Below are 230,686 nucleotides of genomic sequence, written 5' to 3' on the forward strand. Positions count from 1 at the left end.
GATGATCGCAGAGAACTCGCTCGGTATTCGTTTGTGCACTCGGAGATAGTAAGTTCTCTCTCGCGTCAGAGAGTCGTCCTCGGGGATGATTTCGTAGGGACCGGGTGGATCGAAAAATCGCTGGACCTTAAGCTGCAGATCGATGAGATGTTGGCTTGCTCTATCGACTTTGACTAATAGATCAAGAATCTTTTTCGAGGGTGACATGCTTTAGCATACCGCGTTACTTGACGTGATGAGATAGACGCCTGTCAGTCTCGATCTCGCTACCTTTCGAGAGGTTTGCCGAAACCGTCTCTAGCAATACACCGTGCACATTCCTCACGGAGAAAAGGAGCCATTCCCTCTCATACGTCACACTCACCTCACGGCTCGAACGAAGGCGGAGCATCACCCACCCCAGTTCCCCACTCCTTATTCGCCGCAGTCCCAAGCTCAAACTCAATCCGCCCGCCATGCTCCACAAAGCTCTCCGGCAGCCACGTCTTCGAGGTCGCCGCACCATTCACCTTCACACCCTGCACATAGGGCGCATCCGTTCCCGCTCCCTGCGCCGTGATCGTAATATCCCCCTGCGCGCGCCGGATATGAATCCGCGAAAACAGCGGACTCCCCAGCACCAGCTCCGCCCGCCCCGGAATCTCCGGATACATCCCGATCGCTGACCACACATACCACGACGACATCTCGCCTAGATCGTCATTGCCTGGCATGCCCTTCGGCGAATTCGTCCAGATGGTATTCAGCACCTTGCGCACCGCCTCCTGCGTCCTCCACGGCTGCCCCATAAAATCAAACAGCCACGGCGTCTCAATCGAGGGCTCGTTGTTCAACTCAGCATGCAACCCGCCTGACTCCGTAACCGCAAGACTCCCATCCGGCTTGTAGAAGAAAGCATTCAACCGCTGGCTAGCCTTCTCCATGCCGCCCATCATCGTAAACAGACCCTTCGCATTGAACGGCACCATCCACACATACTGCGCCGCGCTGCCCTCGACAAACCCATCATCCGAAGCCGGATCGAACTTCGGCCACGACCCATCCGCATTGCGATTTTGAGCATACCCACCATCCGCCGTAGCCTGCGGATTGAAGATGTTCTTCCAGTACTGCGCCCGCTCCAGGAATTGCTTGCGCGTCGCATCATCGCCCATCCGCCGCGCTAGTTCGGAGACAGCAAAATCCGCAGTCGAATCCTCCAGCGTATCCGCCGCAGGACCCCACGCTGGAGCGCCCACCGGTATGTAATGCAGCTTCAGCCATTGATCCAGGCCCGGCCGCTGCCCCACACACTCGACCTCGCATCCCTCGCTGCTCAAGTCATGCGCTGTTGGAACCGTAGCCGCCGCCAGCAGTGATTTATAAGCTGCCTTGGCATCAAAGTTACGACCACCAAACGCGAGAATATCCGCAATCGCCGGAACCGCCGGATCGCCGTTCATCACATGCGTAATGCCCGAGTTATGCGTCCAGCGATCCCACTCGCCGCCATTCTGATCCGCCTGGTTCAGCAGCGAGTGCGCAAAGTCTCCAGCAATCTCCGGCTCCAGCAGCGCCAGCAACTGCAACTGTGAGCGGTAAACATCCCAGCCAGAAAACGTCGCATACTGCGCCTTCTGCGGAGCGGCCACCGCATGCACCTTGCCATCCATCCCCAGATAGCGCCCATCCACATCGCTATACAGGTTCTCGCCCATCAGCGAGTGATAGAGCGCCGTGTAAAACACCACGCGCTCATCCGGCGTGCCACCTTCAATCGCAATGCGACCCAGCAGATGATTCCATGCCGCATGAGCCTTCTCACGCACTTGATCAAAACCCGTTCCCTGCGCATTCTCCGCACGCAGATTAGCCTCCGCGTTCTGGGTACTCACATACGAGATGCCAACGCGCACACCAACGCTCGGCGACTTGGCCGTATCGAGCACCACCCATCCGCCCGAGCCTTTACCCGCAGGCACAAACCCCTTCTCGCCATACGTCGTGCCGCCCTGCGCCTCCGTCGTCCCCGCACGCACAGCTGAGTCCTGCCACGTTCCCGTGCTCACGAACGGCGCGTCGAAGTGCGCCACAAAGTACAGCGTGTAATAGCTTCGCCGATCCGTCGTCCCGATATATCCGCAGAAGTTCCCACTCGTCACCGACCCGGAAATCGTCCGCGTAGCCACGTCGATCTTCACCGTCGCGTCCGAGCTTCCCGGCTCCGAGTTAGCCGTCTTCACCAGCATTACCGCCGGCTTTCCCGCGGGATACGTAAATCGTCCCGCGCCTGTCCGAAGCGTCGCGGTCAACTCCGCCGTCACACCGTCATCCAGCTTCACGCTGTAGTAGCCAGCCTTCGCCGTCTCATTGTCATGCGAAAACGTGCTGCCGTAGACCTCCGCATGCGCATCATCCGCAGGCGAAGTCGCCACCTCTCCCACATACGGCATGAATGGAATATCACCGCTCGCGCCCGCGCAGCCAGTGCCCATCAGATGCGTCAGCGAAAACCCGCTGATGCGGTTCGACGTGTACTCATAACCGCCCGGAGCGGCAGGCCGCCCGGCATCGTCGCGCATCGACCCAGGCACACCCTGCACCTGTTTCCGTGGCCGGTTGCGCGGCTCTTCCGGACTCCATGCCACCATGCCCAGCGGCAACGTGGCACCGGGATAATCGTTACCCCCGTTCGTCGTCCCAATCAGCGGATTCACCAGCCCCGCCGGATCGCCTGCCGCATCATCCTTCGCCTGCGACCACGCACAAGCAGTACCCACTGCCAGCACCACCAGCAACCCAGCCGACCACCCAATCCATCGCTCACGCCATTCCAGCTTACGCATCGCCACTCCCGCAGAATTTCTATGGAACCGTTACCACAGCCCTCTCGATTGTAGACGCCGAGCCCGCCGAACGATGTTGTGTCATCACAGCAAAGATTCAGATGAGAGAAGATCTATACGCAGCGGAGGTAAGCAGAATTTCTGCCTTGGATTATTTCGGGAAAACGATGCTGAACGTCGATCCTTTGCGAGGTCCTGTCGTAGCAGATCGCATCTGAATCAAACCTTTGTGTTTCTCTATGATCTGTTTCGATACCCAAAGACCCAGGCCAGTGCCAACATCTCCCTTAGTCGTATAAAGCGGCTCGAAGATGCGATGCAGTGCGGCAGCTTCAATTCCCTTGCCGTTATCCGCAAACGTAACACGCACGCCCGGTTTGCCTGAACGCAGAATGCAATTGGAAATCCGCATCGCAATCACGCCTTCGTCAGAGACGGCGTCCACACAGTTTGCCAGCAGGTTGGAAAAAACCTGACGCAACTCGCCCGCGACACCATTGATTTCACAGGTTGCTTTCCATTCTTTCTTAATCACTATCTTCTTTGCCGCGATTTTTGCCTTCAGTAAATCGATGGTCGACTCCAGCAACGAGTTGACATTGATGGCCGAAGGAACTGTGGATTCGCGGTAGAATCCGAGTGCCTGACGCGCAATATGAGCAATCCTTTGCAACTCCGCCTCTGCTTCGTCAAGCCGATCACGGGCAGTCTGCGGAAGACCCTCCGTCATGCCCGCAAGAAACAAAAGATTCGTCAGCGCTTCAAGAGGATTGTTGATCTCGTGAGAGATCGTCGCCGCCATCCTTCCTAACGATGAAAGCCGCTCGCTGCGCAGCAAAGCCTCTTCGGCCAATTTGCGCGTCGTAATATCCGTTGCCATGCCGAACCATTCTTTAATCGTCCCTGCTTCATCCATTAATGGAACGGCACGAGAAAACGTCCAACCGATCGAGCCATCAGTGCGCAACACCTTATGTTCCAGCTCAAAAGAGCTTTTCGTCACGATCGCATGTTCGACGGCAGCTAATACACCCGGTTGATCGTTCGGATGGATATATCGCTCCAGCCAGCTTTGATCAGGAGATTCCGTACTCGAGATGAATTGACGCCCTTCCAGATGCCGCATTACCTTCCAGTCAGGGCTCATCTGATACACCACATCAGAACTTGCTGCCACGAATGCTCTGAACCGTTCCTCGCTTTGGCGAATCTCGTTTTCAGATTGCCGTCGCAATCGCGCCAGCGCGAGATGGCTCTCCACTCGAACCAGAAGTTCACGCGCGGAGAACGGCTTCACCATGTAGTCGTCCGCGCCCTTTTGGAGGCCTTCGACACGGGACTCCTCTCCCGCGCGTGCAGAGAGCAAAATGATCGGTGTACTGTTCACGTCAGGATTACTTCGGATTGCTCTTACCGCAGCAAAGCCATCCAGAACAGGCATCATCACATCGAGCAGCGCAAGCGCTGGCTTCAATCTGTTGATTGCCTCTATCGCCTGTGCTCCATCACTGACTGCTTCAATCCGGTAGTGCGGTTCAAGCATGCGCGAGATATAGGTGCGCATATCGGCGTTGTCGTCGGCAATGAGAATTAACTCCTGATTCGCTGCCGTTTTCAGATCTTTAACTACCGCAACAGATGGACCGCTGACCGCCAGCTTGTCATAGTCAATAACCCATCTCTCTGCCTCTTGAATATAGGTCTTCGCCGAAAAACCTGTTGAGATGGAAGAGTGTTGTAGCTTCATGTTTCCTGCGGATAGATGGGATGCTTCCAGCGGTATGGATACAACAAAGCTGCTGCCTCGATCCGGCTCGCTTTCGACACGAATTGTGCCCCCATGCAGCCTCACAAGTTCCTGCACCAGCGCCAGGCCAATTCCGCTTCCTTCATACGAACGGCCACGCGCCCCCCGCACTCGATGGAATCGATTGAATAACTGAGGAATTTCTTCAGATGGAATACCTGTTCCTGTATCACTCACCACCATTTCCGCGTGGTCATCAACCACACGCAGGGTCACCCTGATTTCGCCTTGAAAAGTGAACTTGAATGCATTGGAAAGCAGATTGAATACGATTGCCTCCCACATCTCGCGATCAACATAGACAGGAACAGACAAAGGCTCGCAATCAATAATGAGTCGGATTTTGGCTCGCTCAATAATCGAACGGAACATACTGGCCAGATCCGCGGTGAATTCTGAAAGATTCACTGCTTCAAAAGAAACCTGGACCCGCCCTGCTTCGATTCTCGAAAAGTCGAGCAGCGAGTTGACCAGCTTAAGTAGACGCAAAGCATTGCGCTGAGCAAGTTCCAACCGTTCCCGGTCAGCCTCTGTTTGACCTTCAGTCTTTGCGAGAATGTCATCCAGCGGGCCCAGAAGCAGCGTCAACGGTGTACGGAACTCATGGCTGATATTGCTGAAAAACGCAATCTTTGCCCGATCGATTTCCGCGAGCGCCTCATTGCGCCTGCGTTCCGCCTCAATTGCACGCGCGCTCGCAATCGCGGTTGCGATCTGGGCAGATGCCAGCTCCAGAAAAACACGGTATGAATCATCAAACTTCAGACGTGAACTGATTCCTGCGACAAAAAATCCTGCGAGTTGATGGGCAAAATTAGATTTGATAGGAACAACCGCTGCCATTGACGGCGGATCAGCCCACGGACCATCTGGGATTCGATCAAAGCGTTGAGGAAGATCGTCCACGACGACGATGTTTTCACTCCGCATGCAGCGTGCAAGAGGCCATCCTTGCGACTCATGCCGCAAATCAATCTGTTCTGGGCAGAGAGCGAGACAATCTTCTGTTCCAATCTTGCCCGCGAGCCACGCAGATTCACCATTCTCCTCCATCAGATAAATGAGACAGAACGGAATATCTTTGCTGTAGGGAGCAAGTATCCTCGCAGCAGCATTGCAGGCATCCTCTGCTCGCTCCGGATCTGCAGTTCGCGCACCAAGATCGCTAAGCGCCAGAATCCTGCGATCGGCTACGATCTTGGTGCTGATTTCGTGAACGATCGCGAGCACGCCCCCAATTCCATTGGGCACTGTCGCATCCGGCACAGGACTATACGAAATCGTGAAGTGAGCCTCTTCCTGATATCCGTGCCGATTCAGTTCAACAGGTATGTCTTCGATCCAGGTAGGCGGCCCGCCATGAAAGGGTTTCTCTGCCAACGGTCCAAGAACGTGATAGACCTCGGACCAGCATTCTCGAAACGGCTTTCCGAGAGACTGATGTGGATGCTTGCTGCCTAGAACAGGTATATATGCATCGTTGTACAACTGAATGAAATCCGGACCCCACCAGAGCAGCATCTGGAAGCTGTTCGCCAGCAGCATGCGGGTCATCATCTGTAGTGTTGGTGGCCACTGTTCCGGAGGCCCGAGTGGAGTGGAGGACCAGTCGAACGCGCACATCAGCGCGCCCATTTCTCCACCGCCTGCAAAGATTTCACTTCTGCTGACCGTAGATGACGACAATTTCCTTCCTCAGATACAGGGAATCGAGAAAATTGTGACCGCCAGACTTGTACCTTTCGCTCAAAAGCCTGAGGTCATTGCACGATGAATTTTACATACGATTTTTTGGGATAGCTGCACAGCAAAGAACAAAAATTTTCAAAAGCGATGGGGAGGCCGCGCTTCACAACAGAGTTTGCAATTGCTCCACACCGAACGTGGAATATACCTGTTGTGATATGGACAAAAATGTCGCATATCGCCAATACACAAATCAGGCAAATTCAGCGCAAACGCAACACGCGCTCCGCGCACCACTTCCAACAAACTCGCTTGACATGCGTCCAAGATCGGCTAGCCCAGCAAGTTGCTCCTCGTGGAACATTCTGCTGCGCGTGGAACAAAATTGCTCCACGTGGAACATTTTTGCCCGTTTATCTATCGACGGTAGTACACATCGTATCCGTCGAGCTTCCGGACAAGCTGAAACTGCTGCTCGATCTGCTGCATGATTTGCGCTCGCTCCAGCAACGGATCTTCATTCGACTGCAGCCGTGTTTTCATCACCACCCAGCGGACTCCCAACCGCTTTACTTCGGCAAAGAGTTCTTCCGGCGTATACGGATCTGTGGTGTGATCGAACAGCACCACCGGAAACCGTGGCACCCGGCCCGTCACATAGAAAAACGGCTCCTCGCCGGGCAAAAGAAGAATGCCGTCACTGGCCGGAATCTCTGCATCTGCGAACCTCACCAACTGCTCGAAATCCGGCAAGTATGTTCCACGTGCAGCCATGCCATGAAGCACAGGTAGCGTGGCCCTTACCAATGGTTCGTCTGCAGAGTTGTAGATATAGTCCAGACGTTCCAGACTTGCTGCGTAGAACCCTCCACACACCAGCAAAGTCACTCCCATCGCTGCCGCCAGCGCAGGCACAGCCCGGGACGCCCGCGCCGGTAATGCCATCAGCAGGTTTCCCGCCAGCAAAATCAATAACGACCAAATCGCGTAAGTCGAACCCCACACCTCTTGCGAGAGGAACGTTCCATGGATCGCCGCAAGAATCACGAATGGAATCAGACGTGGAAACGTGACGCCTTTTCGGAGTTCTAGCAGAGAGATTGCCATTGCAGCTATCAGCAGCAATGGCCACAAAGCAAGCAGGCGATCTGCACGATCTTCCGCATTCGGCTCCAGGAGCAAGCAGACGAGGGTGGCTGCGAATGGGATTGTAGCCAGACACACGCCAATCGCATGTATCCACGCACGCCTCAAAGGACGACAAAAGAGCAGAGCAATTCCCGCAGCGAACGAGGGTAGAGCCCAGACGAGTGAGGGCTCGCCGTAGAGGGACAGCAATGTATTGGCCGCTGGCAGACGCCGTTGCGCTGCGAATTGTACTGTCCAATGAATGTAGTTACGCAGACCACAGGTAATAGCAAGGCAAGCAGTCACTACTGCCAAGGCGGCGAGAGCGCCACCAGCGATCTGTAAAATCGCGGCGCTGCTGAGATGATGGCTGGGTTCCGTTTTTCTACCCCGCTGCGTTCTACGGACAGCAAGGAGAAGCATGGCTGCAACAAGGACCGCAAGCAGAAAAGGGAGACCTATATTCTGCTTAACGAAAAGTGGAAGCGCGCAGCTTGCACCCGCAACTGTGCGGGTTTTCCATGAAGCATCCGGTTTGGCTGCGCGATAAAGAAGCAGAATGGCTGCAAGAATTGCCAGAACGGAGTCGGCATCATAGATGGGATGCGGATAGATGCTGTAAATACCAAGAACTGGAAGCGGCAGGGTGAGGAGAAGTGATATGAGCCAGGCGTGAGATTGACCGCAGACAATTTCGCGAATGATCCACCAGGTAAGAAGCGAGGCAACTCCGCCAGCAAAGGCCGCGTAAGCAACGACGTATTCATAGTGGCGACCAAAGATGTGCTCGATGACGGCCTGGACAAAGAAAGTGATGGGAGGGTGGACTAGAGAGAAGTCCCGGTACGGGATCTGTCCAACAGCGATGCGATGGCTGGTGTTGAGCAGGTAGCCGAGATCCCAGAGGACGGCGACGCGAGAGTTTTGCCAGAGTGTCCAGAGGGCTGTGGCTGCGAAAAGAAATATCGCGATACATAAATCGCGAATTTTGAATCGGTTTATCGGCGGGACGTCGAGCATCTATTCCGGGTCTCGACTTCGATTCTCTATCAAAAGACGGGCGTGAGTGAGACGAGTGAACGACTGGTAGTGCTGGCGGTGAAAAGCAGATCCCCTTCGGGGATGACAGACAGAAAAGTAACAGCAAGAACTAAGCAAAAGCCCCCCGGTTGGGAGGGCTTTTGGTGTTTGAAGTCCAAGTGTGTTTAGGCTACGACTTCGATGCCCATGGAGCGCGCTGTGCCCTTGATGCTCTTTACGGCAGCATCGACGGATGCTGCGTTCAGATCGGGCATCTTGAGCTCGGCGATCTCGCGGACCTGCTTTTCCGTGACCTTGCCGACCTTGTCCTTGTTAGGAGTGCCAGCGCCCTTGGCAACGCCTGCGGCCTTGAGCAGCAGGTTCGAGGCCGGAGGGGTCTTGGTAACGAAGGTGAAGCTACGGTCACCGTAAACGGTGATGACGACCGGCACGGTCATGCCGGTGAGTTCCTTGGTCTGGGTGCGAGCGTTGAACTGCTTGCAGAACTCCATGATGTTGACCTGAGCCTGACCGAGCGCGGGGCCGACCGGAGGCGCCGGCGTTGCTTTGCCGGCTTCAATCTGGAGCTTTACGTATCCTGTGATCTTCTTTGGAGGCGCCATTTCGGGTTCCTTTGGAACCCAGCTATTAGCTCCTAGCTTCTAGCTACTAGCTGGTTTTTCTTTTCCATCAATTTTGGTAGAGGAGATCTAGCGTTCGCTCACAACCAGAGGCCGCTAGGAGGCGATCTGGCTAGAAGCTGGAAGCTAGTAGCTAGAAGCTGCTCTACTCAATCTTTTCGACTTTGCCGAACTCAAGCTCGACAGGCGTGGAGCGGCCGAAGATCGTAACCATGACCTTGAGGGTCTCGCGATCTTCGTTGACTTCGTCCACGATGCCGTTGAAGTTGGCAAATGGGCCGTCGGTGATACGGACGGACTCGTTCTTCTCAAACTTGATCTTCTGCCGCGGCTTCTCTCTGGCTTCGTCGGAACGGTTCAGAAGCGAGGAAATCTCGGCGTCGCTGAGGGCAACGGGCTTATCGCCGGTGCCGAGGAAGCCCGTGACGCGGGGCGTTTCCTTGATGATGTGCCAGATCTGATTGTCGAGCTCCATCTCGATGAGTACGTAACCGGGCAGAAAAACACGCTCGACGGTACGCTTTTTGCCGTTGACCGTCTCGGTGACCGCTTCGGTGGGGATCACGATCTGAGCGATCTTAGATTCGAGACCAAAGGCCTGAATGCGGCTCTCGATGGACTCCTTAACCTTGCGCTCGAAACCCGAGTAGGCGTGAAGGATGTACCAGTGGAGATTCGGGTTTTTCGCAGGCGGCTCTGGCGCCGGTATCTGTTCGATTTCTTCCGTCATTACGCGTGTCTCATTTTCCACGATTAGGAACCAACCAGCTTGTCCATCAGTTTCGTCAAGCCATAGTTGAAGACCGTGTCGACAACCCAGAAGTAGAGGGCAAAGACGAAGACCGTGACCAGAACTACAGTCGTGGTCGCCTGCACTTCCTTGCGGTTGGGAACCACCACCTTGCGCATTTCAGCGCGAACGTCGGTGAGGAAGTTGCGGGCCTGATCATAGTAACCCGTAACACGCTCGGCCAATTGATTGGGCTTGGCGTTGCCGGACTGCTCACCTGCAACCAATGCTGTCTTAGCCATACTGCTACTTCCTTTGTTGCTCCGGACGAGGTCCGGAAGAAATCTTTGGCAGGGGCGGAGGGATTCGAACCCCCAAGTTCGGTTTTGGAGACCGACAGTTTAACCGTTGAGCTTACGCCCCTGTTTAGCTGCTAGCTTCTAGCTACCAGCTACTAGCCGAATCTGTTGCAAACCGGAACGTCAGTTCCCGTGCAGAACAAGCTAGAAGCTGAAGGCTAGCAGCTAGAGGCTGCTTTTACTTCGTTTCCCGGTGCGGCTTGTGGCAGCGGCAGCGCTTGCAGAACTTCGAGAACTCGAGGCGGCCGGTGGTCGTCTTCTTGTTCTTCGTCGTCGTGTAGTTGCGCTCCTTGCACTCGGTGCACTGCAATGTCACGATTTCTCGCATCTTTTTATCCTAACCGATTTGCGAATCGGGCGCTTTTTCAGGCAACCGACGCAGATCTGAAATTACCTTAGAGATCAGTTGTCAGAGATCAGAGATCAATCTTGTTTCCGCCTGATCCCGTTTTTGATCTCTGACCCCTGTTCTCCGATCTCTCTTACGCGATGATCTCGCTGATGGCGCCGGCGCCTACGGTGCGGCCGCCTTCGCGAATGGCGAAGCGCAGGCCCTTTTCCATGGCTACTGGCGTGTGCAGCTCGATCTCCAGCTGGATGTTGTCGCCCGGCATCACCATCTCCGTGCCCGCCGGAAGCTTCGCCGTGCCCGTGACGTCTGTCGTGCGGAAATAGAACTGGGGACGGTAGCCGTTGAAGAACGGCGTATGACGGCCGCCCTCTTCCTTCGACAACACGTAAACTTCGCCCTTGAACTTGGTGTGCGGCGTGATTGAGCCGGTCTTCGCCAGCACCATGCCGCGCTCCACGTCTTCCTTCGGAATGCCGCGCAGCAAGAGACCCGCGTTGTCCCCAGCCAGGCCTTCGTCCAGCTGCTTCTTGAACATTTCAACGCCCGTCACTACCGTCTTGCGCGTCTCGCGGAAGCCCACGATCTCGACTTCCTCGCCTACCTTGACCTTGCCGCGCTCGATACGGCCGGTCACCACGGTGCCGCGGCCGGAGATCGAGAAGATATCTTCGATCGGCATCAGGAACGGCAGATCCACCATGCGGTCAGGCTGCGGCACGTTCTTGTCCACCGCATCCATCAGCTCGTCGATCTTCGCCTCCCACTGCGCTTCGCCATTCAGCGCGCCCAGGGCCGATCCGCGGATTACCGGAACGTCGTCGCCGGGGAACTGGTACTTCGACAGAAGCTCGCGCACTTCCATCTCCACCAGGTCGATCAGCTCCGCATCCTCTACCGCGTCGCACTTGTTCAGGAACACCACGATGTACGGCACACCCACCTGACGGGCCAGGAGCACGTGCTCCTTGGTCTGGGGCATCGGGCCATCGGTCGCCGCTACGACGAGAATTGCGCCATCCATCTGCGCCGCGCCGGTGATCATGTTCTTGATGTAGTCGGCGTGGCCGGGGCAGTCGACGTGGGCATAGTGGCGGTTCGCCGTCTCGTACTCCACGTGCGCCGTCGCGATCGTGATACCGCGCTCGCGCTCTTCCGGTGCGTTGTCGATCGTGTCAAACGAACGGAACTGGATCTTCGGGTTGTGCTTCGACAACACCTTCGTGATCGCCGCCGTCAACGTCGTCTTGCCGTGATCGATATGCCCAATCGTCCCCACATTCACATGCGGCTTCGAACGATCAAATTTCTCCTTCGCCATGACTCACTCCAGTCCTTATTCATCAGCCCTTACGGGTGTGCAATCTAAAACCTGAAAACTCAGTAGTACGCGTACACCTTGAGGAAGCGCTGCCGAAGCTCGACCGGCACCTTTTCGATGCGTGCCAGGTAGTGCTCGCGGACCAGGGCCTGATCGCTGGTGGGCAGGCTCTTGTAAAGCTCAGCCGAATCCTTGCCCAGCAGTCCTTTCGTGAGCACTTCTTCAAACTGCCGAACGCGCAGTTTCTTACCGGCTACCGATCCGAGGAAAAGGTCGGCTCGATTGGGAGCCAGGGCTGCCTCGATCCGCGAGGTCATCTCTTTGTAGCCCTGCTCATTCTGTACGGGAAAGACTGCCTGCTCGAACATTCCGCTCAACTCTCGTTCTGCCAAAAACCGATGCCTTAAAAATTGGAGCGGGAGACGAGGATCGAACTCGCGACCAACAGCTTGGAAGGCTGTGACTCTACCACTGAGTTACTCCCGCGCAAAACAGCTTTTAGCTTCCAGCCGTCAGCTTTTTAGCTTCTTCCCGTCAGTATGAGCCTACAGGCTCAATTCGCCACTGCCCAGGCTAGAAGCTTAGAGGCAACAAGCTAGTAGCTGATTTCTGGAGCTGATGACCGGGATTGAACCGGTGACCTCTCCCTTACCAAGGGAGTGCTCTACCAACTGAGCTACATCAGCCCTTCGTACAAACTTACCCGACCTGGCTGGGCCTTACTCGGTCTGGCTGCGCCGCCGGACTTTATCCGCTTCGCGGGCCAGCCAGGTCCGGAAGGCGAAGAGTCCGATGATAAGCAGCGGGACCGCTCGAATCTCAACCCGCCTGCCGTAGGCGAGGAAAGTTCCCTCACCTACGGTAAACCAAATTAAAGCTGCCAGGATGAGGTACACCACCATGGCCATCCGGAATTTCCTGCTCCGGATTTCCACCCCGGCATCTTCCACTTCCAGGGCTTGCTCCGAAGTCCGCTCCGGCAAGTTCTCCAGAACGGGTTCCGGTAATTCCTGCATCCTGATGCTTCCTTCAAACTGCTGGTGCACAGGGAAGGATTCGAACCTTCGTAGTCCCAAAGGACGGCAGATTTACAGTCTGCTGCCATTAACCACTCGGCCACCTGTGCCCATCTTCAAAAACCCCGACGGCTTACCCGTTTTGGCGCATCCCTACCCATCCGGAGGCTTCCGGCGATTGCTACGGTTAGGGCAACGCCTCTGGGGATTTACCGCGGAGGGCTGGACTGCGGATTCTGTCGGCGGATCGGGAAACTTCCTGCCCCGATCGGCTTACCCCGGCAATCCGGATATTGCTAATGCCTTGCCTTGCTTCTACTTCGGCGACACGGTAGCCGCTCACTGCTACTACAAACTCTTCAGAAACTGGAGCTGGCGAAGGGATTTGAACCCCCGACCCTCTGATTACAAATCAGATGCTCTACCAGCTGAGCTACGCCAGCAAACTTTTACCGCAACCTGCGGCTTTTCCGGACCCCAAACGTATGGGCGCACTACCCCTCCCGCGTTTGCGGCACAGAACTCAAGATTAGCACACACGGATGGGTGGGGCAAACGCGCGAGAAGCGCGGAATTGATCGAATTCTTCAACGCGAAACTGTAACGAAATAGCGCAGAAAAACACGATGGAAACACGGGGTTGATTCGCGATTGCTACAGGGCGCTGCAGATAAAAGCAAACAATATCGTGAATTAGAAATCACCCTTGCAATCGCATTGGACCGGCAATACACTTGGGTGGCTCAATTCGCGGTTACCGGTTCCCCCGATCTACCAGCTCAATTTCAAGGGAGACTCCTTCGGTGCGCAAACTTGTTGTAGTTGCTACGCTCGCTCTTCTCTCCGCTGCCTCTTCACTTATGGCCCAAGACACTGCCGGGCAAGCTGCTCCGGCCCATAAACCGCGCATCGCGGTGATGGATTTTGACTATGCCACGGTGCGTACCTCTACCTCTGCACTGTTTGGCACAGATGTGGATGTAGGCAACGGCATTGCGCGGCTGCTGGAAGAAAACCTGGTGAAGGATGGACGCTATACGCTGATCGACCGCAAGATGATCGATAAGGTGATGGCAGAGCAGAACTTTTCGAATTCGGATCGCGCCGATCCAATGACAGCGGCCAAGATCGGCAAGCTGCTTTCGGTGGATGCGATTCTGGTGGGCAGCATTACTGAGTTTGGCAACGAGACGAAGAAGACCAACATCGGCGGCGGCATGTGGAAGTGGGGCGGCAACGGTGGGGGGGGATTCGGGAAGTCGAATACCAAGGCGCATGTGGGGATTACGGCGAAGCTGGTGAATATCGACACGGGCGAGATTATTGCGGTTGAGGATGGAAGTGGTGCTTCGCAACGGGGCGGGCTTTCGATGGGGGGCAATGGCAACTCATGGTGGCATGGCGGCGGGGGCGGCAATATCGACATGGGCGCCAGTGACTTTCAGGAAACCATCATTGGCGAGGCGACGAAGGCGGCGGTGACAGACCTGTCTACGAAGCTGGACCCTGACTCCGGAAAGATTGGGGTGCGGACGGTGGTGGTGGAAGGGATCATTGCCGGGATCTCCGGGTCGCAGATTGTGCTGAATATCGGTACGCGGGCTGGGATCAAGGTAGGGGACCAGTTCAACGTGCTGCGGGTGACAAGCGAGATCAAGGATCCGACGACGGGGCAGGTGATTCGCCGGCTGACGAATACGGTGGGCGTGATCAAGGCTACGGATGTGGATGAGGTCTCGGCGGTTTGCACGCCGGTAAGTGGGACGGATTTTAAGACTGGGGATCGGATTAAGACGGTGGTGCAGTAGGCGCTGCCGGAACTGTTTTGAACGCTCGGCCTCGCTTCTTGGCGGGGCCGATTTTGTTTCAACGAAACGGTGCGCTGAATCCGGGATGCTACCGTGGTGCTGACGGTATTTCATGCTTCGACGAACCCGCAGGACACTTTGGATTGTCGCCGTGGTGGTGCTGGTATTGGCGGCTGCTGTTTATTTGCGCTTTAAGGCTCCGCCGGAGGCGGCGCGGCTGCTACCGGAGTCGGACGGCATTCTTTACATGAATGTGGGGCTGGCGCGGACGGTGATGCAGTTAATGCATACGCCGCTTAAGCCGATCACGAAAGATCCTGAGTACCAGAAGTTTGTGGATGCGGTGGGGTTCGACGCGGAGCGGGATCTGGATGAGGCCGCGATCGCGATGCATCGCATGGATAATCCCAATGGGCCGAATGGACCGGTGGCTTACTCGATGGTGCTGGAAGGCAAGATCGACGGTAAGAAGCTGGCGGCATGGCTGGCGGCGCATGCGACGAGCCAGGAATCGTATGAGGGGCACACAGTTTACGGTATTCCCAGTGAGGGAAGGACGGTGCGGGTGGCGCAGATTGCGTATGACACCGTAGCGGTTTCGAACTTCCCTTCAACGGAACCGATTCACTCCATACTGGATAGGCACAGGACAGCGGCGCTGCCGTTTTCTGGATCGACGCTGCTGGCGGAGCACTACTCGGAGATGCCGTTGCTTTCGGTGGCGTGGGGTATGGGGCAGATTGGTTTGCCACTGGGCGAGAATGGGCAGATTCACATCTTCGGCATGGGACTGCCGATTCCGGCTAGCTCTACGTTCCTGGCTTCGGTGCACTGGGCAGGCGGGCTGAAGGTGCGGGTGGAGGAGATTGCCGACAGTGATGCGACGGCTTCGCAGCAGGCTGCGGACTTGAGCTTGCTGCTGACGCTGGCGCGTGGTGCGACGGCGGGGTTGGGAGCGAATCCGGCGAATAACGGACTGAAGGAACTGCTTAAAACCGCGACGGTAACGCAGAAGCGCAATCGCGTTGTGATCAATGCTGTGTTGCCGAAGACGTTGCCTGCGGAGCTGGCGAATGGGGATGGGGCTGGTAGCCAATTCTGAGAGAAGCGCGCGGCGAGTGAGCGGGTCTGAAAAGACGGGCTTCGAGCAGTTCGCTCTGACTGACGTCAGGATGGAAAACTCGCCTCAGGGGCTGAAGCCTCGATGATTGCGGTAGCTTGATGCCGGGGATGAATCCCCGGCCTACCTTGGGTTCGCGCTTCGCGCGAAGGTGAAGCAGATTCCCCTGAGGGAATGACAGACAAGAAAAACAAAGGCAGCTACAACAGCAAAGGCAAAGCAACGGTCACTTGGTAACGCACGACAAGTCAACTCGTGCGCCTTCAAAGCAGCAGGTTTGTCAGCAAGCAAAAGGGACAGGTTTAAACCTGTCCCTTTTGTGTTTTCAGGTCACGGAACCTATTCGCCGGTAGCTATTTACCGGTCTTGGCCACCGGGGATGGCGGGGGTGGAACGTTGTTGGCCATCAACTGGGCAAAGGTCTCGTGCAGATACTTATGCGGATTGACTGGAACGCGGTTGATGCGAACCTCATAGTGCAGGTGCGGGCCGGTGGAGCGGCCGGTGTGGCCGACGTAGCCGATGACCTGACCGCAGGTAACTTTTTGACCGGGCGTGACGGCGATCGACTTGAGATGGCCGTAGACGGTCATAAGGTTATGGCCGTGATCGAGAACGATCTGTTTGCCGTAGCCGCTGCCCATGTCGAGATCCGTGACAAGGCCGTCGCCAGTCGCGCGGACCGGAGTTCCATCGGGAGCGGAGATATCCACGCCAGCGTGGAATGCACCCTCACCATTAAACGGATCTTCGCGTTCGCCGAAACTGGAAGTAATGGGACCTTCGACTGGCCAAAGCGAAGGCGCATCCGCGATTTGTGTCCAGTCAGTGAGTGAAGAGGTTGAACCGGGAGCAAAGCCGCCCTCAAGAGCACGGGAAACGCGGCCTGAGAGCGCCTGATTGCGCAGCGCGTAGAACTGGTCCAACGAGACCTTGACGGACTGCTGATTTACGTCGTCGGAAACTGCCAGGGTTGAGGGCGTGGGAGCTGAAGCGGCGGCAGCGATGGTTGAGGCGTGTTTGCCGCCGAGAGTCTTGTTCTGCTTGAGGCCGTAAATTGCGGTGACTTCACTGGCGAGAGCGCCTAACGATGCGACCTGAACATCGCGCTCGTGAGCAACGGCTGCCATCTGCTGATATTTATTGCGGAGAGTTTCGCGCTCCTGGCGGATTTGATTAAAACTTTCCGTCTTCAGCAGCATCCTAGTGTATGAGCCGGCGAGACCGACGATGGTGAAAGCGCCGACCAGAGCGGCGGCTACGAATCCGTAAGCATAGTGCACCGGAAGAGAGATCTTGCGGCATTTACCGTCTTCGTCAGCGGCTACAAAAAGAATGTAATAGCGTTTACGTAACATTAAAAATCCTCAGCAATCCGCGTGCGTTGCCTCTTTCAGTTCGAAAGGGCAGGGCAGAAAAGATGCCCGCTCTGAAGGAGAACCGCCAGCCTCGCTCAGAACCTTACAACTGAACAGACGTAACCGGAACTGGTTTCGGCAATTGTAGTGGAAGCCAGCCGGAAGTCTATCGGTTTCTCTCCCTAATAGTTTAATTCATCGGCATAAGAAAGCCGTAAATCGAGCGGATTGCCGATTATGCTGCATATATGGTGCAAAAGCGGCGAGCTGGCGCGATTTTTTCCCCTGGGAGCGAAGGTGGAGGCGAGCTGGCCCTGCTGGAGGCGATCCGCCGGAGAGCCGGACAGATTAGCTCCAGCAAGAGCGGCTCCCGCATCCGGCTGGGAATCGGGGATGATTGCGCGTTGCTGCGGCCGGCAAAGGATGAGGAGATTGCGATCACGACGGACCTCTCGATCGAGAGCCGGCATTTCAGGCTGGACTGGCACCCGCCGGAGTCAGTGGGACACAGGACGCTTGCTCGGGGATTGAGCGACCTTGCGGCGATGGGTGCGAGACCGGTGGCAGCATTTCTTTCGCTTGGCATTCCTGCACGGCTTGCGACGGCGGGCAGCGATGGCAAGCGATGGGTGGATCGGTTTTTGGATGGCCTGATGGCGCTGGCGGAAGAACACCAAGTGCCTCTCGCGGGCGGTGATCTTGCCGAATCTCCTGTGGCGCTGGCGGATATTGTGTTGATGGGCGCGGTGCCACGAGGTAAGGCGCTGCTACGTTCGGGAGCGAAGCCGGGTGACCGGATTTTTGTTACCGGCAAGCTTGGTGGATCGGCTGCGGAACTCGCCGCATTAAGCGCCGAACCTGAGGCATTTGCGTCGAAAACCGCGGCTTCGGCTGATTCGCCTCATTTATATCCGCAGCCGCGCGTGGCGCAAGGGATGTGGCTTTGCAAGAAGAGAACTGCCAGTGCAGCGATGGATTTGAGCGACGGCTTATCGACTGATCTCAGACATATTTGCGACGAATCGCATGTGGCTGCGGAGATTGATGCTGCGAAGATTCCACTGGCAAAAGACGCGACGCTGCCGATGGCTTTGCATGGTGGCGAGGACTATGAACTGTTGTTTACGGCGAGGCCCTCAACAAAAGTGCCTCGCCGTATTGCAGGGGTTGCGGTGACGGAAATTGGGCGGATTGTGCGCATACGTAAGGGGCGGCCGGTGGTGACATTGTTGACGGATGGCAGTGTGGTGGCCCTTGAGGCGAAGGGGTGGGAGCATTTCGCGGGGCGATGAAGTGGATTTTGTGAGTGTGAGTGCTCCGGCTCTCTCTGGTTCGCGCTACGCGCGAATTGGGTCCAACGGAACTATGAAAGGATAGATCGGGCTTTCAGCCCTTCAGAATCATTACGGCCTCTAACCCAGGGCGTTGCCCTGGGCTGGGATAATATCGCGCCTTTGGCGCTAAGTAGATGGCATACGCATACTTTTCGGACTTTGCTTTAGTTGACGGAGAAGTCTTCCTCGTCTTCGCCGATGGGCTGGCCGGGAGGGGTGGCAAGCTCTTTGGGAGCTTCAAATTTCGAAGGGTCTTTCCAGAAGCGCTCAATGTCATCGACGGCTGCGGACCAGTGGGCCTGACGCCCTTCCGGCACTTCCATATCAAGCTGATCGTTGAGCCATGCTTCGAGATCGGAGAGCTCTTGCGTGGCGATGGCGCGGGCCTGCGGCGATGCCTGCTGTGAGGCTGCCAACTGCATGAGGTGATTAAGAACAACGCGCTCGACGACGTATTGCGTTTGTCCGGAGAGACCGGGCAGGCGCGGGGTCTGCCAGGTGTTCTGGATGATCTCCTGAATTACCTCCTGGAGACTGGGCGCGGTGGGATTGATGGCATGGAACTCTACGAGGCGGCTGGCCCGGGTGGGCTCGAAGAGCAGGGATGCGGTCAGGTTCGCTGCGGCTTCGACGGCTCCGTTGGGGTCGAAGGTGAGGCCGGTGTAGCCCTCGAAGGACTCGCGCGTGCGCGGGTAGCCGGGAGGGTTGGGGGGCAGGATGACGAGGAACTCGGGCGAGAGCGTAAGGGTGGTTGGCTCCAGCGTATGCAGCACGGCTTCAAGGGCTTTGCGCTGCTCGGCGGGTGCGATCATGCGCGTGACCATGCCATGGTCTCCTCGAACGGCGTAGCGATAGTCGAGGCCGCCGATGAGCTTGGACGCTGCCTCGGTCTGATAGCGGTGAAGGAGGTAGAGCGGCACGAGCGTGTCTTCGAGATTAGACATCGGCTCGCCGATGCGGATGGCGTCTTCTCCGAAGCGATCGAGAGCGGCGCGGCGCACTTTGAGGATGCGCTCCAGCTCCAATGCGGCGTCGGGGCCGTTATCCCAGAGATGGCCGTAAGGATTGGCGCTGCCGAGCGGGCGCGAGTCGGCATCGGAGATGAAGCGCAGGCCCTGGGCGTCCTCGTCTTCGAGGAGCTTGTTGAGCGCGGCTTTCTCATCGGTGCCGGGCGCGAATTGCGAGTAGCCGTAGGTGATGGCGGCCTTGTCCCATGCTCCGACGCCGGTGGTGTATGCGTTGGCGAGAGTGGGCCTGCCTTCGGCGTCGAGGGTGATCCATGGATGCGGATAGTCCATGACTGAAGTGCCGGGAGCAACGGAGGATGCGGCGAAGTTGTGTTCGAGGCCGAGGGTGTGGCCGACCTCATGCGCTGCGAGCTGACGGGTGCGGGCGAGGACCATCTGCTCCATATCGGGCGGAATGGGCTTGCCCTCCATATAAGGAGCGAGCAGGGCCTCGGCGATCTTGTAGTCCTGGCGGGAGCGCAGGCTGCCGAGAGTGACCTGGCCTTTGATGATTTCGCCGGTGCGGGGATCGGCGACGGCTTCGCCGTAGCTCCAGCCACGGGTGGCGCGATGCACCCACTGGATCATGTTGTAGCGGATGTCCATGGGATCGGCGCCTTCGGGAAGGACTTCGACCTTAAAGGCATTTTTGAAACCGGTGGCTTCGAAGGCGGCGCTCCACCAGTTTGCGCCCTCGACTAATGCGGAGCGGATAGGCTCAGGCGCGCCACGGTCAACGTAATAGACGATAGGCTGCACTGGCTCACTGACGGCGGCGTTGGGATCACGCTTGATTAAGCGATGGCGAACGAGCAGATGTTTTTCCAACGGCTCGCCGAGGGGCGCGGAGTAATCACGATATTCGACGGAGAAAAAACCGGAGCGCGGATCGTTGTAGCGAGGGGTGTAGCCGGGGCCTGGTAATTCGATGAGTGAGGTGTGCTCGCGGACGGTGATAGCGTGCGGATCGGGCGTGACGGAGGCTACATATTCGCCGTGAGGCTGACCTTCGGAGACGAAGGTCAGGATGGCTTCGATTTCGGTGTTCTTGGGGAAGTTTTTGGTGTTATCGAGAGTGATGGCGCTGCGGCTGGCGTCAAGCCGATAGGAACCCTGCTTGGCCTGCGCGACGCGCTCGGTTACGCCGTGGGCGTCACGCAGGAAGAAGTCGGTGGCGTCGACGAGAAGACGGCCGTTGTCTTCAGCTTCGACTTTGAAGCCCCAGAGGACGGATTCTGGAAAGGACTCCTTGACGTCGAGACGCTGGTCTGCGTCGGACGAACTGGAGCGGTATTCGAGATTAGGCTGAATGAGGAGGACTTTGTTGCCAACGCGGGTGAAATGAACGACGCGGCCCTGGCCTAGCTGGCCACGATCGAGGCCGATGTCATTGGAGCCCATGCCGTAGGGAAGCTGGTCGAGCAGGAGGACGTCTTCGTCGGTCTTGGGGATTTCGAGATAGAGCTTGCCGTTTTTGGCGTCCCAGTCAAAGGGGAATAGACCATCTTTGTGATCCATTCCGGCGATCTTCTGCGCGAAGGTTTGCGGGCTTTCGCTGAAAGTAAGTGATGGAAGCGTGAAAACGGCCAACGCAACGACAACAACGCAGCTTCTTGAGCAAAGGGAACGGCTCAGCATGGGAAACCTCGAAGAGTCCGACGTAGTGACAGGGTAACGCACGGGGTTGGGTAAGGCACCATTGAAATGGTTTCCTCTGCTCTTGCTCTATTAGCGATGTTGATCTAGCTCGAAGGGTTTCAGCTTAATGACCGATACTTAGAGACAAGATTGATGGATGTTGAACTACAGAGCAGGGATATGACAGATCGCGCGGTGCACGAGTCGTTTGAACATAGCTGGACTGCGGAGATATTGCCGGGCAGGCCGTTGATTTTGCCGAGGCGGCAGTATGTGTATCCGAATGCGGCGGAGGAGGTGGAACGCGGGGCGCTTGAGGTGATGGTGAGGCCGCGTGCGGATTCAGGGCATGAGCCGTTTCTTGCTACGTTTGCGCTTGGTTTCCGCGATCCTTTGGCTCCAACTGGAGTTTGGGCGATGCCCAATCCGGAATGGCTGTGCGCGGTGTCGGGTGGATACGCCTATTGTGTGCATGTGATGGAGCCGGAGCGGTTTGTCTTTCTGAGATACAGACCCGTGTTGCAGGTGCTGACATATGCTCCCGAGAATGGTGCGGCGCCGGAGGGGCTGATTCTCTTTGTGGGTCATTATTCAGTGCTGGCGTGGGGACGCGATGGCGAAGCATGGGAATCGGACCGGCTCTCGTGGGAGGGCGTGACGGAGTTGAAGATTGAGGCGGAGAGCACCGATGCAGGGACGCGCAATGTGCTGCGCGGCATGGGGTGGGATCTGATACAGGATCGTGAAATTCCGTTTACGGTGGACCTGGCTACGGGCCAGAGAGTCTAAGGTGGAGTGAAATGAGATGCAACTCCGAGTGGAAGTGCGCATCTTAGGCGAAGGAGAACCTACCATGCCTAGTATTACCGGTCGCGCCGTACAGGTCACAGACAAAGGTGGCCCGTTTGCTGTGGTTCAACGTGAGTTTCCATCGCCGGGTCCTGGGCAGGTGCGCATTCGCGTGCAGGCTTGCGGGGTTTGCCATAGCGATGCGGTGACAAAGTTTGGGTTATTTCCGGGAATTGTCTTTCCGCGGGTGCCGGGACACGAGGTGGCTGGATACATCGACGAGATTGCGCCGGATGTGAAGGGGTTCAATGCAGGCCAGCGGGTCGGTCTGGGATGGCATGGCGGGCACTGCACCTATTGCAGGCAATGCAGGCAGGGCAACTTTGTCCTTTGCGAGAATCAGTTGATTTCGGGCATCAGCTATGACGGCGGCTATGCCGACTATGTGATTGCTCCGGCGAACGCTCTGGCGCTGATTCCGGACGATCTTGGCCATGTGGATGCCGCGCCGCTGATGTGTGCGGGAGTGACGACATTCAACAGTCTGCGCAACTCTGGTGCGCGGCTGGGTGACACGGTGGCTGTGCTGGGCATTGGCGGCCTTGGGCATCTTGGCGTGCAGTTTGCGGCCAAGGGCGGATTCAATACGGTTGCGGTTGCTCGTGGCGCGGATAAGGGCGTGCTGGCGAAGGAGCTGGGAGCGCATCACTACATCGACTCGACCACGCAGGATGTTGCGGCAGAGTTGCAAAAGCTGGGTGGGGCGGACGTGGTGTTGTCAACCGTTACCGACGCAGGAGCGATGGAGATTGCGGTGAACGGATTGGCTCCTCAGGGCAGGTTGATCCTTCTCGGGGTTCCGGAGAAGCCCCTTACATTGAACACGATGCCTATGATTCTGGGTGAGAGGGCGGTGAAGGGATGGCCGTCAGGAACAGGCTTTGATTCGCAGGATACGCTGGAGTTCAGCGTGCTGACGGGCGTGAAGCCGCGTATCGAAGAGTATCCGCTGGAAGAAGCCTCAGCCGCGTTTGACCGCATGATGAGCGGCAGAGCAAGATTCCGCGTGGTGCTGACCACAGGAGCGTGAAGCGCGTAGCGGTAGAGAATTTGGATCTTGCAAAAGCGGTGCATGCGCACTTCTCCACGCGCCGCTTTTTGATCGTTGGAATTTGCACGGGAACAACGAGGATCTACTTTTTTCCAGCGTCGCTCTCGCCGATGATTTCCAGGCTCCCGTACCAGCACATGATCTCTCCGTTATCATCCCGGCGCGCTGAGCCTCGCGACCGCAACAACTGCCAGGGATGATCCTTGGATCGGCGCACGCGATAGTAGATATCAATCGGCTCGCCGCTCTGAAAGGAGCGGTGCATAGCATCGATGGTGGGCTGACGATCGTCGGGATGGAGAGAATCGAGCCAGGCGAATCCCCGCCACTGGTCATCGTTGACTCCGGTCAGCTCCAGCCAGCGCTGGCTCACGTCGAGCGCGCGTCCTTCGGGATCGATGATCCACGGTATCTGCGGAATGAGCTCGATCATGTGGCGGAAGTGCGCTTCGCTTTCCCTCTGTGCCTCTTCGGCGCGCTTGATGGGAGTTATATCCAGCAAGACAACCGACACGCCGATGACTTCTCCTGACTCATCGAAGGCCGGTTCGTAGGAAAGAAGAATTGTCCTCAATTCTTTGGGATTCTGCGTAGGCTTGGTTAATTCCACCCCGGCAACCACCTCGCCGGCAAGTGCGCGCTCGATCAAAGGGCGAACCGTCGGAAAGAATTCCGGAATCATCTCGGCGACGGTGCGGCCTAGGTGTTCTTCCATCGGACTGCCATTGATTGCGGCCAATCTGCGATTGATGCTGAGGTAGCGCATCTCACGGTCTAGAAACGCAAGACCAACGGGAGCGCCATCATAGATGGCTCGAAGCTGGGCGAAGCGCTGCATTGGGGGAATTTCGAGCGCAGTTGCAGACTGGCGGCCGGTCATGCCGTTGAGGATTGCATTGGAGGCATGCGGTTGCCTTCGCTTCATCATCTCGTCAAGCTGTTCCGCAGGCACTGGCTTACCGTAGAGCCATCCCTGTCCCAACTCGCAGCCGAGCCACAACAAAATCTCCGCCTGCTCTTCCGTCTCAACGCCCTCGGCAACCGTAGTAAGTGAAAGGCTCTGTCCCAATCCGACGACCGCGGCGACGATCTGACGGCTATCGTGCTTTTGGGTCATGGAGCTTACAAAGCTCCGGTCTACTTTTAATTCATCGAAGGGAAGCGATTGCAGGTGCAGGAGACTGGAGTATCCGGTTCCGAAATCATCAAGGGCTAGCCGGCAGCCGGCGATCTTAAGGCTCTGAACTGTTTTAGACACCGAGACAATATCTTCCGCGAGAGCACTTTCTGTAATTTCGAGGATGAGTCTATTCAAAGGAAAGTTTGCTTCAGCCGCAGCCTCATGTACCTGGTCAACAAAAGATGTGCCATGAAGCTGCGGCGGCGAGATATTGACAGATAGAGTGGGTTCACCTGGCAGTGGCGCGATCTCTTTAAGACCCTTGCGAAGCAACTGATAAGTAAGCTCGGATATCCAGCCATCGCGCTCTGCCTGCTCAATAAAATCACCCGGAAAAATCAGGCCTAATTCTGGATGCGCCCATCGCGCGAGCATCTCGAATCCATAGAGCTGGCCGGTTCGCAGCCGGATAATCGGCTGAAAGTGAGGCACAAACTCTCCACGCTCGAGTGCCTGATGCACGTCTTGTTGAGAAATCTGCATCTTAAACTCGCGGGTAAGCTCTGATGTTGCGGATTATACGCCGGATACTAATTAACCTAACTGTCCTTCGATTTCATTTTGAGTAAGGATTTCCGTTTTGGATTAAACTTTTCGCGGTTGACCTATGGACAACGAAAAAGTACGGGAAATTTGTCTTGGATTGCCTAATGTGACCGAAAGTGTGAATTGGGGACATCACCTGGTTTTCTGGGTCGGAGATAAGGCAATCGGTGGAAAGATGTTCGCATTGATCCACCTGGATGGCGAGGGTACCGGAGTACTCTGGTTCCACTGTGGTGCCGAGCGTTATGCGGAACTGCTGGAGATCGATGGAATCATTCCCGCACCCTACATGGCGAAAGCATACTGGGTAACGGTAGAGCGGTGGGATGTGCTCCGTCAGCGGGAATTGGAAGACGAATTGCGCCGCGCGTATGAGCTGATCTACGCGAAGCTGCCAAAGCGGACCAAAACTCTTTTGGATATGCCGGAAAAGGAACGCGGCAAGATCATCCGCGAACGCCGGAAGGCTCTGGCAGCGAAGGAAAAGAAAAAGCAATAACCTGACTTGTCTGGCGCTATACTTTTCGCCATGAAGCGACATGCCACACATCTTAGTGAATCTGGCACTGCTTCGCGTTTTCAGAAAAGCATATATCGCGGTGTATTTCACCCCTTTGTTGGAGCATTATGGCTCGGATTGGCCGCCCATCGATGGAGGGATGCTTTTTTTGCGGGCGGCTACCTTATTCTAGGAATCTATTACATTGGCGTTGCATTCTGGCGCCAACCGGACCTTCCGGGGCTTGCACGAAATGAAAGTCGATTGTTCGATTCAAGATCGCGGACACTCATGGTTTGCGCCGGACTCGCTGGATTCTGCGCCGGTGGAAGTATTGATGGGCTTGTCTATAGTCTGAGTGACTCGCCTCATCACAACGCTATTTCCGGCCCGTTTGTAACCGCTGTTTCGACAGCTCTATTGATCAGTAGCTGCCTCTCGGCAGGTCTATTAATTCGCAGAATCATCAGTCGATCCTTCATCGAACCAAACGCCGTAAATTGACAAAACCGACAGTGAACGCATCCGTGAGCCAATCTAAGTCTTTGCATAGACGGAAAAGCGCTGCGTAAACACCTTTGAGAGGAGTATGCGGAACTGACCTGTATTTTCGTTCGTACTTCTAATTGCCGGTCTAAACCGGCTTGGGACTTCATTTTATGATTAAGTTTCTGCTGTGGTGCCTATTGTTTGTTTTCTGCTGGCCGCTGGCGCTGGCAGCGCTCATTCTGTATCCGCTGGTGTGGCTGTTTCTGCTGCCCTTCCGCGTTGTGGGCATTGCAGTCGAGGGTGTTCTGGAACTGGTGGGAGCGATCATCACGTTCCCTGCCCGGCTGTTGCGAGCGGTATAGGGGATGAGGATATTCGCGGCGGCATGCCTGCTTGTCACTGGATTGTCGTCCACGATTTGCAGTGCGCAGACGACCACATTTCACTCGGAAACCCGGCTGGTTACGCTGACCTTTAGCGCGCGCGATGCGGATGGGCGAGCGGTTGGCAGTCTCAATGCCGATGACTTCTCGGTTTATGAGGATGGCGTCGAGCAGAAGATCGGCATGTTTTCCAGGCAGTCTGAACTGCCGCTGACGCTGGGGCTGCTGGTGGACTCATCCGAGAGCCAGGACAAGTTCTTGAAGGAACATCTTCGCGATATCCGGCTCTTTCTGGCTAGTGTGCTGCGTCCGCAGGATCAGGCGTTTGCCGTTTGTTTTGGAAACCACCTGCGATTGGTGAGCGATTTCTCGTCGGACGCTGCCAAGATTACGGACGGGCTGGCTCGATTCAATAAGGGCGATAGAGATTTTCCGGAGATGGAGCCCGATGACTCGCGCGAAGGCGGAAGTGCGGTTTACGATTCGATATTTGCGAGCGTAGCGGAGAAACTGAACAGCACGGGAGCGCGGCGCAAGGCGCTGATTCTCTTTAGCGATGGCGAGGAGAACGCGAGCGCCCACGACGAGATCGACACCATCGCTGCAGCGCAATCGGCGGATACGCTGGTTTACGCCATTCGGTACACGAAGATATCGCATCACAAGCTCACGGCGGATAACCGTCACGGAATAGCGGGGCTAAAACACATCGCGGAACAGACCGGCGGACGCGATTTCGACGCGCTACATGTGGACGTGAATGAGGCTTTTCGGCAGATTGGCGATGAGCTGCGGACCATGTATTTCGTTGGGTACTACTCCACCAACAAGGCTCAGGATCACAGCTTTCGCAAAATCGTGATAGAACCGCATACCGAGGGCATAACCCTGCGGGCGAAGACGGGATACTACGCACAGTAGTGAAAGGCGCTGCTCCGTTGCATTGCAATAGCCCGTTCCGCTAGCGTGTTCGTATGCATGGAGTTTCGTTGCGGTTGGATGAGAAGGTTGCGCTCGTTACGGGCGGTTCACGAGGCATTGGGGCCGAGATCGTTCGACTGTTCACGCTGGCGGGTGCGCGGGTTGCCTTCAGTTATGTAAAGGCTACGGATCGCGCTGAGGCTCTGGCGGCATCGTGCGGCGGGCCTGATTATTGCCGGGCGATTCAACAGGATCTACGCACGCCAGGAGATGGACGCGCACTGGTGGATGCGGCTGTAAAAGCTTTTGGCCGACTCGACATATTAGTGGTCAATCACGGAATCTGGCCGCCGGTGGATGCGCCAATTGCGTCGATGGCCGATTCGCAATGGCGCGAGACGCTGGGCATCAATCTTGACTCAGTCTTTGGACTGATCCAGGGCGCGACGGCGCGGATGCTGGAGCAGCAGCCGATCGCGGATGGAGCAGCTCGTGGACATATCGTATTGATCAGTTCGACGGCCGGGCAGCGAGGCGAGGCCTACCACGCAGACTACGCAGCAACGAAAGGTGCGCTGATCAGTCTTACCAAGAGCCTGTCATCGGAGCTAGCTCCGAAGGGGATTCTGGTGAACTGCGTCGCTCCGGGGTGGGTTAAGACAGAAATGTCGGCTGCGGCGCTGGATCATCCGGAGGTTGGGCCGAGAATTTCTGCGGGAATTCCAGTTGGGCGGCCGGGAGATCCGCGGGAGATTGCGGGGCCTGTACTGTTTTTGTGTACGCCGCTGGCGGGGTTTATCAGCGGGGAGATCCTTAATGTGAACGGTGGAGCTGTGCTGGTGGGCTGACGTCAGCTTCCTCTGGCGGGAGAAACAAAATACATGCGGATTGTTCAGGCCTCCATCCTGATTCTTTCTTTGTTGACAGCATTGCCGGGCGCGCGAGCCGTGCAGCAGGATGACGCTGCCGCTAACGCGAAGCAGGCTCGGGCAGTGCTGGATGCGATGGTTAAAGCGCTAGGCGGGGATGCGTGGCTCAACATGAAGAACCGGGAATACCACGCGCGGAGCGCCGGCTTTTACCATGGCAAGCCATCGGGCGCGACAGTGGAGTATTGGGAGATAGATGAATGGCCCGACAATGACCGTTTGGAATTTACCAAGCATCGGGATGTGGTGCAGATCTACAACGGCCATGAGGGATGGGAAATCATCTACTCCGGAAAGAAAGAACTGCCGAAAGATCAGGAGCAAGATTATCTGCGGCGACGGGATCACTCGATCGAAACAGTTGTAAAGAAATGGCTGAAAGATCCGAATACGATTCTTGTCTATGAAGGCCAGCATATGTCGGAGAGTCACATGGCTGACCAGGTAACGGTGATCTCAGCGCAGAACGATGCGGTGACAATACAGACAGACGTCGGCACTCATCTACCGCTACGCCGAAGTTTTCAGTGGCGCGATGAGACTTACAAAGATAAAGACGAAGACGCCGAGGAATATGACAATTACAGGCCCGTCGATGGCATTATGACTCCCTATAACATCACCCGCTTCCGCAACGGAGACATGGTGAATCAGCGATTCCTGTTCGGCGCCCGCTATAACCAACAGCTTCCAGCGGATGAGTTTGATATTGACTCTACTGCAAGAAAAATCGTGAAAAAGTAGTCGCGCAAGTTAGCGATCGCCGAAAAACAGGCTCAATTTGCTCTTGACCGAAGCCCACCGCAGACACATGTGCCTTCTTTTACAACTTTCGTGACCAAATTTTCCACCCAGTGGTATGTCTTTGGTTACGTTTCCACCCTAGACTTAGTAACTGTTACGTTGTGCGGTATTGGCAAAGCTGCACCAAACGATGCTGTCGGGTTCGATGGGACTGTCACCTGCCCTCAAAACTCTGCTGCGTGGTCCAGGGATGTCGGCCGATAACGATGTAACAGGGTAAGAAATAGTCAAAACGGCCTTACGGAGTCACAAGACACCGGAGAGCCAGCACTTCAGTCTTTGCAGTTTGTTGCGGAATTTGGTTTGCCTCGGATTTTTCTCGCACTGTGGAACCACAGTATGTGGCAATCCGCCAACTTGCGCCGACGAACTCCGCGCGGAAAGGGATGCCTGATGAAGACCGGAATGCGAGAGACGCTGGACGAAGATTTTCGCATCCGGCTGCAGGACTACGGGTTGCAATTTGACCCGACGACGGGCATGGCAAACCAGGCATCCTTCCGGCGATCTCTGCGAGAGGTGCTCGAAACTGCCGGCCAGTTTGGGCAGGAGCTTTCACTGCTATGGATCGATGTGCTAAATCTCCGGCGCGAGTATTCGATAGGCGGCGATGAAGCAGCGGAGCGTCTGATCCAGAAGGTTGCGGATGGATTGCGCCCATGGATCGATCCCGGGGAGCTGATCTGCCGGTTCAGCGAACAGAGCTTTGTGCTGGTTCTTCGTCGCGATGAGCGTACGATGATGCGGTTGAATCTCATTCTGGACGCAGGGTCGCATAACCACGGATTCAGCGCGGAAGGCAAACCGGAACTTGCCGGCGGAGTGGCCTTCTTCCCAGAACATACAACCGAGCTGGACGATCTGATTCGCTTTGCGAGTCTGGCGGCAGTCGGGGGGGCGAGGACTCGGAGCCACGCGCCGGTGACGTTTGCGCCGGTGATGAACTCGGCCATCCTGCTGGAACGCGAGCTTGAGACGGATTTACGAAACGCCTTGCGTGGCAATCAGCTGAGCCTGGTGTATCAGCCTCAGATCGATCTCGTGACAGGCAACATTCTGGGCGTGGAAGGGCTGACACGCTGGAATCACCCCGTGCGGGGGGCGGTATCGCCCGCACAGTTTATTGCGATTGCCGAGCAGTCCAATCTGATTGATGAGATATTCACGCATTCGCTACGACGGTTGCTGGTGGATGCGGCACGATGGCGGCAACTCGGCGTCATTATGCCGGTGCTGGCGGTGAATGCTTCCGCGGCGAATGTTCGGAACGAAAACTTTGTGTCGATGGTGCAGCGTGAGATTGAGGCCAATCCGCCGATCGGATCGCAGCTTGATATCGAAGTTACCGAGTCGCTAATGATGGACGATGAAACGCTGTTTGTCGAACGGCTTACGGCGCTGCGCAACATCGGCGTAAAGGTCACGCTCGATGATTTTGGGACACGCTATACCGGTTTCAACGCGCTGAAGGGGCTGCCGTTGAATACGATGAAGATCGACAAATGCTTTGTACATGGAATCGATCGCTCTACGCAGGCGCAATCGTTATGCCGGACAATCGTAACAATGGCTCGGCATCTGAATCTGGCGACCATTGCCGAAGGAGTTGAAACAGCCGGAGAGCTGCGCGCATTGCGCAAGATTGGTTGCCTGGGCGGTCAAGGCTATCTGTTTCAAAGACCTGTCGCTTCCCAGAAATTTCTGGAGTTTGTGAAATCGTGGCCACGCCAGAAACTGGTGTTTGAGATGGGAACATACGGCGACGGGGACGAAGCGGCGGTGGAAGTCGAAGCCGATCCGCTTTTCGGCGTGGTCTAACCGCACATCCGTTGCTTTTCTACTCTTGCAGCGATCCGCAACTGGTTCTGCATCTCCGGAAGCTGAGTGCCCGCCATATATAATTCCCATTTGCGCCGGAGTGCGCAGCAATCAGCCGCCGGAGCCTTAGCGTAATGGAGTTGCAATCAATGGATATCGGGCAGATTATGGATTTTCTGCCCCATCGCTATCCTTTTCTTTTGATCGACCGTGTGGTCGAGATCGAGCGCGCCAAGCGCATCGTGGCTATTAAAAATGTCACCATTAATGAGCCCTTTTTTATGGGACATTTCCCTGGCTATCCGGTGATGCCCGGTGTTCTGGTGGTGGAAGCGATGGCGCAGGCAGGCTGCATTCTGCTGCTGTCGGAGATACCGAATCGCGAGGACAAGCTGGTTCTCTTCACTGGAATCGAGAATGCAAAATTCCGCCGGCAGGTAACGCCGGGCGACCAGCTCAGGCTGGAAGTGGATGTATTGTCGTTCCGTCCACGGCAGGGGCGCATGGAAGGGCGCGCATACCTCGGCGACAAGCTCGCCTGCGAAGCGACGTTGACGTGTGCGATGGTGCCGCGCAGCGCGAAAAAAGCTGAGTCCTCAAGTGACTCTGGGCCGGCGGCTGGAGTTCCGGAGTGAGCATTCATCCGAGCGCGATCGTAGCAGACGGCGCTGTTGTACCCGAATCCTGCACAGTTGGCCCGTTCTGCACCATCGGCCCGGAGGTCATCCTGGGCGAAGAATGCCGTCTGGTCTCGCATGTGGTGCTGGATGGGCGTACGCGTATCGGATCGCGAAATACGATCTATCCCTTCAGCTCATTGGGCATTGCACCACAGGATTTGAAATATCACGGTGAGCCAACCGAAACGGAGATTGGTGACGACAACACCATCCGCGAATGCGTGACGGTTTCACGGGGCACAACCAAAGGCGGAGGCATTACGCGCATCGGCTCGGGAAATCTGATCATGGCGTATGCGCATATCGGGCATGACAGCCAGGTGGGCAGCCACTGCATTCTGGCAAATGCAGCCACGCTGGCGGGGCATGTGACGATCGAGGACTATGCCACGGTTGGAGCATTCAGCCCCGTGCATCAGTTCTGCACAGTGGGCGCGCATGCGTATATAGGTGGCGGAACGATTGTGACGCAGGATGTGCTGCCCTATTCGCTCACATCGTCGCGACGCGAAAACAAAGCCTTTGGAATCAATAAAGTTGGTTTGTCGCGCAAGGGATTTTCGCCAGAGCGGCTGCAAATGCTGCAAAAGGCGTACCGGCTGCTGCTGGCGGCGAAGCTTAATACCGGTGAAGCGGTTGAAAAGCTAAAGCTGCTGAAAGGTCCGGAAGATGCGCTGGCCGATATACGGCACTTGATCGAGTTCATCGAACGCAGCCAACGTGGGGTTATCAAGTAGCCGTGCCTGACAGATCTGGACCGGAAAAGCTTGGCCTGATTGCCGGCAACGGACGCTTCCCTTTTCTGTTGCTGGATGCGGCCCGCGCTGAGGGCGTCGAGGTTGTCGTGGCCGCGATCAAGGAAGAAACCGATCCAGAGATAGATCGACGTGCGCAGGCAGACTCGGGCATTCAGGTTCACTGGCTCTCGCTTGGCGAGCTATCGAAACTGATTGAAACCTATCAGCGCGCAGGCGTGACGCGGGCGGTAATGGCTGGGCAGGTCAAGCACAAGCAGATTTTTTCGAGCATTCGTCCGGACTGGCGGCTCGCGAAGCTGCTGCTTAACCTGCGCACACGCAACACGGATATCTTGCTGGGCGCGGTAGCGAAGGTGCTCGGCGATGAAGGCATCGAGCTTATCTCATCGACAGCTTTTCTAGAGCCGCTGCTGGCTCAGGAAGGCGTGTTAACAAAACGAGAACCCGACGAAGATGAACGGAAGAACATCGAGTACGGACTGAGCGTTGCGAAAGGCATCGCCAGCTTCGATATTGGACAGACCGTGGTCGTCGCGGCACAGGCGTGCGTAGCTGTGGAAGCGATGGAGGGCACCGATGCCACGATTGAACGCGCCGGTGAGCTGATGCGCACGCTGGACGAGGAGGCGTCGACCTTGCAACGCCGGCTCACGGTGGTAAAGGTCGCCAAGCCGAAGCAGGATATGCGGTTCGACGTGCCGGTGATCGGCATGCGGACGATCGAGACGATGATCAGCGCAGGAGCAAGCTGTCTTTCGGTGGAAGCCGGCAGGACCTTGCTCTTCGATCGCGATACGATGCTGCAAAAAGCGGAAGAGTCGGGAATTGCTATTGTAGGCGTGCCAAGAGGATACTGAGTGCGGATTGCGGGACGATCGCGAGGCAGCCTGTAACTTCGATTCATTCCAATCGCTCTCACTTTTGCCGGATGCACAAGCCAGGGCTGATTCGGTGTGTTCCGAAAATCGTTGCATCCGCTTCCCCAGGAGGACTCCGTTCATGACGAAACGTACTCTGCTTTCTCTGGCAGCTGCGATAGTGCTGTCGCTTACCGCGTCGTACGCAGTTGCTATCGACATGCTTGCGCCGGGAACCACCGCTCCAGACTTTACACTGCCCTCTCAGGACAACACGCCCATCCACCTGGATCAATACAAGGGCAAGTGGGTTGTTCTGTACTTTTATCCGAAGGACATGACCAAGGGCTGCACCATTGAGGCGCACAACTTCCAGCGTGACCTGGAAAAGTTCAAAGCCGCGAACGCTGTCGTGCTAGGCGTGAGCCTGGATACCACGCAGAGTCACGAGACGTTTTGCACCAAGGAAAGCCTGAGCTTTAAGCTTCTGGCGGACCCTGAGCATAAGGTTGTGGATATGTATGGCGTGCCGTTGAAGACCTTCCAGACGCCCAATGGTCCGATGACCATTGCAATGCGTAAGACATTCCTGATCGATCCGTCGGGCAAGATCGTGAAGACCTGGCCAGATGTCGACCAGGACTTGAACAACCACAGCGCCAATGTGCTGGCGGCGATTGAAGCCGGGGGTAAATAAACCGCTCCGGTTGGGTTCGACGCTCCTCTCATCCAAAGTGGATTGAAACAATCCGTTGCAACATTCTGGCCACGACTCGGGCTTCTTCTCTGAGGAAAACCCGAGCGTGGCCAAGACTGTTCAGCACGGTCCACGCCCCTCATGGCAGCCTGAATCAACGGATGCTGTGAGCCGCACACTTTGCGGCACGCGAAACCTCATCCCCGGAGACTCGCGAGTGGATAAGCTGATTCACTACTGGCATGGCTGGTTTCTGATCCTGTTCCTCTTCTGCACGGCGATGGTCTTTTCCAACTCTATCCACTGGGTGGTGTTTGCGCTGGTGCGGCGAAAGAAAACTACCGGAACATCGCACGCACTCGGTTTTGGTATTCAACGCTATCTCGGTGCGCCCTCGCGGGTGATCTTCATTCTCACCTGCATTCTGTTGATCATTCCGTTTGCTCCACAGCAACTCAATCCCTATTTAGGCATGCTTCATCAAGGGCTGGCGATTGCGATGGTGGTGGCTCTGGGGTGGTTTGTGATGGGCTCGGTTTATGTGGCCGAGGCCGTGTTCCTGCGCAAATACGATGTCACAGCCGAGGACAACGTTCGTGCCCGTCAGGTGCACACGCAGATGTTGATGTTCCGGCGCGTAGTCATCTCGTTCGTCGCAATCCTGACTCTCGGCGGGGTGCTCTGGACGTTTCACGATGAGCGGTTATGGAAGGCAGGCACCGGATTGGTGGCATCGGCAGGCATAGCTTCACTGCTGCTGGCCGCGGCTGCGAAGTCTACTGTGGCAAACTTTCTCGCCGGGCTTCAGATCGCCATTACTTCTCCGATCCGTATCGATGACGTGGTGGTGGTGCAGGGCGAATGGGGTCGCATCGAAGAGATCAACTCAGCATACGTGGTGGTGCGGATATGGGATGAGCGCCGGCTAGTGGTGCCTCTCTCCTGGTTTATCGAGAACTCGTTTGCGAATTGGACGAGGCGCTCGGCTGAGATTCTCGGCACGGCGTTTCTTTATGTCGATTACGCCGTGCCAGTGGACGACTTGCGCGCGCAGTTGCAACGCATCGTGTCGGCCGCGCCGCAATGGGACAAACGCGTTTGCGGACTGCAGGTGACGGATCTCAGAGAGCACACGATGGAGATACGCTGCCTGGTCAGTTCGCGCAACTCTGGCGATAACTTCGATCTGCGCTGCATCGTACGGGAGCGGATGATTGCCTACATCCGCGATCACTACCCTGAGGCATTTCCGCGAGTGCGGCTCGATGGACCGATTGGAGCGAGAGAGGAAACTCCCAACAGACCATTCCATCAGACTGCGCTACCGCAATAGACGCAATCCGCGAAGGGGATGGCCAGTGTATAGACGCAAAAAAGCCCGGCGGTGGGAATGACTCCCGGCCGGGCTCTTTTGCTTGCCTGGGTTACTGCTAGTTAAGGGTTAAGGTTAGGCCTTCTTGGGGGCTGCCTTCTTCGCTGCGGCTTTCTTTGCAGGAGCTTTCTTCGCTGCCGCCTTCTTGGCCGGAGCCTTCTTCGCTGCCTTCTTCGCCGGAGCCTTCTTGGCGGCCTTCTTTACCGCTGCCTTCTTCGCAGGGGCCTTCTTAGCTGCTTTCTTTGCTGTTGCCAAAGGTTTACCTCTCTTGGTTGATTTGGGGTTGCTCTTGGGGGCCGCAGCTTTCTTCGCTGCACCCTTCTTTGCCGCCGCTTTCTTAGCCGGAGCTTTTTTCGCGGCAGACTTCTTTGCGGCCTTCTTCGCTGGAGCCTTTTTCGCTGCAGCTTTCTTGGCCGGAGATTTCTTGGCCGGAGCCTTCTTCGCCGCTGCCTTCTTGGCAGCGCGCTTCTTCGCAGCCTTAGCCGGCGCAGGTGCCGATTCAGCGACTACGATGACTTCCACAACCTCGGCATCGACCACCGCGGGGACAACGATCACATCATCGTCCTCTTCGAGTTCGATCTCCTGGGCGGGACTGCCTTCGGACGGGGTGATGTCGTCGCCGAAGTCGCTGCTTGCGTACATCCGAATTTCTTCTGCCATGCCTCTTTGCCTCCAGCGCCTCGGCGCTGCCTCTCAGTCTGTGCGGTGCTACACGCAAGCAGTTACAGAATCTCTTGCTTGAGCGCGTTCGCCTTCGGCGCACATTTTAGCAATAGCTTGCACGTATTTTCCACTCATGACAAGTGTGTAACTAGCTACTTTTGAAGTTTTTTATGACTTGCCTTCTCATGATGGGCTTTGTCACTGGCTTTTGCACTCGCAGACTTCGAAGAAGAGCTCGTGTGCGCGCTATGTGACTTCGATGAAGGCTTGGTCTTGGCAGGCGGATCACCCGCGGCCTGCGCATGTGATCCGTGTTTGCTTGATTGGCTCTTGTGTTCGCTACTGGGGGTTTGTTTCTCGTCCTTCGCTCGCTTGTTGCTTCCGTTTTCGCTCGTACGAGGCGCTGCGTGCGAAGGCTCGCTGACTCGAATACGCGCGCCCGCCTTTACTGAGTTGCCAATCAGATGGTTCCAGTGACGCAGCGATTCAAGCGAGACACCAAAACGGTCGGCGATCGTCACCAGCGTATCGCCACGGCGCGCGCGATAGGTTTCGGCGCGCCTGGGTGCGGAGACTACGGGCGCAACGGGAACTACAAGGGCATCGACATCGCTGATTGTGTCGGAGGCGCTCAGATCGTTGACCTCCGCCAGTGAAGCCACGGATACGTGATAGCTGCGCGCCACGCTGGCGAGCGTGTCGTCCGGCGTAACACGATGGTAGCGCCACTGATTGCGGCGGTCTGCCGGGATATCCGCGATGCGCTGCTGGAACAGCGTTGCTGTTCCAGGCGGAAGATGCAACTGAAATGGGCCGTTGAGCAGATCGGATGGCGGAGTGGTGAGTCGCAGGAGGGATGGATTCAGTTCCATGATCTGCTGCGGTTCTACATCGGTGACGTCTGCGACAAGACGAATGTCTACCGAATAATCGATAGGAACGGTATCGAAGACAACTGGCGGATCAAGCGTAATGTCGTCGAATCCGTACTGCTTGAGATTGCGCGAGATGATGATGGCTGCAAGGATCTCCGGCACATAGTTCTTTGTCTGCGCAGGAAGATTGTTGCGTTTATACAGTTCCCAGAAATCGGCATAGCCGGTCTTCTGCACCGCGCGCTGCACCATGCCGGCGCCCCAGTTATATGCAGCCATCGCCAGGTACCAGTCGCCGAGCTGGTCATAGAGAAACTTCATGTACTTGGCGTACGCGCGTGTCGACTTCTCCGGGTCAAAGCGCTCGTCGACATAGCCATTCGCCGCGAGACCGTAGTACGGATCGTGCGGCATGAACTGCCACATGCCTCCGGCCCCCGAACCGCGATTGACCACCTGCGGCTGAAATGCGGACTCAGCCACAGCCAGATAGATCAGATCTTGCGGCACGCCCTCTTCTTTCAGCACGCGCTCGATCATGTCTTTGTATTTGCCGCTGCGCTCCAGCGAATGTTTCAGCGTATTGTGCCCGCGCTGGGTATTGGCAAAGGAATTAATATAGGCGGCCACGTAGTCGTTGATAACCAGCGGAAGATCGGACTTGGTGGTCGCCAGTTCGGCCTTGGCTTTAGCGACTACGTTCGGATCGACGACGAAGGTGACTTCATTTGCGGCTTCCGCAGGGGTCAATTCCGGCGCCGGTGTGAAGCCGTTGCCCTGCTTGAGCGCTTCCATCTCCAGAGCATTCACGGCATCCAAAATGCGGTTGAACTCATCGTCGAGCTGAGGGTCGGCTTTGATATCGAGGCCGCTGGCTAGCATCATGTCGACCGCTTTGTCGAAGTCTGCCTTGGCCTTTCCGAGTTCCCCTTTGCTGTAGTGACCTTCTCCACTGGTGAATACACGCTCCACATCCGCAATCAGTTTTTGCGACTTGTGCTGCTCGGGAGAAGAAGGTACGGCTGGTTGCTGAGCCACGGGATTTTTTGCCGCCTGCACCGGAGGAGCCGTGACAGCTGGAATTGGTGCAGGAGAGGCGGCTACAGGATTCTGCGAAGAGCAGCCATTCAGGAGAAAAGCCGCGCTGGAAAGAAGCGCAGAGATGAGCAGAAGAGGTGCCCGCGGACGACCGGATTTGGCAGGGAATTCAATCAGCATGCAAAAGAGGGCAAATGGAGGCGCGGCGCGCGAGCCGGTGTAGAAATCTTCTACTACTCCCCCGATGATAAGCTATGAACTTGAGGGCAGCGCGCAGAGTGCGCCAGAGGCCCGCATGATAGCTCTCCGATGGATTCAAGCCTCCTCCGTAACTTCGCAATCATCGCCCACATCGACCATGGCAAGTCGACTCTCTCCGACCGTTTGCTGGAGATGACCGGCTCTCTCACGGCCCGCGAAATGCAGGCTCAAGTGTTGGACGCAATGGATCTGGAACGGGAGCGCGGCATCACGATCAAAGCGCATGCCGTTCGCATGATGTATAAGGCGAAGGACGGAATCACCTACCAGCTCAACCTGATCGACACGCCCGGCCACGTGGACTTCAGCTATGAGGTTTCGCGCTCGCTGGCTTCGTGCGAGGGCGCGCTGCTGGTGGTTGACGCAAGCCAGGGTGTGGAAGCGCAGACGCTGGCTAACGCCTATCTTGCGATCAATAATGGGCTTGAGATCATTCCCGTCATCAACAAGATCGATCTGCCATCCGCGGACATTACGCGGACTCAGGAGGCGATCGAACAGGCGGTTGGACTGGATGCGACAGACGCGATTCCGGTAAGCGCCAAGACTGGTCTGGGCGTAGGAGACGTGCTGGAAGCGATTGTGCATCGGCTACCACCACCAGCGGGCGACATAGAAAAGCCACTGCAGGCGCTGATTTTTGATTCGTGGTTCGATCCCTACCGCGGCGTGGTGGTGCTGGCGCGCGTGGTCAATGGGCGCATGTACCGGGGCCAGAAGATCCGTTTTCTCTCAAATGGACGAACCTTCCAGATCGACGCGATGGGCGTGCTGACGCCGAAACCTGTCGCGATTGAAGAGCTGACTGCGGGTGAAGTTGGATTCTTTACGGCGACGATCAAGAATGTAGCCGATACAAAAATTGGCGATACGGTCACGGATGATGAGTTTCCGGCAGCCGAAGCATTGCCTGGCTTCATGGAAATTTTGCCGATGGTGTTCGCGGGGCTTTACACGGTGGATTCGCACGAGCATACGCTGCTGCGTGATGCGCTGGAGAAGCTGCGATTGAACGATTCCTCGTTCTTCTTTGAGCCGGAAAGCTCGGTCGCGCTTGGCTTTGGTTTCCGCTGTGGTTTCCTGGGTCTGCTGCACATGGAAATCATTCAGGAGCGCATTGAGCGCGAGTACAATCTGGACCTGATCACGACGGCTCCGGGCGTGCGCTATCGCATTACCCTGACGAGTGGCGAGGTGATTGAGGTCGAGAACCCGTCGCGCTGGCCTGAGCCCACCAACATCGAAAAGATCGAAGAGCCGATCATCAAGGCGATGATTCTGACCAACGAAGAGTATGTTGGCGGCATTCTGAAGCTGGTGGAAGAGAAGCGCGGCAAGCAGTTGAACTTTGAATACGTCACGCCAACGCGCGTGATGCTGACCTACGAACTGCCGCTGAATGAGATCGTGCTGGACTTCTATGACCGGTTGAAGTCGGTCTCCCGCGGCTATGCTTCGCTCGACTATCAGCTTGCGGGTATGTGGACTTCGCCCATGGTGAAGATGGATATTCTCGTGTCCGGCGAACCGGTGGATGCGCTTTCCATCATCGTGCACCGCGATCATGCTTACGAGCGCGGCAAGGCGCTGGTAGCAAAGATGCGCGAACTGATTCCGCGCCAGCAGTTCGAAGTGGCCATTCAGGCGGCTATCGGATCCAAGATCGTGGCGCGCGAAACCGTCTCTCCGTTGCGTAAGAACGTCATCGCCAAGTGCTACGGCGGAGACATCAGCCGAAAGCGGAAGCTGCTGGAAAAGCAGAAAGAAGGCAAGAAGCGGATGAAACGCATTGGCAAAGTTGATATTCCGCAAGAGGCGTTTCTCGCAGTACTTCGAGTTGGAGAAGACGCACAGTCGTAATGCCTGTAAGCGTTACCTACGTGCGGGGACGCGAAGAGCTTGTCACCCTTCATTCATCGTGAATTGTGGAAAGCTTATCGGGAACCAAATCAGGCATCAGAGCGCTAGAATTTGTCAAACCCCTCACGATTATTCTCTGCAAATGATTGATAAATAGAGAATTAATATTCCTACCAAACCCAAAAGCGGATTGGCAAGCAAAATATCTGCCTAATCCATGGAACCTTCGATAAAGATTTTCACAAAATTTTCCACAGCTGCAGCATGGTCATCAGCCCTAGGTCCGAAGCAGGAAATTACGACCTGTAAAAGGCTTGAAAGAGATTGCCAGAAGATTTACCTGGCGGCGATCAGCACAAGCAGAAGCGGCCGAGCTGATGAGCCCGGCCGCAGAAAGTGGTTATGCGGTTAGTTCTTTGGAGCCGCGGAGCCAGGAGTCCTGGTTGCCGGACGTGGGGCTGCCGGCAGGCCCGACTGCGCTCCCGCCGGAGGCGCAGGCACACCCGACTTCGCGTTGTAGGCAGCGATGATCGGCTTTGTGATGTCGGTGGCCTCTGCTGCCCACAGGATCGGGCTTTGCTGCTGACTGCCGTCGAGCACCAGCGTATAACCGTTCTCCTTGGCATAGCTCTGGACTACTTCGAAAACCTTGCCGGCAAGCTGGTTATACATATCGCCGACAGCCTGCTGATAGTCGTTGCGAGTGTCTTCGAAGTTGCGTTGCAGCTGCTTCGTCTTGTCGTCGATATCCTTGGTCTTGGCAGCCTGCTCAGCCGGGCTGAGCTTATCGCCCTGAGTCTGAAGCTCTTTTTTCAATGCGTCGATCGCATCGTTTTGCTGCTTGAGCTGAGTCTGCTTCGGTTCGAACTTCTTTGTAATATCAGCGTAGTCGCGCTGGCCTTCGTTGGTTTGCGCAACAGCAACCTGGAAGGCGATAACTGCAACCTTCGCCGGAATCGCGGCGGAAGAGGTGGATGGAGCAGCAGGTGTTTGGGCAGCGGCGTTCAGCACAAGGCCAGAAGCCAGCAGGGCAGCTAGGGCGGTGATACGCTTCATCTGAGTTTGAAACTCCTTCAATATTCCTGATGTTTGCCCGCATTCCGTTGGGAAGCAAGACGACGCTTCCTGTTAAACCTCTGGACTCTTGTACTGGGTTCATCGCGGCAGGAGGGCCGGGGTGAAACTGATGTACGGCGCGGACAGAGACGTCAGCAGGAACCATTTCGATTATAGAAGCAGAAACAAACACGTATCTGCCGGAAAACGGCTGACCTGCTCCATTCTAACTCTCCCAATCTTATTGATTGGGAGAACTCGGCGTTTTGGCGGCAGGGCGTGGTGCTGCTGGTAGCCCTGATTGCGCACCAGCCGGAGGCGCCGGCACACCCGACTTCGTATTGTAGGCGGCAATGATGGGCTTGGTGATGTCGGTCGTTTCAGAGGCCCAGAGGATCGGGGTCTGCTGCTGGCTGCCGTCGAGCACCAGGGTATAACCATTCTCCTTGGCGTAGCTCTGGACTACTTCAAAGACCTTTCCTGCAAGCTGGTTACCCAATTCGCCTACAGCCTGTTGATAGTCGTTGCGGGTGTCTTCGAAGTTGCGCTGCAGCTGCTTAGACTTGTCATCGATTTCCTTCGTCTTCGCCGCCTGTTCAGCAGGGCTCAGCTTATCGCCCTGGGTCTGAAGCGTCTTTTTCAGGGCATCGATTTCATCGTTCTGCTGCTTGAGCTGGGCCTGTTTTGGTTCAAACTTCTTCGCGATGTCCGCATAATCACGCTGAAATTCATTGGTTTGGGCCACGGCTGCCTGAAAAGCGATTACCGCAACTTTGGCCGGAATGGCTGTAGCGGAGGTGGATGAGGCAGGCGTTTGGGCGGGCGCATTCAGCGCGAAGCCTGAAGCCAGCAGGGCAGCTAAGGCGATAGTACGCTTCATTGAGTTGGAACTCCTTCAATATTCCTGTGTTTGCCCGCATTCCGTTGGAAGCAAATGATGCTTCCTGTCAAACCTCTGGACTCTTGTACGGGATTCATTCCTGTGAGAGGGCCTGGAACGAAACTGATGTACGACGCGGACAGAGACGTCAGCAGGAACTACTTGGATTATAGGAGCGGGCATAGGTGTGGTCAAACCGCAGAATGGCGAATTTTTGCCCCTTTTTACTGGATTTCCGCGATTCGAGGAACAGGCAAAGCTCGCTCCTGCCTTCACCTTGATAACAGCCCCGCATAATTCAGTTGAGCGCCAATTGAGTAGTTGCGGGACGTTGGATGCAGCGATAGACGCAATGAGGGGCTGCCCGTGAGCAGCCCCTCGTTGGAAGTTCGTTTGAATTGAAATTTAGAAGGTTGTCGAGACCGTCAGACGAAATGTCTTGGCCGGTTCTCGAAGCTGATAACGCGATCCATAAAGCTGAATTGCCTGGGCGTAGGAATAATCGCCTGCACCACCCGGCGGAAACATATCGCGGGTGATCAGGTTTTCGCCATCGACCTGCTCATTCAACTTGAGCGGGTTAATAGCGTAGTACAGGCGAACTGGAGCATTGATGATCGGCATCATGGAGACGATCTCAGCTCCGAGTGACATACGCGGCTGCAAGTTGGTTCCAGGCAGCGGACGGATGCGCGGATCGAAGGTGACATGCGTACCACCTTCGCAGGCGCCATTGTTATAGACCGGGCAGCCATAGAGCGGTGCATTCAGAGCGGCTGCGCCTTCAGGGCTCTCTCTGAGCTGTCCACCGTTCAACGACGTATCGACGCTGAAGTCATCGAAGAACGCAAATGTAACGGGCCCGGCGATCGGGATACGATATTCGAGGTTGTTGGTCAGGTTGAAGTCACCGCCAACTGAAACCACGCTATACACGGGTAACAGAACCTGGATGCATTGATTGAGCTGCGGATTGTTGGGATCGCGCGGTACGCAGGTGCCATCCGGATTGGTCAGATTGAAGTTGATCTTGTTGGGAATGTACGCGTAAGGCGTTGCCGTACGGATGTCGAAGCCGCGAATATCCGCTTCGCCGCCGGCATAGAAGCGGTTGTTCGGCGGGGCTACGTCGCCACCCCAGCCCTGGATATATTTCGCTTCGAGGCGCCATCCAAGGATGTTACGTCCTTCCGGATCGAACTTCAGATTGTGCATCGGGAAGAACTGCTTGTAAGCGATGGCTGGAAAGATATAACGAACATTGCCGCCGATACCCGCAATTTGGAAGACAGCAGAGATTTCCTTTCCATTGCGTGGGCGAATCGGGTTGCTGACGGTATTGAAGGTATAGCTGAAAGACGCGTTGCTGTTTACGATGCCGTTCAGCGCGTTCTGCCCCTGAATTCCGGAACGGAAAGCGATGTTCTGGAAAAGGTTTTGCGATGCTGTGCTGAAGGCCGTGATGTCGGAGTCGGTAAGCGAATAGGTAAAGCCGACGCGCTGGAAGTTATGCCGCGGCAGCGGATAGCTTAGCGAGAAGTTCATGCCGACGGTGGAGTTGTTGTAGTTCTGCAGCAAAGACTGTTGCTGCGTTGTCAGGTTGGCGGACTGGCCGCTCGTTGCCTGTAATGCCTTGGCCGAGTTGTAGTCGGACTTGGTGTTGAACAGCTGGATACCAAGATTGATCGGCTTGTTCTTGAAGTAGGGCTGGGTAAAGCCAAACAGGAACTGGCGGTTGATATTGCCGATGTTAGCCTGCAGGCTCAGCGTTTCACCCAAGCCAAGGAAGTTGTTGGTCTGGTAGTTCAGGCCGAGGAAGGCACCGGAAAGGCCGGATACGCCGCCATTCAGGCCGATGGAGTTCTTGCCCTTTTCCTTGACCTTGAGCAGCAGATCAACAGTGCCGTTCTCCGTATCCTGATGCGCTTCGGAGTCCTGATCGACCTTGAGCGGATCGAAGTAATCGAGCTGATTGAGACGCAGGAGGCTCATTTCCCAGAGGTTGGAGTTGTAGACCTGGCCTTCCTGCAGCAGCAGCTCACGACGGATGACGCGATCACGGGTCAGGGTATTGCCCTGGATCTCGATTCTGCCCACGTAGAAGGGCTTGCCTTCATCAATATCCATGGTCATCGTAACTGTCTTCTTTGCTTCATCGATATCGGCTTTGGGAATTAAGCCGAAGTTGATGTAGCCAAGCTGGCCGTAGGCCTTCTTGAGGTTGTCCATACCTTTCTGCGTTAGAGTGGCGCTAAACCAATCGCCATCCTTTAGCGGAAAGCTCGCACGTAAAGCCCGGACATTCGTGACTGCCTTGTTGCCGGTGAAATGGATCCCAGCCAGGCGATAGCGTTCGCCTTCTTCAACCGGCATCAAAATATCGATGCGCTTGCCCTTATTGGGCCGGAAGGTGAAGAAGTTCAAGCCGCCCTGGTCGCGAATCTGAGTGCGCGGGCTTTCGACGGCGGCGTTGTAGTAGCCCTTGTCGCGATAGGCCTGCCGTACACGCTCAGCGTCTTCTTCAAGCCTAGAGCTGTCGAAGGTCTTGGCGAAGAGATTCTCAAAGACGATTGAGTACGGAATGCCGATCGGTTTCAGATTCTTCATCGAGCGGCGCAATACAAGGCTGCTGATGTGCTGGTTGCCGACGAAACGGATATTGCCGACCTTGACCGTCGGGCCTTCCTTGATATTGAAGATGATCTGCACTGAGGCCGGAGGAATATTCTTCACTTCGGTCTTGATAGTGGCAAACTGATGTCCGTGCTCCGCCAAAAGCTCCTTGATGACCGTCTCGGCCTGTTTCACCTTGGTGGCGTCATACTGGCTCTCCTGCGACAGTGACACCTTTTCTTTCTTGTACCGGTCAAGGACGTCGGATTCGGTAACGGAATTCAGGCCGTTGTACTTGATCTCGCGGATATTGGGCTTTTCCTTGAGGTAAATAACAAGGACAACGCCCTTCTCAGTGTCTTCGCGCTCAATGCGGAGATCTTCGAAATATCCGGTATTCCAGAGCGAATTGAAGTCGCGCTCGACAGAGCTCGGATCGTAGGTATCGCCGACATGGGTGAACAACCGGGCGAGAATGGTTTCCTTCGGAATACGGCGATTGCCGATGACGCGAATCTGATCGATCGTCAACGATTGGGCTAACGCCGCAGCGCTGGCCGCAGTCAGCAACAGAACCGCACACAGCCGAAAAAGAATGGGAGAGATGCCGCCCTTCCGCTGAAAAAACGACGTGGAGGTGCCCCCGCCGGTGTAACGGATCGAGTCCCCGTCCCGAACTTGGGTATGCCTGGACTTCACCGAAGCGAGTCCTTGCGGTGAGCAGTTGTTGCGTTGCAGTGCATGGATCGACTTGACGGGAAAGATAAGCACACCCTCACGACTCAAAAAATGTTCCGGACACGGGCTTCTAAACCCTCTCCGATCGGGGAAAGCCTGATTATATTGGACCGCACCAACGCAACCCAAATGCGCCGGCGGAGATGCCGGGCGAATGCTCCCTGCTTGTTTCCTGCTCATGTCTCCAGCTCGTACTTGATTTCAACCGGCTGCCTGCCGCCGGTTCCGCGCTTTGCGGGTCCTTTGGCGATGAGCCGGCCGGGCACTACTTCGTTCGCCTGGCCGCCCGATCTCGGCCGGGAGGGTGTATTTCGCCCACCGGCTTCGTTCCACTCCCGCAACCTGCACACGAAGAAACCGCTCTTGCTGGATGCATGGATTCTGTTTGCTTGCCGCATTCAGTTTATCGGACGCGGCCCGGAATTGTTCTACGTTTGCTGCGTCTAAAGGCAGTTCTCCTTCTGGTGCACGTCTCGATAGATTGCGACGGGCGGTTTTTCTTCATGAAAAACCGCAATGACTTCTGTGGCTTTGATATACATCCGAAGGAGAACTGCTTTTAGCGATCGGGAACTGCATCCTTTAGACGCAGCGCATCTGATCTCGTGAGGTCAACATAATGACAGTAGCTTCGAATCCTGGTGTCTACGATTTTTCCGCTCGTTCCATCGACGGCCACGACGCGCCGCTGGCTCAGTACAAAGACAAAGTCCTATTGATCGTCAATACAGCCAGCCAGTGCGGATTTACCCCGCAATATGCCGGTCTGGAGCAGCTTTATCAGCAATACAAGGATCGCGGTCTTGTGATTCTGGGCTTCCCATGCAACCAGTTTGGCGCGCAGGAACCGGGGACGGAGCAGGATATCGCCCAATTTTGCGACCTGAATTATGGCGTCACTTTTCCTATGTTTGCCAAAATCGATGTCAACGGAGCCGACGCGCATCCCCTCTATAAATTTCTCAAAGAACAAAAAGGCGGCCTGCTCGGCGGAATCGGGCTGGACGCAATCAAGTGGAACTTCACGAAATTTCTCATAAGCCGCAAAGGCGAGGTCGTGGGACGCTATGCTCCGGCAACCACTCCAGCAGACCTGTCTGAGAAGATCGAGCCGCTGCTGACGGCTTGAAGCGCTCAACAATCCTGAATGAGGCTACCCCTTCCCCAGGGCAATCGAAAGACCTGTAGCAATTTGCGCTGCTGTTTTCTGGCGTTGCTGGCCTATACTGCTAGGCAGGTCGCCCCGACAACCGGCGGGGTGAGCGGGATGTGCAGGCATAACTGCCTCTCGTATTGCGTGATAGCTTCCGCAGTGTGCCGGTTTCGGAGGTTGGAATGGCGGGTCGTTCCGCATCCAGGTCTGCATCGAAATCAGCACCAGGATCTTCCACGAAGGCGAGTTCCGGCTCCGTACCGACGATGACCACCACGGTGGAAATTCCAGATCGTCTTTACTTCAAGATTGGCGATGTTGCCCGTATTTGCGGCGTTGAGCCTTATGTTCTGCGATTTTGGGAGACCCAATTTCCAGCATTGAAGCCCAACAAAGGCGGGACCGGTCAGCGCCTCTATCGCCGTCGTGAAGTTGAACTGGCACTACGTATCAAACAGCTTGTACATGGCGAAGGATATACCCTGGCCGGAGCCCGTCAGGCCATCGAGGCTGCTCCGCGCTCGCGACCCAAGCAGCAACCCGTTTTGCCTCTGGCCGGCGAGCAGGCGCAGAAAAAACTAGACCTCGCGGCAACAGTAATTGGCCGCGCTCGCGCAGAACTTCGCGATCTTGTGCGGCAATTAACAGTTGAAACTCCGACCATCCAGGAGCGAAAACCCCGCATCTCATCTTCAAGACAGCGCGGGGAACCCCTCTTCCCTGTTTGATGACCGAGCCGTGATTTAAATCGTTATTTTGAAGCTGAAACGAGCTCAGCAGTTGTGCTGCCTGAACCATACTGAGCACTTAGGTAACCCGCGATCCCGTTTCGAGAAGCACATGTTCGCAGGGAGGTCACACTTTTGTGTTACGTTGAATAGCTCAGGCTCCCAAAATACCGCATTTCTATTTATTTTTGCCAGCGGTGATTCATCTTCGATCGAGGAACACATTTATGAACTGCCCTTATTGCGGAACTCCTAAATTTCGCACCTCCCGGGTCCGGATTTCGGACATTCCAAGGCTGGCATTATTGCAGTTCCCCGTTCGTTGCCGTCTTTGCCGGGAAAGATTTTATGTGGGACTTTCGCTTGCACTCAACCTGCTGCAATCTCAAAAAGTTCGCGAGCGGGAAGAAGAGGCACTTCGCAGAGATAAATACAAAAATGAGAAGAGCGGCGAGACGATCGCCTGATTTGCGGCATATAGCGGGTCAAGCATTCGCGCTGGACGAATGTTCCTCAAGGACATAATGCTCATCCGCAGATTCCAAAATTTTCAGAAATTCTTTTGATTTGATTGGTCGGGACGGGCAGATTTGAACTGCCGACCCCTCGCACCCCAAGCGAGTGCTCTACCAGGCTGAGCCACGTCCCGACACAGTGCAGCCGACCCAGGGATGAGCCAGCGTGGGGTTCCTGATTAGTTTACATGAAGATGCGGTTCGAAGTTCCTGCGCGGCCTTGCGCATAGCAACTCGATCGATCGCATGTGCTGCGTATCTAGCTCTTGGGCGGAACGTATTCCGCTGGAAGCGCTGCTCCGTCCCCGAAGAAGAATTCCTGCATCTGCTCCACCAGGAATTGCTGCGCCTGCGGCGTCCAGGGCTGGAGCCGATACTCGTTGAGCAGCATCTTCTGGCGCTCGCTCCATTCGAGCCAGGCAGCCTTGGAGACATTTTTGTAGATCTTCTGGCCGAAATCGGAATCGAAGGGAGGCTCATCAAGGCCTTCCATCTCTTTCTTGTAACGAACGCAATAAACCATATGTGCCATCGTGCGACGCTCCCTCAATCATTGTATTGGATGAACATCTCACAATTGCGGTATCGTCATAGCTCAGTCCAGGGCTGGAACCGACTCGGACCAAGCTCGATTCGAGCCATACGTCCGGTTCAGCGCCGCTCCTTCTTCGGAAACCTTCGCTTCCCTGCTCCTTTGGGCGCGGGAATCTTTGACTTTGCAGCTTTAGCCTGCTTGCGTGCCTTCTTACTCTTTGCGCCAGCTTGCGTCTTCGGCTTTCTAGCAGGTGGAGCAGCGAGTATGCTCTCTTCGACAATAGAAAATTGCAGTTTGCGTTCGAAAGCCAGTACTCGGTCGAGAATGACGTTCACTGAAAGTCCCGCGCGGTAGGCTTTGCCGCTGTTCACGCCGACAATTTCGCGGGTGTTTTCGCGATAGGTATAGCGGTCATCCATCAGGGACTCAATCGGCACCAGCCCCTCGACAAACAAATCCTTGAGCTCGACAAAGAGACCAAATTTAGCGGGGTTGAGGACCACCGCTTCAAACTCCTCACCCACGCGATCCTGCATGAACTTGACCTTCTTCCACTCGACCAGCTCGCGCTCCGCTTCGGCTGCTCGACGCTCGGTGAGACTGGTTTCAGCGGCTATCGCGGCCAGCTCGGGCTCGGGGATTGGTGGCTCTACGGATGGAGAGCCGATGCCGTGCGCCTGAGAGTCATTCTTCGGCTTGCGTAGATCGCGCACCCCAAACTTTGCTCCAAGCCCTTCATTGGTGTGGGACCAGGGCGATGCGTGACGTTCTTCATGAACAATGCCTCTGCCCGATACACCTGCGCGCAGCAATGCTTTCGCAATACGGTGAACGATTAGGTCGGGATAACGCCGGATTGGAGAGGTGAAATGCGTGTAGGTCGGCGCGGCGAGGGCGAAATGCCCCTCGTTCACCTCGGAATACTTCGCTTGCCGCAAGCTGCGAAGCATAAGGTAACTCAGAATTCGCTCCTCAGGCTTGCCCGCTATGCGCGCGGTCAGCTTCTGGTACATGCGTGGGGTGACGGCTATATCTTCTGGAATCTCAAACGACCGCGCATCGCGTTCATTGCGGCCGCGGCGCTGCTGTTCACGGCGCTCGCCACGCGGTTGAAACCGCTTTACCGGCAGGCTGCCGATGCCGAGCGAATAACCGAAGGCGGCAGCCGCATCTTCAAAATCGACAACCCGGCGCGGGTCGGGCTTTTCGTGAATGCGATAGAGCGACGGCACGCTCAGGTCTTCGAGCCACGTCGCAACGCATTCATTCGCAGCGAGCATGAACTCTTCGATGAGACGATTGGCCCAGGTGCGCTGTGCACGCGATACACCCTGCATCGCGCCTAACTCGTCGAACTCGATCACCGGCTCTGGCAGATCGAAGTCGATGCTACCGCGGTCGCTGCGCCGTTTGTTCAGCAGCCCAGCAAGCTTGCGCATGCGTTCGATCTCCGGCACCAATGCTGCTCGCCGTTCACGAGCTAACTCGGATTCGGGGCCAGTCCACTCAAGAACGTTGTGTACCTCGGTGTACGTGAGCCTTGCCGCAGAGCGGATGACCCCCTCGACAACTTCATAACTTGAGATGTGCAGGTTTCCATGCTTGTCCGGCGTGAGGTGCATGAGACAGCTCAGTACCAGGCGATCCTCTTCCGGCTTCAGCGAACAGATATCGGTGGAGAGCTCGTGCGGCAGCATCGGAATGGCGCGATCGGGAAAGTAGACGCTGGTGCCACGCAGGCGCGCTTCGAGATCAAGGTCCGTGCTGTCGCGAACATATTGCGCTACATCGGCAATATGCACCTGGAGGTCCCACTCGTCGTTTGGATACTCACGCGCGTAAACAGCGTCGTCGAAGTCGCGCGCCGTTTCACCGTCTATGGTGACGATCGGCAAATGGCGGAAGTCATGGCCGAGAGCGACGCGACGCGCAACTTCCTCGTAATCGAGATGGGCAACTGAGCGTGCTTCCGCTAAGACTTTCTCAGGAAAGATGCGCGGCAACTGGTGCTTGCGGATAATCATCTCGACATCGACGCCGAAGTCATCTGGCGCACCAAGAATTTCGATTACGCGGCCAAAAGCCGGTTTTGTTGGTGTAGGCCAGCTTGTGATCTCGACATCGACAACAATGCCTTCCAGATCGTCGAAAGCGGACGCATTCTGTGCCTCTGTGCCAAGCACTCGATGACGGCCCGGATCACCCGCCTGCGGTGCCTCGGCACCCTCTGGAATGACAATTGGCTGCGCCATCCGCGAGTCGAAAGGAGTAACGAAATTGCCGCGATATTCGCCAGGCACGAACTGCCCCCGCCGACCGCTCCGCGCGTAGTGAAAGATGCCTACGACGGTTGCGTTATACCGCTCCAGCACGCGCGCGATGCGGCCTGAACGCCTGCCATCGCGGCCTGGTGGATCAAGCTCCACCAGCACCTGATCGCCCTGCATGGCTCCGTTGATTTCATGCGGTGGAATGAAGATGTCGTCTTCGCCCGATCGTGTTCCGAGGCCTGATCGCGTTCCGGGCTGCACATTGGGACGGACAAATCCGAAGCCATCCCGATGTAAATCAAGTTTGCCGGCCACGAGATTATCGCGTGTGCCTCTGCCGGCTGATTTCGCTCCAGCCGCATTCGCCGTGGGTGCCGGAATCTTCCAGTGTTCGCGATCAACTTTTACCAGTTCGCCGCCCTGCGTCAGCCGATCAAGCTGCTCTCGCAATTGGCGTCTCTCAGCCCCGCCACCGAGGCCCAGTTCGCGGATGAGCTGTTTGTAGCCGGCTTTCTCCCCGGCAGAACGGCGTATGTGACGCAAAAGATCACGGTCGGTCATGTTTTCAAAGTATGGCAGATTCGCATCTAACACCAATGTACCCGCGGAGTGCCTGGGCCAATCTTGTACAGATTCGCGCCTGGTACCGGGCATAAAATCCCAGCGTGGAGACCGGTATGATCGGACACCGGCCGAGAGGGGGCTTTATGGATGCTGTACGATCAGAGGCCGAAATACCGGCACATCACGCAGAAACCATTCGCGAGCAAGCGCAACACCTGCTCAATGATTTTTCCAGCGAAATGAAACTGGAATTCGGTGAGATTCGCAATCATGAAGCGCCGACACACGGCGGTCAAGCGGACATGTTCGTTCGGAACCACGTCATGGGATTGATTCTCATCCTCTTCGGGCTGGTTGCATTGATCCTGCTGATCGGAGTTGCCGTGGTCGCATTCTACGGACACCATGGCACGCATATGCCTGGAATGTTTCTAGACCTCGCAGGCCAGCAACGGGCTTACTTCACCACGTAACCCTCGCCGCGCAGCACTTTACCCGGCAAATTGCCGGTCATCTGTGTGTGCGCGATGACTGGCACGCCATTCACCAGGACGAAATCCATTCCGCTAGCGAGCTGATTGGGATTTTCGTAGGTCGATCGGTCCGTGATGATTGCCGGATCGAAGATCACGATATCGGCCCACATTCCCTGCTTTAGCACGCCTCGATCAGTGAATCGCATGCGCTGCGCGGGCAAGGATGTGAATTTACGGATTGCATCCTCCAGCGTAAGCACGTGCTCTTCGCGCACATACTTGCGGAGAACTCGCGGAAAGGTTCCGTAAGCACGAGGATGCGGATGTTCGCGGCCCAGGACACCCTCAGGTGATGCACCGGAAGAATCATTGTCGAGAGAAACCCACGGCTGCTTGAGCGCCAGCGTCACATCCGGCTCGGACATGCCGAAGACTGCGACATTGGTGAATGCCTTGTCTTTGATGAGAATGTCGCAGAGTGCGTCGATGGGGTCTTCATGCCACATAGCGGCGACCTCTGATAGCCGCTTCCCCTGCAGCGGCACCAGTTCCGGATTCTGGACGACCGCTATCAGAATGTCCTGAGGACCGGAAATCTCCTGCCATTCGTTATCCCAGTCGCCATGCGGGTTGAGCATGTCGGCGCGGATGCGAGCGCGAGTCGCCGGGTCTTTTAACCTCTCGATGAGCTTTGCGTCGCCACCGTCATGCGCCCATGGCGGAATGAATGCCGAAAAGGTATTGAACCACGCGGTGTAAGCATAGGTGTCGGCAGTGATATCCACGCCGACTGAACGCGCTGCGTTGATGCGCTCGACAATCTGTGGCATGCGGCCCCAGTTGGCCTTGCCTGCAGCCTTCAGGTGCCAGATTTCGACGGGCAGATGGCCCTCTTTACCGATGCGCACTGCTTCATCAATCGAATCGAGCACTGCATCGCCCTCGCTACGCATGTGCGTGGCGTAGATGCCGCCGTATTTGCCCACTTCCGTCGCAAGCGCAATCAGCTCAGGTGTCTTCGCATACGGTGCGGGAGCATATTGCAGTGCAGTGGAAACGCCAACCGCGCCGTCCTGCATCGCCTGGTCCACCAGCGATTCCATCTTCTTCAGTTGCTCCGGTGTGGGCTGCACGTCCGCATCTCCAAGCACCATGCGCCGCACGGAGGTTGCTCCGACATAACTGGCTAGATTGATACCCATGCCCTGCTTTTCAAGCCGCGCGAAGTAGCCACGGAAATCCGCCCAGTCCGGCTTGATGCCCAGATGGTCATAGCTGGCCTTGTCGTCTGCAATCATCGCCGCATTCAACGGAGCAGCCGAATCGCCCTCCCCTGTGACCTCGGTCGTAATGCCCTGGTAGATCTTCGATTGCACGCGTGGATCGACCAGCATTGTCATCTCAGACTGGCCGAGCATGTCGATAAATCCCGGCGCAACCACTTGGCCATGCGCGTCGATTGTCTGTTTACGCGGCGCCGCGTCGAGCACGCCAATGGCGGCAATGCGTCCATCGCGAATGCCAATCTGGCCGGAGTACCAGGGAGAGCCGGTGCCGTCGATGATGTGACCGTTCACGACGACGATATCGAAGGGTTTTTGCGACGGAGAAGCGGTCTGTGCAATAGCAAATATCGGAACGAGAGCCAGACCTGCAAGAGCAAGAGAAGAAATCAGCTTCGACGGCATGGAGTCTCCGGGAGAGAGTCAACTCATGATTGCACGGTGATTTGATCTTTAGGGCAATTTGCCGCAATTCCTGTGCAACGAAGCCGCTTTTCCACAAGGGGATTGCCTGCTTTGAGTCTTCTTCCGCAGGTGTTCCCGGTGAAAAATCCCCAACATGGCCCATGAAGCTACAATGCCTACAGTCAGATGTGCGATGCGGTGGAGCGCTTTTCCGGCTTTTTTCGTTGCCTTACCGTCATACCCGGGAAAAACACGCTCTGATAGGCAATTCCAGGATTTGCAGTTGGGTTGCGTCGCACCTGCTTCATCGGTCTTATTCCGAAGTTGAGGAAAGGAAGTTAGCAGAATTATGTGGAAACCGAGTCAACCAGGCGGATCGTCGTCTCCTACCCCGGCGCCGGAGCCGGTGCGTCCCACTCCTACCCCCGCGCCCTCGTACGAACCCCCGGCGCGTACGGCCGCTCCTACCGGCGATCAGGCCACGATCGGCAAGGGCTTGGTGATCAAGGGTGAGATCAACGGCAGCGAATCGCTGTTCATCGACGGCAAGGTCGAGGGCACCATCAACCTGCCCGGCAACCGCGTCACCGTAGGCCGCAACGGCCAGGTGGCGGCCAGCATCAACTCCCGCGAAGTCGTAGTGTTGGGCAAGGTGCGCGGCAACATCACGGCCACTGATCGCGTGGATATCCGCAGCGAAGGCGCGCTCACCGGCGATGTTACCGCGGCACGCATCTCGATCGAAGACGGCGCCTTCTTCAAGGGCGGCATCGATATCCGCAAGGCCGATGCCAAGACGGAAGCTAAGCCGGCTGCAGCCCCGGAGCCGGTAAAGGCGTAAGTAATACAGCGAAACAACAAAAACTCCCATCCACGACCGTGGAAGGGAGTTTTTGCTTTATAGGCAGTAGAACCGTTACGAATTGAGCTTCAAAAAAAGCGGCGGCAGCTCCGATGCTGGCTGCCGCCGTGCTATGGCCGGGTCATTCAGCGATTGCTGAGGCCACGGCAAGGTGATTGGTGACATTGAACACTCCGGGAACAGAGTTCGCCTGCATATAAGCGATCTGCCGGTCCATGTCGTTCAGCACCACTCCGGTCAACTCGACATTGCCGTTGTCCACAATGATCCGAATGGGGGCTTGCGGATCGATTGCGTACTTTTGCAGGGCAGAGTTGCCGTAGATGGCACGCGCCAGACGAATGCGCAGTCCGTCGTCAAAGCGCGACACCGGAGCGACAGCAATCTCGTCCACCACATCCTTAACACCCGCCGTTGTGGCAACGATGGCAAGCGCCGAATCGCGATCCGGATAATCGCGTACATTACCCGACACCGTGACTACGCCATCGTTCACGCTCACCGCAAGGCTATTGAAGACGATACCGTAGCCGATGCGGTCATAGCGCAGCTTGTTCCCGAGGTTCTCTTGCACTTCCTTATCGGTCGTCGCAGCGCCGGCAACCGTGATATGGTTGCGAACGCCGTCGATGCCCTTGACCTTATGAACACGCTTCTCTGCGTTGACCTTGTCGATGTAGAGCGGCACGTTGCCCGAGAGCGTGACGACGCCTTGATCCACCGACGCCGTCACGCCGCGAAGATTGGACTTTTTGTCCAGTTGTTCAGCGATCTGCCGGGTGATCTTGCTGTCCTGCTGCGCCTGGCGCATGCCAGGAGTTGTCGTGGTTTGCGCGATAGCCAGAGCAGGCAGCGCCATTCCGGCCAGTAGCACGAGTGAATACAGTTTGCGGTTCATTGTTATTCTCCTTTACACCTCGACATGCAGCGTGGCTGCATCGAGTGCATGGCGGTTGATGGACGATCATCCGTTGGCTCGCTGGATCGTCTGTGTTGTTGCGTGCTGCGTTATTGCTCGCTGCCAACTCGCAGCGATTGGGTTTATGTTCTGGGCAGCGGACCAATGAAGATCTGCCGCCCGGAGTGTCTGGTTGAGGAGTTACTTGGCTTAGTCGTGAGCAGTGATCGCTAGGCCCGTACCGGATCCCTTAAGCTGAGCTGCGCCGTAGTCACCGGTGGCATCGGCTAGCTGAACGAGAGTGCCTGCCTGATTACCGATCTTGTCGACCAGCACTGCATAGTTACGGTCCATCGTCACCGGCTTCACATGACCAGCCTCATTCCGGTTGAGAATTGCGGAATTGGTGCTCGAAGCCAGCGAAGCGGCTGAAGTACGCATCTGGTCGATTGCATCCTGATTCCACTTCGGAAGATCAGGCTTGAGCTCTGCCAGCCGATCGAACGCCGGGTTGAGCTGCTCGTTGACCTGAACTGCGATACGATTCAGCTTCTGCTGGTGCGAGCGGCTTGAGATATGGCTATTCCGCTGCATCGCATCCAGATGGTCCGCCTCGGTCTGTATCTTGCGCGCCGTCGCTTCAATGTGCTTCGTGATCTGGGCAGCTTCCTTTCTGGTTTTGGTTTGCTCGCTTGTCTCCGCCACCAGAAATGTGGCAGGCAGCATCAGCGCGAGGGTGAGAGCGGCAATGGTTTTCTTTAAAGACTTGTGCATGATGTTTCTCCTTTCTGCCCCACGATCCTGTGTGGCATGCCATATCTATTGCAGCGCGTATGCCAAACTCAAATAATTGAAAATAAGATACTTAAACTTTCGATCTCGTTTGAATTCTTGAACATGCCTCCATTCTGTTCAAACTTTTGTACAAACGCATGGTGTGGCAACGATGTTTTGGGGCAAACTTTGAGGATGCTGCATGCGCGATTCGCGAAGTCTCGAGCTAAAAACAGGAGGTCGATGTGGCTGAGGTTTTGATCCCTGCCGAGATATCAGCCGCGTCTGACTTTCAGTCGTATCGCCGTCAGGAAACGATCTTTGGCGTTCTCAGCCTGTTGCTTCTGGCGCTGCTGTTTGCCGCGCAGTTTCTCTGGAAGCAATATCTCGGCAGCCCGGACGTGCAGGTGCTCGTCATCCTCAGCGCGGGCATCGGCGCAAATGGGCTGGAGCTGCTCTGGCTGCACCGCCGCGATGATCTCGATACGGCAAGCATCGCACGACTTACCTGGACAATGATCGCGATCAACCTGGCAATAGCTTTTGGTCTTGCAACCTATTCGTATAAGCCAGATGTACAGTTCTTCGCGCTGATGATTCCGCCTATCCTGCAGGCGGCTTCCCGCTTCTCATTGGCGGCGACGGTGCTTACGGTTGGCGTCAGCGATGGTCTCATCTTCTTCTGGGTGTGGAACTACTTCCGCTTACATCCCCCTATCGATCCGAATGAGTTTGTTGAAGCCGGAACCATCGCTCTCATCTTTGCCGTCATGGGTTTGCTTGCGTCAACGCTGGTGCGTCAATTGCACTCCAAACAGATGGCCTTGGCAGCCAGCATGACGGAGCTTGAGCGAACCGAGGCAAAGCTTCGCGTGGAAGAGAAACTTGCTGCCGTTGGCCGCCTCTCGAGCGCCATTGCACATGAGATTCGCAACCCTGTCGCGATGATCTCCAGTGCGCTCTCCACCGCGCAGAACTACCCCGCAGAAACCACCGAACGCCATGAGATGTATGACATTGCGACCAAAGAGTCGGCACGGCTGGAACAGTTGACTTCGGATTTCCTCGCCTATGCACGCCCTCGGCAGCCGTCGAAGACACTGCATAACGTAGCTGATTCCATCGGCTATATCGCCGATGTTGCAAAGCCGCGCGCCGCAGGCAACAACATCGCCATCATCGCGGAATGCGAAGACAATCTGCGAGCTGAAATTGATGATGGACAACTGCAGCAGGCTCTTCTCAATCTCGTCATGAATGCAGTAGAAGCATCAGAGCCGCAATCTACCGTGCTTTTGCGAGGAGAACGTAAGAACCACCAGATCCTGATCGGAATCGAGAACGGCAATGGCCCTATACCCGCAGCCACAGCAACCTGCATCTTCGAGCCTTTCTTTACCACGAAGGCCAGCGGCACCGGACTCGGGCTCTCCATCGCACGCAACATCGCCCTGGCCATCGGCGGCGATCTCGCATTGACGCGCAATGATGAGCGCATCCAATTTACGCTGTCGCTGCCCGCGAGCGAGACTTCGAAGGAGGCCGTGTGAGCAAGATTCTTATCGTTGATGACGAAGCCAATATGCGCAGGATCCTTGCATCGAATCTGGCCTTCGATCGTCACACCGTAACGCAGGCAGCTTCGGTTTCTGAAGCAGTGGGCCTGCTCGCGATCAACCGCTACGACGCCATCATCACCGACCAGAAAATGCCCGATGGCGAAGGCCTGGATGTGTTGGCCCGCGCTCATGAAGTCGATCCGACGGTGGCCGTGGTCATGCTCACCGCCTTCGCTACCGTAGAGCTTGCAGTGGAAAGCATGCGGCAAGGCGCATTCGACTTTATCACCAAGCCATTTCAGCCAGACGTGGTGCGGGCGGCAGCGCGCCGCGCCTGTGAACACACGCAACTACTGCGCGAAAACGGCCTGCTGCGCATGACCATCGATCGCCTTGAAGGCAGCGATGAGATATTCGGCAACAGCGCAGCAATGCAGGCTGTACGCGAACGCATCGCGCGAGTCGCTCCAACGCACGCCACGGTGCTGATCACAGGAGAAACCGGCACCGGCAAGGAGCTTGTCGCCCGAGCCGTGCATAAGGGCAGTAACCGCGCTCGCAATCCCTTTGTCGCTGTGAATTGTGCCGCTTTCACTGAGACACTCCTCGAAAGCGAACTGTTTGGCCATGAGAAAGGCGCATTTACGGGTGCTGACCGCATGCGGCAAGGCCTCTTCGAAGCCGCGCACGAGGGTACCTTATTCCTCGATGAAGCCGGAGAGATGTCGGCATCGACGCAGGCCAAGCTCCTGCGTGTGCTCGCCGAAGGAAAGATCTTGCGCGTAGGCTCGACAAAGCCGCGCGACGTAGATGTGCGTGTCGTCGCCGCTACACATCGCAATCTTGAAGAGCTCGTGAAACAAGGCGATTTTCGCCAGGATCTCTACTACCGCCTCGCTGTTGTTCCAATTCACCTGCCTCCACTGCGCGAGCGTACGGAAGATATTCCCGGCCTGTGTACACTCTTCTGCCGGATGGCTGCACAGGATCTCAAGGTACCTTTACGCGCCATTCGCAGAGACGCCATCGAGAAGCTGCAGCAATATGCCTTTCCCGGCAACATCCGCGAACTGCGCAACCTCATCGAACGCGCTTTGATTCTCGCTTCTGGCTCCGAGATCGGTCCGGAAGATTTTCCATTTGGACCGGAAACCAGTTCCGGAAGCAGCCAGACAGGCTCTCTGCCGGAGTGGATCGAATCGCTTCCGGAGAGTATCTCACTGCGCAAACTGCTTGAGGATGTCGAGCGGGGACTCATCGTGCGCGCTCTCAAAACCAGCGATTCTGTACAGGCAGAGGCGGCACGACGGCTAGAGCTCTCGCGCAGTGATCTCTCCTACAAGCTCACGAAATTTGAAATCAAGCCGTGAGACTGGGCGAAATTCGTAGAAACACGTTACGCGCGGCGCAAGCCTAATTTCTTCATCATTACCTGTGGCAGCGCCGACCCTAGGCGGCTTAGCGTAAAACCTGCAATCGCGAACCACGCCGCAGAACCAAGGAGCAGCTCGGCAAGATCCATCCAGCGGGTAGTGGGCACGTGCAGCCGATGAAGGCCATGCATCGCCAGCCAGATAAGACCGGCTGCTGCCACGCTCGCAACAAGGCATCGGACGAGTTCACGGTAGTCCACACTCGCCAGCGACACCATGCGTCGTCTGTGCAGCAGCACAGCTAGCGTCAACGTAAGCAGCGTTATCCCGAAGTCTGAAGCAATCGCTAACCCGGCATCGCCGTGCCAGCGATACAGTACCGCGTAAACCGGCAGCGAAACCAATGTGACGATCGTTCCCGCGATCATCGGCGTGAGCGTATTGCCCGCCGCGTAGAAAGCGCGCGCATAAATAGCCTGTGCAGACCAGAGAAAGAGTGCGATGGAGAAGATGGCGAAGTACGCAGCGGTCAACGCTGCATCCGCTGACGTGTACTTGCCGCCCCGCATGACCAGGTCCACCAGCGGCCCACTGAGCGCGATCATGCCCGAAGAAGCCAGAAGTCCAAGTGCGGCTACTCGTGAAACCGAGTTGGCAACACCAACTGCAAAATCGTAGCGGCGATTCTGTGACCAGAGATTTGCGAAAAATGGCATTGAAGCAGCGCCAGCAGCCTGCGCCAGTACAGCAATCGGCGCGCTGAAGAGTTGCTTGGCGTATGTCATCACCGAAACGCCGCCACCTGTTGCGGAAGCAAAGTGCGAAATGATCCAGTTGTCCGCCGCGACGAGCGAAACGCCCACCATGAGCGGAATCGACATGCGCACCCACTCGTGTAACCCCGAGTCCCGCCAATCCAAAATGAAGCGATAACGGGTGCCGAGACGCCATGCACCTGCCGCATTGATCAGGAATGGCCCGAACAATGCGCCCACCACCGTACCGTATGCCAGCGAAGAGACTCCGATGCGATGCGCAAGAAATAGGCCGCCAACAATTGTTCCTGCGTTATAGATAAGCGGCGTCACTGCCTGCGCATAAAACCGCTTCTGTACCAGCAAAACCGCACCGAAAACGCCGCCGGCAAAGAAACAAAGTTGCGCCGGAAGCAAGATGCGTGTCAACTCCACACAGAGCGCGGCTTTGGCGCCTTGATAACCCGGAAACATCCAGGCAATAAACCATGGTGCGACGATCTCTGCGATCACAATCGCGCTACCCAACACAAGCGCCATGGTCGAGAGGATGATGGAGAGAGAGCGCTCACCTTCCGCTTCCCTGCCCGTATCTCGATACTTTGTAAGAATCGTGACGAAGGTGATGGATGCGGCACCGCCGACAAGAAAGTACGAGATCATGTCAGGCAGTACGAAGGCAGCGTTGAGCGCATCTGCCTCCATGCCGCGGCCAAAGACCAGCGCGATGTACTTGACTCGGACCAGGCCCATGAACCGCGAGAGAATCGCTGAAACCATCAGCAAGATCGTCGCCGTATAAGCGGTATGGCTGTGGGAAGGGCGCAGCAGACGAAGAGCGCGCGCCAACCGCGAACGGGACGGCTCCGCCTCCGGCGGCAGTGCAGGCGCAGGCGTCACGGGCTGTCCCGGTCCATCATGCGGCCCGATGCCGGGCAGATAATTCTCTTGCGCGTGCTTTGCCACTCAGATGATTCTACAAAGCCCGGTGTTTGCCCGTGTGCAAATAGAAGCCCCGCCTGCTGCAACACAGACGGGACTTGATGGGGTGCCGAACGAAATCATGCTGCCGGGTTCTGGAGAATCACCGCCAGCGCATGCATTCGCGCTGCGTCAGCAGGCGTTTTTGCGCTATTTGCACTTGCTTCCAGAGAGCCAGTCATCGACTTCAGCTTTGCGACTTTGTTTGCTGCTAGATGCGACTTCTCGGCGTTGCGAATAGCCTTCTGCAGATCCGAAATCTGCGAAGCAGAAAGGGCCTGCGACCGGCTCAGTTGATCGAGATAGGCCTTGGCGACAATCAGCTTCGACGGCCACTCGATCTTCTGCTGATTCTGCACATTCTCTTCTTCGACCTGAACAGCCTTGGCGGCATCGATCTCATTCTGCGTCAGGAACTTCGTCGGCGTCAGCTCAAATACATCAATTCCGCGCGCAATCTCCGAACCATAGATGTTGCCGTTGTACCAGTACGCCGACCAGTCACCACCAAGTACCAACATCTTGGGGTCGATCGGTCCGCGATCGAAGTAGGCAATCTCAAACGGATGCTGCGGATCGGTAAAGTCCATCACCGAGATACCGCCCTGATACCACGATTGCACTTCGATATCGCGGCCCGGCACCGGAACCAGCGATCCGTTATGCGCGACGCAGTTTTCCGTGTCGCCCTGCGCGGCAGGCAGCTTGTAGTAGGACTGCAGGCTCAGCTTGTCGTCTTTCAGGTCAAAGATTGCATCGGCACCCCACTTGTTCGGATCAGTAGGGCGGCAACGCGCACCCATGCCGCCGCCCCACTCATCGGTGAAGACGACCTTGCTGCCATCATTCGAAAACGACGCCGAATGCCAGTACGAGTAATTCGGATCGTTGACTGCATCGACGCGCTTCGGATGCACAGGGTCCTTGATATCGAGCAATATGCCATTGCCCGAGCAAGCCCCCGCGGCAAGCCCGATCGCCGAATAGACCGTGATGTCATGGCATTGGTTGGTGTCCACGGGCTTCTCTTCGCCCTTGCCGTGGCTGCCGCCATTGCTCAGGCCGTTGAGCGCGCCAGTACGCGCATCGATAAACACGCGCGGGCTGGAGACGATCTTTGCCTCTTGCGGAGCAGCAAGAGGTACCTTGATAACCTCGATGCGGAAGAGCGCCGTGTTCGGATCCTTATCCGGCGCCTCGTTAGAACAACCTGCAAGCTCCTCTGGCTGACGCACAAACGATGTGCCGGAAACATAGATGTAGACGTTGTCCTTGTCGTTCGGATCGAGCACCAGCGTGTGCGTATGCGAGCCGCGGCAGGTCTGCACGGCAGCAACCTGCTTCGGATTCTTGATGTCGGAGATATCGAAGATGCGCACGCCGCGGAAGCGATCTTTCTGCGCGGCTGGAATATGGCGCTCGTGCTCGTGACCGGCCGCCGGCGGCGGCTCTGGAGGAAAGCCTTCTGAGCCACAATCAAGGCGGCCGTTGGGCATCTCAACCGACATAAAGAGAAGATTCTTGTAGACCGAAACATCGCCTTGACCTCCGGGGCACACCAGCGATGTCAGCAGCGATGGTTTTGCCGGATTGGCTATGTCATAGACATTGATGCCGTAAAAATTGCCCTGGAAGAGATGCGTTCCCTGGAAGGCAAAGTCGGAGTTCGCAAAAGCGAGCTGCGCGATCACCATCTGCATCGACTTGGACATCTTCGCCGGGTTGCCTACGCCTAGCTGGTCCAGTGTCTTTTGCACTTGCGGGTCATCTGGAGTCGTCGCAGTGATTTGGAAAGCATCTGGTTTGCGCAGAAATGCCAGATGCTTCATGCCCATGGCAGCTTCTCCGGCATCATAAAGACCCGGCTTGAGCGTGTATCGCGGATCGTTGGTATTGGAGCCAGTCATGCCCGGTGGCAGCGGAGGCGCGGGTTGCGGCGCAAACGGATCTTTTTCGGCCTCGGCCTGAGGCTTTGCAGGAGCTTTGGAATCCTGCGCCGAAGAAGAAGACTGCGCGTAACCAACGCAGATGTGGCCTGCGAATCCGAATAGCGCAATTGCAGCTAGAGAAGCGAAGAGCTTGCTGGATCGAGTCAACGTTGGTCCTCCGAAAGTTCTTTCAGCATGTTTTGCATGATCCTGATCTCCGCTTGCTGTGAATTATCCACATCCGTCGCGAAGTTGAAGATGTCGGCGTCCTGGCCTGCGCCTGCTGTACTGAAGAGATCTTTCACCATGATCAGTGCGCCATTGTGGTGCTGAATCATGCCAGTCAGAAAGAGATGATCGAATTCAGTTCCTCTGGCATTGCGCAGCGCTTCCATCTGCGCTGGCGTCAGCATTCCCGGCATCGGAGCCATCGGCTTGCCCGACATATCCATATCCGGCATCGTCATCGATGTAGGCTGCCCGCGCACTGCAAGCCATCGCTCCATCATGTGAATCTCGTCCGCCTGTGAGCGGCTGATCTTCGCGCCAAGCGCACGCACGTCCTTGTTCTGCGTATGCGACGGAATCAGCGCTGTCATCTCCACCGCCTGCGAGTGGTGCATGATCATGCCCTGCATAAATGAGATATCCGCTGCGGAGAGCGGCGGCAGACTGGGACGAGTCGTTGAAGGCAGCGTCTTGCTCGGTTCTCCGGGTGCACCTGGCTGCACCACAACCGGCGCAGACGGCTTATCGGCCTGCTGCGCATAGGCACCTGCAGTAGGCATGAGGAACGTGGTTCCCAGCCATCCGCAACGGAGAACAATCTTCGCTATTTCCAGTCTCTTACTGGCGCCCCGCAAGCTTTTAAGGAGCATTTCGTTTGTGAGTACCGACATTTTTGATGTCTCCTAAGCTAGCACGAGCGAACGTGACACGAAAGGTAATTTGCAGGCTTTTGCCAACCTTCTTCAGACGGTAGGCTGCAAAGGTTGGATTCTCATGCTGGATAGCTACCGGGCACAGGTTTTCCGCGCGGTTGCCGAGCAGGCGAGCTTTCGCCATGTCTCCGCTACGGCCTCACTCTTCGCTATTCATCAAGGATGGAATGTGCCCTATCGCCGATAACTCAACATGCAGCAACGGGAGGCCAACTCAGCGGTGTATGTTGGTGAGACGGAGCCTTTGATGAGATTCTCTGCCACCGCTGCTCAAGCGCTTCTCTTCCCTGCCCTGGTAATGATGACCATGTCCTCGCACATGCAGGCCCAGACACCGCAAGCCTCAGCCGATACTATCCATGGCCGCGATCACATTCGGCTGCCGCTGCCGCCCGAGGCCGAGAAAACACCGGTCGTCGATGACTACTTCGGAACAAAGATCACCGACGATTATCGTTGGCTTGAAGACGCCAAAAGCCCAGAGACGCGCGAGTGGCTCGATCAGGAGATTGCCTACACCGATCGTTATCTCAAGCAAGCCAAGGTGCGCCCGGAGATCGCCGACAAACTCGACTCTCTGATTCACGTAACAAGCTGGTCCACTCCGATCCAGCGTGGCGACAGCTATTTCTTTATGAAGCGCCTCTCCGACGAGGAACAGCCTTCCATCTATATGCGGCACGGATGGACGCCACCAGCCCATCCAAAAGCCAAAGAAACAAACGCAGATCTCGGTCGCGATGTTCGCCTGATTGATCCCGCCAAACTGAGCCGCGATCCCAACACGTCCGTTTCTCTGCTCAATGTGACAGAAGACGGTACCATGATGGTCTACGGCATCCGCCAGGGCGGCGCAGATGAGGAAGAGATTCACTTCCTCACCATTGCCTCGCGTAAGACTCTTGACGACACGTTACCTGCGGCCCGTTACAACAGCGTCGAGATCTCCCCAGACAAAAGCGGGGTCTACTACGCACGATTCACGCCGCATAAGGGCTCGCTGCTCTACTTCCACAAATTCAATACACGCAATTCGGAAGATGTACTCCTCTTTGGCCGCGAGTTTCGCGGCGAACCACTCGGCGAAATGGATCAGATCGGCGCACGCGTCACCGACGACGGCCGGTATCTCGTCGTGATCGTCAGCCGCGGAGTTCCTGCCAAAAGAGTCGATATCGTCTATCGCGACCTGCATCAGCCGGAGTCACCATTCAACATCCTTGTCTGGGGCATCGACTCGCGCTTCTCTGCCATGTACGCCAGCGGCGACTGGTATGTCCGCACCGATTATCAGGCTCCAAACGGAAAGATCCTCAAAGCCATGCCCGGCGGTGTTGCGCCCGAAGCGTGGACCACAATCGTTCCTGAAGGCTCTGACGTAATTGATGGCTCAAGTATTGTCGGCAACAAGTTGTTCGTCCATCGTCTCAAAGACGTGAAGTCTGAAAGCACCGTTTATACCCTCGCCGGCAAAGCCATCGGAGAGCTTCCATACGCCGGCATCGGTGATGCCTCTGGCATGAGCGGCAACAGCAAAGACCGCTATGGCTTTTACAGCTTCCAGTCGCTCATCCAGCCTCCAACGATCTATCGCTACGACACGCAAACGGGCAAGCAGGAAGTCTTTGCACAACCGAAGACACCGTTCGATACGAGTGAATATGAGCTGAAGCAGGTCTTCTACAAGTCGAAAGATGGCACGCACGTGCCTATGTTCATCGCCGGACGCAAGGGATTGAAGATAGATGGAAGTGAGCGCCTTCTGATGACGGGCTACGGCGGCTTCAACTCGAGCGAAACTCCCGCATGGAGCCCACTATGGGCGGCGTGGATGGAACAAGGCGGATGGTTTGCCCTGCCCAACCTGCGTGGCGGCGGCGAATACGGCGAAAACTGGCACAAGCAGGCGATGTTCGAAAAAAAGCAGAATGTCTTCGACGACTTCTTCGCCGCTGGTGAATACCTGATTGCGAACAAATACACTTCGCCCATGCATTTCGCGCTTAGCGGCCGCTCCAACGGTGGCTTGCTGATGGGGGCGTCGATCACGCAGCGTCCCGATCTCTTCGGAGCAATCTGGTGTGGGTTTCCACTGCTCGACATGCTGCGCTATCAGAAGTTCCTGATCGGCCGCCTCTGGACCTCGGAATATGGCTCGGCGGAAAATGAAAAGGGCTTCGATTACATCCGCAAATACTCGCCCTACCAGAACGTGAAACCAGGCACACCGTATCCGGCCATCATGTTTTTCACCGGCGATAGCGACACACGCGTCGATCCATTGCACGCACGCAAAATGGCCGCGCTGATGCAGAATCTGCAGCAGCCAGGACAACCCGATTCAGGTGCGAAAGCGAGGCCGATCCTGCTGCACTACAGTCTTAAGAGCGGCCACAGTGCCGGCGTCTCCGCGGCACAGTTGATCGACGACTACGCAGACCAACTCTCGTTCCTCTGGACCGAAACCGGCTCGAAGTAGAGCCGGTGTGCGGGTCACATCTAGCACACGTACTGAACCGGAGGTAGCTGGTTCCGCGCAGCTCACATCATTCGCGCCCCCGCGAACCTGCTCGCTGAATCTGAATTGGAATCCGTACGTAATGCGGTTCGTCTTCGGGAATCAATTGTCATGGAGATATCGGATTGTATGAAGTAAACCGTCATGGCCACGATAATCTGCGCCCATGCCCCGCAATGCCGCCATCACTCGATCGCACGACGACTCCTTCGCCGACACACTTGAAAGCGTCTACAGCCCTTCTACAGGAGTTGCTACCACGAACAGAGAGAATACAGATGCAGCCACAGATAGCCGATGGAACCAGGAGGCGCTGAGAACAGCAGTGCGCAAACTCCAGTCCCAGGCAGCTCCGAACAAAGATGCTGTCATCTCCTCCTCGCGTGCTTCTCGGCAAGGCCGGGACCAACAACCAAGTGAGGGAACTCTGAGCTACGAGAGAGCGCTGCGGTTGCTCGCACGCGTAGACCTTCATGCCTACGACGATCTGGAATTGACGCCCGCGCGTCTCCCAGCTAACCCAGATCTGCCGTACGCGCAATCCGATAAATCCAACATAAAAAATCGGCACTCCTCAAAAGCCGATTTTCGATCCAATCGAGATGAGAATAGACCTGGTTTCCAGGCTGGCAATTCACCACTCAAACGAAGCAAGTCTCAGGGCGCTGAGACGCCGTCGGCCGATCTTCCTAAGAAACCAGAGCGTGGAAATGCACGAATCAGAAAAACAACGCGCACTACCGGGCATTCGAAAAAATCGCCTCATCCACCCCGAGCAAAAGCAGTTGCAAATGAAGACTCTCTCATCAGCGAAGTATCTATTACAGTAAGCCCTCGAAAAGCTGCAACCACCTCGGCCAAAGTCAGAAAAGCTGTCCCGATCGAAGCAGAAAACCTGACAGCCATCGCAAAATCAGGCTTGACACAACAACGGCGAACGATCGTCTCTCTGCGCTTGACCGATGAAGAGATGGAACAGCTACGTCTGCGTGCAGAAGAGTCTGGAATCAACGTTTCCGCCTACGTTCGTTCCTGCGTGATGGAGGCAGAAAATCTGCGCTCCCAGGTGAGACATGTGATGGCGGAGATACGCGCTTTAGGCGCGGCATCTCTCATGCAAAGACACGCCCTTCCTTTGACTCCACAAGAGCCAGCGAGCACAAGAAAGAGTTGGCTTCAGGCTCTCAAGAGCGCTGCAACCCGTTTTGGCCTGATTCCGTTCACGCTCTTTCGGCGCACCGCATAACGATCGGTTAAGAAGACAATAAACATCCAGCATCGAGATCAGAGCAGATCACGAGACTGTGAAGCGCTCACTTCTTTGCCGATGAAATGTAGGCACCCGAGCCGGAACCATAGTAGCTGCCAGCTCCATATCCTTTACCGTAGTAGCTCCGATAGTTTCCGTAGCCGCCATAGTACGTTTCAGAGTGAGGCAAAGCATTTACAACGACACCGATCTGCTTGCCTGGGTATTTCGCGAGATCCTGACGTATACGCCGCAGCGCCCGCTTCTGCGCCACCCCAACACGTGCCACTACGAGCAGAGTGTCGCAATGGCTCGCAATGATAAGCGCATCGGTTACAAGGAGAACGGGCGGCGTATCAATCAGCACATAATCGTAGTGATCTCTCGCCCAGATGAGTAACTGCTCCAATCGTCCCTGCCCAAGCAGCTCAGACGGAAAAGGCGGAATCTCCTGTACGGGAATAACATCCAGGCCAGCAACCTCGGCAACTCTCTGAACGCAGTCTTCTTCAATAACAGAGGAATCGCTCAGATAGCGGCTCAACCCCGGCTGGTCTGATGCGGGCATCTTGAGGCGTTGCGCAATCGTCGGCTTGCGCAGGTCGGCATCGATCAGCAGCACGCGCTTCGATTGCGTCGCCAATACTACTGCAAGATTTAATGCAGTCGTCGATTTGCCCTCACCCGGACCGCAACTAGTTAGCGAAATAACGCGATGAGACTGATTCACCGGCATCAGCGTGATCGCAGTGCGCAATAATCGATATGCTTCTGTTCCCGCAGATCGTGGCGCCAGCAAAGTGACAAGCGGCAGCACTTCATCTGAGAGACGCATCGCCGCGAGGTCGTCTTTGTACTCAGGTACTGACGCGAGAACAGGAAGTCCAATCGCTTCTTCAACCTGTTCTACTGTTTGGACAGTGTCGCTATTGAGAATGATAATCCCGACAAAAACCAGACCGATCAGAAAGCCCGCAGCAGAACCCGCCATTGCGTCCGCACGCACATTGGGATAAGACTTGATTCCAGGAATCTCGGCGGCGGTGAATCGATTCAACTCCTGCGATTGCATACCAGCCTGAATCGATCCGGTGCCCATCGCAGTAAGCAGAACATTGTAAAGTGTCTGATCACTCGTATATTGCGATTTTAGAATCTCGTACCGAACTGTATCCGGAGTACGTCCCTCCGCCTCATGTTGCAATGCGCCGAGACGATCGTTGATGCTTTGCTCCGCCTTGCGGCTCCGTTCCAGATTCAACTGAGCGCTTCGCAGCACCACCTGGCGAAGGTCGTCTAAGCTCTTCTGTAAACTCGCCTCTTGCGCTTCTGCCTGCTTCAGCGGAGGATAGTTCGGCCCATAGCGATCCTTCAAAGCAGCCGTCTGCGACTGCGACTGTGCCAATTGAGTCTGCAGCGCCGAAAGCCCACTGGCTGCCGGGATATCAGATGGAGGCGCGCTATCAGGGTGATTGAGAAGATTCTGATACTCCGCTTCAGCAAGATATTCGTCAGCCTGCACTCTGACGCGCTCAGTGAGCAACTGGGTCGCTTCATCGACAAGCATGCTCGAACCTGTCGAGGGTCCTTGCGAAAGAATGCCCAGTTTGGCTTCCATCGACAGAACCTCGTTCTGCTCTCCCTGGATCTTCTGCCGCAGATCGTCCATCTGGCGCGTTAGATAGCTGGTTATGTCCTGGGTGCTTCTGTACCTTTGCGCGAAGTTCTGCTCGAAATAGACATCAACGATGGTATTTGCGACAAGGGCAGCTAACGCCGGACTCGTACTGCGGAAGCGAATCGAGAGGAGTTCGGTTTTGGGAACCTGCGTGACCTGAAGGTTTCCAAGAAACTGATGAACGAGCTGATCCCGCTGTTGAGGATCCTTCATCGGATCCAACCCACGGTAATCCAGCTTGGTGCCGAAGAGCGGGTGCTTGGTGAGATCCAGCCTTTCAATTGTCAATTCCGCGATATACGGGCTTTGGAATCCTGTAATCTCGGTCTGCATCTTAAGGGAGTACTCATCGCTCACAGCCGCGCCCGCACTACCGAGACTGATGGAATTATGTTGATCCAGATGAACAAGGGCCACGGCATCATATTCCGGAGTTTGAAAATGGGCCCAAATCCCCGCAAGCAAACCGCCGATGATCATCAAGCCTAGAAGGTATAAGCCATACTTGCGCAGAATGCGAGTAATGTCCGTGATGCGAATCGCACTCTCGGCAAATTTGTTTGTTGCATTTGTCAAATCAGTGGTCACGCATACCTCACAAGCTGGGGATCGATCGCAGCGTCTGTGACTGCTGCGTGGTCAGGGTGAAAGTAGGCGCTGAGAATAAAGCAACAACCAATCATCACCTGTGTAGCGGTCATCGTTGCAGAGCGGGTGAGATCTCCAATGTATCCGTCTGTCGCAATGAAAATTGCCAATGGCAACACATGCGGACTCGATCCGGAACGAACAATCCGAAAAGCTAAAAAGACGATCCCAAACAGGAAACCTATGCGCACCGCGATGTACAGGAGGCCGACTACAGTTCCCAACTCCATAACGTTTCGTATCGTATCCTCTTCAGAGAGTTGATACGTATAGTTATATGCATCGACACTTCCGACGTGCGCCGCATCGACGCCAACACCAATCCCAGCGCCTATCAGGCTCAACGGCGGCTCCGTCAAGAACCCGTCCAACGTCTGTTCGACTCGGCTCAGACCTTCCTGCTGATAACCCTTGCCGGTAAAACGCTCGACAATAATGTTGGCTTCATTGGGAGAAATCAAATAAGTTACGCCGGCTACTAACGGCAGCATGAGCAGAATGCCCAAGATGACGGCAATCGCGCGAACTGAACGAACCGCCACGGCGCAAATCACGCCTCCCAGAATAGCAACAGCCGCATTCGAGATAGCCAGTCTCGATGCACTTACCAGATGACAAAGATTGATCGAGACAGTGCAAACAATGAGCAACCATCGGCGCTGAATAACTCTGCGCTCCCGCGGCATGAGCCACTCGCCAAGATTCAGCGCGACGCCAATGCCCACCCAGAGCGCATAGAAAAGGACAAAGTTGAATGTTCCTGAAACCCGCGCCACATCCGCTCCGGGCACGCCAAATGCGTCTCCTTCCGTTGTGTGATTAATAAAAGCCGTCAACGGGGATTCAGCTTGTGCAATCGCCAGAACACACATCGGAATACTTGACAAAAGGTACCAGCGGACAAAATTGCGGCGATGCTTCTCGGTAAGACAGACGGGAAAGACAACTAACATTGGAAGATAGAAGAGATAATTATGTAAGCCAACCGCAAATACAAACGGATTCAATCCGGAAACAATGATCTGCAGCAGCCCCTGTAACGTAAGAATGACGCTGAGCAGGAGGATCCCAGCCAGCAGCATGCCCCGATCAAAAATGCCCTTCGAGAACGCATAGGCATAAGCCATCGCGATCGGAATGTCCTGCAAAATATATAGGATCGTTGCGTTGGGAAACATCCACTTACGAATCGCCCCGGTAAATATCACGAGCCAGAAGGTCGCAAAAAAGAGTCTTGCTAACGTGCGTGCAGGAGCGTATTCCCGGGGAATATCGAGAGTATGCTCTTCTCCGTATTGGAGCGATGTTGCCAAAATACTAATCCGATGCCTCCGCGTATCCCTAGAAGTTTGCCGTTTTGATTTGGGTGACAGCGTATAAGCTGCTCAGCGCGGTCGAAAACAGATTATTTGTCTGCTGCCGAAGGTAACTTGGGGGAATATATACAATGTCGTTCGGCTGTAAAACAGGATCAGCCACCTCGCCGTTCGACAGCTTGACTTGATCGACATTGATATCCACACGTTTCCCGTTTTCGGTCCTTAAGATATGCAAACGCGACCGTTTTGCAATTGCGGTAATTCCGCCGGCCTGTGCAAGCGCCTCAAGCAGAGTGACGTGGTCAACCAATCCATATCCCAAAAGTGCTGAGCTTTGACCAGCCGACAGCGCACCTCCTATGGGGAAAATGCCCGGATGGTTCACTTCACCACCGACGAAATAGACACCTTCATATGTGACATTGATGATGTCTCCCGGAACGATAAGAGTGTTCATGGCTGCACTGTTCGGCGAACGGGTGTCGTAGTCCACCAAGGTGGGCATTTCATCTCCACGATGAACAATTGTGAGCTTGTGGCTCGCCAGTCCGGTCAATCCCCCAACTTGGCTCAAAACATAGGAGAGTGGCGCTGGGGCTGTTATTGCCACTGAGCGGGGATTGACAACCTGCCCCTGAACCAACACGTTCAATGCCATAGAAGCAGTAACATCTACGGTCACATTAGGCTGCTTCACAATGCCCTGATCACGAAGGGCTGCAACAATAGCTTGCTGAAGTGCACCAGGGGTGAGACCCGCAGCGTGAATCTTCCCAGCATATGGGAGTATGAGCGTGCCGTCCCCCTCAAGGCGAAGTGATATGCCAGCTGCTGCCTCCGGAAAATCGTACATCCGGACCAGGACCTGATCGCCCGGTGCAAGCCCGGGCTCCGAGTATCCACTCTGCTGGGGAGCTGAAGTCTGGCCCAGCATAAAAGCTGGACACGCTAGGACTATGAATAAAATAGGTTTTGTCAGTCTCACTCGGTATTCGTCACCTGGGGCACGTGGGTGGCGCCCGCGCAAGTTTGTGGCGCGTGGATGTCGATTTGAGAACGTTCGTGCTAAGGATGCACTAGCAAAGCTGCACTCCACGACTCACTTACAAGATAACACGCGGTACTGTCTTCGATTACGAAAGATTCGCAACAATGGTCTCTTTTGGGCCATCAAATGTTTCCGAGATATTAATCCAAAGTCAAACGCTGGATTCTGATAGAGAACCGATCATCCAGAGCTTTCCAACTTATGGAAGCCCGAGCGCGGCATAAAGCGCCTCTGCGGCATTGTTGAGTGCAAAACGCCGTCGGTAGCAATCAAGAGCACAGCTTCGCATTCGTTTTAACTCTTCGGACGACATGTTCTGAAAACTCGCGATTAGACGAACTGTTCCTTCGACAGTGTCCGCCTCCACCCATCCGGCCCCGTCAGTGGCTATATCCGCAGCGATATTGACTTTGTCAGAGATCAGAGGAACCACTCCACATGCCAACGCATCAGCCACGGCGATGCCGAAGTTTTCCTGGTGCGATGGCAAAATGAATGCCTGCGATCCATAAAACGCTCCCCACTTAACCGCCCCGCGCAGCATCCCGGTCCACGTAATGCGATTTTCGATCCCCAGGCGTAACGCCCGGCTGCGCAGTTCCGCACCCCAGCCAGATTCTTCTTCCGGCCCAGCCATGACCAGATGCAGATCAGGCCTCGCCACCTGCGCAAAAGCGTCCAGCAACAAGTCACAGCCTTTCTTCTGATGGATTCGCCCCAGGAACAACAGATATTTCTTTCCCTTCAGCATGGGCCACTGATCCCAAAAGGCTTGCTTAAGAGCCTCAGGATCTCCCTCCGGCCCCATCGTTCCGTACGGAATGATCTCCCGTCGAAAATTCAGGAATGGGAATCCTTCTGCTGCTACGCGCTTTTCTTCTTCACTTGTAAAGCAAACGGCCGTGGCAGCATTGAGCGTGCGGTGTTCCTGAAAGATCCAGTAAGCCAGCTTCTTCAAATGCTTTAGCGGAAAACGGCGTTTGAAATAAGGGTCAAGCATGCCGTGTGCAAAGACAACATAGGGCTTTCGACCAGCGAAAGCATGTCGCGCTGCAACACCGTGATACTGCCAGACGCCGTTGACGATGACACCGTCAAATCGATCGCGATTCTCAATCAACCAGGAATCTAAACGAGGGCAATAAAAATAATTCGGACGAGCCGGACCACAAGCATGCACCGGACACGGCATCAGGCTTTGATACGCATCTCCGGCAGGTCCTTCCCCAGGTGCGTCTGTAGTGGCGATTTCAACTTCGTTGCCGGCACGCTGGTGGGCACGAACAAACATACGGACTGATTCGCTGGGCCCCCCAAACTCAGGATTCAATGTACGAACCACGTGTAGCAAGCGCATTCGGACTCAGTATATCGTTTGGTGCACTCTGAACCTGCGACTTAGGAAAGTACTAAAGGCATCAGGCAAGGTATTCAACGCACCAAGCTAACCGTCCCCTAGAAAGAACTTGATATTCTCAGCACGGCGATGCCCATTGATCTCGAACAATATCCTCACTAGGCGCCGCCGAAGAAACAGTTCTGTGTGATAGGCGGCGGAATTGCCGGACTGTTGCTATCCCGGCGACTCGCATAACACGGCTTCGAAGTAAATCAGCTTGAAGCCGGAGGAACAGAGCTGGAGCAGATAAGCCAGATCCTTTACGACGCCGAGATGGCGGGCACCCGTCATCTTGGGACAACTGAAGGTCGGTTTCGAACACTTGGAGGCTCCTCGACACGATGGGGTGGGCAGTTGCTGCCCTACACCGACGAGGTATTTCAACCGCCAGCAGGATTGCTTTCCGAGCGATGGCCGATCACATCAGCCGACATCGGCGGGTACTACCAGGAAATCCAGGATATCTTTGGCGTGGGTTCGTTGCCATTCACAGAAGCTCTGCTGACGGCGTTAGGGCACTCCCCATCCCCATTTTCGAGTGACATTCGCGTGCGCTATTCGAAGTGGCGCCGTTCTCGAAACGCAGGATTAGCGCAAAGCCCAAGCGACGCCAGTTCTACACCATCATGATCGTTCAGGAACGGTTGAGGCGGGTCACGCCGCGCTTCTGCGTCTGGTCAGTTCCACACGAATCAGATCGAGCTCCTCATCTGTAAACCGGCAATGATCCAGTGCGCGCACGTTGCCGGACAAGCTGGCGGATCGCATCATCGATGGCAGCACAACTGAAATACCAGTTCCGCGAAGGATCGCATTCAACAGCAATTCCGGCATCAGTTGAGGATCGTTTATATCGAACTTATCGCGCAGTTGCACAGTCACACCAGGCGCATTTCGCAACGATGCGAGCGTATCCGCCCACGTTGCAGCACCGGCAGGTCCGCCGTAAGGATGATTTGCGATCAACAGCAACCGTTGCGCCTCCGGGGTCTGCGTAGCCGCAACAAAGTCGAAACAAGCTCGATTCAACGCGAATTGAGCAAGGGTAATGGCTTTCGGCTGACGGCGAAAGGTTTCGCGAATCACTGGATGATCTCCCGAAATGCCTGCCATGCGAACTTTGCCGGACTCAACAAGCCGCCCCAGAGCGTCGAGTAAATCATCCTGATCGAGAACCGACACTGGAGCTGCATGAAAGATGAGCATATCCACGTAGTCTGTTTTTAACTCGCGCAGACTGGTCTCAAATGATTCGCGCAAGACAGCTACGGAGAACTGATTTCCCGTGCTTTCTCCGCTTGCCTGACGACGGGCGAACTGGCGCATGCCGGGAAAGACGCGAATAGCCGCCTGTGCCAGCGGCTTTACCTTTTGCTTCCACCCTCCTTTAGGAGGGAGAATTCCAAATTTGGTGCAGACTACCATCGAGGCGCGGCGGCCTCGCAGGAAGTCGCCCAGCAGCCCCTCGCTTTCCCCATAGCCATAAGAACGTGCGGTGTCAAAGAAGTTGACGCCAGCCTGCTCGGCAGAGTGAAGCGCTTTGAGTGAATCGCCACGTCCGACTCTTCCCATAAGCGGAGCACAACCAAAACCAAGCTCCGAGATTTTAGTAGCGCCTCCATTGTCAGAAACAGGGAAGTTGATGTAGCGCATGTCTCTATTTATACGATACCGATGTTGCAATTCTTCGCTGTTACAAGATGAAGACGCTCGAATGCAGACTGAGAAAAAGGAATGAGCCTGCTCCTTTTTACGAAGCAGGCTCAGCGGTAATCCATAGATACAGATAAGAGACTTCCGACTCGGCCCTGACGCGTTTTGAGACCTGTTGATAAGTTCGCTCTTCGCGAAACTTCCAGATTCTTAGAGCGCCCAGACCGGTGCGTTGCCCAGAATCGCGGCGCCGGAGAAAGCAATCGGACCGTCCCACTCGGGAACCAGGAATCCTTTGACCGGGTGCACATGCGGTCCGTCACCGGCATGGTGATGATGACGGAGAGTTGCTTCAATCTCGCGCATCGCTTCGTTGCGCTCATTGCGGGTCTGGCGCTCCCAGAACATCACAAATCCTTGTCCACATACACTGCAACGGGTTTCAACGGCGGTTTCTGAACTCTTCAACAGAACTTGCATTGGGCTCTCTCCTCAACGTCTTTGCCGGTATCTCCCGGCCACACTCTGAAAGTAGCCCGGTGAGCGAAATTGCAACATTCCCCGAGCGGGTCCAAACCACATGTCTTCAGCGTCACCTGACTGTTACCATCTGGGTTGGCATGCATACCACCCCTGGGTCATTCATTCGGCTTTAACTTGCCGAATACATGAAGAATGTGAACTGAGGCTGAATAGCGTTTCTTCTGTCGTTTTTTGCGTCTGACAGCATGCATCTGCTGCCGTACCAACTACGATGCAGGTTCCGCTGTGGGAATTGCCTCGACCGTACCGCATTTCGAGGCGCCAGTAACCTGCCGCGAAAACAGGTATGCTGAAAGGTTGGCGCCCTCCTGATAAGGCCCCTTCTAAATTCACACCAATGTCAACTGCCATGAGTACGATCGTTGTCCACCTGCCCGACGGAGCCATCCGCGAAGTGCCCGCCGGGACCACGCCGCTAGAGATTGCCAACTCCATTTCGCCTCGCCTCGCTGCAGCCTCGGTAGTTGCGCGCATCACGCCGCTGACTACCGCATCGGATACAACCGCTGGCGATACGGCCGAGAAAGACAGCGACGCCGTAATGTACGGCACAGAAGACCCGAATGCCCCGCGTCTTGTGGATCTCAGTACGCCATTGACCGAAGACGTGAAGCTTGCGCTGATCCGCGAAAACGACCCGGAAGCCCTCAAGGTCGTGCGGCACTCAGCGGCGCATGTCATGGCGACGGCGGTTCTTGAGCTGTTTCCGGAAACCAAGCTTGGCCACGGTCCGGCAACGGATCAAGGCTTTTTCTACGACTTCTATCGCGAAAAGCCCTTTACGCCGGAAGACCTCGAGGCCATCCAGAAGAAAATGGCGGAAGTGATCGCGCGTGACGACAAGTTCGTGCGCGAATATGAGCCTCGCGAAGAAGCGCTCGCTGAATTTGAACGCGAAGGCGAGTTCATGAAGGCCCACTTCGTTACGAAATTCACGCACCCCGGCGACAACGTCTCTTTCTATCGCAACGGTGGGTTCATCGACTTCTGCCGCGGCCCTCATGTGCCATCCACTGGCCGCGTAAAGGCCGTAAAAGTCACCAATCTCGCCGGTGCCTACTGGCTCGGCGATGAAAAAAATCCACAGCTCCAGCGCATCTACGGCACCGCCTTCTTTTCACAGAAAGAGATGGATGAGCACTTCGCGCGACTCGAAGAGGCAGCTCGCCGCGATCATCGCGTGATCGGCAAACAGCTCGACCTCTTTAGCATTCAGGAAGTTGCCGGCGCAGGCCTCATCTTCTGGCATCCCAAGGGCGGCATCATCCGCAAGATCATGGAAGACTGGATGCGCGAAGAGTGCCTCCGGCGCGGCTATTCGCTCGTCTTCACCCCGCACGTAATGCGGCGCGAGCTCTGGAAGATCAGCGGCCACGAAGGCTTCTACTCCGGCAACATGTACACGCCGATGGAGCTGGACGACGCCGAATACCGCCTCAAGCCCATGAACTGCCCAGGGCACATCCTGATCTATAAGAATTCGCCGAAGAGCTATCGCGATCTGCCCGTGCGGCTAGCAGAACTCGGCAATGTTTACCGGTACGAGCGGTCCGGCACCATGCACGGCCTGCTCCGCGTGCGCGGCTTTACTCAGGACGATGCCCACATCTTCTGTACCCCCGGCCAAATCGAAGATGAAGTCGTAGCGTGCATCGAATTCGCCGAAACAGTCCTCAAGACCTTTGGCTTTGCAGAATTCAAAGTTGAGCTCTCAACTTGGGACGAGAAAGACCGCGCCCATTATGCGGGCTCCGATGAGAACTGGAAGCTCGCCGTCGACAGTCTGGAGCGCGCCCTCAGCCGCAAGAACATTCCATATAAAACCATCCCCGGCGAAGCGGCCTTCTACGGCCCAAAGATCGATGTCAAACTCGTCGATGTACTCGGTCGTCTCTGGCAGCTTTCCACCGTGCAATTTGATTTCAATCTGCCTGCCCGCTTCGAGCTCGAATACGTCGGCGAAGACGGCGAACGCCACCAGCCAGTCATGGTCCACCGCGCCCTCTTTGGCTCAGTGGAGCGCTTCTTCGGCGTTCTGATTGAGCACTATGCAGGAGCATTCCCGCTTTGGCTCGCGCCGGTCCAGGTTGGCCTCGTGCCCATCAGCGAGCGGCACCACGCGTACGCCCAAAAAGTGAAGGAAGAGCTGGAAGCCGCAGGCCTGCGCGTAGAGGTCGACAACCGCAACGAGAAAATGAACGCCAAGATCCGCGATTTCGCCAACCAGAAGACGCCATACATCCTCGTCATGGGCGACAAGGAAGCCGAAGCGCACGCCGTAAGCGTTCGTACCCGTGGCAAAGGTGACCAAGGCTCTGTGCCTGTTACCGACTTCGCAGCAACTTGTAACAAATTGGTGATGGAACGATCTACAGGACTCTGAGACACTGCTATCTCAGAGTTCATCCATTCGAGGGAATCATGGTCAACACAAAGAAACTGACTGGTTGGCGGGCAAGCCTGGCAAGGATTGTCTGGCTGCCGTTTTCTCTCGTCTGGGGAGCAGTCGTCCTTGGCGGCATGTGGGCTCTTGAGTTCGTCTTCCGTCGTAAACGGCAGCTAAGGCGCGAAGAGGGCATGCTCTGGGGAATCCTGAGTGTTTCCTACTGGATTTTGGCGGTTGTATTTACTGGAAAGCCAGCCACGTCCAAGACGGAGATCCACTCTGCAAAAGCATAACCAGCGTATCGAAGCTGTTTCGCTGCAAATCCCTGCTTGGCTACAAGTCCATCTGAACTTTCAGGCAGTCTCCGGTTAGATACCCATCCCGAATTCCGAGTTCGCCGGGGTTGCCGCATGGGAGTAGAAGTCGTACGGCGTACGATGGTTGAACCGGTACCAGTTACGCAACTCGCGGCCAACGTATAGACCAATAGCCGCCACGCCAAAGCCCAGCGAAACCCATCCGATTGCGCGCAGTGTGTTGGTGGTGGTGGATGCGTTTGCCCCTTGGACTTCGTTCTCCTGCATGAAAGGCCCCTCTCCTGACGCCATCATAGCGCAATTCGTCTTAATTCCGCGCGCGGGGCAGTTGATAACCCGTGCCGAATCAGTTTCACATTCCTAAGACGGGCAAAAGCGCAAACCGTTTCAATCGAAAGCTCTAACCTTTGCAACCCACGTCTGTTTCTGCTCCTCCGGAAGAAAACTAGCCTCGAACGATTGCTCAGCAAGCTGCTTCAACTCCTCGCGGTTGAAGCCATGCTCGTGCGCCATCAACCGATACTCGTTCTCAATCGTGGATCCGAAAAAAGCCGGATCATCGGAGTTCAACGTCACCATCAGGCCGGCGTCAAAGTAGGCCCGGACCGGATGATCCGTCAGCGCCGTACATACGCCGGTCCGGCAATTCGAGCTCGGATTCAGCTCCAGCGGAATCCGCCGTCGCTTCAGCTCTTCCATCAGCGCCCCATCGCGAATCGCCGACAGTGCATGTCCCAGCCTCTCCGAACCAATCGAAAGCGCTTCCCAGATCGCTTCCGGTCCCGTCGTCTCGCCAGCATGATTCGTCAACCGCAATCCAGCCCTAGTAGCCTCGGAATACAGCTCTCGGAAAGGCTCCGAAGCCGCCACCCTCTCATCGCCTCCCAGACCGATCCCGATGATGGATGGGTACTGCCCTCGCATCTCGGCTGCCATCCGAAAAACGCGCCTCGCCTCCTCCACAGAAAAATGCCGTACCGCATCGAAGATCCAGTACAGCGTCAGCCCAAGCTCCCGCTCGCCGCGCTCACGAGCGCGCTCCAGGCCAGCAAAGATCTTCTGAAAGAGCAGCGGATCGGCAGCATCCTCTTCCTTCCGCCAGTAATAAATCACCCCAACGGAGATATAGACCTCCGCGTGCCGAACGCCCTGCGCAGCCAGCTTCTCGATCATCCGCCACGCAGCCAGCTCATACTCCGCTGGCCCGCGCAGCCGCGCGGTCACCGCCTTAAACGCCAGCAGAAATCCCGAGAAATCCTTGTACTCATAAAGCGCCTCAGCCTCGGCAAGTGTAATCGGCCGCGCGCCAGAAGCCGCGTCAACACACTCGCTCAACTCCACGAGCGTCGCCGGCTCGATCGTGCCTTCAAGGTGAAGATGCAGTTCAGCCTTTGGCAAACCGCGAATGAAATCATCCAGCGGCTTTTCACCCAGAGTATCCATGTCCGGAGTCGCCACAACATTCTCCAATCGTCATATCGAGATATCTCGATATGTATCAGGAGGGCTTTTCATCCGTCAAATCGCGGCCAGAAATCAGGAATGCGGTGCCGCCATATCCTGTACGGCAATAATCTGCCACTTGCCGTTACGTTTCACCCAGGTGTCTGTCCAGATCAATTCCCGCTCGTAGTCCTTGCCGTGTGGATCTTTGTGAATGGCAGATTCGCGGCCATAGACCACCGCCAACCCAGGCGCAAAGAAACGCACGCGTGCGTCGATCAGCTTGCATCCATGCACCGTTCCGGTGGGAGGGCGATGCTCACTCAGCGCGTCTTTCTTCGTGTACCGCCTCCCATCTGGAGCGGTGCCCACAAAATCGTCGGCCAGCGCCTCTTCGACGACATTGCTGGGCTGACAGGAGAGCTCAGCCCACTTGCGTTCCAGATCGATCATTCCCTTGGCCGTTGCATCGCCAGGCTCCGCCCAGTGCGCCTCCTGCGCAGTAGCTGGTACAACGGTTGCCATAGAACAAGCTAAGGCTGCGATCAAAACCGTGCTACTCCAGATCCGCATGCGCATACACTCTCCTGACTCTCTGCATGTTAAGGATTTGCTGTTAAAGATTTGCGTTCACCGCTGGTTCCGCATGGGAACCAGCCCTATTTCACTCCAGCAAACTCCGACCGGTGACGGCTGTAGAAGAAGTAAATCGTCAGCCCGATGATGAGCCAGCCGAAGAAACGTATCCAGGTGATGATGGGAAGCCCAGCCATCAGCAACAGACAAAAAACAACACTCAGCACCGGAATCACCGGACCGCCCGGCACCCGGAATCCACGATGACGCTCTGGCTCCCGCAATCGCAGCACAATCACGCCAATGGATACGAGAACGAAGGCGAAAAGCGTTCCAATGTTGGAAAGATCAGCCAGCGTACCGATATCGAACAGCCCGGAAGGAATGGCCACCACAAAACCCGCAACCCAGGTTGAAAACGCCGGCGTGCGATAGCGCCGGTGCACTTTGCTGAACACATCCGGCAGCAGCCCGTCGCGCGACATGGAGAACCACACTCGCGACTGCCCAAGCTGGTAGACCAGCAGCGACGAAATCATGCCCATCAGCGCGCCAAGCAGCACCACCAGCCGCACCCAGTGCAGCGGATGCCCGTCCGGAGTCAGCGACAACTTCTTGAGCGCATTGACCACCGGCGCGGCGTCGCCTGCCATCGACTGCCACGGCACCAAGCCTGTCAGGCAAACGGCAACCGCGACATAAAGAACCGTGCAGATGACCAGCGTCGCAATAATGCCAATCGGCAAGTCGCGCTGGGGACACTTACATTCCTCAGCTGCGGTCGAAACGGAATCGAAACCAATGTAGGTGAAAAAGATAATCGACCCGCCGGCAAGAATCCCCGAAAATCCATTGGGGGCGAAGGGATGCCAGTTCGTCGGGTGAATGAACTCAAGCGCCGCAAAAATAAAAATCAGAATGGCGGTAAGCTTCAGCCCCACCATGATGTTGTTCGCTTCCGCCGTCTCCCGAATGCCGCGCACCAGCACCACCGTCAACAGCAGCACAATTAGAAACGCTGGAATATTGAATCCGAAATGCCAACCGGCTTTATAGATGTCATGGCCGGCGAAATCCTGCAATCCCTCTGGCAGATAGGCTGGAGAGATCCACTTCGCTGAAGGGTGCAGCCCAAACCAATCTAGTAGATCGACGACGTGCGCGGCAAAGCCCACGCTCACCGTCATGTTTGATCCTGCGTACTCGAGTATCAAATCCCAGCCGATGATCCACGCGATCAATTCGCCCAGCGTCGCATAGGTATAGGTGTACGCGGACCCGGCAATCGGGATCATCGAAGCCAATTCCGCGTAGCAAAGACCGGTCAAGCCACAGACAAACGCGACGAGGATCAGAGAAACAGCAAGAGCAGGCCCAGCACCAGGCCGACCGGCAAGCGCCGTGTGATGAATCAGATAATCCGCAACAGGCGTGTTCAGGATGCTCGTGGTGTCGAACTGCTCGCCCGAAATCGCCGTTCCAATAACCGTAAAAATCCCCGACCCAATGACAGCGCCAATACCAAGCGCCGTCAGCGACCAGGGACCAAGTGTCTTCCGCAAGCTGTGTTCCGGATTCTCTGAATCCCGAATCAGTTTGTCGATCGATTTGCGGCTCAGCAGTTGGCTTGCCAGTGGAAAGCTCCTCGCCCGCGAAATTGAATTGATTGTAGTGCGGCGCAGACGAGTGCGCCCGACGGGCCCGAGCTTTGGAGGGAAGAAAGCCGGGACCTGCTGTTACTACTCCACTGCAGGCCCCGCCGGGCACGCTATGCGTGCTTACTTACGCTTCGCCTGTCCGCGAGCTGTCTTCCGGACCTTTGCCTTCATAGAACCGCGAGGTTCGGTGCGGGGGCCTTTGGGAGCTGCCTTTTTGCGGGCTGCGCGCTTCAGTTGCTTGCGTTCAATCTTGTCGGTAGTTGCCTTGGTGTTTGCCATGATTCGTCTCTTTTCTATTACTCAAAATTGCCGGAAGCGAATGATCTCGGCTCCTGCGGCAAGGAAGTGGTGCGAGGGGTAATCGCGTAGCGGACGCCAGCGTTAGATTTTCTCTAACTGCGCGAACTTTTCCACCAACTTCTTCAACCCAAATTTAGCAAAATGTACGGTAACTTTGGCATCTTCTCCGTCGCCTTCCCGCAGAATTACCGTTCCTTCGCCATATTTTCCATGCCGCACCCGCACACCCTTAGCCAATCCCGAAGCAGAAGGCTTGGCTGGAATCTCCATCTTCGGCCGCGAAAAGCCGCCACTAGTCCCCCGCCCGGAAAAGAACCGCGCGATGTTATCCATGGAATCCGGCTGCTTCTCGTCCGTTTTCCCAGTCCCGGAACCACTAGCCGAACTGTTCCGCTGTGGCGGCCACACCTCCACCCGCGTTCCAGACCCGGCCTTCGGATAGGGGGTCGCGCGAATCCCGGCATGCGGCGCTTTCTGCGGCGTTCTGCCCGGCATATGCGACGAGCTCTGATCCTCATCTTCGTAGCTGTAGTGGCTACCTGAGTAGCCGTCCTCATCCCCGCCAGATCTGCGATTTCCACCATAGCCCGTTCCGCTTGACCATGCACTCGTTCGCATAGGGCTGCCGAGATCCTCCAGCAACCGTCCCGGCACTTCTTCGAGAAACCGCGACGGCAAACTCGCCTCCGGAGCATCATTTCCATACCGCCGCCGGAAACGCGCCCTCGTCAGCACCAGTGTGTCCATCGCCCGCGTCATGCCCACATAGCAGAGACGCCGCTCCTCTTCGAGGCCATCCGGATCGTTCATCGTACGTGAATGCGGAAACAATCCCTCTTCCATTCCCGCTAGAAACACCAGCGGAAACTCGAGCCCTTTCGCGGCATGCAGGCTCATCAGCGTCACCCGCGAATTCGGCTCGTACTGGTCGGTATCCGAAACCAGCGCCGCATGGTCCAGGAACTCGCTCAACGTCTCACCACGCTCCTCGGCGTCTTGCGCCGCATTGGCTAGTTCCTTCAGGTTTTCAATCCGGCTGATCGCTTCCGGTGATCCCTCCGACTCAAGCGCTTTGATATAACCGCTCCGGTCAATCAGAAAACGAATCAGCTCCGGCAGCGTGCCGCGCTCACCCGGTTTGCGGAACCCAGTCTCATCCACGGCCTCAGACTCCGTCTTCGCTGCTGCGATGCGCTTCGCTTTCTTCGCCGATGGTCCCGCAGTACTCGCCTGAAACGGGGACAGAGCACCCAAATCAAACGCTGGGAGAGCTGCCTCTGTTTCAGAGCTCTCTTCAGCTCCAAAATCGAAGGCCGTATCGAGATCATTCGCCGTCGTTGCTTCGTTCTCGAGCACCGGATCGCCTGCCTCGGCATTCGTACCGAAATCGAAGCTGATGTTCTCGCCGAAGTTGAATCCGAAATCCGCCGACGCTTCCTGCGCGGCCTCGTGTACCGGCTCCGGCTCACTCGCTCCCCCCGCCAGATCGGCCGCGAGCTTGCCTGCGAAATCAGGATTCTGAATTGCCTGCGCATCCTCAATCAACCTGCGAAAATCCTTGAGCGCCGAAGCTGCCCGCGCTGGCACAAGCTGATTCCGGATCGCCTGCCCAACCGCTTCCCACGTCGACGTGCCGGTTTCGAGCGCCATCCGCTCCAGCGTTCCCAAGGTTGTCGCGCCAATGCCGCGCGCCGGTGTGTTGATCACCCGCTGCAGCGCAATCGAATCATTCGGATTCAAAACCAATTTCAAGTAGCTCAGCAGATCGCGAATTTCAGCCCGCTCATAAAAGCTGAACCCGCCCACCATCGTGTACTTGATGCCATACCGCCGCAAAGCCTCTTCCACCAACCGGGACTGCGAATTGGTGCGATACAACACCGCACACTTGCCCTCTTCCCGATCTCCGCTATTGGCCGTCTCGCGCAGAAATTTGTTGATCCTGTCAGCGATAAACAGCGCCTCATTCTCACCATCCGGAGCCTCGTAATAACCGACCATCGAGCCACCATCGCGCTCCGTCCACAGCGTCTTGCCCTTGCGCTGTGCGTTGTTCGCAACGACTGCCCCCGCCGCCTCCAAAATCACCTGCGTCGAGCGGTAGTTCTGCTCCAGACGCACGATCTTCGCGTTGGCAAAGTCCTTTTCAAACTCCAGAATGTTGCGAATGTCCGCCCCGCGCCAGCTATAGATGCTCTGATCCTCATCACCCACGGCGCAGACATTGTGCCGCTCGCCGGTCAACAGCTTCATCAACTCATACTGCGGCCGGTTCGTATCTTGATACTCATCCACCAGCAGAAACTGAAAACGCCTCTGATACCGCTCCCGAACCTCGCTCGAAGACTTCAAAAGCCGCACCGTCTCCAGCAGCAGATCGTCGAAGTCCAACGCGTTGTTCTTGCGCATCTCCTTGCGATACAGCTCAAAGATATGTGCGATCCGCTCGCTGTTCGGGTCCGCCGAGTTCAAATAAAACTCCTGCGGATCGATCATGTGATTCTTCGCCCACGAGATGCGCCCCAGCACGGTGCGCGGCGTCAACTGCTTCGTGTCCAGCCCTAACCGCTTCATGATCTGCTTCACAATCGACTGCTGGTCGTTCTCGTCATAGATCGCAAAGCTCTTCGTCAGTCCGTCCTCTCCAATGCGCAGCGCCTCGATATCTCGGCGCAAAATACGCACGCACAGCGAGTGGAAAGTAGCGATCAGCGGCTTGGTAAGCGATCCGCGCTCCAAGAGCTTCTCAATGCGCTCTTCCATCTCCCGCGCCGCCTTGTTGGTAAACGTAACGGCGAGAATTGAATCCGGGGCAACCCCTTTTTCCTGAATCAGATAGGCAATTCGATAAGTAATGACACGCGTCTTCCCCGACCCGGCTCCAGCGAGGATCAGGACAGGCCCATCCGTGGTCTCCACGGCCGCACGCTGCTGCGGATTCAATTGGTCTACAAGATGCTGCAAGGCGAGGGATCCGGAGGGAAAGCTTCCTTCTCTAGTGTAACGTCCAGGGAGAAAATCTGGGAAAGGTCGTAAAATGTCCACTTTGTCTCAATTGCACAAAGTGGATATTTTGGAGACATGCAGACCATCTCCGCCACTGAAGCCAAACGGCGCTTTGACGTAGTTCTTGACGTGGCCCAGCGCGAACCTGTCCGTATCCAGCGGTATGACCGTGATGTAGCCGTGCTCGTTTCCGTGGCCGAGTTCGACCGCCTCAATTCCAATCGTTGGAAAGAGTTCAACCGGCTGAAAGAATTGGCCGGCGCGCAAGCCCACGCCAACGGACAGACAGAAGAAATTCTTGCCGAGATTCTGGCCAGTCACTGACCAGTCTCCAAGTGAAACAGCCCTTAATTCGGCACAGACCGCCCCAGCCGGCAATCCTCGCACTGGCAATGCCGCCGCAGGAAGTCCCAGGAGTAGATCCCGCTGCTGTGCCCATCCATCCAGTTGAACTGGATCGCGTAACGGCCCACCGGATGCGCACTCGCAGGTCTCGCCGGAGGCTCATACATCTGCAATAGCTGTTTCGGCTTCGACTTCGGAACTCCAGCTTCGCGCCCCTCAAGCTGCCGTTCTTCCACGCAGGTCGCGCACGGGCAAGCACTGCGCAGCCACGCAAAGCTCCAGTGGCTACGGTGCCCATCTTCCCACTCAATCTCCATGCCGGTGCCTTCGGTCTTGTGCACCTTCACCTTGGCGGGAGTAAGCGCCTGCTTCGTCAGCCCCGCCGCGCGCCGATCCTCGCGATCCTGGCGCTTCTGTTCTTCCTCCGTGAGGAAGCGAATTCCCTCGTGACTCATATCTCTATTGTGCCTGAAATCGGAACCGCGGCGTGAACCTGACCAGTCCGCAGGAGCGGTCTAAGAATGGTTTCTCCAGAAGAAATACGCCGCCATCCCAAGGCCGATCACCACCACCATGGCCCGTAGCACCCTTGGATTCGCCCGCTGCGCGATACGCGCCGACGAATATCCGCCGATCGCGCAAGTCACCATCGCCGCCAGGCAAAACCGCCACTCCACCTTGCCGCTCACCGCGAAGAGAATGCACGCGATTCCGTTGGCCATCGTTGTCGAAACCACCTTCATTGCATTCATCTCGTTCAGATCTTCAAAGCCAAAGACCGACAATAACGAAATGATCAGAAACCCCGCTCCAGCTCCGAAATAGCCGATATAGAAGCAGATCACTATCGTCGCCAGCACCAGAATCAACTGCCCACTCTGCCGCGCCCGTTCACGTCTAGGATCAACAGCAGGCAGCCCCTTCCGGCGTTGAAGCCGCTTCATAACCGGACCGCTGAGAGCAAAAATCAGCGCGGCAAACAGCAGCAGCCACGGCACCAGAAACATGAAAGTCTTCGCCGGAGTATTAAGCAGAACAACTGCTCCAAGCGATCCACCAAGAAGCCCCGCAATCCCCATCTTGATCGCCAGTTTCGGATGCTTCTTCACCTCGACCCAATATCCGGCAATCGACGTCAACTGCCCCGGCCATAAAGCCACAGTATTCGTCGCATTCGCCTGGATCGGTCCGAGCCCAACACCCAAGAGTGCGGGGAAGCTAAGGAATGATCCACCGCCTGCAACAGCGTTCAGCGCACCCGCCAGAAACGCCGCCACAATGACCCAGAGCAGCCGTGAGCCCATCCCCGAAAACAAACTTTCCGCAACGCCAACAGCACTCCATCCATGCGGCGCAATCACAGCTATCCATGCAAGCATCTGTCATCAATTTTACCGGCGGCGACTCGCGGCCACTTTACTTCGGTCCATAAGCAAGCCAGAAGAAATAAGCGGCGGTCACATAACCAATACCGGCCACAATACGACGCAGTCGTTTCTGGTTGATTCGCTTGCTGTAGCGCGCAGCCACATAGCCGCCAATCGCGGCCAGTATCGCCATCTGCCAGCAGTAACTCCACACCACGCGGCCATTCCAGACGAAGAGAAAAACTGCAATGCCGATCGAAACTGCTGCTGTTACCACTTTGAGCGCATTCATCTCGTGGATGTCTGTGACACCGCAAAACCCAAAGAGCGCCATCACCAGAAATCCACCACCCGCGCCAAAATAGCCCACATAAAAGCTGACGACAGCCATGCCCACAATCAGCCAGAAATCAGATCGGGTAACTCCAGACTTGTTCCGCGCGGCAATCCAGCGTCCGAGTGGCTCCGAAAGCGAAAACATCACTGCCGCGAAAAGCAGCAGCCATGGCAGCAGATCCAAAAATCGCTTGTTTGGAGTAATTACCAGCAGCCACGCTCCTGCCAGCCCCCCGACGAAAGACGCCGCACTTAGCGGCAAAATGCGCTTCGAATGGTTTTTCAGGTCGTTCCGGTAGGCGTAAACCGAGGTGAGTTGCCCCGGCCATAACGCCACGTTATTCGTTGCCTGAGCTGAAACCGAACCAACTTTGCTGCCTTGCAGTGCAATCACCTGGAGTAGTGCCGGCAGGGAAAGAAACGATCCGCCACCCGCAATTGTGTTAAGCGATCCGGCAAAAAATGAAGCCACGGGCAGCCATAAAAGCCGCAGCACATGCAATAGACCTGAAAGCATACCCCACTGTAATGTCTGCTTTTCACTTTCCCAAGAGCAATTTACATTCAATTGCCGCAATTAGAATTCAGCCCGAACACTCCCACAGACACACTCCGAGGAAGACGCTTCACATCGTATCTCGCCGCAGCCTGATAGACTCGCCCTGAACCCTCACAGGAGTCGTTGCTCTTCGTATGAAATCCATCGCACTCGTTCTCTTTGCGCTCGCCGGCACATTAGTCTCGGCGCAAGCACCCGCGCCAAAGCCCAAAACCACAAAACCAGCCACTGCAACTGCCGCGAAACCACATCACGCCGTAGCGCTGCCATGCGAGGCCAAACTCCCGGCAACATCGCCAGCAGCGGCCGGCCCTTGCCACACCGAATTCACCGTCGCACTGCGCTACAAAGACCTCAAAGTCGGCACCGGACCTCTCGCCGAACCCGGCAAGCTCTACAAGGTCCTCTACACCGGTTATCTCGCCTCGGATGGCACCGTCTTCGACTCCACTGACAAGCATCGCCGCCCGGTGCTCGACAAAGACAACAAGCCCGTAAACGGACCGGACGGCAAGCCCCAGCTGGGCGAGCCCGAACCATTCACCTTTCCGCAAGGCTCCGGCCGCCTCATCCCCGGCTGGGACCAGGGCTTCGAGGGCATGCACGTTGGCGGCAAGCGCAGGCTCTACATCCCCTATCGACTCGCCTATGGAGAACTCGGCCGCCCGCCCGTGATCCCGCCCAAAGCAGACCTCGTCTTCGACATCGAGCTCCTCAGCGTGGAAGACATGCCGCAACGGCCCATGATGGGCATGCCGCAGCGCCCCATGCCGCGTCCTGCTGCTCCCGGCGGAGCTGCAACGCCCGGCGCTGCTCCTGCACCGTCATCGCCACAGACACCACCCACGCCGCCGAAGACCGAAACTCCGTCTCCAACGGAGAAGCCGTCCAACCCTGCGCAGCCACAATCGCCTCAGCTCTAGTTATTACCGCTACGCCGCAGGCAGTTCCGGTGTCGCGGCAAGCAACTGGCGCGTATACGCCTCGCGAGGCTGAGAGCAAAGCTCCTCGGCCTCGCCCATCTCGACTATCCGCCCCTGCTGCATCACCGCAATCCGCGTCGAGAGATACCGCACCAGCGGCATCGAGTGGCTGATAAACAGATACGTCAGCCCATGCTCGCGCTGTAGTGTCCGCAGCAAATTCACGATCTGCGCCCCCACGCTCACATCCAGCGCCGACACTGGCTCATCCAGTACCAGAAACTTCGGCCTCAGCGCCAGCGCGCGCGCAATGTTGATGCGCTGCCTCTGCCCACCGCTGAACTCATGCGGAAACCGCCCCAGCGCCGACTCATCCAGCCCCACCGCAATCATCAGCTCACGCGCCCTCGCACGCAGATCAGCGTTCGCGATCTTCGTGCCGCTCTCGCGATGAATCACCAGTGGCTCAGTAATCAGATCCAGCACACGCATACGCGGATCAAGCGCTGCCGTCGGGTCTTGAAACACCGGCTGCATCTGCCGCCGCAGCGCTCGCGTCTCCGAGCCGCCAACCTCCACGCCGTCCACATGAATCGAACCACTCGTCGGCTTAACCAGCCCCAGAATCATCCGCGCCAGCGTGCTCTTGCCTGACCCCGATTCACCCACCAGCCCCAGCGTCTCGCCCTCAGCAATCGACAGCGTCACATCGCGCACCACAAGGTGATCTTCTTTACGCAGCCCCAGAAAACCACCGCGCCGCGCATAACTCTTGCTCACCGAAGACACCGTCACCATATCCGCCGTCAAAGCAATCCCCTCAAATCACTCTGCAAAATTCCGCACACCACGCCTTACCTCAATCCAGCTTTGGATGCAGTTTATGAAAGCCCGTAGCATCCTGGTACGCGCGCCCAAAAGCGCAAAGCTTCGCATCCTGATAGTGCCCAGCCAGAAAGGTGATACTCACCGGCGTTCCGGGGCCGCCTTCATTGTCATAATCTCCGGGCGTACTCTTAAGCGGCTTCGGCGCATCGTCCCCGCGCAACCCGTTCGGCACAATCAGCGCCGGATGGCCGGTCAAATTCGTCACCGTCAACTGAGTTCCACCACTCGGCGCAACAATAATATCCACCTGCTCAAATAGCTTCGACACCTCGCGGATAGCAATCGACCGCGCCCGATTCGCCTGAATATATTCAACCGCCGGATAGAACCGCGCTATGCGGAAAGTATTCGGCCAGTCCCCTTCACGCTGTCCCGTCAGCAGCTTGTCGCGTCCTGTCATCGTCAAATCATCAAAAGCAGCAGCAGCCTCCGCCTCAAGCACCGGAGTGATCGCCCCATACGGCAGCTTCGGCAACTCCACTGGAACAAGCCCCACACCCATACTTCGCAACTTATCCAGGGTCGCCGCAACATATTTGTGGTCATAGATACGCATCTCGCGCAATGCCCGTGACTGCGCATCGTCTTCTTCCCGCTTCTTCTTCGCCTCCGCGCTCTCATTCGCCGGAGCCTTCGATGGCTCAAAGGGCTTCGGCGCATCAAACGCGGACTTGATATACCCCACCCGCAGGCTCTTCCAGTCAAACTCTGCATCCCATGCAAACGCCGCATCGCGCACCGACAGATCCTGCCCATCCGGACCGTAGATAGCGTTCAGCACCATCGCGCAATCTTCCACCGTTCGGCAGATTGGCCCCAGCTTATCCATCGACCAGCTCAAAGCCATCGCACCCGTCCGTGGAACAAATCCAAACGTAGGCCGCAGTCCGGTGTCCCCGCACCGCGTAGACGGCGAAGAGATCGACCCCAGCGTCTCCGAACCAATCGCAAACGCCACACAGCCCGCAGCCACGCCGCTTGCCGGCCCCGCCGATGATCCACTCGATCCCTGGTTCGTATTCCACGGATTGCGCGTAACGCCGCCAAACCAGTGATCGCCCATCGCCAGCGCGCCCAGCGTCAGCTTCGCTACCAGCACAGCGCCTGCCGCATCCAGCCGCTTCACTACGGTCGCATCTTCATCAAAGTTCTGCTTTTCAAATCCACCAGCACCCCACGTCGTCGGATATCCCTTCACCGCCAGCAGATCCTTCGCACCCCACGGTATCCCATGCAACGGCCCGCGATAGATGCCTCCCGTGATCTCCGCATCCGCAGCCCTCGCCTGTGCCAGCGCGCGCTCCTCCGTCAGGTTAATCACCAGATGCAGCTTTGGATCGTACCGCTTCAGCCGCGCCAGATACATCTGCGTCAGCTCCAGCGAAGTTACCTTGCGCGCCTCAATCAACGCCGCCAGTTCTCGTACGGATGCAAACGCCAGATCCTCCACATTGCCCGTAACCGCAATTTCCGGAGCCTTGCTCCAGCGCGGCTCGCGCCTGCCCGTCTCAATCACTGCACCCGGCGGTAGCGGATCGAAAACAATCGCCGGCGCAACACTGTTCGGTATCTTCAGTTTGCGAATCTCCGCATATGATCCGCGCTGTCTCGCCAGCCCATCCAGCATCATCTTCTTCTGATCCGCCGTAATGGTGAGGCCCGCCAGCTCCGCTGCCTCATCAATCATCCCATCCGTAATCTTCGGCAGTTCGTCGGGCTTTGCATCCTGAGCCTGCACAGCAAGCGTATAAAGCGTCCCCGGAAAAAATGCCGAAGCAATACCCGCCTGACTGCAGACAGCCAGAAATCCCCTGCGATCCAGTTTCATGAATGCACGCCCTTGAAGAATCAAATCTATTCGCAACCTAGCGAACCAACCCGCATGAGAGCAAGCGGTTTATCGAGTGAGACGATCAGAACGGTAAATCTAACTAAGTCAAACACTATGTCATAAAGTAAACGGCGCAGCGCATGTGTAGCCATCTTCGTCACACACGTGCTGCGCTGTCGCACTACTTTGAAGCCGTATCCTCAACCGAAACCTTCAGCACATACGAGTACTCGCAGCTCATCGAAGCCGGCAGCTTCACATTCAACGCATCCGGCGTCTGCATCCAGTCAAGCTTCGCATCTGAGCCAATCAAATCAACTGAAGCGAACTTGATCCCGCTCGCCTCATTCCCCGATCCCAGCGCGTGAATGCTCGCATAGCTCTCCACGCCTTTTTCCGGACAAGCCATGCCGATCGCATAGATTGTGTTGTCCTTCGCCGTAAACCGGAAATCTTCCGTCGTGTACGGCTTCGTGTCCTGATCATGGAACGCGCCGCCAATCACCTTCGTCGGCCCCTCTCCATATACCTTCCATGGCGTAGTCTCGTAAATAGCCTCGCCATTCGCCTTCAGCCAGCGCCCCATTCCGCGTAGCGTAGTCTGAATCTCCTCCGGTATCGTCCCATCCGACTTAGGCCCGATATTCAGCAGCAGATTGCCATTCTTGCTGACAATATCGATGAGCTGATGAATCAGAAAATCCGGCGGCTGATACTGATCATGCTCAATGTATCCCCATGAGAGCTTGCTGATCGATGTATCTGTCTGCCAGTGTTCCGGCTCAATCGAGGCAAGTTGTCCGCGTTCAAAGTCGCGCACCGCGGAGGACCAGTCCATCGCATAGTTCTTGAAATTCACCACGCCCTGATAACCATGCGCCACCGCGTAGTTGTAATAGAACGCGTCAAACTCCGTCACGCGCTGCCGAAAATTCGGCTGCCCGATCCACCAGTCGAAATACACCAGCTCCGGCTTGTACTTCTCCACCAGCTCCGTCATGCGAGCCATCCAGTCCGCCGTCCACGCCGGGCTCGCATACGTCCAGTCATCGGTCAGTCCCGGATCGTGCCCACCCGCCGTCCACGCATGCGCCGGCCCATACAGTGACGCATATTTCGGATCGTTCACATCCGAACGAATACGCCGCCCGCCATCGAAAAAGAAATCATGCTCCGCGCGATGCGACGACAACCCAAAGTGCAGACCATCCGCACGCACCGCCTTCGCAAGCTCTCCAACCACATCGCGCTTCGGCCCCATCTTCACAGCTGTCCAGTCCGACAACCCCGAGTCATACATCGAGAAACCATCATGATGCTCGGCTACCGGCACCACGTAGCGCGCACCTGACTCCTTAAACAGCTCCGCCCACTCCTTCGGATCCCACTTCTCCGCCTTGAACATGGGGATCAGATCCTTGTATCCGAGCTCATCTTTGTGCGCCGGATCTTTCGAAGCGAAGCGATTCTGAAAATCCTTATATGCAACTTCATCCGGCCGGTACATATTGCGTGGATACCACTCGCTGTCCGCCGCAGGCACCGAGTACACACCCCAGTGAATGAAGATGCCGAACTTCGCATCCTTGTACCACTGCGGAATCTCCATATGCCGCAGACTCTCCCAGTCCGGCCGGAACGGCCCATCGTGCGCTTGCCGGTCCGCTTCTTTCAATAGGCGATTCCGCTCCGTGTCGTACTTCGACACCGACTTCTGCCACTCCTCGTCAATCTGTTCAGCTGATTTGGTGTACCAGGTAGGGGCCAGCGGATCGGCAGCAGCCTGAGATGACTGCGCGTAGGCCTGTGAAGACAAAACAACAGTAAATACTGCACCGAAAGCGAGAAATTGTAAGCGTTTCATCGCCAACGAGCATAATGATCAAATCACTGCAAAGGCAAGCAGGATTTCACACATGCATGAATGAGAGGATTGGCACGAACCCTTTAGAAAGTTCTCTGCAACTGCGCTTCTGGTTTGGTCGTTTCACTGGGTGAATTAAGAACACGTTGCAAAGCCATTTCGGCGCTTTCGGGCCTGCCCAGCAGATACCCCTGCGCCTCATCGCACCCCAGCTCGCGCAGTATGCTTAGTTGCTCTGTCGTCTCCACGCCCTCGGTCACCACGCGCAGCTTCAACGCGCGCGCCATCGCGAGCACAGATTGCACCATGCTGACAGTCGCCGAGTCGATGCTCAGGTCGCTCACAAATGATCGATCCAGCTTCACCGCATCAATCGGCATCCTCTGCAGATAGCTCAACGAAGAATAGCCGGTTCCGAAATCATCCAGCGCAATGCTCAGACCCAGCCGTTGCAACTCGCGAATGCGCGCAATCGCCAGATTCAGATCGCGAATAAATATTCCTTCCGTAATCTCCAACTCCAGCAATTCCGGAGCGAAACCCGCTTCCGCAAGCGCCTCAGCCACAGACTGCGGAAAATCAGGCCGCATAAACTGCATCGGCGAGATATTGACCGCAAGACCAATCCTTCGCCCGTTTTGCAGCCAGCTCTTCGCTTCCTGCAGCGCCGAAATGAGCACGCGCCGCCCAATCTCGGCAATCAATCCGGTCTGCTCCGCTATCGGTATAAAGCGGTCCGGCGGAACCATCCCAAGCTCTCCGCTGTTCCAGCGGCAAAGCGCCTCGAAGCGTACCAGCCTCCCATCGGAGATATGGAATTGCGGTTGAAACACCACGCGAAACTCATTCTCACGAATGCCTCGCAGCAGCGCTGACTCAATCTGGTGCCGCTGTGCCGCCCGGTCACGCAAATGAGGATCAGCCACGCAAATCGAATCACCGCCGCGTGATCGCGCTTCCAGCATCGCGGCCCGCGCAAATTTCAGCAGTGATTCTGTGATCGACTCCTTATCTCCATTTACGCCAGTCAGCGTCGATATAGCTTCATCGGAAAATGCAATTCCGACACTCGCCGAGAGAGGCGCCGTATTGCTTTCGTCGTAGTTGACGTTGCGGATCGCATCCTGCAGCTCGCGTGCGCGCTGCATCGTCGCCTCATCATATGAGGCTGCCACCATCATCAGCGCGAACGCGTGGTCATCCACGCGCCCTATGACCTCGCCATCTTTACGGAATCCGTAAAGACACTTTCCTACCGCCCCCAGCAGCTCATCGGCAACACTGCGGCCAAATGTTCCCTTCAGAAAATCGAAACCATCAATCTCGAGGTACAAAAGCGCAACGCATTCGCCACGCCGGCGGTTCGTCAGTGCCGACGTAAGTTGCTCTTCAAAATAGCGCCGGTTGGCCAAATTCGTAACTGGATCGTAATTCGCCAGATAAGCCAGGCGCTCATTGGCCTTGTGCTGCTCTGTAATCTCCTCGCTGGTCGCAAAGTAATACGGCTCCAGCCCTTCTTCTCTCAGCAGCGTCACCGTATTGCGCACCCACACTTCGCGCCCATCCTTGCGTAGGACGCGCCGTTCTGCGCGATACCCACCCTCTTCCGTCATCGGCGTGGTCGCCAGCTTTTGCAAATGATCTTCCACATGCTCAGGCGCCATGATCCGGCTCACTTTTGTGCCTATCAGCTCTTCTTTTTCATAGCCAAGTATCTGGGCCGCCTTTTCATTCACCGAGAGCACCGTTCCATCGATCGTGAAGATGCCCATCCCAACGCCCGCCGCTTCATACGTCCGTCGAAAGCGTTCTTCACTCGCTTTCAGATCGCCGCTCGTCTCCTCCAGTTGCTTCAATGCATGCCGTCGCTTCCAGTCGATCCAGATCAGTAATACGAGGACGGCTATCTTCAACCACAAAACCGCAAAGGCTCCTGTCAGAAACCGCTGAATGGAACGCGAAATCTCCTGTAGGTTATTGCTCTGTTCCAGGTGAAAGGCTTCACGAGCCTGGTCAAGTGTTTGCTCGGCAGCATCGAACTCTTTCCTGCCCAACTCGCTGTCTACCTCGTGTACGCCCGCTACGCCATGGCTGCCAGCTGCTATTAGCATCCGTTCGCGAAGCGACTGATAGCTTGACCAATTACTCCGGAAGCGCATCAGCCATTGTTTTCCTTCGCCGTTTGATGCCTCGAGGCTCGCCTCCGACCGTGCAATGGCTTCATCCGAACTGCGCAGGAATTCCATATCCCGCTTGAATCTGACAGGATCATTCGCGTCAACCAAAGTCTGTAAAAGAGCACTTCGATTCGCTTCCGTGGCAGACCTGAGGTCACTTATCGCCCGAAGATGGTCCTGGCCCAATCCGTGAGCATCGCGTAATACCTGTACATCGCGTTTCAGTTCAGGCTGTATCACTACCAGATATACAACCAGTGTGATCACGATGACAGCCGCCACCCCATAGCTAAGGGATAAGGTGCGCTTAGTGGAAACAGGAGACCGGCGCACCCGGGCGAGCATACTCAGGGAGTTGGACATTAGATATAAGTTACTACGGTACCAAACCGAATCTTCCGAATTTAGCACAAAAGTAATTTATTAAGATCGAATTTAGGAAAACCGCGCAGAAAACCTGATTTCGTGGATCACACCCGACCCATTCTTTTCAGGTTTATTTCGATCAACATCGAATAATTGCGCACCTTGTGCCATCGGAAATAGGCGAACCTGAATAGGCGAACCTGGAAACAAAAGAACCGCCGGAACGGAGTAGTCCGGCGGCCTTGTCTGCTGAAGATCAAAATTCTCAGATATCGAGATTCTTCACATCCAGCGCATTGTCTTCGATGAACTTGCGCCGCGATTCGACATCCTCGCCCATCAGCGTGGTAAAGATGCTTTCTGTTTCGGCAATGTCTTCCAGCTTCACCTGCAACAACGTCCTTGCCGCCGGGTCCATCGTCGTCTCCCACAACTGCGGAGCCGTCATCTCGCCCAACCCCTTGTAGCGCTGCACGTCATAAGCCTTCTTGCCCTGCTCCACAACATACTCAAAGAACTCGCGAGCGCTCTGCTTCTCTACCGGCTCACGCGTGGCGCGGGCGGCTTTCTTCGGCGCCTTTGCCTGCACTTCCGTAGATTCGCTTGCCTCTGACTCGTCCCCGTCTGCAGCAGCCGTATCGTCGGCTTTGCTCTGGTACTCAATCAGGAATGGCGGCTCAAGCTGATCCTTGATCTGCACAAACTTCGCCATCATCTGCTTGAACTCAGCGCTTGAAGCCAGTGCCCAGTCAATCTTGCGCACCGCACCCTGCTGGTCGGTAAAGCTCAGCGACCAGGTCTGGTGCTCTTCATCGCGCTCCAGCTCGCTCAGAGCCCGGAACTGAAATTCCTCGGATAGCGGAACCAGCGCAGCCCGCAGCTCCACCAGCTTCTGCGGAACTTCGCTCTCTTCCGACGACATAAAGTCGGTGCGCTTGGTGAACTCAGCCTTGGCGATCACCTCTGTCACTCGCTCATTGCGGATGCGTTTATCCACCTTGCCCATGAAGCCGAGATAGTCTTCCAGAGTCGAGATAAACCGAGTCAGCGTCTCGCCCTCGATCGCCACAGCAGCATCGCCATGCCGGACAACAAATCCATCCGATGCGCGCTTCACCGCGACTTTGTTCAGCTCCCGCTCATCCTTGATGTACTGCTCGAAGCGGCCCTTCTTGATCTTGAACAGCGGCGGTTGCGCAATATATACATAGCCGTGCTTGATCAATTCCGTCATATGCCGGAAGAAGAACGTCAGCAGCAGCGTCCGGATATGCGATCCATCCACGTCGGCATCAGTCATCAGAATGATGCGGTGATAGCGCAGCTTTACAAGATCGAAATCATCCTTGCCAATGCCGGTGCCAAGCGCCGTAATCATCGCCCGGATTTCTTCATGCCCGAGCATCTTGTCATAACGCGCCTTCTCGACGTTGAGAATCTTGCCCTTCAGCGGCAAAATGGCCTGGAATTTCCGGTCACGCCCCTGCTTGGCCGTGCCGCCTGCCGATTCACCCTCGACCAGGTACAGCTCACACCGTGCCGGATCGCGCTCCGAGCAGTCCGCCAGCTTACCCGGCAACCCACCGCCATCCAGCGCTCCCTTGCGCCTCGTCAGATCACGCGCCTTGCGAGCCGCCTCACGCGCACGCGCCGCATCGATCGCCTTGCCGATAATCTTCCGCGCGACCGGAGGATTCTGCTCCAGGAAAGCACCTAACCGCTCATTCACAAACGCCTGCACCGACCCGGCAATATCCGAATTCAGCTTGCCCTTGGTCTGTCCTTCAAACTGCGGCTGAGACAGCTTTACGCTCACCACCGCGACTAATCCCTCGCGCACATCATCGCCCGACAGGTTCTCCTTCAAGTCTTTAAAGAGCCCCATCGATTGACCAATCGCATTGATCGTCCGCGTCAGCGCGCTGCGAAATCCCGAAAGATGTGTGCCACCGTCGACCGTATTGATATTGTTCGCAAAGCTAAAGATCGTATCCGAATAGCTGTCGTTGTACTGCAAAGCAATATCGATCTCGACGCCGTCCCGGCTGGCTTCCATCGTAATTGGCTTGTCGTGCAGCACAGCCTTGCCCTTGTTCAGGTGCTTGATGAACTCGGCAATACCGCCGGCATACCGGAACTCAGCGCGCTTTGCCTCACCCGTCTTGGCATCGACCGTCCGCTCGTCCGTCAGCATAATCTGCAAGCCCTTGTTCAAGAAGGCCAACTCACGCAGCCGCTGTGCCAGCGTGTCGTAGTTGTACTCCGTCACGCTGAAAATCGTCTTGTCCGGCAAGAAGTGAATTCGCGTCCCCCGGCGCTTGCTCGTGCCCGTCTGCCGTAGCAGCGTCGTCGGGTCGCCGCACGAGTAGTCCTGCTCCCACGTGTACCCATCGCGCCAGATCTCGACATTAAATTCCTGGCTCAACGCGTTCACGCAGCTTACGCCCACGCCGTGCAACCCACCTGAAACCTTGTAGGTCGAGGAATCGAACTTGCCACCTGCGTGCAGCTTGGTCAGCACCACCTGCACCGCAGGCATCTGCTCGCCATTCGGCAGCGTCTTCATATCCACCGGAATGCCCCGCCCATCGTCAACAACCGTAATCGAGTTGTCGAAGTGGATCGTGACATCGATCGTGTTGGCATACCCCGCAAGCGCTTCATCGACCGAGTTGTCCACCACCTCATATACCAGATGGTGCAAGCCAATCTCTCCAGTCGAGCCGATGTACATTGCCGGACGCAGGCGCACAGCCTCAAGACCTTCCAGGATCTTGATGTTCTCACTCGTGTAGCTGCCGTTATTCGGCGCGCCGTCGTCGGGGGTACCGTTTTTTGTAGCCATTAAACCTCTCGTGCAGAAGTTCAGGGAAGAGCGGATACGGCCTCTGGCCTGTGCGTACGTCAGTTGGAATCGCCTTGCAAGAGAGCGCAAATCTGCTGTCTGACTGACCGCAAATCCTTGGAAACGCTATGAGATTTGCCTAACCGGGAAGGAGATGTTCGCACCATCTGCTCCCTTGATTTTATCACCTGGAGGCACCTGAAACTTGCCGGAAAGGTTACCGCGGAAATGTATTGAATGGTGCCCGTCGAGGCTGGCTAGCGCGCCCGGGAACGATCCCAACCGGGCTATCGAATGATTACTTTAGAAATACTACCTTCAGTCACTAAATTATTGAATACTAAGTAATTACACCGATTATTCTGGACTTAAACTACGCCACAGTCTATTCCTGGGTTGTCGTCATGCCCGCACCACAAAGGGTCAAGAAACCTACAACTTTAGGAGAGACTTAATATGAAGGTAGTCCTGCGTGTTTCCCTTCTCACACTCATCTTGGGCGCTGCATTCGGTGGAAACGTATTTTCCAAAACTCAGGTGGCTGCACTCACCCCAACAAGTGTTCCCGGAGGCGGCGGCCCTATGCCCACCTGCGACCCCTTCAAGAATCCGAACTGCCAAACCATCCGTTAGAAAAGGGTTCTTTGGTAAATTTCCGCTAGCACGAAAGTGTCAGGGTCGGATTACCGAATTAGTCAATGGCTATCTATTTGAACGCGCTATTCTAAACGTACTTTACGGGTAGCCCGGAGCCGTTGCATGAATCCGACCCTCGCGCACACCGTTGCAGTGAACTTGGATGTAATATTTTCGCTCGGGATTTGGGCCTTTTTTTCGCGCCCATCGGTACGCAAGCAATACCCATGGATGTACGCGTACCTGACCGTCCGTGCGATTACCGCCGTTATTGTTGAGTTTCTGTTCTACGGCCCGTTACTGGCATCCCCGCTCACCTATACGAAGATCTATTACGTCGTCTTTTACGCCAGCACGCTCATCTCCGCCGGACTGCTCTTCATGAGTTGTCTCGACGTTTACCGGCAGGCCATGGCCCCACTTCCCGGCCTCGCCAGCATGGGCAACACCGTCTTTACCTGGGCAGCTATCGCATCCGTTCTGGTAACAGCGACGACATTTACGTCCATTGTTTCCGGCCCGGACATGATCTCCAAGGCCGGGCTGCAGCTTCTACGCTGCGCCGGGGCCACTGAGCTCTGCCTGTTGACCCTGCTCCTGTTGAGCATGCGCGCCATCGGATTAACCCTGCGCAGCCGGCCTTTCGGCTTTGCCCTTGGCCTCGGACTGATGGCCGCCATCGACTGTTCTGAATCCATCGTGACCGCAATCGGCGTTCACGCAACCCCAACCGTAGGCGCCATTTTCGAGCTCTGCTCTGTCCTTACACTGAGCATTTGGATCGCATACTCAACCATGCCGGAACCTGCCCGAAAAACTATGACGGTACCCGTGAACTCAACTATCTATAAGTGGGATCAAATCGCCTCCGCGCTCGGCCACAAAGGAACCCAAGTGGCCATGCAGCCCTCCCAGAGCTTCTTCCTCGTCGACGTCGAAAAGGTCGTCGAGCGCGCCTTCACCCGTACCCTTCAGGGCAAGGAATCCGAAAGCTAAATTACCCGACCATACAGATCGCCTTAAATATAAAAGGGCCGGAACCCGAAGGTTCCAGCCCTTTCTATTTTCTCTGCTGAGAGCTTATTCAGCCGTCACTGGATCAATCGAGGCAAAACGGCCCATGCGGCCACGGTCGCGGAACTGCACCACACCGCTCACCTTCGCGAACAGCGTGTCATCCTTGCCGATGCCGACATTCAGGCCCGGCTTGATCGGTGTCCCACGCTGCCGAACGATGATCGAGCCACCCGTAACGAACTGGCCGGCAAATGCCTTCACGCCCAGCCGCTGCGCGTTAGAGTCGCGCCCGTTTGTTGAACTACCGCCACCTTTTTTATGTGCCATGACTCAAATCCTTTCCAATCTCTCGGGCCCCAAGCCCTGAACAGCGACCAAATCTCTAGACGTTGATTCTCTAAACGTTGATCGACTTGATGCGAACTTCCGTGAACGCCTGCCGGTGTCCCTGCAGCTTCTTGTACTGCTTCTTCCGCTTCAGATGGAAGACCAGAATCTTCGCATGGCGGTCATCGCGAATCACTTCTGCGGTCACAGTCGCGCCTTCCGCCTTGGCCAGGGTTCCCGGCTCACCGGAAACCGCGAGCACATCGGTAAAAACCACATTAGGGGCTTCCGCCTCTGGCAGCTCCAGTTTCTCTACCTTCAACACATCGCCTGGGGCGACCCGGTACTGCTTACCACCGGTGCGAATCACTGCGTACATACATCCTCCAGCGCTGCTTTTTCGAGCGCAGCCTGCCCAACTCGGGCCAATATCAGGAATGGGCAGAATCAGCTCACCCGGCCAGCACTCCAGTCCGCATCTTTAATCATTTCTTCCAGCTACCTGGAAAACTCGCGGACGAGCACTGACAAACAGGGCTCTAGGCAGAATCGCCAAACTAAGGTAGTGTATCGCCTTTCATTTCCAGGGTCAATCCACCGTTCATCGCCCTGACTTGGTGACCAACCCGGCCCCCACTACCAATATGACGATTTTGCCGTATTTTTACGGAACACGCCTGAGTCAGCATCCGTAACCCCACTCATGGCACACGACCTGCGTTTTGCCCTACGGATGATCCTCGCCCATCGCTGGTTCTCGGCCGCCGTGGTCGTGACCCTGGCCCTGGGCATCGGCGTCAACACCATGGTCTTCACTCTGGTGTACGCGGTCCTGCTCAAGCCGATCAACGTTCCGGGCGGCTCGCGGCTGATGACTGTCAGCCTTCGCAATCCGAATCCGGAAGATGGCTCGATACGTCTCTCGCTGCCCGCTCTGCGCGATTACCGGGCACAAGCCACTTCGGTCGAAGCGATTGAGGCCACCACCAACCTGGACGGTGTCCTCAGCGAGCACGGCAACCCTCCGCAATCGTTCCCGATGCAACTAGCCACAGCCGGCATTTTCGATATGCTGCACATTCGGCCAGTATTGGGACGCGGTTTTTTACCTGGCGATGACAAGCCGGGCGCACCACCAGTTCTACTTCTCGGCTACGGCATCTGGAAGAACCGCTACGGCAGCTCGCCGGCCGTCATCGGCCACATGGTCCGCGTCAACGAAAAGCCCGCCACCATCATCGGCGTCATGCCCGACGGCTTCAAATTCCCCTTCAATTCCGAGATGTGGATGCCGCTGATGCCGACGCCCGCATTTGAGAAGCGCGATAACCACGCCCTCGAAACCTTCGCCATGCTCAAACCCGGCGTAAGCGCCCTGCAAGCCGGCATCGACCTGAACGCCATTGCCCACCGTCTCGCCGCTCAATATCCGCTCACCGACAAAGACCTCACTGTTAGCGTCGAAACCTTCAATCAGCACTACAACGGCGGAAATGTTCGCACCGTCTTCCTGCTTATGCTTGCCGCAGTTGGATTCGTGCTGCTGATCGCCTGCGCCGACGTCGCCAACATGATGCTCAGCCGTTCTCTCGGCCGCCAACGCGAAATATCCATTCGCACCGCGCTCGGCGCTTCGCGATGGCGCGTGATCCGTCAGTTGCTCATCGAGAGCGTCCTGCTCAGCGTCCTGGGCGGCACGCTCGGGCTGGGTTTGGCCATGCTCGGCGCATACTGGTTCGATCTCTCCACACGCATCGTGCGCCCCTATTGGATCGACTTCTCCTTGAACTACACCGTCTTTGGCTACTTTGCCGCGTTATGCATCGTCAGCGGTCTGCTCTTCGGCATCGCACCCGCCTTGCAATCCTCGCGTGTAGATCTGAATGAAGTCCTCAAAGATGGCGCGCGCAGCGTCGGCAAACATCGCGGTGGCTTGTTCACGACTGCGTTGGTCGTCTTTCAATTTGCGTTGACACTCGTGCTGCTCTCCGGCGCCGGAATCTTCGTCCACGGCCTGCTCCAGAGCCTCTCGGCCAATAAGACCGTGCCCGCAAATCAAATCATGACCGCGCGTATCGGCCTTCCTGACAGCCGCTATAAGGATGCCGGCTCGCGGCAGCAATTTTTCGATCAGCTATTGCCGCGTCTTCGCGCGATTCCCGGCGTGACCCACGCGGCAATCGTCTCCAGCCTTCCCGGTCTCGGTGCTGGATGGCGCGACATCGAGATTGAACATTCGGCAGCCGACACCAGGGCAAAGCGCCCTCAGGCTGCATTCATCGCGCAGTCGCCGGGCTATTTCGACGCCATCCATCTGCCGCTGCTGCTTGGCCGCGACTTCAACAATACAGATGGCGCCGCGAGTCACAAATCCGCGGTGCTAACTCGTGATTGCGCCGAGCATTTCTGGCCTAATCAAAACGCGATCGGCAGGCGATTCCGCCTGTACGACGACGATGGAAAGCCGGGCGACTGGATCACCGTCGTCGGAGTCTCGGCGAACCTTGTACAGGATCTCAACGACAAGCATCCGAATCCGCTGCTCTTCTTGCCCTATCAGCAGGAGGGCTGGGGCAGCATGGCCCTGGTCGTTGAATCAAGCGTCGATCCGACCGCCGGAGTGCGCGCAGTCGTCGACAATATCGATCCTGACCTGCCCCTGCGCGATGTCTCCATGCTCACCGAAGCCGTAAGGCATCGGCAGTGGTTCCTGCAGGTCATGACCAAAGTCTTCATAGGCTTTGCCCTGATCGCGTTGCTGATGGCCTCAGTCGGCCTCTACGCGGTGATTGCGCACGCCACCGGCAGCCGCACTCAGGAAATTGGCGTTCGCATGGCTCTGGGAGCTAACACGCGCAACATTATGTTGCTCGTAATGAAGCGCGGACTCTGGCAAATCGCCGCCGGCATCGCTTTCGGCCTCGGAGCGGCAGTTCCCGTATCCCGGCTCATGAGCAGCCTTCCTATCGGCAGCTCGTCCTCCGATCCGGCGGTCTTCCTCGCGGTCGCAGCGATACTGGCCGCGGTAGGCCTTGCCGCCTGCTGGCTGCCCGCCCGCAAAGCCGCTGCGCTCGATCCAGTCAAGGCCATTCGCTACGAATAACGCAGGATACGTAACTCACAGATCGAACTGGCAGCAAGAGAAGTGGTCGTTGCCGAATCCCTGCGCCGTGCTTTCACATCCATAGCTAAGATGGAATCTGGAACCCGGCAATGACCTCTCCTGCAGTTACTGTTCAGGAAGTGAAGGCTCTGCAGCCCGCCACTTCGCCCGAGCAAACGCTCCTCCGCGTTCTCGCCGCAGCCAGCTTCTGCCATCTCGTCAACGACATGGTGCAGTCGCTCCTGCCCTCCATGTACCCGATCCTGAAGTCCGGATTTCACCTCAACTTCAGCCAGATCGGCCTCATGACCCTCGTTTTCCAGCTCACCGCCTCGATCCTGCAGCCCTTCATCGGCCACTTCACCGACCGCCGGCCGCTGCCGTATTCACTGCCCATCGGCATGACAATCTCGCTCGGCGGACTCGTCCTTCTGGCCTACGCCCCCACCTTCAACACCCTGCTCGTAGCCGCCGCGCTCTTCGGCATCGGCTCCGCGGTCTTCCATCCGGAATCCTCCCGAGTCGCCCGCATGGCTTCCGGCGGCAAACACGGCTTCGCGCAATCCTTCTTTCAGGTCGGCGGCAATACCGGCTCAGCCATCGGACCGCTGCTCGCAGCCTTCCTCATTCTGCCCATCGGCCAGCGCGGATCGCTCTGGTTCGCCGTAGCCCTCGTTACCGGCATCGCTGTCCTCCTCTGGATCAGCCGCTGGTACAAGAACCGCCTGGAACATCTCCGCAATCGTCCCGCCGTTCATAGCGAAGCCCACCACGGCCTGCCCCGCGGCAAGGTCCTCGGAGCTCTCTTCGTCCTCATGCTGCTGGTCTTTTCCAAGTATTTCTACATCGCCAGCCTCACCAGCTACTACACCTTCTACCTCATCAGCCGCTTCCACGTGTCCGTAGCCAGCTCCCAGATCCACCTTTTCCTCCTCTTTGGAGCCATCGCCGCCGGCACTTTCATCGGCGGACCCGTAGGCGACCGCATCGGCCGCAAATACGTCATCTGGTGCTCCATCCTCGGGGTGCTGCCCTTCACTCTCATGCTGCCCTATGCCAATCTCTTCTGGACCAGCATCCTCAGCGTCGTCATCGGCGTCGTCATTGCCTCGGCCTTCTCCGCCATCCTCGTCTACGCGCAGGAGCTAGTCCCTGACCGCATCGGCATGATCTCCGGCATGTTCTTCGGCTTCGCCTTCGGCATGGGCGGCATCGGAGCAGCAGTGCTGGGTCGCATTGCCGACGCCACCAGCATCGTCTACGTCTACCACCTCTGCGCCTATCTGCCCGCAATAGGCCTGCTGACCGGCTTCCTGCCCAACATCGAACCACAGCGAAAGAAAATTAAGTAATTCTGACTTTTCACCGGCCAGAAACGTCCATCAAGACAGCTTTGCGCATTGACATAGGCCGTGTAACTCTTAGTCATAAGGTCTGCAATAAACTCAGGATCACGCTGAGGTGACACATGTTTCAAGAAAAGAGCCGCTCGAAATCTGCGCTGATTACTCTTTTCCTTTACGCATTGACTGCTTTGGTTGCTATCGAAATCTGCGGATGCGGAAATAGATCTTCGCAAACCAACATTGGAACGATCGCAACCGTTGCCGGAAACGGAAAATATGGCGATTCCGGCGATGGCGGTCCTGCTGCAGCCGCGCAACTGAATCAACCGACATGCGCGGTAATGAACAGCGCTGGCGACCTCTTTATTGGAGACATAGCCACGTACACGGTGCGCAAAGTGGCCGCCGGTACCGGAATCATCTCTACCTATGCCGGGAACGGCATTGAAGCCTACTCTGGCGACGGTGGGCCGGCAACCGATGCGGCCATTGCCGGTCCGTCGGCCTGCGTGCTCGACTCCGCGGGAAATCTCTACATCGCCGATGCAGGCAATAACGTAGTGCGGCGCGTCGATGCTGCTACCGGCATCATCACGACGATTGCTGGTTATGCCTATTCTGCCCAGTATGAAATCGGAGGATTTGCCGGCGACGGTGGGTTGGCAACGAAGGCCAAACTTTATCTCCCGCGCGGGCTCGCAATCGACGCTGCTGGAGACCTGTTCATTTCAGACTCGAGCAATCAACGCGTTCGGAAGATCGATAGTAAGACCGGCATCATCACGACCATCGCTGGCAACGGCACTTATGGCTATTCCGGCGATGATGGTGCAGCCGTTCAGGCCATGGTGAGTAATCCAGAACAGCTTGCGCTCGACGGCAATGGAAATCTCTACATCACCGAACAGGGAGCAAGCGTTATTGTCCGCGTAAACCTGACCTCTGGACTAATTCAGACAGTCGCAGGTAATGGGGCCTCTGGAGACGGTGCTGGAGCAGTTATAGGGGATGGTGGCCCCGCAACGAAAGCACAGCTCTCTAACCCACAGGGCGTTGCACTCGACTCTTCGGGCAACATTTTCATCGCTGATAGCAATAATCAGCGGGTACGCATGGTTTCAGCCGCAACAGGGATCATTACCACCGTAGCCGGAACTTCGGTTGGCTATGTTGGCGACGGTGGACCCGCCGATCTCGCCAAACTCCACAACCCCGAAGGACTATTCTTCGATTCCTCCGGGGTTCTCTATATCGCAGACTCGTACAACAGCGTGGTGCGAAAAATCGCCCCGTAATCCAATCGTCTTGGTACCGGGTGGATTTCAGAGATGGACCCATAATTTGGCCCAAAACAAGATTCACGCTATACTAGGGATTCGGCAGCAGGCTTGCGGCCACGCCTTATTGCGCCCTGATTTTCGGACGCGCCTCCGGCGGCAGCATCTGGTTGCAGCAGCCAGCCCGATTCAGGCCCTGATTGATCTCCGGGCCAACCCTTTTAGAAGAGTTTGGAGTCTTCGTCATGGCACAGATTTGCGACTTATGCGGCAAAGGCCCGCGCTTCGGCAACAACATCTCTCACGCGCACAACGTAACCCGCCGCCGCTGGAACCCCAATCTGCAGGCTGTGCACGCCGTCGTCAACGGCGCCGCCAAGCGCCTCCGCGTATGCACTAACTGCATCAAGAGCGGCAAGGTCACCAAGGCCTAAGCTTCCTTTAACAAGGCTTCACTTCGCCTGACCCCGCCACTCCGGCGGGGTTTTGCTGTTTCCCTACTTCGTCTTCGCCAGCGGATCGTCCCACGGAAACGCCTCCGCATCCAGCCCAGCCGGCGACCAGCGCTTCACAACCGCGTCGCCGATCCTGCCCAGCGTCTTCTGCCCCTCATTATCGCCAGTCCACCGTTGATCCTGATTGTCCTGCGTAAACGCCGCAATCACCACCGGCCCATTCTTCGTCGCAATCAGCGCCACATCGTTCCGCACCTGGTCCAGCGCACCCGTCTTGTTCCCGATCGCCGACCCATGCTCGCTCGTATCCAGCGCCTCGATGTACCGCGGCAGATCGTCGCGATCCTGCTGACTGCGCAGCATATGCAACATCGCCCCGCACAACTTGCCATCCCCCGGCAGCGGCGCTCTCTTATCGAGTGACAGGTGGCACTCCGCCAGCCGCTCCATCACCGACGCCATCTCCCGCGCCGTCGTCTTCCCCAACCCAAACTTGGGCTGGTCCGCCGGCATCGGCCCCGTCGCCGGCTTGAACACCTTTTTGTACAGGTACGTGTCCTTCAACCCCGCCTCGCGCAGCGTCTCGTCGATATGCGCCAGCCCCAGCCGGTCGATCGCCACATTGGTCGCCGTGTTGTCACTCACCACCACCATCAGCGTCAGCGCATCCTTGAGCGTCAGCGTCAGCGGAGCATCAAAGACATTCAGCACCCCCGACCCCGGCACCTGGTTCTCCTTCGTCAGCACCACTTTCTCATCCAGCGAAGCCTTCCCCGCCCGGATCTGCTCCGCCGCATCCAGCAATATCCCCAGCTTGATCACCGAAGCCGTCTGCACCAGCTCATCCGGAGCCACCGAAGCCGTAGTGCCCGTCTTCAAGTTCCGCGCAAACACCGTCATCCGCCCATGATGCGCCGCAGCGATCGCACGCAACTGCCCATCCAGCGCCGCATCTTCCTGAGCCCGTAACATCATGGGCACAGCAATAGCCGCCAAAAGAATCAGCCATTTACCCCGAATCAACATGCCACCAGCATACGCGCCTTCACTCATCCCGCAGATTCCGGTGTAGCGCCGTTTCATAACCAAATCGGTGGGATACCCATTCTTATCCATTTACACCCATTCTTCGCGATCAGGAGCAAATCGCGGAGCTGCAAACTCACCCCAAAAAGCCTCCAGAAAAATTCTTGACGATTTCTCCACGCATGATACCTTGACTATCTACAACTGGAAGTGTAGATAGTCAAGGTATGGGTAAACCAAGCGATCTCGTCCAGGGCACACTCGATCTCCTCATCCTGCGTACGCTCCAAACCGAGCCGAAGCACGGGTGGGCTATCGCCAAGCGCATTCAGCAGATCTCCAATGAAGTCCTCCAGGTCCAGCAGGGCTCGCTCTACCCCGCGCTCCATCGCCTCGAGCAGCAGGGTTGGATCACCGCCAAGTGGGCCGAAAGCGAAACCGGTCGCCAGGCCAAGTTTTACTCCCTCACCACAGCAGGCCGCGAGCAGCTCGAAAAAGAGACGGCCAACTGGACCCGGCTCTCGCAAGCCATCAACCTGATCGTCTCCGAAGCCTGATTCATCGGCATTTTTGCAGTACCCCGTCCCGAACTAAGCACAAAGGGGAGAACAGTATGAGCTCATTCCGTTGGCTCCATCAGCTAGCGATGCGTCTGCAAATGCTTCGCCGCGGACGCTCCGAAGACCAGCTTGACCAGGAGCTCCGCTTCCACCTCGAACAGCAGATCGCCGAAAACCGCGCCGCCGGCATGAGCCGCAAAACGGCCCGCGAAGCCGCTCTCCGCACCTTCGGCAATCCCACGCTGCTTCGTGAACAGACCCGTTCCACCTGGTCCTGGACCACCGTCGAGCTCCTGCTCCGCGACCTGCGCCAGAGCCTTCGCGCTCTCTTCCGCACGCCCGGTTTCACAGCAATCGCCATCGGCGTCATGGCGCTCGGTATCGGAGCCAACGTCACTATCTTCGCCGTCGTGCGCTCCGTGCTGCTGAACCCGCTACCTTATAGTGACCCCCAGCGCCTGGTGGCGCTCTACAGCCACAATCCCGATTCGAAGAAGGACAATCTGTCCATCCCCATCGATGCTGGCAGCTTCTTCGCCTGGAAGCAGGCGGCACAGGGCAAGGCTGAGATGGCACTGATCTCGCCTTTTCAGAGTTACAACGTCTCGGCGGAAGGCGGCCAGCTTCCCGAACATATAGACGCTGCCTGGGTGACTGGGAATTTCTTTTCGACGCTCGGTGTGGCTCCGATACTGGGCCGCGGTTTCATGGCTTCCGACGACCGCCCCGAAGCCGAAGCGGCCGCAGTGCTCTCTTACTCCTTCTGGAAACGCCGCTACGGCGGCGATTCGAAGATCGTTGGTCGCAAGATATGGCTTGACGCGCAGCCCTTTACGGTCGTCGGCGTCATGCCCGAGTCTCTGGTCTTTCTCGGACCCTTCTCTTCCGGCAAGATCCAGATCTGGACGCCGGTCAACCACGAGGCGCCGCGTTGGCTCATGAGCACCTTCGAGGATCACGAGTTCGTCGGCGTAGCTCGCCTCGCACCGGGCGTGACGCTGGCCCAGCTTCTCAGCATCACTGGGGCTATACAGGCGCACATCAAGGCTGAACACCCCGGCGCGGGGGTGCGCAGCCTCACCAGCGGACGGTCATTGCTCGACGATGCAGTGCATGCGTATAAGACGCCTCTCTATGTTCTCTTCGCCGCCACCGGCTGCGTCCTGCTCATCGCTTGCCTCAACGTCGCCAGCTTGCTGGTCGCGCGCACCGCATCGCGGCGCAAGGAGCTCGCAATCCGCACTGCACTCGGCGGCGGACGCGCACGCCTCATTCGCGAGCGAGTTCTGGAGAGCCTGCTGCTCAGCTCTGCAGGCGGCGCAGCTGGTATTGCCTTTGCAAGCGCGGCAATCCACTGGCTTCAACATGCGCGGCCCGATATGCGCCGCATTGAGAGCATTCATCTCGACTGGACCGTTATTGCCTTCACCGCTGCGGCCGTAGCTCTCTGCGCGCTCTTCTCGGGGCTCATCTCTGCCCTCAGCATCGATAGCCGCAAGCTGCTGGCAACGCTTCAGGAAGCTTCACGATCTCAAAGCGGCGGACGCGCCCGAGCGGGTCTGCGCCGCACGCTTCTTGTTCTTGAAGTCGGCCTCACAGTTGTTCTTCTCGTCGGTGCGGGTCTGCTGCTCAAAAGTTATGACCATCTGCGCTCAGTCAATATCGGCATACCGGTCGAGAACACGCTGACCATGGGAATCGGCCTACCTAACGCACGCTACAAAACACCGGTCGAACAGGGCAGCTTTTTTGAACGGCTTATTGAGCGTGTCCGCGCTGTTCCGGGTGTCGAGTCCGCGACGCTCATCACCGCCGCACCGGGCCAGGGCTGGGGCGGCGACCGGATGGTCAGTGTCGCTGAGCATCCTCCACTGCCCAAAGGCGCTGAAATCGACATGATGATGCGCGGTGCCGATCCCGGATATTTCGCTGCAGTTCACCTGCCTATCCTGCGCGGCCGCACCTTTGCTTCTGGCGAGCGCCTCACGAAAGGCAACGTAGCCCTCATCAGCCAGATCGCCGTCAAAGCCTGCTTCCCCAACGGCGACGATCCCATCGGCAAACACATCAAGTTCGACATGGGCGGCGACACCTTCGAGATTATCGGCATCGTCGGCGACACCCGTTACTCCATCACACAACCTGTAGCGCCCACAATGTACCTTCCCCTCTACGGCAACAGCTCCGGCGCTACCGTCCTGATTCACTCCACGCGAGACGTCGACGCCCTCGCTATACCCATCCAGAAGATCATCAGCCAGATGGATCGCGATCTTCCCGTCTCTGATGTGATGACTCTGCAGGAATCGCTCGACAAATCCACCCTCGACTCGCAGTTCGATTCGCTCCTCGTACTCGGCTTCGCCATCATCGCGCTCATCCTCGCCGCAGCTGGACTCTACGGCGTCCTCGCCTATCTCGTCACCCAGCGCACCAGCGAAATCGGCATCCGCATCGCTCTCGGCGCACAACGCGATCAGGTCTTGCGTCTCGTCCTCATCGATGGTCTGCGCCCCGCGCTCATCGGCCTCGTGCTCGGCCTCGCCGCCAGTGCCGGACTCACTCGCCTTATCCGCTCCATGCTCTACGGCGTCGAGCCATTCGACGCAAGCATCTTCGCTGCCGTCAGCCTTACATTGCTTGCCGTCGCCGCATTCGCCTGTCTGCTTCCCGCATGGCGCGGCTCACGCCTCAATCCCATGCAGGCCCTACGCACCGAATAATTCAGAGGAGAAAGCCGTGCCCTCGTTCATCACTCGACTGACGATCAAGCTTCGGATGCTCTTCGGCAGAAGAAAGGCCGCGGAACAACTCGACTCGGAACTCAGCTTCCATCTCGAGCAGCAAATCAGTGAAAATATCGCTGCCGGTATGAGCCCCGCTGAAGCCCGCAAAGCCGCGTTACGTATATTCGGCAGTCCCGACCTTGCACGCGAGCAAGCACGCGCCACGTGGAGCTGGACCGGCCTCGACCACTTCCTCCTCGACCTGCGCCTCTGCATCCGCGGATTACGCCGCGCTCCCGGCTTTTCCGCGGTTGTGATCCTGGTTCTGGCCCTCGGCATCGGAGCCAACGTCGCTCTCTTTTCGGTCGTTCATTCCGTCCTGCTCAACGCTCTGCCATTCCATGATTCCGGCCGTCTCGTCCGCGTCTTTGAAGCCGACAGTCGCGGCCGCTACCAGGACAACATTGTCGCGGGCGGCTCATTCGCCGTTTGGAAAGAGCAGCAGAAAAGCTTCGTTGATCTCGCCATCAAACGCAGTGCCGGATACGACCTGGCTGGCGGTCTCTCTGGTTCAGGCAGCAAGCTTCCCGAGTACGTTCACGCTGAAATCGCCTCTTGGAATCTCTTCCCCCTGCTAGGCATTCAATCCGCGCTCGGGCGCCTCTTTACCGCGGACGATGATCACCCCGGCGCAAATGGCACAGTTGTTCTTTCCTGGAGCCTTTGGAAACGACGCTACGCCGGCGACCCCGCCATCCTTGGTAAAACCATCGAGCTCGACGCCCGTCCCTTTACCGTCATCGGCATTCTGCCCGAGTGGTTCCAATATCCCGACGCAAAGATTCAGCTATGGACCCCCCTCTACCACGAGAAATCAGCCGAGATGATGCGCATGGTAGAGGCGCACAACTTCGATGTCATTGGCCGCCTCAAACCCGGCATCACTCCTGCGCAGGCCACTGCGGATCTCTCCGCGATCCAGGCCGAGGTTCGCCGTCAGCATCCTAGCGGCCCGGTAAGCGACGCCGTCAATCTCCGGCCCATTCTGGACGCCGAAGTACGCGGTGTGAAATCCGGCCTCTACGCGCTTCTTGCCGCCACAGGCTGCCTGCTTCTCATTGCCTGCCTCAACATTGCCAGCCTCTTCATCGCACGCTCCGCGGCGCGTCAGCGTGAGACCGCTGTTCGTACCGCTCTTGGCGGCAGCCGCTTACGCCTTATGCGCAACACTCTCCTCGAAAGCCTGCTTCTCTCATCTGCTGGAGGACTCGCCGGACTCGTCCTTGCCGCCATCGGGCTCCGCTGGCTAGTCGCAGTACGCACCGACATTCCTCGCGCCGAAAACATTCATCTCGACGGCTGGGCACTTCTCCTCGCTCTCGGCGTCGTCTTTCTCTGCGCCGCGCTCTCCGGCCTCGTTCCAGCCCTCGCTGCTACCGATCGCAATATCCTCCGCTCACTTCAAGCCAACACTCGTACCCAGGCAGGCAGCATTGCAGGAGTTCGCCTGCGTCGCAGTCTTCTCGCGCTCGAAGTCGGCCTCACCGTCGTTCTGCTTGTTGGCTCTGGCCTGCTGCTCAAGACCTACCAGCGCCTGCGCTCCGCCAACCCTGGCTGCGCCACCCGTGACGTGCTCACCATGGAACTCGCGCTTCCCAAAGGGAAATACAACACCGACATCAAACGCGTCGCCTTTGCCGAAACCCTGACACAGCGCCTTTCTGAAGTCCGCGGAATCTCAGCGGGACTCACTACCCAGCTCCCGGCCGAAGGCGTGGGCCGCAATGATACCTTCTCCATCCAGGAACACCCGCCTCTGCCGCTCGGTCAGACGCTGACAGCGGTCACCGTCTTCGTCGATCCCGGCTATTTCTCCGCCATGCAGATTCCACTCATCTCCGGTCGTCTGTTCCAACCCGATGACCGCTTCGATCATGGACAATCCGTTCTGATCAATGAATCCCTGGCCCGTCGTGACTTCCCCAATGAAAACCCCATCGGCAAACACCTCTTCACGAACGTCGTCTCTCTCGACCCACATCCCCTTGAGATCATCGGTGTCGTCGGCGACACCCGCGCCGATATCGCCGCTCCGCCTGAGCCAACTTTCTACTTCCCGCTTTACCTGGGTAGCGAGCGCGGGCTCATCCTCACCATGCGCACCCGCTCCGATGCTTCATCGATCGCGCTCACGGCGCAAAAGATCATCGCTGGCATCGATCCTGATCTCCCCGTCTCCAACATCCTGACGATGGATCAGGTCATTGGCGAGGCCACACTTGCGCCCAGCTTCGACGCCGCTCTCCTGATATCCTTCGCGATCCTCTCACTCGTTCTCGCAGCCGTCGGACTCTTCGGCGTGCTCTCTTTCCTCGTAAGCCAGCGCACCTCGGAGATCGGTATCCGGCTCGCTCTCGGTGCTGAGCGTGGCCAGATCACACGCCTCATGCTCGCCGACGGTCTCAAGCCTGCTCTCTTCGGCCTCGCACTAGGCCTCGTAGCCAGCGCCGCGGCCACGCACCTTATGCAATCCCTGCTCTATGGGACACAGCCGCTCGACCCAGCAATCTTCACAGCCGTAGCCATCACCCTTGTGGCCGTTGCCGCCGGAGCATGCCTGTTGCCCGCTCTCCGCGCATCCCGGCTCGATCCAATGCAGGCCTTGCGTACCGAATAGCCCAGAAGTGCAGGATTTGGAGGAGAAAGTATGCCTTCTTTCATCACTCGATTGACCATCAGGCTTCAGATGCTCTTTGGCCGCCGCAAAGCCGCCGAACAACTCAATGACGAGCTAAGCTTTCACCTTGAGCAGCAGATCCACGAAAACATCGCCGCAGGCATGAACAAGGACGAAGCTCGCAAGGCCGCTCTGCGCACCTTCGGCAGCCCCGGCCTCACCCGCGAACAAACTCGCGCAACATGGAGCTGGCACAGCCTGGAAAAGTTTGGCCGCGATCTTAAATTCGGCGCACGCACTCTGCTTCGCTCACCCGGCTTCGCATTCGTATCGATCCTCATCATGGCGCTCGGCATGGGAGCGACAACATCGCTATTCACCGTTGTCCGCGCCGTCATGCTGCAGCCACTGCCTTTCCGTGATCCGTCGCATCTCGTCATGCTCTACGAACACTTCCGCGACGACAACAGCAACAATGGTTACAACATTGTCTCTCCCGGCGACTACCGCACCTGGCGCGCCGATTCGCACAACTTCGAAGGCATCGCTGCGCTGCGCAACTATGGGGGTATGGTTTCAGGGGTGAACTCAGAGCTGCCTGAGGTTGTGCAAAGTGCAGGCGGTTCGGCAAATCTCTTTCCGCTTTTGGGCGTCAACCCTGCCCTTGGCCGCAGCTTCACCGAAGCGGAAGATCAGCCGGAAGGTCAGCCCGTAGTCATGCTGACATGGAGCTTCTTTCAGCGCCGTTTCGCCGCGGATCCATCCATCATTGGCAAGCAAATCCATCTGGATACAGTCCCAACCACGGTGATCGGCGTACTGCCGCCCTGGTTCACCTATCCGGATAACCGCATTCAATTCTGGATGCCCTACGCACAAACCTTCTCACCCGGCCAATACGGCATCTACGACGGCCATCAAAGCCTCGTCGTTGCACGTCTCAAGCCCGGCGTTACCGTCGCTGCAGCCACGCGCGAAGTAAGCGCCATCCAGTATCAGATTCACGTGGCCAATGCATCCAAGCCCGTTGCAGAAGATGTGTGGTCGCGTCCCATGATCGACGACGTCGTCAAAGACGTCCGCACTCCACTCATCGTTCTGCTCGCCTCGGTTGCCTGCATGCTTCTCATTGCATGCCTCAATCTCTCCAATCTCCTCATCGCCCGCTCCGCAGCTCGCCGAAAAGAAGTCGCCATCCGTGGAGCTCTCGGTGGCGGCCGCCTCACACTCATTCGCGAACAGATGGTTGAGAGCCTGCTCATCTGCCTCACCGGCGGAGCCCTCGGCATGCTTCTTTCCTTAGCCGCAACAAAATGGCTCGCCGCTCACTGGAGCCGCCTGCCTCGCGCTGAAGCAGTTCACGCCGATGTCGGCGTTCTCTTCTTCGCGTTCGCTCTCGCAGCCATCACTGCACTCGCATCCGGCCTTATCCCTGCCATCTCGTCCACCGGAAAGGGCCTACTCTCAGCCCTTCATGATTCCTCGCGCACCATCGGCGGCAGCACTTCTCGCGCACGCTTGCGCAAAGTCATGCTCACTGCTGAAATCGCACTGACCGTCACACTCCTCGCATCAGCAGGCCTGCTCTTCCGCAGCTTCCTCCGTCTGCGCACTGCCGATCTCGGCTGCCGCACCGATCACGTCGCCACCATGCGCTTCGGTCTCCCCATAATCCAATACGACACCCGCGAGAAAGTACTGAACTTCCACGAGTCCCTGCTGGCACGCGTCCGCAGCCTGCCCGGCGTTCGTGGAGCAGCACTCGTCTCCACCGTTCCCGGCGCGGGCCATGAAGGCGACAAAACTTTCACCATCCTCGAGCACCCATTGCCAAGCTTCAGCGATCAGGAAGACGCCATGTATCGCTCCGCCGATCCGCAATACTTCAGCGTCATGGGTATCCCCGTCCTTCGGGGCCGCATCTTCACCGAGCACGAGCGACTCAACAACGACCACTACATCATCGTCAGCAAGAAATTCGTCGATCAATTCCTCAATGGCGACGATCCACTCGGCAAGCACGTTCGCGTCGGTTGGGATAACGAGCCCGAACTCTACGAGATCATCGGCGAAGTAGGCGACACACTCTACGACGTCACCAAGCCCGTGCAGGCCACCATGTACTTCCCCATCCTCTCCGGCATCCCCAACCGTACCAGCGAAGCCAACATCGTTGCCTGGACCGCCGTCGATCCGCTCTCGATGACCACTCCCATTCAGCAGCAGATCTCCGCGCTCGACCCACAACTACCCGTCTACAACGTCTTCACCATCGACCAGATCATCGGCCGCACCACCGCAAGCCAGGGTTTCGCCGCCAACCTCATCCTCGCGTTCGCCGGAATATCTCTCCTCCTCGCGGGCGTAGGCCTTTACGGAGTACTCTCCTACCTCGTCACGCAACGCAACGCTGAGATAGGCATCCGCATCGCCCTCGGCGCACAACGTACCGAAGTCCTGCGCGTCATTCTCATCGATGGCCTGCGCCCCGTCCTCATCGGTGCAGCCATCGGCATGGTCGGAGCAGCCATCGCCGGCTCGCTCATCCGCTCCATGCTCTATGGAGCCAGTCCCTGGGACCCCATCGTCATCGCAACGACAACCGGCTGCCTGCTGCTAACCGCCATCGCAGCCTGCCTCGTCCCCGCCTGGCGCGCCTCGCACATCAACCCCATCCAGGCCCTCAGATCTGAATAACGCATATCCGAATAGACCGGAGGCACTCATGCGCTGGCTCACACAACTCAAAATGCGATTCCTGATGCTCACAAAGCGCCAACACGCCGCCGAGCAGTTAGAAGACGAATTCAGCTTCCATCTCGAACAGCAAATCGCTGAAAACATCGCCTCCGGCATGAGCGAAACCAAAGCCCGCCAAGCCGCTCTACGCACCTTCGGCAACCCTACGCTCCTCCGCGAACAAACCCGCGAAACCTGGAACTGGAACATGCTCGAATCCCTACTTCGTGATCTCCGTTACAGCGTCCGCACCCTGCGCCGTACCCCGGGCTTCGCCGCCATGTCCATCCTCGTCATGGCCCTCGGTATCGGAGCCAACGTCGCCCTCTTCACCGTCGTCCGCGGCGTCCTGCTCAAGCCGCTTCCCTTCGCCGATTCCGACCGCCTCATCGTCATCACCGAGGGCGGAGACGAAGTCTCTCCCGACCACCCCGTCGCCGGAGGCATCTTCGAAGCCTGGAAGCAGCAAAGCCACAGCTTCTCCGGTCTCGCTCTCACCGGCGGCGCAGAATTCAACTTCTCCGCCGGCGACACCACCGGTACGCAGCTAGCCGAATCCCTCCACGGCGCCAACATCAGCGCAAATCTCCTCCCGGTCCTCGGCGTTCAGCCAGCCTTCGGACGCGGCTTCACCCCAGCCGATGACCGCCGCGAAGCCCAGGGAACCGCAATCCTAAGCTGGCAACTATGGATGCGCCGCTTCGGCGGCAATCGCGCCATCCTCAACCAGACCGTCCATCTCAACTCGCAGCCCTACACCGTCATTGGCATCATGCCCGCATGGTTCTCCTATCCAGATCCCACCACGCAGCTCTGGACCCCCCTCTATCACGACAAGCCCACGGCCCTCATGATCTCTCGCGACCAGCACGAATTCCGTGCCGTAGGACGTCTGCTCCCAGGCGTCAGTGAATCCACCGCCCGCGCTGAGATATCCCTCATCGTCAATCGCATCCGCAGCCAGCACGCCGACGACCCATACATCAGCCTCAAGGCCAACACCCGCCCGCTCCTCGAAGACATGGTCGGCGACATCCGCCGCCCGCTCTACGTCCTGCTTGCGGCCACAGGATGCGTCCTTCTCATCGCCTGCCTCAACGTAGCCAATCTGCTCGTAGCCCGCGCCGCCGCGCGGAAGAAAGAACTAGCCATCCGCACTGCTCTCGGCGGCAGCCGCCTCCGCCGCATCCGTGAACGCATCGTCGAAAGCCTCCTGCTTTCCACCGCAGGCGGCGCATTCGGCCTCGCATTCGCAGCACTCGCGCTCAAATGGCTCGTGCAGGCACGCAGCGAGATGACCCGCGTCGAATCCATCCACATCGACGCTACCGTCGCAGCCTTCACCATCGCTGTCGTCGCCTTCTGCGCTCTGCTCTCCGGGCTCATCTCCGCATTCAGCTCCGGCGACCGCAACATCCTCGCCTCACTGCAAAGCGCCTCACGCTCCACGAGCCCCGGCCAATCCCGCGTCACTCTGCGCCGCGTTTTGCTTTCCCTTGAAGTTGGCCTCACCGTAGTCCTGCTCATTGGCGCAGGACTCCTGCTCGAAAGCTACGCTCGCCTTCGCTCCGCCAATCTCGGCTGCATCACCGACAACGTCCTCACCATGCGCATCATGGTGCCGCGCATGCAGGGTAGCCAGCCCGCACAACTCGTCAACTTTTATGAACAGCTCCTCGATCGCGTCCGCGCGCTACCCGGTGTAAAGGCCGCAGGATTCACTGATGTCATCCCCGGCCAGGGCTACTGGGAAGACGCCAACTTCTCCATCCCCGAACACCCGGCTTTACCAGCAGGCGTGGGCCTCTTTGCCATCAATCGCTGGGTTGATCCCGGCTACTTCAACGCCATCGGCATTCCGATCCTCAAAGGCCGCGGCCTCGATCCCAGCCGCAAGCTCGACCGCGTCGACGAAGTCGTCATCAGCAAGCTCTTCGCCGATAAATACTTCCCCGGCGAGGACCCCATCGGCAGGCACCTTCGAGTCACCGACGGCACCGCTGTCTATCTCTTCCGTGTCGTCGGTATCGCAGGTGACATACGTTACAGTCTCGGCGAAGACCCAGCACCGATCCAGTACTTCTCGCTGCTCGCAGGCGTTAAAAACAACGGCTCACTCATCGTCCGCTCCAGCAGCAACGTCGAGCAGCTCGCGCTGCCCATCCAGCGCATCATCCAATCCCTCGACCGCAACCTGCCCGTCTCCGACATCCTCACCATGGATCAGCTTCTCGGCCGATCCACCGTCGATCAAAGCTTCAACGCCACCCTGCTCGTAGGTTTCGCCGCGCTGTCCCTCATCCTCGCCGCCGTCGGACTCTTCGGCGTCCTTTCCTACATCGTCGCCCAGCGCACCAGCGAAATCGGTGTCCGCATCGCCCTCGGCGCACAGCGAGAACAGGTTCTGCGGCTCGTCCTAGCCGACGGCCTGCGCCCCGCTCTCGTTGGATTGGCACTCGGCCTCATAGCCGCCGCAGGCACCACCCGGCTAATCCAATCCATGCTCTACGGCACCCGTCCGCTCGACCTGACAGTCTTCACCGCCGTCAGCGCGCTCCTGCTCGCGGTAGCCGCGGGCGCATGCCTCGTCCCAGCCTGGCGCGCCTCACGCCTAGACCCAGTCCAGGCCCTCCGCTCCGAATAAACGTGGAATATCACAAACAAAAACGGCCCGCCGGAAATCCAGCGGGCCACCTATCTTTTTCTAAATTTCTCCAACGGTTTTTGATAATCAGGTAGCCGGTTCAAAAGGTAGGCCGGGGATTCATCCCCGGCATTAACCCATCTTGACTACACGGGCCTTTAGGCCCTGAGGCGAGCTTTCAAATTCAAGCCAGAATCAATCACTTATGCTCAAACGTCAGCGAAGCCGAATTAATGCAATACCGCAACCCCGTAGGCTTAGGCCCGTCCGGAAACACATGCCCCAGATGCCCTCCGCACCGCGCGCAGGTTACTTCAATCCGGCGCATCCCGTAGCTGTTGTCCTCATGCTCGGCAATTGCCTTTGAGTCCGTGGGAATATAAAAACTCGGCCAGCCGCAGCCCGAGTCGAACTTCGCATCGCTGCCAAACAACACCGCTCCACAACCTGCGCATGTGTACTCGCCCGTGTCGTGATTCTCCGTCAGCGCCCCGGTCCACGGACGCTCCGTACCCTTCTGCCGCAATACGTGATACTGCTCCGGCGTAAGCTGCGCGCGCCACTCCGCGTCGCTCTTCTGAACCTTCTCGATAGTCTCAGACATGTATCGATCCTTTCAGCTATTTGATCCAATCCTACCCCTCGCGGTTGCAAGATGGCCTGCCACCCGCATAGAGTGCAAGCGAGTTCAAGTAGACGCGGAATGACATAGCCGCGGCTGCATATCAGCCAACGCTCATCACCCTGCTCATCGAAGCAGGCGCGAACATCCATGCGAAGAATCGCCACGGCGACCAGCCGATCCATTCAGCCGCGGTCGGTACTCCGGGATCATCAAACTGGAATCCCTCTACTCAGTCAGAAGCCATCGTACGCCTGGTAAACGCCGGTGCAGATCCAGATTCAGCCAACAAACTGGGCGTTACCCCATTGCATCGTGCCGTTCGCACTCGCTGTGCCGCGGCTGTGCGTACTCTTTTGGCGTCCGGCGTCAACCCTGCTCGCAGAAATAAAAGTGGTTCTACAGCAATATCTCTCGCCACACTCAACACCGGTCGCGGAGGGACAGGTTCGGAGGAAGCAAAATCTCAACAGCAGGAGATAATCCGAATGCTCGAACAGTACATGCGGCAAGCACCAGATCTGCCGCGTTAAGAAGCACTTTCGTGAAGAAGCGATTTGCTCTAGCCCAACGGCGCCATGTGTTTCGTATTCGAGTAGGTGTACATAATCCGGTTCACCACCGTAATCGTCGACAGCACCGCCAGCACCCACAACACCGGCGCCATCACACCCCAGTGGTTGAACAGCGCGCCAAGAATAATCAGCACAATCCGCTCCGGCCTCTCCATGAAGCCAACCTTGCAGGAACCAATCAGCGCCTCAGCCCGCGCCCGCGTGTAGCTCACCATCAGGCTCGTCACCATCACAAACGCCACCAGCACCACGTAACGGAAGTGGTTGACCCGCGCGTAGTACACCAGTAGTCCAAAGAACAGCACCACGTCTGAGTAACGATCGATCACCGAGTCAAAAAACGCCCCGAATACCGTCACCTGCCCGGTGCGCCGCGCCACGCGGCCATCCACCATATCAAAAAGACCGGCTCCGATAATCACCAGCCCGGCATACAAAAACATCCGGCCGGCATTCGTCACCGTCGCCTCGCCAAAGAAAAAGGCGGCCACGATGTTGATCACCAGTCCGATAAAGGTCAGTACATTGGGAGAAATGCGGGTCAGCGCAAGCCCGTTCACAATGCGATCGAGCAGCCATCCGCACGCGCGGCCAAAGGCGCTTGTCCAGGTCGTTGCCACCGCTTACGCCTCGACTTCGTCGTGAATCGTCACAAGCTTCAGCACTTCCAGCTCACGCTTGCCACTCGGCGTCACCACTGTCGCGGTATCGCCTACCTGCTTGCCAATCAGCGCGCGGCCGATCGGTGAGGTCGTCGAAATCAGCCCCTTCGCCACATCCGACTCCTCGCTCGTCACTAGCTTGTAGACGATCTCATCGTCCTTGCTGGTATCGAACACCGTCACCGTCGAACCAAAAGCGACCTTGTCCTTCGGAATATTCGCCAGGTTCACCAGCGAAAACTCCGCCATCCGCTTCTTCAACTGGCCGAGACGCGCATTCACGAACTCCTGCCGCTGCTTGGCCATGTGATACTCGGCGTTCTCGGAAAGATCGCCAAGGGCCACAGCCTTCTTGATCTCCGCGGGTAGCTCGTGCGCCAGTTCATGCTCCAACTTGTGGATCTCTTCGAGAAGTTGCTTTTTGATGTGATCCGTCATTCGTTTCCTGTTGCGGCGTTAAACCCTTGCGAAGTAGCAAGATACAAATACTGCTTATCCCGCGGTGCGTTCCTCTTTCGCACCCCGCGATCCAAACATGCTGTCGTGTGAGTTCCGCCGCGAAATCTGAGGTTAAGCCGCCCCTGATGCACACCACGAAGCAGCTGGGCGTCCTGGCCCTGAAACCATCATTATACGATGTCCCGTGAATAACCCGCCTTGAGAGAATTCTCCCAGCCGAGCCTCAAACAAACATGCAGGTTATCCTGTTTGCCCGGACAGACTAACCAGAGAATCCCTGTGAATCTGGCAAACTGGGGACGCATATGAATCAGCGTGAGTTGTGGATCTCGATCGAGCACGATCTTGCGCGTGCTCGCCAAGTACTTCCAGACAGCGTATTAACCCATGAGGCGATAAGCCAATATCACGAATTTCTTGGACACAATGAACTGGAGCTGGCCTGTGATGCCCTTGAGAGGTATGCCAATGAACATCCCGTTCCTAACGATTTTTGGATAGCTCTTCGCGACGCCGCGATGAAGATGAATCTATCGGATCATGCCGCTAGGTACGAAAAGCGAATTTCAAACTGAAGCACTTCTTATCTATCGAATTTGAAACCTGGGACCACATTCGTGCTAAGCACGGATCGAAGGTAACAGGAGATTTCAGGCCTTCAGAATCGCTCCGAGGCGCTCAGGCCTTCAGCTAGATTATTTCGCGGGCTTCACAGGCTTTGGTGCATCCGCCTTCGCATCCATCGGCTGATTCTTCCCCCGCTTCAGCGTCAACGTCGGAGGCTTCGTCTTACCCGGCAGCTTCTTCTTTTCCGTCGCCAAATCACACGTCCTTTCCACTGGGGCGAAAGCATAGCATGAATAAACATCCGGCCCTACCCCCGCTTCGCATCCAGAAATGACTGCAAAATCAACACTGCCGCCACCTGATCCACCACTTCCGCATGTTCCTGCCGCTTCTTTCCCGCCCGATACAGAATCTCGTGCGCCTCACGGCTGGTCAGCCGCTCATCCCACAACGTCACCGGCAGCCCCGTCATCTCCCCCAGCTCAGCCGCAAACTTCCGCGCCCGCTCTGTCTGCGCGCTCGCCTCGCCTGACTGCAGATACACCGGATCACCCGCCACAATCCCTCCGCAGCCATATCTCCGGCACAGCCGTGCCAGCGATCGCAGATCCTCCCGCGGATTCCGCTTCCGTTCCAGCGTCAACACCGGCTGCGCCAGCAATCCCAGTTCATCCGAAACCGCCACTCCAATCCTCTTCGTCCCAATATCCAGCCCCAAATAGCGGATCTGAGAACCGGAAACAGCCGCCTCATCCAAATTTCACTCCCCCGCCCTAAAACCAAAGCGCAACCCTGTCCGCAAGCATACCGCGTGCCCAAAAGAGTACCGGAAAGCCCATGCCAGTTCGGCCTAATTGCACAACTCAACCGATACAATCAAAAGGAAGAGAATCCCCGCGGCCCTGAATCGCGTCTCATCTCTTGAGTTAACTAGCGGAAGGGTTTGTTCCAAAGATGGTCTCCCGCAGACGGACGAGCCGCAAGAAAAAGGGTTCCGGCGCGGCAGGCATCCTCATCTTCTTGTTTTTCTTTGCCTTAGTCGCCCTCATGGGTGCGACGGCTTGGTTCGTTTTCACTCCTTCCGGTCCAAGTCAGGAAGTCTTCGTGGAAATTGCCCCAGGCAGCACCAGCCGCCAGATCGCAGCACAGTTGGAGTCATCCGGCGTCATCCGCAGCCGCTACGCCTTCGACGCCGTCCGCCTCTGGAAACACGGCTCCCTCAAAGCCGGCGAATACCGCTTCAACGAACCCGCCACGGTGCCCGAGGTCTACTCCCGCATCGCCCGCGGAGACGTCTTCACCCTCGCCGTCACCATCCCCGAGGGCTCCACGCGCTTTGATATAGCTCAGCGCCTCGTCCAGGCCGGCTTTCTCAACCTTACCCAGGAAAAATTCCTCGCCGCCACCCTTACCGAGACCCCGCTGATCGCCGACCTCGACCCGCACGCCGCCAGCCTCGAAGGCTACCTTTTCCCCGACACATACCGCTTCCAGCGCCGTGTCACCCCCACGCAGGTCATCTCCGCCATGGTGCGCCGATTCCGCACCGAAGCCGCCCAAATCGGCCTGAAACAAAGCCCCCGCTCGGTCCACGACACCGTCACTCTGGCCTCCCTCGTCGAACGCGAAACCGCCATCCCCTCCGAGCGCCCATTGGTCGCCAGCGTCCTCACCAATCGCCTCGATAAGAACATGCCGCTTATGACCGACCCCGCCGTCATCTACGGCCTGCAGTTAAAAAATCAGTGGCGCGGCGCCATCTATCAGTCCGACCTCAGCAGCGCAGCCAAGGACACCCCATACAACACCTACCGCCACACCGGACTGCCACCCGGACCCATCGCCAACCCCGGCGCAGCCTCTCTGCGCGCCGCCATGAGCCCCGCGAACTCCAACTATCTCTATTTCGTAGCCGCCGGACTCGACCCACAAGGCAAATCCCTCTTCGCCGCCACCCTCGACGAGCACAACAAAAATGTCGCCGCCTACAGAAAAGCCATCAAAGAAGCTAACAAGGAAGCCAACGCAAACGCTTCCGGGAGTTCGAAGACCCATTGAGTAGGATCGTCATCACAAAACGGGCTGAACAATCCCGCCTGCGAAAAGTCTGCCAGGTTGGCATTGCCGCGTTTCTTCTCGCAACCACGCTTCCGGCAGTTACCGGATGCGCCAGCCTCTTCATCTCCAAGCGCAAGCTTCTCCAGCCCATCCCGCCATCAGTCGTCCAATCCGCCTCACCCGACGACCTTGTGGCCCAGCTCAACGCCAAATGGGTACAATTTCAGAGTCTCACTGCCACCGTCGACATCCGCGCCAGTCACCTCAAGCAAAAAGAGGGCGAAGCCACCGATTACCCGTCCTTCCGCGCCTACATCCTGGTGCGGAAGCCGGAGATGCTTCGCATCCAGGGCAAGCTGCCTTTTGTCCAAACCACCATGTTTGACCTCGGCAGTGACGGCAAGACCTTTAACCTGACCGTCCCACCCAAAAACAAGGCCTTCACCGGCGAAAACGAAAATAAGGGCACCTCGCCCATCTGGTATGAAAACCTGCGGCCCGGTCCGTTCTTCACTGCCATGGTAGTCCGCGGCCTCCAGCCTGAAGAGCTCTACTCAGTCATCTCAGACAGCTCAACCGAGCCAGATCCCGCCACCAAGCGACTGCGTCTTCACCCCGAATACATCCTCAACATTCAGCGCCTCAAGCCCGGCAGCCAGCAGCTCTATCCGGTCCGCACCGTTACCTTCCGCCGCGAAGATCTCGAGCCTTACGAACAGGACCTTTACGACGACAACGGAATCATCCAAACCCAGGTCATCTACTCCGCGTACCGGGACTTCGATGGCGTGAGGTATCCAAGCCACATCGTCATGAAGCGCCCGCAGGAGGAGTACCAGCTCTCAATGACCGTTGAACGTGTCAACCAGAACACTCCCCTGACCGACGACCAATTCCAGGTAAAGATCCCCGAAGGTATGCCCGTCACCCACCTGCACTGACCTTGTCATACAGCGGGGGAATTGGATTCCGCAGTTTCGCGTCCGAAATCGGGTGCACCCAGGTCTTGCTCACCCAGGTATCGCTTCTGAGACCCGGAGCGGCTTTACTGATCTCTTAACCCCGAACCACCGATCCTTGGTCCCCTTTAAAACGCCGGCTCCGGCGCCTCCACCGGCACAGTCTCCCGCACCCGCTTCGCCAGAGCCCACTTCAGCTCCTCGATCCCCTCACCTGTCACGGCAGAGATCGCATAAAACTCCAGCTTCCGCCGTTTCGCCGCAGCCTTCAGCTTTTTCAGTTTCTCCGGGTTCGCCGCATCGATCTTCGACGCCACCACGATCATCGGCTTCTCATCTAATCCATGCCCAAAGCTCTTCAGCTCCGCGTTAATGACCTTGAAGTCCTCCACCGGATCAGGCCGCCCCGAAGCATCCGACACATCCACCAGGTGCAGCAGCACTCGCGTCCGCTCAATGTGCCGCAAAAACTGGATTCCCAATCCCGTCCCCAGATGCGCGCCTTCGATGAGCCCCGGCATATCCGCCACCACGTAGCTTTCCGTGTTCGGCTCCTCGCCCACCGTCACCACACCCAGTTGCGGCTCCAGCGTCGTAAACGGATAGTCCGCAATCTTCGGCCGCGCCGCCGAAATCCTCGAAATCAGCGTCGACTTCCCGGCATTCGGATAGCCCACCAGCCCCACATCCGCCAGCAGCTTCAGCTCCAGTCGATAGATGCGCTCCTCGCCTGGCCGTCCCGGTTCCGACTCGCGCGGAGCCTGATGCGTAGGCGTCGCAAAATGTTGGTTTCCGCGTCCACCGCGCCCACCCTTCGCCACCACAAACGACTCATCCGGAGTCGAAAAATCATGTACCAGCTCGCCCGTCTCAGCGTCGTACAGCGCCGTGCCAACCGGCACCTGCAGCGTCACCGACACGCCATCGCGCCCCGTGCAGTTCGAGCCCTCGCCATGCCGCCCGCGCTCCGCCTTGTGCTCCGGGTTGTACCGGAAATGAATCAGCGTATTGTGCCGTTGGCTGGCCTGCATCACTACATCGCCGCCGCGTCCGCCATCGCCACCCGACGGCCCTCCGCGCGGAACAAACTTCTCCCGGCGAAACGCGACGCATCCATTTCCTCCATCGCCCGCCTTCACCGTTATCTTTGCTTCATCAAAAAACATTGCTCAAAATCCAATCCAAACCACAAACAAAGTCTTCCTGCCCGCGCTGCCACAACTAGGGGTGCCCCATTCATTCAGCGTTCTTTGCTGAATGAATGGGAAACCACAAAAAATCGCGTCATTAACGTCCTTGCCGTTGTTCTTGCTTTTCTATCTGTCATTCCCGCAGGAAACCCGCTTCACCTTCGCGCGCCAGCGCGAACCTCTCGCCAACTCGCCACGATCCACAGTTATCCTCTTTCCAGTCTACCGAAACCCGAATATACTCGCAGGTGACTACCCGCACCTGCCAATTACAGCTATAAATCGAGCCAGCCCGGCCGTAGTCGCTTCGCCTTTTTCCCTGAATCTGCAACCCCACAGCAGGTCCAAGGGAACCACATGCCCCGCAGTCGATTCCGAACCAGACACCTGACCTGCGCTCTGCTCGCAATTCTTGCGGCAACATCCTCATTCGCCGCCCATCCACCCGAAACCACCGGCTCACTCGACGGCAAGCTCACTGACACCCACAGCGCCCCGCTGCAGCAGGCCACCGTCACCCTCCGCAACCTCGTCACTGGCAAAATCGCCCGAGCCATCACCGGCAAAAACGGCAGCTACCGCTTCACCAGCCTCAATCCCGGCGAATACGCCCTCGAAGCCAATGTTCCGTCGCTCGGCAAGGGCAGCATCGACGGCATCCTGATCTCCGCCGGCCACGCCACCCGCATGCAGGCCGCGCTTATCATGACTCTGCCGCCGCTGCCCACCGGCACGCCACGCATCGACCCCACCGAATCCATCGTCTCCACCACCCTCCCTGCCGAAGACCTCCAGAGCCTTCCCGTTCCCACCCGTAACTGGCAATCCTTCGCAGCCATCACCCCTACGGCCCAGCCCGCTTCAGCCGCCGGTTCGCCCGACACCGCCCCGCTCGGTGAAACCACAGCCGCCAACCCCGAGCCCCTACGTCAGCCGCTATCGCTCAGCGGAGCATCGGCCTATCAGACCGGCAGCACCATCGACGGCATCGCCAGCCCGCCCAGCTTCCGAACTGCTTCCGGTCAAGGACACGAAGTAGATCCCATCGGCACATCCGCCGTAGAATCCATGGAACTCCACGCAAGCGCCACCGGCACAGACATACGTAAGGGCGACAGCACGGGATCGGGCGACTTAGGCCTCACCACCCATCGCGGCAGCACTCAGCTTCACGGTCAGGCTTTCTACCTCAACCGCCAGAATCTCTGGGGCGCGCAAAACCCCTTCACCCAGCAGATCGTCCAGACCGCCCCCGCTGCGGGCGCACAAATCGCCCAATTCACCCCTGAGCCCTATACCCCGCCCTATACCCGCCAGACCTTCGGTGCAGGAGCAGGTGGCCACATCCGGCGCGATAAACTTTTCTGGTTCGCCGCCATCGACGGCCTCCTCAATCACAACCCCGCCCTGGCCACCGTCCGTCACGCGGACGACTTCTTCGCCCAGCCCACCAACGACGATCTCCAGGTACTCTCAGCGCGCCTCAATCTCCCGCAGCCAGCCATCCTTGAAGAGGCCGCCTCCACCTACTCCACCTGGCTCGGCAACATGACCAACCTGCTCGGCCCTGTACCCCGCAGCACCACGCAAATCCAGGGCTTCGGACGCATCGACTGGCAGGCCACCGAGCGCCAGCACATCGCCATCGAAGCCAACGCCGCAGCTTCCAACGCCCCCGGCAGCGCTCTCAGCCGCACCTCCGAAACCTACGGCAGCCACAGCTTCGGCAATGCACAAGCCACTGACACCTTCGCCATCGCCCGAGCCGACAGCTTCCTCACTGAAAACCTGCTCAACTCACTCGACCTGCTCTACCGCCGCGACATCCAGAGCGAAACCCCTCAATCACCCTCTGCCTTCGAAGCTCCGCTCCTCGCCAACTCCCTCGGCCAGCTCCCCGAAATCGTCGCCGACTCCAAGTATGGATTCATCCTCGGCCAGCCCTCTCGCATTCATCGCGGCAGCGATCCCGACGAGCACAGCCTCTCCGCACAGGACACCCTAAGCTGGGTCCGCGGCAAGCACCTCATCAAAATCGGCCTAAGCGCCGACCACATCGCCGACATCGTCAACGCCCTCGACAACCAGAACGGCACCTACTCCTATACCGACATTCTCAACTTCATCTCCGACGCAGCAGGCTTCGAGCAGTACGGCTACAACGGCGTCGGCAATCCCTTCGGCGCCCAGCACAACTGCGACGCCACCGGCCGCGTCCACGTCGCTTCCGCCAGTGGCGTCTCTACCCTCGAAGGCCTCGGCTACCTGCCCTGCTACGCCTGGTACTCGCAGCGCATCGGCCCTGCAAACTGGAGCATCAGCACCAACGACTTGGCCGCCTTCATCAACGACCAATGGCAGCTCGCCCGCAAGCTCACAATCTCCGCAGGCCTCCGCGTCGAAACCCAACAGCTACCGCCCCCCATCTCCAGCGTCTCCAATTCCGACCTGCCTATGACGGAAAAGCTACCATCCATCGGCCTCAACTTCGGACCGCGCCTCGGCATCGCATGGTCGCCATGGAACAAGACCGTTATCCATCTCGGCGCAGGCCTCTACTACGGCCGCATCAACAGCTCTGTCCTGCTCGCTGCCCTCACCCAGACTGGCTCCCTCAACGGCGACCTTGACTTCTTCTTCCGCCCCACCGACACCGGCGCGCCGCCGTTTCCGTATGTCTTCTCCGAAACACCACAAACCGTAGTCAAGCCCGGCGCGGTCTCCTTCGCTGGCAACTTCCACGTCCAGCAAGTAGATCAGGCAGTCTTCGGCATCGAGCAATCCTTGCCCAGCCACTGGACCGTCTCCGTCAGCGCGCTGGCAAGCCTCGGTCGCCGCCTGCCTGTCTCAATCGACACCAACATCGATCCATCACAAGCGCCGCAAACTATCACCTACGGCATAGTCGACAGCCTTCAGGCCGGGCCAATCAAGTCTCAGCAGCTCACCGTGCCCTTCTACGCCGCGCGCCTCAACCCCAATTACCAACAGCTAGCATCCATCGAGAGCCGAGCCAACTCCACCTACGATGCCGCTCTCATCAAGCTAGTCCGCACCGGAGGCCGAGGCCTAACCTTCCGCGCCCACTACCTCTACGCCCACGCCACCGACTGGAATCCCAACGAATCCGGCCAGGTCGCCGTCAACGACGTTCTCGATCCGCAGGATTTTCGTCAGGAATACGGCACCTCCAACCTCGATATCCGCCACTCCGCCGCCGCCACTTTCGAGTTCCGTCCCACCTGGCGCTTTCAGCATCTTTTCGGAGAGGCCGCCAATGGCTGGTCCCTGGCTTCCATAGGTCAATACCGCAGCGGCCTTCCCTTCACCATGCGCACCGGCGGCTATATTCCAGCCTTCTACGGTGCAGAGGGCCAACTCATTCAAGGCATCGGCCCCGGCATCAACGGCTCTGGAGGCGACCGTCGCCTCTACGGCATTGGCCGCAACAGCTACCGCTATCCCCAGACCTGGACCGCCGACGCTCGCGTTGGCAAGCGCTTCTACGTTGGCAACGAACGAGAAATCGAACTGGTAGCTCAGAGCTTCAACCTCTTCAACCATCAGAACATCACCCTGCTCGAAACCACCGGCTACACCATCCTGCGCGGCGACAGTTCCGGCAGTCTGCCCACTCTCAACTTCCTTACCGGCCTCACCAGCCAGGGCCTGCCTAGCCAGATTCCCGAATTCGGCAAGCCCCTCGACGTCAACGCCACCGACTTCTACCACCCCCGGGAAATCGAGCTAGGCCTCCGCACCCGCTTCTGAGCAAACAATAAATTGCGCTGATGCCTTTCGACTGCGAAAGCTCAGTCGGGAATTCTTATGTAGGTCCATTCGATTCCTCCGCAGGTCCATGTTGTTCGTCACAACTGGCTTCTCCGGTCTCAATCGAATGGACAATCCTCCGGAAAGATCTTGGGTGCGTCCCGAAATTGATGACAGATGTTACTCTCTGGCTTGTTTTTCTTCGCTCATAACTTATTTCCAGTTCGGGATTGCCGATCGTGGTAGCGAGGCCCCAAACTGCTAGGATTGATGCGACTGCCAGCGCTCGCGATCAACCGAATGCATGAGTGAGGGACGTAGGCGTGATCACTTCTCCGGAACTGAAAGTGGCCGACGAAAGTCGCGGATATACTCTCCACCCTCGATCATGGACGGTTCACCCCGGGATTCTGATCCCAGCGCTTCTAGCCGCATTTCCCCCCTTGCTGTTTTGCTCCATCCTGCTTCAAAGGGCGTTGAACCTTCCAGATTGTGACGATTACGATGCGGTACTCGAATTTCTGAATCGGTTCGTCACACTAAAGACTGCGTCCTCCCGCGCATCAATGTTCCTAAGCGCACAGAATGGCGAATTCAAATTCTTCTTTCTGCATGCGGTGGCGTTGGTGCAGTTCTATCTCTCGAGGCATGTGGACTTTCGCATCCTGTGCGACATCGCATGCGGCGTGACGCTGCTCCTGGCAGTTCCGCTATGGAGGATGTTTTTGCCCCGGACAGAGAATCTGGGTCTGCGTTTGGCGTTATTCGCTCCGGTTTCTTGGCTAGTGTTTCAGCTCCAGTATGCCGAGATGCTTGACTTCGCCACGCCTCAACTGCAGCACATTGCGGGGTTGGTATTTTCGCTGAGCGCTTTATCTCTGCTGGTGCAAAACGAACGCGCAGCATTCTGTGGGGCCCTTGCCTGTTTCGTGTTGGCGGTTTCCGCAGACGGCAACGGAATGTTCCTCGTCATCATCGGTTTGCTTGTTCTAGCCCTGGCTCGTAGGTTTGCACACATGGCAGCGTGGATTGCGGTTTCTGCCACTTGTGTGGCCGCCTATGCTTACCGATACCAATTGTGGCAGCCCTCTACCCACCCGCATCAGTCGATCTTCACGGCCGTGCTCGCCTTTCGTCCGGAGCACTTTCTCGCCTTCATTGGAGGCGTTGCCAGCTTTCCTTTCGGCTTTCATAAAGCAAGCATAATTCTCGGTCTGCTTCTCTGCGCATTTTTTGCATGGCTGGCCTGGAAACGATATTGGCGCAAAAATCCTGCTGTATGCTCCTGCATTCTGTTCCTTATCGTAACTGCGGCCGGAGTTGGTGGCCTGCGATCCATCACGATACACTCTTTATTCGGTCCTCCTGTTTACATTTGCGTGGTTCGCGCTGGCGGAGGAATTCGTGGAGCGTAACCAGACAAGCTTGCTCAACAGCGGCCTGTACCTGGCGACCTTGGGAATAACTGTTCTGTTTTCACTCAGCATGGATATGATTGCCACGCGTTTGATCGATCAGCGAAATGAGCAACTAATCGAGGCCATCGCACATTTTGAAAATCCCTCGGCCGCGGACCGTGAGCCTTCACCGTCTCCGCAGCAAGTGATGCCAGTGAATCCGGATCAAGGGCCAAATGCATTCCCTCACCGGGCGCGTGCGATCCTCATGGAGTCGATGCGGATAGGAGTCTATCGGCCGCCACGATTCTAGTGTAGTCCGCCATAAGATCTTCGCTGTTGTTCTTGCCTTCTGTATGTCATTCCCGAAGAAAATCCGTTTTACCTTCGCGCGCAAGCGCGAACCGGAGATAACCGGAACATTCATGCCCTGAAGATCAATTCAGATCAAAGGGACTTAAGCCCCGAGCTTTTCCTCAGAGTCGCGGAAGCCTCTATTTCATTGCTCCACAAATGCTCCACAGAGCCGCCCGGAAAAGGAAATCCCCATTCGCTGTAACAAGGCACAAATGACCTTAATTCCACGCAACTGGAACACATTGAAACCAGAGGATTTCCAACAAACCTCGCCAAACCCGTTACCATTCACCCAAAAGTGTTCCACGAGGAGCAATTTTGCCTCACCATCCGCAAGCCGTATCAACATCCAAATTTGCTCCACGTGGAACATTCCGGCATCTCAGCGCTCAAACAAAATTGCTCCACGTGGAGCAATTTCAGGCCGTGTGATCCAGCACAATCTTCCATCCATCCGGCCCCTTGCGCCACACCAGGCTGAAGATCCCGTCATCCTTCGTCTGTGCCCCCTTCGCTGTCCGCTCCAGATGAAATTTGCCCGTCACGATCGCGTACTCCACCACCCCCGTCGAAGTGGGCAGCAACCGAATCTCCGTATCCTTGAACGTCAGCTTCCCCATCTGCTCTTTTGTCGAATAATTCGCTTTGTATCGCGACAAAATCGGTTGAAACCCTTTGTTTACCGACGCGGCGCCAACAAAAGTAGTCTCCGGCGAGTCTTCGTAGCTCTTCATGAAATCTGTCACATCGCCACGATTCCACGCGGCAACCTGCGCTTCCATGACTGCGTGGATTGCAGCTTTGTCGCCTGCTTTGTCGTCTGCTGTTTTTGCACCCTGAGACCATGCCGGAACGGTAAGTACTGCAATCAAAGCTAACCAGACCAATCTGCGAATCCGCATAACTTCCTCCGCTGTCACTCTACAATGAATCTATGGCTACCAGCGCTGCAAATCAGGCTTTTCGAATCGTGCATTCTGTTTGCTCGCATGATTGTCCTGATTCCTGTGGCGTGCTTGTGACGGTTGATTCGGAAGGCAGGGCGGTCAAGATGCAGGGCGATCCGTCGCATCCGGTGACGCAGGGATTTTTGTGCGGAAAGGTTGCGAAGTATCTGGATCGCGTCTACTCGCCGCAGCGCATTCTCTATCCGTTGCGGCGCAAGCCTGGAGTGGCGAAAGGGCAGCTTCCGAAGGGGAGCGAGCATGAGGCGTTCGCGCGGATTTCGTGGGACGAAGCGCTGGATGCGATTGCGAGACGCTTAGGCGAAATCAGCAACACATATGGGCCGGAGTCGGTGCTGCCGTATAGCTATGCGGGCACGATGGGCGTGCTTGGCTATGGGTCGATGGACCGACGGTTCTTTCACCGGCTGGGCGCTTCGCAATTGGATCGCACGATCTGTGCGGAGGCTGGCGGGCAGGCGTGGAAGCTGGTGTATGGCAAAAAGCTTGGGACGCCCAATCAGGATTTTGTGCATTCGAAGCTGATTGTCTGCTGGGGCGGGAATGTACACGGCAACAACGTCCATCTGTGGCCGTTTATCGAACAGGCGCGACGAGATGGAGCGCGGCTGATTGTGATCGATCCGTATCGCACGCGAACGGCGGCGCTGGCGGACTGGCATATTCAGGTTCGGCCGGGGACGGATGCGGCGCTGGCGCTGGGCTTGATGCACATCATCCTGCGCGATGGGCTGGAAGACCGCGCGTATGTGAAGGAGATGACGCACGGCTTTTCGAAGCTCGCGGCGCGCGCGGCTGAATACACGCCCGAACGAGTGTCTGCGTGGACCGGGCTAAGTGTGACCGAGATCGAGCAATTTGCCTGTGAGTACGCGACGACGAAGCCTGCCGTAATCCGCATGAACTATGGCGTGCAGAGGTCGGAGAATGGCGGCGCAGCGGTGCGGGCGATTACCATGCTGCCGGCGTTGACGGGAGCATGGCAGCATCGCGGCGGAGGCGCGCAGCTTTCAACATCTGGCGCATTTCAGTGGAACAGCAAGACGATTGAGCGGCCCGATCTGATGCTGGCTTCGCCGCTCAAGAGGCCTGCTCGCGTGGTGAATATGTCGCTGCTAGGGCATGCGCTGACTTCGCTTGGCTCACAGCTTGGCGAGGGGCCTGACGAGGGGCCGCGCGTGCATGCGCTTTTTGTATATAACTCGAATCCTGGCGCGGTGGCTCCGAACCAGAACGATGTGCGGCGCGGCATGCAGCGTGGCGATCTCTTTACCGTGGTGCATGAGCAGTTCTTTACGGATACGACAGATTACGCGGACTATGTACTGCCTGCGACCACGTTTCTGGAGCATGACGATATTCAGGGTGCTTATGGGCACTACTTTGTGCAGCGCTCGCACAAGGCGATTGAGCCATTGGGCGAGGCGCGATCGAATGTGTGGCTGTTTTCGCAGCTTGCACGGCGCGTGGGGTTCACGGAGCCGTGTTTCAACGATACGGCGGAAGAGATGATCCGGCAGGCATTGAACCTGGGTGAAGATGGGTTATCGCGCAATCCGGGGATGGAAGATATTTCCGACGAGCGGCTTGCTGCCGAGGGGCATATTCAGTTGAGCTTTACGCGTGAGAACGGCAAACCGTTTCTGCCGTTCAGTCATGGATCGGTTCCAACGCCGACGGGAAAGATCGAGTTTTATTCGGAGGCGCTGGCTGCCGCGGGCAATGCCGATCCTTTGCCGGCATTTGTGCCACCTGTGGAATCGCGATTCTCTGAAGCTGCAAAGCAATATCCGCTGGAGTTTTTGCCGCGCAAGGCGGACAACTTCATGAACACGACGTTTGCGAATCTCGACAGCCATCGCAGGATGGAAGCGAGGACGGAACACGGTCTCGAAATGCGCGCGGAGGATGCCGTGCCACGCGGCATTGCGGACGGCGACACGGTACGCATCTGGAACGATCGCGGCAGCATTGAGTTGACGGCGCGGATCAGCGATCGCATTCCAGCGGGGGTAGTTGCGGGCAAGTTGGATTGGGCGAAGTTCAGCCCCGGCGGGCAGAATGTGAATGTGCTGACGAGTGAGCGGCTAACCGATCTTGGGCGCGCGCCTACGTTTTACTCGACCCTGGTGGAAGTGGCGAAGGCTTGAAACGGGTGAGCAGTGGACAGTGACCAGGCTGTTGGTGCGAGCTTTTGTGATCCTTATGATGAGGCGGGCCTTCAGCCCGCGTGAGGTGGATTTTGGCTTCAAACCCAGGGCGTCATGCCCGGTGAACCTTGCGGTTCGCCGGGGCTATTTTGCCCTGGGCTGGTATGAAATGCGCCGTTGGCGCATTTTGAAAAGCCTATCCCCTATGGGAATGACAGACAGAAAAGCAAGAACAACGGTAAAGGCCTCAAACCCGGGCAAAATAGCCTGGCGTTTGCTAGAAGGTTGTCACGAGGCGCAGGTTGTATTGGCGGCCGGGGCCGATTGCGTTGCCGGAGAAGAGGCCTCCGAAGTCTATTAGCTCAAGGGTGTTGCTGAGGTTTTCTCCGTCGGCCTGCAGGCGCAGCGACACATTTTCGCGCTTGTACAGGTCGGCGCTTACGGAAGCATTTTGGGTGAAGTAAGGGTTGATGCGACCGCGATCGAAGTTGAGATGATTTACCACTGTCTGGCCGTATTCCGTAGCGTATTGCTGCGGAGTCAAATCTGCCTCGAACGGAAGTCCACTGTTGTAGTCGGTGCCCAGAGCTATCCATAGGCGTGAGTTGACCTGATACCGGATACGATCGCGCACGGAGTTTCGCTGGTCTTGAGAGTCGGGGAAGTGGCCTGTGAGCTGACTCGTTGCATCGGTAGCATCACCACCAAGGAACAGGCCGCCAGTGACTGGATACCAGGCATTGCCGACGATGTAGGAGTAACTGGCAAAGCCGGAGAATTTGCCCCACTGCTGCACTTCAAGCTTGCCCTCGGCTCCGTAGAGCACGGCTTTGTCGAATGAGATGGGAAAGCTGATGCCAGTGCTGAGGATCTGTGAGTCGTCAGCGTAATTGTTTACGTCGCGGCGAAACATGTTTGCGTCAAGCCGCAGTTTGCCGAACAAGGCTTTGGTCGCTCCGAGCTCGTAGTAGCTGCCATGCGAAGGCTTAAGCGGCAACTGCAGGATGGGAACCGTGGTGTCGAGGGCCTGAGCTGCCGGGGAGCTGGACAGGAGAATGTTTTCGAAAGAGGGTGTCTGGAAGATTCGATCATAGGAAGCATGCAGCTTCAGGCCGGCGGAGGGGAAGTAACGCGAGATGGCAAGGCGCGGACTGACGGCGTTCTGGTTGGCCAGGAGCTGATAGTGATCCCAGCGAAGGCCTGCATCGATCTCCCACCGGCGGAAGCGAATGGCGTCTTGAATGTAAGCTGACTGTTCGAGGTCTGGGCGGTTGCCAGTGAAGGCAAAGCTCGTTGCCGCGGCGTCGATGATGCCGAGATTGATTGGGCATTGCTCATCCGAGGGATCTCGGCAATCGGGAATTACATAGCTGAAATCTTCATTTAAAAATTTTGCGCCCGATTCAACGCCAGCCTTCCACTCCTGGTTACGACGGTCGATGGATACGCTGCCATTGAAAAAAATCTCTTTGAAGTCGTTGTGTTGCGTGGCAATGACTGGCCAGGAATTGGGATTGGAATAGAAGTCGTTTGAGTTATCCCGGGCCATTCCTCGCAGCTCTCCCATCGCATTGGGGGAGAATATGTGCTCGTAGGAGATGCTGCCCATTGTTTCGAAATCGTCGCTGGTCTGGAGTTGACCGCCGGGGACAAAGACGCAATCGCCGGGCTCTTGACCGATGGGGCCGTTTGGGCAGCCTACGGTGTTATCTGAATTGGGCAGATATGCGCCGTTTTGTTGTACGAGCTCGTTCGGAATTTCGTAACGCGCGAGCTCATGACGAACAATCGCCGTGAGATGATCTTGGGGCGTGAACTGCCGCTCGTAGTTCAACGAAAAATTGCCGGTTGTTCCGTTGTTGGTGTAATTCTGCGGAACCACAGGGTTGAGGTAGTGACCGGTCATGTCTCCGGAAGCGCTTATGCCGAGCGTATTGCCTTTCCACGTGTATTGATCCTGCGTATCGATGCCGCCTGTGGCGTACGAACCACCCAGCAGGGTGAGCTGGCCGTGGAAGCCTGGATCTTCATTTCGCAGGGTGTTGACTGCAACTATGCCGCCCATCTTGAGGCCATATTCGGCGGGAATGCCTGCGGTGTAGACAGTCATGGACTGGAGACGGTCTGCATCGATCTCAGGCCCGAAACCGGGAGAACGGTTGTCGGTGAGGGGAATGCCGTCGATTACAAATTGTGTCTGATATTCCGAGCCGCGCGGGTGAAGAACCGCATTGCCTTCATAGAGCCAGCCGGGCTCGGAGTTGACGAGGTCTTGTATGGAACGGCCGGGCAAGGAGGTTACCCGGTTCTGAATAGTCTGCAAACCCATTTCGTTGACTGAGCCTGCACGGTATGGATCGATCAATGTACCGGAGGCATCGACGCTGACCGATTGAGAGACTGGCGCAACCTGCAGGTGGATTGAGCGGTCAACAGGCAGAGCGGAGCGAATGTCAATGGACTCGGAGACCTCGGCAAACGATGGCGCCTGGATCTGAACCTGATAGATGCCGTAGGGCAGCCGCCGGGCATCGAGGCTCCCCTGGGAGTCGGTAGTGAAGGTATAGCGATACTGGCTGGCTTCACTGACGAGCTGGACCTTGGCCTGGACAGCGTGACCGGATGGATCTGTGACGGTTAGGCGTAGTTCACCGGTGTTGAATTGACAGAGGGCAGGCGTCGAGCCAAGCAGCAGGATAAGAGCATACCGTTTCAAAGATTATTGCCTCACAAAGTGCCGGTGTCTTTTTGTTATGGAAAAAACATTTCTGAGCGCATGGATGCAAAATAAGCACTCTCAATCGAAATATTCCAAGAGACCTTGTTTTGTTCAGCCTTTTTATCGGTACCGCTTTCGGAGAAAAAAAAATGGAACAGCTTCGGAGCTTCAGGCAGCGGTCACCATCGAGCTATAGAACGCAGAACCGGCTGAGTATAGAGAAATCATCGGCAGGATACGGGAAACTCTTGCCAAGGGCGATTGGGGCAACTACACTCGCGTTTTGAGTAAACCTTTTCTCAAACGAGGTTCCTGAAATGCCGCACGTGTCCGCCTGGAAGCGATTTCGCCATGTTCCGGTCTTATTGCCTGCACTTGCTCTGGCTTCATTCGGCGTTGGACAGACGCCGCAGCCAGCTACGCTCTCGATTGATGTGGACAAGCCGCTGCACAGTGTCAGCCCTACGCTGTATGGGCTGATGACGGAGGAGATCAACTACTCCTATGACGGCGGTCTGTATGCGGAGATGGTGAAGAACCGCACGCTGCGCGATGGGGACTGGAGCCAGCAGGATTGGCTGGTGATGCAGAATGCGAGCGCTGGCGCGAAGTTTGATCAGGACAAGAGCACGGGACCGTCGGAGGCGCTGAATGACAGCATGAAGCTGACGGTTACTTCGGCATCGCCATCGGAGCCGGCGGGTGTGCGGAACATGGGGTACTGGGGTTATCCGCTGAGACCTAATACGACGTATCACGCGTCGATCTATGCGAAGACCGATGCGTCTGATCTGGCGCTGCACTGGAACCTGGTGAGCAACAAAACGGGCAGGAGCGTGGCGTCGGCTGAGGTTCCGGCGATTGGAAGCGATTGGAAGCAGTACAAGGTGACGCTGCATACGGGGGCGATTGAGGCATCGGAGGCTTATCATCTGGAGCTTACGGTTACGAAGCCGGCGACGCTGTGGTTTGATCTGGTGTCGGTATTTCCGCCGACGTATCACGACCGCGAGAATGGCAACCGCGTGGACATGATGGAGATGCTGGCCGGGATGCATCCGGCGTTTCTGCGGTTCCCTGGCGGCAACTATCTTGAAGGCGACCATATCAAGGAGCGCTACGACTGGAAGAAGACGATTGGTCCGCAAGTGGACAGGCCGACGCATCCGAGCCCGTGGAACTATCACTCTTCGGACGGTTTGGGGCTTCTCGAATTTCTGGAGTGGTGCGAAGACCTGCATATGAAAGGGGTGCTGGCGGTGTATGGCGGGTACTCAATGAAGCAGGAGCATGTGGAACCGGGTAAGGATCTGGAACCGTATGTGCAGGATGCGCTGGATGAGATTGAATACGCGACTGGCAGCACGGATACGAAGTGGGGCGCGCAGCGCGCGAAGGATGGGCATCCGAAGCCGTTTGATGTGCCGTTTGTTGAAGTCGGCAATGAGGACTTCTTTGACCGATCGGGCAGCTACGATGGGCGATTCAAGCAGTTTTATGAGGCAATCAAGGCGAAGTATCCGAACATTCAGATCATCGCTACTACGCCGGTGAAGAGCGTGAAGCCGGATGTGGTGGACGATCACTTTTATCTGAGCGCGGAGAAGTATTTCGACGACGTACACCACTATGACAATACGGACCGCAATGGGCCTAAGATCTTCATGGGCGAGTATGCGACGATGGAGGGCTCGCCGACGGGAGACTTTGGCGCGGCGCTGGGCGATGCGGCGTGGCTGACTGGCGTGGAGCGCAACAGCGATGTGGTGATCATGTCGAGCTATGCGCCGCTGCTGGTGAATGTCCATCCGGGTGGGATGCAGTGGCATCCGGACCTGATTGGCTATACGGGGCTGTCAGTGTATGGGTCGCCTAGCTACTACGTGCTGTCGCTCTTTGCGGGCAATGTTGGCAATGAGGTGCCGGAGTCTTCGTTGAGCGGTGCTGGGCCGAGGATTGCTTATTCGGTGACGACGAATAAGGCGACGGGTAAGGTGTATCTGAAGATTGTGAACGGTGCGCCGACGCCGCAGGCAATTGAGATTGACCTGAAGGGCGTGGGTCATGTTGGCTCGACGGCGAAGGTGGAGCGTTTACATGCGATGTCGCCGGTAGATACGAATACGATCAATGATCCGAAGCATATTGTGCCTGTGGCCAGCACTCTGCCTGTTGCGGGAGACAATGTGAAGTACACGCTGGGTGGATATACGTTTGAGCTGATTGAGTTCGATACGAAGTGAGAACAGTGGGTCGTTTGCGAGGATGCGGGCTGTCTGCGTGAGCGTACTTAGCTGGTGCTGCGTATGAATCGCGGCACCTGAGTAGTAGAAAATGAAGGGGATGATGGTTTCATCCCGCACGTCTCCTGCTGAAGAATACAAGCGACGACAGCTCGTTCACGAGGGCGAGGCCGAAAGGTTCGAAACGAGACACCTCACGCTCGGATATGTCAAATTACTCCTGGTATTCACGATCCTGGTGATGGCCTGGTCATCGTTTTACCACCACTACAGTTCCCCACTGCTGATCGTTATCCCCGCTGTTCTGTTCGTTATCACGTCGGTCATACATGAACGCGTGCTGCGGCATAAGTCCACGGCGATTCGTGCGGCTGAGGTTTATCGCAAAGGTTTAGCCCGCATTGAGGATCGTTGGCCGCGAACGACAGAAAGAGTCGTGCCTGCGGAGTTGATCGAGCCAAGCATGTATGCAAGAGATTTGGACATGGTTGGCAAGGGAAGCCTTTTTGAGCTTTTGTGTGTTGCCCGCACCCGCATGGGCGAGCAGCGCCTTTTGGAATGGCTTCTGAAGCCTGCCCCATTGGAGACGATCTATCGGCGCCAGCACGCGGTAACCGAACTGCGCGACCAACTCGATTTTCGGGAACGAATGGCCGTTTCAGGAGAGGACGTTTCAACAGGCGTGAAACCTGAAGGCCTGAGAGAGTGGGCAGGATCATCCTCAGGATCAATGCGCCCGTGGCTTCGATGGGTGGCTGCGGGTCTCGCAATCCTCGCGATCTGCGGAGCATTCCTCTGGCTGAACTATGGCCTGTTCCTGCCTCTGCTTGGAATTCTGTTTGCCGAATGGTGCTTGGCCCGCTTGCTGAGGAACCAAATAACGGCAGTCCTAAGAGGAACCGACAAAGCATTTGAAACTCTGAAACTGTTTTCGGCACTGCTGCGAGAACTGGAACAGCAGACTTTTCAGATGGAGTACCTCAACGAGATCAAACGCGATCTGCTGTCTCACAGGATTGCCGCCTCGGATGCAATTGCCGGTTTGGGGACTCTGGTGTCATACAAAGACAGCCTGAACAGTCTCATGGGCAAAATATTGGACCGGACATTGATGTGCTCCCTGCAACTGGCATTGGCTGTTCAGCGCTGGCGCGCAGATCACGGGAGTGCGGTCGGCGTGTGGCTTGATGTTCTGGGAGAGTTTGAAGCGCTTCTGTCCATCGCAGGCTATAGTTATGAGCATCCAGACGATCCATTTCCGAGCTTTGTAGACGGTCCGGCATCCTTCGAGGCGCATGAGATCGGCCATCCGCTTATTCCTTCACATGTGTGTGTCAGAAACAGCCTGAAGATGGATTGGAATACAAAGGTGTTGTTGATCAGCGGCTCGAATATGTCCGGGAAGAGCACGTTGATGCGCACTGTAGGCACCAACACTGTACTGGCAATGTGCGGTGCGCCGGTAAGAGCGAAGCAGTTGCAGCTCACGCCGCTTCGCGTGGGAACAAGTCTGCTGGTTAACGATTCGCTCACGCAGGGAACATCTCGCTTCTATGCCGAGATCAAAAGGCTGCAGCAGATATGTGAACTCGCCCGGCAAGACGGTCTGCCGGTGCTGTTCCTGCTGGATGAACTGCTACAGGGAACAAATTCTAGCGATCGCCTCATTGGCGCGCTGGGCATTATCCGAGAGTTGATGCAATCTGGTGCGATCGGCATCCTTACTACGCACGATCTTTCGCTCACCGCAATTGAGAATGGTGATGGCTGGATCAAGAACATGCATTTTCAGGATTCAATTTCGAATGGCAAGATGCAGTTCGATTTTCGATTGCGGGACGGTGTCGTAACAAAAAGCAATGGAGTGGAGCTTATGCGGCTCATCGGCCTGAACGTGTAGGAGACCATGCGCAAGAGTGCTCGAAATAGTGGCCTGTTGCTAGTAGCAGCTTCAGGTTTTACTACCGACAAGCGTGCTCGTCGCCGGAAATTGTTGTTTCGCGCTTGCGTGCGAAGGTGAAGAGGATTCCCTGCGGGAATGACAGAAAGAAAGAAAAGCTAAAGGCCATCTGAAGGATGCTTCAGACGGCCTTTGTGTTTCGGGTTCACGTTCGACTCTTATCCGTTGAGAATTTCCTGCAGTTTGTTGACGGTGCGGTTGAGGTCCTTGTCGGCGCGGCGCTGCTCATCGATTTTGGCGATGGAGTGCATGACGGTGGTGTGATGCTTGCCGCCGAACTGGCGTCCGATTTCGGGCAGACTGGCTTCGGTGAGGTGCTTGGCCAGATACATGGCGATCTGACGCGGCACGACGACGGCACGCGAGTTGTTGCGCTGCTTGAGCTCGCTGACACGCATGGCGAAATTTTCAGCTACGGCCTTCTGGATGGCCTCGATGGTGATCTTGCGCACCTGCGTATCGATGAACTGTTTGAGGCACTGCTGCGTGGCCTGCAGCGTGATCTCCATGTTGTTCATGTTGCACCAGGCGATGAGCCGCACCAGGGCGCCCTCAAGCTCACGCACGTTGGTCCGTACGTTGGAGGCGATGAAGAGCGCAACGTCCGTGGGAAGAACGGACTGTTCGCTCTCTGCCTTCTTCTGCAGGATGGCGACCTTGGTTTCAAGATCGGGTGGCTGAATGTCGGCGATGAGGCCCCACTCGAAGCGCGAGCGCAGGCGGTCTTCGATTTCTGCCAGCTCCTTGGGAGGACGGTCGGAGGCGATGACGATCTGCTTCATGCTCTCGTGCAGAGCGTTGAAGGTGTGGAAGAACTCTTCCTGCGTGCGCTCTTTCTGCGCGATGAACTGGATGTCATCGATGAGCAGCACATCAACGCCGCGGAAGCGGTCGCGGAAGCTGGTCATGCGGTCATTGCGCAGCGAGTTGATCATCTCGTTGGTGAACTTCTCGGCCGAAACGTAGCAGATGTTGTAGATGGGCTGGCGGCGCTTTACCTCATGACCGATGGCGTGCATGAGATGCGTCTTGCCCATGCCGACGCCGCCGTAGAGGAAGAGCGGATTGTAGGCGCGCGACGGACGCTCGGCCACTGCGAGAGAGGCCGCGCGTGCGAACTGGTTGCCGTTACCGATGACGAAGTTGTCAAAGGTGTAGCGGGGATTGAGCTGCGCGGCGCTCGACCAGTCGAAGCGGCCCTGCTGCTCGACGGGATGACCGTTGCGCCGTGCTCCTGGATTTACATGATCGCTGTAACGATGATTCTGATTGCTCTGCTGCGGAGCACTCGCGGCGTGCGAAGGCACAGGCGGAAAGCCGCCATCCTTGCGCGCGGGAGGCTGTGAGGGATCTTCTTCCTGGGTGACGAAGACAACATCGTCAACCTCGAGCTTGAGGTTGTCGATGGCTTCGCCGACAAGGTCGCTGTACTTGTCGCCGATGTGCTGGAATTCCTCGGTGGGAATGCGCACGTAGAGAATGCGTCCAGCGACGTGGCTGTAGCGTGTGGGCTTCAACCATGTGTCGAAGGATTGGCGATTGACCTTTTTTTCAAGTGCCGCGAGGATTTGCATCCAGGGGTTGAGTGTCGAAGTTGGCGTGGAGACGAATGACATCATGAATTCCTTACGCGCTCTCTATTAACCAACGACTCCGGGCGCTCGATATGAGCCTGCTACGCAGTTAAAAGCAATGCTTCGCCCCCGGCGCGATCAACAGTCAGCGCGCCGTGTGGGGATTCTTAGTCTGCCGTGAGACATTCAGGCTGAAATGCCTGTAGTTCGCATCGACTTCGTAGACAGAAACTCAGTTGAGCGGAGTGTCTGGAATCTTTGTTGAACGGGTCCGATACTAGCACAAATTGAGGCGTCTGCAACGTCTCATTCACACAACGGAATGATTTGCACCATTGATGGTGAAACCCGCGAGTTGAGCGGTGACGGCTGTCATGTAAATAGTATTCAACAGCCTTTGTCACAGCGATGCGCACGTGGGATTTCACCTTTGATTCGAGGCCTGTGGGTGGCAGGCAGCGATTGGGTACGAATTCGGATTCTACACCTGCCGGGCGAATGGGTGAAGGGCAGTTGAGAACAATCTTGAATAGACACGAACCGGATGAGACTGGATTCCTAACCGCATCTCGGATATACTTGAATCTTGCCGTTCAGGCGAAGATTTTCGCATATAGACTCAGGAGCGCACGTTTATGCCTAAGCGCACATTTCAGCCCAACCGCCGCCGCCGCGTGAAAGTTCACGGCTTCCGGTCCCGTATGAAGACGAAGAGCGGAGCCGCCGTGCTCAGCCGCCGTCGCGCCGCGGGCCGCAAGCGTGTTTCGGTCAGCGCCGGATTCCGCGACTAACCTCTTTCCGGCCGATTCCATTACTTTGGTGTTGGCCTTTTTTGTGGAGCGCCGGTTTTCATGGCTTGTACGAACTGGCGCGAAGCAGTTTCTTCCCGCCTACTGCCCTTCCAAGGCACAGTTCTCTTCCGTACAAAGCCCGATCAGGCGCACCCAGTCGATGCCTGCAATGGCTGACGATGAATGCCCTTCCTACATCTCCGCACTCCCGAATACCGGCGAGCAGTGACGGCGCGCAGGCAAAGGCGCGTGATCTGCGGCTGCGCAAGCATGCCGACTATCAGCGTGTATACAAGAGCGCACGCAAGCAGTTTTCGAGCTCGATGAGCTGGTTTATGGCGCGGCAAGCCGATGCATCTTCAGAGCTTGCGGCGGCGAATACAATCCAGATTTCTGGTGCAATCCGTGCCTCAGCCGCTGGACCGCGCGTGGGGCTTACGGTGGGCAAGGTGCTGGGCAAGGCGCATGACCGCAACCGCATTAAGCGGCGCATGCGCGAGGCAGTTCGGCGGCATATTGCGGAATTACCCGTTGGTGTCGATCTGGTACTACATCCGAAGCATTCCGTGCTCACGATGGAATTTGCGAAACTTGATGCCGAGGTTCTGCGTATCTTCCGTCAGGCGGCAACACAATTTGCCACGCAGACGACAGGGCAAATGAAGACGCAGGCCCACGCATGAGCGAATCGATGATGGAACCGGCAATGCAACCGGCAATAGAGACCGCGACGCTGAGTGCTTCGCAGCGCATGTTGCTGGCATTTCTGGAGTTTTATCGTCTCTGGCTCTCGCCCGCTCTGCACTCCATTACTCCTGCGGGCGGATGCGGCTATGAGCCGACCTGCTCGAATTACGCTACGGAAGCGATTGCGCTATACGGGCCGATTCTCGGCTCATGGATGGCGCTGCGGCGTATTCTGCGCTGCCATCCGTTTGCGCGCGGCGGGTTCGATCCTGTGCCGCTACCGGGCCACGTACCACACACCAAGTGTCAGCATCGCGCGGCTGCCGATCAGGTACCGGCATGCGCTCTGCGTGAGCCAATCCCTTAACGCGCGCTGACGTTTCATCGCACGCGACCTCTTTCTACTATCCGAATTTTCAGACGACGGGCATCGATAAGGCATGCCCGAGAGTTCAGGACTATATCCTTGGCCGAAATACGTAATCCCAATGCATCCACGCAGGGCCCCGGCGGCGGCAGCGGCCCTGGCGGCGATATGCGCTCCACGCTTGTTTTTCTGTTGCTGGCCGTAGTTGCGCTCATCGCCGTGCAATACTTCAAACCACCGGCGACACAGAACCAGCCGCAGCCACAGACACAAACGGCGCAACAACAGCAGCCTGCGCAAACAGCCGCGAGTTCACCATCCACCAGTACAGCCAGTACGTCATCGACCAGTACGGCGGCGGCAAAAACTGCGGCTGCCTCTTCCAAAGCAGCAGTCGTCGCCACGACCGAGACGGAGACAGTTGTCGAGAACGAGCTTTACCGCATCACCTTTACGAATCGCGGAGCGCAGGTCAAGAGCTGGATTCTCAAGCGCTACAAGGATTCAAAGGGACGCCCGCTGGATCTGGTGAATCATCTGGCGGCTGCCAGCTTCGGCTACCCGCTTTCGCTCTATACCTATGAGCAACCGCTGACGACGGAGCTTAACTCCGCGCTCTATCAGGCATCGGCTACGGGCACCATCAGTGCTCCATCGGGCATTGTCTTCAAGTACGCCAAAGGGCCTCTTACGGTTACCAAAACATTCACCTTTAACCAGAGCTATGTGATCGGCATCAAGGTGGATGTCAAGCGTGATGGGGCGTCGGTGCGCGCGCTGATTTCGTGGCCTGCGGGTATGGGCGACCAGGAAGAAGCTACGCAATATGCCTCCAGCAAATTCGCGTGGTCAATCGACGGCAAGCGTGACTCCACAGGCGCCAACCATAGCTGGTTTTCCAAGGGTGTAAGTGGCGGAGCAACTTATGACGGCAGCTACGACTATGCAGCGGCCATCGATCTCTACTTTGCCGCTGCCTTCATGCCCAATGCTCCGACGCAAACGACGGTTGTGACGCTGCACAACCAGGTGCAGGCTCCCAAGGACGCCACGAATCCTAACGGCGACAAATTTCCTTCACCAGTTCTCGGCGTTGCCGTGGGCGATACCAGTGGTGTTATCAATACCCGCCTCTTCGCCGGACCGCTGCAGTTTGACACGCTGGCGGACACACACACGATGGCGGCCAACGGCACTACTACCGGTGAAGATCTCAAGCCGCTGATCCAGTTTGGGTACCTGAAGATCATCGCCGAGCCGCTCTTCCTTCTGCTGCGCTTTGTGAAAGGTTTTGTGGGTAACTGGGGCTGGGCGATCATCATCGTCACCCTGGTCTTTAACCTGCTGATGCTGCCGACTCGCGTCATGATGATGAAGTCGTCGCTCAAGATGCAGCGCATTCAGCCGAAGATGGATGCCATCAAGCGCAAGTACGCGAATCTGAAGGCGACCGATCCGAAGCGCGCGGAGATGCAGTCGGAGCAGATGAAGCTGTACAAGGAAGAGGGCATCAACATGTACGGCAACTGCCTGCCGATGCTGGTGCAGATTCCTCTCTTCTACGGCTATTACCGCGTGCTGCTGAATGTGATCGAACTGCGTCAGGCTTCGTGGGGCTGGCTGCCGAATCTGGCTGTTGCCGATCCGCTGCATATACTGCCGATTGTCATTATCGCCAGTATGTTCCTGGTGCAGATCATGACGCCTTCGCCGGGCATGGATCCGCAGCAGCGGCGCATGATGGCGTTTATGATGCCGGCAATCTTCGGCTTCTCGATGTGGAACTTCTCGTCAGGACTGGCACTCTACTGGGCTACGGGCAACCTGCTCAACCTGGGACTGCAGTATGGCATCAACAACTCGTCGATGGGCAAGGAGCTGCAGGCGCTCGCTGCGAAGCGCGCGGCGAAGAAGGCAGACAAGACCATTCAAGCCAAGCGCTGATGTGAACGCATGAGCAAAGAAAGGCGGCGGAGCGAATGCTCCGCCGCCTTTTTATTTTCCTTGCTCGGATTTAGTTCCCAGGTTATTTGGCTGCGACTCCTGGCGGCGCGGTTGACTCGCGAATGACGAGCTCGGGCAGCACGGGAACGGTTTCCTCTTCAGGCTCGTCTGCTTGATTCTCAGCGTGTGCGCGGATGCGCTTGAGCACGATGCGCGCGGCTGTTTCGCCCATACTGCGGAGCGGCTGGCGGATGGTCGTGAGGCTGGGGTTTTGAAAAGCAGCGGCCTGAATATCGTCGAAGCCCACGACGGAGATATCTTCCGGGACGCGCAGGCCTCGTTCGCGAATCGCGCGAATAGCGCCGATGGCCGCTATGTCGTTGTAGCAGACAAGGGCGGTGAAGTGATTTTCGGCAGATGCATCCGTGCCTGTTCGCTGATTGGCTTTGCGGCTCAGCAGCTCAATCGTCGGCATATAACCTAGTTCGGGCCTAATTACTTTCAGCTCAGGACGCACCTGCCACTCTGGACGAAGAGGCAACTGCAACTCCTGCGCCGTCTGCATGAGACATTCCCATCGGTCATCCGCATCGGAGCTATAACTGCCGCCGCGCATGAAGGCTATGCGGCGGTGACCGAGCTTGTGCAGATGTTTCAAGATGAGCTCGGCGGCACGCTTCTGGTCGAGCACAACGTTGGTGACGCCGCGGATGGTGCGATGTCCGGCGACAGCTACAACTGGAACAGGCAGCTCATGCTGCAACATGGTGTCGATGGCGATGAATCCCTCGACGGACCGGGATAGAAGCAGGTTCGGGTACTCTTCCAAAAGATCCTGACGGCGGCGATGGCTGGCAATGAAGTAGAAGTAGCCTTCTTCGATCAGCACATCTTCCATGCCTTCGAGTACCTGCGTGGCGTAGCCGTCGCACAGATCGGGTACGAGAACTCCGACGGAGAATGTCTGCCCTTTGCGCAAGGAACGGGCGAAAAAGCTGGGGCGGTAGTTGAAGAGCCGGGCGGCTTCGCGGACGCGTTCACGCGTCTCCTGGGGAATGGATCGCACACCCGCCGCATTATTGAGTACCAGCGAAATGGTCGCCGGGGAAAGGTTCAGATACTCGCCCAGAGTGCGCAGACTGATAGTCTGGCTCTTCGGCGAAGTGGAAGCTCTGCGCTTGGTCATGGAGATTTTGTAGCATCTTGAGCCGATGTCTGGCGCAAAATGCGTTTTTTGTTCCTATAAGGAAGAGGAAAGGACCGAAATTCCGGTATTTTCATGGGTAAATCAATCGAAGACAAAGCGGAAGGCGCGGTTCCCGAACGAAGCCTGCAACTGACGCAGGTGATGGAGTGGAACGATGGCGCCGTGCATCGGCAACAGGATGAGTTGTCGGCCGAGGAGCCGCTCGATATTCGAGTTGGAGATGGCGGTGGTGATTTTACGCCGATCAGTGTAACGATGCGCACGCCCGGCAATGATGAGGAGCTGGCTGCGGGTTTTTTGTGGACGGAGGGCATCGTTGAGGATGCGGCGCAGATTGCCGGCGTTGCGTTGCGGGTTTCGTCGGCGTCGGGCAAGAGGAATGTGGTTGAAATCGAGCTGGGTGACAGCAGCTTTGAGCCTCGACAGTTACAGCGGAATTTCTTTGCTGCTTCGAGCTGCGGGATCTGCGGTAAGGCGTCGATTGAGGCGATTCGTCGACGCGGATTGCGGGCGCCGAATCAGGATTTTCGCATCAGTCCCGGCCTGCTGTGCGAGTTGCCGGATCGACTGCGGGAGAAGCAAGCGGTGTTTCGCCGCACCGGAGGGCTGCACGCGGCGGCATTGTTTAACGCAGCCGGAGAGTTGCTGGTGCTGCGTGAGGACATTGGCCGTCACAATGCAGTCGATAAGATTGCCGGATGGGCGTTGATGCGTGGCCTGTTGCCGCTGTCGCAGCACATGATGCTGGTGAGTGGACGTGGAGGCTTTGAGATTGTGCAGAAGTGCCTGGCAGTGGGATTGCCGGTGCTGGCGTCGGTCTCTGCGCCGTCGAACCTTGCTGTGCAGTTGGCGCGGGAGCTTGGGCTGACGCTGGTGGGATTTTTGCGCGAGCGGCGGTTTGTTATCTACGCTGGCGAGCAGCGGCTCGGCCTTTAACAGACTTTAACAGCGGTTGTTGCTACCGTTATTTCCGGGTGCTGACGTTTTCTTTCGCGCATCTCCAACTCTGCTGGCTGCGTCTTACTTTGGTGGGCTGTTCCCGGCAGGTCCATTCTTTATCGTCGAAGTCTTGCGGCAATTGACACATTGAGCGAGAACGCCAATACTCATCCCCCGGAGGATTTTCTGCATGCCTTCCAGTCTCGCTGGTTCAGCGTCGATATCCATCAACGGAAAATCCGTCGCCATTACGCCTGGCGAATTGCTGATTGCGGTAATTAATCGCTCGGAAACAGAGCTTCCGCATGTCTGCTATCATCCGCAGCTTGACTCTATCCAGACCTGCGATACGTGCATGGTTGAGATTGACGGCAAGCTGGTGCGGGCGTGCGGGACGAAGGCTATGACGGGAATGAAGGTTACGACAGAGTCTTCGCGCGCGGTGGCCGCGCAGCATGAGGCCTTTGACCGCATCCTGGGGAATCACATGCTGTATTGCACGGTTTGCGATAACAACAATGGCAACTGCACGGTGCACCAGACGACGGCGATGCTCAAGGTGGAGCATCAGTCGATTCCCTATAAGCCGAAACCGTATGAGAAGGATATGTCGAACCCCTTCTACCGGTACGATCCGGATCAGTGCATTCTGTGCGGGCGTTGTGTGCAGGCCTGCCAGAATGTGCAGGTGAATGAAACGCTTTCGATCGGATGGGAGCTCGATCATCCGCGCGTGCTGTGGGATGGAGGCAAACCGATCAACGAGTCGAGCTGTGTTTCGTGCGGGCATTGCGTGACGGTTTGCCCGTGCAACGCGCTGATGGAGAAAAACATGCTCGGCAAGGCTGGCTACTTTACCAATCTGCCGGCAAGTGCGCTGGAACAGATGATCGATGTGGTGAAGGGTATTGAGCCGGAGATGGGCTACGGCGCGATTCTGCAGGTGTCGGAGATTGAGTCGGCGATGCGGCACAATCGCGTGAAACAGACGAAGACGGTATGTACCTATTGCGGCGTTGGCTGCAGCTATGACGTATGGACGCTGGAGAATGGCGCTGATCCGAATGATCGCCACATTCTCAAGATTGAGCCGTTACATGGGGCGGCTAACGGTATCTCTACGTGTGTGAAGGGCAAGTTTGGATGGGAGTATGTGAACAGCCCAGACAGGCTGACGAAGCCGCTGATTCGCGAGCGTCACGCTGAGGGCGATCGCTTCCGCGAGGCTACTTGGGATGAAGCGCTGAATCTAATTGCGACGAAGTTCTCGGAGATCAAGCGGGAGCATGGTCCGGATGCGCTGGCGTTTATTTCTTCGTCGAAGTGCACGAACGAAGAGAGCTATCTGATGCAGAAGCTGGCGAGGGCGGTGATTGGCACCAACAATATGGATAACTGCTCGCGCTACTGCCAGGCTCCTGCTACGACGGGGCTGTGGCGCACGGTGGGCTACGGCGGTGATTCGGGATCAATCACAGATATTGAAGCAGCGGGGCTGGTGCTGATCGTTGGCAGTAACACGGCGGAGAGCCATCCGGTGTTGGCGACGCGTGTGAAGCAGTCGCACAAGCTGCGCGGGCAGAAACTGGTGGTGGTGGATCTGCGCGAGCATGAGATGGCGCATCGCGCGGATCTGTTTATTCGTCCTAATCCGGGGACAGATCTTTTATGGCTCTCGGCGATCACGCGCTACATCCTCGATAACGGGCTAGCTCATACCGAGTTTCTAAAGCAATGGGTCAACGGTACTGACACATACTGGAAGAGCCTGGAGCCTTTCACGATGGAGATGGCGAGCGAGCGCTGCGGCATCTCTGTTGAGACACTGACGCAACTGGCGCGCATGATCGTTGAGGCTGATGGTGTCTGTGTGTTGTGGGCGATGGGAGTGACGCAGCACTCGATGGGTTCGGATACTTCGACTGCTATCTCGAATATGCTGCTGGTGACGGGCAACTACATGCGGCCCGGTGCGGGCTCGTATCCTCTGCGCGGGCATAACAATGTGCAGGGAGCGAGCGACCATGGCGCAATGCCGAATTTCTACACCGGCTATCAAAAAGTGGAAGATGCAGAGGTGCGCGGGAAGTTTGAGAGGGCATGGGGTGTGACGCTGCCGCCGAAACCGGGGCTGGATAATCACCAGATGATCGGCGCCATCCATGAAGGCACACTGAAGTGCATGTATCTATTTGGCGAAGAGATGAGCCTGGTGGATTCGAATGCAAATGTTGTTGCCGATGCGCTGGCTAAGCTCGATTTTTTTGTGATGCAGGAGGTTTTCTTCTCGGAGACTTGTAGGTTTGCGGATGTGATTCTGCCGGCGAGTCCGAGCCTGGAGAAAGAGGGCACCTTTACCAGCACGGAGAGGCGGATTCAGCGGCTTTACAAGGTCTTTGAACCGCTGGGTGAGAGCCGCCCGGATTGGTGCATCATCACGGACATTGCCAACCGTCTCGGCGCGAAGTGGAGCTATCCGAGCCCGAAGGAAATCTACGACGAGATTGCGGCGCTCACTCCGTTGATGGCTGGGGTTACATACGAACGCCTTGAAGGTTACAAGACGCTGCAGTGGCCAGTAGCCGAAGACGGGAGCGATCAGCCGCTGTTGTTCACGAAGCAGTTCAACTTCCCTGACGGAAAGGCGCGGCTGTATCCGCTGCAATGGAACGAGCCTACCGATCAGCCTGATGCCGAATATGATCTGCACCTCAACAACGGACGGTTGCTGGAGCACTTCCACGAAGGCAACATGACGTATCGCACCGAGGGTATTCGCGAGAAGACGCCCTGTGCTTTTGTCGAAGTGTCGCCTTCCCTTGCGCAGGCACGCGGCATTGAATCTGGGTCATGGGTGCAACTGACATCGCGTTATGGACAGGTCAAAGTACAGGCCGTTGTTACGGATCGCGTCTATGGCAATCAGCTCTACATGCCGATGAACTCCCTGCAAAACCTGGACGAAGCCGTCAACAAGCTGACCAGCAGCCATACGGATTCTGTAACGCATACGCCTGCGTATAAAGAGACATCGGTTCACATGCAGGTATTGACGTCTCGCGGAGATCGCTCTGTCAAAAATCCGTTACCCCCAACCAATCCCCGCTTCGGCCATCCCACGCCACAGAATGGCGTGGAAGTAGAGCGTAAATGGAAGCGCGCCGACTATCGCATGCCCGGCGAATCGCAGCTTGTACAGATCCAGACGCAATCGAAATAGGCACCCGAGGAGATTTCATCATGGCTCAGCCCATCACGCTCACCAAGCCCACGCGCGATCCTAAACAGGAGCTGCTCGATCGTCTGGAACAAGCGCCCGCAGATCACGCCGCGGCTTTGCTCGACGCCTGTGAATTGTTGCAGGGACTGCACGAACGAGGCGTGCTATCGACGCTACGTGGGGCGCTCGCCGCGGGCGACAAGATCATCGATACGGCAGCCGCCGAGGCCAATTCGCCGCAGGCCATTCGCGCGATGCGGAATGGCATTTTGCTCTTCCAGATGCTCAGCTCCATCGATCCCGAGGTGCTGCAGGGCACTGCTGTCGCTGTCAGCCAGACCTTTGGCAATGCGAAGGCTGTAGCCTATGAGCCGCCTTCCCTGTTTGGCCTCTTCGGCAGTTTTCTCAGCCGGGATTTTCGCCGGGGCATGGGCCTGATGAACACGCTGCTCAAGAACCTTGCGTATCAATTGAAGATTCGCACCGAACCCAATCTGAAGCGCTAAGGTCGATTCGCAGAGCTTAGAGCTGCCTCGAAAGAGACCTGGACTGCAAGTTCGCAATTAAGCAGGAATTTTCGAAGTGGAGCTAAACGAGATTCCGCTAAATACACGCGCAGCGGTCAGTCTGGCCCGGGCGCGATAAAGCCGCGACTTTACTGCGGCCTCAGAGATCTCCAACATTTCCGCGATATCGCGTACGGAGCAGTCATGTCGCATCTGAATCTCAATCACTGCGCGCAGACGCGGCTCCAGTTTGCGGATGGCCCGCATCAGGCGCAAATGCCTTTGCCGCTGGTCACAGAGTTGCTCTGGCGTGGGGGCGGCATCGGGAAATTCGAAGACTTGCAGCGCATCCTGACTATCCGCACTCGTGGCGAATGATATTTCGGGCCTGCCGCGGCGTTTTCGTAAAAGCATCAGCGCTGAATTGATGGCGATTCGCGTGAGCCAGGAATAAAAATTAGCTCGCCCCTCAAAGTTATTCAGCGCCAGATAAGCACGTAGAAAAGTATCTTGCAGCGCATCTTCGGCGTCTTCATGAATCTTGGTGATCGCCAAGATCGTTCTGTATATGCGCGCGGAGTATATCTCACGCAATTCCGTAAAGGCCGCAGACGAGCCTGATTGGGCAGCTGTGACCAGCGCAAGGTCACGCGAGAGATTTGGATGCTGCATGGGGGAAGGCTGTATCGCGAGATTTGAATTCAGAGAAAGGGAAGAGTAGTCCGTTGCAAGCGAGGCCATTGAGATTCTCCTGAGAACTGCGTGGGAAGGCGTACAGGAAGAGCAATGTGAGTCTCGTCTCTGAGCTGAACGGCATCGCATCGGCAAGGAGTTGGTCCTGGAGAACCGCCGCTGCGCTGCACAGGCAATTGACTTTAGAGTTGCGAGATCGTCTTTGAAATTTGATTACTGCTATTCGTATCGAATCGCCATCTTCACAGGCGATTTCATTCTCCGGCGCATGCGGACCCGGAATTTGTAATGACATTTTGGGTCATTCCCTGATCGAGTGGAGAAGGAAGCGATCAATTCAAGACCATTGTTACCGTCATGAGGACATCCCGCCAGACCCGATGGAGCTATCAAAAACCCCCAATAATGGTTGGTTTTCTTCCTATCCATTTCTACGAGTTCCCGATAAGCCAGGCAGGTACTCGACAGCTGCCCCGATTGGTCAAGCCTGCCTGCGGCATGCAACACTGAGACCGTAGAAATTGTCTGCCAGATGCGGTGAAGCCGTGTGTCCGCTGTGGCTTATGGGTTCTTACGAACCTTGCAGCGATCACCCTGTCAGCGCCAGGCACGACCATGGAGAATCGCATTGATTCAGAAATCGCTTTGCGCTTTACTGGTTGCCGCCGTTGCGGCCTCTGTTCTGCCATCCTCTTCTCTGGCTGCCGAGTCTGACGTAACCCGCGCCACTCTCGACAATGGCCTGCGAGTGGTCATCATCCGCAATACACTCGCGCCGGTGGTCACGGTTGAGATGAACTTCCTCGTGGGCGGCAATGAGACGCCAGCGGGGTTTCCGGGCATGGCTCACGCCGAAGAGCACATGGCTTTTCGCGGATGTACCGGCATGAGCGCCGACCAGACCGCAGCTATTTATGCGCAGCTTGGCGGCGACGACAACGCGGATACCGAGCAGAATATTACGCAGTACTACGCCACTGTTCCTGCCGGCGATGTGGACATTGCGCTGCAGGCGCAGGCTGCATGCCTTCGCGGAGCTGATGACACAGACGCCGAGTGGGCACAGGAACGTGGCGCGATTGAGCAGGAAGTAGCTCGCGATCTTTCGAACCCTACGTACAAATTCATCAACCGGCTCAACACCGATATGTTTGCCGGCACGCCGTATGCGCATGATCCGCTGGGCACAAAGGAGTCTTTCGACGCTACGACCGGCAAGATGCTGCAGGACTTTTACAAGCAGTGGTACACGCCGGCGAATGCCATCCTGATTGTCGTTGGTGATGTTGATTCAGCGGCGACAATGGCAAAGATCAAAGAGCATTTCGGCAGTATTCCGAGCCATGTTTTGCCTAAGCACCCTGACATAAATCTCACGCCAGTAAAGAACGAGAGCTTCACGCTCGACAGCAATCTGCCGTATGTCCTCGGCTTTATTGCGTACCGGCTTCCGGGCACCGATTCACCGGACTATGCGGCTGCACAGATTCTCTCCGATGTACTCGCGAGCCAACGCGCCGATATCTACGGTATGGTGCCGGCAGGCAAGGCGCTGGCTGCTGAGTTTGGCATTGCCGAGACGTATCCCAAGGCCAGTGTTGGCTTCGGGCTTGTTGCTCAGCCCGCCAACGCTGACGTTACAGCCGCCCAGGACGAACTGCGCAAGATCATTGCTAACTATGCCGCAAATGGCGTTCCGCAGGATCTGGTGGATGCTGCCAAGCGCAGTGAGATTGCTTCCGCAGAGTTTCAGCGCAACTCGATTCCTGGACTCGCGAGTGTATGGTCCGAGTCGCTTGCGGCTGAGGGGCGTACATCGCCGGATGAAGATATCGAGGCGATCAAGAAGGTCACGCTGGCGGATGTGAATCGTGTAGCTAAGCAATATCTGTCGGATCAGAATTCTATCTCTGCCGTGCTGAAGCCGCGGCCCAACGGCGAGCCGGTGGCGGAGAAGGGATTTGGCGGCGGAGAGAAGATGACGAATCCGCCGACGAAACCGGTTGTGTTGCCTGCGTGGGCTGCAAGCGGACTTGCGGAGCTTAAGGTTCCGTCCAACTACATTCAGGTGAGCGACACGACGCTCCCGAATGGTATTCGGCTCATCGTCAAGACCGATCATACGAGCCCGACAGTCTCTGTGGAGGGATCGGTTGATCACAATGCGGACCTGGAAACTCCGACCGGGCAGGAGGGTGTTTCCGATGTGCTGGATGGGCTCTTTTCCTATGGCACAACGACGCTGGACCGGCTTGCGTACCAGAAGGCGCTGGATGATATCGCTGCAAGCGAAAGCGCTGGCTTCGGCTTCTCGCTGAGCGTACTCAAAGAGAACTTCTCGCGCGGCGTGCAGTTGCTTGCGGATAACGAACTGCATCCGGCATTGCCAGCCGAGGCTTTTGCGGTGGTGAAGAAGCAGACGCAAGACTTTGTTGCCGGCAACTTGCAGAGCCCCGGCTATCGCACCTCGCGCGCGCTTGATCTCGGACTGCTTCCGACCGGCGATCCTTCTTTGCGGGAGGCTACTCCTGCGACGCTGGGCACCATCACGCTCGATGATGTGAAGAAGTATTACAGCGCGGCGATTCGTCCTGATCTTACTACCATTGTGGTCATTGGCGATGTCTCTGCCGATGAAGCACAGCAGGTGATTACGAAGTGGTTTGGCGACTGGAAGGCTACCGGCTCTAAGCCCAACACGACTCTTCCGGCAGTTCCGGTCAACAAGGCTTCGTCGACCAATGTTCCAGACCAGGAGGCGGTGCAGGACTCGGTGACGCTTGCGGAGGAGCTGAAACTCAATCGCTTCGATCCGGACTACTATCCGCTGCAGTTGGGAAATCATGTGCTTGGTGGCGGATTTTACGCGACGCGCCTCTATCACGATCTGCGCCAGGTTGCGGGCTATGTCTACACAGTGGATGTAAGTCTTGATGGTTCGAAGACCCGCGCCACTTACTCGGTCTTCTATGGGTGCAATCCGGAGAATGTGGAGAAGGCGCGTGTGCTGATTCAGCGTGATCTGGACCAGATGCGCACGCAGGATGTTTCGGAGGCAGAGCTGCACCAGGCGAAGGCGCTTCTGCTGCGGCAGATTCCTTTGAGCGAATCGAGTGAAGATGCGGTTGCCGGAGGGTTGCTGCACCGCGCTCAGATGGGCCTGCCGCTAGATGAACCTATTCGCGCGGCGAAGCGCTATTATGCGCTAACTGCCGATGAGATCAAGGCGGCCTTTGAACGCCAGATTCGCACTGGAGATTTTGTGCAGGTGGTGCGAGGACCAGCGCCGCACTAATCTATTTAGTTCAGCGCAAATTGGACAACGAGCCGGGCACAACTTCTGCCCGGCTCATTGTTTTGCTACTTGGACTCAAACACAACCGTCACCTGTGTATCGACCTCGATGGGATCTCCATTGAGAAGATAGGGCCGATAGCGCCATTGCCTCACAGCGTCGAGCGCGCTCGTTTGAAATACCTTTGGGCCTTTCACAACGCGAAGGTTTTCCACTACGCCATCCTTGCTGACATGAACCGCGAGCACGACAGAGCCACTCAACTTGTCCTTCTTAGCCTCTTCGGGATAAACCGGATTGACCTGATGCGTCAACGTCATATACTTTTCCGCTACGGCAACCCGTTTGACGGCCTTCTGCGAAGGCGCATTGACATCTACACGCCAAGCTAAAGCTGAAGCGCATGTAGCAATAGCAGCCAGCACGCACACTACGGCGACGATTGCGCGTCGCGCACTGGTGACTGGGAACTGTTTCTCTCTCAATTGCATAACTCTCCTTTCAAAATTGTTGGAATCGAAAATTCCTAGAGCGTTGATAAAGGCGGGTTGGGATCGATTGGGAAGTTCGGATAGAGTCGTCACAAGCCGCAACAACAGGCGCGCGTAGTTCCCTCGCCCACCCGAAACGTCCGCTGCTATCGCGTCACATATCTGCTCTCGTGTTTCCGCCAGCCTTGCGCGTGTGAGCCACAACAGCGGATGGTAGGCCACCAGCAGAGACGTGACCTCGTAGAGCAGATTTTTCGCGAAGTCGCGGCGCTGCATGTGAGCAAGCTCATGCCCGAGCAAGGCTTGCAGTTCCCCCTGGCTCAGCCGTTGTACAAAGCCACTCGGCATCAACAGCGTTGGCCGCCACACTCCAAGCATGGCTGGTCCAGCGACCTGCGATGACACAACGACGCGTAAGGACTCCGTCTTCGTGCGAAGCGAATGATCCAACCCTGTCATCGCGGTGTTCCAGGCTTCGCTCTGGTCGAAAGCCGTGGCTCGCTTGCAGATCACTCTCGTTTTCCATGCATTCCAGCCAAGCTGAGCTGCAAAATAGACCACGCCTGCCAAATATGCCGCAGCGATTGCCAACAATACGGTTGGCGAAAGCCACGCCAGCGCTGCACCCGCAGGGTGCGGGGGGCCGAGCACAACACGCACAACACCGTCCGTACTATTTCCTCCACGCAGCCACAAAAGCAAACTCCATGCGGGTTGCCAGAGGTTGTCCGCACGAAACGCGCACATCGGCAAAACGGCTTCCAGAAAGATCGCTGCTACCCAGATGCGATGTTCCATTTGCGGACCGGCGTGCCGTGCCGAACGGGCGGCAAGCCATGCCGCGCAGAAAACCAGCGGCACCTGCCAAAGCGAGTTCACAAGATATGCGAGTACCCACATCTCTGCGATTCTCATGCTTTGCCTTCTTCCTCTTCGAGCTTTTTGCTCAGTTCCGCAATCTTCCTGGCGTCGATCTGCCGGGTCTTGATGAGGCTCATTACCAGCTCTTCGCTCGAACCGCCAAACATGCGATCGATGAGATCACGCACGGCATGTCCAAGAGCCCTGGCCTCTGTCACAGCGGCGCTGTACTCATAGGCACGCCCTTGCAACTTGCGCTTAAGCGTACCCTTGCGCCACAGAATATTGAGCATCGTCTGCACCGTCGTATAAGCCAGCTCCTGCTCCAACGCCTGCTGCACCTGGCTTACATTGCTTGCACCCTGTTTCCAGATCACCTGCATGATCTGCAGTTCCAGTTTTGTCAGCGTGTTTTTTTCGCGCTTCGCCACTCAATTCTCCTAATGAATTAGGAGGTTATGCCGAACCCCGCAGGCCTGTCAACTAAGTTTTTAGGACTTGATAAAAAGCGAATGGGCACAGGCTTGAGTGCCCGTGCCCATTCGGCTGGCTCGCGCCCCGCCAGGCGCGAGCGCAAACTAATACACTACCGGTCGATGCGGTAGGTGTACCGTTTCTGTTCGCTCTACCTTGAGCTTGCTGATGTGTACCGGATAGCCGGTTCCGGGCAGCAGTGACTCCAACACGAATGTGTCGGTTTCACCCCACTTGATCTCTTTGTAGCGATATATTCCGACCTCGCCTTCGCTTGTTTCGTTTCCGCCCACGGGCGAATTCAAGAATCGCTGCGCATCCTCGATGGTGGTCTTCCCATGCGGCGCTCCGTTATCCAAACTCTCTGCTGCGTAGGAGCGCACCAGCTTTGTCCAGTACCGCGCGAGCAGATCAGAATCCGCGAAGACATCAGCCCAGATAATTTCACCGTGGACGGCGACTACTACACCCACTGCATCTTCCTTGCGTAGCTGCGCCAGTATCTCGTCACGTGACTTCATCAATGGAGCCGCTGCTGCGTCTACTTTGTCGTTCACCGCTTCACTCTGCATCGTCTTCGCGTAACTGGTTGTAACCGTTGACCGCGAATATCCATGTGTGCTTGAGGAACTTATGCCTGGGGAAGGGGTAGCGGCGCGGTTCATCGTCGAGATTGCTCCTCCCACTGCGCTCCAGACCTGCTGCTGATCTTTCTCAACCATGGCCCGCTGACGCACTTGCGGTTGCACCATGAAGCTGCCTACTGTGCCCTTCGCCGCCGTACCGAACTTCGCCGAGCTTTCTGTCCATCGCCCAGGCTCAATGCAGAACACCGAGAGATCAATTGGCTCCGCATTCGCAGGCACAATCCGGTCTTTTGCTATCACGCGATCCTGCTTGCCGCCCGTCACGATTTCTCCGGCAAGCATCAGCAGAGGCCGCTTCGAATGATTTACCAGGACCAGCGTGTTCACCTGATCGCCGCGATAGGGCTCTGGCTGGACCATGCCTCCATGGCCGTCGCGCGAACGAACGAGACCCTGCGCTTTTCCTGCTTCGGTCACTTCCACTTCACCGCTCTTCAGGCCTTCATCCAGTGTCAGAAACGGTGTTTCGCTCCGCGACTTCGCGTTTTCCCGCACCACTGGAAACAACAACAGATCGCCGCTTTCGATCGGCGCCAGTACGCGATATTCGCCGCTTGCGGGCGCGGCTTGCACTACGCCTCGGTCTGTGAACGAAAACACACTTATCCCCGCCAGGGCGCACACGGCACCTACCCACGTCCATCGCATGGTTTTTGTCCCGTTCGCGAATGCCGCATCCTGGCGCCTGGTGCTTTTCTTCGCCCTTTCTGCAGGTAGATCGTTGTGCTTTGGATTCCTTGCGGCGAAATTTTCGCGTATCTTGAGCTCGTGGGCATTACGCCTTCCCAACCCGTTTCGATCAGCGCAGGCGAAGACTCTATTCCTTCCCTGCCTGACGAGCCTCACGGGGCTTTGACGGAAGACGCAGTTCATGAGCTTTTTGAATTTTCCGGAGGTTCAGCTTACAAACTGCCTCGCGGCGTTTTTGAAGCAATGCTTACTGCACTCTGCGAAGAGCAGGCACGCAGCTCAGGTGTTGCGCTTGATCCGGCACAGCGCGTTGTATGGCTTCGCAGCCTGCGTCTCAATGAAATTGTTCTTGCCCGTGCGTGCGCACAGGGGCATGAGGAGGCGTGGAACTACTTTCTTGAGCGCTATAGTCAGCCTGTTCTTCGCGCTGCTATGGCGATCACCGGCAATGAGACCCTGGCCGCCGATCTTGCCGACAATCTCTATGCTGAGCTTTATGGACTGAATCTTCGCGACGGCGAGCGGCGGAGCCCGCTAGCGTCGTATCAGGGTCGTGGATCGTTGCTTGGCTGGCTCCGTACGATTCTTGCCCAACGGTTCGTGGATCACTATCGGCGCACGGGACGGGAACAGCCGCTCGAATGCGAGTCACGCGATGGCGAGACCTCGCGTTTCGATCCTCCAGCTAAGGCAGCGGAGGCGGTTCCGGACTCGTCAACGATGAGCAGGCTTTCGAACGCGATTCAGGCCGCACTGGAAGGATGCGATGCGGAGGACCGGTTTCTGTTGGCCTCGTATTATCTCGACCAACGAACTCTGCTGGAAATCTCGCGGATTCTTCATGTGCATGAGGCGACCATCAGCCGTCGATTGCATCGCACCACTGAGCGTCTTCACAAAGAGCTGCTGCGTCACCTGCAATCTCAGGGACTTAGCAAACGGGCCGCTGATGAAGCGCTCGGAGCAGATCCGCGCGACATCGAACTCAATTTACGCCAGCTGCTGCAAACTTCGTCATCGCAAGCGTTCCCTCAGGAGGAAGGCCAATGACTCCGACCTCCCAATTCGCGCATCCGGATCTCGATAGCCTCAACGCCTTTGTCGAGAATGCGTTGCCTGCGCAGGAGCGCGAATCGGTTCTCGCGCATCTGGCTACCTGCAGCCGTTGCCGGCAGATCACCTATCTCGCTCAATCCGCTGTTGAGGAAGATGCGATCAATGAACCGGTGCCTCAGATGGTCGAGCCGGCTAAGAGTAAGCGGCGGCGATGGTTTACCGGCTTCGGGCTCGGCAGTCGGCGACTGGTGATCCTTGCTGGAGCCTGTACCGCTCTTGCGGCTTTTACGATCATTTCCCTGCCTAAGCACAAGGTCGTGCTTGCGCCGCAGCAGGAAGCGAAAAACAATCCGGTACTCAATCCGGTTCCGAGCCCGGCTCCGAATACTGTTCAGTCTGAAATGAAAGCCGTTATGCCTGAACACTCAAAATCGGCAGCCACGGTGCGCCCATCGGTATCGGCTGTTTCTCGTTCGGGGGCCGAGCAGCGCACTGTCGTGCTTCCACCGCAAGTGCCTATGCTCTCCCGGCAAGAAAGCCTTGGCGAGGTCGCAGGCAACGCTTACAAATCCGTCTCACCGCCAGCGCCGCAGCCGATCCCGTCTACGACCGTCGGCTCAGACACAGAAACCGTCGAGGTTTCCCAACTACCGTCCTCGCTTCAACCTGCGCCACAGCCCCAGCTCCAACAAACCATTTCTGTTGCGCAGATAGAAACGATGGACGCCAACGTCGCCAGCAAGCCCACTCCTGCTGCGGCTAAACCCGCACCTTCTCGCACTGCTGGCATGGGCGGTCAGGGCTTTGGCAGAGCCAGAGGCGGCATCGCGACATACGGCACCAATCATGCCGTCGGAGCCCCGCAAACAACGGCATCTGCGACTTTCTACTCACGCGCCGCGAGCGTCAATGACGAACTCCTCGCAGGCAAGGCGATGCAAACGCTTTTGCCGACCGGCTCGCATCCGACCATAGCTGTGGCAGCGCGCCAGCGTGTGGTTGCCATAGATCCCAAAGGATCTCTTTATCTGAGCCAGAATGCCGGTGTTCTCTGGCTTCCGGTCACGCAGCAGTGGACGGGGCGCGCCACAAGTCTGCGAATCTTCATGCCTCAGCTTGTCAGCGGCAAAACGCCGGTTGCCAGCGATAAAATCACTTCCTCCGGCGCCAGCAATGCGCCGGTGCCGGATGCCAACGTTCCCAAGCAGTTTTTCGAACTCACGACCGATCGGGGCGCTCTGTGGTTCAGCGAAGATGGCACTACGTGGAAGCCGCGCGATAAGCCTTAGGCCGACCTCTCATTGCCGCAATCGCCCTCGCGTTGACAGGCCATCCTCCGCGCCGATATGGTTGCGCCAGCCGCTGGGCCCGGAGTAATCCTGGGCTCGCAATCACAGGCCGACCGCATCTCTCAATTCGGACCAGTACGCATGCCACTTCTTCAAACCACAAGGGCCATCTTCACGGACAGTCACTTTCTGATTCCGCTAGCGGTCTTCGCCATCGGCCTTGCCCTGCTGATTACATTGCACTAATGCCACCTTTCGAGGCACGATGACGACCAACGCAATCAAAACTTCTTCCAACTCCAGCCATCTCATCGGCCAGGCCTCCTATCACGGCCTCGGCGTCGCCTGCGGGCTGGCTGCTGGTGTGTGGCTTGGAGCGGCTGAGGCGCCAACAAAGCTTGTTACTACGGGGCTTTCGCCGTTTGCCATCTCGCTTTGCATGGTGGCTGGGGTCTTTACGGCGCGCTGGACACTGCCTACACTGCTTAAGGGTTCGCGTTACGTCTTTGCCGATCTGGCCGCCAATTCGCACCTGCTGGTGACCGCCATCCTTGCCGGCATGCTGTGGGCAGTCGCCAATACGCTCACGGTCTTTGCCATTCGCGACGTTGGCCTGACCATTGCGTTTCCACTGTGGAACACGAATTCGCTCATCGGCATTTTGTGGGGTCGCGTGCTTTTTGGCGAGCTTAAGGGCGCGGGTCCGAAGAATATAGCCAAGGTGGTCGTGGGTACCCTGACGATTATTGCTGCCGCCATCCTGCTTGGGTTCAGCACGATCCATGGCGACGGCTCGGGAGCGGCGCATACGCATCGCGCTGTCGGAGGCATACTGGCTGCGCTTGGCGCCAGTCTGCTGTGGGGAACGATGTACATCCCCTACCGCAAGGCTTACATCAGCGGCATGAATCCGTTGTCGTTCGTCACCGCATTCACCATTGGCGAGCTTGGAACGATGCTTGCGCTGGTGCTGGCTTTCGATGGTGGAATGAACGCGCCGGTTTTCCATTCGCAGGAGGCACGGGGAATGTTCTTCTGGCTCTTTCTCGGCGGATTCGTCTGGGTGATCGGGGATCTCTTTCAGCAATTTGCTACGAAGTATCTTGGCATTGGCCGCGGTATTCCGCTTTCGAATACCAACCAAATCTGGGGCGTGGCGTGGGGAGCACTGGTGTTTGGCGAGCTTGCTCATGCCGATGCGCAGCATAGGCTGCTGGTGATTGCCGGAACTGTGCTGATGGTGCTGGGGGCGCTGGCTGTCAGCACCGCAGTCGCTACCGCGCGGGAGCACTCGTCGACGCATGACTCGCTGCTGCGTGAGTGCAACCGATATGGACTGGACTACGACACGGTCATCCGCTCGTATGCCTGTTTGCCCTCGCTGACTGACATGGAAGACGGCAAACAGGGCAAGGAAGGGCGCGCCTGGTGGGATTACCTGATTGTCGCGATCGCAGTCGGCGGCTTCGTTTATCTCGGCATTCACGCGAAGGTGCCGACGCTGGCGCTCAACTTTACCTGGCTCTGGCTTCTCTCCGGCGCGCTGGTAGTGACGGCACTGGGCTGCGGCTATGCGCTGTGGAAGGTGACTCGATTTTCGTGAAGGGCTGAGGCCGAAGGCTTGCTATTGCCTTCGGCTCGATACTTACGCCAGTGCGGCTTTTACCATTTCACTGACGGCGCGACCCTCGGCTCTGAGGCCATCGGCTGCGAGTTTGGCCTGAACGGCTTTGATTACTGTTCCCATCTCTTTCGGGCCGGGCTTCTGACCTGCACCTTCAGCGATCTGAGCGACGACTAATCCGACGAGCGCCTGAAGCTCTTCGGCGGAGAGCGCCTTGGGGAGAAACTCTTCAATTACGGCGATTTCAGCGGTTTCCTTAGCGGCAAGTTCGGGACGGCCACCCTTGGTGAACTGCTCGATGGAGTCGCGGCGCTGCTTGATCATTGAGGCGAGCACTTGCTGCTCTTCGGCGGCCGTCACTGCTTCTTCCGAGCTGGCGCGCTTCTCGATGGCCTTGTTTTTCAGCGCGGTGGTGATCAGGCGCAGGGTGGTTGTTCGCTCGCCGTCGCGGGCTTTCATGGCTGTGATGGTTTCTGTTTTGACTCGTGCCTCAATTGTCTCGCTCATCTCATTGACTCCATTGATCGCTCTTATGGATTGTATCGATTCGATTTCATACCTTGAGGGTGTATAGCCTGCGGCGATCCAACGCAATTCTCCAGCCGCATTCACATTTATCACATTTATGTGTATTATGTGATTGTCGCGTGATCGTAGCTTTTATTCAGGAGACGCTTTCATGTTTCGTAAAACCCGCCTATATACCCCCGGACCCACGCCTCTGCTTCCTGCCGCGCAGTTTGCCATGGCGGCTGCCGATCTGCATCACCGAACCCCTGAATTTCGAGCGCTTTACACCCGCGTGCTGGCGCAGTTGAAGGAGTTTGTAGGGACGCAAAATGACGTATTGCTCCTGGCTTGCAGCGGTACGGGAGCGATGGAATCTTCTGTTTCCAATCTCACGTCGCCGGGTGACCGGGTGCTGGTGCTGACTGCAGGTAAGTTTGGCGAGCGCTGGACGGCGCTGGCGAAGGCTTTTGGCTGCACGATTGACCAGCTCGACGCTCCCTATGGGCAAACCTTCGATCTGGCGACGGTGAACGCTGCTCTCAAGCCTGACACAAAGGTTGTCTACGTACAGGCCACGGAAACTTCGACGGCCACGCGCCATGACATTCGTGCGATCGCAGAGACAATCCGCGCCGTTACCCCCGAAGCTCTCCTGGTTGTGGATGGCATTACTGGCCTTGGCACTACGCACTTTGACGTGGATGGTTGGGGCATCGACATTCTGATTGGCGGCAGCCAGAAGGCGGTGATGATTCCGCCAGGACTTGCTTACTTGTCGGTAAGCGACCGCGCATGGGCGGCGATGGAGAGCAGCAAGAATCCTCGCTATTACTTCGATCTGCGCAAGGAGCGGAAGAATGCGAAGAACGGCGAGAGCGCTTACACTCCGTCGGTCGCTCTGATCGCCGGACTTGGCGCAGCCCTTGACTACATCGCAGGACAAGCAGGCGGGAATCTTGCCGAAGGCCGCATTGCGCTGATCGAGAACGCGGAGACCTGCGCCGTGATGACTCGTGCCGCTCTTGCTGCGCTGGGCTTTACGGTCTTTTCGAACGCTCCGGCTGCAGCGGCTACTGCCGTTACGGTTCCCGAAGGGCTGGATTCAGGTGCGGTGGTCAAGGAAGTCAAGGCGCGGTTTGGCGCAGTGATCGCGAATGGGCAGGGCGAGATGAAGGGCAAGCTATTCCGCATTGCACATCTTGGATTCTTTGATTACATGGATACGATTGCGCTGATTGGTGCGCTTGAACTTGTGGCACACGACACGCTGAAGCTACCAGTGAAGCTGGGACAGGGGCTTGCCGCGGCACAGGAGGTTTTCGCGAGCCGCAAGCCCAATCAGGCGCTGCATGAGCAGCTCGGCGAAGCAGTGGTGGCGTAACCAACAACCTCGCGTTCCGCGTCTGCCTCGTGGGCTGGCGAACAGACGCGGATCCCTTTTCGAAATCAGGAAATGTTTATGTCGGAACTTACGTTCGGCGAAAAGCTCATTCTCGCGCGCAAGCAGCTTGGCCTGTATCAGTACCAGATGGCTGACAAGCTCGGTGTTCACCCCAACTCGATCTGGAAGTACGAGCAGGGCGAAGGCAAGCCGCAGGCAGCGGTGGTTCGCATGTTTGAGATCTTCTGCGAGCAAAACAATATACGTTTCGACCAATACGAGCACCGCGACACGGAGAAATCAAAGGCCATGAAAATTGTTCTTGCTGAAAAGGTCTCACCTGCAACGCTTGCCGTTCTAGCCTCGGAACCGGAATGGAAGATTCTTACTCATGACGATGTGGCGAAGCTGTCTGGCAAACTTCCTGAAGCGCTTGCTGATGCCGATGCGCTGGTGGTTCGTTCGGCGGTACAGGTGGATGATGCGCTGCTGGAGCACGCGCCGAAGCTGCGCGTGATTGGCCGCGCTGGTGTGGGCGTTGACAATATCGACACCGGAGCAGCGACGCGACGCGGCATTGTGGTGATGAACACACCGGGTGCGAATGCTGTTGCGGTAGCCGAGCTTACTATCGGGCTGATGCTTGCTTTGGCGCGTAAACTGCCGCAGGCCAACAGCAGCACGCATGCGGGCAAGTGGGACAAGAAAAATCTGCAAGGGCTTGAGCTGCGCGGCAAAACGCTGGGCATTCTCGGGCTGGGACGTATTGGTCTTGAAGTCGCCAAGCGTGCGCGGGCTTTTGGAATGGAACTGGCGGCGCATGATCCGTTTGTTTCGGCGGCGATCGCGCGCGAGGCAGGCATCAAGCTGGTTTCGCTGGAAGAGCTGTTTGCGACGTCGGATTACCTGACGCTGCATGTTGGCCTGACGCCGCAGACTGCGGGCATCATCAACGAACGCACTTTGGCCACCATGAAGAAGGGCGTGCGTATTTTCAACTGTGCACGCGGGGAGCTGATTGAAGATGCTGCGCTGCTGGCTGCTCTGCAATCGGGGCAAGTGGCCGGTGCGGCGCTGGATGTGTTTACCAATGAGCCGCTCAAAGAATCGCCATATTTCAATTTGCCGAACGTGATTCTGACTCCGCATATTGCAGGCTCTACGGATGAGGCGCAGGAGGCGATCGGCATTCAACTGGCGCGGCAGGTGCGTGAGTACCTAAAGCTGGGCGTGGTGCAGAATGCGGTGAACGTCGCTTCCCTCACCCATGAGGAGTATCTGCAGCTTGCTCCGTTTATTGAGCTGGCTGGACGGCTGGGCAGCTTTCTCTCACAGGCAATACCGCGTAACCCAGTATCGGCGCGGCTGGAGAGCATTCATCTCACGTATGCAGGATCGATTGCCGAGGGCAAAACGGATCTGATTCGCAATGCGGCGATTGCTGGATTGCTGTCGCACACGGAAAATGTGAATCGCATCAATGCTACGTCGGTCGCGCAGGAGCTTGGCATTCGCATTCACGAAGAGAAGCGCGAGTCGACGCGGGGCGGCGCGGCCAATGTGCTCTCGATTACGGTGCATGACCCGACGGGCGCGAACAAGGCTGCTGGAACGGTCCTGCATGAGAGCCTGCCGAGGCTGCTTGCCTTTGACGGCATGGATATTGAGGCGCCGCTCGAAGGCAGCTTGCTGGTATGTCGCAATCTCGACGTGCCGGGCGTGATCGGCAACATCGGCACGGTGCTTGGTCAGCAGGGAGTGAACATTGCTAACTTCGCGCTGGGGCGCCAGCGCAATCGCGAGAGCGGCGTTGAAGGCCCACTCAAGGCCATGGCTGTGGTGCAGGTGGACTCGCCGGTTACGCCGGAGGTGCTGGACGCTGTAGCGAAGATTCCGAATCTGCTGCAGGTACGTCTCGTCGAACTCCGCTAACAAACTATCTGGAATGGGGTAGCTACTTCTTACTGCCGCTCCACTCCAGATACGACTCCCACTCTGTCCGTCCCGGCGGCTCGGTTTGGAACTTGCCTGACATGACTCCACCTTTGAGGACATAGATCAGACGGAAAAGCGGACCGGCTGCGGCAGCATCCGAAACGAACACTGCGGTGTTTGGCTCCGGCACGGTTACATCGTAGTGAATGACGTGTCCTTCATTGTCGAAGAAGATGGCTTTGAGAGCGCGTCCCTCGGCGTACACATACAACAGATCATGATGGCCGCAATCGTAGTCCGCAGGCCCTTTGCAATCGGCCGTGGAGCTATGCCGGGCGAGAACGTGATTGCCTAGTTCCAGATTGAAGGAATAAGAACCACTTGCGGCAGCGCCAGCGTTGCCTTGTGTATTGGCTGTCCATGTACCGACAAGGAACGACAGCGGTGCAAGAGGATCACCTGCAACCTTAGGAGCTTGCGCATGAAGACTCGCAGCGCACAGAGCCAGAAGCATCAGTACGGTTTTCATAGCAGCGAGTTTATCTGAAATTCGCACGTCGCTATCAAAGCGCCCGCAGAATCCATATCAAGACTTTTGCTCTACGCGCAATTAAACTAGTCTTCGCATGAAGCCAATGGAGGAGTCGCGGTAATCGTGAGCCGGACAGGTGTAGTCATTCGCTGGATATGGTTTGTTGCGGCTGTGGCGTCGTTAGCCTACGGATTGGTCCTGGCATTGCAGGGATCTCCACCGGATGCGGCGCAAGGCAATATGATTCGCGCCTTTTATTACCACTTTCCTAATTGGATTGGTGTGGGTGTATTTCTTCCGCTGAATCTGGCCGCGTCTATTGCTTATCTGTTTCTTAGAGCCAGGAATTCTGCCGCAGCGATGAGATCGGATGCGATTGCGCTGGCTACTGCGGAGATGGGCGTTCTTTACTGCACTCTGGGGCTTGTATCCGGCTCGCTGTGGGGCAGAGAGGAATGGGGAATCTGGTGGACATGGGATGCGCGGCTATCAACGACTTTGCTGCTGTGGCTGATTTATGTCAGCTATCTTCTGGTTCGTAATGTAACCTCCGGCTCTGCGAGATCTACGATTTGCGCGGTGCTCGCGATTTTCGGATTCTGCGATGCTCCTATCGTGTATATGTCGACGCAATGGTGGAGAACGCAACATCCCGCGCCGATCTTTGGCGGTGGTCCGAACTCAGGTATTGCGCAGAGCATGGCGGCGCCGGTGTGGTGGAATGTGGGGGCGTGGCTTGCCTGGGGTTTGCTGATCGCCAGCATTCGATATGCGGCGGAGTATCAACGGCAGAACACGGAGATGCTTCAAGCACTTCGCCTTACCGAGACGGTTGAGCAATAGAATTCAAAGCAACAGGAATTCAGCATGGTTAATGTTTTGGCATGTTTCGTACGAGTGTTTCCCTATGACCCGGCAATAGACACGCCGCTAGGCCATCGCAATCTCGTCATCATTTTCTGCCTTACGTGGGGTTTTCACATCGCTTATGCGGCGTATGCATTGAATAGCTGGAGGCTGGCGAAGAAGGGTGCTTCACTAGAAAAGCACGAATAGGCAGATGCCTCATCTTTGCGGGAGGCATCTGCGTGTGCATCGTAGTCGTTCGGTTTTATTTCTTCTCATCCGGTTTCTTCTCGTCGAGCGCGAGGAAATCGAGCTCTACAGGATCGATCAATGGCTTGAGCCATGAGAGCAGCTTGAGGTGCTGCGGGTGTGTCATATAGGCGTCGCAGGCTGCTTTGCCGGTGAAGCGCATTACTCCGGCGAAGGTGTAACCCTGGCCGTGCGGTGAGAGATTGGGGCCGACGTGGACTTCGAGCAGACCCGGAATGTTGCCCCGAAACGCAAGAATATCTGCCTGTGCCTGCGCCTTCTGCGCATCGGTTACATCGGAATGCCATTTAAAGCCAAAGATATGGAAATACATGCGCTCGCTCCCGAGATGAAGTCTCCGTTCCCATTGTGCCGCATGGAGCCGGTTGATCTATTTATACCCTGCAGGCTGCGCGTTATATCTTGCAGGCCGCGCGTCTTATGTCTTGCCGTCTGCGCGTCGCACTGTTAGCCTGACCGCGCCAGCGGGGAGTCGCCATGTACACCTCAAAACACGGAAAGATCTGCTATATCGAGCTGCCGGCCGAATATCCGGATCGCTCTGCGCGCTTTTACAGCGAGATTTTCGGATGGAATATTCGCACGCGCGGTGATGGAGCTATGTCCTTTGACGACTCGATCGGAGAAGTCAGCGGCTCCTTTGATCCTGGCAAAACACCCGCGGCTCATCCAGGATTCATCGTATCGATCATGGTTGATGACATTCGCGCGACGATTGCAAAGATCGAAGTCTTTGGCTGCGAAATTGTCAATCCGCTCGGTTTTCATCCTACGGAGCTGATTGCGCACTTTCGCGATCCAGGCGGCAATCTGCTTGGCCTTTATCAGGAGCCGGTGCAGGCTTAAGGAACCGGTGATCGAGTCTCGGATTTCAAGAGACCCTTCCCTCGGGGACTAAAGTCCCTTCTATTTTGCGTGTTTTACGGCACGAGTAAACTCGTGCCCTTTCAAAGCCCCAACTTCTAGAGGTTCCCTAGCCATTCAGCGCGAATTCACGACCTGCTTCGAGCAGCTTTGCGACCGACTCTTTCGAACAGGACTCGGAGTAGATGCGCATAAGCGGCTCGGTGCCGCTGGCGCGCAACAGAAGCCATGTTTCCGCGGCGTTGGGTTTGGTTTTTGCCTCGGGGTTGTCGAGGTAGAACTTTACGCCATCGAGTGTGTCGATGCGCAGGATCGGCATGCCTGAGAAAGTGGTGTCGCCGGCTTTTAATTGCTTTGCACGTGCGATGGCGCTGTTCTTGATTTCATCAGCGATGTGGAGATCGATGCGGCCGTACTGGTGCTCGCCGTACTCGGCCTGGAGATCGGCGACGAGTTGGCCGAGCGTCTTCTTTTCCTCGGCCATGACGTTGGCGAGCAGCAGCGCATTGAGCAGGCCGTCGCGCTCGGGGAGATGGCGCTGGAAGCCGATGCCGCCGGACTCTTCGCCGCCCATGACGATGGGCTGCTTCTGCATGTAATCGACGACATATTTGAAGCCGATGCCGTGCTCGTGCAGGGTACGCCCGTACTCTGCGCAGATGCGGTCGAGCATCTTGGTGGTGTTGAAGGCGCGGGTTACGTCGCCGGGCCATTTTTTGTACTTGAGCACCCAACTGAGCAGAACGCTGTAGATCTTGTGCGGATCGACGAAGTTGCCGTGCTCATCGGTTGCTCCGATGCGGTCTGCATCGCCGTCGGTGCACAGGCCTGCGTCGCACTTGTTGGCGACTACGGCTTCGCCGAGTGCGCGGATGTGCGGCTCGATGGGCTCCGGGTTGATGCCGGGAAAAAGCGGATTGATATGTCCGCGAATCTGCACATGGTCCACGCCAATCTTCTGAAAGACGCCAGCAAGCAACTCCCGGCCTGCTCCGTACATGGAGTCGATGCAGAACTTGAAGCCTGAGCTTGCGATCAGATTGAGATCGGCGAACTTCTCGATGGCTTCCATATAGGGGGTAATGAAATCCACTTCTTCGATCGGCGCGGGCTGTGAGGCTTTCTCGGGAGGGACGCCGAGAAACGATTCTATCTCCGCGATAATCGAGGGACTGCCGGAACCGCCGAACCAGGCTTTGTACTTTACGCCGTTCCACTGGGCGGGGTTGTGCGACGAGGTGATCATGATGCCGCCCGCTGCGGCGCGCGCATGGACTCCGTAGGAGAGGGCCGGAGTGGGCGTGATCTCCTGTGCGAGCTGTACGGGAATGCCGGATGCGGCGAGGACTTCGGCGCAGGCTTTGGCGAAATCGTGGGAGAGAAAGCGGGAGTCGTAGCCGATGCAGACGCCGCGGGTGGCCTTTTGCGCATCGTCTTTTTGCGCTTGCAGATAGCAGGCAATGGCTTTGGCGGCTGTGCGCACATTGTCAAATGTGAAGTCGCTGGCAATTACGCCACGCCAGCCGTCGGTGCCGAACTTGATCACGGGATGAGCCATTCGCTTGAGTCTGTCCTCCGTTGGGATCAGTGTATCGTGCGGGAAATCTGCGATGTATCGTGTTTCGGACAGATCAGACGTACCCCAGCCGCTACAGATTGGAGCAGGATCTGTGCAGGTTCGGGCCTTCGGAGAGCCGGCTTAAGGATGGGAGCGGTGGAAATCGCCGCTTTTGCCGCCGGATTTGGATTCGAGCTGGATGGAGCGGATGGTGATGGATTTGTCGAGGGCCTTGGTCATGTCATAGATGGTGAGGGCGGCGATGGTGGCGGCGGTCAGGGCCTCCATTTCTACACCAGTAGCGGCGGTGGTGGCGGCAGTGGCGAGAATGCGGATGCCTTGGGGACTCAACTCGGTCGCGATATCGACGAAGCTAAGCGGCAGCGGATGGCACATGGGGATGAGCGACGAGGTTTGCTTGGCGGCCTGGATGCCGGCGAAGCGGGCAACTTCAAGAGGGTTGCCTTTGGGGTTTTGTGGAAGCGAGGCGAGAACGGCGGGTGAGAGCTCGATAAAGGCGGAGGCTGTGGCTTCGCGGCGGTTTGGGTTTTTGTGGCTGACGTCAACCATGCGGGCTCGGCCGGTTTCGTCGAAGTGGCTTAGCGGTTGGGGGGTGTCGGGCATTGGGCGCTCCAAGACAAGATTAGTGCAGGGGCTGGTGTGAGTGGGAAGTGTGAGTGTGGCCTGTGGATGCCGTATCAGGGAGAAGCAGATTCCCTTCGGGAATGACAGACCAGAAAAACAATGACCCGTAACTACGAACACCGGAAACGCACAGGCCAAAAGCAGATTCAGAGAGTCTGGTTTAGCGGGTCCAGGGAATGCCGATGCCGGCTTGGGTGCGGAGGCGCTCGATGATCTGGCCGGTGTGGTGGGCGGCGTGGCGCAGGTTGTAGAGCATGACGCCTAGCTGGTTGAAGGGAAGCCAACTGAAGCCGCTGGGAGCTTCGGGATCGAAAGTGGCGGTGCGACGGTCTATCTCTTCATGAACAAACTGGGCGTATTGGAGGATTTCTTCGCGGGTGTAGGGCTGGTCGATGGTTGGCTTGTAACCGGGCTTCCAGGGGATGGAGCCGAGGTAGTTGTATTCAGGCCGGTGCTGTGGCCAAAAGATAAAGGCTGAGTCAGACGGCGAGAGATAGAAGTGGATATAGAAGAGCGTGTGGTAGGCGAGGTGCCAGGTGTGATTGGGAGATTGGCCTGGGGCAGCGAGCCAGAGTGGCTCGGGACATTGCTCGACAGCCTGGGTGAGCATATTGACGGTGGAGTGGAACTGACTAGCGAGAGATTCCTGGATGGTCATGGCCTGCTCTCCTGATAGGAGCAAGGTTAATACGGCACGAATGGAAATGCTGTCAGGAATGTTTCAGGCGGTTGGGCTCAGCGTGCCGGGGTAAGCTTCGGAGCTTAGAACGAGCTCTAACGGAGTATGGTTGGCGCGGATGCGAGGCAGATAACCGTCGGTGCGATGCGCGATGGCGAGTTTTTCACGGCTGAGCAGCTTGCGAATCTGGCTGCGGGCGTGGTCGGCCCATGGCCCGGTTTTGTCGAGGCGAATGTAGGACTGCCAGTGACGCAGGGCGCGGCGACGCTCGCCACGGCGTTCATAAGCGAGAGCGAGATTGTAGTGGGCATCTCCGTAGCCTGGGGCGAGAGCAGTGGCGCGCAGATAGGAGTCAATGGACTCATCGATGCGCTCTAGCTCGTCGAGGACGTTACCAAGGTCGAAATGAGCGAGGACATAGGACGGATCAGCCTTGGTGGCCTGGCGATAGAGATCCTCGGCCTGCGCGTAGTTTTTGTTGTGGTAGTTCAAGGTGCCGAGGTTGATGAGCGCGGCGGTGTAGGCCGGATCGATGGCGAGGATCTGGCGATAGAGATCCATCGCAGAGGCTTTGCGGCCTTGTTCCTCAGCCTGGACTGCTCGGACGAAGAGGTGCTGGAGTTCGGGGTCGCGGTTGCCCTCGGTGCGCGGAGGCGGAAGCATGGCGACAGGAATAGCGCGGCGGCCTGTGGGATGTCCGGGAGCTGCTTCGAAATCGAAGAGAAGCTGGCGGCGGATGGGATCGACCATGGCGCCGTGATGCCGGAAGGCCAGGCGCGAGCCGGTGGGAATGACGGCGGCCTCGAGCAAGGGATTGCTGAGCCCGGAAACAGCCTGCATGGCTTCAACTGAATCGCGGATCGAGCGGGGACTCATGCGCGAGTGCTGCAGGGCGCGCAGGGTACGTAATTGGCTCAACTCACGAAAGCTGTATTGCTCGCATACGGGAATCAGGTTCGCTCGCTCCCAGCCAGTGAGCTGGCGGGCGCTAATTTGAAGAATCCTGAGAACATCCTGGCGGCTGTAGCGGGTCACGGTTGAGTGTCCACCTTTCGGCCCGGATTGCTCGCCCGAGTCTTAGTGGACTGAGGCGATTATGCCGCTATTGTCCGTGGATAAGGTGGTACGAACAACCGCCGTAGAAAAAATTTCGTGGATAACCGGTACCTAATGTGGTTCGTAGCGGAAAAGGTTCGGAGCATTCAACGTCCATCAATGGCGTTCGAGCGAAGTGACGGATCGGTAGCGATTGTTGCTAAAGCTCCAGATGGTGGGACGGCAGGAGTTGGCCGTGACCAGCTGCGCAGTGGAGCACTGATCTGGAATGCATACATCGTGAAACCCATTGTGTTGCGCTTCGAGAACGACAAAGTCTCCGCAAGCCACGTCGAAGCCCAGCAGGCCATGGCTGTCTGTAGTATCGCGCCATTTTCCGCCGACCTTGGCAATGACGAGTGCGCCACACGGGCCGTGGGCTGATTCCCAACAGCAAAAGTCGTAAGCAGACGATCCATCTGTCCCAAGATTAACGATGCTGCCGTAATCGTAGTTGGAGCCAGGGCCCACATCGCATTTCTTAAGCTTGAGAATGTGAACGACACCGCCGGGAAGGTCGTTATAGCTCACGGAGCGGCAGGACGCAAGGATGGCGGAGGCGGGTTTCGCGCAGCCAAACCAGCGGGCAGCTTGATTGAAGTCCTGAGGGACGCCTCGGCCCTCGAAATAGATTCCCCCGAGCTCTTGACGGGCCCGTAGATCACCTCCGCTGGCCGACTTATCTAGCCACTTGACTGCTTCGGGAATATTCTTTGGAACCCAGTCGCCGAATTCATACAGAATTCCCAACTCATATTGTGCGTGTGGATTACCACGCTCAGCTTTAGATTGGAGATCTTTGAGCTTCGCCGGATCTGAGTAGTTACCGACCTGAGCAAAAGACATGGATATGCACAGAGCGAGAAGAGCAGCGCAGGGGATGACTCGGAACATGGGAGGACTGTAGCACGAGTTATCCTCTGTGCTGTGAAACGAGATGATTGTTTTCTGTCTTGCTGCGCAGCGGTTCTGCTTGGACTCGGTTGCGCGTATCAAGCACTCGGACAAACGAGTGTGCCGACCACAACCAACCTGCTGCGAGAGACGTTTCGAAATCCTCCGGATGACAGCCGGATCATGATGCGGTGGTGGTGGTTTGGTCCAGCGGTGACGAAACCGGAGATTACGCGCGAGCTGGAAGAGATGAAACATGCGGGAATCGGCGGCGTGGAGATTACGCATCTCTACGCGCTCGGCCTCGATGACGCGAAGACCGGGTTTCACAATCAGCCTTTTCTTTCGGCGGAGCATCTCAATGCGCTGCGGTTTGCGGCGCAGGAGGCGCGGCGGCTAGGGCTGCGCGTGGATGTGACGCTGGGCAGCGGTTGGCCACTGGGTGGAACGGAGATTCCGGTCGATGAAGCGGCGGGCGAGCTGCGGGTGGAAGAGATCGATGTACCTCCTGGGGTGACTTCTGTCAAGGCGCCGTTTCTGGATCAGGGTGAGGCGCTCATTGCAGCGTTTGTTGGCGATGCGTCGGCGGATATCAGAGCGGATGGAATGGTGCTAGGAGTGGCGCGTGAGTTGGCTCGATTGGACGCGCCAGTGGATGGGAGGTTTGCGATGGCTGCTGCGGAGCGGCCTCGGCGCATTCTGTGTTTTGTTTCGAGCCGGACGGGGATGATGGTGAAACGGCCCGCGGTGGGCGCGGCGGGGTTTGTGCTGGATCACTATAATGCGGCGGCAATCAAAACACATCTAGACTCGGTGGGTGCAAAGCTGCTATCGGCGTTTGGGGATCGGCCGCCGTATGCGGTATTCAGTGACAGCCTGGAGGATTATGGGTCGGACTGGAGCCCGAAGCTGCTGGAGGAGTTTCAGAAGCGGCGTGGCTACGATCTGACTCCGCATCTGCCGGCGCTGGTGGAGTATGCGATACCGGAGACGGCAGCGATACGGCATGACTGGGGCAGAACTCTGACGGAGATGGCGGACGAAAATTTTCTGGAACCGATGGAGGCGTGGGCCAAGGAGCATCACACGCGGCTGCGGGCGCAGGTCTATGGAATGCCTCCGGTAACGCTGTCGAGCAACCGGTTAGTGGACTTGCCGGAGGGTGAAGGCAAGGCCACATTTCGGATGTGGCGCGAATTTTCGGACACGCGATGGGCGGCTTCGGCGGGGCATCTGTTTGGGCGCAATGTGATTTCATCGGAGACCTGGACGTGGTTGCATTCGCCAGCGTTCCGGGCGACTCCGCTGGATATGAAGGCGGAGGCCGATCTGCATTTTCTGCAGGGGATCAATCAGCTTGTAGGGCATGGGTGGCCTTACTCGCCGGAGAGCGCGGGCGAGCCGGGATGGCAGATGTATGCAGCGGCGGCGCTGAATGCGCATAATCCGTGGTTCGATGTGATGCCGGAGCTGATGAAGTATCTGCAGCGCGTGAGCTGGGCGCTGCGGCAGGGCAAACCGGAGAATGATGTGGCGATCCTGTTGCCGAATGACGATGTGTGGGCTAAGTTTTCAGCGCGCGTGCAGCCGGCGGCGAGTGCTGCCAATCCACGGCCTTTTTCAGAGAACGGACATAGTGTGAGCATGGACGAGATGATGCCGTGGGTGCTGGACGATCAGGTGGTTGCGCAGGTGCTGGATGCCGGGTTCAACGTGGACTTTATCGATGCGGATGCGATCGATCAGGTGGGCATTCCGTATCGCGCGTTGATTTTGCCCGGCGTGGACCGGCTGCCGGTGGCGACTTACGGGAAGATCGCGGCCTATGCGCGCAAAGGCGGCGTGGTGATTGCGACGCGGCGTAAGCCGGCGACTGCACCGGGTTTTGAAAACGCAGAGCGAGATTCGGCGCGGTTGCAGGAGCTTTCTCGCGATCTGTTTGGCGGCGGCGTTGGCACGGCAAAATTCGTCCCTGAGGATGCTTCGCTTGGGGCGGAACTCAAGAAGCTGACAGCTCCGGATATGACGCTGACGCCGGCTATGCCGCAAGTTGGGTTTATTCATCGCAGGCTTGAGCACGGGAATCTATACTTCATCGCGAATACGACGATTGTGGCGGAACATCTGACGGCGCATTTTCGGGACAGTGCCAGGCGAGCAGAGGAATGGGATGCGTTTACAGGCGAGGTGCGCGGAGTTGCAAACAATGATGGCGTAAAGCTGGACCTGGAGCCGTATGGGTCGCGGCTGATCTACTTTGCGGATGACGCGAAAGCGGGCGATCCTGAACCGCGACGCGAAGAGCATTTGGCTGCGGATCTCTCGCATGAGTGGACTGTGCGGTTTGGTGATGGCGATGTCGCCGAGAAGATGGATGCTCTGCGGTCGTGGACGGAGGATGCGAAGACCCGGTACTTCAGTGGACGAGCTGCATATGAAAGAAAGTTCGACGTAATGTCGAAAGACGAAACGCCGGGAACCCGATGGATTCTGGATTTTGGTGAAGCGAAGACACCGCCGCTCTCTTGGCTGACAGGTGAGCAGCACAATATGCAGGCGTATCTGGATGCGCCGGTGCGCGAGGCGGCGCAGGTATATGTGAATGGCAGCTTTGCAGGCGACGTGTGGAAGCCGCCTTATCGCGTGGATGTGACGCGATGGGTACGCGCGGGCGTAAACCGTTTGCGCATCGTGGTGGGCAACACGGCGATGAACGAGATGGCGGGCAAGCCGCTGCCGAATTATCGGCTGCTGTGGGATCGGTATGGGAGGCTGTTCGAGCCGCAGGATATGGATAAGGTTGAGGCGCTGCCCTCAGGATTGCTGGGGCCGGTGCGATTGATTCGCTCCGATCCGCGTTAGGGCTTTGGATCTGGCGCTGCATTCGCCTTCGGCTCGGAGGGTTCGGGGGTTGGCTCATCCGCGCTGAGCTTGTAATCGATGGCGGTGGCGGAGTATGGCGGCAACGTGAGTGTAGTTGGAGCTGGTACGCCCTGGGTCGTCTGATTGATCTCGGCTTTGAATCGGCCAGTGTAGCTGCCGGTATCGGCTTCATTCATGGCGTTCGGATCGGCGGCAACGGAGTACTGGCGCATGGTGACGCTGCCGGTGGGAAGATGGGTCCCGGCGAAGGAGATGGTGTGGCTGTCGTGCGTGTCCATGTTGAAGAGCAGGATGGAGCGATTAGGACCGTTTTTGAAGCAGAATGCGTAGAGATAAGGAAGCTTCTCGATGGCGGGCAATGAGCCTTCGGGACCGTTGGTGGTTGAGCCCTCGAAGCGGTAGTGCACATTTTCAGAAATAGGGCACGAGAACATGGGGCCAATGACGGACTGGTTGGCGAGGCGCATGGCGACAAAGTCGGGACGGGGGATGTAGCCACCAAAGGAGGGGTTGGTTGCGGACTCCGCGCCGCCGGCTTCAACGAGCGCTCCCCAAAGCTTGGCGGTGGCGTGGCCTGAAGTGCCGTTGCGGAATTCAGTGAGTGAGAAGAAGTTTTGTGGACCGAAGGTGTGAGGTGCGGCCTGTTGATGCAGCAATGCCTGCAAGGCAGCGGCGAGCCCGTAGCCTGCACCCGCGGTGATGTGATCGAGATCGCGCTGTGAGTTGGCGATGGTGCCAGCAATGGTGCCTTCACCCTGCTCATAGATATTGACGATGCAGTGCTCGGTGCCGGATGCGCCGCATGTATGCAGGGCGGTGTAATCCTTCCAACTGGTGTAGAAGTTGTGGGGGTCTTTGGGGCCGAAGGATTGCAGAGCGATCTCTGCGTAGAGCGGCTGATAGAGATGTTCCGGTGTGTCGAAGAGGCCAATCTTGCCGTAGCTGTAATCTTCGATCTCAACGGCGTCGGGGCGTGCCTCCGCAACGGCTTTGTCTGCCGACCAGTTGGTGGCTGTCTGCAGATCCATGGTGAGGGTGATGTTGCGGGGATAGTAGCGATTGGCGCGCATTGCGGCGAAGATATGGCCGGTGCGTGTGGCGTAGTCGTGATAAACAGTGCTGGCTCCCGAGGAATCACCGCGGATGTTCTGATTGCCGAAGGACTGATTCCAGCACTCGTTGCAGTAGCTCAGATTGATGTGCTGGAAGACGCTGGTCCATGAGTCGGACTGACCTAGAGCGACGCGACGCTGGCCGTATTCAGAGGTGGTGGCTGACGCGGGTGCGGCGAGGAACTCGATAAGGTGGGCGGCTTCGGCGTTGGTGAAGGTGACGGGAACCTCGATGTAGGGATCGACGGGGCAACCGGTGACGGTCTGAACATCCTTGACGACGTCGAGGAAATCCTCAAGACTGAGCTGAAACTCATTCTGCCCACCGGGAGAGATGCCATAGCTTACACCGGAAGGGCTGCGCTTGTTGTTGGGGCGAGTCCAGTTATCGATGGTTTCTGCGTTCTGGTTGACCCAGTAGCGGATGGTGCCGGGAGCTGCGCATGGAGCCGGGAAAGCGTCATAGAGCGGCTGCATGACTTCGTCGCGGAAGGCACTGGTGTTGGCGGCGTTGATGGGTGAGGTTTTTTGAAAGCTGAGCTGATCGAAGTAGATGTCGCCGGGGCCGGTGGTGTTGGAGGCACGCACGGTAATGCCGGCATTGCCATCGTAGGAGCCGACAATGGCCGCGGATTCACGCGTGTCACAGGTGTAGGTGTATTGGGTCCATGCGGTGGTGAGCGCAGGATTGAAGGGGCCACAACTGAAGCCTCCTGCTCCGGAACGCGATGCTTTGACGGAGAGCGTTGGATTGCCTGAGGCTGCCTTGGCCCAGAAGCTGAGCTGATATGTACCGTTCATGAGCACGAAGATGTCTTCGGTGGGATTGGTGTCCCAGGATTGAAGGAACTGGATGGAGCCACCGGTATTGGGAAAGTGCAGATCGAGAGACTGAGAGCCGCATGATGCGCAGAGATCGCTGATCTCGGAGAGCATTTGCGCGCTGCCGAGCAAGGCGGAGTTGAAGACGCCGCCGTAGCCGTGTTCCCACCATGTTTGCGGTGTGGGGCTGAACGTCTTGGTGAGGACAAGGATGTCTCCGGGCTTGAAAGAGGCATCGCAGCCGGCTTTGCCCTGGTTTGTTGCTGCGTGGATGGTGTACTTGGGCGCTACATACTTTTCCGCTGTCTGGACGAAACCGAAGTCTTCAGAACTGGAAGCGGGCTGAGGAATCGGCGCTTTGAATCTGACGGTGAAAGTATCGGGGGTAGCAGCAGTGACAAGACCTGACTTGCCCACCAGGAACCGGCCCTTTTCGAGCTCAGGGATAACGACGTTGGATTCGCCTGCGATGAAACTGTTGGGGCCGGTAAAGGTGATGACGGAGCCATCCCACTTCCATGCAGAGATGTAACTACGATTGGGACCGGTGGACGAAGCAACCGTGCCGGAACAGCCTTTTTCCGGACCGCCGCGGATGGATTCGACGATCTGAAAGGTGGCGCCGTCGAGATAACCGGGAGGATCGACGGCGTATTGGTTAGGATCGTTGAAGGTTGTGCGCGTGCCTTCCGCGGTGAGATCGAGAATACGACGAACTATGGAGGGCTCAAAGCCGGGATTGGTGTAGCTGACGAGATCTTTGTTGGTCTGGCAGTTGAAGTAGTAGTTGATGCAGCCGATGTTGAAACCTTCGCGCCAGGGATGAGCGATGAGGGTTTCAGCATCGTTGAGCTGGAGGGTTTGCGCACGCGAAGCGGGCGCTACCGTAGCAAGAATGAAGAAGAGGGCTAAGGAGATTCGCTCGATGCGCACAGCTAGAGGATACGGGGCAGAAGGAGCGATGAAAAACGAAAAGGGCGAAAAGTCTGCCGTCCATGAGACAGTGACGCTCGCCCTTTTGGAAATTCAATGGAGCCGAAGACCGGATTTGAACCGGTGACCTACTGATTACGAATCAGTAGTAGCTCTTTGCCAATCAGTTGCGCGGACCGCAATCCGGCAACGGCTGAAAACTCATTCACCTATTCAGTGAAATTGACTGAGATTGAATTTACTCCAGAAAGCGGAGTGCAAGTCAACAAAAAGAAAGTACGGCCCTGTGGGAATCTAGGAAGTAATCAAAATCCCGTCGTCGACGAAATCCAGAACATACCCGCCGCGCGCGCCAGTTTAGGCTTTTCCTGCCGCACTGGAGGCTTCTTCGGAGCCGGAGCTGCCACAGGTTCATCCGGCACAACCCTTCTCGCATGACGCCGCTGCGCAGCGATCGAGATCTGGATGTAATGCTTCTGCGTATCCTCGTCGATATGCCCGGCGCGGGCCAATAGCACATGAATCGGGGTGCCACCCTCCGCGAGCCGCGTCAGCCCCGTATGTCTGAACCCGTTCGGCTTAAAGAACTTCGGACCGGCCACATCTCTCACTTCCTGGAATCGCTTTTCAAGTCCCCACTCCGACATGGGCTTCTTCGGGTTATAGCTGCCATCCATTTCACGAAACGGAAAAAGGTGATCCTGCGGACCCTTGGCGCCGAGCTCCTGTGCCCGCTCGATCAATCGCTCAAGCGCCCAGATCGTCCGCTCCTCAAGCAACGCGATCGTCCGCTTGCGATGCTTGTTCTTCGCCAGCGCGCGCCGCACCATGATGATGCCATCGTCCGGAGTGCAATCGCCGATCTTCAAGCCACGCATCTCGCCTTTGGCGCACGTCGAGTCAAACGCCAGCAGGCTGTACCAGTAAATGAAATGAAATTCAGCTTTGCCTTCCGCAACGCGGAGCCAGTGCTCCTGCTGCTCCGCAGAGAGCGCCTTCTCGATGTCGAGATCTTCTTTCTGCACCCGGATCAACTCAGCGTCCTGCTCTTCCTTCCACACGCCGGCGTCGCGCAATACCCTCAGCAGCAGGTCCACCTCTTTGCGAATACAGTTCGCGCCAGCACGCTTCGCCCAGTGCGCAACCTCCCGGTCGCAGGCCGCCCGAGCGTTCTGATAGATGCTGATCTGCTCAGGATCAATGTCGCGTAGCCGCATCCAGGCAAAATACTTGTTCAGCGCTTTCTTGCCGCAGATGTAATCCTTCTTCGTCTTCTGCGAGATGTACTTGACCTTGATGACGGCCGCGACTTCTGGAATTGTTCGTCGATCCAGCCATATCTCGATCGCTTCAGAAAAAATCAAATCCCCGGTGAGTTTGTAGGAGCCCATCCCATATGCCCTGACAGCGCCATCGCGGGTGGAAGCGTCAGCCCCGTGTGCCTGGCCTGGAAATCGAACAATTTTCGTCACCGCAAATCGAACCTCGAATGGATTAGAGACGAGCCCCGACTTACTTTATATGTCTAAATCAGTTGCGATTCAACACGTTTCGACACGATCGGACACAAACGTTATAGGAATTTACGGAAAGTGTCGGTTCGAGATATAATCCCCCGCATGGCAAAAGCCAAGACCCCACCACCAAAACAGCCAGGCGTCACGGTTCACAGTAAGCTTTCACCCGAGATCGTCGAGCAGCTCGACAAGATCGCGGCCAGCAACAGCATCACTCGGGCTGCAGCGATAGCCATTGCAGTGTCGCGTCTCATCAAGACAGGTATCTAAAGTTTCGGTGAGGTGAATCTATAGCGCGAATTCTAGCCTCAAGTAACGATTCGCGCATGCCACGTTACGGCCATTGACAACAGGGCATTCTTAGTGCGCAAACGTATCCCATTGCATATCTGATAGATATACAAACCGCGCTTTACGATGAATCATGGCCCCGAAGAGGCAACGGGCGATCCGCCTGAGTGACGTCCAGGAAGCGCAGCTCGCGAAGCTATCCGAAAAACTGCAGGTCGACGAAACCAACGTCATCCGCATCGCGATCAGCCGCCTCGCCGAACAGGAAGGCATTAAAGTTACGCAGAAGCGCCAGTGACTTGTTCCTGCCGCTTGATCAATAGATCCGGATACCGCGCCATCAACTCTTCAATCTTTCGGCCGCCCTGGCCGTAGTTGTTCCCAGGAAACGAAGCCCAGCGCGAGCTGCACGCGGCGATCGCCGCCGTCACCTGGCCAGCTTCGATCAGCCGGATCGCGCGGCATTCAGTAATTAGCTGGATGGCGAGTTTGTCCTGCGACGCAGGCCCGAAGTCCGGCAGCTCCAGTTGCGCCTTGTACGCAGGCCAGTACTTCAGCATCTGCTGGTAACGCCCCGCAGCGTCCGACAAGATCGGCGGCGGCGGCTCCATACGAATCAGCTTAGGCTTGCGGCCGCCGGCAAACGGATGGTCTGCGTAGTCCGTGAAGATCTCCGGTGCCCCGTCGGCTCCGGTCACAATCACGTCGTAACCATCGTTGCGCGTAAGCGGGTGCGTGCTGGTCCCCTCGCTCCACGCGATGAGATCGAGAAACGCTGTCAATTGCGGTGAAGGCATAGTCTCCTCAAGAAAAAACGGCCCCCGATCCCATCGAGGGCCAAGTTGCCTTGATTCTCTCCTGTTGCGAGAGCTTATTCAGCCGTTGCGGCCTAAACCTACTTACCCCTACATGCGATCGAGGCATTCGCTGTCATAACAGCCTCTCGCACCTTGCGCACAGCTGCAGTTTTATCTGCAGATTCAGGGCAACATTCGTTGATGGTTTCTGCGAAAACCTTGCCGGCGCTGCGCAGCTTTGCGTAGCGTTCCAGGTCATCACCTTCCGGCGCGTGATAACTGAACCAGTTATCGAGCTGATCTTGCGTCATTGACTTCCAGCTTTCTCCGGCTATTCCGCCGGTGTGAAATTAACTTCTTAGAGCCTCAATGCATGGCCTGCTCAATCCAGTAGGTAGCTTCCCCGGCATGTGCAGCAAAAGTGCTCAGGGTTTGAATATCCATCCAGCTCCGTTTCAGCCAGCACAGCTTCCCGGCGCACGGCGGAGGGTCCATAATCAGCGACCACTTCTTATCCGTCACCTGCGCCATGTGCGCGAAGCTTCCCGTAACGCTCGCGGTGTTGTGTACCATGGCCGCAAGCTCTGGATTCTGCGCCGCCGCATGCAGCTCGTTTAGAAACGCCGTCGCGGAGTCTTCCGTTGTACCCAGCTTCTGCGCCGTCCCACCGATCTGCGCAACTGCCGGTGCAACCGAGTCCACAGCATCTTTCGCCGACGCTAGCAACGGCCCCACGCCGGCGAGCTGCGCATTCGCCGTCCGCAAGGTGGCCTGCAGCTGCCCAGATGCTGCACCGAGGCTCGCGAGCGTATCCTGCGCCTGCTTTCCGATCGCGTTGACCTGTTGCGTCTGCGTCTTCGAGGCGGCCGCCCAATCCTTCGTAGCGTTATCCAGATTGATGGCCGTCGCGTTCAGCTTCGATTCCAGGCCTTCGGCGCGCGTCAGCACTCCGTCCACATGACGAACGATCGGCCTCGCCGCCAGCACTTCATACCCGGCCGCCGCAAACGCAAAGGCCCCGGCAAGCGCCAGGGCAATGCGAGCGACAGTTAGAGTTCGGTCGAGCATCAGGCCGCTTTAACAGCCGTGGTTTCTGCAGCCGCGGTATTCGAAACGCTCTCCAGCATGGCTTCAATCGCAGAGACAATACCCTGCGCTTTCGAGAGGCTCGCCGGATTCGAGATATGCGCCTCCGAGGCAATCGTCTTCAGGTTGGTAACGATGGCGCTTGCAAAATTGGGGATGCTACTGAAAGCACCCTGCTTCGCAAAAGCCTGCACCGTGCCAAGGTCGCCCACCACTTCGGTGGCGATCGGGTTGACGATCGCCGCGGCCACAGGGTCGACCAGGGCGAAGACAGCTTCCGCTTCCGGCGCCACCTGGTTGATGGTTGCAATGATCGCAGGGCCTTCGCTTTCGACCTTCTTGAATGCCTTGCCGATCCAGTTCTTGACGTCATCGAAGATAGTTACGATTGGATTTGCCACGTGTTGCTCCTTTACTTGGGTTGCGCCGGTTCTGCCGGCTGGTAAGGGTTTGGGGGAGGGTCTGGTTCGACATGCCGGCGCGCAGGGATTGCCGACTGCAGCGTCTCGCGTAGCCACGTCCACCACTCCTGTGCGGATTTCGGAAAGGCCTTCGGCATCGCGCTCACCGCGCTCACAAATAGCGCGCCCGCAGCGACCTCAATCTCCGGGGCGTACTTGGCAAAGAACATAGCGATCACGGTTTCACCCGTTCCTTGCGGAGGTTCGCATTCTCCTGCTGAAGCTCGGCGATGCGAGCGCGCAGCTCCGTGATCAGCTCGGCCGCTTCGTGCAGCTCACGCAATAACCGCGCATCGCGATGGACAATCTGCTCTTCGGTTTTGTGAATGTCATCTAGTGCTGGTTCTTCCATAACTGCCTCCTAGAAGCGGTGATTCGCGAGCCACTGCAAAAATGCCCAGACACCGGAGATCGAGAGAAACTCGATAACGAGCTTCAAATAGTCGAAATGGCGCTTATGCTTGGCGGAGTTTTCCTCGGCTATTTTCTTGCGAATGTCGGCTTCGATGCTTTCGCGGTTCTTCTGCTCCAGCAGCCCCTGGATCTCGTCCCAGCGATCTTTGTCTTCGCGACGAGCTCGCTCAAAGTAGCCCTGCTTCTTGCCGCTCCCGTTCGCGTAGACTTCGTCTTTCCATTCGGAGATGTTCTTGACGTCTTTCCTCACCTCCGCCAGCCGCGAGTCAAACGGTTTCAGCTGTTTCGCAACCTCTTCCACGATGCTCTCCTGCAGAAACTCAGGATCGACATTCATCCCGCTATCAACCTTTCTTCGATCCTGAGTCTGTTATCGACGCGCTACCTTCAAATCCTGCCGCCTGCAATGCAGCGACGAGTGCCGGTCTTCGTAGTCCGGCACTGAGCTTTCGTTAAGCCGGATCCATTCACTCGCCGGCGGACCAAAGCTGCGAGACCGCCCAAGCCGCCACAGGTGATACCCGCTTGAGCAGAAAGACAAGCCGTTCTTATGAAGGACTGGCGTCTCCACCGGCTTGGCATGGAAAGGCCAGATAAATAGAAAGGCGATCAGATAGAGCATGTACTCTCCTTAAAAATCGGGCCGGTGAAACGAGTGTCGAGCTTTGCCCCACTGGCCCAGCTGCATTAGTTGCTTTGGTTCCCCCGCATTGCAGCGAGAGCTTGATCAAGGCTGTGAGCAATTGACAACAACCGTGAAACTTGCGCTGGCTACGGTGACTGCGGCATCGACCGTAGTGCCTGTAAGCGTGGTGCCTGATAGCGGCGAACTCAGGCCGTGCAGCGAAGTGTTGGCTTGCTCATTCGCGCTGCACAGCGGGATAGTCGCGAAGGTTCCAGACGGCCATGCCAGAGTGAAGATCGCACCCGTCGTCACTGTGCCGCCCGAGAACGTGACCTGACACCTACTGGCCGTGCACGGCGCAACCGCCGTCGCCGTAGCTCCGCTCGTGGCCGTCACCGTCGCATAGTTATGCGGCTGCGTAGTGCCGTTCGGCTGTGCCTGCGTTTGTGGCGATCCGACTGTGGGCGAGAACGGCGTCTCCCAAGTACGGAAGAAAGTCAGCGCCGGGCTGACGTTGTTGGTGGTGTTGTACGGCGGCGTCGTGGCTGTGCCGTTGGTAAAAACGCCAGCATTAAGATGGCAATCGACGCCGGTACCCGGCGTGCAATCGTTGAGCTGTACGTTTACGGCATTGACGTTTCCCAAGGCGTTGAGTTGGGCGATCATCCCTGCGCTCCAGGCTGTCGGTACAACAGAGTCGCCGGTTTCTGTCCAGGACTGAATGGGGATCGTTGAGAGACCTGTGTAGTTGAGATATGGGTCGAAGGGCGCGAGACTCGCGATGGTCCCCGAGTACGGCACTTCGACAAGGTCATTCTGGTTGTAACTCGTCCCCGAGTTATAAGCTCCGCGATTTTTGAAATGCGTGCTTTCCCAGCCCAGCGAAAGGCCATTTGCGCCTGCGCCGAGACAGTTCCAATCCACCGGCGAACTGAGAGGCGAATTGTTCTGATTCCCACCCACTAGCGACTGGCACCACGTACCATAAGCGTTCTGGATATTAGCCTGAAAATTCGAGTAGCTTCCATACGGAGCAGCGCCACTCAGATTCCACGCACCGGTCAGATTCCATGCCGGAGAGAAGACAGCGATAGCCGCTCCGCCAGGGTGAAGAATCTCATCCTGCACGACATCTCCAGCGCCCATCGACATACCCATGCGGAAGAGCTGATTCGCGTTAGGGAGATATTGCCGAATCAGTCCGACCAGATTGTTTCGGTACTTGTTGCCGGTGAGCGAAAACCAGTCAGTAGAAGTCGGTGAGCAGTAGATGTTTGTCCCCGCCGAGCAACCGTTGATCGTGGTGTTATAGCCCGCTCCACTATCGCCAGTGATCGAGGCTACGATCATGCCAGCGTAGTTGTTGTTCGGTCCTCCATCGCTAAAGAAGTTCGGGTAGAGCGGGCTGCCCGGACCATTGAGCTGGTTCGTGTTGGCGTTAGCATGAAATATCTCCGCGATCGGATTGCCTGTCGGTGGGCCATAGTAGTAAGGAATCCAGACGTTCGCCGGGTAGGTGCGCGAGTACGCTCCATCATCGCCGACGATGAAAGAGACATACCCAGGTGTCGGCATGAGGCCGTCTGTAGGGCCGTCCAGCCGTCCCTGCGAGACATAGACTCCAGTGACAATCGTGTTGACCGAGGCGTCGCTGATGTAGATTCCGGTGATGTTCGCAAGGCTCGCGGGGGTAATGGCTGTTTCATGCACAACTGGCCGCGACGTATACGCTACGCCGAAAGCGGGGATACCTTCTTCTTGCAGAATGCTTACTGTATCGGGTATCCATCCGCCCCAGGCATACTCATTTCCCGAGGCATCCAAACCTCCGGCTCCGGTGCCGATGTAATCCAAGAAAAATGATCCAGTTGTGTAGCTCGGAATCCCACCCGTATTGCCGTACTCGTTAAGAACTGTTCCACCAAATTGGGTGGTGTTCATATAGGTCTGAGAGACGTTCGACGCTATGAATCCATAGCTTCCGCTTCCACCGCTGTTCGATATGGCAACTTTAAGAAGATTCGTATCTGGCGTAGTCGTGTTGCTGCCGATGCAGGTATGCACCACGATTCGCGTGGGCAGCGTCGGATCGAGCGGCTGCAGAAACGGAATATAGGCCGTGCCGGCCGTACCAGCCGTAGTCGCTCCCACACCCGTGCACGTTCCCACCACGGTACCGCCGGTGTTCTCATAACTCACCGTGTAGTTGCTCAGGTTTGTCGAGGTGCCACCCTGCGATGTGATGTTCGTCGTCGTCAGCGCCGGATAATAAAACCCGTTCAACGCTGGCATCTGATAGCCTACGCGCGGCGCGGCGCTGTAGTTGATTGCCAGGTTCGAGTAGTTCGCCGCCGTCTGCGAGATGCCGTTCGCCGCCGGCGTGCTCGCCGATGCAGGGCACGTCCCGTTGAAGTAGAGAAAGCCATTGCAGCTTCCCCCCGCAAACAGCGCCACAACATCCCCGTAGGCCGCCGCGCTGTTAGTCGTCCCGCTGCCCGTGCCCTTCACGATTCCCTGCGCCAGGTTGAGGTTGCTGAGGCAAGGCCCATTGCTCCCATTCGTATACCAGCAGTTCGAGCCGGATCCGCCATTCGCCGCGGCTACGCCCGTTGCCGTCAACGCACCAAGAAAGATCGGGTTCATCAGCGGAGCCTGCGTCAGCGTGCTGTCCATCGCCACACGCGCCAGGCTCCCCGCGCCGCCCGTCCAGCTCGTCGCCCGCACCCGCAGATACGTCGAGCCGCTCGTCGCCACCGTCCACGTGCCATTCGTCGTCTCGGTCGCCACCGCCGTCCAGGTCACCGTGTTCAGGTTCGAGTAGTTCGCATTCGGCGCGCTGGTTACCGCCGTCTCCAGCGTCCCTGTCCACGTTCCCGTTACCGTCACCGAAACCCACTGCGTCGCCGGCGGCAGCTGGTAGTAAACGCAGTTCGCCGCGCCGCACGGCACGCCCATCGCCACGATGTTGCCAAACGTGGTCGTGTTCTGTGCCTTCAGTGAACCGGCCAGCGCGCACAACAGCGCGACGGCGCAAAGCAACCGCTTGATCATTCGCTTTTCCTTTTAGGGATAACTACACCGTTTTAGGGATTAACTAACTCGATGCCGGGGTGAGATACTTCCAGCGCTGATTGGAGAAGCTATGAAGATCCGCCGCGACTACCAGATACCGTGTCCCGCCTGCCACGCCCGCACCGGCCGTCCCTGCCAGGGCAAGCAAGGCGAACGGCTCCACGGAGTCCACTTCCAGCGCACCACCGCCCTCCGCGCACAAAGCCTCGCCGCCTTCAAATCCCTCTACGCACCGCTAACGGCGCGCACGACCATCGCTGGCCGATAACACATTCTTGGGATGGGCATGGCGAGTTATCCAGTGAGATACTTGCCGGACCCTCGGAGGAATGGAATGAAACGATTGCTTTCAATTACCTTGTTGTTATGCGCCAGCCAGTGCTCCTTTAGCCAAACACCAGCGCCAGCTCCTGCCCCAGCCGCCCAGCCGCCCGCAATGGCGAATTACTCAATCATGCTGGTAAATCCCACCGGCGGCGGAGTCGTAATCATGCACGACCCGCAAAACATGCTTGCGCTCGTGGATGTCAGCAAGGTTCAAACCGCACTCAACATGGGCTATGCTCCCGTTCGCGCCGCCGAGCTTGTCGAACTTATTGACACTTTCAAGGCAGAGATTGCTAGGCTCTCTAATGAAAACAGTCAACTGAAAGCCGTCCAGGACAAGCAGGCATCATCTGCGACTCTCTCTGAATTGAAAGACCAAGCCAATATTCAAGCTCACCAGCGGTCACAAATCGCAGATGATAAAGCAGCTCATCGACAGCAAGTGCTTGCGATGTGGGGCCTCGCGATGATAGGTATGAGCCGCCAGCAGCCTTATCAATTGCCGATGCCCGTCAATCCCAATGCGGGACGGCTAAAAACCAACTGTACAACTCAATACATTGGGACAATGGCATACACTAACTGCAACTAAGGACCAAATCTAAACTAAATAGCTTTCTCTACCCGAAAACCACGAGGCACGCGACAAATAAACCGCCGGTCAGCAAGAGGCGTCCGAAGCTCTCTTTGGGCCAACTCTTGGTTTCCCGCACCTCATAGAAAGCCACGAGACCTGATCCGATGAATAAGAACAGCGCTAGGACAATAAAGAAAATAGCGATCATTGGCAACCTCGCGAGAGAGAGTGTACCACATTCATTTTTGCCCGCTTGCGTCCTGCTGAGCCCGCGCAACATTGAAACGCGCCTTATCGCGTAGATAATAATCGGGAAAGAAACCGGGGCGTGTGGCTTCAGCCTCGCTCTTCAGCCTGTTAAACTCCGCATCTTCGGGTGATTGAGTCCCTCCGCCAACTACTATTGCTGGTACCACTTGATTCGCTCCTTCCGCAGCCATCGGCCCAGCGGCCTCGGCCTCTTTTCCCATTGAGTAGATTGTCCGTGCAATTGCCATTTGGAAAGTCGGACTAGCAAGAACCTCCGGTGCGATTAAGCCGCTAAAACCGCCAAGAAGTGCTCCCATCCCGCCACCCGCCGCGTGGCCGGCGGCTGCCCCCGATACAGTCCCCACCAACGCTCCCGTAGGCCTGGCAAATCGTCCGAATGTACGCTGCAATGTATTAGCGTTCAGATCTACTTCACTGGCGCGCTGAGCCACCGGTATCAGGTCGTGCATCGTCGCATCGATCGGTGCGATCTCCGGCACGGCAGAGTGAATACTGTCGCTCATCGAGCCATACATGCCGCGAACCATTCCTCGCAATGGATCTGCGGATGCTTTCCCAGTCCATGGCTTGTCCGCTGAATAATTGCCTACGCCTTCCCTTAGATTGAGCGCCTCAGGCGTCTCTACCCATGGCGGAATCGGCCTTCCCGCCGGTCGAGGTGGCTGTACACCGATCGGCCATCCATCGCGAGGCTCGCCCTGGGTTCGAATCTGCTCCGCTAGAGGGTTCATGCGGTCTATCTGCGGTATGGCGTTACGCAGAGCCTGCTCCTGCATCGCATCGGACGCGACCTGCCGCGCTGGCCCAAAATTAACGGGACCTGGATTAGCGTGCGCTAGGAGCCCGCGCTCCAATTGGAGGTCTTCTAAGCGCTGCTGGGCCTCCGCAGCTATCGTCGAAGGTTTGTATCCCCTCGTTTGCTCTAAGGCAGCTTCACCAGGACTCGCATCAAAGGCGCGATCCACGTTGCGTACCCCCAGAGCCGACTCTGCAATCCCTTCTCCGGCACCACGCAAACCACCACCAACCCCCTGAAGCGCAGCATCGACCGCAGGCCCGCCCCACGCACGCATCCCCGCGCCGCTTACACGGCCACCCTCATACATCCCCAGCAGATTCCCAATCAGGTTCTCCGCAGCAAGAGCATGTCCGCCCTGTTGCCTATCCCAGAGATATTGCTCAACCATCGGTCCAACCACGTCCTCCCCGACAGACGCAGGCCCTTCGGTTGCGTAATCGGAGGCAAACTTTGCCGTTCCTTTCAGCGTATCGATTGGGTGCACAACAGGCTGCGCTGCCGCCTTGATCGCCTGACCGCCAATCTGCCTTGCGCCGCCAACAACTCCTTGATCCACGCCGCTGCCAACCGGATTAGTCAGTCGGTCCCAATATTGCCCAAAGCCCGATTGATCCTTAACGCCGAGTTGCGCGCGCAAGTCCTTCTCGTACTGCTCGCCAGGCGCCAGCCCGTTCGCGTCGGCATTCGTGTCGAACTTATAGCCCGCAGCAATCGCATGCGGCACCTGACCGTATGGAATGTCGAGACGATGCCCCGCCGTATCCCACATGTTGTAGGTGCCCTGGGCGCCCTTGTTCGAGAGGTCGATCGAGCCGCCGCCATTCGAAACGGGGTTGCCATTGTCGTCCAAATACACTTTGGCAGGCGCAGCGCCTGCCTGCGCCCCTCCAATAGGGTTCCCGTTCGCGTCAAGATACGTTGGCATTATTGCACCGCCCACCCATGGCCATCCCAAACGCCCTTAGCGCCGTTTGGAAACGTCTTGACCGTACCTACCGTTGGTTGAGCGCTACCAGCTGCGGGTCGCGCCGACGCGGGTTGTGCTGCTGCAGGCTGCGCATCGCCATACATACGCTGCAGAATCGGGTTGTTACCAATCCGCGAAACCTTCTGCGAATTCACCGCGCCCCTGATTCCTTCGATCCCTCCCGCCCTCTGGTCCGGGCTCTGACTGAGCTTCAGCAGGTTGAGCGCCTGCAGTCGAGAGGTATCGCTGCCCTGGCCACCGCCCATCACCTTGGAGTAATCGTCGGCAACTCCGAGCGCCAGCGACGCAGCTTTTGCGATCGGTCCGTCACCAGTCGCCACCCTCTCCCAATCCGCAATGCTATTAAGCGCGGGGAAGTGGCCGCCCGGCAGATCCTTCGCCGCGGCCGCGAGCTGGTCGAGCGTTCCACCTCTGTCGGTAAGCGACTTCGCAGATCCAAAGAAAGCCACATTCGCCGGCGATTTCGCCACCTGGAAATCGGCATCTGCGCGCTGCGCGTTGTACTGACCATTGCTCAGCTGATGCGCGGTCGCCAATGTATTCGCAATGAAGTCCGGCGTCGCCCCGCGCGCCTTCAGCTCCGATAGCGTCGCATCTCCATTGATCAAAAGCTGCGCCGCTGCATTCGGATCGCCCTGCGAAAGAGCTTGGCGCTGCCGCGCGAGCGCCAACTCTCCAGGCATCCGCGCATTCTCTTCGGCTGCGGCCTTTGCCCCGGCCTGCTTCACTTCACCAGCCTGGATCTGCGCCGCGCCGGGTGCCGTGCCCATCGCAACCGAAGCCGACGTCGGCGCATACAACGGGCTGTTCGGGTCGGTCTGCCCCTTGAGCCGTGCAGCCTCCGTCTGCGACGAAAGAGTCCGCGCATCCGCCTGCTGCTGCGCAGCCATAAGCTCCCGCTGTTTTGGCGAGTTTTGAATCGTCGTGTCGATCAGCTGCTTGAGCGCAGCAGGGTTATCAATCTGCGCGCGGATATGGTTCAGTTGCGGCGACTGCGGCAGGGTATCGAGTAGGCTATGCGCCAGCGTCGGATCATAGCCCGCGGCTTTCACTGCCGAGGCCGCAGAGCCAAGCATATCGGCCTGCTCGGTCTGCAACTTCGTTACCGAGCTCTGCAGGTCGACGCGGCTCTTGTGGAAGTCGACAATCCCCTTCATCACTTCCGGCGTCTGGTAAGCCGCAGGGCCCTGCGCCAATCCTTGCGCAAGCTTAGTCTCGTCGATGGTAGGGTTGCCGTTCTCGTCCTTTGTGATCGCCCCGCTATACGCGGCATTCAGAGCCTGCCGCGCCGCGATGTTCTGCTGCCCTATCTGCACCTGCTGCTGCGCTTCCTGCCGTTGCAGCGGCGCTAACGCCGCGCGCTGCGCCTGTTCCTGCTGCGCATTCTTGATACCCATCAGCTGCGCCATCGTAGCGAGCGGGCTGGGCCCCGGCTCGATCGGCCGCGGCTGTGGCAATTCAGGCATGCGAATTAATGGAGGACTTGACATTGTTTACCCCGCGTAGTTCAGTTCGTCCTGGCCACTTCCACCCACGCCGCCAGCGCCGTTGTAATTCGCATTGCCGTTCATCATGGCGTAAAGCATCCCCAGTTGACTGACATTGTTTCCGATCCCGTTGAATGCTCCGCCCCACGTGTTGGCGCTGTTCAAATAACCCGTAGCAGTGGCACTCGCGGCATTCATGTTGTCCTGACCAATCGCTGCTCCGGTATTGCCCAGCGTCTGCGCCACCTGACCCGCCGACTGCATCCCCGCGGCGCCGAGCTTCTGCGCGCTGGTCTGGCCCATTCCAGCCATCGCCGCCAGCCGGTTAAACTGGTTCGCCTGATTGTTCGCCCAGGTGTTGTAGTTCGTGTTGTAGCTCTGCAGCGCCTGGTTGTAGACATTGTTGTAGTTCGTGTTGGCCAGCCCCTGCCCAAACTGCTGCTCCGCATTCAGCGTGCCGCCCGTCAGCAGCGAGCCATTCGCCGCAGCGCTGGCCTGCACTGCGTTCTCACCCTGATTCAGCGCAAACTGATAGCCAGGCGTCTGCGCTGCCTGCGCGGCCGTGGGCGCTGTGAACTGGCCGCCAGGATACTGCTGCAGGAGCGATCCGAACGCCCCAAGATTCGTATTCGGAGTCCCGGTGAGACCTTGCACTCCGGGGATGGAAACTGACCCGTTAATGCCAGGAATGCTGAGCGTCTGTCCGCTCGACGCGCTTCCCGCTCCGGTTCCCGTCCCGCCTGGTATAGCGTTAGGAGAACCCTGTCCCAGCAGATAATTCAGCGTCGCAAGATTGTTCGCGCCGCTCTGCAAAAAGGGCTGCTCGTTCGCGCGATCTTGCTGATACTGGTAATTTTCGTATCCAAGCGACTCCTGCCCCAGATCCCCCTGCAGCTGCTCGGCCTGCTGTGCGGCATTCGCCTGCGTCTCCGCAGCTTTGTCGGCAGCACTCGACTCCATCGCCGCGCTGCCCAGGCTTCCGAGCGCTCCAACGCCTGCCATGATTCCGCCCGTTACCGACATCAGGAACCGCCTTTCAGAAGCTTCACAAACGTCAAGTCAGAGAGTTCCCATCCCAGCGCCCTCAGAAACTCCGAGTGATCTTCATGCACCTTGCAGCTGGTGATCGCTTTCACGACTCCGCGCCGGCGCAACTCACGCTCGCTGGCCAGGAAGAGCTTCGCGCCGGTTCCCCGTCGGCACTCCGGCAGCACGAAGTACATATCCGTCAACCCCATCGGCCCCGAAGACGCGTAGTGCAGGTGAGGCATCAGAAACCAGAGATAGTACCCAACCAGTCTCCCATCCTCGCGCGCCGTCAAAATCAGCAGGATGCCAAGGCGGTCGAGATTGGCGTACTTTTCTTCGTCGATCGACAGCTGGATCTCGTCCTGATGCAGCGCAAGCTCCCGCCAGTGCTCCGGGAAAACGAGCTTGCTGTCGGGATAGAACTCAGCCCAGCGCTCGACCTGAATCGCGATCAATGCGACTCCCGAATGAGATCGGCAACCGTATTGAGATCCACGGCTTTCTCCAGCGGGATGTTTAGATCCAGCAGAAGCTGCACGAGCTCTAAAGAATCGAGACCTAAAGCGTCTACAGGCGTCTCCTCTGTCACGCTCGGATCGACTTCCGTCTGAATCTTTTCAAGAGTTGTCATCAATACCCAATCACATGGAAGTAGCAAGCGGCCGGCGACGTCACCGTATTGCTGCTCGAGTACACCACTGTCGGCGCCGTCAGGCTCGCCGTCTCGATAAAGCACGCATAGATGTTGTTCGACGATCCACCAGGATTAGCGGCGCACGTCGACGGGCCGCCGCTATCGCACTGCGTGGGACTGAAGACGGCCGTAATGCTCGCCAGATTCGTGAAGGCATGCGGCCACGTCATCGAGAAGCTGCCGCCATCCTGGCCGCCAAAGGTAGGCGTCGTTCCCCACTCCTCATAGCTGCCATCCGTGTTCGCGCGGTAGCAGTTTCCACCGCTGCATTGCACGCTGTTTGAGCCGCTGCCGCTCGTCCCTACCGTCACCCAGTTCGTGCCGTTATAGAGCGCAATCAGGCCCGTGGTCGCTCCAAGGCCATTCGCCATCACCGGTGGATTGATCAGGTTCGCCGGCCATGAAACCGTGTAAGTGCTCGATGTCGGCGGCAGCCCCGGCGTCCCCGTGCTCGGCACACCGATCTGGATATACGAAGCGCTCGATGTCGTAAACCAATAGTTCTCCGCGCCCGTCCCCGTGCCGATATAGAACTTGTACCCCGTCACTCCCGCACCCACAGGGCAGTTCCACGTGATCGAGTTCGTCGCTCCGGAGCCCGTGGTTTCGCTCGCCTCCGAGCTGGGCAACGATTCCTGCGTTCCTGTGAGCCAGGTGCATTTCGCGTAGTAGGTCGTGGTGCCCGGCAGGTTTCCGCCCGTCGTCAGCGTCGAAAAAGTAGGCGCAGAGCCAGGCCCTGAAGCGCTCGACGATCCCTGCGTCAGCACAATCGAAATCAGCTGCCCTGAAACACCACCCGAGATCGAGCTCGACGTCACATTGCCCGAGAGCGTCATCGCAAACGAGCTGAAGTTCTGCGTCGAAAAGATGGGCGTGGCAGTGAAGGGGATGGTATCGAGATTGCCCGTCAGCGGCGTAGTGCTCGTCACCGAAGAGTTCGCCACCACTTGCCAGTTCGTGCCGTTGTAGACCGCCGTTGCGCCCGTACACGAGCTCGCGCCGGCCGAGACAGTTGGCGCGTTCAGCAGGTTCGTCGGCCACACGAAGGTATTGCCGCCCGTGCCGTTTTGGCATATATCCAGCGTCACGATCTGCCCCATCACGCCTCCGGTCAGCGTGCTCGAGGCCACATTCCCCGTCAGCGTGATGGCAAAATTCGAATAGCTCGCCGCAGGAAAGATCGGCGTCGCGCTATAAGGCACCGTGTCGAAGTTTCCGTAAACAACCTGCGGCGTATAGGACTCGACGTACCAGAATCCCCCGTTGCCATAAGCATTCACAATCGTGCACGAGTTAAGAATTGGGTTGATCGGCGGCGCGTTCAGCAGATTCGTCGGCCATGCAAAGGTAAAGCCGGTTGTGATGCCACCTATCGTCTGCCCCGTTCCATTCTGGCAAATATTCCAGGTCAGCTCCTGCCCGTTCAATCCTCCCGTGATCGTCGACGATGTCACGTTATTCGTCAGCGTCATCGTGAAATAGCCGTAGGACCCGGCATTAAACACAGGCGTCGAGCTGAACGTCATCGCATCCAGACCGCTGGCCAGGCTGGTAAATGAACCGGTTGAGGGAGTGGTCTGACCTACCGGGGATGAATCGATTGTGCTGTCCGTGATCGCCGTGCCTGTAATTGTGCCGCCGCTGATCGCCGCTCCGGTGATCGTGCCGCCCGTCCACGTACCTCCGGAGATCACCACATTGTTAAAGACATTCCCCGGCACCTCATCGACCGTCCATTGCAGCGCGCCGCTCGCGCAATTTATGCCCCCATTGCTCCAGATAGCGAACTTGTAGTTCACCGGCCCCAGCCAGATGTTCGCGCTCCCCGAGGCGTCGAGAATTACCGGATTCGCATTCGGCGTGTTTCCAGTCGAATCGGTATACGTCGCCTCCTGCGTCGACGTCCCGCCGAGATACGTGAATACGCATCCGCCAGCCAGCGGTACGCCGTTCTGGTCGCTAAACGTCACATGCGGGCTCTTCCACGGCGACACCGCCACCTGCGCCATTGCGCTCGCACAGCACAGCGACAGCACAAACCAAACCAGCTTCTTCAATTTCCTGTCCCTTTCTGCAATGCAGCTACCTGCGCCTGTAATGTCGCTACCTGACTCTGCAGCTCAGTGATCGCAGACTGCCACTGTGCCAGCGCTTGCTGCGCGCCGCCTGTCAGCATCCCCGTCTTCGGATCCGTATATGCCATCGCCGCAAATACGGGCTTCGCAGAAGTCGACATCAGGTCATCTTTCCGTACTGCTTCGCGAGCCGCTCCGTCGGCACATCAAAGCCCGGCGTCGCCCGCAGATCCGCATCGATAATCTGCCAGGGCATCGGGTCGCTCACCACCAGCTCATACACGCGATCGCGGGCCCGGCCCATCCTTAGCCATCGCACGCGCGTGTTGTAGTTGCCACCCTGGCCCACATCTGCCCAGTGCTCATTGCCCCAGGTGCGGCCGCCGTCGTTTGACCAGCGCAACATCGCCTGAGGCCCGCGCGGATTCCCCGCTCCATCCACCAGCGGCGGTATCGGCCCGTCGCCCGCATCCATCACCACTTCGAGTTCGTGAAAGGTGATCCACTGGCGCTCGCTCGATACATGCGGCGCGCGCCTCGACCTTCGCAACGGCGTCCCGTTGTCATCAAGGTAAGCAATGTCCATCACGTAGATGTTGCCGCTGTTCCAGTCGCCCACCAGGTGCATGTTGAATGCCCAGCAATGGCAGGTCGACAGATGCGCCTTGTACCCGGTATAGCCCTCTTGCGACCAGTAGCCGCGCTCATGCCACATCTGCGTCGCCGTGTCGTACACCCAGGTCGCGCCAAAGCCATTGTTGGCACTCGGGAAGCGCAGCACCCAGAACGTATGCCCCTGGTCCCGGTAGCTGTAACCGATCGCATCGCTGCATTTCTTCGGATACTTCGCCCAGGCCGTTTCTTCCGCAAAAGTCGAGATTCGCGTCGGCGTGTATCCATTCGCCCGCCAGGCTATGCCCGCGCCGTTCGCGTTGCCGCCAATCCAGAAGGGCGCGTTGTCCAGCACCGCCAGCGAATTCGGCGCGTTGATCCCTTCTTCCATAAATCCCACGCCGCCGGCGCCGATCACATCAAAAGGTGTGATGGCATTCGCGCCGCTGTTGTAATACACCTGCGCGTGGCCGTCGACGCCATAGATCCAGAGCTGCCGGTAAGCCACTTCCATCCCGCCGATATTCTCCGGGAAGACTTCCACCTGTTGCACCGACAGCGGATTCCAGCTCGTCCCATCCTCGAGCGCCGACACCTGGAACTTGTTGGTGTTCGCCAGCGTCACCGCAAAGTAGCCATCGCAGAACCGCACCTTCGAGGCAAAGCCCTGCAGGCCGCCCATCGTACCCGAAAGCGTGTTCGGCGCAAGGCCGATGCTTCCAGTAGGCTGCAGCGCGCTCAGGTTGTAGATGTAGATCTGCCCCGCCGAGCAGATGCAGAGCTGGTTGCCCGCGCTCCCGTTCGTCGCCATCGAGACGGGCAGAAAGTCATTGCCCACCGGGCCGATCGCCGTCGCCACCCCGGCAGCCGAGACTTGATAGAGCACCCCGCCGCCCACCCAGAAAGATGTTCCACCTGCAGGCCCCGCTGTCACCGCCAGGCATCCGCGCACAGGCCCGGTCGGCAGCGTCACCAGCAGCTTCAGCCCCGGCGTGCGGTAGAGCGCCATCTGCGACTGCCCCTGCCCGCTCTCGATCACCTCCGGATACCAGTTCATGCACCGCTGGCTATCCGCAATGATCGACTGCGAGGTATACGTAGGCCCCACAAACCCGAAGCGCGCCATCTATCCGCGCATCCCTGTAAGGAAGTTAAAGTCAGGGCGCCCGGTTCCCGCAGTCCCCGGCATCCCGCTCGCCGTATCGATCCGAGGCGGCGGGTCGTTGTTCTCAAAGATCGTCTTCACCGCCGCCGCCTGCCGAGCTGCCAGTACCGGAGAGGGCTGCTTCTCAAAACTCGGACATAGCGCAAGCGCAAGCGTTGCCACCAGCGCTTCCCAATAGCCCTGCACCAGACCCAGCTGCGTCTGCAGGGTCAACGCCTGGGCCAGCGAGCTCCACTGCTCCAGCCGCACGACGCCGTTCGTATTGCAGATCGGGAAGAAGTTCAAATTCCCGTTCGGCGACGCCGGCTCATAGTAGCAGTCGGTAATGATGCTCGAGGTCAGCGACTTCAGCGGGTTTGCCGCCCACCAATCCTTGTCTCTCATCTGCACCGGCAGATCAACAGGATTCGTCGAGCCAGGATTCAGCACAAAGCTCGCCGAGGCCACGCGTACCGGCCGGTAGTTGGCGGCAGGTCCAGTATCAAAATCACCGGTGGGGCCGATGGTATGCGGGCCATGGTTCGCGGTCAGGTTATATAGATCGAAGCTGACTGCGTAGATCATCCCGCGCTTCGCATTCCACTGATCAATGATCCGCTGCAGCACTTCCAGGCCCCATAGAGCCTCCGCCGGGTTCACGGCCTCGCCAGGCGAGAACGCGCCAATCTCGTAGGCCGCCGACTGGATCAAGTCAGCGGCCCGCGCCGTTACAGCGGATCCATTGAACGTGACGGCCATTTACTTGGCTTCACCCGTTGCAACAAACTCAGCGAGCTGCTTGAGAAAGCCCCTGCGGTCCTTCGCCGCCATCGCCTTCACATACTCGGCGGCATCCTCCGGCGTTTCCGACTTATAGCCGCGCGACCGCAGGAATCTCTGCGCTGCCGCAGGATCAAACTCCGTTTCGGTTTGCGGCTGACCGCTCTTTCTCGCAATGTCCGCCGCGATCACCTCGGCGTAAAGATCATCCATCGGGTCTGGCGGCGCAAGCTGAATATAAGGTTCATTCTTCCAGCCTTCTGCCAGCTTCTGCTCATGCTCGCTCTTGCTCTTGCACACATGCGTGCGATGGTCGGCCGACTTCACCTCGCGGTGCACTACCTCATGGTTCACGTTGCGGTGCTCTTCCACGTAGAAAGGCGCATTGGGGTGCTTATAGATCACCCGCGGATACTCCTGATGCGGAATCTGCTTCACCGGCAAGCCTTGCGCATATCCCTGAGGCTTGCTCAGATCAAGAACCTTCATCCCCCCCAACTTCTCGTCGTCAATTGCTGTGGGTGCCATTTTTCAATCTCCTTCAAAGCGCAAGGCGGTCACACGGCACCGCCCTGCTTTTCGTTGTGGTTTCTTGTTGTGCGCAGCCGTTAGTACAGGTACCCGTAAGCCCCAGACACGCTGTTAAACGCAGTAGGCGCAGTGAAATTGGGCAGCGTCCCAAACGTCCCGGCCGACGCGGATTTGAAAGTAAGAATGTTGTCATCCTTCCCTGTCGTCACCGTATCGATCGTCGCGGTTGTCCCGTTGCTCATCAGGCACGCGTAGTACTGCGACGGGCCCACCGCGTAGTAAGGCGAAGTAAACGCCGTTGCCTGCCACGCATTCCCGCTGCCCACCGTAGTGCCGGCAAGAGCGCTGTTGGCCAGCAGATTGCCGCCCGAGTCGTACAATGCCACAATCCACTTGTCCGTGCCGCCCGTGGTACCGATGTGCGGCGCGTAGCCCGTCAGCAGCCTGCTATACGGCATCCTCACTTCCGTGCAATAGAGTTCCGCCGCTACCGCCGTCGAGTTAGTCCCGATCACAGCCGCATTCGACACCGCCCCAATCGTCGGAGCTTCCAGCCGATAGAAGGTGCCGCGCGTGGTCTGCGAGGTGTCTCCGTTCACATACTGGCCGCCCTGGCAGTCAGTGATGATGCCCGAGCTGAACTGGATGATCGGTAGATATATCTCTTGCGTTCGCGAACAGCTTCCTTGGCGTGCATTTTGCTGCAGGCTGCCGCCACTCCAATAAGCCACCGCGGGCGCCGGGATCACAAACACTAGCGCGCCCGAAGCATGCGACGCTGCAGACGTTGATCCTACCCCCCGCGCCACAGTGATGAAGGTTCCATTCACTGATTCAACCTGCATCAGCTCACGGTCGACATAGAGGTAAGTGGATGCATTCGATGTGGCAAGTCCCGCCACATTCCCCGTATTCGGCATCGGGCCGCTCACCCCAGTGGCCGAGGCCAGCGAGATAACGCCCATGTTGCCAGTCGTCAGCGCCGATGAAACCGTATTACCGACGGCCGACGAGAGCGTGGTAGTAAGCAAGATGGTCTGGGCGTTGCCGATGCTCGCCAAAACCACCAGGAAAGACAGTACTGCTGCAAATCGTTTCACTGTAGTCTCCATGGTTGGCTATTTGTTGGTTCTCACCCCGGCCATTACTGGCCGAGGCGAGAGAGCAAAGGTTTAAGCTCCAGCGATAGCGATACAGAGTTCGGGGTAGTTATTCCCGAATCCATAGGCCATGTCGTAGCGGTTGGTCATCTTGTAGTTGTATTGATCCCACGCACGCACAAACGCGATTCTGGCGCCAGTGTCAGGATCGACAGCCTGCTCAGCCCGTTCCACCGCCTCGGGGTTCTCATACTTTCCATAAGCGATCGAGAAGGCATAAGGGGACATTGCCAGCGAAATCGTGCCGGTCAGACCAGAAGGGGTTGTCGTGCCCGGCCAAAAGGTAAATGCCGCCGCGTTTGCGGGCAGCGCATCCACATTCTGATATTGCGAGCCAGGTCCAAAGATTGCCGGCGAAATCGGAATGACGTCATTTCCGCCCGTCAGCACCCACGGAGCGCCTCCCGCATAGACAAATTGCTTGAGCCCCAGCGAGGTCCTGATACGAGTCCGTGGGTTGACAGCATTAACAGCAGCAATGCTGAATTTGTCGCCCGGATTGATCGTCTGCCCAGCCGACCCTGTCACCGTCAATGCGGCGCCGGACTGTCCAGCGCCCACCACAGTCACGCCACCCGTCGGCGCAGTGCCGCAGGTATGCGAAACCAGCGAGTTCGAGCGATACCACTCAAATCCAGCAGCTGTACCCATCACGCCCTTGCGGAACATACGGCTGATTTCCGGCGCAGGATTGAACTGCGTTACATTGTTCTTTACGTAGCTGCGCATCAGACTGGGCGTCATGCAGAGATGCCTGGTGCCTTCCGCGGGGCAAGCCAACGTGAAGAGGGTCTGATCGGCTGCCAGCGCGAAATCGATGGTTGTCGAATCCGTACCCAGCGTGCCTACCACGTTGTTAGTCCATGTAGCCGCCCAGTTCGCTGCATCCGAGTCCACCTGCTGAGCCAGCTGGGCACCGGCGGGGCGCAGAAACTTCTCCTCAATTTCCTTTTCGCTGCGATTCAGCTTCAACATGCGTTCCAATTGATCCCAGCCGAAATGTATGCCTTTCGTCTGGTCAATCGTCAGCGTGGTCATCATGTTGTTGATGCCTTGCTCCTGGTAGGCCAAGCCACTCGTTACCAGCCAGCTCTGAGGAAGTGGAATCTGGATAGACGATCCAACCGGAAATCCCTTTTCAAAGTCCTCCTGCCAACCGTTGTTAAACATCGACGCGATCTCGCAAGAGTTCTTCAAAAACCAAAGAACTTTCATCGAGATCCAATTAGTTGTTGCAAAATTGTTTGCCACCTAGATTCCTCCGGGGCCTTATCTGCGCGAGGCCAGAGCGCGCCGGGTCATTTCCGCGTCGAAATCACGAAAATTCCCCGCTTTCGCGGCCGAAATCAGAGCATCCTCTCCAGGCGCTCCTCGCCCTCCTACCTCAGTGGGAGGCTTCGGCGCACGCGGTTTCTGTTCTGCAGGAGTAGCTTTGCCATCGCCTTCAGGCTTCGTCGCCGTCTTCCCCTTGCCGAGCTCCTTCGCGATCTCCTGCTCAGCCAGCAGGGCCACGCGCAGAGCTTTTCCGGGGTTGTTGCGGCAGGCGTCCAGAAAATCGGCCTTTGAGGCCTCTGTGCCGCCTATCACGTAGAGAAGGTCAGCCAGCACAGGCGATTGATCCAGCACCGAAATCACTTCGCGAGAGATATCGGGCTTCATCAGCTCGGTAAAGAGCGGCTTCGCCACCGAATCGTAATCCGCATAGCGTCCCCGCGCCTCTTCCAGCCTGCCCTGCAAAGCTTCCGACACCTGTTTCGCCTGTTGCTCGCGTTCACGAGCCGCCAGCTTCTGCTCGACCCTCCAGTCGGTCACCGCCTCCTGGAATTCCTCATAGTTCCCATACAACGGCTTGCCATCGGCGCCCTTGTCTTCGAACTTGGGTTTGGGTCGCGTTTCCAGCGCCGGTTGCCGCTCGTTCTGCCGTGCGGTCGACGACTCCGCTTTCGTCTCTTTCTCCCCACTGGGAGCTTTCGGCTTGCGAGCTTCTTCCAGCTCACGCTGCAGCCTGGCAACTTCTGCCTTGTGGTCATCGGTCAGCTTCTTAAAGCGTTCCTCGACCGTAGGCCTGCGAGTTTTCTCCTGCCTATTCTTGGCCGCCGAGTCAGCCACATCATCGGTTTTCGTCTCTTTCGACGCGTCAGCGGATGCCGGCTCCGCCCCTTCCGGCTTGTCTTCTTTGCTGGGTTCAGCTTTGTTCGTGACAACGGGGTTTCCGTCATCATCCCAGCCATCAAACTGCGTAAACTTCGGTGCTTCCACCGCGGCTGACGGGGCCGCGACTGCCGTCTCTTCTGCCATGTTGTTTTCCTTGGGCTCTTACGCCGAGCAGGCGAGAACTTCCTTCATTGCCTGAAGCTTGGTTGCTGGGGTGGGAGTTGAACCCACTACGCCTTTCGGGTTATGAGCCCGACGAGCCACCGTTGCTCGATCCCAGCGATAACTTTCTATTGCGCTAGCGGCGCTTGAGCCGGCTGTTGCTGCGCCTGGGCAGCCGCGGCCTGCTGTGCCTGCTGCTGCTGCGCCATTGCGGCTTGCTGCTGCTGGCTCTGCATCGCCAGATCATGGGCCTGGCTATGCCACTGCGCCATCATGTCTTCGAAGGCCTTCATCCGCTCCATCAGGTTCTGCGCCTTCGTGGAGATCTCGGCAACCAGCACCTTCGTCTCCTGCTCCTTATCGGCCAGCGCCATCTTGCCCTGGAACTCCGTGACCTTGCCCAGCTTCTCGAGCTTCAGTTGCTGGATCTCCGCCATCGCCATCTGCAGCTGCGATTGCGCCTGCATCACCATCGCCCGAGCCTGCGGCGGAATATCCTGCTGATTCGGCGGCGCCAACAAATCGGCAATTTCATCGCCATAGGTGCCCACATTCTTCAACCGGATCGCGATCGCAATGATCTGCTGCATCAGCTGCGGAGCCAAACCCATCGACGGCAGCGTCTGCAGCAGCGTGTCCACAAACTCGGAGACCTCATCCCGCTGCGACATGTCGCTCGGCCCATCCGAGATCGCCACCTCAAACTCTCCGCGATGCGCAAAGAAGAGATCAGCTTCCGGCAGATGCTGCGAATCCGCAGCTTCGGTAGGCATCTGCCCCTCTTCGCCCTCCTGCCGCTGCGGCGCAATGCGCAGCGTCTTGTCTTCGCCTTTCTGGTCGCGCCCCAGCACCTGCTTGGGCAGCGAATCGAGCTCCGCCAGGCGCGTGATCAGCTCATTGATCTGGATGCCAGTGTTCGTCAGCGCCCGCACAAAGTTATCCGTAAAGTGAAAGCTGCCAATCGACTCCTGGCTCTGAATCTTCGTCAGCGCAATCCCCGACTTCTCATTCTGCCGCTGCGCCGAAGTAGGCAAAGGCATCACGCCCATCGACGCCTGTATCGACCGGCGCCAACGCTCATACGCAATCTCATACGCCTGAGCGTTGGGGATAAACGGTTGCCGCGCGGGCATCGGCGGCGGCCCGAATTGCTGCACATTCCAATCTTCCGGAGGGAACCACTCCAGGTACGCCGTAGGCTGCTTATTAGCAAGCTTCCACTGCTGCGAATCCACGGATCCCTTGACAACCAGATACGGAGCCCGCGGGGCCATCCCGAATTCCTCAGCCTCCTGCGAAGCAATGTACGCCAGCATCTGCTGCGATCCCCGCGCCCGCCGCACCAGCGACAGAAACACTCGCTTCGATGTCCCACCCGCGCGCTTGTACTTCTCCAGGCCAAAGCATCCGATAATCGGGATCCACGAACCGATCCACTCATTCGTCTCCAGGATCTCGAGGCCATTCGTGATGCGCTGCGTCACCGTGTAATGCTTGACGCCGTCTTTGTCGACGTGCTCTTCGCGCTTCCACCACTCAGCGACGGTGATGTTATCGCCGTCGAGCCACCCCGGAGCTTTCTCGCTATCCGATCCTTCGAAGCTGCGCTTCTGCGCCTTCGGGTAGCGCTTGGCAAACGTCGTCTGCCGCATCGTGTCCGTCACGAAGTACACATTCGAATCGCTGAAGTCTGACTCGCGCGCATCGGGATCTGGCAGCACCGTCGCCCAGTTCGGAATACGCCGGATCCGCGGTTCCTGTTCGCCATTCGGACCCGTTACTACCAGGTGCACGCGCCAGTAGCCAAATCCGCACTCCACGCAGCTCTCAAACGCCGTCGCATAGATCGACTGCGCTTTCGACGCATACTCGATCCCCTGGATATACGCCTGGCGGTGCTCCGCGTCGACGTCCTTCGCTTCTTCACTGCGCGGCGAAACCTTGATCGCTCGCTTGGTCTGCCGCAGATTGTTGTTCGTCTGGTTTACGTATTGCGAGATCTCGTCGGGCCAGAGGCAAGGCCGGCCCGCACGATCGTTGCGAAAGTCCTCCGGCGGAATACACAGGACGCAATCCATGTCCTTCTCCGCCTCTTCGTAATTCTCCTGCCAGTACGACTTGGCGTAAGTGAAGTCCTTGCGCACTTCCACTAGTAGTGCTTCATCGCTGCCTGGCTTCGAGTCCGCTGCCGCGTCCTTCACCTCGTCGGCCATCAGTTCACCCTTCTAGCTGCAGCGTTGCTCGTAAATGAATTGCCGAAGATCTTCGCAGGCATCATCGCCAGCCTGCATTCCGCGCACCACAGCGTTCCAGCCTCGGTCCCGCGTCCCCATCCGGCTTTCTTGGCATTGCCCATCGCATCCGCGATAGTCTGGCCAGCGTGCTCTTCCCCCTTGCCGCAACGGCCGCAGGTGTGCACCGCAATCACTTCCTCAATCGGCGCGTCGGCTGGGCGCTTCCCTGGCATTCCCCTCGGCCGGATCATCCGCTCCGCTCTCGCCGCGATCCGCGCCTCACACGCATCGAGCGACGGCACCGGAAACGACAGCCGCGGTCGCATCGCTTCGTACATCTCGCGTCGCCGCGGCCCTTCGCACTCGTTCAACATCTCGCAGAAGAAGTCGGCCCGCTCCGCAGGATACGGATATCCATTCACCAGATCCGCCATCGCCTGCACTAGCGCCGGATCGTCCAGCCCAGGCAGCCCCATCACCATGAGCTCGTTCTCGAGTTGCCGCTTCTCTTCCTGATTCACCTGACCCCCCCCTACTTGATTGCCTTCGACCGAATGTGCAAGTGAAAATGCTCGCTGATCGACGGCGCGTTGCGAAACCGATCGAACTCCTCTTGCGTAAACGGTCCAAAGGGATGCGTACCGCCTGACCGAAACCCAACATGAATCGTCTTCGTCTGCGGATCGTACCCTACCTGCGAAATCGCCGATGACTGCACCGGCGTTTTATCAATCGCCATGCCTACCTCACTTGTAGCCGCTGCCAGTCGAAGTACCGACACCCTTCGGCGAAGGGCTGCGCGCCGGCCGGTTAACCATTGGCACGCGCAGCGGCGTCGCCGCCTTGGGCGCTGCCGTGCGCAAGAGCAGCGCATGAATCATCGGTGCAGACCAGGCCATCAGTCCGCCGCCCCGGCCGCAGAGTCCTTGTCGTCTTCTACGTCGCCACTTGGCTCAGGCAGCTTGAGCTCGTTGGCAACATGCGCCAACATGGCCTCATGATCCCCCGCGCCAAACGGCTTCTCCGCACGGCGCGATCGGCCGTACTCTTCGCCGCTCTCACGATGAATCGTATGCACCACATGGCCACCTCCCTTCACTGGCTTACCATTGGCGCCACGTTCCGGATGGATCTCCACATGATCCAGCTGATAATCCTTCTTCTTCTCACGCGACTTCGCGTTCAGGTCCATCACTTCCGACTGATTCATCGCTTTGCTCCTGCCTTTTTGGGCGGCCTTCCACCGCCCCGTGCCAATTTGCCTGGCTCATCCCGATTTCCACCCGCATCGGGCCCGTGCGCGGCCGGCGCGTCCCGGTTGCCCCTCGTTTCCCCGTCCCAATACTGGCGGCGGTTCATTGCCGACTATCACCGAAGGGCCTAAGGCTGCAGCCATCATGTCCGCAGCCGCTGGGAATCCTTTTCCTGTCTACTCGCCCAGAATCCGGTTAGCCTTCGCGCGGATCCGCGATGCAGCAGCAGATGAAAGCTTGCCCTTCTCCACCATCTGCGTGGCTCGCGCCTTCGCATTCGCCGCGTGGCTCTTATCCGGCATCGGATACTTCCGCGATCCTGGCTCACCAAACTCACTGCCCGGCAGACTATTCCGCGTCGCCGCTTTCAACTTTCCCATAACATAGGCTCCTTCTCCCCGCCCGTGTGGGCAGTCTTCATCCGCGTCAACGAACGCCTACCGCTCGCCCGATACTCAGTCAGCACATACTTCAAAGGGCCCGGCGGCATCCACACCATCGATCCGCCGTCACCTCTCAGGACAGTCCCCTTCGGCTCCTCGCTCAGGATCAGACCGCGCAGAGCCGCAAACTGACGTTCCGTAAGCACTCGCACATCTGAATCCACTACCCGCTGCGTCCGCGAGAAAATCTCGGCAACCAGGTACTCAGCCGTCATGCGTCCTTTGTCGACGCCCTCAAACAGCTTTGCCATGGCTCCTCTGCCGCAGCAACCAGGCAAACATTCTGATCGCCTCATGGATTAGCAGAACGCTTCCATCCTCAGATTTAGCCAGCATCCAGTCGCCAGTGGGGTACTCGCATCGCCAAGCGCCTTCCCGCATAAACATTTTCGGCTTGTTCATTAGCTCCACACTCCCACCCGCACCGGCGGCGCCTGCGCTTCCACGCGCGCCTTCTCCCGCTCCGGCTCTCGAATCGATACAGCAAAGTAACGAAAGGCATCCGCGGGATGCGACGCCCAGTCATGCATCGGCTCTCGCTTGAATACCTCATGCTTCGCGTCGCTCATCTGCTCATCTTTTTCATAGCGGTAATGCTTCAACGCCTGGATGCCTTCGGCGCATTTCTCCGCGTCAAACCAGCATCGGTTAAAGATCGCCCGGACAGCAGCCATGCCATCCACCAGGCTGAGCTGCGGCACAATCCTCACCCTATAGCCGCCGGCCTCGACGAGCTGCTGCACGCTGCGTCCACCGGCAGCCAATGTCTTCGCACGCGCATCGTGCGGCAGAAACGCTTTGCCGTAGACATAGTCCCGCTTGCCGAGCTCCTTCAGGTAAAAACTCACGTCCTTCAGCGAGTCCGAGACAAAGTCAATCAGCCGAAACTCGAAACCGATCGACTGCGCAAACCAGATCGAGACATTGTCGCCGAAACCGAGATCCCAGAACGTGTCAACAGGCCGCGAAGCATCGTACGGCACACTCGTGATGCGGTTCGCCTTCTCTGCCGCGATCAGCTGCTCCTTGTACACCGCTCCCTGCACCGCAGGCCTGCAAACACCCTCGTACACATGCTCAAACTCATCCGGATCGCGCGCCTTCAGATCTTCCATATCCTGCTTCAGCTCGTCCGAGAGATACGGATTGTCGCGATAGCTCGTCTGTACCACTACTGCACCTTTCGGCGGATGCACCACAAAGCGCTGATACGTCTCATCGGTCGCCAGTACCGGATTAAAACTCGCCCAGATCTCCGAGCCCGGCTTGCGGATCGTCGGAACCACCGTGTTCCATGAGTTCTTCGTTACGTTCTGCGCCTCTTCCGCCCACAGGATGTCGACGGCCTCGAGCGACTTGATGTTGTGCACACTGCGATCTCGCAACCCGTGATACGTAAACGTCGATCCATTGCGCGCCCGAATCATCTTCTTCAGCGGAAAGAAGAAGTCCTGCATCCCCAGCGCCGCGATCTGATCCTGCAGCAGCTGATGCACGCTATCATCGATCGACTTCATCGTCTCGCGCGCGCAGCCGATACGAAGCTTCCGGGATCGCGCCAACACCAGCAGAGCCCGCGCAATACTCCAGCTCTTCACGCCCCCGCGGCCGCCCCACATCACCTTGAATCGCGCCGGCTCAAACAGAAACCCCGCGCACTCCGGAATCTCGACGTTCATCCCGCTCGCACAAGCGTCACAGTGATCTCACTGTTCGCTGGCAACCCTTGAGGTCCAGGGTTCATCTTGAGCCTCAACTCCGGATCACCGAAAAGCCCGAAGTACTTCCCAAGCCGCTCCAGGTTCTGACCCTTCTCGGCCAGCTTGATCCGTTGCTTGCGTTTGACAGTCTTGAGCGCTTCCGGCGCCGCCCCCGTCTTCGCTTCCAGCTTTGTAGCTTCGGTCGTCTCATCCTCGACATCGCACACGGCTGCGCGCGTCACGTCGTCCAGCAGATGCACCGGAATACGGTTCCCATCGAAGTCGTACAGGTTTCCGGCATCATACGTCGCGAGCTTATAAAGCTCATCCAGCACACGCTCAGCAGTGATTTCATACTTGGCGAGATTGCGCGCCTTCCAGGCCTCAACAGCTGCGGAAACATTAGCATTTCTTAGCATTCGGGCGCCGTCCACGGCGGCACTCGCCTCCGACGATCCGCAGACACGCGAGGCGCGAGATGCATTGAAATCCTTGATGTATTCCCCGTACCACTTTGCCTGCTTCGGCGTCATTCCTTCACCATCCCAGCGTACCCTGCGCCTCACGCACAGCAGCCAGCGCCTCACTGCTCTCCAGTCGCATCTCCGCGCGCGTGGCCTTCAATCCTCCATCGCGTCGCGGAATAAGCTTCAGCAACTCCCGGCGCACAGCCGACTCTACCCACTCCTCGTCGCGATCCCATTCCGCTGCCAGCTCCGCGATCGACATGCCGCCAGCAAACTGCATGGCTGCCACCTCCGCGGCCAGCTCACCCTCATCAGGCGGATTGCTCGGCATACTCCGGCTGTGCAAACCTGTTCGCCTCAACAGCGCGCGTACGCTGCAGGCGCGTGCCAGCCTCACGCCCAGCCGCAGGCCTGTACAACAGCCCAGGCAGCTCCGCAAAGGGCAGCGGCTCGCGCAGCCTTGCAGCCTCATTGCGCGCCCTCACAGCCTCAGCCGGCGTGAGCTTGCGAAACGACACACCCTTCACCACCCAGGCCAGCAGGCAGTCAGCCACCCGCTTCTCGACCTGAGAGAACTTGAGCGTATATCGACCCTTCGAGTCGACATCGAAGACACGAGTATTTTTCATATGTTTGGGGAGCCGAGCCTATCGGCGCTCGGAACCGTGAAGCGAGGAGAAACGCTTGCTTGGTTATTCCGAAGAAGAGATTACAACGCTTTTTCGCTTTCAAGTGCAAAACGAACCTTCGATGGTGAATCTTGCAAAAAATCCTCGATTTTCGCGTCCATGGCTTGCGCGATTTTCCACAGCTGCAGGATTGTGGGCACCGTCAAGCCTGCTTCCGCCCGATAGATCGTGTTGCGATGAACGCCGCTGCGAGCCGCTACCTCGATCTGCGTGATTCCCAACTCACCGCGCCGGAAATAAATCCGCGAGCCAATCCTGCGCCGAAGCATCTCCTCCTGGCGGTCATCGCTCATCGCATCACCCCCACGCTCGCTTCAGCATGCCGATCTAGCGCCCGCTTATCCCACGGCCAGCTCCCAGGGTTGCGCCAATGCCCGTCCCCAAAAAACTTTTCCACCCCGTACGGCGCGCAGCTGAAGAAACCTTGAGCCGCCGTAGCGGCTTGCTGCTTCCACGCCGCAATCATCGCCAGCGCAACCGACGGCGCAGGCTCACCCTTGTCCACCTCCAGCTGAACCGCCCTTCGCAAAAGCGCTCGCACCCGCCTCCGCCCAAAACCACACCCCTGCATCACCTGGTCTACCGCCTGCTCAGTCACCGGGTTCATCACGGCAACGGCACGCATCGAAGCCAAGCCACCAGGCGCCGGCTGCTTCACGGCACCATCGCCCCCGCCTTGCGGGGGTTGGGGGAGTGGTTCTTTGTTGCTTTTGTTGTATTTGTTACTCAATATAGGGGACCCCGTTTTTGTCACCCTTCTGTCACCCTTCTGACACCCTTCCTGCAAAAAAAGGGTGACAGATTGACACCCTTTCTCATCGGTTTCCACACCTCTTTCTTGCCGTTTTGAACCGCGTTCATCGAGCTCCGGAAAGTAGTAATACGTCAGCTTTCCGCGCCCTTTTCCGTCCGGCCACTCGCGCCGGATCACACCCTTGCGCTCCAGCTCCGCGAGGTTCCGCTGAAAGGTGCGCTCGCTCATCAGCGCGTCCTCAGCCATCGAGGGCACGCTCGGATACGTCTTCCTTTGCGCGCGCTGTTGATGGTTGTCTGCGAGAATCAACGCCGTGTACTTCTCCATCACCGTTATCAGCTCACCGTTCGGACACATCCGCAGTTCCCGAACATATCCGCTAGCTCTGTCGCTCACCTCGAACCCCTTTAACCGCTGAACCCGAAGCAAGCTCGATTGAACTTGGCACGTCAAACAAACCCGGCATGCCGCGCCAGGGCACCGGCAGCGCAAACGCCACCGGATTCGCAAGCTGGAAACCAAATTTCCCTTCGAACCACGGCGATGGGCTCTCCCTCACGCAGCCAACGATGTCGACCTTGCCCACGATGCAGCCGGCCGCGCACTTCAGATTCATCACAAACGGGACAAAGTTATTCGAGTCGATCGCATCTGCTCCCGGAAGCTTCACGCCAGGCATGCGGTTGAAGATCGTCCACAGATCCTCGACAATCTCCTCATACTCAAACGTCTTACCGACATGCAAGTACACCGTGCCGCGATAGTTCGTCGGCCAACTGCGGTTTTCGATGTCTTTGTAGCCATGCAAAATAAACCACCACCACGGTGGCAACACACTCAGCGCTTTCATTCCCCTCACCCTGCTACCCTTCCAAAATCGCCGCTCGCGCGGAGCCATCGCCCTTAACACTCAGCCCACTTTCACCACTACCCTCCGCCACTTGCTCTCAAACACGCGGGATCGACTTTCCCCCCTCGGACGGCGGCGCTGATATCAATTCACCTACATCCACATAACCCACGCGCTTTGAAACCTCATCAAACTTCGCACCCACAGCTTCGGCCGTGCTGGCCCCCAGCTGCGACAGCATCAGATCCGCATAGATGATCACGTCAGCGAGCTCGTCAATCACAGCCTGGCGCGCCTGCTCGTAAAACGGACCATCCAAAAGAAATCGCTCATCCGTCGCAAGCGCGCGCCGGTTCTTCTTCAGCAGGTTGCACAGCTCACCGGCTTCACCGACCAGCGCCACGGCCCAGTCGTTCAGTGACCAGTCGTTACACGTCGGAAACGCAATACGCGATCGCGCTATATTCCTTCGCTGAAACTCAGCAAAGGTCATCTCAGCTCTTGACATCCTCTCCTCCCAAAATTCCCGATGATCCCGCACAATCTTCGCCGCGATCATGTAGCTGTCTGCATAGCAGATCTCGCCGCCCGTCCCGTCAATCACCCGCCTGGCATCGCGCGGATCCACGCTCCATCTCACGAGCAAAAGTATTCTTCGGCTGATTTATCCAAACTCACCACGCTGTCCGAATGAAAGTGCAGCAGCCCCGCTAGCTCCAGATACAAAGCATCCTTGCGCATGAGCCAGAAGACATCTCCTTTCCCGGCATTCATCGATATATCGATCCATCCGGGGTGCCCCGACACCACCGTGCCGCGACTTACGATGGAGGACAGCGCCGAGCGCACTGCGATGTCAGCCGCCAGGTTTACCGCCCGCATATCTTCGCCTGGATCCACCGGCGCCGGCGGCATCCCCTCGATCGAGACACCATCGCCCAGCCGATCCTTCAGCACTACCCACTCCGCAGCCGCGTCGCTGGCCGACTGCTTGCCGTTGAAAATCCAAAAGCGATCGCCAACCTGCACACCCCACACCGGCTCATTGAGCGAGTACCGCCGCCGCACACGCGGCAAATCCTTTCGCTCCTCACCCACACGTCACCCCCGCAGCTACCCGGCGCAAGCTCACCCGTGCAGCGCGAGTTACATCCGCCACGGTGTCTGTGGCCAGCTGCCGCAGCGTCGCCGGCGGCGTGGCAGCATTCTCCGCAACGCCCCAACGCACATCCGCCACGGTGTCTGTGGCCAGCTGCTGCAGCGTCGCCGGCGGCGTGGCAGCATTCTTCGCAACGCCCCAACGCACATCCGCCTCGGTGTCTGTGGCCAGCTGCCGCAGCGTCGCCGGCGGCGTGGCAGCATTCTTCGCAACGCCACAACGCACATCCGCCTCGGTGTCTGTGGCCAGCTGCCGCAGCGTCGCCGGCGGCGTGGCAGCATTCTCCGCAACGCCACAACGCACATACGCCACGGTGTCTGTGGCCAGCTGATCGAGGACGTCAGAAATTGTGCAGTGTTCAGCCAGCCACCTATACCAATCCATGCGATGGTCGCGGAGGTCGGCAAAGCTTCGCGGCTTCTTACGCAACCAGCTCAAGCCCGCTTCGCACGCATCGTTGATCTCACAGTTCTCTATCACTTTTTCGTCGATAACCGATTCCACAGTCAGCACGCTCATTCCTCTCCCTCCCCTGCTTCGCTCTCGTGATCTTCCAGATCGCAATAGCACGTTTCGCCACACTCCGGACATGTGTGCTCATGCCCTCCTGCCAGGCCACCGAAGCCGGGCGTTCCCTTCCCTCTCGCGATACACGGGGGTGCGAGTTGCCTCAAGATGGCCTGGCAGCAGGGCACAGCCCCGCTGGCTCAAAACAGATCCACTCAATGAGCAGTTGGCATAGATGGAGAGCACCTCCTTTGGTTTGGATTGACTGCAACAACATCGTCGAGCGCGTGCGGCGGCTCGCTGGCTCCGGAGTCATCAAGCACCTTGTGCAGATGCGTAGGGCAAAAGTGATACCCGCGCCCTGCATCCGTCGCGCACACCTCGCAGATCGGCGCGTCGCACGCCTGGCTGTCGTGCGCGCCGTAATCGCAGGTCAGCGTGGCATATCGTCCGCACGCGCAAAACACTTTCTGCCCGGTGCTCAGGTGAACCATCGGCCCCGTGTAGCTCATCGCTTCGCCTCCCTCTTCAGCAGCTTCGCGCGCTGCCCATCCCTGATCTCGCGCAGCCTGCCCAATAACTTCGGCATGCTTCCGTCCCACAACCGATCATGCACATCCAGTACATCGATCTGCTCATCCACTGCCAGCGCCCCATCCTGCGGCCGAATCACCACAACAATCAGCGCATCCGATTTCTTGCGCAGCCATTCCGCCGCGGCCTCCAGCGAATGCGTGCTCGTCAGATCCCATTCCCGCGCCATCGCAAAGCCTCAGATAACCAGGTTGGCCGCAACGATCTTCGCCTTCGCAGCCAGAGACAACGTGCTCCACCAGGCATCCACACCCAGCGGAGTAAACCGCACCGCGATCTCAATGCACTGCGCGTCTTCAGGAGTAGGCGCGGGCCTCGGTGCAGGAGCCGCCGTGAGCGCTACCGGCGCTTGCGCTGCCTTAGGTAGCTTGGTCGCAGACTTCGATGGTTTGCTCGCAGCCTTCGGCGTCAGATATCCGGCTTTGACGGCGGCACGCTGTTGCCGAAACTTGTCGCGCTGGTACCAGCAAGCCGGCTCATTGATGCCCAACCGTCTAGCCAGGGCTGCGGTTGTCTCACTCGCCGGAGCGATACGAATCGCCTCCAGCTGCTCATCTGTCAAAAATGTCGGCTGCTTCACGCACTCCTCCGTAAACTCGTCAGGCGTCGTCGGCGACGCCTTGCTCAAAACGTTTTGCCCATGCCGCTCGATCCTTGGCTTCGCCTTCGGCGTGCTCACCGCACCCGGCATAGGCTCGTAAGGCAGCCGCCGTACCGGCGCAGCTTCCTTCACCACACGGTGCGCTGGGTCGATCGGGATACGTCGCACCGGAGCCACTGGATGATCCGGCCGGACCGGCCCAAGCTCCTCCATGAGGTCCTTCTCGATGCCGCGCAACTTCGCTCTCACCACATCGCAATCCACCCCATTGGCACATGCACGGCAGATCGGCTCGTCACTGCCGCGATAGCATTTCGCGGCGCACCAGTGTCCCATCGAGCGGCAAGGAACACACGCCGTCCCCGCCGGTGGCACATCGTCGCTGGCGAGATCCAGCCGCGCCCTATCCGCAAAGACCGGCGCGGGCTCGTTCTCGTCGAAGTCCATCAGCGCGTCAGGCACAAACCGTCTCCACCGAAGCCACTGGCATCTTCCTCGGGCCGCGCCTGCGCGACGTCATCACGCGGATGCGCTCCAGCAGCTCCAGGCTGCTATGACCAGCACCATGAAAACCGTCAGCGGCATGCGTACGCTTCTCGCCCATTCCCTTCTCGCTCACGAGAAGCACGGGCAACTCCGGATACGCCGCCTTCACCCTCGCGCCAAACTTCCAGCCATCGAGCTGCTTCGAATCGCAATCCACCAACGCCACATCTGCCTGGGGAAACTCCAGCTCACGCAGCCGATCGCAGCACAACTCGGCATACACTCGAAACCCGCGCGTCTCCAGCACAAACCGCAAGCCGCTCAACCATTCCTCGCTCGACGAAATCAGCAGTATCCGTCTTTTCGGTCGCATTCCCTCATCCCTTTTCTGTGCGGCGCCCTGGAGTCATCGAATCGGCTCCACTCGTCCAGGACTGCCCTGCGCTGTGTTCCCGCGAGGTCTATGGGCGAGCTGCCTCGCCGATCTCCCGCAAGTCAAGCCGGCGGCCGCGCCGCACATCCCGGCCCCACGGACTGGCGCCGGAAGCTCGAAACGTTAGAAGTTCTCAGACGCCACGCAATAGACGCCCAGGCTTTCGTCGTACTCTTCTTCGAGAGTGGTGAGCTCATCGGTTGGCTCATCGTTCTCGTCGCTGACACGCATCTTCTGAGTGCCGGGGACCTCGAATGCCCCTGCAATATCGAAGTCATCGGAATCAGCTTGCATCTGCGCGAGCACCGCTTCTTTCGACGGCCCTCCGTAGATATCCCCACCACCCGTATCCATAAAAATCGCCATGACAGTTCCCCTTTCTCACTTCAAAGCAAACGCCGACTTCGCCGGCGCAAATTCCACCCACAATCGCGTGAAGGCAAAGCGCTTCACGAAACTCCAAACCTCATCCGCGGCTGGGATCGCGATCGCTACCCACAGTTCCGTCAACTTTTCGTTGCGCGTGAAACGAAGATCTTCGAGATCGACAGCAACAAACGTGAAGAGCTCCTCTTTGCTGTCGGCCAGCGGAAAGAAACGGCACCGCTGGTCCAGCATCATCACGTCGATCGATAACGCAGTAATGCGGTGGTCGACCGTCTCGATCGCTACCCAGTTGGTTGCGATGATGTCGCTGCATTTCGCAATCTCTTCCGGCTTGCACGTAATCGCAAAGTTCAGATGCCAGAGGATAGTGCCCGTCTTGTTGTCTTTTTTTTAGGCGCGCCATGAAAGTAGAACTCCGGACGCACGCCCTCAAAGAACGCCTTGTCGTCTGCCGGCATCAGCGGCTTCCTCGCTTTGTCACCTTCGGAAAGTTGCGGTGCAGACAGCCATTCCTATCGCGGTAATAGAGCCCCTGCATCGACCTGGAGAGCGCGAGCGCATGCTCCTTCATCCGCAGATCATCCAAGGCCTTCGCAGCTTTGAATGCACTCGAAAGCTGCTGCCGCATAGACTTCGCCTTCGCTTCCGATACTTCACGCACCCATCTGAAGATGCGTCCATTGCGCGCAGGCCAAAGGGATCGATTGTACGGATCCGGATTGCGCTCCAAACTCTCACCCATCACACTGAACATCAATTCCCTCCCGTCAAAAACTGCACCACGAAATACGCGAACAACACGAACACCACCGCCGCGCCCGCGTAGTAAATCCACTGTGCCCGCGCAGGCCTCGCTACTTCGCGATCGCACCGCCCGCGCCTGAAATACATGGCATTCAGCGCAGCCACTTCCTCCGCGCACTTCGCACACATCCCCTCACCAGGCACCGCACGCCCGCAACCGGCGCTGCATCGATACCGCGTTACAACCGCGTGACTCATGCCGCCTTCTTCTTTCTGCGCGCTTGCCGGCGCGCCTTCCGCTCCACCGCCGCATTCCTCCGGCCGGCGAGATAGCCATCCCATCCAACCCTCTGCGCGCGCTCCTGGTCGCTCAGGTATTGCCCGCGGCATGGGTCATTCGTACACACCGTGCGCTCCTGGTTAAACCAGGCGCAGGGCTCTCCCGTGCTGCAGGTGCATGGATCGCTCTCCGTGCACCTGCAGTACTGGCAGCGCCCCGGCTCGGCACTCACGTCCCACCGCCCGGCCGATAGTTTCCATCCGGATATTTCGCCAGGAACTGCTTGCACGAAGCCCAGCCCTCCTGCCGCCCGCGCACATAGCCCCAGTTCCAGCCCAGCCACCACACGAGATAGCCGCACAGGCCAAGCACGGGCACAGCAATAGCCAGAGGCACACGAAAGAGTTCATGCATCATCGGCGCACCGCCTTCTTCTTCGCGGCCTTTTTCGCGGGCTTTGCGACTGCTTTCTTAGGCGTCGCCGTCGCCGCCTGCTTCTTAGTGGGGGCTGCAGCCTTCGCAGGCGTGACGGCCTGTTTCATCACCTTCTTCGGGGTTGCTTTAGCAGCAGAGGGCGCAGCAATCGACGCGCGGATGGATGCGTAGTCCAGGCCGAGAAGCTTCGCCACCTTCTCAAAACCTATCTCCTCTTTCCTGCCCCCCTGTACATCATGCTCGTGAACTGTGAGCTCGTTGACTTCCAATCCGACAAGAGCAATCCTGATCGCGTCGGCCGGAGTCAGCGACATAAGCTTCGCCGCGCGCGCCTTTTCGCCGCGCCAGCTGAAGATGTCCTTGTCCCATCCCAGAGCCTCGGCAAATTGCGCTTCTTTCGTGCTGTCGATTCGAGTGAAGGCAAACATGACCAGCGCCCGCACCAAATCCGCCGATGGCAGATCCGGAACCGGCTTTGCGATCAGCTCCTTGAAAAGCCGGAGGCGATAGTCTTTCTCAACTTTCACTTTTGCCAGCAGCGCTTTGCGATCAGCCTTCTGCTTCTCGCTCGATACAGCGCGCGTCGATCCAGAGCTCCGCGATCCGTGCACCTTGCATTCCGGCCCGATGCAGATCTCGACTACCTTCCCGATACTGCGGCCATCCACATGGATCGCCTCGACCAGGAACCCGCATCGCTTCCCGCCAGCCTCCCTGAGGCCGTTGTAGAGGTAGTGAACCTGCGGGCCTTTCTTGTTCCACTCTTCGGTGATCTGATGGAGCGGCTTCTTCGCTGCCTTCGCCTCAGCCATCTTGCGCGCGACGAACGCCTTGACCTTTGCGTCAAAACAAGCGCGGTCAGTGCAGACATCCTCTCCCTCGACGTCGCTGAAGAGGAGCTGATTCGCGCCGCTGCGTTTAAGGCATGGCCCACAGCTGCCGGCCTCTGATACAAGGTCACCGTCGTTTGGATCGAACGGCGCCTCTCCGAGCACGCGAAGCGTTGTCTGGCTGATGTACCTGCGAAGTTCGTGCAGTGACTTGGAAGTTTGCCGAGCGCCTGCCCGAGACAGAGGACCAGGCTCTGGCTCTTCGCCATCGACCTCTTCGTCGTCGAACTCTTCGTCGTCTTCCTCATCTTCCTCGCGGTCATCAGGCGCGACGTAGCCAATATCCAGATACGCGAGCAGCCGTTCCTGTTCTGATTCGGAAAGCCGCGCGAGTTCGAGAGCGTGCTCGACGCCGATAAGGCCGTTCCTGAGCGCGTCTTGTACATCTGGGGTCGCGTCGAGAAGCGTGAGACGGCGGCTGATATACACGGGAGACTTGCCGAGACGCGCAGCGAGATCCTGAACGCTGAGCATGCGATTCTTTGCCAGCGTCATGGCATCATTGAAACCCTGCGCTTCTTCCAGCGCCGGAAGCTCCTGGCGCAGAAGGTTCTCGACGATCTGCAATTCGCGAGCTTCGTCGTCCGTCAGTTCCCTTCGAATCGCGGGAATAGTTGTCTTGCCGGCAAGTTTTGAGGCCTCCACGCGCCGGTGGCCTGCGACGATTTCAAGCTTTACAATCTCGCCCTCGACCGGCAGCTCGCGGATGATGATCGGCTGCTGAACACCTCTCAGCCGGATCGACGCGGCAAGCTCTCCCAGGCTTTCGTCGTGGCGGATAACGCGGGCATTGAAGGGAGAAGGCTCTAGTTCGGCAAGTACTACTTCTTCGATCTCGCTTGCGAAGTCAGTCCAGTTGTCCTGTTCGGTTTGAGCGGCCACCGCCGCGGCGCCCGTCACAGATCCACCGCCCCTCTGAATTCATGCAGCCAGGGAAGAGCGCGGCACAGGTACTGGATCTCCTCAAACCGCACACGTTTCGAACTGGCCAACGGCAACTGCCTTTTCAAAATGTCCGTGGGAATACCGGCGCAAAAACTGATGCAAATCGCAATCCGCTTGCGGGCCTCGATCGCCGCGTCGCTCAAATCACGCGAAGCCTCGGTCGCCGCCCCCTGAACCTCTTGATCCACCGACCGATCTTCCGAGGCAGTAGGCTCCTCAAAAGCCGCCGCCAGGATCTTGTCGAGAATGCGCTCAACGCGCTGCACCTTGCATTCGCGACCATGCACAACCGATAAGCCGTCCATGGACGTCCCACCGCAATGGGCGCACCGCCGATACCTTCCTTCCAGGCCATGAACGTAGCAATCATTTGCCAGATCGCGAGTCGCAAATAGCAGCTCGGCTAACAGCCCTGCCGGTACTCCAACTCCATCGACAGCGGCAGGCATCGGCGGCCGAGAATCGGCAGCCGGAAAATGAGCGGTCCGTGTTTCGCCCATGATGGTTCTCCAGATAGTGAATTGCCAATCCAGAGAGCAGGCCGCAGGCTTTCACGCAGCGCGCCAGACCAACTGTTTTGAGAACAGTCGCTCCAGCGCCGAGAGGTGACCAGAAATGCAAAAAGCGCCTGAACAACGGTCAGCAGACAGTTGTTCAGGCGCTTATTTGACTCGAATCCGATGCACATCCTGCGATAACTCCAGCAGAATGAACAAGCCTTCAGAAGACTGGAGCCGAAGACCGGATTTGAACCGGTGACCTACTGATTACGAATCAGTTGCTCTACCAGCTGAGCTACTTCGGCGGGTCCAAGTGCGATTTTACAGGGATCGGGAACGAAGGTAAAGACAAGCAGGGAGCGTTGATCGTTCTCCTCCACTGCACTTTGTTTTTTTTGACCGAGCCTCGTTTCATTTTCGGATCAGCTTTCGATACCAAAGACGATTTTTCTCTTCCGAAGAATTTCGAAAATCGCCACGATAGAGTTGGCTACCGTCCCTGCCCCAGACCCAGATGTTGTTCCATGAGCACTCGAGACGATGCGGTAGTAGCAGGTTTTCGAAATCGATGCAGGCTTTGAGGCTGCGGTTTTGGTTTCTACGTTCACCGCGATGAGCGAGCTGTTTGTCGACTTTGGCACTGGAAGTTCCAGTAATAGCAATGAATGGACGACGAGTGGAACGGCTCAAATTATTCTCCTGGTCGCGAATGCGTACCTAGGTCATGGCGTCCTCCTATGTGAATTAAGCAGCCGAACAGAATAGCGGAAAATCAGGCGCGGTGAGCTTGAACGCTGGCTCAGGCACGAAAAAGCCGCCCTTTCGAGGGCGGCTTTTTCTTTAGGGAGAATAGTTCCAACGGAGGCAAGGCCATCAGAACTTTCTGGCTGCATAGTAGGTGCGGGGGATGGCGGTGTCAAGGAGAAATCCATCCAGAAATAAGTGCCATTCCATCAGTGGTTTACAGAATTGATTCCGGCTGGGCGGCATGTGCTTTTATTCGCCTGATGTTCGCCACGCAAGCTCGGGTTTATTTCCAGTTGTGGCCGGATTTTACCGGGTTTTGTACCGTATTTTCCACAGGATTTTCCTCCGATTGCAGCCGTTGTCACTTCCGCGATACGGTGGGCTTGATGAGTGGCGACGCCAGTGTCGTAGGTTTTCTTCCTGCGCGGCTATTCCTTCAAGTCATTCCTTAAGATCCAGCCGGATGAAGTCGTCGTCATTCATCACGGAGGCGGGCTTGCCACGCATCACACGAAAGATGGCGCGGCCGCTGCCGAGGGAAATTCCGATGACGACGGCTATGCCGAACATAACGACGACGAGGAGAACGATGCCGAGAATGAGGTGCGCGTAGTTCTGGATTTCATTGGTGGGTGAGCCGGGTATGGCGGACATCTCGACTTCGTAGTGAACGCTCTGGAGAAGCTTCATTGCGTCGTCTTTGATGGGGTCGCCGCTGACGATGGCAACTAACGGTCCACTGCGGCGCACGGCAACGGCTGTGGGATTGGAATCCTGGAGTGGTTTAGTCCAGGGGTGTTGCGGTGTATTGCCTGCGTGGATGTAGTCGGAGATGAGCTTTTCCTGCGCTTCGGCGATCTGCGGGGTTGGATAGCTCAGAAGCGTGAGGGTAGCGGGGCCTGAGGTTAGGGCGTAGCCGGCGGTTATGGCTTCAGCTCCGTGATCGAAGCCGATGAGCGATACCGGGAGAACAGCGGGCGAGGCGGATTGCGCCGCAGGACCGGTGTAGCCAGCGGGACCAAGGGCGTAGTGCGTGGACTGGCCCTGGATGTCGCGCTGTGGAAGGTCGCCGAGGATGGGTGGGGGAAGGTTCCGGGTTCCGGAGGGGATGGGCAGCTGGCTGGCCATGTCCCGCAGTTCGGAGGCGGTCATGGCGGAAACCTGGGAGAAATTGGCGTCAATGAGGATGTTGCCGGTCCAGAAGAGAACGCGCTTATTGTCGGAAGCGGCTCCAGCACCGATTTCGACTTTGGGCCAGGCGGAGGCGCGATAGAAGCTGTAGGCTCCGTATGCGCCGCTGGCGTCGGAGAAGCGAAGCGCGCGGATAGTGACGGTTTCGCTGCCGCGGGAGTAGTTACCGAGCAGGCCATCGGTAAAGCCGTATTCCTTGAGAGCGGCGGCGTTGGCGCTGTCAGCGTGAGATGAGTCTGTGAGTGCCTGCGGCGAGCCCGACTGCTGCCAGCCGGCAAAGACGGCCGGTAGCAGCGGGGCATTGGCACGAGCGGCGTCGGCATCAACGGCGGATTTGGCGGATGCCTTGACGGATTTGTCAGCCTTGACGGTCTTTGCGCCTTTGGGAAGTTCGTGGACTGTGGTGACGGAGACCTGCGCGGTGGCAACTGGGGAAAACGCGAAGATGCCCGCTGCGAAAAGGATGGCGGGGATTGCGATTATGCGTGTGAGGGCTGGGAAGGTAGCGGAATTCTTCATTCGGATCACTTTTCAGCGTATACCCCGGTCACTAAGACTGTCAGTGTCCGGACAGAGACGGCTTTTGAGTTCTTTGATTTAGACACCGCAGAGACGAAATGTGGCCGAAATGTCAGAAGGATGCCAGACGCTTACGCGTTTATGATCGCCGCAGGAGGAGGACACGATGGCGAAGGCAAAGCTTTTGATGATTGTGGGCGACTTTGTGGAGGACTACGAGGTGATGGTGCCGTTTCAGGCGCTGCAGATGGTGGGCCACACGGTGCATGCTGTCTGTCCGAACAAGCGGGCTGGGGAGACGGTGCGGACGGCGATTCATGACTTCGAGGGCGACCAAACGTATTCGGAGAAGTCGGGGCACAACTTTCATCTGAACGCTACTTTCTCTGAGATTGAGATTGAGGATTACGACGGGCTGGTGTTGCCGGGTGGCCGCGCGCCGGAGTATCTGCGGCTAAATGAGAAGGTGCTGGACGCCGTGCGGTATTTTGACCGCGTGGATAAGCCTATTGCCGCGATCTGCCATGCGACGCAGATGCTGGCTGCGGCGGGGATTGTAAAGGGCAAAGAGGTGAGCTGCTATCCGGCATGCGCGCCGGAGGTGAAGCTGGCGGGTGGGCGATATGCGGAGATTGCCATCGATGGTGCGGTAGCCGATGGGAAACTTGTGACTGCTCCTGCGTGGCCTGCGCATCCGGCGTGGCTTAGGAAGTTTCAGGAGGTGCTAGTGGCGCACCTGGCGGAGCCGAAGCGGACGCAGGTCTAGTTTGAGCCGATGCGATCATTTGGTTTTGAATGGGATGGCGTCAGCGGGCGCAGGCAGCCAATGCTGCGTGAAATGCGTCCTATCGTGATGATCTGCAGCGGGATGCGACGGGATCGGAGCGAACGATGACAGAACCGGGAATGGGGCCGGAAACAAATCCTGAGACAAACGCCGAGCACGGATCGATGGAACCGGCGACTGTACCTCCGGCTGCAGCCACACCCGGCGCACCTCGACGCAGGCGGCGGTGGACGCGGTGGCTGATGTGGGTTGGCATCTGCGTTGCCGTGATTCTGGTGGTGCTCGGAGTTATTGTTGCTGTGCTCTTGGAGCGAGCGCAGCCGATGCTGAAAGCAGCATTGATCGATGCGCTGGAAAAGCGGTTCCACGCGAAGGTGGAACTGGACGACCTGCGCGTTTCAGTAATGAATGGGTACGAGGTTGAGGGGCGCGGTTTGCGGATCTGGCTGCCGAAGCAGGCGGTCGATGAGCTATCGGCAGAAAATGCAGCGACAACGCAGCCGAAGCCGAGTCCGTCTGGAAAGACCGCAGCTGGACAGACCGCTGCTGCTGAAGCTGCGACCATGGCCGCTCCTACAGCTTTTGAAGCGTGGCGCACTGAGCCGTGGATTGTGGTGCAGCAGATCAAGTTTCGCGCGACCTGGGAGATACTCTCAGGGAAGCCCATCAACATACCGGTGATTCATGTAGTGGGTGTGCGCGTGATCCTGCCGCCTAAAGCAGAACGCCCTCACCTGAAGTTCTCAGACGAACAGAAAGAAGCGGAGGCTGACGCACAATCGCAAGAGCAACCGATGTCCCCGGATAACAACACACCGGCAGATAACAGCTCTTCTGGCAAATCAAAGCTATTTAAGATTCCGGCGGTGATGGTGCGGCGTGTTGAATGCTCGGGCGCATTACTGGAAATCACACGCGCACAACAGCCGGGCAAACCCGCGAAGGTACCGCTGGACTTCACGTTTCAGAACATCGTGGTGATCCCTGACCTACATGGCGGGCCGATGGGATTCACGGTGGACATGGTGAACGCAAAGCCGGTGGGAGATATTCACTCGACAGGCAAGGCGGGACCGTGGACAGCGGGCGATCCAGGCGCGCTACCGGTGGAGGGCGATTATAGCTTCAAGAACGCGGACCTGAGCACGATCAAAGGGATCGCTGGAACGCTTTCTTCCACTGGCCACTACGAGGGCACACTGCGAGCAATTACCGCCGACGGAGACACGCGGACACCCGATTTCAGACTGGAGCGGGTAAGCCCGAATGCTGGCGAACTGTTGACGACGCACTATCACGCGCTGATCGATGGGACGAATGGAGATACATGGTTGCAGCCTGTGAATGCCATGCTGGGCAACACGCACATTCTGGCGAAAGGCAAGGTGGTTCGCGCTGAGGATGCAACCGGCCAGAAGCATGGGCACGATATTCAGCTTGATGTGACAGTGGATCGCGGGAATATCGAAGATATTTTGAAGATCTCTGCCGATCAACAGACTCCATTTGTAATCGGCAATCTGACGCTGCACACGGATTTTCATCTGCCACCAGGTCAGCAGAACGTGATCGACAAGCTCGAATTGAACGGGCAGTTTCACCTGGCGCAGGCAAAATTTACGAGTGACAAGATTCAGGGGCGAATTGAGGAGTTGAGTTTGCGTGGACAGGGCAAGCCAGACGAGGTGAAATCGACGGACCCTACGACGGTACTGTCGGAGATGCAAGGTCACTTCAAGCTTGGCGACGGACAACTTGACCTGCCGGATCTGGATTACAACGTGCCGGGCGCGGAGATCAAGGTTCACGGCAGTTATGGAATGCAGCAGGGCAGCCTCAACTTTCAGGGAGATGCCAAGCTGCAGGCGTCGCTGTCACAGGTTGTGGGCGGATGGAAGGGATTTTTGTTGAAGCCGGTCGATCCGCTGCTGCACAAGAATGGAGCTGGCACCGATGTCCCAATTCACGTGGAAGGAACACGGCAGGATCCAAAGTTTGGCGTGGATTTCGGACGAATCGGAAAAACGGATAAGACAAATAAAACGGAAGATCAACCGAGTCCCCAATAAAATGCCTGATCACGAATTCTGCACAATTGAGCCGAAGATTCTGTACTTTGGAACGCCTGTGGCATTGATCAGTTCCCTGAACGAAGATGGGAGCACAAACCTCGCGCCCATGTCGTCGTTCTGGACGCTGGGATGGACGATGATGCTTGGATTGCTGGACGACACGAAGACAGCAGAGAATCTGAGCCGGGTTCCGGAGTGCGTCGTTAATCTGCCATCTCCTGAGATGTGGCAGCAGGTGGAAAAGCTTGCACCACTCACGGGAAAGACTCCGGTGCCGGAGAGCAAGGCTAAGCAATTTCGTTTCGCGGCGGATAAGTTCGCCGCAGCGAACCTGACTCCATTGACAAGTGAGGCGGTTGGGCCTGCACGGGCGCAGGAGTGCCCTGTACAGATGGAGGCGCGCGTAAACAAGATGCACCGCATGCATGGCGAGCGGTTGGAGCGGCTTGGCGGTGGTCTTGCTGCTGAAGTAGAGGTTCTGCGGGTATATGTATCTAAGGAATTCGTATTGAGCGACAGTTATGTCAATCCAGCAAAGTGGTCGCCGCTTATCTATAACTTTCGCCACTACTTTCGATTAGCCGAAATCGAGCTCGGAAAGACTTTCCGCGCAGAAAAGTAATGGTTTTCATTTCTAACAAGAGGTTTCCGGTAGCGGTCCGCGCTAACATTTGCATATACAAAACGGAACAAATGCATTAGTTTGACTGCTGTCACACCTCTGCCGGCAAACAGCCTATCCTCAGGCACGAGCAGCGGGCGACACTACGGAGGAAACAGAATGAACCGCAAGTGCGTTACTGCACTTCTAGCGGGTGGGCTGGTGTTTGCCCTGTCGCTTGGAGTGGTGGCCCGTCCCGCAGCCAGCCAGGCACCCGATCCCTCAGAAAAAATGCAAAGAGACTCTGCCAGTGCGGAAGAAAACTGGTGGAAGAATGCTGTGATCTACGAGATTTATCCGCGCAGTTTTCAGGATTCGAATGGAGACGGTGTAGGCGACCTGAACGGTATTACGTCGCGGCTGGATTACCTGCAGAAGCTGGGCGTGGATGCGATCTGGCTGACGCCGTGCTATCCCTCGCCGCAGGTGGATTTCGGTTACGACATCTCGGACTACGAAGCAATCGATCCGCAGTATGGAACGATGGCGGATTTTGACCGGCTGGTGGCCGAGGCTGGCAAACGCCATATTCGCGTGATTATGGACATGGTGATGAACCACTCGTCGGACAAGCACAAGTGGTTTCTCGAATCGCGCAGTTCTCGCGACAACCCGAAGCGCAACTGGTATGTGTGGAAGGACGGCAAGGGAGAGACGGAGACGAGCAAGGGCGAGCCGCCAAACAACTGGCAGTCGGATTTTGGTCACTCGGCCTGGGAGTGGGACGCGAAGACGCGGCAGTACTACTATCACAAGTTCTATATTCAGCAGCCGGACTTCAACTGGAACAATCCGGCGGTGATGAAGGCGTTTGACGATATCTCACGCTTCTGGCTGAACAAGGGAGTGGCTGGGTTCCGGTTCGATGCGATTACGACGCTGTTTGAAGATCCAAACTGGATTGACGACAAGCCGCTGCTCGACAAGAACGGACACACATTCCTGAACCCATACGGCGATATAGCGCTGGACGATGCACGAACGAACAATCTGCCGGGCGTGTATCCCGTGATGGCGCACTACCGCAGGCTTTTCGACAGCGTGAGTCCGACAGTGTTTCCGGGGCGGCGGGTGATGATCGGAGAGACATATGTGCCGACAATCAACGATCTGCTGAAGATGTATGGTCCTGCGGACAAACCGGAGTTTGAGCTGCCAATGGATACGCAGCTTGGGTTTATCAACAAGCTGGATGTGGATACCTTCCGCAACAAGCTCGCGGATGTGGAAACGAAGATCGGCGACAACGTGCCGATGCTGGTCTTTGATAACCACGACAACCCACGCATCGATGCGCGTTACGGCGATGGCGTACATGACACAGAGATCACGCGGGTGATCTCGACGATCCTGTTTGCAAGCAAGGGCGCTTCCCTCTTCTATTACGGCGCGGAGCTGGGCATGAAGACTACGCCGCCGACGCGCAAGGAAGATGTGAAAGACCCAGTCGGACTGACAGGATGGCCAAAGGAAAAGGGCCGTGACGGAGAGCGCACGCCGATGCAGTGGGATGAATCGGAGTATGCGGGATTCTCAACGGCGAAGACGTGGCTGCCGGTGCCGCCGAACAAGGCCGAGATTAATGTGAAGGCCGAGGAAGCGGACCCGAACTCACTGTTGCACTGGTATGAGGAGCTGATTCATTTGAAAAAAACAAATTCCTCATTGAAACTTGGGTCTACGGTGATGATTGATCCGTCGAACAAACAGGTACTTAGCTGGCTGCGCAAGGGTCCTGGCAGAGATGAGGTTGTGGTTTCGGTGAATTTCACGGCGGAACCTCAGACCGTAAAGCTAGCTTCCCCCGAAGTGCGTGGCAAACAGGCTCAAACGTTGCTCAAGTCGCCCGGAACTGCTGACCCGGCAAGCCTTGAATCAGTGGCGTTGCCGCCATTTGGTGTTTACATCGGTGAAGTGAAGTAGTAGGGGTTGATTTCAGCCTCTCTGACTGAAATCTCTCGCGCTTCGAAACACAAACGGATTCCTGAACTTTCGTTGTGCAGTCGACAACCTGTAGTGCTTGGCGGGGAAATGCCGTATCGCGAGTCCGGCGTGACTTCCCCGCCATTTCTTTGTCTGCAATCGATTGGGCATAATCAAGGTGCGTTAGGCAGCAGACCCTGCTGGACCAGTACTGGTGGGTGGCGGTAGTGGGTGTGCTGCTCGTAGTCGTAGGCCCAGCTGAGCAGGTCGCCGTCATGCCAGGGGCGGGTTGAGATTTCAAGGCCAAATGGCAGGCCACCGGGGTACCAGCCGCCTACAACGACCACTGCAGGAACGCCGATGATGTTGGCCCAGCTTGTCTCCGAGTGCGGGCCGCCGCTGATGCCGCCGTCCTGGGGCATGGTTTCATCTGGTGGAGGCATCTGCGTGGCCGGGTAGACGTAGGCGTCGAGGTGATAGCGATCCAAGGTATCGAGATAGATCTGGAGGGTCTTTTCGCGAGGGTCGTAATAGTTGGCCTGGGCTGATGGGTCGGATTCGAGCAGGGACGGTGGCTGAGCAGGCAGGCCGCGGCGGTCAGTGGTTTGCTGATAACCGGAGATGACCTCGGGGATCTTGTGGCCCGTGAACTTCTCATACTCTTCAATGGAGTGGTAGTACGACGGGCCGTAGTTTTTGAGGAAAGATTCGGTGCCTTCGCGGATGTAGGGTAAGGTGCCGACACGGCTGGCGGTCTTAGCGAAAGAGTCGGGGAGGAGATTGTCGTCGAAGACGATCTCCGCTCCGGCTGCCCGCAGGGCTTCAATAGATTTGAGGAAAGCGGCGCGGGTTTCAGGACGTAGCGGAGTGGTGTCGTGTTCTTCCTCTGTCTCGGCGGCGTCTGCGGAGACTGTGGCGGCCAGTCCCTGAAATGGGACATCTCTGCCATGCAGGATGAAGGACGGAACGCCGAAGCGTTTGCCTTTCAAGGAACCGGGCTTCAGGTAGTTGGTGTATGGACCGCGCTCGGCTTTGGTTGCTGAGTCCGCAGTGCGAGGGTCGGCTGGGTCGGGCGTGGGATGGCCGCTGGAGCCGATGCCTGCCATCACGTCGAGTGCGATGGCCGCGTCGGTGACGTTACGCGCGATGGGGCCAGTGTTGTCGAGGAGCCAGTCTAGTGGGGCGATGCCGGCGGTGCTGACGAGGCCGCGCGTGGGGAATACTCCGATGACCGCCGACGTGGCTGAAGGCATGCGGATAGAGTTGCCGGTGTCGGTGCCGTTGCCGAGAACAGCCATGTCGGAGGTGACCGCCGTGACGGTGCCTCCGGAAGAGCCGCCAGGAGAGAAGCGAACATCATAGGCGTTGCCGGTGCGGCCGAAGGAGCTGGAGCGATTGGTGTCGCTGGCGGCAAAGTCAGGCATGTTGGTGTGGCCGATAAGGATAGCTCCGGCGGCGCGCAGGCGGGCGACTACGGTTGCGTCCTGCGGGGCGATGAGTTGCTTGCGGGGGATTATGTAGCCGGCCCAGCCGTCTGTGGTGATCTGGCCTTTGATGCTGGTGTTGGCCTTGATCACGATGGGAATACCCCAGAGCGGTCCATGCGAAGCAGATGACGATTCGGCGTCTTCCTTCGCGGCCTGCGCGAGAGCATCTTTTTCCATCACAGTTTCGACGGGGCGGTAGATGCCGTTATAGCGATGGATGCGGGCGAGGTGCCACTCGACTACCTGCGTGATGGTGTACTTATGTGCGGCGTAGAGGGACTCAAGCTTTGGGACTGTGACTTCGAAGAGGTCTCTATCGATTTGCGTTGGGGCGATTTGCGTTGGAACGGGCTTCGAGGATTGTGCCGAGGACAAAGAAGAAACACCGATGGCGATGAGAGTAAACAGACTCGATTTCCGCATGAGCCATCTTCGCATCTGGCATCGCCGCGACGGATGGAATTTGTGAGACCCCCAGCCGATGGAGGATTACGAGGCGGCCGTGAGGGAATGGCAAAGATTTTCGGGCAGGATGCTTTCGTAACCCGCGTAGACGCCTTCGAAGACGGAATCCCAGGAAGCGGTGAGGGCGTAGGCGCGGGCGGCGTTGCGCATGGTCTGGTGTTGGGCGGGATTTGTCAGGACGCTGAGGATTGCGTCGGTGAAGCCTTCGTCGGGAGCGATGCGACCGGTGGCTGATTCATCCTGCGTGTCGCGGACGATGTAGCGCGGGCCGCCGTCGGGGGTGACGATGGCGGGAACGCTGCTGGCGAGCGCTTCGAGAACAACGTTACCGAAGGTGTCGGTGTGAGAAGGGAAGACGAAGAGATCCATACTGGCGTAGGCCTGCGCCAATGCTTCGCCGTGGAGGACTCCAGCAAAATCGGCCTGTGGCATGCGCTCGCGGAGCCAGGCTTCTTCCTGTCCATGGCCGATGATGAGAAAGCGGAAGTTGGTGAAGCCGCGGGCGATCAGCTCATCATGAATGGCCGCGAGATGGGTGACGTTTTTCTCGATGGATAGACGTCCGCAGAAGCCGAGGATTGCTGGCGCATCAGGACGGAATTCGGGGCGCCTTGCAGGCGAAAAGAGTACAGTATCGACGCCACGCGGCATGAGATGGCAGGTGCGGCCGGTGGCAGATTCGAGAAGTTCGCAGAGCTCGCGGTTGGGCGCGTAGAGGACC

The 230,686-nt window shown here is 57.4% G+C and carries 205 protein-coding genes and 9 tRNA genes (2 of these 214 cut by a window edge); 76 read left to right on the forward strand and 138 right to left on the reverse strand.

The features are described from left to right. From OHL22_RS05450 to OHL22_RS05525, 16 genes are all read right to left on the reverse strand, one after another. On the reverse strand, positions 1–207 hold the 5' end (the start) of the coding sequence (locus OHL22_RS05450) for a hypothetical protein (protein WP_263334085.1). It extends 630 nt beyond the left edge of the window; the window shows 207 of its 837 coding nt (coding positions 1–207); the start codon lies at positions 205–207; the stop codon falls past the left edge of the window. Between the two features lie 158 nt (positions 208–365). After that, a complete protein-coding gene (locus tag OHL22_RS05455; protein ID WP_263334087.1) occupies positions 366–2,825 on the reverse strand; it encodes a GH92 family glycosyl hydrolase in 2,460 nt (819 codons plus the stop codon). Positions 2,826–2,976: 151 nt separating this feature from the next. Continuing rightward, complete coding sequence (locus tag OHL22_RS05460) at positions 2,977–6,267, reverse strand: ATP-binding protein (RefSeq protein ID WP_317890891.1); 3,291 nt, start codon at positions 6,265–6,267, stop codon at positions 2,977–2,979. Positions 6,268–6,735: 468 nt separating this feature from the next. Continuing rightward, positions 6,736–8,466: a hypothetical protein gene (locus tag OHL22_RS05465; protein WP_263334090.1), complete on the reverse strand. Its 1,731-nt coding sequence runs from the start codon at positions 8,464–8,466 to the stop codon at positions 6,736–6,738. A gap of 185 nt (positions 8,467–8,651) precedes the next feature. Further along, entirely contained in the window at positions 8,652–9,089 is a 438-nt protein-coding gene (gene rplK / locus OHL22_RS05470; RefSeq protein ID WP_263334092.1) for a 50S ribosomal protein L11, read from the reverse strand. 163 nt (positions 9,090–9,252) lie between these two features. Then, positions 9,253–9,837 carry a transcription termination/antitermination protein NusG gene (gene nusG / locus OHL22_RS05475; protein WP_263334095.1) on the reverse strand — a complete coding sequence of 195 codons (585 nt, stop codon included), beginning with the start codon at positions 9,835–9,837 and terminating at the stop codon, positions 9,253–9,255. Between the two features lie 23 nt (positions 9,838–9,860). Continuing rightward, the gene (secE, locus tag OHL22_RS05480) at positions 9,861–10,139 is read right to left on the reverse strand and encodes a preprotein translocase subunit SecE (RefSeq protein WP_263334097.1); all 279 of its coding nucleotides are present in this window, start codon (positions 10,137–10,139) and stop codon (positions 9,861–9,863) included. A gap of 46 nt (positions 10,140–10,185) precedes the next feature. Next, positions 10,186–10,261 (reverse strand) — tRNA-Trp (locus OHL22_RS05485). 113 nt (positions 10,262–10,374) lie between these two features. Beyond that, on the reverse strand, positions 10,375–10,524 hold the full coding sequence (rpmG, locus tag OHL22_RS05490; protein WP_263334100.1) for a 50S ribosomal protein L33: 150 nt from the start codon (positions 10,522–10,524) through the stop codon (positions 10,375–10,377). A 154-nt stretch (positions 10,525–10,678) separates the two neighbouring features. Continuing rightward, the gene (tuf, locus tag OHL22_RS05495) at positions 10,679–11,866 is read right to left on the reverse strand and encodes an elongation factor Tu (protein WP_263334102.1); all 1,188 of its coding nucleotides are present in this window, start codon (positions 11,864–11,866) and stop codon (positions 10,679–10,681) included. A 59-nt stretch (positions 11,867–11,925) separates the two neighbouring features. Next, on the reverse strand, positions 11,926–12,234 hold the full coding sequence (locus tag OHL22_RS05500) for a hypothetical protein (protein WP_263334105.1): 309 nt from the start codon (positions 12,232–12,234) through the stop codon (positions 11,926–11,928). 43 nt (positions 12,235–12,277) lie between these two features. Further along, positions 12,278–12,352, reverse strand: a tRNA-Gly gene (locus OHL22_RS05505). A gap of 124 nt (positions 12,353–12,476) precedes the next feature. Beyond that, positions 12,477–12,552: transfer RNA gene (locus tag OHL22_RS05510), tRNA-Thr, on the reverse strand. 33 nt (positions 12,553–12,585) lie between these two features. Next, a complete protein-coding gene (locus OHL22_RS05515; protein ID WP_263334107.1) occupies positions 12,586–12,882 on the reverse strand; it encodes a hypothetical protein in 297 nt (98 codons plus the stop codon). 22 nt (positions 12,883–12,904) lie between these two features. Beyond that, a tRNA-Tyr gene (locus tag OHL22_RS05520) sits at positions 12,905–12,992 on the reverse strand. Between the two features lie 257 nt (positions 12,993–13,249). Beyond that, positions 13,250–13,325: transfer RNA gene (locus OHL22_RS05525), tRNA-Thr, on the reverse strand. Positions 13,326–13,685: 360 nt separating this feature from the next. Between OHL22_RS05525 and OHL22_RS05530 the strand changes: the two genes are divergently transcribed. Then, the gene (locus OHL22_RS05530) at positions 13,686–14,690 is read left to right on the forward strand and encodes a CsgG/HfaB family protein (RefSeq protein WP_263334110.1); all 1,005 of its coding nucleotides are present in this window, start codon (positions 13,686–13,688) and stop codon (positions 14,688–14,690) included. Between the two features lie 112 nt (positions 14,691–14,802). Beyond that, the gene (locus OHL22_RS05535) at positions 14,803–15,792 is read left to right on the forward strand and encodes a hypothetical protein (protein WP_263334112.1); all 990 of its coding nucleotides are present in this window, start codon (positions 14,803–14,805) and stop codon (positions 15,790–15,792) included. A 371-nt stretch (positions 15,793–16,163) separates the two neighbouring features. Here OHL22_RS05535 and OHL22_RS05540 read toward each other — a convergent pair whose 3' ends face one another. Next, a complete protein-coding gene (locus OHL22_RS05540) occupies positions 16,164–17,168 on the reverse strand; it encodes a M23 family metallopeptidase (protein ID WP_263334115.1) in 1,005 nt (334 codons plus the stop codon). Between the two features lie 251 nt (positions 17,169–17,419). On the opposite strand from OHL22_RS05540, the gene thiL reads away from it, so the two are divergent. Further along, positions 17,420–18,460, forward strand: a complete 1,041-nt coding sequence (thiL, locus tag OHL22_RS05545) for a thiamine-phosphate kinase (RefSeq protein WP_263334118.1) — start codon at positions 17,420–17,422, stop codon at positions 18,458–18,460. A gap of 206 nt (positions 18,461–18,666) precedes the next feature. Here thiL and OHL22_RS05550 read toward each other — a convergent pair whose 3' ends face one another. Further along, on the reverse strand, positions 18,667–21,147 hold the full coding sequence (locus tag OHL22_RS05550; RefSeq protein ID WP_263334120.1) for a zinc-dependent metalloprotease: 2,481 nt from the start codon (positions 21,145–21,147) through the stop codon (positions 18,667–18,669). 180 nt (positions 21,148–21,327) lie between these two features. Here OHL22_RS05550 and OHL22_RS05555 point away from each other — a divergent pair, with 180 nt between their 5' ends. Further along, positions 21,328–21,936: a hypothetical protein gene (locus OHL22_RS05555; protein ID WP_263334122.1), complete on the forward strand. Its 609-nt coding sequence runs from the start codon at positions 21,328–21,330 to the stop codon at positions 21,934–21,936. Between the two features lie 64 nt (positions 21,937–22,000). Beyond that, positions 22,001–23,026, forward strand: coding sequence for an alcohol dehydrogenase (locus OHL22_RS05560; RefSeq protein WP_263334124.1), 1,026 nt, complete (start codon positions 22,001–22,003; stop codon positions 23,024–23,026). Positions 23,027–23,129: 103 nt separating this feature from the next. Here the strand turns inward: OHL22_RS05560 and OHL22_RS05565 are convergent, their stop codons facing one another. Then, positions 23,130–24,710 (reverse strand): sensor domain-containing phosphodiesterase, encoded by a 1,581-nt coding sequence (locus OHL22_RS05565; RefSeq protein WP_263334127.1) that lies wholly within the window; start codon positions 24,708–24,710, stop codon positions 23,130–23,132. A gap of 124 nt (positions 24,711–24,834) precedes the next feature. Here OHL22_RS05565 and OHL22_RS05570 point away from each other — a divergent pair, with 124 nt between their 5' ends. From OHL22_RS05570 to OHL22_RS05620, 11 genes are all read left to right on the forward strand, one after another. Continuing rightward, complete coding sequence (locus OHL22_RS05570) at positions 24,835–25,272, forward strand: MmcQ/YjbR family DNA-binding protein (protein ID WP_263334129.1); 438 nt, start codon at positions 24,835–24,837, stop codon at positions 25,270–25,272. A gap of 659 nt (positions 25,273–25,931) precedes the next feature. Next, on the forward strand, positions 25,932–26,123 hold the full coding sequence (locus OHL22_RS05575) for a hypothetical protein (protein ID WP_263334131.1): 192 nt from the start codon (positions 25,932–25,934) through the stop codon (positions 26,121–26,123). A 3-nt stretch (positions 26,124–26,126) separates the two neighbouring features. After that, the gene (locus OHL22_RS05580; protein ID WP_263334134.1) at positions 26,127–27,065 is read left to right on the forward strand and encodes a VWA domain-containing protein; all 939 of its coding nucleotides are present in this window, start codon (positions 26,127–26,129) and stop codon (positions 27,063–27,065) included. 53 nt (positions 27,066–27,118) lie between these two features. After that, entirely contained in the window at positions 27,119–27,913 is a 795-nt protein-coding gene (locus OHL22_RS05585; RefSeq protein ID WP_263334136.1) for an SDR family NAD(P)-dependent oxidoreductase, read from the forward strand. A gap of 33 nt (positions 27,914–27,946) precedes the next feature. Further along, positions 27,947–28,738, forward strand: coding sequence for a hypothetical protein (locus OHL22_RS05590; protein ID WP_263334139.1), 792 nt, complete (start codon positions 27,947–27,949; stop codon positions 28,736–28,738). Positions 28,739–29,191: 453 nt separating this feature from the next. After that, positions 29,192–30,616, forward strand: a complete 1,425-nt coding sequence (locus OHL22_RS05595) for a putative bifunctional diguanylate cyclase/phosphodiesterase (RefSeq protein WP_263334141.1) — start codon at positions 29,192–29,194, stop codon at positions 30,614–30,616. A gap of 134 nt (positions 30,617–30,750) precedes the next feature. Beyond that, positions 30,751–31,251, forward strand: coding sequence for a 3-hydroxyacyl-ACP dehydratase FabZ (gene fabZ, locus OHL22_RS05600; RefSeq protein WP_317890887.1), 501 nt, complete (start codon positions 30,751–30,753; stop codon positions 31,249–31,251). Next, positions 31,248–32,033 carry an acyl-ACP--UDP-N-acetylglucosamine O-acyltransferase gene (gene lpxA, locus OHL22_RS05605; RefSeq protein WP_263334144.1) on the forward strand — a complete coding sequence of 262 codons (786 nt, stop codon included), beginning with the start codon at positions 31,248–31,250 and terminating at the stop codon, positions 32,031–32,033. Before fabZ ends, lpxA begins: the two co-directional genes overlap by 4 nt. Positions 32,034–32,035: 2 nt before the next feature. Then, positions 32,036–32,911 carry an LpxI family protein gene (locus OHL22_RS05610; RefSeq protein ID WP_263334146.1) on the forward strand — a complete coding sequence of 292 codons (876 nt, stop codon included), beginning with the start codon at positions 32,036–32,038 and terminating at the stop codon, positions 32,909–32,911. 142 nt (positions 32,912–33,053) lie between these two features. Further along, positions 33,054–33,608 (forward strand): peroxiredoxin, encoded by a 555-nt coding sequence (locus OHL22_RS05615; protein WP_263334148.1) that lies wholly within the window; start codon positions 33,054–33,056, stop codon positions 33,606–33,608. Positions 33,609–33,714: 106 nt separating this feature from the next. Next, the gene (locus OHL22_RS05620; protein WP_263334150.1) at positions 33,715–34,941 is read left to right on the forward strand and encodes a mechanosensitive ion channel family protein; all 1,227 of its coding nucleotides are present in this window, start codon (positions 33,715–33,717) and stop codon (positions 34,939–34,941) included. 114 nt (positions 34,942–35,055) lie between these two features. Here the strand turns inward: OHL22_RS05620 and OHL22_RS05625 are convergent, their stop codons facing one another. After that, entirely contained in the window at positions 35,056–35,643 is a 588-nt protein-coding gene (locus OHL22_RS05625) for a hypothetical protein (RefSeq protein ID WP_263334153.1), read from the reverse strand. A gap of 155 nt (positions 35,644–35,798) precedes the next feature. Beyond that, positions 35,799–37,559 carry a lytic transglycosylase domain-containing protein gene (locus OHL22_RS05630; RefSeq protein ID WP_263334154.1) on the reverse strand — a complete coding sequence of 587 codons (1,761 nt, stop codon included), beginning with the start codon at positions 37,557–37,559 and terminating at the stop codon, positions 35,799–35,801. A 309-nt stretch (positions 37,560–37,868) separates the two neighbouring features. Between OHL22_RS05630 and lepA the strand changes: the two genes are divergently transcribed. Next, positions 37,869–39,680 (forward strand): translation elongation factor 4, encoded by a 1,812-nt coding sequence (gene lepA, locus OHL22_RS05635; RefSeq protein WP_263334157.1) that lies wholly within the window; start codon positions 37,869–37,871, stop codon positions 39,678–39,680. Between the two features lie 408 nt (positions 39,681–40,088). On the opposite strand, the gene OHL22_RS05640 is transcribed toward lepA, so the two are convergent. From OHL22_RS05640 to bamA, 3 genes are all read right to left on the reverse strand, one after another. Next, entirely contained in the window at positions 40,089–40,736 is a 648-nt protein-coding gene (locus OHL22_RS05640; RefSeq protein ID WP_263334159.1) for an OmpH family outer membrane protein, read from the reverse strand. A 241-nt stretch (positions 40,737–40,977) separates the two neighbouring features. Next, the gene (locus OHL22_RS05645) at positions 40,978–41,616 is read right to left on the reverse strand and encodes an OmpH family outer membrane protein (RefSeq protein ID WP_263334161.1); all 639 of its coding nucleotides are present in this window, start codon (positions 41,614–41,616) and stop codon (positions 40,978–40,980) included. A 405-nt stretch (positions 41,617–42,021) separates the two neighbouring features. Further along, positions 42,022–45,015 carry an outer membrane protein assembly factor BamA gene (bamA, locus tag OHL22_RS05650; RefSeq protein ID WP_263334163.1) on the reverse strand — a complete coding sequence of 998 codons (2,994 nt, stop codon included), beginning with the start codon at positions 45,013–45,015 and terminating at the stop codon, positions 42,022–42,024. Positions 45,016–45,586: 571 nt separating this feature from the next. Between bamA and OHL22_RS05655 the strand changes: the two genes are divergently transcribed. From OHL22_RS05655 to OHL22_RS05665, 3 genes are all read left to right on the forward strand, one after another. Further along, the gene (locus OHL22_RS05655) at positions 45,587–46,096 is read left to right on the forward strand and encodes a glutathione peroxidase (protein WP_263334165.1); all 510 of its coding nucleotides are present in this window, start codon (positions 45,587–45,589) and stop codon (positions 46,094–46,096) included. Between the two features lie 206 nt (positions 46,097–46,302). Then, complete coding sequence (locus OHL22_RS05660; RefSeq protein WP_263334167.1) at positions 46,303–46,848, forward strand: MerR family transcriptional regulator; 546 nt, start codon at positions 46,303–46,305, stop codon at positions 46,846–46,848. Between the two features lie 227 nt (positions 46,849–47,075). Beyond that, complete coding sequence (locus OHL22_RS05665; RefSeq protein WP_263334169.1) at positions 47,076–47,315, forward strand: hypothetical protein; 240 nt, start codon at positions 47,076–47,078, stop codon at positions 47,313–47,315. 105 nt (positions 47,316–47,420) lie between these two features. Here OHL22_RS05665 and OHL22_RS05670 read toward each other — a convergent pair. The 3 genes from OHL22_RS05670 to OHL22_RS05680 all read right to left on the reverse strand — a co-directional run bounded on the left by OHL22_RS05670 (position 47,421) and on the right by OHL22_RS05680 (position 50,729). After that, a tRNA-Pro gene (locus tag OHL22_RS05670) sits at positions 47,421–47,497 on the reverse strand. A gap of 125 nt (positions 47,498–47,622) precedes the next feature. Continuing rightward, the gene (locus OHL22_RS05675; RefSeq protein WP_263334172.1) at positions 47,623–47,895 is read right to left on the reverse strand and encodes an oxidative damage protection protein; all 273 of its coding nucleotides are present in this window, start codon (positions 47,893–47,895) and stop codon (positions 47,623–47,625) included. 119 nt (positions 47,896–48,014) lie between these two features. Continuing rightward, a complete protein-coding gene (locus tag OHL22_RS05680; RefSeq protein ID WP_263334175.1) occupies positions 48,015–50,729 on the reverse strand; it encodes a ribonuclease R family protein in 2,715 nt (904 codons plus the stop codon). A 116-nt stretch (positions 50,730–50,845) separates the two neighbouring features. On the opposite strand from OHL22_RS05680, the gene OHL22_RS05685 reads away from it, so the two are divergent. Next, positions 50,846–51,205, forward strand: coding sequence for a hypothetical protein (locus OHL22_RS05685; RefSeq protein WP_263334177.1), 360 nt, complete (start codon positions 50,846–50,848; stop codon positions 51,203–51,205). Here the strand turns inward: OHL22_RS05685 and OHL22_RS05690 are convergent. After that, positions 51,190–52,896: an N-acyl-D-amino-acid deacylase family protein gene (locus tag OHL22_RS05690; protein ID WP_263334180.1), complete on the reverse strand. Its 1,707-nt coding sequence runs from the start codon at positions 52,894–52,896 to the stop codon at positions 51,190–51,192. The two genes, OHL22_RS05685 and OHL22_RS05690, sit on opposite strands and share 16 nt — an antisense overlap. Before the next feature lie 349 nt (positions 52,897–53,245). On the opposite strand from OHL22_RS05690, the gene OHL22_RS05695 reads away from it, so the two are divergent. Continuing rightward, complete coding sequence (locus OHL22_RS05695) at positions 53,246–53,737, forward strand: bactofilin family protein (RefSeq protein WP_263334182.1); 492 nt, start codon at positions 53,246–53,248, stop codon at positions 53,735–53,737. A 142-nt stretch (positions 53,738–53,879) separates the two neighbouring features. On the opposite strand, the gene OHL22_RS05700 is transcribed toward OHL22_RS05695, so the two are convergent. Both OHL22_RS05700 and OHL22_RS05705 read right to left on the reverse strand, forming a co-directional pair. After that, entirely contained in the window at positions 53,880–54,656 is a 777-nt protein-coding gene (locus tag OHL22_RS05700; protein ID WP_263334185.1) for a BON domain-containing protein, read from the reverse strand. A gap of 210 nt (positions 54,657–54,866) precedes the next feature. Continuing rightward, complete coding sequence (locus tag OHL22_RS05705; RefSeq protein ID WP_263334187.1) at positions 54,867–55,430, reverse strand: hypothetical protein; 564 nt, start codon at positions 55,428–55,430, stop codon at positions 54,867–54,869. A 245-nt stretch (positions 55,431–55,675) separates the two neighbouring features. Between OHL22_RS05705 and OHL22_RS05710 the strand changes: the two genes are divergently transcribed. Further along, on the forward strand, positions 55,676–56,980 hold the full coding sequence (locus OHL22_RS05710; protein WP_263334190.1) for a sensor histidine kinase: 1,305 nt from the start codon (positions 55,676–55,678) through the stop codon (positions 56,978–56,980). Continuing rightward, positions 56,977–58,359, forward strand: coding sequence for a sigma-54-dependent transcriptional regulator (locus tag OHL22_RS05715; protein ID WP_263334192.1), 1,383 nt, complete (start codon positions 56,977–56,979; stop codon positions 58,357–58,359). Before OHL22_RS05710 ends, OHL22_RS05715 begins: the two co-directional genes overlap by 4 nt. A 26-nt stretch (positions 58,360–58,385) precedes the next feature. Here OHL22_RS05715 and murJ read toward each other — a convergent pair whose 3' ends face one another. The 4 genes from murJ to OHL22_RS05735 form a co-directional block, all read right to left on the reverse strand. Continuing rightward, a complete protein-coding gene (gene murJ, locus OHL22_RS05720; RefSeq protein WP_263334195.1) occupies positions 58,386–60,083 on the reverse strand; it encodes a murein biosynthesis integral membrane protein MurJ in 1,698 nt (565 codons plus the stop codon). Between the two features lie 95 nt (positions 60,084–60,178). Next, the gene (locus OHL22_RS05725; RefSeq protein WP_263334197.1) at positions 60,179–62,194 is read right to left on the reverse strand and encodes an LVIVD repeat-containing protein; all 2,016 of its coding nucleotides are present in this window, start codon (positions 62,192–62,194) and stop codon (positions 60,179–60,181) included. Next, positions 62,191–62,814 (reverse strand): DUF305 domain-containing protein, encoded by a 624-nt coding sequence (locus OHL22_RS05730; RefSeq protein ID WP_263334200.1) that lies wholly within the window; start codon positions 62,812–62,814, stop codon positions 62,191–62,193. Before OHL22_RS05730 ends, OHL22_RS05725 begins: the two co-directional genes overlap by 4 nt. Before the next feature lie 79 nt (positions 62,815–62,893). Beyond that, positions 62,894–63,091 (reverse strand): hypothetical protein, encoded by a 198-nt coding sequence (locus OHL22_RS05735; protein WP_263334202.1) that lies wholly within the window; start codon positions 63,089–63,091, stop codon positions 62,894–62,896. Positions 63,092–63,214: 123 nt separating this feature from the next. Between OHL22_RS05735 and OHL22_RS05740 the strand changes: the two genes are divergently transcribed. Together OHL22_RS05740 and OHL22_RS24980 are read left to right on the forward strand one after the other, a co-directional pair. Further along, entirely contained in the window at positions 63,215–65,446 is a 2,232-nt protein-coding gene (locus OHL22_RS05740) for a prolyl oligopeptidase family serine peptidase (RefSeq protein WP_263334204.1), read from the forward strand. 205 nt (positions 65,447–65,651) lie between these two features. Next, a complete protein-coding gene (locus tag OHL22_RS24980; RefSeq protein WP_377819020.1) occupies positions 65,652–66,731 on the forward strand; it encodes a plasmid mobilization protein in 1,080 nt (359 codons plus the stop codon). 67 nt (positions 66,732–66,798) lie between these two features. Here OHL22_RS24980 and OHL22_RS05745 read toward each other — a convergent pair whose 3' ends face one another. The 4 genes from OHL22_RS05745 to OHL22_RS05760 form a co-directional block, all read right to left on the reverse strand. After that, positions 66,799–69,000, reverse strand: a complete 2,202-nt coding sequence (locus OHL22_RS05745) for a GumC family protein (protein ID WP_263334206.1) — start codon at positions 68,998–69,000, stop codon at positions 66,799–66,801. Continuing rightward, on the reverse strand, positions 68,997–70,373 hold the full coding sequence (locus OHL22_RS05750; protein WP_263334209.1) for a hypothetical protein: 1,377 nt from the start codon (positions 70,371–70,373) through the stop codon (positions 68,997–68,999). The genes OHL22_RS05745 and OHL22_RS05750 overlap by 4 nt, the downstream gene beginning before the upstream one ends. A gap of 28 nt (positions 70,374–70,401) precedes the next feature. Beyond that, a complete protein-coding gene (locus OHL22_RS05755) occupies positions 70,402–71,313 on the reverse strand; it encodes a polysaccharide biosynthesis/export family protein (protein WP_263334211.1) in 912 nt (303 codons plus the stop codon). Positions 71,314–71,626: 313 nt separating this feature from the next. Beyond that, positions 71,627–72,784, reverse strand: a complete 1,158-nt coding sequence (locus tag OHL22_RS05760) for a glycosyltransferase (RefSeq protein ID WP_263334213.1) — start codon at positions 72,782–72,784, stop codon at positions 71,627–71,629. Positions 72,785–73,099: 315 nt separating this feature from the next. Between OHL22_RS05760 and OHL22_RS05765 the strand changes: the two genes are divergently transcribed. Further along, the gene (locus OHL22_RS05765) at positions 73,100–73,456 is read left to right on the forward strand and encodes a hypothetical protein (protein ID WP_263334215.1); all 357 of its coding nucleotides are present in this window, start codon (positions 73,100–73,102) and stop codon (positions 73,454–73,456) included. A gap of 24 nt (positions 73,457–73,480) precedes the next feature. Here OHL22_RS05765 and OHL22_RS05770 read toward each other — a convergent pair whose 3' ends face one another. Together OHL22_RS05770 and OHL22_RS05775 are read right to left on the reverse strand one after the other, a co-directional pair. Beyond that, the gene (locus OHL22_RS05770; protein ID WP_263334217.1) at positions 73,481–74,479 is read right to left on the reverse strand and encodes an aldo/keto reductase; all 999 of its coding nucleotides are present in this window, start codon (positions 74,477–74,479) and stop codon (positions 73,481–73,483) included. Positions 74,480–74,689: 210 nt separating this feature from the next. Beyond that, positions 74,690–74,959: a hypothetical protein gene (locus tag OHL22_RS05775; RefSeq protein WP_263334218.1), complete on the reverse strand. Its 270-nt coding sequence runs from the start codon at positions 74,957–74,959 to the stop codon at positions 74,690–74,692. Positions 74,960–75,371: 412 nt separating this feature from the next. Here OHL22_RS05775 and thrS point away from each other — a divergent pair, with 412 nt between their 5' ends. Continuing rightward, entirely contained in the window at positions 75,372–77,405 is a 2,034-nt protein-coding gene (thrS, locus tag OHL22_RS05780; RefSeq protein ID WP_263334219.1) for a threonine--tRNA ligase, read from the forward strand. A gap of 38 nt (positions 77,406–77,443) precedes the next feature. Further along, a complete protein-coding gene (locus OHL22_RS05785; RefSeq protein ID WP_263334221.1) occupies positions 77,444–77,701 on the forward strand; it encodes a hypothetical protein in 258 nt (85 codons plus the stop codon). Positions 77,702–77,776: 75 nt separating this feature from the next. On the opposite strand, the gene OHL22_RS05790 is transcribed toward OHL22_RS05785, so the two are convergent. From OHL22_RS05790 to OHL22_RS05815, 6 genes are all read right to left on the reverse strand, one after another. After that, on the reverse strand, positions 77,777–77,992 hold the full coding sequence (locus OHL22_RS05790; protein ID WP_263334223.1) for a hypothetical protein: 216 nt from the start codon (positions 77,990–77,992) through the stop codon (positions 77,777–77,779). Between the two features lie 120 nt (positions 77,993–78,112). Then, the gene (gene add, locus OHL22_RS05795) at positions 78,113–79,183 is read right to left on the reverse strand and encodes an adenosine deaminase (protein WP_263334225.1); all 1,071 of its coding nucleotides are present in this window, start codon (positions 79,181–79,183) and stop codon (positions 78,113–78,115) included. Between the two features lie 78 nt (positions 79,184–79,261). Beyond that, entirely contained in the window at positions 79,262–79,693 is a 432-nt protein-coding gene (locus tag OHL22_RS05800) for a nuclear transport factor 2 family protein (protein ID WP_263334227.1), read from the reverse strand. A gap of 134 nt (positions 79,694–79,827) precedes the next feature. Continuing rightward, complete coding sequence (locus OHL22_RS05805; protein WP_263334229.1) at positions 79,828–81,306, reverse strand: amino acid permease; 1,479 nt, start codon at positions 81,304–81,306, stop codon at positions 79,828–79,830. 216 nt (positions 81,307–81,522) lie between these two features. Beyond that, the gene (locus OHL22_RS05810; RefSeq protein ID WP_263334232.1) at positions 81,523–81,681 is read right to left on the reverse strand and encodes a hypothetical protein; all 159 of its coding nucleotides are present in this window, start codon (positions 81,679–81,681) and stop codon (positions 81,523–81,525) included. A gap of 102 nt (positions 81,682–81,783) precedes the next feature. Continuing rightward, entirely contained in the window at positions 81,784–84,666 is a 2,883-nt protein-coding gene (locus OHL22_RS05815; RefSeq protein ID WP_263334234.1) for an ATP-dependent helicase, read from the reverse strand. 117 nt (positions 84,667–84,783) lie between these two features. Here OHL22_RS05815 and OHL22_RS05820 point away from each other — a divergent pair, with 117 nt between their 5' ends. Then, entirely contained in the window at positions 84,784–85,032 is a 249-nt protein-coding gene (locus OHL22_RS05820; protein WP_263334237.1) for a type II toxin-antitoxin system Phd/YefM family antitoxin, read from the forward strand. A gap of 23 nt (positions 85,033–85,055) precedes the next feature. On the opposite strand, the gene OHL22_RS05825 is transcribed toward OHL22_RS05820, so the two are convergent. The 3 genes from OHL22_RS05825 to OHL22_RS05835 are packed head-to-tail and all read right to left on the reverse strand — an operon-like array spanning position 85,056 to position 87,228. Next, entirely contained in the window at positions 85,056–85,508 is a 453-nt protein-coding gene (locus OHL22_RS05825) for a DUF971 domain-containing protein (protein WP_263334239.1), read from the reverse strand. Positions 85,509–85,568: 60 nt separating this feature from the next. Beyond that, complete coding sequence (locus OHL22_RS05830; RefSeq protein ID WP_263334242.1) at positions 85,569–86,432, reverse strand: sulfite exporter TauE/SafE family protein; 864 nt, start codon at positions 86,430–86,432, stop codon at positions 85,569–85,571. 37 nt (positions 86,433–86,469) lie between these two features. Then, positions 86,470–87,228, reverse strand: coding sequence for a sulfite exporter TauE/SafE family protein (locus OHL22_RS05835; RefSeq protein WP_263334245.1), 759 nt, complete (start codon positions 87,226–87,228; stop codon positions 86,470–86,472). A gap of 221 nt (positions 87,229–87,449) precedes the next feature. Between OHL22_RS05835 and OHL22_RS05840 the strand changes: the two genes are divergently transcribed. After that, positions 87,450–88,238, forward strand: a complete 789-nt coding sequence (locus tag OHL22_RS05840; RefSeq protein ID WP_263334247.1) for an FKBP-type peptidyl-prolyl cis-trans isomerase — start codon at positions 87,450–87,452, stop codon at positions 88,236–88,238. A gap of 9 nt (positions 88,239–88,247) precedes the next feature. On the opposite strand, the gene OHL22_RS05845 is transcribed toward OHL22_RS05840, so the two are convergent. From OHL22_RS05845 to gyrB, 5 genes are all read right to left on the reverse strand, one after another. Further along, on the reverse strand, positions 88,248–89,048 hold the full coding sequence (locus OHL22_RS05845) for an ATP-binding cassette domain-containing protein (protein WP_263334248.1): 801 nt from the start codon (positions 89,046–89,048) through the stop codon (positions 88,248–88,250). Positions 89,049–89,097: 49 nt separating this feature from the next. Then, positions 89,098–90,954: an amidase gene (locus tag OHL22_RS05850; RefSeq protein WP_263334251.1), complete on the reverse strand. Its 1,857-nt coding sequence runs from the start codon at positions 90,952–90,954 to the stop codon at positions 89,098–89,100. A gap of 184 nt (positions 90,955–91,138) precedes the next feature. Continuing rightward, positions 91,139–92,821: an alpha-L-fucosidase gene (locus OHL22_RS05855; RefSeq protein WP_263334253.1), complete on the reverse strand. Its 1,683-nt coding sequence runs from the start codon at positions 92,819–92,821 to the stop codon at positions 91,139–91,141. Between the two features lie 83 nt (positions 92,822–92,904). Next, positions 92,905–94,980 carry a putative bifunctional diguanylate cyclase/phosphodiesterase gene (locus OHL22_RS05860; RefSeq protein ID WP_263334255.1) on the reverse strand — a complete coding sequence of 692 codons (2,076 nt, stop codon included), beginning with the start codon at positions 94,978–94,980 and terminating at the stop codon, positions 92,905–92,907. A gap of 649 nt (positions 94,981–95,629) precedes the next feature. Beyond that, a complete protein-coding gene (gyrB, locus tag OHL22_RS05865; RefSeq protein WP_263334257.1) occupies positions 95,630–98,209 on the reverse strand; it encodes a DNA topoisomerase (ATP-hydrolyzing) subunit B in 2,580 nt (859 codons plus the stop codon). Positions 98,210–98,665: 456 nt separating this feature from the next. Between gyrB and OHL22_RS05870 the strand changes: the two genes are divergently transcribed. Beyond that, on the forward strand, positions 98,666–98,842 hold the full coding sequence (locus OHL22_RS05870; RefSeq protein ID WP_263334260.1) for a hypothetical protein: 177 nt from the start codon (positions 98,666–98,668) through the stop codon (positions 98,840–98,842). A gap of 126 nt (positions 98,843–98,968) precedes the next feature. Beyond that, a complete protein-coding gene (locus tag OHL22_RS05875) occupies positions 98,969–99,841 on the forward strand; it encodes a hypothetical protein (RefSeq protein ID WP_263334262.1) in 873 nt (290 codons plus the stop codon). Between the two features lie 84 nt (positions 99,842–99,925). Here OHL22_RS05875 and rpmA read toward each other — a convergent pair whose 3' ends face one another. Together rpmA and rplU are read right to left on the reverse strand one after the other, a co-directional pair. Beyond that, on the reverse strand, positions 99,926–100,189 hold the full coding sequence (rpmA, locus tag OHL22_RS05880; protein ID WP_263334264.1) for a 50S ribosomal protein L27: 264 nt from the start codon (positions 100,187–100,189) through the stop codon (positions 99,926–99,928). A 70-nt stretch (positions 100,190–100,259) separates the two neighbouring features. Continuing rightward, entirely contained in the window at positions 100,260–100,568 is a 309-nt protein-coding gene (rplU, locus tag OHL22_RS05885; protein ID WP_263334266.1) for a 50S ribosomal protein L21, read from the reverse strand. Positions 100,569–100,892: 324 nt separating this feature from the next. On the opposite strand from rplU, the gene OHL22_RS05890 reads away from it, so the two are divergent. The 4 genes from OHL22_RS05890 to rpmB all read left to right on the forward strand — a co-directional run bounded on the left by OHL22_RS05890 (position 100,893) and on the right by rpmB (position 106,349). Next, positions 100,893–103,292: an ABC transporter permease gene (locus OHL22_RS05890; protein WP_263334269.1), complete on the forward strand. Its 2,400-nt coding sequence runs from the start codon at positions 100,893–100,895 to the stop codon at positions 103,290–103,292. 110 nt (positions 103,293–103,402) lie between these two features. After that, complete coding sequence (locus OHL22_RS05895; protein ID WP_263334271.1) at positions 103,403–104,644, forward strand: MFS transporter; 1,242 nt, start codon at positions 103,403–103,405, stop codon at positions 104,642–104,644. Between the two features lie 116 nt (positions 104,645–104,760). Beyond that, on the forward strand, positions 104,761–105,933 hold the full coding sequence (locus tag OHL22_RS05900; RefSeq protein WP_263334273.1) for an NHL domain-containing protein: 1,173 nt from the start codon (positions 104,761–104,763) through the stop codon (positions 105,931–105,933). 227 nt (positions 105,934–106,160) lie between these two features. Continuing rightward, entirely contained in the window at positions 106,161–106,349 is a 189-nt protein-coding gene (rpmB, locus tag OHL22_RS05905; RefSeq protein WP_263334275.1) for a 50S ribosomal protein L28, read from the forward strand. Positions 106,350–106,412: 63 nt separating this feature from the next. On the opposite strand, the gene OHL22_RS05910 is transcribed toward rpmB, so the two are convergent. Beyond that, the gene (locus tag OHL22_RS05910) at positions 106,413–107,453 is read right to left on the reverse strand and encodes a serine hydrolase (RefSeq protein ID WP_263334277.1); all 1,041 of its coding nucleotides are present in this window, start codon (positions 107,451–107,453) and stop codon (positions 106,413–106,415) included. A gap of 170 nt (positions 107,454–107,623) precedes the next feature. On the opposite strand from OHL22_RS05910, the gene OHL22_RS05915 reads away from it, so the two are divergent. Genes OHL22_RS05915 through OHL22_RS05935 form a run of 5 tightly spaced genes read left to right on the forward strand, consistent with a single transcriptional unit; the run spans position 107,624 to position 118,742 of the window. Continuing rightward, positions 107,624–107,953 (forward strand): PadR family transcriptional regulator, encoded by a 330-nt coding sequence (locus tag OHL22_RS05915; protein WP_263334280.1) that lies wholly within the window; start codon positions 107,624–107,626, stop codon positions 107,951–107,953. A gap of 56 nt (positions 107,954–108,009) precedes the next feature. Beyond that, on the forward strand, positions 108,010–110,679 hold the full coding sequence (locus OHL22_RS05920) for an ABC transporter permease (RefSeq protein WP_263334282.1): 2,670 nt from the start codon (positions 108,010–108,012) through the stop codon (positions 110,677–110,679). 16 nt (positions 110,680–110,695) lie between these two features. Further along, positions 110,696–113,359 (forward strand): ABC transporter permease, encoded by a 2,664-nt coding sequence (locus OHL22_RS05925; RefSeq protein ID WP_263334285.1) that lies wholly within the window; start codon positions 110,696–110,698, stop codon positions 113,357–113,359. A 30-nt stretch (positions 113,360–113,389) separates the two neighbouring features. Then, positions 113,390–116,056, forward strand: a complete 2,667-nt coding sequence (locus tag OHL22_RS05930; protein WP_263334287.1) for an ABC transporter permease — start codon at positions 113,390–113,392, stop codon at positions 116,054–116,056. Positions 116,057–116,084: 28 nt separating this feature from the next. After that, positions 116,085–118,742: an ABC transporter permease gene (locus OHL22_RS05935; RefSeq protein ID WP_263334290.1), complete on the forward strand. Its 2,658-nt coding sequence runs from the start codon at positions 116,085–116,087 to the stop codon at positions 118,740–118,742. 199 nt (positions 118,743–118,941) lie between these two features. Here OHL22_RS05935 and msrB read toward each other — a convergent pair whose 3' ends face one another. Beyond that, the gene (gene msrB / locus OHL22_RS05940) at positions 118,942–119,346 is read right to left on the reverse strand and encodes a peptide-methionine (R)-S-oxide reductase MsrB (protein ID WP_263334293.1); all 405 of its coding nucleotides are present in this window, start codon (positions 119,344–119,346) and stop codon (positions 118,942–118,944) included. Between the two features lie 263 nt (positions 119,347–119,609). Here msrB and OHL22_RS24985 point away from each other — a divergent pair, with 263 nt between their 5' ends. Next, a complete protein-coding gene (locus tag OHL22_RS24985) occupies positions 119,610–119,897 on the forward strand; it encodes an ankyrin repeat domain-containing protein (RefSeq protein ID WP_396127106.1) in 288 nt (95 codons plus the stop codon). Positions 119,898–119,926: 29 nt separating this feature from the next. On the opposite strand, the gene OHL22_RS05945 is transcribed toward OHL22_RS24985, so the two are convergent. Together OHL22_RS05945 and OHL22_RS05950 are read right to left on the reverse strand one after the other, a co-directional pair. Beyond that, positions 119,927–120,559 (reverse strand): CDP-alcohol phosphatidyltransferase family protein, encoded by a 633-nt coding sequence (locus tag OHL22_RS05945; RefSeq protein WP_263334295.1) that lies wholly within the window; start codon positions 120,557–120,559, stop codon positions 119,927–119,929. Positions 120,560–120,562: 3 nt separating this feature from the next. Further along, a complete protein-coding gene (locus OHL22_RS05950) occupies positions 120,563–121,039 on the reverse strand; it encodes a GreA/GreB family elongation factor (RefSeq protein ID WP_263334297.1) in 477 nt (158 codons plus the stop codon). 326 nt (positions 121,040–121,365) lie between these two features. Here OHL22_RS05950 and OHL22_RS05955 point away from each other — a divergent pair, with 326 nt between their 5' ends. Further along, positions 121,366–121,635, forward strand: coding sequence for a hypothetical protein (locus tag OHL22_RS05955; RefSeq protein WP_263334299.1), 270 nt, complete (start codon positions 121,366–121,368; stop codon positions 121,633–121,635). Positions 121,636–121,755: 120 nt separating this feature from the next. Here OHL22_RS05955 and OHL22_RS05960 read toward each other — a convergent pair whose 3' ends face one another. Next, positions 121,756–121,881, reverse strand: coding sequence for a hypothetical protein (locus OHL22_RS05960; RefSeq protein ID WP_263334301.1), 126 nt, complete (start codon positions 121,879–121,881; stop codon positions 121,756–121,758). A gap of 53 nt (positions 121,882–121,934) precedes the next feature. Beyond that, positions 121,935–122,384 carry a Holliday junction resolvase RuvX gene (ruvX, locus tag OHL22_RS05965; RefSeq protein ID WP_263334304.1) on the reverse strand — a complete coding sequence of 150 codons (450 nt, stop codon included), beginning with the start codon at positions 122,382–122,384 and terminating at the stop codon, positions 121,935–121,937. A gap of 197 nt (positions 122,385–122,581) precedes the next feature. On the opposite strand from ruvX, the gene mltG reads away from it, so the two are divergent. Both mltG and OHL22_RS05975 read left to right on the forward strand, forming a co-directional pair. Beyond that, entirely contained in the window at positions 122,582–123,685 is a 1,104-nt protein-coding gene (gene mltG / locus OHL22_RS05970; protein ID WP_263334306.1) for an endolytic transglycosylase MltG, read from the forward strand. Continuing rightward, positions 123,682–124,626 carry a LolA-like protein gene (locus tag OHL22_RS05975; RefSeq protein WP_263334309.1) on the forward strand — a complete coding sequence of 315 codons (945 nt, stop codon included), beginning with the start codon at positions 123,682–123,684 and terminating at the stop codon, positions 124,624–124,626. Before mltG ends, OHL22_RS05975 begins: the two co-directional genes overlap by 4 nt. Before the next feature lie 146 nt (positions 124,627–124,772). On the opposite strand, the gene obgE is transcribed toward OHL22_RS05975, so the two are convergent. Further along, complete coding sequence (obgE, locus tag OHL22_RS05980; protein WP_263334312.1) at positions 124,773–125,810, reverse strand: GTPase ObgE; 1,038 nt, start codon at positions 125,808–125,810, stop codon at positions 124,773–124,775. Between the two features lie 381 nt (positions 125,811–126,191). On the opposite strand from obgE, the gene OHL22_RS05985 reads away from it, so the two are divergent. Next, entirely contained in the window at positions 126,192–129,605 is a 3,414-nt protein-coding gene (locus OHL22_RS05985; RefSeq protein ID WP_263334314.1) for a TonB-dependent receptor, read from the forward strand. Between the two features lie 566 nt (positions 129,606–130,171). Beyond that, positions 130,172–131,020 carry a hypothetical protein gene (locus OHL22_RS05990; protein ID WP_263334316.1) on the forward strand — a complete coding sequence of 283 codons (849 nt, stop codon included), beginning with the start codon at positions 130,172–130,174 and terminating at the stop codon, positions 131,018–131,020. Positions 131,021–131,778: 758 nt separating this feature from the next. Here the strand turns inward: OHL22_RS05990 and OHL22_RS05995 are convergent. Continuing rightward, positions 131,779–132,261 (reverse strand): YybH family protein, encoded by a 483-nt coding sequence (locus tag OHL22_RS05995; protein ID WP_263334319.1) that lies wholly within the window; start codon positions 132,259–132,261, stop codon positions 131,779–131,781. Positions 132,262–132,293: 32 nt separating this feature from the next. Between OHL22_RS05995 and OHL22_RS06000 the strand changes: the two genes are divergently transcribed. Further along, a complete protein-coding gene (locus OHL22_RS06000; protein ID WP_263334321.1) occupies positions 132,294–134,474 on the forward strand; it encodes a molybdopterin-containing oxidoreductase family protein in 2,181 nt (726 codons plus the stop codon). Between the two features lie 277 nt (positions 134,475–134,751). Here OHL22_RS06000 and OHL22_RS06005 read toward each other — a convergent pair whose 3' ends face one another. Beyond that, positions 134,752–137,190: a TonB-dependent receptor gene (locus OHL22_RS06005; protein ID WP_263334323.1), complete on the reverse strand. Its 2,439-nt coding sequence runs from the start codon at positions 137,188–137,190 to the stop codon at positions 134,752–134,754. A 320-nt stretch (positions 137,191–137,510) separates the two neighbouring features. Here OHL22_RS06005 and OHL22_RS06010 point away from each other — a divergent pair, with 320 nt between their 5' ends. Together OHL22_RS06010 and OHL22_RS06015 are read left to right on the forward strand one after the other, a co-directional pair. After that, positions 137,511–139,436: an alpha-L-arabinofuranosidase C-terminal domain-containing protein gene (locus OHL22_RS06010; RefSeq protein WP_263334325.1), complete on the forward strand. Its 1,926-nt coding sequence runs from the start codon at positions 137,511–137,513 to the stop codon at positions 139,434–139,436. A gap of 241 nt (positions 139,437–139,677) precedes the next feature. Then, positions 139,678–141,336, forward strand: coding sequence for a MutS-related protein (locus OHL22_RS06015; RefSeq protein WP_263334328.1), 1,659 nt, complete (start codon positions 139,678–139,680; stop codon positions 141,334–141,336). A gap of 218 nt (positions 141,337–141,554) precedes the next feature. Here OHL22_RS06015 and dnaA read toward each other — a convergent pair whose 3' ends face one another. Continuing rightward, positions 141,555–143,012, reverse strand: coding sequence for a chromosomal replication initiator protein DnaA (gene dnaA / locus OHL22_RS06020; RefSeq protein WP_263334330.1), 1,458 nt, complete (start codon positions 143,010–143,012; stop codon positions 141,555–141,557). A 593-nt stretch (positions 143,013–143,605) separates the two neighbouring features. On the opposite strand from dnaA, the gene rpmH reads away from it, so the two are divergent. From rpmH to yidC, 4 genes are all read left to right on the forward strand, one after another. Then, a complete protein-coding gene (gene rpmH / locus OHL22_RS06025; RefSeq protein ID WP_263334332.1) occupies positions 143,606–143,761 on the forward strand; it encodes a 50S ribosomal protein L34 in 156 nt (51 codons plus the stop codon). 179 nt (positions 143,762–143,940) lie between these two features. Further along, positions 143,941–144,444, forward strand: coding sequence for a ribonuclease P protein component (gene rnpA / locus OHL22_RS06030; RefSeq protein ID WP_263334335.1), 504 nt, complete (start codon positions 143,941–143,943; stop codon positions 144,442–144,444). Continuing rightward, positions 144,441–144,815, forward strand: a complete 375-nt coding sequence (yidD, locus tag OHL22_RS06035; RefSeq protein ID WP_263334337.1) for a membrane protein insertion efficiency factor YidD — start codon at positions 144,441–144,443, stop codon at positions 144,813–144,815. Before rnpA ends, yidD begins: the two co-directional genes overlap by 4 nt. A gap of 99 nt (positions 144,816–144,914) precedes the next feature. Further along, positions 144,915–146,759 (forward strand): membrane protein insertase YidC, encoded by a 1,845-nt coding sequence (yidC, locus tag OHL22_RS06040; protein ID WP_263334339.1) that lies wholly within the window; start codon positions 144,915–144,917, stop codon positions 146,757–146,759. Between the two features lie 82 nt (positions 146,760–146,841). On the opposite strand, the gene OHL22_RS06045 is transcribed toward yidC, so the two are convergent. Further along, positions 146,842–147,945: a LacI family DNA-binding transcriptional regulator gene (locus tag OHL22_RS06045; protein ID WP_263334341.1), complete on the reverse strand. Its 1,104-nt coding sequence runs from the start codon at positions 147,943–147,945 to the stop codon at positions 146,842–146,844. 93 nt (positions 147,946–148,038) lie between these two features. Between OHL22_RS06045 and fdhD the strand changes: the two genes are divergently transcribed. From fdhD to OHL22_RS06060, 3 genes are all read left to right on the forward strand, one after another. Then, positions 148,039–148,902, forward strand: a complete 864-nt coding sequence (gene fdhD / locus OHL22_RS06050) for a formate dehydrogenase accessory sulfurtransferase FdhD (RefSeq protein WP_263334342.1) — start codon at positions 148,039–148,041, stop codon at positions 148,900–148,902. Positions 148,903–149,095: 193 nt separating this feature from the next. Continuing rightward, positions 149,096–152,125 (forward strand): formate dehydrogenase subunit alpha, encoded by a 3,030-nt coding sequence (gene fdhF / locus OHL22_RS06055; RefSeq protein WP_263334345.1) that lies wholly within the window; start codon positions 149,096–149,098, stop codon positions 152,123–152,125. Between the two features lie 20 nt (positions 152,126–152,145). After that, complete coding sequence (locus OHL22_RS06060) at positions 152,146–152,631, forward strand: DUF1641 domain-containing protein (protein WP_263334347.1); 486 nt, start codon at positions 152,146–152,148, stop codon at positions 152,629–152,631. 57 nt (positions 152,632–152,688) lie between these two features. Here OHL22_RS06060 and OHL22_RS06065 read toward each other — a convergent pair whose 3' ends face one another. Next, the gene (locus OHL22_RS06065) at positions 152,689–153,372 is read right to left on the reverse strand and encodes an RNA polymerase sigma factor (protein WP_263334349.1); all 684 of its coding nucleotides are present in this window, start codon (positions 153,370–153,372) and stop codon (positions 152,689–152,691) included. A gap of 580 nt (positions 153,373–153,952) precedes the next feature. On the opposite strand from OHL22_RS06065, the gene OHL22_RS06070 reads away from it, so the two are divergent. Beyond that, positions 153,953–156,619 (forward strand): M16 family metallopeptidase, encoded by a 2,667-nt coding sequence (locus tag OHL22_RS06070; RefSeq protein ID WP_263334351.1) that lies wholly within the window; start codon positions 153,953–153,955, stop codon positions 156,617–156,619. A 65-nt stretch (positions 156,620–156,684) separates the two neighbouring features. Here the strand turns inward: OHL22_RS06070 and OHL22_RS06075 are convergent, their stop codons facing one another. The 3 genes from OHL22_RS06075 to OHL22_RS06085 form a co-directional block, all read right to left on the reverse strand. Further along, positions 156,685–158,025: a M56 family metallopeptidase gene (locus OHL22_RS06075; protein WP_263334355.1), complete on the reverse strand. Its 1,341-nt coding sequence runs from the start codon at positions 158,023–158,025 to the stop codon at positions 156,685–156,687. Beyond that, positions 158,022–158,402: a BlaI/MecI/CopY family transcriptional regulator gene (locus OHL22_RS06080; protein ID WP_263334357.1), complete on the reverse strand. Its 381-nt coding sequence runs from the start codon at positions 158,400–158,402 to the stop codon at positions 158,022–158,024. The genes OHL22_RS06075 and OHL22_RS06080 overlap by 4 nt, the downstream gene beginning before the upstream one ends. A gap of 147 nt (positions 158,403–158,549) precedes the next feature. Continuing rightward, positions 158,550–159,692: an ARPP-1 family domain-containing protein gene (locus OHL22_RS06085; protein ID WP_263334359.1), complete on the reverse strand. Its 1,143-nt coding sequence runs from the start codon at positions 159,690–159,692 to the stop codon at positions 158,550–158,552. Between the two features lie 123 nt (positions 159,693–159,815). On the opposite strand from OHL22_RS06085, the gene OHL22_RS06090 reads away from it, so the two are divergent. From OHL22_RS06090 to OHL22_RS06100, 3 genes are all read left to right on the forward strand, one after another. Then, a complete protein-coding gene (locus OHL22_RS06090) occupies positions 159,816–160,832 on the forward strand; it encodes an RNA polymerase sigma factor (protein WP_263334361.1) in 1,017 nt (338 codons plus the stop codon). After that, entirely contained in the window at positions 160,829–162,127 is a 1,299-nt protein-coding gene (locus tag OHL22_RS06095; RefSeq protein WP_263334363.1) for an anti-sigma factor family protein, read from the forward strand. The genes OHL22_RS06090 and OHL22_RS06095 overlap by 4 nt, the downstream gene beginning before the upstream one ends. A 265-nt stretch (positions 162,128–162,392) precedes the next feature. Continuing rightward, a complete protein-coding gene (locus OHL22_RS06100) occupies positions 162,393–163,730 on the forward strand; it encodes a GRP family sugar transporter (protein WP_263334366.1) in 1,338 nt (445 codons plus the stop codon). Between the two features lie 42 nt (positions 163,731–163,772). Here OHL22_RS06100 and OHL22_RS06105 read toward each other — a convergent pair whose 3' ends face one another. Further along, positions 163,773–164,258 carry a GatB/YqeY domain-containing protein gene (locus OHL22_RS06105; protein WP_263334368.1) on the reverse strand — a complete coding sequence of 162 codons (486 nt, stop codon included), beginning with the start codon at positions 164,256–164,258 and terminating at the stop codon, positions 163,773–163,775. Positions 164,259–164,430: 172 nt separating this feature from the next. Between OHL22_RS06105 and OHL22_RS06110 the strand changes: the two genes are divergently transcribed. Continuing rightward, on the forward strand, positions 164,431–165,642 hold the full coding sequence (locus OHL22_RS06110; RefSeq protein WP_263334371.1) for a pyridoxal-phosphate-dependent aminotransferase family protein: 1,212 nt from the start codon (positions 164,431–164,433) through the stop codon (positions 165,640–165,642). Between the two features lie 78 nt (positions 165,643–165,720). After that, positions 165,721–167,574: a phosphoglycerate dehydrogenase gene (gene serA, locus OHL22_RS06115; protein WP_263334373.1), complete on the forward strand. Its 1,854-nt coding sequence runs from the start codon at positions 165,721–165,723 to the stop codon at positions 167,572–167,574. Between the two features lie 22 nt (positions 167,575–167,596). On the opposite strand, the gene OHL22_RS06120 is transcribed toward serA, so the two are convergent. Then, positions 167,597–168,106 (reverse strand): hypothetical protein, encoded by a 510-nt coding sequence (locus OHL22_RS06120; RefSeq protein WP_263334376.1) that lies wholly within the window; start codon positions 168,104–168,106, stop codon positions 167,597–167,599. 126 nt (positions 168,107–168,232) lie between these two features. Here OHL22_RS06120 and OHL22_RS06125 point away from each other — a divergent pair, with 126 nt between their 5' ends. Next, positions 168,233–168,952: a cytochrome c biogenesis protein gene (locus OHL22_RS06125; protein ID WP_263334378.1), complete on the forward strand. Its 720-nt coding sequence runs from the start codon at positions 168,233–168,235 to the stop codon at positions 168,950–168,952. 24 nt (positions 168,953–168,976) lie between these two features. Continuing rightward, the gene (locus tag OHL22_RS06130) at positions 168,977–169,165 is read left to right on the forward strand and encodes a hypothetical protein (RefSeq protein ID WP_263334381.1); all 189 of its coding nucleotides are present in this window, start codon (positions 168,977–168,979) and stop codon (positions 169,163–169,165) included. A 55-nt stretch (positions 169,166–169,220) separates the two neighbouring features. On the opposite strand, the gene OHL22_RS06135 is transcribed toward OHL22_RS06130, so the two are convergent. Next, positions 169,221–169,538: a Dabb family protein gene (locus OHL22_RS06135; RefSeq protein ID WP_263334384.1), complete on the reverse strand. Its 318-nt coding sequence runs from the start codon at positions 169,536–169,538 to the stop codon at positions 169,221–169,223. A gap of 164 nt (positions 169,539–169,702) precedes the next feature. Between OHL22_RS06135 and OHL22_RS06140 the strand changes: the two genes are divergently transcribed. Further along, positions 169,703–170,071: a VOC family protein gene (locus tag OHL22_RS06140; RefSeq protein ID WP_263334386.1), complete on the forward strand. Its 369-nt coding sequence runs from the start codon at positions 169,703–169,705 to the stop codon at positions 170,069–170,071. A gap of 127 nt (positions 170,072–170,198) precedes the next feature. Here the strand turns inward: OHL22_RS06140 and OHL22_RS06145 are convergent, their stop codons facing one another. The 5 genes from OHL22_RS06145 to OHL22_RS06165 form a co-directional block, all read right to left on the reverse strand. Further along, positions 170,199–171,647 (reverse strand): phosphoglucomutase/phosphomannomutase family protein, encoded by a 1,449-nt coding sequence (locus OHL22_RS06145; protein ID WP_263334389.1) that lies wholly within the window; start codon positions 171,645–171,647, stop codon positions 170,199–170,201. A 141-nt stretch (positions 171,648–171,788) separates the two neighbouring features. Then, entirely contained in the window at positions 171,789–172,271 is a 483-nt protein-coding gene (gene moaC / locus OHL22_RS06150; RefSeq protein WP_263334391.1) for a cyclic pyranopterin monophosphate synthase MoaC, read from the reverse strand. Positions 172,272–172,452: 181 nt separating this feature from the next. Beyond that, positions 172,453–172,950: a DinB family protein gene (locus tag OHL22_RS06155; RefSeq protein ID WP_263334393.1), complete on the reverse strand. Its 498-nt coding sequence runs from the start codon at positions 172,948–172,950 to the stop codon at positions 172,453–172,455. A gap of 63 nt (positions 172,951–173,013) precedes the next feature. Next, entirely contained in the window at positions 173,014–174,006 is a 993-nt protein-coding gene (locus tag OHL22_RS06160; protein WP_263334396.1) for a tetratricopeptide repeat protein, read from the reverse strand. Between the two features lie 177 nt (positions 174,007–174,183). After that, complete coding sequence (locus OHL22_RS06165) at positions 174,184–174,912, reverse strand: tetratricopeptide repeat protein (protein ID WP_263334398.1); 729 nt, start codon at positions 174,910–174,912, stop codon at positions 174,184–174,186. A gap of 168 nt (positions 174,913–175,080) precedes the next feature. Here OHL22_RS06165 and OHL22_RS06170 point away from each other — a divergent pair, with 168 nt between their 5' ends. Beyond that, positions 175,081–177,822 carry a glycosyl hydrolase gene (locus tag OHL22_RS06170; protein ID WP_263334401.1) on the forward strand — a complete coding sequence of 914 codons (2,742 nt, stop codon included), beginning with the start codon at positions 175,081–175,083 and terminating at the stop codon, positions 177,820–177,822. Here OHL22_RS06170 and OHL22_RS06175 read toward each other — a convergent pair. From OHL22_RS06175 to OHL22_RS06185, 3 genes are all read right to left on the reverse strand, one after another. Further along, positions 177,819–180,710, reverse strand: a complete 2,892-nt coding sequence (locus tag OHL22_RS06175) for a hypothetical protein (RefSeq protein ID WP_263334403.1) — start codon at positions 180,708–180,710, stop codon at positions 177,819–177,821. The genes OHL22_RS06170 and OHL22_RS06175 overlap by 4 nt on opposite strands. Before the next feature lie 97 nt (positions 180,711–180,807). Further along, positions 180,808–180,898, reverse strand: a tRNA-Thr gene (locus OHL22_RS06180). Between the two features lie 117 nt (positions 180,899–181,015). After that, entirely contained in the window at positions 181,016–182,182 is a 1,167-nt protein-coding gene (locus OHL22_RS06185; RefSeq protein ID WP_263334405.1) for a tyrosine-type recombinase/integrase, read from the reverse strand. Between the two features lie 147 nt (positions 182,183–182,329). On the opposite strand from OHL22_RS06185, the gene OHL22_RS06190 reads away from it, so the two are divergent. Both OHL22_RS06190 and OHL22_RS06195 read left to right on the forward strand, forming a co-directional pair. Beyond that, on the forward strand, positions 182,330–182,497 hold the full coding sequence (locus OHL22_RS06190) for a hypothetical protein (protein WP_263334407.1): 168 nt from the start codon (positions 182,330–182,332) through the stop codon (positions 182,495–182,497). Between the two features lie 154 nt (positions 182,498–182,651). After that, positions 182,652–182,816: a ribbon-helix-helix domain-containing protein gene (locus OHL22_RS06195; RefSeq protein ID WP_263334409.1), complete on the forward strand. Its 165-nt coding sequence runs from the start codon at positions 182,652–182,654 to the stop codon at positions 182,814–182,816. Here the strand turns inward: OHL22_RS06195 and OHL22_RS06200 are convergent. The 9 genes from OHL22_RS06200 to OHL22_RS06240 form a co-directional block, all read right to left on the reverse strand. Further along, positions 182,797–183,315, reverse strand: coding sequence for a glycoside hydrolase family 24 protein (locus OHL22_RS06200; RefSeq protein ID WP_263334411.1), 519 nt, complete (start codon positions 183,313–183,315; stop codon positions 182,797–182,799). The two genes, OHL22_RS06195 and OHL22_RS06200, sit on opposite strands and share 20 nt — an antisense overlap. Before the next feature lie 98 nt (positions 183,316–183,413). Continuing rightward, positions 183,414–183,626 (reverse strand): Acb2/Tad1 domain-containing protein, encoded by a 213-nt coding sequence (locus OHL22_RS06205; RefSeq protein ID WP_263334414.1) that lies wholly within the window; start codon positions 183,624–183,626, stop codon positions 183,414–183,416. Positions 183,627–183,681: 55 nt separating this feature from the next. Continuing rightward, the gene (locus OHL22_RS06210; RefSeq protein ID WP_263334417.1) at positions 183,682–184,383 is read right to left on the reverse strand and encodes a hypothetical protein; all 702 of its coding nucleotides are present in this window, start codon (positions 184,381–184,383) and stop codon (positions 183,682–183,684) included. Continuing rightward, the gene (locus OHL22_RS06215; protein WP_263334419.1) at positions 184,383–184,802 is read right to left on the reverse strand and encodes a hypothetical protein; all 420 of its coding nucleotides are present in this window, start codon (positions 184,800–184,802) and stop codon (positions 184,383–184,385) included. Before OHL22_RS06215 ends, OHL22_RS06210 begins: the two co-directional genes overlap by 1 nt. Before the next feature lie 11 nt (positions 184,803–184,813). After that, positions 184,814–185,041 carry a hypothetical protein gene (locus OHL22_RS06220; RefSeq protein WP_263334421.1) on the reverse strand — a complete coding sequence of 76 codons (228 nt, stop codon included), beginning with the start codon at positions 185,039–185,041 and terminating at the stop codon, positions 184,814–184,816. Continuing rightward, on the reverse strand, positions 185,038–185,214 hold the full coding sequence (locus OHL22_RS06225; RefSeq protein ID WP_263334424.1) for a hypothetical protein: 177 nt from the start codon (positions 185,212–185,214) through the stop codon (positions 185,038–185,040). The genes OHL22_RS06220 and OHL22_RS06225 overlap by 4 nt, the downstream gene beginning before the upstream one ends. A 9-nt stretch (positions 185,215–185,223) precedes the next feature. Beyond that, positions 185,224–185,613 carry a hypothetical protein gene (locus OHL22_RS06230; protein ID WP_263334426.1) on the reverse strand — a complete coding sequence of 130 codons (390 nt, stop codon included), beginning with the start codon at positions 185,611–185,613 and terminating at the stop codon, positions 185,224–185,226. Positions 185,614–185,646: 33 nt separating this feature from the next. Then, positions 185,647–185,898: a hypothetical protein gene (locus OHL22_RS06235; RefSeq protein WP_263334428.1), complete on the reverse strand. Its 252-nt coding sequence runs from the start codon at positions 185,896–185,898 to the stop codon at positions 185,647–185,649. Positions 185,899–186,003: 105 nt separating this feature from the next. Continuing rightward, positions 186,004–188,952, reverse strand: coding sequence for a hypothetical protein (locus OHL22_RS06240; protein WP_263334430.1), 2,949 nt, complete (start codon positions 188,950–188,952; stop codon positions 186,004–186,006). Positions 188,953–189,043: 91 nt separating this feature from the next. Here OHL22_RS06240 and OHL22_RS25195 point away from each other — a divergent pair, with 91 nt between their 5' ends. Both OHL22_RS25195 and OHL22_RS06250 read left to right on the forward strand, forming a co-directional pair. Continuing rightward, entirely contained in the window at positions 189,044–189,241 is a 198-nt protein-coding gene (locus OHL22_RS25195) for a zinc finger domain-containing protein (protein ID WP_449489626.1), read from the forward strand. A gap of 66 nt (positions 189,242–189,307) precedes the next feature. Continuing rightward, positions 189,308–189,892 carry a hypothetical protein gene (locus OHL22_RS06250; protein WP_263334435.1) on the forward strand — a complete coding sequence of 195 codons (585 nt, stop codon included), beginning with the start codon at positions 189,308–189,310 and terminating at the stop codon, positions 189,890–189,892. A gap of 224 nt (positions 189,893–190,116) precedes the next feature. Here OHL22_RS06250 and OHL22_RS06255 read toward each other — a convergent pair whose 3' ends face one another. The 45 genes from OHL22_RS06255 to OHL22_RS06475 all read right to left on the reverse strand — a co-directional run bounded on the left by OHL22_RS06255 (position 190,117) and on the right by OHL22_RS06475 (position 222,570). Next, entirely contained in the window at positions 190,117–191,871 is a 1,755-nt protein-coding gene (locus OHL22_RS06255) for a hypothetical protein (protein ID WP_263334438.1), read from the reverse strand. Continuing rightward, the gene (locus tag OHL22_RS06260) at positions 191,871–193,400 is read right to left on the reverse strand and encodes a hypothetical protein (protein ID WP_263334441.1); all 1,530 of its coding nucleotides are present in this window, start codon (positions 193,398–193,400) and stop codon (positions 191,871–191,873) included. Before OHL22_RS06260 ends, OHL22_RS06255 begins: the two co-directional genes overlap by 1 nt. Positions 193,401–193,427: 27 nt before the next feature. Further along, positions 193,428–194,444, reverse strand: coding sequence for a hypothetical protein (locus OHL22_RS06265; protein WP_263334443.1), 1,017 nt, complete (start codon positions 194,442–194,444; stop codon positions 193,428–193,430). Further along, positions 194,444–194,905, reverse strand: a complete 462-nt coding sequence (locus OHL22_RS06270; protein ID WP_263334446.1) for a GNAT family N-acetyltransferase — start codon at positions 194,903–194,905, stop codon at positions 194,444–194,446. The genes OHL22_RS06265 and OHL22_RS06270 overlap by 1 nt, the downstream gene beginning before the upstream one ends. Continuing rightward, positions 194,902–195,081: a hypothetical protein gene (locus OHL22_RS06275; protein WP_263334448.1), complete on the reverse strand. Its 180-nt coding sequence runs from the start codon at positions 195,079–195,081 to the stop codon at positions 194,902–194,904. Before OHL22_RS06275 ends, OHL22_RS06270 begins: the two co-directional genes overlap by 4 nt. After that, positions 195,081–197,201, reverse strand: a complete 2,121-nt coding sequence (locus OHL22_RS06280; protein ID WP_263334450.1) for a hypothetical protein — start codon at positions 197,199–197,201, stop codon at positions 195,081–195,083. Before OHL22_RS06280 ends, OHL22_RS06275 begins: the two co-directional genes overlap by 1 nt. Further along, positions 197,198–197,380 carry a hypothetical protein gene (locus OHL22_RS06285; RefSeq protein WP_263334454.1) on the reverse strand — a complete coding sequence of 61 codons (183 nt, stop codon included), beginning with the start codon at positions 197,378–197,380 and terminating at the stop codon, positions 197,198–197,200. Before OHL22_RS06285 ends, OHL22_RS06280 begins: the two co-directional genes overlap by 4 nt. After that, a complete protein-coding gene (locus tag OHL22_RS06290; RefSeq protein WP_263334456.1) occupies positions 197,380–198,957 on the reverse strand; it encodes a hypothetical protein in 1,578 nt (525 codons plus the stop codon). The genes OHL22_RS06285 and OHL22_RS06290 overlap by 1 nt, the downstream gene beginning before the upstream one ends. Next, on the reverse strand, positions 198,958–199,734 hold the full coding sequence (locus OHL22_RS06295; RefSeq protein ID WP_263334459.1) for a hypothetical protein: 777 nt from the start codon (positions 199,732–199,734) through the stop codon (positions 198,958–198,960). It lies immediately after the preceding gene. Beyond that, complete coding sequence (locus OHL22_RS06300) at positions 199,735–200,283, reverse strand: hypothetical protein (RefSeq protein WP_263334461.1); 549 nt, start codon at positions 200,281–200,283, stop codon at positions 199,735–199,737. It abuts the gene before it with no gap. 80 nt (positions 200,284–200,363) lie between these two features. Further along, a complete protein-coding gene (locus OHL22_RS06305) occupies positions 200,364–201,386 on the reverse strand; it encodes a hypothetical protein (RefSeq protein ID WP_263334463.1) in 1,023 nt (340 codons plus the stop codon). Between the two features lie 72 nt (positions 201,387–201,458). Continuing rightward, on the reverse strand, positions 201,459–202,697 hold the full coding sequence (locus OHL22_RS06310; RefSeq protein WP_263334465.1) for a P22 phage major capsid protein family protein: 1,239 nt from the start codon (positions 202,695–202,697) through the stop codon (positions 201,459–201,461). Positions 202,698–202,715: 18 nt separating this feature from the next. Then, positions 202,716–203,744 (reverse strand): hypothetical protein, encoded by a 1,029-nt coding sequence (locus OHL22_RS06315; protein ID WP_263334468.1) that lies wholly within the window; start codon positions 203,742–203,744, stop codon positions 202,716–202,718. Positions 203,745–203,803: 59 nt separating this feature from the next. Next, positions 203,804–203,882: transfer RNA gene (locus OHL22_RS06320), tRNA-Met, on the reverse strand. 8 nt (positions 203,883–203,890) lie between these two features. Then, complete coding sequence (locus OHL22_RS06325) at positions 203,891–205,975, reverse strand: portal protein (RefSeq protein ID WP_263334470.1); 2,085 nt, start codon at positions 205,973–205,975, stop codon at positions 203,891–203,893. Beyond that, a complete protein-coding gene (locus OHL22_RS06330; RefSeq protein WP_263334473.1) occupies positions 205,975–206,517 on the reverse strand; it encodes a hypothetical protein in 543 nt (180 codons plus the stop codon). Before OHL22_RS06330 ends, OHL22_RS06325 begins: the two co-directional genes overlap by 1 nt. Before the next feature lie 11 nt (positions 206,518–206,528). Further along, complete coding sequence (locus OHL22_RS06335; protein WP_263334475.1) at positions 206,529–206,735, reverse strand: KTSC domain-containing protein; 207 nt, start codon at positions 206,733–206,735, stop codon at positions 206,529–206,531. Between the two features lie 7 nt (positions 206,736–206,742). Then, the gene (locus OHL22_RS06340; protein WP_263334477.1) at positions 206,743–206,895 is read right to left on the reverse strand and encodes a hypothetical protein; all 153 of its coding nucleotides are present in this window, start codon (positions 206,893–206,895) and stop codon (positions 206,743–206,745) included. Then, positions 206,895–207,206 carry a hypothetical protein gene (locus OHL22_RS06345; protein ID WP_263334479.1) on the reverse strand — a complete coding sequence of 104 codons (312 nt, stop codon included), beginning with the start codon at positions 207,204–207,206 and terminating at the stop codon, positions 206,895–206,897. The genes OHL22_RS06340 and OHL22_RS06345 overlap by 1 nt, the downstream gene beginning before the upstream one ends. 219 nt (positions 207,207–207,425) lie before the next feature. Next, complete coding sequence (locus tag OHL22_RS06350; RefSeq protein WP_263334482.1) at positions 207,426–207,629, reverse strand: hypothetical protein; 204 nt, start codon at positions 207,627–207,629, stop codon at positions 207,426–207,428. Continuing rightward, the gene (locus OHL22_RS06355; protein WP_263334484.1) at positions 207,617–207,943 is read right to left on the reverse strand and encodes a hypothetical protein; all 327 of its coding nucleotides are present in this window, start codon (positions 207,941–207,943) and stop codon (positions 207,617–207,619) included. Before OHL22_RS06355 ends, OHL22_RS06350 begins: the two co-directional genes overlap by 13 nt. Positions 207,944–208,093: 150 nt before the next feature. Then, positions 208,094–209,371, reverse strand: coding sequence for a PBSX family phage terminase large subunit (locus OHL22_RS06360; protein WP_263334486.1), 1,278 nt, complete (start codon positions 209,369–209,371; stop codon positions 208,094–208,096). Next, complete coding sequence (locus tag OHL22_RS06365) at positions 209,368–209,925, reverse strand: terminase small subunit (protein ID WP_263334488.1); 558 nt, start codon at positions 209,923–209,925, stop codon at positions 209,368–209,370. The genes OHL22_RS06360 and OHL22_RS06365 overlap by 4 nt, the downstream gene beginning before the upstream one ends. A gap of 4 nt (positions 209,926–209,929) precedes the next feature. Next, positions 209,930–210,190, reverse strand: a complete 261-nt coding sequence (locus OHL22_RS06370) for a hypothetical protein (protein ID WP_263334491.1) — start codon at positions 210,188–210,190, stop codon at positions 209,930–209,932. Next, entirely contained in the window at positions 210,171–210,488 is a 318-nt protein-coding gene (locus tag OHL22_RS06375; protein ID WP_263334495.1) for a hypothetical protein, read from the reverse strand. Before OHL22_RS06375 ends, OHL22_RS06370 begins: the two co-directional genes overlap by 20 nt. 80 nt (positions 210,489–210,568) lie before the next feature. After that, the gene (locus tag OHL22_RS06380; RefSeq protein WP_263334498.1) at positions 210,569–210,841 is read right to left on the reverse strand and encodes a helix-turn-helix domain-containing protein; all 273 of its coding nucleotides are present in this window, start codon (positions 210,839–210,841) and stop codon (positions 210,569–210,571) included. Beyond that, entirely contained in the window at positions 210,838–211,629 is a 792-nt protein-coding gene (locus tag OHL22_RS06385) for a helix-turn-helix domain-containing protein (protein ID WP_263334500.1), read from the reverse strand. The genes OHL22_RS06380 and OHL22_RS06385 overlap by 4 nt, the downstream gene beginning before the upstream one ends. Before the next feature lie 52 nt (positions 211,630–211,681). Continuing rightward, positions 211,682–212,152 carry an ASCH domain-containing protein gene (locus tag OHL22_RS06390; RefSeq protein WP_263334502.1) on the reverse strand — a complete coding sequence of 157 codons (471 nt, stop codon included), beginning with the start codon at positions 212,150–212,152 and terminating at the stop codon, positions 211,682–211,684. A 97-nt stretch (positions 212,153–212,249) separates the two neighbouring features. Then, a complete protein-coding gene (locus OHL22_RS06395; RefSeq protein WP_263334504.1) occupies positions 212,250–212,780 on the reverse strand; it encodes a nucleoside triphosphate pyrophosphohydrolase family protein in 531 nt (176 codons plus the stop codon). Between the two features lie 8 nt (positions 212,781–212,788). Next, entirely contained in the window at positions 212,789–213,229 is a 441-nt protein-coding gene (locus tag OHL22_RS06400) for a hypothetical protein (RefSeq protein ID WP_263334507.1), read from the reverse strand. A 13-nt stretch (positions 213,230–213,242) separates the two neighbouring features. Next, positions 213,243–213,830 carry a hypothetical protein gene (locus OHL22_RS06405; protein ID WP_263334509.1) on the reverse strand — a complete coding sequence of 196 codons (588 nt, stop codon included), beginning with the start codon at positions 213,828–213,830 and terminating at the stop codon, positions 213,243–213,245. 203 nt (positions 213,831–214,033) lie between these two features. After that, a complete protein-coding gene (locus OHL22_RS06410; protein ID WP_263334511.1) occupies positions 214,034–214,330 on the reverse strand; it encodes a hypothetical protein in 297 nt (98 codons plus the stop codon). Then, positions 214,327–214,581, reverse strand: a complete 255-nt coding sequence (locus OHL22_RS06415; RefSeq protein WP_263334514.1) for a hypothetical protein — start codon at positions 214,579–214,581, stop codon at positions 214,327–214,329. The genes OHL22_RS06410 and OHL22_RS06415 overlap by 4 nt, the downstream gene beginning before the upstream one ends. Positions 214,582–214,590: 9 nt before the next feature. After that, positions 214,591–215,475 (reverse strand): hypothetical protein, encoded by an 885-nt coding sequence (locus tag OHL22_RS06420; RefSeq protein ID WP_263334516.1) that lies wholly within the window; start codon positions 215,473–215,475, stop codon positions 214,591–214,593. Next, positions 215,468–215,872, reverse strand: a complete 405-nt coding sequence (locus OHL22_RS06425; RefSeq protein ID WP_263334518.1) for a response regulator — start codon at positions 215,870–215,872, stop codon at positions 215,468–215,470. The genes OHL22_RS06420 and OHL22_RS06425 overlap by 8 nt, the downstream gene beginning before the upstream one ends. Before the next feature lie 183 nt (positions 215,873–216,055). Next, positions 216,056–216,298, reverse strand: coding sequence for a hypothetical protein (locus tag OHL22_RS06430; RefSeq protein ID WP_263334521.1), 243 nt, complete (start codon positions 216,296–216,298; stop codon positions 216,056–216,058). A gap of 15 nt (positions 216,299–216,313) precedes the next feature. Then, positions 216,314–216,553, reverse strand: coding sequence for a hypothetical protein (locus OHL22_RS06435; RefSeq protein WP_263334523.1), 240 nt, complete (start codon positions 216,551–216,553; stop codon positions 216,314–216,316). A 223-nt stretch (positions 216,554–216,776) separates the two neighbouring features. Next, positions 216,777–217,073 (reverse strand): hypothetical protein, encoded by a 297-nt coding sequence (locus tag OHL22_RS06440; protein ID WP_263334526.1) that lies wholly within the window; start codon positions 217,071–217,073, stop codon positions 216,777–216,779. Beyond that, positions 217,073–217,405, reverse strand: coding sequence for a hypothetical protein (locus OHL22_RS06445; RefSeq protein ID WP_263334528.1), 333 nt, complete (start codon positions 217,403–217,405; stop codon positions 217,073–217,075). Before OHL22_RS06445 ends, OHL22_RS06440 begins: the two co-directional genes overlap by 1 nt. A gap of 166 nt (positions 217,406–217,571) precedes the next feature. Further along, positions 217,572–217,760: a hypothetical protein gene (locus tag OHL22_RS06450; RefSeq protein ID WP_263334531.1), complete on the reverse strand. Its 189-nt coding sequence runs from the start codon at positions 217,758–217,760 to the stop codon at positions 217,572–217,574. Beyond that, positions 217,757–219,568, reverse strand: a complete 1,812-nt coding sequence (locus tag OHL22_RS06455; RefSeq protein ID WP_263334533.1) for a ParB/RepB/Spo0J family partition protein — start codon at positions 219,566–219,568, stop codon at positions 217,757–217,759. The genes OHL22_RS06450 and OHL22_RS06455 overlap by 4 nt, the downstream gene beginning before the upstream one ends. Beyond that, positions 219,565–220,113, reverse strand: a complete 549-nt coding sequence (locus tag OHL22_RS06460; RefSeq protein WP_263334535.1) for a hypothetical protein — start codon at positions 220,111–220,113, stop codon at positions 219,565–219,567. The genes OHL22_RS06455 and OHL22_RS06460 overlap by 4 nt, the downstream gene beginning before the upstream one ends. A 229-nt stretch (positions 220,114–220,342) precedes the next feature. After that, positions 220,343–220,418, reverse strand: a tRNA-Thr gene (locus OHL22_RS06465). A 117-nt stretch (positions 220,419–220,535) separates the two neighbouring features. Next, positions 220,536–220,754: a hypothetical protein gene (locus OHL22_RS06470; RefSeq protein WP_263334537.1), complete on the reverse strand. Its 219-nt coding sequence runs from the start codon at positions 220,752–220,754 to the stop codon at positions 220,536–220,538. Positions 220,755–221,301: 547 nt separating this feature from the next. Then, positions 221,302–222,570 (reverse strand): DUF6599 family protein, encoded by a 1,269-nt coding sequence (locus OHL22_RS06475; RefSeq protein WP_263334540.1) that lies wholly within the window; start codon positions 222,568–222,570, stop codon positions 221,302–221,304. A 166-nt stretch (positions 222,571–222,736) separates the two neighbouring features. Between OHL22_RS06475 and OHL22_RS06480 the strand changes: the two genes are divergently transcribed. From OHL22_RS06480 to OHL22_RS06495, 4 genes are all read left to right on the forward strand, one after another. Then, positions 222,737–223,336 carry a DJ-1/PfpI family protein gene (locus OHL22_RS06480; protein ID WP_263334543.1) on the forward strand — a complete coding sequence of 200 codons (600 nt, stop codon included), beginning with the start codon at positions 222,737–222,739 and terminating at the stop codon, positions 223,334–223,336. Positions 223,337–223,461: 125 nt separating this feature from the next. Further along, positions 223,462–225,426: an AsmA-like C-terminal region-containing protein gene (locus tag OHL22_RS06485; RefSeq protein ID WP_263334545.1), complete on the forward strand. Its 1,965-nt coding sequence runs from the start codon at positions 223,462–223,464 to the stop codon at positions 225,424–225,426. Between the two features lies 1 nt (position 225,427). Further along, positions 225,428–226,051, forward strand: coding sequence for a flavin reductase family protein (locus OHL22_RS06490; protein WP_263334548.1), 624 nt, complete (start codon positions 225,428–225,430; stop codon positions 226,049–226,051). Between the two features lie 159 nt (positions 226,052–226,210). After that, entirely contained in the window at positions 226,211–228,013 is a 1,803-nt protein-coding gene (locus OHL22_RS06495) for a glycoside hydrolase family 13 protein (protein ID WP_263334551.1), read from the forward strand. A gap of 173 nt (positions 228,014–228,186) precedes the next feature. Here OHL22_RS06495 and OHL22_RS06500 read toward each other — a convergent pair whose 3' ends face one another. Beyond that, positions 228,187–229,923, reverse strand: coding sequence for an amidase (locus tag OHL22_RS06500; protein ID WP_263334553.1), 1,737 nt, complete (start codon positions 229,921–229,923; stop codon positions 228,187–228,189). A gap of 66 nt (positions 229,924–229,989) precedes the next feature. Beyond that, a protein-coding gene (locus OHL22_RS06505) for a glycosyltransferase (RefSeq protein WP_263334555.1) crosses the window boundary here: on the reverse strand, positions 229,990–230,686 show its 3' portion. 461 nt of this gene lie beyond the right edge of the window; the window shows 697 of its 1,158 coding nt (coding positions 462–1,158); its start codon lies beyond the right edge, outside the window — the gene reads right to left on this strand; it ends in the stop codon at positions 229,990–229,992.

This window comes from Acidicapsa dinghuensis, assembly GCF_025685685.1.
GTDB classification, from domain to species: Bacteria; Acidobacteriota; Terriglobia; order Terriglobales; family Acidobacteriaceae; genus Acidicapsa; species Acidicapsa dinghuensis.

Bases quoted from the DNA above. Each gene is read 5' to 3' on its own strand.
- secE (WP_263334097.1), bottom strand. From the start codon at position 10,139: ATGGCTAAGACAGCATTGGTTGCAGGTGAGCAGTCCGGCAACGCCAAG.
- OHL22_RS06135 (WP_263334384.1), bottom strand. From the start codon at position 169,538: ATGTATTTCCATATCTTTGGCTTTAAATGGCATTCCGATGTAACCGAT.
- OHL22_RS06010 (WP_263334325.1), top strand. From the start codon at position 137,511: ATGCCGCACGTGTCCGCCTGGAAGCGATTTCGCCATGTTCCGGTCTTA.
- OHL22_RS06340 (WP_263334477.1), bottom strand. From the start codon at position 206,895: ATGGCCTGGTCTGCACCGATGATTCATGCGCTGCTCTTGCGCACGGCA.
- OHL22_RS06230 (WP_263334426.1), bottom strand. From the start codon at position 185,613: ATGAATGTCGATCCTGAGTTTCTGCAGGAGAGCATCGTGGAAGAGGTT.
- OHL22_RS06195 (WP_263334409.1), top strand. From the start codon at position 182,652: ATGGCCCCGAAGAGGCAACGGGCGATCCGCCTGAGTGACGTCCAGGAA.
- OHL22_RS05820 (WP_263334237.1), top strand. From the start codon at position 84,784: ATGCAGACCATCTCCGCCACTGAAGCCAAACGGCGCTTTGACGTAGTT.
- fdhF (WP_263334345.1), top strand. From the start codon at position 149,096: ATGCCTTCCAGTCTCGCTGGTTCAGCGTCGATATCCATCAACGGAAAA.
- OHL22_RS06425 (WP_263334518.1), bottom strand. From the start codon at position 215,872: ATGCGACCGAAAAGACGGATACTGCTGATTTCGTCGAGCGAGGAATGG.
- OHL22_RS05950 (WP_263334297.1), bottom strand. From the start codon at position 121,039: ATGACGGATCACATCAAAAAGCAACTTCTCGAAGAGATCCACAAGTTG.
- OHL22_RS05870 (WP_263334260.1), top strand. From the start codon at position 98,666: ATGAAGGTAGTCCTGCGTGTTTCCCTTCTCACACTCATCTTGGGCGCT.
- OHL22_RS05645 (WP_263334161.1), bottom strand. From the start codon at position 41,616: ATGAAGCGTACTATCGCCTTAGCTGCCCTGCTGGCTTCAGGCTTCGCG.
- OHL22_RS06045 (WP_263334341.1), bottom strand. From the start codon at position 147,945: ATGACCAAGCGCAGAGCTTCCACTTCGCCGAAGAGCCAGACTATCAGT.
- OHL22_RS06275 (WP_263334448.1), bottom strand. From the start codon at position 195,081: ATGACAACTCTTGAAAAGATTCAGACGGAAGTCGATCCGAGCGTGACA.
- OHL22_RS05755 (WP_263334211.1), bottom strand. From the start codon at position 71,313: ATGCTGGGCCAGACTTCAGCTCCCCAGCAGAGTGGATACTCGGAGCCC.
- OHL22_RS06210 (WP_263334417.1), bottom strand. From the start codon at position 184,383: ATGCTCGACCGAACTCTAACTGTCGCTCGCATTGCCCTGGCGCTTGCC.
- OHL22_RS05590 (WP_263334139.1), top strand. From the start codon at position 27,947: ATGCGGATTGTTCAGGCCTCCATCCTGATTCTTTCTTTGTTGACAGCA.
- rplU (WP_263334266.1), bottom strand. From the start codon at position 100,568: ATGTACGCAGTGATTCGCACCGGTGGTAAGCAGTACCGGGTCGCCCCA.
- OHL22_RS06300 (WP_263334461.1), bottom strand. From the start codon at position 200,283: ATGGCACCCACAGCAATTGACGACGAGAAGTTGGGGGGGATGAAGGTT.
- OHL22_RS06355 (WP_263334484.1), bottom strand. From the start codon at position 207,943: ATGGCAAAGCTGTTTGAGGGCGTCGACAAAGGACGCATGACGGCTGAG.
- serA (WP_263334373.1), top strand. From the start codon at position 165,721: ATGTCGGAACTTACGTTCGGCGAAAAGCTCATTCTCGCGCGCAAGCAG.
- OHL22_RS05560 (WP_263334124.1), top strand. From the start codon at position 22,001: ATGCCTAGTATTACCGGTCGCGCCGTACAGGTCACAGACAAAGGTGGC.
- OHL22_RS06015 (WP_263334328.1), top strand. From the start codon at position 139,678: ATGGCCTGGTCATCGTTTTACCACCACTACAGTTCCCCACTGCTGATC.
- OHL22_RS05895 (WP_263334271.1), top strand. From the start codon at position 103,403: ATGACCTCTCCTGCAGTTACTGTTCAGGAAGTGAAGGCTCTGCAGCCC.
- OHL22_RS05775 (WP_263334218.1), bottom strand. From the start codon at position 74,959: ATGCAAGTTCTGTTGAAGAGTTCAGAAACCGCCGTTGAAACCCGTTGC.
- OHL22_RS05515 (WP_263334107.1), bottom strand. From the start codon at position 12,882: ATGCAGGAATTACCGGAACCCGTTCTGGAGAACTTGCCGGAGCGGACT.
- OHL22_RS06110 (WP_263334371.1), top strand. From the start codon at position 164,431: ATGTTTCGTAAAACCCGCCTATATACCCCCGGACCCACGCCTCTGCTT.
- OHL22_RS05810 (WP_263334232.1), bottom strand. From the start codon at position 81,681: ATGGCAAACACCAAGGCAACTACCGACAAGATTGAACGCAAGCAACTG.
- OHL22_RS06105 (WP_263334368.1), bottom strand. From the start codon at position 164,258: ATGAGCGAGACAATTGAGGCACGAGTCAAAACAGAAACCATCACAGCC.
- OHL22_RS05625 (WP_263334153.1), bottom strand. From the start codon at position 35,643: ATGGCAGAAGAAATTCGGATGTACGCAAGCAGCGACTTCGGCGACGAC.
- OHL22_RS05615 (WP_263334148.1), top strand. From the start codon at position 33,054: ATGACGAAACGTACTCTGCTTTCTCTGGCAGCTGCGATAGTGCTGTCG.
- OHL22_RS06190 (WP_263334407.1), top strand. From the start codon at position 182,330: ATGGCAAAAGCCAAGACCCCACCACCAAAACAGCCAGGCGTCACGGTT.
- OHL22_RS05685 (WP_263334177.1), top strand. From the start codon at position 50,846: ATGATCGGACACCGGCCGAGAGGGGGCTTTATGGATGCTGTACGATCA.
- OHL22_RS06225 (WP_263334424.1), bottom strand. From the start codon at position 185,214: ATGGAAGAACCAGCACTAGATGACATTCACAAAACCGAAGAGCAGATT.
- OHL22_RS05920 (WP_263334282.1), top strand. From the start codon at position 108,010: ATGAGCTCATTCCGTTGGCTCCATCAGCTAGCGATGCGTCTGCAAATG.
- OHL22_RS05500 (WP_263334105.1), bottom strand. From the start codon at position 12,234: ATGTTCGAGCAGGCAGTCTTTCCCGTACAGAATGAGCAGGGCTACAAA.
- rpmG (WP_263334100.1), bottom strand. From the start codon at position 10,524: ATGCGAGAAATCGTGACATTGCAGTGCACCGAGTGCAAGGAGCGCAAC.
- OHL22_RS06265 (WP_263334443.1), bottom strand. From the start codon at position 194,444: ATGTCGGTAACGGGCGGAATCATGGCAGGCGTTGGAGCGCTCGGAAGC.
- OHL22_RS06375 (WP_263334495.1), bottom strand. From the start codon at position 210,488: ATGAAAAATACTCGTGTCTTCGATGTCGACTCGAAGGGTCGATATACG.
- OHL22_RS06235 (WP_263334428.1), bottom strand. From the start codon at position 185,898: ATGCTCTATCTGATCGCCTTTCTATTTATCTGGCCTTTCCATGCCAAG.
- OHL22_RS06490 (WP_263334548.1), top strand. From the start codon at position 225,428: ATGCCTGATCACGAATTCTGCACAATTGAGCCGAAGATTCTGTACTTT.
- rplK (WP_263334092.1), bottom strand. From the start codon at position 9,089: ATGGCGCCTCCAAAGAAGATCACAGGATACGTAAAGCTCCAGATTGAA.
- OHL22_RS25195 (WP_449489626.1), top strand. From the start codon at position 189,044: ATGAAGATCCGCCGCGACTACCAGATACCGTGTCCCGCCTGCCACGCC.
- OHL22_RS05735 (WP_263334202.1), bottom strand. From the start codon at position 63,091: ATGGCGAAAGCTCGCCTGCTCGGCAACCGCGCGGAAAACCTGTGCCCG.
- OHL22_RS06500 (WP_263334553.1), bottom strand. From the start codon at position 229,923: ATGCGGAAATCGAGTCTGTTTACTCTCATCGCCATCGGTGTTTCTTCT.
- OHL22_RS06075 (WP_263334355.1), bottom strand. From the start codon at position 158,025: ATGAGAATCGCAGAGATGTGGGTACTCGCATATCTTGTGAACTCGCTT.
- OHL22_RS06325 (WP_263334470.1), bottom strand. From the start codon at position 205,975: ATGGCCGACGAGGTGAAGGACGCGGCAGCGGACTCGAAGCCAGGCAGC.
- tuf (WP_263334102.1), bottom strand. From the start codon at position 11,866: ATGGCGAAGGAGAAATTTGATCGTTCGAAGCCGCATGTGAATGTGGGG.
- OHL22_RS05675 (WP_263334172.1), bottom strand. From the start codon at position 47,895: ATGGCACATATGGTTTATTGCGTTCGTTACAAGAAAGAGATGGAAGGC.
- OHL22_RS05915 (WP_263334280.1), top strand. From the start codon at position 107,624: ATGGGTAAACCAAGCGATCTCGTCCAGGGCACACTCGATCTCCTCATC.
- obgE (WP_263334312.1), bottom strand. From the start codon at position 125,810: ATGTTTTTTGATGAAGCAAAGATAACGGTGAAGGCGGGCGATGGAGGA.
- OHL22_RS06250 (WP_263334435.1), top strand. From the start codon at position 189,308: ATGAAACGATTGCTTTCAATTACCTTGTTGTTATGCGCCAGCCAGTGC.
- OHL22_RS06100 (WP_263334366.1), top strand. From the start codon at position 162,393: ATGACGACCAACGCAATCAAAACTTCTTCCAACTCCAGCCATCTCATC.
- OHL22_RS05555 (WP_263334122.1), top strand. From the start codon at position 21,328: ATGACAGATCGCGCGGTGCACGAGTCGTTTGAACATAGCTGGACTGCG.
- OHL22_RS06450 (WP_263334531.1), bottom strand. From the start codon at position 217,760: ATGATGCATGAACTCTTTCGTGTGCCTCTGGCTATTGCTGTGCCCGTG.
- OHL22_RS06165 (WP_263334398.1), bottom strand. From the start codon at position 174,912: ATGTCTTTTGCTCAGGTCGGTAACTACTCAGATCCGGCGAAGCTCAAA.
- OHL22_RS05955 (WP_263334299.1), top strand. From the start codon at position 121,366: ATGAATCAGCGTGAGTTGTGGATCTCGATCGAGCACGATCTTGCGCGT.
- rpmH (WP_263334332.1), top strand. From the start codon at position 143,606: ATGCCTAAGCGCACATTTCAGCCCAACCGCCGCCGCCGCGTGAAAGTT.
- mltG (WP_263334306.1), top strand. From the start codon at position 122,582: ATGGTCTCCCGCAGACGGACGAGCCGCAAGAAAAAGGGTTCCGGCGCG.
- OHL22_RS05595 (WP_263334141.1), top strand. From the start codon at position 29,192: ATGAAGACCGGAATGCGAGAGACGCTGGACGAAGATTTTCGCATCCGG.
- OHL22_RS06415 (WP_263334514.1), bottom strand. From the start codon at position 214,581: ATGGCGCGGGAATGGGATCTGACGAGCACGCATTCGCTGGAGGCCGCG.
- OHL22_RS05655 (WP_263334165.1), top strand. From the start codon at position 45,587: ATGACAGTAGCTTCGAATCCTGGTGTCTACGATTTTTCCGCTCGTTCC.
- OHL22_RS06260 (WP_263334441.1), bottom strand. From the start codon at position 193,400: ATGCCTGAATTGCCACAGCCGCGGCCGATCGAGCCGGGGCCCAGCCCG.
- OHL22_RS06065 (WP_263334349.1), bottom strand. From the start codon at position 153,372: ATGGCCTCGCTTGCAACGGACTACTCTTCCCTTTCTCTGAATTCAAAT.
- OHL22_RS05455 (WP_263334087.1), bottom strand. From the start codon at position 2,825: ATGCGTAAGCTGGAATGGCGTGAGCGATGGATTGGGTGGTCGGCTGGG.
- gyrB (WP_263334257.1), bottom strand. From the start codon at position 98,209: ATGGCTACAAAAAACGGTACCCCCGACGACGGCGCGCCGAATAACGGC.
- OHL22_RS05855 (WP_263334253.1), bottom strand. From the start codon at position 92,821: ATGAAACGCTTACAATTTCTCGCTTTCGGTGCAGTATTTACTGTTGTT.
- OHL22_RS05765 (WP_263334215.1), top strand. From the start codon at position 73,100: ATGGCGGGCACCCGTCATCTTGGGACAACTGAAGGTCGGTTTCGAACA.
- OHL22_RS05565 (WP_263334127.1), bottom strand. From the start codon at position 24,710: ATGCAGATTTCTCAACAAGACGTGCATCAGGCACTCGAGCGTGGAGAG.
- OHL22_RS05740 (WP_263334204.1), top strand. From the start codon at position 63,215: ATGAGATTCTCTGCCACCGCTGCTCAAGCGCTTCTCTTCCCTGCCCTG.
- OHL22_RS05800 (WP_263334227.1), bottom strand. From the start codon at position 79,693: ATGGCAACCGTTGTACCAGCTACTGCGCAGGAGGCGCACTGGGCGGAG.
- OHL22_RS05875 (WP_263334262.1), top strand. From the start codon at position 98,969: ATGAATCCGACCCTCGCGCACACCGTTGCAGTGAACTTGGATGTAATA.
- OHL22_RS06405 (WP_263334509.1), bottom strand. From the start codon at position 213,830: ATGAGCGTGCTGACTGTGGAATCGGTTATCGACGAAAAAGTGATAGAG.
- OHL22_RS06350 (WP_263334482.1), bottom strand. From the start codon at position 207,629: ATGGGAAAGTTGAAAGCGGCGACGCGGAATAGTCTGCCGGGCAGTGAG.
- OHL22_RS05705 (WP_263334187.1), bottom strand. From the start codon at position 55,430: ATGCACAAGTCTTTAAAGAAAACCATTGCCGCTCTCACCCTCGCGCTG.
- fdhD (WP_263334342.1), top strand. From the start codon at position 148,039: ATGGGTAAATCAATCGAAGACAAAGCGGAAGGCGCGGTTCCCGAACGA.
- OHL22_RS05935 (WP_263334290.1), top strand. From the start codon at position 116,085: ATGCGCTGGCTCACACAACTCAAAATGCGATTCCTGATGCTCACAAAG.
- OHL22_RS05585 (WP_263334136.1), top strand. From the start codon at position 27,119: ATGCATGGAGTTTCGTTGCGGTTGGATGAGAAGGTTGCGCTCGTTACG.
- OHL22_RS06385 (WP_263334500.1), bottom strand. From the start codon at position 211,629: ATGGAGAAGTACACGGCGTTGATTCTCGCAGACAACCATCAACAGCGC.
- OHL22_RS06360 (WP_263334486.1), bottom strand. From the start codon at position 209,371: ATGAACGTCGAGATTCCGGAGTGCGCGGGGTTTCTGTTTGAGCCGGCG.
- OHL22_RS05770 (WP_263334217.1), bottom strand. From the start codon at position 74,479: ATGCGCTACATCAACTTCCCTGTTTCTGACAATGGAGGCGCTACTAAA.
- OHL22_RS06060 (WP_263334347.1), top strand. From the start codon at position 152,146: ATGGCTCAGCCCATCACGCTCACCAAGCCCACGCGCGATCCTAAACAG.
- OHL22_RS05460 (WP_317890891.1), bottom strand. From the start codon at position 6,267: ATGGGCGCGCTGATGTGCGCGTTCGACTGGTCCTCCACTCCACTCGGG.
- OHL22_RS06120 (WP_263334376.1), bottom strand. From the start codon at position 168,106: ATGAAAACCGTACTGATGCTTCTGGCTCTGTGCGCTGCGAGTCTTCAT.
- OHL22_RS05580 (WP_263334134.1), top strand. From the start codon at position 26,127: ATGAGGATATTCGCGGCGGCATGCCTGCTTGTCACTGGATTGTCGTCC.
- rnpA (WP_263334335.1), top strand. From the start codon at position 143,941: ATGAATGCCCTTCCTACATCTCCGCACTCCCGAATACCGGCGAGCAGT.
- OHL22_RS06155 (WP_263334393.1), bottom strand. From the start codon at position 172,950: ATGACCATCCAGGAATCTCTCGCTAGTCAGTTCCACTCCACCGTCAAT.
- OHL22_RS06370 (WP_263334491.1), bottom strand. From the start codon at position 210,190: ATGCCGAGCAATCCGCCTGATGAGGGTGAGCTGGCCGCGGAGGTGGCA.
- OHL22_RS06390 (WP_263334502.1), bottom strand. From the start codon at position 212,152: ATGAAAGCGCTGAGTGTGTTGCCACCGTGGTGGTGGTTTATTTTGCAT.
- OHL22_RS05640 (WP_263334159.1), bottom strand. From the start codon at position 40,736: ATGAAGCGTATCACCGCCCTAGCTGCCCTGCTGGCTTCTGGCCTTGTG.
- OHL22_RS24980 (WP_377819020.1), top strand. From the start codon at position 65,652: ATGCCCCGCAATGCCGCCATCACTCGATCGCACGACGACTCCTTCGCC.
- OHL22_RS05690 (WP_263334180.1), bottom strand. From the start codon at position 52,896: ATGCCGTCGAAGCTGATTTCTTCTCTTGCTCTTGCAGGTCTGGCTCTC.
- OHL22_RS05575 (WP_263334131.1), top strand. From the start codon at position 25,932: ATGATTAAGTTTCTGCTGTGGTGCCTATTGTTTGTTTTCTGCTGGCCG.
- moaC (WP_263334391.1), bottom strand. From the start codon at position 172,271: ATGCCCGACACCCCCCAACCGCTAAGCCACTTCGACGAAACCGGCCGA.
- OHL22_RS06460 (WP_263334535.1), bottom strand. From the start codon at position 220,113: ATGGGCGAAACACGGACCGCTCATTTTCCGGCTGCCGATTCTCGGCCG.
- OHL22_RS05700 (WP_263334185.1), bottom strand. From the start codon at position 54,656: ATGAACCGCAAACTGTATTCACTCGTGCTACTGGCCGGAATGGCGCTG.
- OHL22_RS06445 (WP_263334528.1), bottom strand. From the start codon at position 217,405: ATGGGATGGCTATCTCGCCGGCCGGAGGAATGCGGCGGTGGAGCGGAA.
- thrS (WP_263334219.1), top strand. From the start codon at position 75,372: ATGAGTACGATCGTTGTCCACCTGCCCGACGGAGCCATCCGCGAAGTG.
- OHL22_RS06315 (WP_263334468.1), bottom strand. From the start codon at position 203,744: ATGGCAGAAGAGACGGCAGTCGCGGCCCCGTCAGCCGCGGTGGAAGCA.
- OHL22_RS06410 (WP_263334511.1), bottom strand. From the start codon at position 214,330: ATGAGCTACACGGGGCCGATGGTTCACCTGAGCACCGGGCAGAAAGTG.
- rpmA (WP_263334264.1), bottom strand. From the start codon at position 100,189: ATGGCACATAAAAAAGGTGGCGGTAGTTCAACAAACGGGCGCGACTCT.
- OHL22_RS06205 (WP_263334414.1), bottom strand. From the start codon at position 183,626: ATGACGCAAGATCAGCTCGATAACTGGTTCAGTTATCACGCGCCGGAA.
- OHL22_RS05660 (WP_263334167.1), top strand. From the start codon at position 46,303: ATGGCGGGTCGTTCCGCATCCAGGTCTGCATCGAAATCAGCACCAGGA.
- OHL22_RS06140 (WP_263334386.1), top strand. From the start codon at position 169,703: ATGTACACCTCAAAACACGGAAAGATCTGCTATATCGAGCTGCCGGCC.
- OHL22_RS06285 (WP_263334454.1), bottom strand. From the start codon at position 197,380: ATGTCGACTTCTGCGAAGCCCGTATTTGCGGCGATGGCATATACGGAT.
- OHL22_RS05550 (WP_263334120.1), bottom strand. From the start codon at position 21,147: ATGCTGAGCCGTTCCCTTTGCTCAAGAAGCTGCGTTGTTGTCGTTGCG.
- OHL22_RS05825 (WP_263334239.1), bottom strand. From the start codon at position 85,508: ATGAGTCACGAGGGAATTCGCTTCCTCACGGAGGAAGAACAGAAGCGC.
- msrB (WP_263334293.1), bottom strand. From the start codon at position 119,346: ATGTCTGAGACTATCGAGAAGGTTCAGAAGAGCGACGCGGAGTGGCGC.
- OHL22_RS06475 (WP_263334540.1), bottom strand. From the start codon at position 222,570: ATGAAGAATTCCGCTACCTTCCCAGCCCTCACACGCATAATCGCAATC.
- OHL22_RS06240 (WP_263334430.1), bottom strand. From the start codon at position 188,952: ATGATCAAGCGGTTGCTTTGCGCCGTCGCGCTGTTGTGCGCGCTGGCC.
- OHL22_RS05860 (WP_263334255.1), bottom strand. From the start codon at position 94,980: ATGCGCTTCCGGAGTAATTGGTCAAGCTATCAGTCGCTTCGCGAACGG.
- OHL22_RS06345 (WP_263334479.1), bottom strand. From the start codon at position 207,206: ATGAATCAGTCGGAAGTGATGGACCTGAACGCGAAGTCGCGTGAGAAG.
- OHL22_RS05840 (WP_263334247.1), top strand. From the start codon at position 87,450: ATGAAATCCATCGCACTCGTTCTCTTTGCGCTCGCCGGCACATTAGTC.
- OHL22_RS05910 (WP_263334277.1), bottom strand. From the start codon at position 107,453: ATGAAACGGCGCTACACCGGAATCTGCGGGATGAGTGAAGGCGCGTAT.
- OHL22_RS05695 (WP_263334182.1), top strand. From the start codon at position 53,246: ATGTGGAAACCGAGTCAACCAGGCGGATCGTCGTCTCCTACCCCGGCG.
- OHL22_RS05985 (WP_263334314.1), top strand. From the start codon at position 126,192: ATGCCCCGCAGTCGATTCCGAACCAGACACCTGACCTGCGCTCTGCTC.
- OHL22_RS05850 (WP_263334251.1), bottom strand. From the start codon at position 90,954: ATGAAACTGGATCGCAGGGGATTTCTGGCTGTCTGCAGTCAGGCGGGT.
- OHL22_RS06440 (WP_263334526.1), bottom strand. From the start codon at position 217,073: ATGTTCAGTGTGATGGGTGAGAGTTTGGAGCGCAATCCGGATCCGTAC.
- nusG (WP_263334095.1), bottom strand. From the start codon at position 9,837: ATGACGGAAGAAATCGAACAGATACCGGCGCCAGAGCCGCCTGCGAAA.
- OHL22_RS05830 (WP_263334242.1), bottom strand. From the start codon at position 86,432: ATGCTTGCATGGATAGCTGTGATTGCGCCGCATGGATGGAGTGCTGTT.
- OHL22_RS06495 (WP_263334551.1), top strand. From the start codon at position 226,211: ATGAACCGCAAGTGCGTTACTGCACTTCTAGCGGGTGGGCTGGTGTTT.
- lepA (WP_263334157.1), top strand. From the start codon at position 37,869: ATGGATTCAAGCCTCCTCCGTAACTTCGCAATCATCGCCCACATCGAC.
- OHL22_RS06000 (WP_263334321.1), top strand. From the start codon at position 132,294: ATGGCTACCAGCGCTGCAAATCAGGCTTTTCGAATCGTGCATTCTGTT.
- OHL22_RS05760 (WP_263334213.1), bottom strand. From the start codon at position 72,784: ATGCGCTTGCTACACGTGGTTCGTACATTGAATCCTGAGTTTGGGGGG.
- OHL22_RS06485 (WP_263334545.1), top strand. From the start codon at position 223,462: ATGACAGAACCGGGAATGGGGCCGGAAACAAATCCTGAGACAAACGCC.
- OHL22_RS06130 (WP_263334381.1), top strand. From the start codon at position 168,977: ATGGTTAATGTTTTGGCATGTTTCGTACGAGTGTTTCCCTATGACCCG.
- OHL22_RS05930 (WP_263334287.1), top strand. From the start codon at position 113,390: ATGCCTTCTTTCATCACTCGATTGACCATCAGGCTTCAGATGCTCTTT.
- OHL22_RS06335 (WP_263334475.1), bottom strand. From the start codon at position 206,735: ATGGCGATTGATAAAACGCCGGTGCAGTCATCGGCGATTTCGCAGGTA.
- OHL22_RS05990 (WP_263334316.1), top strand. From the start codon at position 130,172: ATGTTCCTAAGCGCACAGAATGGCGAATTCAAATTCTTCTTTCTGCAT.
- OHL22_RS06380 (WP_263334498.1), bottom strand. From the start codon at position 210,841: ATGAGCGATGACCGCCAGGAGGAGATGCTTCGGCGCAGGATTGGCTCG.
- OHL22_RS05465 (WP_263334090.1), bottom strand. From the start codon at position 8,466: ATGCTCGACGTCCCGCCGATAAACCGATTCAAAATTCGCGATTTATGT.
- OHL22_RS06365 (WP_263334488.1), bottom strand. From the start codon at position 209,925: ATGACGCCGAAGCAGGCAAAGTGGTACGGGGAATACATCAAGGATTTC.
- OHL22_RS05680 (WP_263334175.1), bottom strand. From the start codon at position 50,729: ATGACCGACCGTGATCTTTTGCGTCACATACGCCGTTCTGCCGGGGAG.
- OHL22_RS06095 (WP_263334363.1), top strand. From the start codon at position 160,829: ATGACTCCGACCTCCCAATTCGCGCATCCGGATCTCGATAGCCTCAAC.
- OHL22_RS06290 (WP_263334456.1), bottom strand. From the start codon at position 198,957: ATGGCGCGCTTCGGGTTTGTGGGGCCTACGTATACCTCGCAGTCGATC.
- OHL22_RS06480 (WP_263334543.1), top strand. From the start codon at position 222,737: ATGGCGAAGGCAAAGCTTTTGATGATTGTGGGCGACTTTGTGGAGGAC.
- OHL22_RS06255 (WP_263334438.1), bottom strand. From the start codon at position 191,871: ATGCCAACGTATCTTGACGCGAACGGGAACCCTATTGGAGGGGCGCAG.
- dnaA (WP_263334330.1), bottom strand. From the start codon at position 143,012: ATGTCATTCGTCTCCACGCCAACTTCGACACTCAACCCCTGGATGCAA.
- OHL22_RS06435 (WP_263334523.1), bottom strand. From the start codon at position 216,553: ATGATGCTGGACCAGCGGTGCCGTTTCTTTCCGCTGGCCGACAGCAAA.
- yidD (WP_263334337.1), top strand. From the start codon at position 144,441: ATGAGCGAATCGATGATGGAACCGGCAATGCAACCGGCAATAGAGACC.
- OHL22_RS05900 (WP_263334273.1), top strand. From the start codon at position 104,761: ATGTTTCAAGAAAAGAGCCGCTCGAAATCTGCGCTGATTACTCTTTTC.
- OHL22_RS05730 (WP_263334200.1), bottom strand. From the start codon at position 62,814: ATGCCTACTGCAGGTGCCTATGCGCAGCAGGCCGATAAGCCGTCTGCG.
- OHL22_RS05570 (WP_263334129.1), top strand. From the start codon at position 24,835: ATGGACAACGAAAAAGTACGGGAAATTTGTCTTGGATTGCCTAATGTG.
- OHL22_RS05790 (WP_263334223.1), bottom strand. From the start codon at position 77,992: ATGCAGGAGAACGAAGTCCAAGGGGCAAACGCATCCACCACCACCAAC.
- OHL22_RS06200 (WP_263334411.1), bottom strand. From the start codon at position 183,315: ATGCCTTCACCGCAATTGACAGCGTTTCTCGATCTCATCGCGTGGAGC.
- OHL22_RS05785 (WP_263334221.1), top strand. From the start codon at position 77,444: ATGGTCAACACAAAGAAACTGACTGGTTGGCGGGCAAGCCTGGCAAGG.
- OHL22_RS06430 (WP_263334521.1), bottom strand. From the start codon at position 216,298: ATGGCGATTTTTATGGATACGGGTGGTGGGGATATCTACGGAGGGCCG.
- OHL22_RS06145 (WP_263334389.1), bottom strand. From the start codon at position 171,647: ATGGCTCATCCCGTGATCAAGTTCGGCACCGACGGCTGGCGTGGCGTA.
- OHL22_RS05995 (WP_263334319.1), bottom strand. From the start codon at position 132,261: ATGCGGATTCGCAGATTGGTCTGGTTAGCTTTGATTGCAGTACTTACC.
- OHL22_RS05890 (WP_263334269.1), top strand. From the start codon at position 100,893: ATGGCACACGACCTGCGTTTTGCCCTACGGATGATCCTCGCCCATCGC.
- fabZ (WP_317890887.1), top strand. From the start codon at position 30,751: ATGGAGTTGCAATCAATGGATATCGGGCAGATTATGGATTTTCTGCCC.
- rpmB (WP_263334275.1), top strand. From the start codon at position 106,161: ATGGCACAGATTTGCGACTTATGCGGCAAAGGCCCGCGCTTCGGCAAC.
- OHL22_RS05535 (WP_263334112.1), top strand. From the start codon at position 14,803: ATGCTTCGACGAACCCGCAGGACACTTTGGATTGTCGCCGTGGTGGTG.
- OHL22_RS05665 (WP_263334169.1), top strand. From the start codon at position 47,076: ATGAACTGCCCTTATTGCGGAACTCCTAAATTTCGCACCTCCCGGGTC.
- OHL22_RS06295 (WP_263334459.1), bottom strand. From the start codon at position 199,734: ATGGCCGTCACGTTCAATGGATCCGCTGTAACGGCGCGGGCCGCTGAC.
- OHL22_RS05540 (WP_263334115.1), bottom strand. From the start codon at position 17,168: ATGTTACGTAAACGCTATTACATTCTTTTTGTAGCCGCTGACGAAGAC.